Genomic DNA, 230,686 nt, shown 5'->3' with positions numbered 1-230,686 from the left:
GGCGATGCGGCAGGAAGGAGACCTCGACTCGAAGCCGGTGCGGGTGGCATTGCCGGCCACCGGGCCGGTCGAGCTGGTCATCGGCGCGAAGTAGTCGTCGCCCCGTCTCTCGTAGAAGCGGCGGAAGCCGCGAACTCTTGACTCCCCTGTGAAGGCAGGGCGAGGGACAAAAGCTCGCGGCTTCCGCCGCTCCTACCAGACCGCGGGCATCCGGAATCACCGCCCCGGTAAACTTGTCCGCATGACCGAGTTCATCCCTCCCGGCACGCGCTGGATCGACCTGCCCTCCCCGTTCCCGATGAAACGCGGCGGCGCGCTGCACGGCGCCCGCATCGCCTGCGAAACCTGGGGCACGCGCAACGCGGCCGGCGACAACACCATCCTGATCCTCACCGGCCTGTCGCCCGATGCCCACGCCGCCGCCAATGAAGCCAACCCGGCCCCGGGCTGGTGGGAGGCGATGGTCGGCCCGGGCAAGCCGATCGACACGAACCGCTGGCACGTGGTCTGTTTCAACGCGCTGGGCAGCTGCAAGGGCTCCACCGGGCCTGCGTCGACCAACCCCGCCACCGGCGAACCCTACCGGCTGGCTTTCCCCGAGCTGTCGATCGAGGACGGCGCCGACGCGGCGTACGCCGTGGTCCGCGCGCTGGGCATCGAGCGCCTGGCCTGCCTGATCGGCAATTCGATGGGCGGCATGAACGCGCTGGCCTTCCTCACCCGCCATCCCGGCATCGCGCGCAGCCACATCAACATTTCCGGCGCCGCGCGCGCGCTGCCGTTCTCGATCGCGATCCGCTCGCTGCAGCGCGAGGCGATCCGCCTCGACCCGCAGTGGAACGAAGGCGACTACGACGACGACCACTACCCCGAAAGCGGCATGCGCATGGCGCGCAAGCTGGGCGTGATCACCTACCGCTCGGCGCTGGAATGGGACGGCCGCTTCGGCCGCGTGCGGCTGGACTCGGACCGCCGCGACGACGAAGACCCGTTCGGGCTGGAGTTCGAGGTCGAGAGCTACCTCGAAGCCCACGCGCGCCGCTTCGTGCGCAACTTCGACCCCAACTGCTACCTGTACCTGAGCCGCTCGATGGACTGGTACGACATCGGCGAGTCCTGTGGCGGCACCACCGACCAGGGCCTGGCGCGGATCCGGGTGGAGAGGGCGCTGGCGATCGGCGTGCACACCGACATCCTGTTCCCGCTGCAGCAGCAGCAGCAGATCGCCGACGGCCTGCGGGCGGGCGGCGCCGAGGCGCACTTCCTGCCGCTGGAGTCGCCGCAGGGCCACGACGCGTTCCTGGTCGATTTCGACCGCTTCGGCCCCGCCGTCGCCGATTTCCTGGCGTAGAGCCTGCCCCGGACTTGATCCGGGGTCGGGGCTACGCCCCGACGGCTCTTGATCGTCCCGACACTCTTGATCGCCCGGGCGTCGGGGGCGTAGCCCCGACCTACGGCTTGCGGCGGGTCAAGACCCGCCCTACGGCGGTCGCGCTAGAATGGGCGGATGAACTCCTCCGTTCCGCCTGCCATGGACTTCCCCGGCCGCGACAAACTGGTCGCCGCCGTCGACGCGGCCGTGGCGCACGGCGACGAGCACGCCATCACTGCCGCCCTGCGCAACAGCATGTGCGCGATGATCCGCGGCGGCGACGTGCAGCTGCCCGACGAGGTCTTCGAGCCCCTCGACGACCACTACGCGCGGCGCGAGCTGTATCGCAGCCCCGAGCACGGCTACAGCGTGGTGGCGATGACCTGGGCGCCCGGACAGGGCACGCCGATCCACGACCACTGCGGCCTGTGGTGCGTGGAGGGCGTGTGGGACGGCGAGCTTGAAATCACCCAGTACGAGATGCTCGAACGCGACGGCGAGCGTTTCCGCTTCCGCGCCGCCGGCGGCATGCACGCCGGCCCCGGCAGCGCCGGCAGCCTGATCCCGCCGCACGAATACCACACCATCACCAACGCCAGCGGCGACAAGATCGCGATCTCGCTGCACATCTACAAGGCACCGATGGATACCTGCTCGAAGTTCCAGCCACAGTCGGGCGAATGGTTCCTGCGCACCGACAGCGCGCTGCGCACGGACAACGCCGCCACCTGATCCCGCCTCGCCCTCGCACCCGATCCGCCGGGTACGGATCCACGTCCGCGACGGCCGCAATCGTTCCAAGCAGCAAACGCACGGCCCACCATGCCCAAGTCCATTGCGCCACCCACGCCCAAGCGGGCGCAGGCCCCGTTCCGGCCACGCCCGGACGTGGAGCTTTGCAAGCGCGGTGAACTGCGCACCGAGCGCTTCCTCGACGCCGCCATGGACGCCTTCATCGAGAAGGGCTACCGCCGCGCCTCGCTCAGCGACATCGTCAAGCAGGCCGGCGGCTCGATGTCCACGCTCTATCGCGCGTTCGGCGACAAGGAAGGCCTGGCCCACGCGATCATCGAACGCCACATGGCCACCGTGACCGCGCGCCTGCAGGATCTCAGCCTGTCGGGCCTGCCACCCGAATCGGCGCTGGCCCAGGTCGGCGAAAGCATCCTCGACGCGAGCATCAGCCGCGAATCGCTGCTCGTGCACCGCATCGTGATCGGCGAAGGCCGGGACTTCCCCGAACTGCGCGACTGGTTCTTCGCCCACGCGGTGATGCCGGCGCAGGCGATCCTGACCGAATACCTCGAAGGCGAGATCGCCGCCGGCCGGCTCGCACTGCGCGCACCGGCAACCGCCTCGAGCCAGTTCTTCATGATGATCTTCGGCGAGTTGATGATCCGGGTGGCCAGCGGCAACCTCACCCGCCCGGATCCGGACGTCGCCCGCGAGGAAGCGCGCGCGGCCGCCGACCTGTTCCTGCACGGCGCCCTGCCCCGCTGAATGTTGCGATGCGGCAACACCGTCGGGCCCATCCGGGCTTGACGGCGGCTGCGTGAACCCGCACTGTTTGCGTAACGAGGATTACGCCCTGCGGCACGCCAGCAGTCCGGCCAGCCAGGCGCACGGGGAAGGGAACGATGCGGATCTTCATTGCAGTCGGACTCGTGACGGTCGGCATTTTCGCGGCCGCGGGATCGCTGGCGCCCATCGCCGCGCAGGAAGGCACCACCGCCGCCAATCCCTACCACCTCCCGCCCACGCATTTCGGCAGCGAAAACCCGCAGGCCGTGCATGCCTTCGACGTCGCCCCCGGCTTCGCCGACGCGCCCGTGGCGGACAACCCGCAGGCCCCCGACGCCACGCCCGTCGGACAACAGGTCTGCACCGCCTGCCACAGCAGGGAAAGCCAGGTCTTCGCCCACACCACGCACGCGCTGGGGATGCAGGTCGCGTTCACCGCCAACCCCGACGCCGCCACCTGCGAGGCCTGCCACGGGCCGGGCTCGGCGCATGCGCAAAACCCGCTCCAGGCCGGCGCGATCATCGCCTTCACCCACGACGGCGGCACCCCGATCAAGACCCAGACCGAGAGCTGCATGGGCTGCCATGACGGTGGTCCGCGCGACCACTGGCTCGGCTCGATCCACCAGCGCAACCAGCTCTCGTGCAGCGACTGCCACAACCCGATGGCGCAGTTCTCCGTCGAGGGGCTGCAGGCCAAGCAGTCGATCAACGAAACCTGCGCGACCTGCCACAAGGACATTCGCCAGCAATTCAACCGCCGCTCGCACATGCCGCTGCCCGAAGGCCAGATGGCCTGCGTCGACTGCCACAACCCGCACGGGACGATCAACGTGTCGCTGCTCAAGACCGACACGGTCAACGAGACCTGCTACCAGTGCCACGCCGAGAAGCGCGGGCCGTTCCTGTTCGAACACGCGCCGGTGCGCGAGAACTGCCTCAACTGCCACACCCCGCACGGCTCCAACCAGCACGCGCTGCTGGTCGCGCCGGTGCCGATGCTGTGTCAGCAGTGCCACTCGCACACCCGCCACCCGAACGACATGTTCAACGAGCAGATGCTCGGCAACGCCATGGCGCCCGACGAGCGCCTGATGGGGCGCGGCTGCCTGACCTGCCACTCGCAGATCCACGGTTCCAACAACCCGGCCGGGCCGAGGTTCCACAAATAGGGAGGCACGGCGATGCGCAAGCACACTCGCAAGACCGTCCTGCAGCTTTCGCTGCTGTCCCCGGCGCTGCTGCTGGCACCCCTCGCACTGGCGCAGGACTCGGGCCTGGGCACCGACCTGCACTTCGGCAACGCGCTCGACCCCAGCGGCGGCACCGCGCTGCTCGGCTGCGATCCCGACGGCGCTACCTGGCTCACCGCGCAGCGCAAGCGCACGCCGACCGGCTTCCTCTACCCCTGCCCGCCCGCGTGGCCGGAATTCAGCGGCGACGGCGCCTGGCGCCACCGCGGCTCGGTGACCCTCGGTTACATCGGCGTGTGGGGCGACGAGAACAACATGGACTGGCGCCGCTTCTCCAACTGGGACGACGGCGCCTACGTCGGCGCCGACCTGCGCTTCGAGAAGGCCGTCGATGGCAGCTACTTCGACCTGCGCGCCAGCCACATCGCCGACGACAGCCAGTACGTGCGCGCGGTGTTCGGCCGCGCCGGCAAGTACCGGGTGCAGGTCTTCGCGCGCAGCCAGCCCAACATCACCAGCGGCAACGCGCGTTCGATCTGGGACGGCGTCGGCAGCAACCACCTCACCCTGAAGGACGGCCTGGTCCCGGCCGGCAGTACGTCGGCGCAGGTTGCGGCTGTTTCCGCCGCGCAGCCCGAAAGGCTGCTGACCGTAGTGCGCGAGAAGCAGGGCGTCGGCATCAACTACATGGTCAACCGGCGCTGGACCGCCTACGCCAACGCCAGCCACGAAACGCGCGAGGGTGCGCGCCCGTTCGGCGGGCCGTTCTTCTTCAACTATCCCTTCGCCAACAACGGCGGCATCTACGAGATCCCGCGCCCGATCGACGACAGCACGGTCAACTTCAACGGCGGCGTGCGCTTTTCCGGCAACGCCTGGCGGATGGATTTCAGCTATTCCGGATCGTTCTTCCGCCACGCCAACCGCAGCTTCGACTACGAAGTGCCGTTCGGCCTGTCGCCGGTTGTTCCCGGCCTGGTGTCGCCGCCGCTCACCAGCGGCCAGTTCTCCTATGAACCGGAAAACGACTACCACCACCTGCGCGCGAGCTTCAGCCGCAAGATCGCGTGGAACGGCAACTTCTCGCTGACCGCCACCGGCGGGCGCATGAGCCAGGACGACTACATCGTCGCGCCGATGACCTGCCAGGGGCAGTTCGGCATTCCCTTCATCCCCGGCGCCCTCTACGACTGCGCCAACTGGAACACCACCGACGCGCTGTCGCGCAAGCGCTCGGACCTGGGCATCGACACCCAGATGGTCGACGCGCGCGTGGTGCTGCAGCCCACCGACGCCGTCACCTGGCGCGCCAACGCCAAGTACCAGCGCGAGGACTACGACGGCACCTACTGGATGTACAACCCGCTGACCGGGCAATGGGGCTACCCGGCCGAAAACGGCTCGCAGGGCAGTGTCGTTCCCGGCGAGTCCGGCATCTGGGACCCGATCCTCAGCCCCGGCGCGCCAACCCGCATCCGCAACCTGCCGCTGGACCGCGAGCTGCACCAGTTCTCCGCCGGCGCCGACTGGCGCCTGGACGACAAGAACACGCTGGGAGCGACCTATACCTTCGAGCGCACCGAGCGCACCCATCGCGAGGTCGCCACCACCACGGACAATTCGATCAAGCTCAACTGGTACAGCCGCACGCTCGACTGGCTGACCTTCCGCGCCAACTACACCTGGCTGCGCCGCACCGGCAGCGAGTACGACTACGACCCGTACGAGTTCACCTTCTCCAGCTCGCTGCCCGGTTACACCGGCGGCGATGTGGCGCACACGGTTTCCGCGCTGCGCAAGTACGACGTCGGCAGCCGGACGCAGAACAAGATCGACCTGATGGCGACCTTCACCCTGCCGCACGAGATGACCCTCTACGCCTCGGTGCGCGGCGATTGGAACGACTACGACGCCACCCTCGGCCGCCGCGCCTACGACACCCTCGGCGGCAGCCTGCAGTGGGAATGGCAGCCGACGCCGGCCACCGTCGCCAGCGCCTGGTACGGCTACGACCGCTCCGACCTGGACATCGCCAACGTCAACGACCTGGCGCTGGACGCGGACCCGACGCTGGGTGGCCCCACCTATCCCGAAGCCAATCGCTGGTGGATCGACGACCGCCAGCGCAACCACTATGCCGGCGCCAACCTGACCCAGCGCCTGGGCCGGGTCACGCTCGACGCGGCGTTGGACTGGACGTATTCGCGCGGCACCACCGGCTACCGCTACAACTCGCCCGGTGCGCTCACCCTGCCAACGCTTGACCCGCTGCTGACCGGGTCGTTCCAGCCGATGATCTACCGCACCACCGCGCTGACCGTGGGCCTGACGATCCCGCTGCACCAGCGCGTGAGCCTGCGCCTGTTCGACCGCTACCAGCGCGGCACGCTGTTCGACTGGCACTACCTGGGCTTCGAAGATGGCCAGGTCTACGACCACCGGGTCTACACCGACGGCGGGCCGGAGGACTACAGCGTCAACATGGTGGGCGCACTGCTGGAGGTGCAGCTATGAAGCGCACGATCCGCCTGCTCGCAATCGTCGCCGCCTGCACGGTCAGCGCGCTCGCGCAATCGCAGGACGCGCCGCCCGAAGAGGCCGTCGCCGCCGACGCGCAGCCGGTCGAACAACCCACCCCGCGCTACGTCGACCTGCGCCGCATGCGACCGCTCACCGGCAACGTTGCCGCCGGCGAGGCCAAGTCCGAACTGTGCGCCGCGTGCCACGGCCCGCAGGGGATTTCCATCGCCCCCACCTTCCCCAACATCGGCGGCCAGCGCATGGATTTCATGTACTGGCAGCTGGTGGAGTTCAAGCGCAACCCGGATTCGCCCATGTCGCCGCTGGTGGCCGACCTCACCGACCAGGACATGCTCGACCTGTCGGCCTACTACGCCAGCCTCACGCCACCGCCCGCCGACCCCGCCGCCGAACCCGAGCCGGTGGACGCCACGCTGGCCCGGCTCGGGGAGCAGCTGTACCTGACAGGCGATCCCGCCAAGGGAATCCCGCCCTGCCAGGGCTGCCACGGCGTCGATGCCAACGGCCACCCCGACGCCCTGCGCACCGACCGCGACGGGCACACGCCGTACGCATCGTATCCCGCGCTGCGCGGCCAGCAGGCGATCTACCTGCAGACCAAGCTGGCCGAATACCGCGACGGCAGGATGGACGATTCGACCACCGACTTCGTGATGACCGGCATCGGCGAGCGCCTGGACGACGACAGCATCCAGGCGCTGTCCGCCTGGCTGTCGTCGCTGCCGCCTGGGCAGTAGCAAAGCCCGAAAGGCTGTAACGGCTCGAGAAGTACCGATCGTCATTCCCGCTTTTGCGGGGATGACGGCGGGCTGCGGGGAACGATACCCATGGCCCGCTTCACGCATCGATCCCTCAAGCACCCCCAGGGCCACGATGTGACTTGCGGCACCATGCGCAGCCACCCCGCATTGCTAACCTCGCCGCTCCCCCGACTACGAGCGCGCGCCATGCTCACCGACCTCACCCTCGCCTCCCTCCATCACCTGCTGGTCTTCGGCCTGGTCTCGATGCTCGTCGCCCAGTCCGTGCTGCTGCGCGGCCGCATGGACGGCTCCGTGCTGGCGAAGCTCGGCGGCATCGACCGCGGCTATGGCATCACCGCGCTGTTGCTGCTGGTGGTCGGGTTCCTGCGCGTGTTCCACGGCGTCATGGGCGAGGACTTCTACCTGCACAATCCGTGGTTCCACGCCAAGATCGGCGTCTTCGTGCTGGTCGGCCTGATCTCGATCTGGCCGACCGTGCGCTTCCTGCGCTGGCGCAAGGCGCTGAAGGCCGATCCCGCCTTCCTGCCTGCCCCGGCCGAGGTCGGCAACCTGCGGCGCATCGTCCGGTTCGAGCTGGCGCTGGTCGGCGTGATCTTCGTCCTCGCCGCCGCCATGGCCCGCTACGGCGGATTCTGAGCCCGGCCCATCCGCTATAATCCGCGCCCGCGCCGAAGTGGCGGAATCGGTAGACGCAGCGGACTCAAAATCCGCCGCCCTTAAAAGCGTGTGGGTTCGAGTCCCACCTTCGGCACCAAGCGAAAGGCCACGCCCGCAGGCGTGGCCTTTTCATTGTCGCCTCAGCCGAACTGCACCTCGGTCATGCTCGTGGTGTCATCCACGAACACCGCCAGCGCACTCGGGATCCCGGTGAACTGGAAGATCTTGTAGGCCTTCATCTCGCCGATCGCGATGGCGCCCTGCCGGGTCCGGAACCTTTCGACCTGCTGGCCGCCATCGACAAGCACCCAACCGCTACGATCGGGGATGACACTGAGCACATGGCGTTCCATTTCGCACTCCGCGTGCGGAAGAGAGTGCCCCGGCCCGGCTGCACGACTTGCTCAAGGTCGCACCCAATATCCGTTGCTGAGCGGCATCCAGTGCCGTTGCATGGGCGGGCTGCCGGGGCAGGACCAGCATCCCCGGACCCGCTGGCCGATACAGTCGGGGAACCACCCGTTGTGGGGTAGGAAAAATCCTACAAGTCCCTACCGCACTTCCTGGATATCCACCACGCGCCCGTCCCGGATCTCGAAGTTCACCTGCTTGTTGTCGAGGTAGTACTCCCAACGCTCCCCCACCGCGGCGCCGCGGCGATTTTCGAGTTGCACGATCCGGTCCGGCTGGCGGCCGGCCTTGCGGACAACGGTGCCGGGACTGTCGCCGGTGGTCACCACGGAATCGCCGAAACGGAACGAGAAATCGGCCATCGCCGGCATCATGGCCAGGGCAAGCAGGCAGGCAATCAGCAGTCGCATGTCGTTCTCCTCATCGGACCCGGCCAACGGGCCCTTGCGCTTGATGGAAAGCCGCAGGGGCGCAGGAGGTTGACAGCCTCGGCCGCGCGCCGTGAAGGCACGCAGCCATCGTTCATGTGCCACGTCTCGAATTCCGCGACTGCCCTCAACCCCCGAGCCTGTCCAGCACCGCCACCAGTTCCGGCGCCAGCGGCGCGGTAAGCACGTACGGGACGCGTCCGTCGTCGAGCGCGAACTCCATCGACGCCGCGTGCAGGAACAGGCGCTTGAGCCCGACCTGTTCGCGCAGGCGCCGGTTGACCTCCGGATCGCCGTATTTGTCGTCACCCGCGACCGGATGGCCGATGTGCTGCGCATGCACGCGGATCTGGTGCGTGCGGCCGGTCTCGATGCGCACCTCGCAGTACGAATGCCCGCCGCGCCGCTCCAGCGCGCGGATATGGCTCAGCGACGGCTTGCCGCCATCGTTGACCTGCACGTGGCGCTCGCCGCCCTGCCGCAGGCCGACGTGCAGCGGCGCGTCGACGCTCATCACACCATCGGGCATGCGCCCGGCCAGCAGCGCGAGGTAGCGCTTGCGCAGGCCCGCGCCGTCCTCGCGCATCAGCGCCTGCAGCTGGGTCAGCGCCGAGCGCTTCTTCGCCACCACCATCAGCCCCGAGGTGTCGCGGTCCAGCCGGTGGACCAGCTCCAGCGACTGGTTCGGGCGCAGCGCGCGCAGGGTCTCGATCACGCCGAAGCTGATTCCGCTGCCACCATGGCTGGCAACCCCGGACGGCTTGCTGATCGCCAGCAGCCGCGCGTCCTCGAACACGATGCTCGATTCCATCGCCTCGAGCAGCCCGCGGGCCGGCGCGCCTTTGTCGCCCGGCTCGATGAGACGCACCGGCGGGATGCGAACCTCGTCGCCGCCCTCGAGCCGGGTATCGGCCTTCGCCCGGCCCCCGTTCACGCGCACCTGGCCGCTGCGCACGATCTTGTAGACCAGCGATTTGGGCGCGCCCTTGAGCTGGCCCAGCAGGAAGTTGTCCAGGCGCTGGCCGGCGCGGTCGTCGGGCACCCGCACCATGCGTACGCCGCCGCCCGCGGCCGGTTTCGGCGCGCCGGGCGTCGCCGGGGAGTCTGAATGGGCCATGGGCTCTCTTGGTCTGCTACACTCGCGACGCGAGGTAAGGTTCTGATTTCGCGGGGAGTTGCCGCCCGATGCCCTGGCATCGGGCAGACGGCAAACCGGGCCGAAAGCCCACCTTCCTGCGGATAGGTCCGCGCGACAGCACTGCCCCCCGGGGGCATTGATGTTACCAGCGACGGCCCATTGGCTCCGCTCCCCGCCCGGCTTGTCAGAGGCCGGTAGCTGAACATGTCCCGCGCGACGCCGAAGCCCTGCCCTGGCAGGCCGACGCGGCCGCCGGCCCCGCAACACATTCGAGAAGCGCTCCCGCGGTCCGCCGTGGTGTCGTAGCGCTGGAAAACCAGGCTGGTGGCTGCGCTTGCGCGGCCCCGGCACGAAGTCTCCAGGCGAAACGCCCCGGCGTTCCGCGTGCCTGCCCATGACCGGGCGAGCGCGCAAGGAACGAACATGAAACGCATGTTGATCAACGCGACGCAGGCAGAAGAACTGCGCGTGGCCATCGTCGACGGACAGACGCTCTACGACATCGATATCGAGCAGCCGTCGAAGGAACAGAAGAAGTCCAACATCTACAAGGGCCGCATCACCCGGCTCGAACCCTCGCTTGAAGCCGCCTTCATCGAGTACGGCGCAGACCGCCACGGCTTCCTGCCGCTGAAGGAAATCTCCCGCGACTATTTCCAGTCCGGCGTGGACCACAACAAGGCCACGATCAAGGAACTCCTGCGCGAAGGCCAGGAAGTGGTGGTCCAGGTCGACAAGGACGAGCGCGGCAACAAGGGCGCCGCCCTGACCACGTTCATCTCGCTGGCCGGCCGCTACATGGTGCTGATGCCCAACTCGCCCACCGCCGGCGGCGTCTCGCGCCGGATCGAGGGCGACGACCGTGCCGAGCTGAAGAAGGCGATGGACGCGCTCGACATCCCCGATGACATGGGCGTGATCATCCGCACCGCCGGCGTCGGCCGCGATGCCGAAGAACTGCAGTGGGACCTGGACTACCTGCTGAGCGTGTGGCGGGCGATCGCCGATGCCGCGCTGAAGAAGCCGGCGTGTTTCCTGATCTACCAGGAGTCGCGCCTGATCATCCGCGCCCTGCGCGACTACATGCGCGCCGACATCGGCGAGATCCTGGTCGACACGCCGGAGATGTACGCCGAGGCGAAGGAGTTCGTCGAGCAGGTGATGCCGCACAACCTGCGCAAGCTCAAGCACTACACCGACGACACCCCGCTGTTCAACCGCTTCCAGATCGAGTCGCAGATCGAGAGCGCCTACGAGCGCACCGTGCGCCTGCCGTCGGGCGGCGCGCTGGTGATCGACCAGACCGAGGCGCTGACCGCGATCGACGTCAACTCCGCGCGCGCCACCAAGGGCGGCGACATCGAGGAGACCGCGTTCAACACCAACCTGGAGGCGGCCGAGGAAGTCGCCCGCCAGATGCGCATCCGCGACCTGGGTGGCCTGGTGGTGATCGACTTCATCGACATGTCGAGCAACAAGCACCAGCGCGAGGTCGAGAACCGCCTGCAAAGCGCGCTCAGGTTCGACCGCGCCCGCGTGCAGCTGGGCCGCATCTCGCGCTTCGGCCTGCTGGAGCTCTCGCGCCAGCGCCTGCGCGCCAGCCTGGGCGAGTCCAGCCAGATCGTCTGCCCGCGCTGCGAAGGCCACGGCCGCATGCGCAGCGTCGAATCGCTGTCGCTGTCGATCGTCCGCGTCGCCGAAGAGCACGCGATGAAGGAGAACACCGGCCAGGTGCTGGTGCAGGCCCCGGTCGACATCGCCAACTACCTGCTCAACGAGAAGCGCAGCGCGCTGCGCGAGATCGAGCAGCGCCATGACGCCCCGATCGTGATCGTGGCCGACGAGCAGCTGCACACCCCGCACTACGAAGTCACGCGCCTGCGCGAGAACGAACTTGGCGAGGAGTCGAGCAAGCCCAGCTACCGCCGCGGCTCGCCGCGCAAGGTGGCGACCATCGCCCTGACCAAGGCCAACCTCAACGTCCCGCCGCCCGCCGCGGTGACCAACGTGCAGCCCGCGCAACCGGCGCCGATGCGCGAGCGCCCCGCGCCTGCGCCCGAACAGCCCGCTCCGCAGCGCGCACCGGCGCCGGTTTCGACCAGCACCGGCGGCCTCGTCGGCTGGCTCAAGCGCCTGCTCGGAAACACCGAAGCGCCCGCACGCGCAGCGCCCGCCGAACGCGAACGCCCGCAGGGCGACCGCGGCAACCGCAGCTCGCGCAGCAACGGCCGCAGCGATCGCAGCGATCGCGGCGGCGAACGCAGCGGCCAGCGCCGCGGCGGCAAGGGCCAGGGCGGCCGCACGCGCCGCGACGAATCGCGCAGCGACGGCCAGCGCCAGGCGCAGCCGGGTGCGGGCAAGCAGCAGCCCGCCCAGGGCAAGCAGGCTTCGACCCGCCAGAAGCAGCCCCGGCAGCAGGCGGCCAAGGCCAAGGCCGAAACCGAAGAGCTGCGCAACGAGACCGTGCAGGACACCGCGGCGGTGGAGAAGAGCACGAAGCAGCAGCCCGCAGCCGCGCCAGCCGAGCCGACGCCGGCCGTTGCAACCGCAGCAGCAGCTGCCACCACGGCCGTAGCCGAAGCGGCAACCTCGGACACACCGCAGCATGATGCCGCGGCACAGTCCAACGCCAAGGCCACGGCCAAGCCGGAGTCCAGTGACGCCAGCACGGAAGACGGCGCAGCCGGTACCGGCCGTCGCCGTCGCGGGCGCCGCGGTGGTCGCCGCCGTCGTCGCGGCAACGCCGATGGCGCAGCCGAAACGCCGGCCGACGCCGACCAGATCGCCGCCGACCAGGACGCGAAGGCCGCCGACCGTTCGCAGCCGGAGTTCGACTTCGACGACGACGAGACGCCGAAGGCACCCACCAGGCCTTCCGCGCCGGAAGCGGCCGCAGCTGCAACCGCTGCCGTCGCCTTGCAATCGACGACCGCGACGGACACCGCGCAAACGCCGGAGCCCGCCGCCGACAAGCCGGAAGCCGAAAAGGCGCCCGAGACACCGCAGCCGGAAGCCATCGCCGCGGCTCCGTCGGCGACGCTGCCAGCCCGGCCGGAACCGGCCGCAACGCAGCCGGAGCCCACGCCGCAGATCCTGCACGGCAACGCCGACCTGGCCGAACCGGAACCGACGCCGCCAGCGCCGGAACAGCCCATGGCCGCCGAACGCCAGCCCGAACTGGAAACCCCGGCCGCAGCGGCCGCCACGGCCACCGTGGAAACGGCAGTCGCACCAGCACCGGAAGTGATCCAGGAAACCCCGGCCGCCACGACCACGCCGATCGCCGAAATCCCCACCCCGGCACCGGCTCCTGCATCGACCTCGGCTCCTGCCGAAGCCGAAACCCGCCTGCCCGGCCTGTTCGACCAGAGCCCTCAGCCCGAACCGGCCCAGCCCGCCGACGCTGCGGCGACCGCCGTCGCCAGGCAGAGCGAGGAAGCCGAACAAGACCCGGCCAACGAAGACCCCAAGGACAAGGCCGCCTCGCACGGCGCCTGACGAACAAACCACCGGGACGGAACCCGTCCCGGTGGCACCGTCCAGACACAGCAGCGGCCTGGCATCCCGAAAGGATCGCCAGGCCGCGTTCGTTCTGCACGCGGGTCGGGCTACACCCCCTTCGCGCGCTCGCCTTGGCCCCTCCCTCTGCGGAGGCAGGGGGAGGGAGTTTTCACCCCGCCCGCCCCGGATCCACAAGCCCATACTGCTGCGCCAACCGCGCCAGCGACATTCCGTCGTCAATCCCCAGTTTCTGGAACAGTCGCGACTTGTGCGTATTCACCGTCTTCGCACTCAAGCTCAGGCGCCTGGCCACATCCTCCTGCCGCAGCCCCTGCAGCAGCAGCATCGCCACCTCCAGTTCGCGCCGCGTCAGACCGTCGAAGGGCGTACTGCCCCCGCCCAGGTTCGACAGCGCGATGTTCTGGGCCACGGTGCTGGCCAGGTAACGCTTGCCGCGCGCGGCCTCGCGCACCGCGTCCACCAGTTCGGCCGGGTTCCCGCCCTTGCCGACATAGGCCGACGCCCCGGCGGCAAGCACGCGTTTCGGAATCGGCCCGTCCTCGAGCACCGACACGATCACCACGTGCGCCCCGTACTCCCCTTTCATGATCCGCTCGGTCACCTCCAGCCCGCTGATGCCCGGCAGGTGCATGTCGCACACCACCACGTCCGGCTTCAGCTCGCGGATTTGCGGAAGCGCCTGCTCCCCCGACTCGGCTTCACCAATGATGTCGATGTCGACCTCACCGGACAGGATCATCCGGATGCCCGTGCGCACCAGCGCGTGATCGTCGACAAGAAATGTCCGTATCGTCATGGTCTCTCCTTTCCGCCCCCCGGCGGATCCGATCCAGACTAAGCGCCGCCCGCGGCCCGGACAAGCGCGCATGTCCGCGAACTCGCGTAGGAAATCCCCGACCCGCGCCCCGGGACGCCCAAAGCGCGATCACGATCACACGAGCGCTCGCAGGCACGGTACCGGCGGCGGCATCTACGGTTCCTGCACGGGTCGCTGACCCGGCCGCTACCGCGACGGCGCCGGCTTGAGATCGTCAGCACTCACATACGCAAACGCAAGCCGTGATGCGAAGCGGGAAGACCTGTCACCGCATGATCTTTTCCAGCGCTTTCCCCTTCGCGAGTTCGTCGATCAGCTTGTCCATGTACCGCGCCTTCCGGACAAGAGGGTCCTCGATTTCTTCCACGCGCACGCCACAAACCACGCCCTTGATCAGCGAGCTGTTTGGATGGATCCCCGGAGCCTCGGCGAAGAATGTCTGGAAGTCGCTTTCCTTCTTTATCTGCTGCTGCAGCCCTGCCTTGCTATAGCCCGTCAGCCAGCAGATGACTTGATCGACTTCTTCCCTGGTTCGGTTCTTGCGCTCCGCCTTCTCGACATACAGCGGATACACCTTCGAGAACTTGATCGTGGGAATGCGGTAGTCGTTCTTCATCAATCCTCCTATGGGCCCGGGCACGCAGGATGGGCAGGCATTCAATCGAGGAATGTCCAGGTATCTGCGCCGTCGAAGCGCCTGACGGCCACCGACTCCAGGAGCTCTGGCTCGAAGTTGCGCAGGTTCACTCCCTGCCGGGCACCGGGCCCGGGTTCCAGTGGCTCCCAGTGGGTCACGATGCCGCACGTCTTGCAGCGCACGTTCCTCAGCGTCCGGTCACCCCAGACGTAGTCTTCCGTGTTCTCGGGATGACCTTGGACAGACACTGTCCCGAACTCGTAGTAGGCCCAGATGCCTCCCGAGCGACGGCACAACGAGCAATTGCAACTCGTGGCCTTGTCCGGCGCAACCGGGAGCGTGAGGCGGACTGCCCCGCAATGGCAGGAACCGTGGAGCGATGGTGCTGGCTGTTCGTGGTTCATGGCTCGTAGCCCCAGGTTGTTGCGCCGTCCAACGCCTGAATCGAGCCGACCCGCGAAGCGGGCCCAGCTTGAATGAATTGTCAGCCCTCACCCATTGGCGGGAACTCTTGGTGACGCGGCAACTCGTCAGCGAACTCCACCCAAGCGAGATGTCTGGCGTGCCAGTAGTGAAGCTCCGGCTCGATTGAATCAGGCTGATCAAGGCTGCCAATGGTGATGTCAATGAGGCCTGGAATGTACTCGGCGGTGAAACATATCTGAGTGCCACAGGTGCCACAGAACCCGCGCTCGGCTCCTTGCGATGAAGCGAAATTCCTGGGACGGGATCTGGTGAACGTCACCCGCGAGTCCTCAAACATCGCCCACGCCACGACAGGGGCTGCGTTGGCGCGCCTGCACATTGAACAATGGCAGATTGCCGCCATGATCGGTTCGCCTTTGGCCTGATACCGAACGGCCCCGCACTGGCAACCACCGTTGAAAATCTTGTCCGGCATGCTGGAAAACTCCCAAGAGGGCTGACACCCATTCGCCCGGGGCGGGCCACCGCGCGAGTATGTTCCCCGCGCGTGTGGCGCTCAACCGGGAGGCATGGCGTTGAAGCGGAGTGCCGCGACGCAGCACGTCCGGGCCACGCCATAACACCTCCGTCGCCCAGGCCCAGCCGCCAACCGGCCGCACCGGGCGCTGCGCCGGCTGCCGCAGCCGGGCGCCTGACGCGCGATGCCGAGGTCGATCCGGTACGTGCTCCCGTTATGCTTGACGCCCGGCTTCCAGCATTGGGGGATGCATGAAGCACTGGCGGGTGATCCTGGTCGGCGCTGCCGTGTTGGTGATGGCGTGGGTAACGATCTCAACGCTACCGCTGCACGGCGCATGGCAGGCGCAACTGCATCACGGCGACAGCGCAACGCCGTTCGCCTTCCGAGTCACCTCTTCGCGCGGCGGAATAGACGGCTGGCTGGAAGGCGCCGGTGGTTCACGCGTGCTGGAAGAGTTCGACGCCGAGCGTAACCGGCTGCGCTTCGACCTGCCGCTCAACGGCCACCGTTACCGGCTCGACGGTCGAACGCGCGACGGACACATCGAAGGAACCTGGCGCGACGAAACCGGCGCCACCGGCACGTGGCAGGCCGATGAGGTACGGCGACCCTGATCCAGGAGCCCAGGCCCGCGATCTGGCAGAACCGGCAGATCGTGCCGCCCGGCCTCGGGCTCGCCGCCGCGGAGGCCGACCTGATGACGACGCTTGACCAGTTGCGGCCGATCCCGAACTGCCTGCGCCGGCTGACCGCGCGGGACGGGGCGCCGCGGGCCTCGCGATGAAGCGCCATGGATGCCGGCCCCTGCCCTGCGGGATCCGCGGGGAGTGTCGGGACAGGAAGCGGCAGCGATGGGGTTCGGAGAGGCATCGATGCGGCTTGGAGGGGCATCGGTGCGGCTTCGAGCGTCACGGGAGAGGGTCGGAGCCTCATCGGCGCCCCATTTTGGTGCGTCGATGGGGTGGTGAGGGGCTGCGATGGGGTCTGGAGCTTCAACGATGGCGAAAAAAGCGGCACGCGTGGAGGGTGAAGTGGCGGTGTTGAGACTTTGAGGGGCGGCGATGACGGAAAAAGCGGCGACGTTGCGGGTTTGAGGGAGGCGGGTGGAGGTTTGGGCGTGTCAGAGGAAAGCCGTCGGGGGCGCAACCACGACCTGCGCTCCTAAGGGAGTCACGCCTCGGCTTGGCGGCTGGCTTGTGCCATTGGTCATGGGTCGGCGGAATGGTGGGCCGTGTAGGCTTGGGGGTTCCATTCGACGAGGTATTTCACCGATGAAGCATCCCCTCGCCGCTGCGCTGGCCGTTGCCATGGCCATTGCCGCGCCCGCATACGCCCAGGACGCCGCCATGCCCGACAAGGCCGCCACCGCTTCCGCCGCCGATCCGTTTGCCGCCGACAGTCCGCTGCCGCTGCACTACCCGCAGTTCGACAAGATCAGCGACAGCGACTTCGCGCCCGCGTTCGACCGCGGCATGGCCGAGCACCTGGCCGAGGTGAAGGCGATCGCCGAAAACCCGGAGGCGCCGACGTTCGAGAACACCATCATCGCGCTGGAGAAATCCGGCCGCGTGCTCGACCGCGCCACCTCGGTGTTCTTCAACCTGGTCGGCACCGACACAAACGACGCGCGCGAGAAGCTGCGCGCCGACTATGCGCCGAAGTTTTCTGCGCACCGCGACGCGATCGGCCTGAACGCCGACCTGTTCGCGCGCATCAAGACGCTGTACGACCAGCGCGATTCGCTGGGCCTGGATGCGCAGGGCGAGCGGCTGGTCGAGCGCTACTACACCGACTTCGTCCGCGGCGGCGCCAACCTGTCCGAAACAGACAAGGCGCACCTGAAGGACATCAACGGCCAGCTGGCCAGGCTGGGCACGCAGTTCAGCCAGAACGTGCTGGCCGAGGTCAACGATTCGGCAGTCGTCGTCGATGACAAGGCGCAGCTCGACGGGCTGACCGACGAGCAGATCGCCACCGCCGCCGACAAGGCCAAGGAGCGTGGGCTGGACGGCAAGTACGTCATCACCCTGCTCAACACCACCGGCCAGCCGCCGCTGTCGCAGCTGACCAACCGCGCCCTGCGTGAGCGCATCCACAAGGCGTCGGTGAACCGCAACAGCCGCGGCAACAAGTTCGACAACACCGCGATCGTCTCGCAGGTGCTCAAGCTGCGCGCCGAGAAGGCGAAGATGCTCGGCTTCGACACCTACGCCGCCTACGTGCTCGACGACGAGACGGCGAAGACGCCGCAGGCCGTCAACGACATGCTCGGCAAGCTGGCACCGGCCGCGGTGGCCAACGCGAAGAAGGAAGCGGCCGACCTGCAGGCGATGATCGACCAGGAGCAAGCCGCCAGGGGCGAGCCGACGTTCAAGCTCGAGCCGTGGGACTGGGCGTTCTACACCGAGAAGGTGCGGCAGGCGAAGTACGACTTCGACGAGTCGCAGCTCAAGCCCTACTTCGAGATGAAGAACGTGCTGGAGAACGGCGTGTTCTACGCCGCCAACCAGCTGTACGGGATCAGCTTCAAGGAGCGCACGGACCTGCCGAAGTACCACCCGGACACGTTCACCTACGACGTGTTCGACAAGGACGGTTCGCAGCTGGCGATCTTCATCTTCGACCCGTACGCGCGCGCGTCCAAGCGCGGCGGCGCGTGGATGAACAGCTACGTGAGCCAGTCGGACCTGATGGACACGCAGCCGGTGATCGCCAACCACCTCAACATCCCCAAGCCGTCCGACGGCAAGCCGACGCTGCTGACCTGGGACGAGGTGACCACGGCATTCCACGAGTTCGGCCATGCGCTGCACGGCATGTTCTCGAACGTGAAGTATCCGTACTTCAGCGGCACGAGCGTGCCGCGTGACTTCGTGGAGTTCCCGTCGCAGGTCAACGAGATGTGGGCCGACTGGCCGAGCGTGCTGGCCAACTACGCCAAGCACTACCAGACCGGCGAACCGATGCCTCAGGCGCTGCTGGACAAGGTTCTGGCGAGCCAGAAGTTCAACCAGGGCTTCGCCACCACCGAATACCTGGGCGCGGCGATGCTGGACCAGAGTTACCACCAGCTGCCGGCGGCGCAGATCCCGGATGCCGGCTCGATCATGGCGTTCGAGGCCAAGGCGCTGGCGAAGGATGGCATCGCCTACGCGCCGGTGCCGCCGCGGTACCGCACGCCCTATTTCAGCCACATCATGGGCGGATACGCGGCGGGCTACTACGCGTACATCTGGTCGGAGGTGCTGGACGCGAACACGGTGCAGTGGATCGAGGCCAACGGCGGCCTGAAGCGCGAGAACGGCGACCGCTTCCGCGACACGCTGCTGTCGCGCGGCGGCAGCAAGGATGCCTCGCAGCTGTTCGTGGACTTCACGGGGCACGAGCCGGACATCCAGCCGCTGCTGGTCAAGCGCGGCCTGGCCGAGGCGCCGGAAGACGGCGCGCCGCCGGTGGAAGCGCCGGATGATGGTGGCGCCGACGACTGAGGATCGGCGTCAGTGCAGTAACGGACCGCCCGGCCATGCCGGGCGGTTTTTTTCTTCACCCATCTGAAGGGGCGCGCGACCGAGCGGCCGCTCATGCGGGCTCCGGTGGGTCGCCGTGTCCTGTCGGCCGGGAGCCGCTTTCCCCTCGGCAGGACATCCCTGTCCTGACGAGGGCGCGCGCCATCCATGGCGCGCTTGTCGCGGCCCCCGGCCGCCAGGACACGGCTCACCTTGACGTGACCTTCGTCGCTTCGGTTGAAGCCGCGTAGGTCGGGGCTACGTCCCCGACGGCTTTTCGTACCGGCGGATCGTTTTGGATCGGCGGCGGGTACGGGCCGAAGGTCAAGAGCCGTCGAGGGCGTAGGCCCGACCTACGAGCTGCAGGAGAGGGTTGAGCTGCCGGGGTGGTTGCGGGCCCAGTCGGGGCGCTTTAGGGCGAAGGCTTCGCGGCCGGGCTGGTCGTCATAGGGGTGGCGCATGACTTCGAGCAGGTCGGCCACGCCTGTGGCGTCGCCCTGTTCGGCGCGGTCGATGGCCTGCTGGGCGAGGTAGTTGCGCAGCACGTAGCGCGGGTTGGCGGCGTGCATGCGGACGCGGCGGGCTTCCGGGGTAAGCGGGTCATCGCGCAGTCGCTCGGCGTAGCGCGCAAGCCATGCGGTGAGTGCGGCCTCGTATTCCTGGCGTTTGGCCGGGTCGTAAAACGCGTCAGCCAGGGGCGCCAGCGTTGGCGCCCGCGCATCCACGTCGGCCAGGGCGCGGAACCACAGCGTCATGTCGATCTCCGCCGCGTGCATCAGCCCATGCAGGTCGCCGATCAGCTCGACATCCCCGTCGCGGCACTCGGCCAGCCCCAGCTTGCGCGCGGTGGTGTCGCGTTCGCGGCGCTCGTAGGCGGCGGCGTAATGGTCGAGGCCGTCCTGCAGCGGCTGCACGTCGCCGAACAGCGGAGACAGCGCCTGCGCCAGCCGCCCCAGGTTCCAGTGCGCGACCTTCGGCTGCCAGCCGAAGCGGTAGCGGCGGCCGTGGGCGTCGGTGGTGTTGGGCGTCCAGTCGGGGTCGTAGTCGTCGACCCAGCCATAGGGACCGTAGTCGATGGTCAGGCCGAGGATCGACATGTTGTCGGTGTTGAGCACGCCGTGGACGAAGCCCACGCGCATCCAGTCGGCGACCGTCGCGGCGGTCCGCTCACACATCTGCGTGAACCAGTCGGCGAACAGGGGTTCGGTGAACGCCCCTGCCCTGCGCAGCGCGTCGAGCCCGGTGCCGGCGGGTTCCGGCAGCAGCTCCGGGAAGTCGCGCCAGATGCAGAACTCCACCAGCCGCCGCAGCAGATCCACTTCGCCGCGCGAGGCCGGCAACTCGAAGCTGCCGAAGCGCAGGAACGACGGCGCGACCCGGCACACGATCGCGCCCGGTTCGGCGCGTGGGTGGCCGTCGTAGAACATGTCGCGCACGACCTCGTCGCCCGTCGCCACCAGCGACAGCGCGCGCGTGGTCGGCACGCCGAGGTGGTGCATGGCCTCGCTGCACAGGAACTCGCGGATCGACGAGCGCAGCACGGCGCGGCCGTCGGCGTGGCGGGAGTACGGGGTCGGGCCGGCGCCCTTGAGCTGCAGTTCGTGGCGGCTGCCGTCGGCCGCGATGGCCTCGCCCAGGCTGATCGCGCGGCCGTCGCCGAGCTGGCCGGCCCAGTGGCCGAACTGGTGGCCGCCGTAGTTGGCCGCGAACGGCGCCATCCCCGGCATCAGGGCATTGCCGGCAAAGACGGCGGCGAACTCGGGCGAGGCCACGGTTTGCGCGTCGAAGCCGAGTTGCCCGGCGACTTCTTCCGAATGCGCCAGCAGGCGTGGCGCGGCGACGGGCCCGGGGTCCACCCGCGACCACAGGGCGCCGTGGACCTGGCGAATGCCCGGACCGGTGTCGGGGTCGCCGGGGAGTTCGCGCAGGAAGGCGTTGTCGAAGTGCAGCGCTGGCAAGGGCATGGCGCCAGCTTATTCGGTCACGTGCCCTTGTCCGGTTAAACTGCACACTCGCGCCGTGCCCGCCGGCACCGTCGACCGCGAACGCCCTGCGTCCTCCTTCGACCGCATCCCGCTCCTGCCCTGCCCCGGGGCCGGCCCGCTGGCGCGCCTTCCGCTTCCCGAAATACCCGAGACTCCCATGACCAGCGCCGACACCACGCCCGCACCGGGCCCGAAATTCACCGACCTGGGCCTGCCCGACTCGCTGCTGCAGGCGCTGGCGGCGGTAGGCTACGAGTCGCCTTCGCCGATCCAGGCCGCGACCATCCCGCCGCTGCTGGCCGGGCGCGACGTGCTCGGCCAGGCGCAGACGGGTACCGGCAAGACCGCGGCCTTCGCGCTGCCGATCCTGGCGCACGTCGATCCACAGCCGGGCAAGCCGCAGGCGCTGGTGCTGGCGCCGACCCGCGAACTGGCGATCCAGGTGGCCGAGGCCTTCCAGAAGTACGCGGTGCAGATGCCGGGGTTCTCGGTGCTGCCGATCTACGGCGGCCAGGGCTACGGCCCGCAGTTGCACGCGCTGCGCCGCGGCGTGCATGTCGTCGTCGGAACGCCGGGCCGGGTGATCGACCACCTCGCGCGCGGTTCGCTCGACCTGTCCGAGCTGCGATGCCTGGTGCTGGACGAGGCGGACGAGATGCTGCGCATGGGCTTCATCGACGACGTCGAAACGGTGCTGAAGAAGACACCCGAGACACGCCAGGTGGCGCTGTTCTCGGCGACGATGCCGGCGCAGATCAAGCGCATCGCCCAGACCTACCTGAATGATCCGGTGGAGATCGCGATCAAGTCGGCGACCTCCACCGCGCGCAACATCCGCCAGCGCTACTGGATGGTCAGCGGGGTCAACAAGCTCGACGCGCTGACCCGCATCCTGGAGGCCGAACCCTTCGACGCGATGATCGTGTTCGCGCGCACCAAGCTGGGCACCGAGGAGCTTGCGGAGAAGCTGGCTGCGCGCGGGCTGTCGGCGGCGGCGATCAACGGCGACGTCGAACAGAAGATGCGCGAGCGCACCATCCAGCGGCTCAAGGACGGGCAGCTCGACATCCTGGTGGCCACCGACGTCGCCGCGCGCGGGCTGGACGTGGACCGCGTCAGCCACGTGCTGAACTACGACATCCCCTACGACACCGAGAGCTACGTCCACCGCATCGGCCGCACCGGCCGCGCCGGACGCGCCGGCGAGGCGATCCTGTTCGTCGCCCCGCGCGAGCGCGGCATGCTGCGCGCGATCGAGCGTGCTACGAGGCAGCCGATCGAGGCGATGGCGCTGCCGACCGTGGAGGCAGTGAACGAGCAGCGGGTGGCGAAGTTCCTCGACCGCATCGGCGCGGCGCTGGAGAGCAGCGAACTGTCGGTGTTCCGCGAGCTGGTCGAGCGCTACGAGCGCGAGCACAACGTGCCGATGGAGGAGATCGCCGCGGCGCTGGCGCAGTTGGTGCAGGGCAAGACGCCGCTGCTGCTGAAGGCGCCGCCGGAGCGGCCGCGGTGGGAGGGGCCGGGGCAGCGGGAGCGTGACTCCGCCGGGCATCCTCGCCATCGCAAGGATGACGCCTCAACACATCGTCATTCCCGCGAAAGCGGGGACCCGGCGACTTTCACGCAGCCGGACCGGAAGCCACTGGGTTCCCGCTTTCGCGGGAATGACGAGCGAGGACGGAAGCATGAACGGGCCGATGCCCACCGGACGGAACAGCGCCCGGAGCAACGCCCGCACGAACCCGGCACGTCCCGCGCGCCCGCGAACGCCGCCGAAGCGATGTTCTTCGACGACGACGCCCCGCCCGCACGCCACGAGCGCGCGCCGCATCCGCCGCGCGGCGGCGACGAGTTCCCGATGGAGACCTTCCGCATCGAAGTCGGCCACGTGCACGGCGTGCAGCCGGGCAACATCGTCGGCGCGATCGCCAACGAGGCGGACCTGGAGAGCCGCTACATCGGCCGCATCGATATCCGCGACGATTACAGCCTGGTCGACCTGCCCGAGGGCATGCCGCGCGAATTGCTCGAACACCTCAAGCGCGTGTACGTCTCCGGCCAGTCGTTGAAGATGCGCCGCGCCGACGCGGCCGACACCGGCGCCCCGCCACCGCGCGGCAAGCGCCCGTTCGCGGGCAAGCCGCGTGCCAAACCGCAGGCGGCGCGGAGGCCGGGACCGAAGCGTCCGCCGCGTTGAGCCAGAAGCCGTCGGGGGCGTAGCCCTCGCTACGCTTGAAGTTGAGCAAGCCATCGGGGGTGTAGCCAACGCGCTTGAGCCCTCCCCTTCAAGGGGGTGAGGGCGGTCCGTTTGCGCGGCACTGCCGCGCGGACCGCACGAACGCCCGGCGCGCTGCGCCGGGCCGGACGGGTTGGGTGGGGATGGGTTTCCCCACGGTCGCGGCGAAGATCCAGGGCCGTCGGGGGCGTAGCCCCGACCTTGCGGCCCGATCGGAGTGCGTCTCGTAGGCCGGGGCTACGCCCCCGACGCTCCGCGCAACGCAACCACGCGATCCAGCAACGCCACCCAGAACGCCTCCGGCAGCTCCGCGCGGATCGGCACGCTGTAATGGCGGTCGGTCGCGAAGGCCTGGCACTTCACCGCGTCCTTCTCGGTCATCAGCACCGGCAGGTCGCTGCCGAACCGCAGGTCCTCGGCGACGTAGCGGTGGTGGTCGGCGAAGGCGTGCGGCACCACCGCAATGCCGTGGCCGCGCAGCGTGTCGAAGAATCTCTCCGGATCACCTATCCCGGCGACCGCGTGCACGCGCTTGCCGGCAAGTGCCGACAGCGGCACCGGGCGCCCGCCCACGAGCGGCAGCGCGTGGTCGGCGACCAGCCGCATCGGCCATTCGCCGAAGCCGGCTTCCGCCGTGCCACTGCCGACGTTGAGCACCCGGAAATCGACATTCTCCCCGCGCTCGACCGGTTCGCGCAGCGGCCCGGCCGGCAGCAGCTGGCCGTTGCCGTAGCGACGGCGCCCGTCGATGACTTCGATCTCGACGTCGCGCCGCAGGCGGTAGTGCTGCAGGCCGTCGTCGCAGACGACGATGTCGCAGCCCGCCTCGACCAGCGCGCGCGCGGCAGCGGCGCGGTTGGCGTCGGCGCGCACCTTGGCGCCGGTGCGGTAGGCGATCAGGACGGGCTCGTCGCCGCCTAGCGCAGGGTCGGTGTCGGCCTCGACCCAGCGCGGCTTGCCGGCGTCGTCGCGGCCGTAGCCGCGGGTGGCCACGCCGGGGGTGAAGCCGGCCGCGCGCAGGCGTTCGACCAGCACGATCGCCAGCGGCGTCTTGCCGCTGCCGCCGGCGATCAGGTTGCCGACGACGATCACCGGCCGGTCGATGCGCACGCGCCGCAGCAGGTGCAGGCCGAACAGCCGCATCCGCAGCGCGATCGCGCCGCCGTAGACCTTCGACAGCAGCCGCGCGTGCCAGGGAACCGGGCCTTCGAACCAGTGCCGCGGGGCCTGCGTGCGCCTGCTCATGCGTCGGCGGGCTCCCGGAACTGCATCTTGTGCAGGTGCGCGTACAGCCCGCCGCGTGCGAGCAGTTCGGCGTGGGTGCCCTGCTCCACCAGCCGGCCCTGGTCGAGCACCAGCACCTGGTCGGCATGCTCGATGGTGGACAGCCGGTGCGCGATCACGAGCGTGGTGCGGTCGGGCATCAGCTTGTCGAGCGCGTCCTGCACCAGGCGTTCGGACTCGGTGTCGAGCGCGGCGGTGGCCTCGTCGAGGATCAGGATCGGCGCGTCCTTGAGCATCGCCCGTGCAATCGCCACGCGCTGGCGCTGGCCGCCGGACAGCTTGCCGCCGTTGGCGCCGACCTCGCTCTGCAGGCCTTCGGGCAGGCGTTCGACGAACTCCATCGCGTTGGCGCCGCGCACCGCGCGCTCCAGCGTCGCGGGATCGGCGCCGGCCATTTCGCCGTACGCCACGTTATCGGCGACGCTGCCGTCGAACAGCATCACCTGCTGCCCGACCAGCGCGATCTGGCGGCGCAGGTCCGCCAGGCGGTAGTCGCGCAGCGGCTGGCCGTCGAGCAGGATCTGGCCGGACTCGACCTCGTAGAAACGCGGGATCAGCTTGACCAGCGTCGACTTGCCGCTGCCCGAGCGCCCGACGATGGCGGTGACCGTGCCCGGGCGCGCGTCGAAGCTGATGTCGTGGAGCGCGGGCTCCGGCTGCCCGGCGTAGCGCGCGGTCACGCTGCGGAACTCGACCAGCCCCTTCGCCCGTTGCAGCGGCAGCGTGCCGGTGTCGACCTCGTCCGGCGCGTCGAGCACGCCGAACAGGCGCTCGGCCGAGGCCACGCCCCGCTGCAGCATGTTCTGCACGTTGGTCAGCTGCTTGAGCGACGGGATGATCGCCATCATCGCCAGCATCAATGCGACGAAGCCGCCGGCGCTCAGGCGCCCGGCCATCGCCTCGCGCCCGGCCACGAACAGCAGCAGCGCCAGCCCGATCGATCCCATCAGCTGCACCATCGCGGACGAAATGCTGCGCGTGGACTCGACCTTCAGCGACAGCTTCATGTGCCGGTCGGCGAGCGCGGAATAACGGTCGAACTCCACCTCGCGCGCGCCGTAGACCTTCACTTCCTGGTGGTTGCTCAGCGACTGGTCGGCCGACTGCATCAGGTCCGCCGAGCTTTCCTGGATGCGGTGGCTCACGCGCCGGTAGCGCTTGCCGACCTTGTCCATCACCCAGGCCAGCGGCGGCGCCAGCACCAGTACCGCCAGCGTCACCTGCCAGCTGGTCCAGAGCATCACCACGAGCGCGGCGATGATCTGGAACGACTGCTGCAGCATCACCTTGGCCGCGTCGATGGTCGCCTGCGCGACCTGGTCGCTGTCCGAGCCCAGCCGCACCAGCATCGAAGGCACCGGCTCGGTGTCGAAGCGCAGGCCAGGCAGGCACAGGTACTTGCCCAGCACCTTCACCCGCATGTCGCGGGCGATGCCGCGGCCGGCACGCGCCATGTTGTAGTCGGTGAGGTAACCGGCGATGCCGCGCAGCAGGAACAGGCCGACGATCGCCAGCGGCAGCCACGCGCTGTTCGCCTCGTCCTTGACCACGAAGGTCTCGTTGACCACCGGCTCCATCAGCTTGGTGAACGCGCCGCCGGCCGCGGCCTCGATCACCATGCCCACCAGCGCCAGCAGCAGCAGGCCGCGGTACTTCTTCGCGAATGCGGTCAGGCGCCGGTAGATCGGCCACGCCGCGGCCGGTTTTGCGCGGCTCATCCGCCCGGCTCCGCCGCCGCGGGCGCCTGTTCGGGCGCCGTGGCGTTGGCGATGCGGCGGAAGCCGAGCTGGCCCAGCGCGTCGTAGGCGGTGATCACCGCCTGCCAGGGCGTGCGCGCGTCGGCGCGGATCAGCACCGTGCGTTCGCGGTCGTCGCCGGCGACTTCCACGATCGTCTGCTTGAGCGACTCGACGTCGGTACGCAACGCCTCGCGGTCATCGACGAAGTAGCGGCCCTCGGCGTTGATCAGCAGGCTCAGCTGCTTGGTCTTGGCGTCGCTGCGCTCGCCGCTGGCGCTCGGCAGTTCGATCTTGAGCACCGAGCGCGCGTCGAACGTGGTGGTGATCACGAAGAAGATGATCAGGCACAGGATCACGTCGATCATCGGGACCAGGTTGATCTCCGGGCTGTCCTCGGCGCGGCGGTCGCGGATGCGCATGCGCGGGTCAGTCCTTCACCGCTGCGGTGGCGCGGCGGCTGCGCGGGTCGATGGCGTCGAGCAACTGCACGGCCTCGTGCTCCATGTCGACCAGGTAGCTGTCGATGCGGGTGCGGAAATGGCGGTGGAACATCAGCGCCGGCACCGCGACGATCATGCCGGTGGCGGTGCACACCAACGCCTTGCCGATGCCGCCGGCCAGTTCGTTCACGTCGCCCACGCCGTAGTCCATGATCCCGAGGAACATCTGGATCATGCCCACCACGGTGCCGAACAGGCCCAGCAGCGGGCCGGCTGCGGCGATCGTGCCCAGCGCGCTGAGGTAGCGCTCCATGCGGAAGGCCTGGTGGCGGCCGACGTCCTCGACGCGCTCGCGGATTTCCTCGCGCGGGCGGTTGCGCACGTCCAGCGCGGCGGCCAGCAGCGCGCCCAGCGGCGAGTTGCCGCGCAGCGAGTCGATGTGCGCCGGGTCCATGTTGCCGCGCGCGGCCCAGGCGCGGACTTCGCCGCCCAGGCCAGGTGGCAGCACCGCCTTGCGCCGCAGCGCCCAGAAGCGCTCGACGATGATCGCCAGCGCGACCGCAGACAACAGCAGCAGCGGAATCATCGGCCAGCCGCCCGCTTTCACCAGTTCCAGCACGCTCAGTCCCCCGGCCGATGGCCGCTTCAATCCGGTCGACAGGATACAAGGGCCGCCTGCCCCGTGCCCTCGCAGGCCTGCTTCCGCTGTCGCTGGACCGCGTCCCAGGCCCGTGGATGCGACTGCCGTCGCGATTGAACCGTGACGCCACTGGCCTCCAGGCGCACGCGCAGCGCACCACCATCCGGGGTGCCGTGGACCCGTGCGCCGGCCTCTTGCCAGCGCACCACGACCTCCGGCTTCGGGTGGCCGAAGCGGTTGCCGTACCCCGCCGAGACCAGCGCGTGCCGCGCCCCGGTGGCGGCGACGAAGTCCGGGTCGGAGGACTCGCTGCTGCCGTGATGGGCGACCAGGACCACGTCGGCGCGCAGCGCGGCGGCGTCGCGGCGCAGCAGGTCGCGCTCGACCACCTGGCCGATGTCGCCGGTCAGCAGCGCCGCGCCGTGGGTGGTCTCGATGCGCAGCACGCAGCTCGATTCGTTGTCCAGGTAAGGGAAGTACTCGGGCGGATGCAGGAAGCGGAAATCGACGCCGTCCCACTGCCAATGCACCCCGGCAAGGCAGGTGCGCGTGCCGGCGATGCCGACGCCGTCGGGCGCGAACGCGACCGGCATCGGGAAGGCGCGCCGCACCGCGGGGAATCCCCCTGCGTGGTCGTTGTCGCCATGGCTGACGACCGCCGCGTCCAGCCGCCGCACGCCCAGCGCACGCAGCGAAGGCACGCCGACGCGCTCGCCGGCGTCGAAGCCGTCCGGCTGCGCCGGCCCCATGTCGTACAGCAGGCTGTGGCGGGCGGTGCGCACCAGCACCGACAGGCCCTGGCCGACGTCAAGCACCACCAGTTCCGCCTCGCCCTGCCCCGGCAGCCCGCGCGCCGGCCACAGCAGCGGCAGCCACAGCAGCAGCGCCAGCGCCTTGCCCGGCACGCCGCGCGGCAGCAGGCACCAGAACGCGCCCAGCAGCGCCAGCGGCAGTGCGAACCAGCGCGCCTCGGGCAGCCACCAGAGCGCGAAGCGGCTGCCGGCCAGCCACTGCATCGCCGGCCACGACAGGTCGAAGCACCACCCCGCCGCGCGCCACGCCCATTCGCCGGCACCAGCGTGCAGCGCCTCGAGCGCGGTCCCCAGCACCGACAGCGGCACCACCACCAGGCTCCACCACGGGATCGCGACCAGGTTGGCCAGCGGCCCCGCCAGCGACGCCTGCCCGAACAGCACCACCGTCAGCGGCAGCAGGCCCAGCGTGGCCACGCCCTGCGCCGACAGAAAGTCGCCGACGATGCGCTTGCCCGCGTCCGGCAGGCACCACGCCAGCCAGGCAACACCGGCGAAGCTGAGCCAGAAGCCGGCGGTGAGTGCTGCCAGCGGGTCGAACAGCAGCATTGCCGTCGCCGCCATCGCCAGCGCGTCGCCCACCCGCACCGTCCGCCGCAGCGCACGCGCCGCCACCACCATCGCGATCATCAGCACGGTGCGCACCGTCGGCAGCGCGAAGCCTGCGACGGCCGCGTAGCCGGCGGCGCCCGCCAGCGCCGCGAGCGCGGCGGCCTGCGGGCGCGGAAGCCGCCGCGCCAGCGCCGGGAACAGCCGCCACAGCGCCGCCCCGAGCAACGCGAACAGGGCAGCGACCATGCCGACGTGGAAGCCGGAGATCGCGATCAGGTGGGTCAGGCCGGTGGCGCGCAGGGTTTCCCAGTCGAGATCTTCAAGTGCCCGCGTGTCGCCCAGCGCCAGCGCCTGCACGTAGCGCGAAGAGGACGACGGAACCGCCGCTGCGATGCGCGCGGACATCCTCCCGCGCCAGGCGTCGACACCTCCGGCGCCGGACAGCTGCCGCGCCGACTCCGGGTTCCGCACGTAGCCGGTCGCCGCCACGCGCCGGGCCAGCGCGGTCTTCTCGCTGTCGAACACGCCCGGGTTGCGCAGTCCGCGCGGCGCGCGCAGGCGCAGTTCGAAGCGCCAGCGGCTGCCGGCGCGCAGCTCGAAACGCCGCGAAGGCTCGACTGCCTTGTACGGGTCGTACCAGGACAGCTGCAGCAGGCGCCCGCGCAGCGCTTCGGGCACGGCGGCATCGTCGTCGACACGCAGCCGGAAGCGCGTGCGCCGCGCCTCGTCGGCCGGCAGGTCGACCACGCGGCCGGTGACGACAAAGTCCTGTCGCTCCAGTTCCAGCGGCAGCTGCTGCGACAGCGCATGCGCGACGTGCAGGCCGCACAGGCCGAAGCCGAGCAAACTCGCGCCGGCGATCCGTTTCCAGTCCCTGCGCGTCCACAGCCACGCGCCCAGCGCCAGCAGCGCGGCGAACAGCGGCCACGGCGGCAGCGCCGGCAGGCACAGGCAGGCGGTGATTCCCAGCAACAGCGCCACCGCGGTGGCGATTCCGAATGGCGGCGTCCTTGCCGTCGTGTCCATGGTGTCTCCTTACACCTGTTGGTTACCCAGCTCCCTGAGTTTCCCTTCGTGCAGTTCCAGCACCCGGTCGAGCCGGCGCGCCAGTCCGCGGTCGTGCGTCACCAGCACCAGGCTGGTGCGGTGGGCGCGGTTGAGTTCGAGCATCAGGTCGAACACGGTCGCCGCGGTCCTGTCGTCCAGGTTGCCGGTGGGCTCGTCGCCGAGCACGCAGCCGGGCCGGTTGACCAGCGCGCGCGCCACGGCGGCGCGCTGGCGTTCGCCGCCGGACAGTTCGCCCGGCTTGTGTTCCAGGCGATGGCCGAGGCCGACCGATTCGAGCAGCGCGCGCGCGGTCTTGTCCGCATCGTTCACGGGCACGCCACCCAGCATCACCGGCAACATCACGTTCTCCAGCGCGGTGAATTCGGGCAGCAGGTGGTGGAACTGGTAGACGAAGCCCAGCGCGCGGTTGCGCAGGCGGCCGCGCTCGGCGTCCGACAGTGCGCTCATCTGCTGTCCGGCCACGAACACTTCGCCCGCCGTCGGCGTATCGAGCCCGCCGAGCAAGTGCAGCAGCGTGCTCTTGCCGGCACCGGACGCGCCGACGATCGCAACCGTCTCGCCCGCGTGCACCGCCAGGTCCAGCCCGTCGAACACCGGCGTGCGCAGCGACCCCTCGGCATAGGTCTTCGCCAAGCCCTCCGCCCGGATCACCTCGCCGTCGTGCATGTGCCGTTGCTGTTGCACTTGCCCTTCCGAATCCCGACCCCCGATTCCCGAATCCCGGCTACTCATAGCGCAACGCCTCCGCCGGCGCCGTGCGCGCCGCGCGCCAGGCCGGATACAGCGTGGCCAGGAACGCCATCACCAGCGCGACGATCGCGATGACGGTGATGTCGCCGGGGTTGAGCTGCGTCGGCAGGCCGGTGATGTAGTACACGTCCTCGGGCATCAGCTGCACGCCGAGCACGCGCTCGATCGCGCGCAGGATGTGCTCGAGGTTGAGCGTGAGCACGATGCCGCCGATCACGCCCGAAACCGTGCCGATCAGGCCGATCAGCGAACCCTGCACCATGAATACATGCATCACCCCGCGCGGGGTGAGCCCGAGCGTGCGCAGGATCGCGATGTCGGCCTGTTTGTCGGTCACCAGCATCACCTGCGAGGACACCAGGTTGAACGCGCCCATGGCGATGATCAGCGACAGCAGGATCGCCATCATCGTCTTCTCCAGCTTCAGCGCGCGGAACATGTTGGCATTGTCGCGGGTCCAGTCGCTGACCAGGTACGGGCCCTTGAGGCGCAGCGCCAGGTCGCGGGCGACGTTCCAGGCCTGGTCCATGTCGTGCATGCGCAGGCGCACGCCGGTGACGCCGTCGCCCATGCGCATCAGCCGCTGCACGTCGTGGATGTTCACCACCGCCAGGCCCTTGTCGTACTCCTGGTAGCCGGCCTCGAAGATGCCGCTGACGGTAAACCGCTTCATCTGCTTGACCGCACCCATCGGCGTGGCGCGCACGTCGGTCAGCACCAGCACCTTGTCGCCGACCCCGGCGCCGATCCACATCGAAAGCTCGCGCCCGAGCACGATGTTGAAGCTGCCGGGAGTGAGGTCGTCCAGGCTGCCCTCGACCATCTTTTCGCCCAGCACCGACACCTTGCCCTCCTCGGCCGGGTCGACGCCGCGGATCAGCGCGCCCTCCTTGCGCGTGCCCGACAGCAGCGCCTGGGTTTCGATGTAGGGCGCGGCGCCGGCCACGCGCGGATCGGCGCGGGCCTCGCTGATGGCGACCTGCCAGTTCTCCATCGCCTCGCCGCTGGCGGTGACGGTGGCGTGCGCGGCCATCTGCAGCATGCGGTCGCGGATCTCGCGCTGGAAGCCGCTCATCACCGCCAGCGTGGTGATCAGCGCGGCCACGCCGATGGCGATGCCCAGGATCGAGGCCAGCGAGATGAAGGAGATGAAGCCGTTGCGGCGCTTGGCGCGCAGGTAGCGCAGGCCGATGGCGACGGGGATGGGTTTGAACATGTGCGGTCGTCGACGAAGCAGGCGCTATGGTGCCACCGAAGACGCCCGCCGCGCAGGTGCGGGCGCCGGCGCGGCCAGCCGCAGTTCACGGCGGCGCGCTGCGGGCAGCGTGTCGGGGAAGAAAACATGCCGATGGCAATGGCCATCGCCGTCTCGCCACTGGACGAAGGCGATCGGGCCGCGCCAGCGCACCGACAGGCCATCGACCGCCCTGCCATCGATGCTTGCGCGGCCATCCGCGCCGGGGATCACCAGTTCGCCGCGCACCGCCCGGGCCTCGCGCCAGGCCAGCCAAGCGCCGTGCGCCATCGCCGCGAGCGCGAGGGGCCACGCCACGGGGCGCGGCATTTCCGACGCCAGTACGGCAAGGGCCGCGGCAACTGCGAGCAACGAAAGTGCGGCGACCAGCAGTGGCGACGTGCGTCGTTCGAGCCGGCAGCCGGACGCGTCAAGCGGCGGGCGGCAGGGCGCGGATGCGCTGGACGAGCGCGTCGAGTGCGGCATCGGGAGCGTTCTCATGGCCAAGGAACCAGCGCCAGAGCCTATCGTCTTCGCAGTCCAGCAGCTGTAGGAAAACCCCGCGCTGCGCTTCGGAAGACGCCGCCCATTGCTGGTCGAGCCAGCGATTGAGCAACTGGTCGAGCTCGCGCATGCCGCGCCGGGACCGCCAGCGCAGGCGCCGCAGCTCGATCTCGTCGGCGGGCGACAGGCCGCTCATCGCAGGAACAGCAGCCAGGCCAGCCACGCCCACAGCAACCATAGCACCACGCCCCCGGCGAAGTAGACCTGGAAGCGGTGCATGACCTTGTTGTAGCTGCACTGGATCGCGCTGTGGGCCACGCGCAGCAGCACGAACAGCCATGCCAGCACCAGGGTCGTGGTGGTGACCAGGCCGGACACCGCGGCCACGGCCAGGGCCAGGTAGAACAGCACCGGCAGCTCGAACAGGTTGCGGAAGTTGTCGGCCGCGCGGCTGTCGGTGAGCTTCGCCGCGGACTGCGCGGAGGTGGCGACGGCCTGCGGATGGATGCGCTCGCGCTTCATCTGCGCGATGCGCATGGTGTACATGCGGACCCAGACGACGATGGTCAGGGCGACCATCGCGAAGGCGGGGAGGAAGATGGCGCGGGGCATGGGAAGTTTCCTTCAGCTGGTAGCCTGGGCTTTAAGCCCCACTCCCTTCGGGAGAGGGGTTGGGGTGAGGGTACGGCGAAGCCGCAATGGCTCAGACCACCGTCTTTTCGCCATACCCTCATCCGGCCCTTCGGGCCACCTTCTCCCGGAGGGAGAAGGAAAATGCCTTGCTGCCGATCCTACTGCTGCCGCGCCAGCATCAGCTGCTTGATCTCGCCGATCGCCTTGGCCGGGTTCAGGCCCTTCGGGCAGGTCCGCGTGCAGTTCATGATCGTGTGGCAGCGGTAGAGCTTGAACGGATCCTCAAGGTCGTCCAGGCGCGCGCCGGTGTCCTCGTCGCGGCTGTCGATGATCCAGCGGTAGGCCTGCAGCAGGATCGCCGGGCCCAGGTAGCGGTCGCCGTTCCACCAGTAGCTCGGGCACGCGGTGCTGCAGCAGGCGCACAGGATGCATTCGTAGAGGCCGTCGAGCTTGGCGCGGTCTTCCTTCGACTGCAGCCGCTCGCGGTCGGGCGGCGGCGAACTCTGGGTGCGGATCCAGGGCTGGATCGAGGCGTACTGGGCGTAGAAGTGGGTCAGGTCCGGGACCAGGTCCTTGACCACTTCCATGTGCGGCAGCGGGTAGATCGGCACTTCGCCCTTGCCGCTGGCGCAGTCGTCGATCGCCCGGGTGCAGGCCAGCGTGTTGGTGCCGTCGATGTTCATCGCGCACGAGCCGCAGATGCCCTCGCGGCAGGAGCGGCGGAAGGTCAGCGTCGGGTCGATCTCGTTCTTGATCTTGATCAGCGCGTCCAGGACCATCGGGCCGCACTTGTCGAGATCGACCTCGTAGGTGTCGGTGCGCGGGTTCTCGTTGTCGTCCGGGCTCCAGCGATAGACCTTGAACTCGCGCACGCGGGTCGCGCCGGCCGGCGCGGCAAAGCGCTTGCCCTTGTGGATCTTCGAGTTCCTGGGGAGGGTGAATTCGGCCATTGCTGTCTCGTTACTGGACCATGGTGGGTATTCCGGCTCGTTCCGACGCCGTTTGCCTGCAGAAATAGTGACGGACGATGACGATCAGGAATACCGGGAACGGCATCGCCGCGCTGAGCACTGAACCGATCGCGCGCGTCCAGGGCGCCTCGTTCGCGAGGACCACCCAGGCACGCCAACCAAAAAGCAGCAGCGTTGCGATCAGTAGCAGGTACGCCAAGTCATCACCCCTCAGTAAACACGCTTCATCGGCGGCACCACCTCGACCTCGTCGTCGAGGGTGTACATGTGCACCGGGCGGTAGTCGATGCGGGTTTCGCCTTCGTCGCCGACCCAGCACAGCGAGTGCTTCTGCCACTGCGCGTCGTCGCGCTCGGGGAAGTCCTCGCGCGCGTGCGCGCCGCGCGATTCCTGGCGATTCTCGGCGGCGACGATGGTGGCCAGCGCCTGGCCGAGCAGGTTCTGCAGCTCGAAGGTCTCGACCAGGTCCGAGTTCCAGACCAGCGAGCGGTCGCTGACCTTGACGTCGTCGAACGAGGCGCGGATCTCGCGGATCTTCTCGACGCCCTCGGCCAGGGTCTCGCCGGTGCGGAACACCGCGGCGTCAGCCTGCATCGTGCGCTGCATGCGGTCGCGGATCACTGCGGTCGGAGTGCCGCCATTGGCGTTGCGCAGCTTGTCGAGGTTGGCCAGCGAACGGTCGCAGGCATCCTTGGCCAGCTGCTTGTGCGGGGCATCGCGCTTGATCGTCTCGCCGCAGCGGTTGGCCACCGCGCGGCCGAACACCACCAGGTCGAGCAGCGAGTTCGAACCCAGGCGGTTGGCGCCGTGCACCGACACGCAGGCGGCTTCGCCGATGGCGTAAAGGCCGGGGACCACGTGGTCGGGGTTGCCGTCCTTCAGCTGCACCACTTCGCCGTGGTAGTTGGTCGGGATGCCGCCCATGTTGTAGTGCACGGTCGGGATCACCGGGATCGGCTGCTTCTCCACGTCCACGCCCGCGAAGATGCGCGCGCTTTCCGCGATGCCCGGCAACTTTTCGTGGATGTCGGCCGGGTTGAGGTGGGTGAGATCGAGGTGGATGTGGTCCTTGTGCTCGCCGACGCCGCGACCCTCGCGGATTTCCAGCGTCATCGCGCGGCTGACCACGTCGCGCGAGGCCAGGTCCTTGGCGTTGGGCGCGTAGCGCTCCATGAAGCGCTCGCCGCTGCTGTTGCGCAGGATGCCGCCTTCGCCGCGCACGCCCTCGGTGATCAGGCAGCCGGCGCCGTAGATGCCGGTGGGATGGAACTGCACGAACTCCATGTCCTGCAGGCCGAGCCCGGCGCGCAGCGCCATGCCGCCGCCGTCGCCGGTGCAGGTGTGGGCGGAGGTCGCGGAGAAGTACGCGCGGCCGTAACCGCCGGTGGCCAGCACCGTGCCGTGGCCGCGGAACAGGTGCAGAGTGCCCTCGCTCATGTCCAGCGCCAGCACGCCGCGGCAGGCGCCGTCCTCGTCCATGATCAGGTCGAGCGCGAAGTACTCGATGAAGAATTCGGCGTGGTGTGCCAGCGACTGCTGGTACAGCGTGTGCAGGATCGCGTGCCCGGTGCGGTCGGCCGCGGCGCAGGTGCGCTGCGCGGTGCCCTTGCCGTATTCGGTGGTCATGCCGCCGAACGGGCGCTGGTAGATCTTGCCTTCCTCGGTGCGCGAGAACGGCACGCCCTGGTGCTCGAGCTCGATGATCGCCGGGATCGCCTCGCGGCACATGTATTCGATCGCGTCCTGGTCGCCCAGCCAGTCCGAACCTTTGATGGTGTCGTAGTAGTGGTAGCGCCAGTCGTCCGGACCCATGTTGCCCAGCGCGGCCGAGATGCCGCCCTGCGCTGCAACAGTGTGCGAGCGGGTCGGGAACACCTTGGTGATGCAGGCCGTGCGCAGCCCCTTCTGGGCCAGCCCGAAGGTGGCGCGCAGGCCGGCGCCGCCGGCGCCGACGACGATCATGTCGTACTTGTGTTCGGTGATCTTGTAGGCGTTGGTCATCGAGGATCTCGTGTTGCGTGCTGCGATCGGGTCGTGCGGAAACCGCTTCCTTGCGGAACCAGGCGACTCGTTACAGCAGAGCGATCTTGGCGATCGAATACAGGGAAGCCAGCGCACCGAAGGCGCACGCGAACGTCACCGCCAGCTGCAGCGTGATTTCGAGCGCGCGCGTGTGCACGTAGTCCTCGATCACCACCTGCATGCCCAGCTTGGCGTGCCAGAACAACGCCAGCACGAAGGCCGCCAGCAGGATCGCGTTGAGTGGCGTCGACAGCACCGAATGCACGGTGGCCAGGTCCGCGCCGATGAACGACACCAGCGTGCCCACCAGCCACGGCACCAGCAGCGCCAGCACGATGGCGGTGACGCGCTGCCACCAGAAGTGCGCGGTACCGGACTTGGCCGAACCCAGGCCGCGGGCGCGGCCGATCGGCGTGCGGTAGTCGGGCTTCACCGAGCCTGCCGGGGTCTGCGAATCGCTCATGCGCCACCCCGCAGTGCGAAGAACCAGATCAATGCGGTCAGTACCACCGTCAGGCCGGCGACCGCGTAGCCGGAGCGGTAGACCTCGGGAAGCTCGAAGCCCCAGCCGATGTCCCAGAGCATGTGGCGGATGCCGTTGAGCAGGTGGTAGACCAGCGACAGCGAGAAGCCGAACAGCGCGATCTTGCCGAACGGCGAAGCCAGGCAGGCCGCGGCGGTGGCATAGACGTCGCCGCCGGCGGCCGCTGCGAGCAGCCACCACGCCAGCGCGAACGCGCCGACGAACAGGATGATGCCGGTGGTCCGGTGCAGGATCGACATCGTCATCGTGATCTGCCACCGGTAGACCTGCAGGTGCGGTGACAGGGGACGTTCGCGATTGGCCATCGTGCCTCGTTCTCTCGCTGGGCGGCCTGGGCCGCGTGGCTGACGCCCCGCCATCGGCGTTCGACGTCACCCGGGGCCGGGCACGCGAACACGTCGTGGCGAAAGCCCCGGGTCTTGCCACGCTTGACCCGGGTTACGAATGCAGGGCCTCAGAAATCGATGCAGCGTCCGTTTTTCTCCCAGTCACCGTAGCGCGTCGGATCGGGGCCTTCGCGGCCGCCGATTTCCGGGGCGGGTGTCGCTTCCGGGACAGACTGTTCGATCTGCTCGGGAGCGGGTGTCTGGGTCGTTTCGCCTATCATTTCGGGGTCTCGCAACCGGGCCAGTCTAGTTCCCGGCCCACATTTGGACAAGTTTGCCGGACAAGTCCGCCGTACCGGCCCACGCCCTGGAAACGCCCATGTTCGCCCTGCCCGACCACCACCTCGTCACCCTGCGCGGCCGCGACGCGGCGGCGTTCGCGCAGGCGCAGTTCATGAGCGACGTGGCCGCGCTCGCCGACGGCGACTGGCAGTGGAGCGGCTGGCTGATGCCCAAGGGGCGCGTGATCGCGCTGTTCGCGCTGCTCAGGGTCGATGCCGAAACCATCGCACTGGTGCTGCACGATGCGGACCCCGCGCAGTTCGTCGCGCAGCTGCAGCGGTTCGTGTTCCGCAGCAAGGTGGCGATCGAAACCGGCGCGCTGGAGGTGGGCGGCGCGTTCGAGGCGCACCTGGCAGCCAGCGGCTCGCGCGCGGCGATGGCGACCGACGGCTTCGCGTTCGACTTCGGCGGCGACGGCGGCGCACGCACGCTGTGGGCTGGGCCGGTGCTGGAAGCCGTCGAGGACGGCGAGGCGCGCGCGCGCTGGGCGGCGTTCGACCTCACGCACGGCCTGCCGCGGCTCGACGAGTCGCAGATCGAGAAATGGACGCCGCAGCAACTCTCGCTCGACCGCCTGCGGGCCTACAGCGTCAAGAAGGGCTGCTACCCGGGCCAGGAGATCGTCGCGCGCACGCATTTCCTCGGCCAGGCCAAGCGCGGGCTGGTGCTGTTCGAATGCGACGCGCCGCTCGAGGCGGGGCAGCAGGTCATGGACGGGGATCGGGCGCTCGGGACGATCGCGAGCGCGGTCACGTCGAGCGGGCAGCACTCGGCACTCGCGGTGTTGCCGCTGGATGCGAGCACGGCCGCGGCGGCGGTCGATGGCCACCCGCTGCGCCCCCTGCCCCTGCGCGACGGCCTCGCCCGCTGACGGCCCATGGGCGCGCGCCCGGTCGCCATCGTCGCATTCCCTCCACACGGTGTTGCTACGCTCGGCGCCGGAACGTCCCTGGCCCACCGCCGAACGACGGCGGCCACAGGCGACCGACCGCATCCAACGGGGAGAGGGAATCGCCATGAACGCAATGAAGCTCGCAGTGCCGGCGCTGCTGGCCACGGCCACGCTGCTGACCGCCTGCCAGACGCCGGCGCCGGCACCGGAACCCGCGCCGCCACCGCCGGTGGTCCAGAACCAGAAACTGTCCACCGACGGCCTGTTCGCCTTCGGCAAGTCCGAGATCGCCGCTGACGGCGTCGAGGGCCGCACCCAGCTCGACGCATTCGCCGCCGACCTGCTGGCCGGCCCGCCCTTCGAGATCGTCCACGTGATCGGCCACAGCGACCGGATCGGCAGCGCCGACGCCAACGTCGCACTGTCGACCCGTCGCGCGAACAGCGTGCGCGACTACCTGGTGGAAAAGGGCGTGCCCGCGGACAGGATCACCGCGGTCGGACGCGGCAGCGTCGAGCCCGTGGTCGAATGCGAGGACCAGGACCGCGACGCGCTGATCGCCTGCCTGGCGCCGAACCGGCGCGTGGAGATCCGGGTCGTGCCAGCCGGCGGGTAGTTCCTCACACCGCACCCGCTGTTGTAGGAGCGGCGGGAGCCGCGAGCTTCCGGTTCATCGGCACGTGAACGGAAAGCTCGCGGCTTCCGCCGCTCCTGCAGGGGCGTGGATCGCTTGCGGCGGCCAATTGCCGCCGCGTTGCGCTAATCTGGCGCCCGCCATGGGCAAGACGGAACACCAGCACGAACACCTGCCCGGCGCGGCCGAAAAACACGTCCTGCGCCGCCGCCACGGCCGAGCCACCGAGGCCCGCGACATGGTGGCCGCCGAGGTCCCGGTCGCCTTCGCATGCAACGGCGAGCCGTTCGCGGTGATGATGGCCACGCCCGACGACCTGGAGGACTTCGCGCTGGGCTTCGCGCTGGCCGAGGGCATCGTCGCGAGCGCGGACGAAGTCGTGATCGAATCGATCGAAACCTCACTGGAAGGCGTCGCAATCGCCCTGGCCACCCCGCCGGAACGCGCCGCCGTGCTCGACGCGCGCCGCCGCAGCCTCGAGGGGCGCAGTGGCTGCGGCATCTGCGGCATGGCGCAGGTCGAAGCGGTACTGCGCCCGCCGCCGCCGGTAGCCACGGGAACCACCGTCACCACCGATGCGCTCGACCGCGCCCTGCGCGAACTGCAGGACCGGCAGCCGCTCAACGCGCTGACCGGCGCCACCCACGCCGCCGGCTGGGCCGATTCTGACGGCCGCATCACCCTGGTGCGCGAAGACGTCGGCCGCCACAACGCGCTCGACAAGCTGGTCGGGGCGATGCTGCGCGCCGGCGTCGATCCGCAGGCAGGGTTCGCGGTGGTCACCAGCCGCGCCAGCTACGAGATGGTGATGAAGGCCGCGCAGGCGGGGATCACCGTGCTGGTGGCGATTTCCGCGCCGACCGCACTGGCGATCGCGCTGGCCGAGTCCTCCACGCTGACCCTGGTCGGCTTCGCGCGCGAATACGGGCACGTGGTGTACACGCATCCCGGGCGGCTGCGCGACAGGGCGCCGGGAGTCGCCGCATGAGCAAGAAGAGCATCCGCCGCTACGACCGCCCCGCAGGCGGCTGGGACGCGCTGCGCAACGTCGCCAAGCACCTGCTCGAGCAGGACGTGCCGGTGCACGGCGCGAAGACGCTGCTGTCAGCCAACCAGCCCGACGGCTTCGACTGCCCGGGCTGCGCCTGGCCCGACCGCGACCACACGTCCACCTTCGAGTTCTGCGAGAACGGCGCCAAGGCCGTCGCAGCCGAAGCGACGAAGCACCGCGCCACGCCGGGGCTGTTCGCGAAGTACTCCGTCGCCGAGCTCGCGCGCTACAGCGACCACTGGCTCGAAGACCAGGGCCGACTCACCCATCCGATGCGTTACGACGCCGCCAGCGACCATTACCTGCCAGTGTCGTGGGACGAGGCTTTCGCGCTGGTCGCTTCGCACCTCAATGCGCTGCCCTCGCCAGACGAGGCGATCTTCTACACCTCCGGGCGCACCAGCAACGAGGCCGCGTTCCTGTACCAGCTGTTCGTGCGCGAGTTCGGCACCAACAACTTCCCCGACTGCTCGAACATGTGCCACGAACCGTCCGGCACGGGGATGACGCCGCAGATCGGCGTCGGCAAGGGGACGGTGTCTCTGCACGACTTCGAGCTGGCCGACGCGATCTTCATCTTCGGCCAGAACCCGGGCACCAACCATCCGCGCATGCTCGGCGAACTGCGCCGGGCGTCGAAGCGCGGCGCGGCGATCGTGTCGTTCAACCCGCTGCGCGAACGCGGGCTGGAGCGCTTCGCCGATCCGCAGGACAAGCTGGAGATGCTCAGTGGCGGATCGACCCGGATCTCGTCGGACTATTTCCAGCTGCGCATCGGCGGCGACCTCGCCGCGGTCAAGGGCATCATCAAGCACGTGCTGGAAGCCGACGAACAGGCGCGTCGCGACGGCGGCGCGCGCGTGGTCGACGTCGACTTCATCACCCGCCACACCACCGGCTTCGCTGCGTTCGCGGCCGATGTGGCGGACGAGGCCTGGGGAACGATCGAGGCCGAATCAGGGCTGTCGCAGGAACAACTCCGGCGCGCAGGCGACATCTACCTGTCCGCCGGCAGCGTGATCTGCTGCTGGGGCATGGGCATCACCCAGCACAAGCATTCGGTCGCCACGATCCAGATGCTGGTCAACCTGCTTCTGCTGCGCGGCAACCTCGGCCGGCCGGGCGCCGGCGCCTGCCCCGTGCGCGGCCACAGCAACGTCCAGGGCGACCGCACGATGGGCATCTACGAACGGCCCGCGCCGGCACTCCTCGACCGACTGGAGCAGGTGTTCGGCTTCGAGCCGCCGCGCGAACATGGCTTCGACACCGTCGGCGCGATCGAGGCCATGCTCGACGGGCGCGGCAAGGTGTTCTTCGCCATGGGCGGCAACTTCGCCACCGCCACGCCCGACACCGAGGCCACGCACCGCGCGCTGCGCAACTGCGACCTGACCGTGCACGTGGCCACCAAGCTCAACCGCAGCCACCTGGTACACGGACGGCAGGCGCTGATCCTGCCGTGCCTGGGGCGCACCGAAATCGACGTGCAGGAAACCGGGCCGCAGGCGGTGACCGTCGAGGATTCGATGAGCATGGTGCACCTGTCGGCCGGCATCAACGCACCGGCATCGACCGACCTGCTGTCGGAGCCGGCGATCGTCGCGCGCCTGGCGCAGGCCACGCTCGGCGCGCGCAGCAAGGTGCCGTGGCAGTGGCTGGTCGCCGACTACGACCGCATCCGCGACCGCATCGCCGATGTGTTCGACGACTTCCACGACTTCAACGCGCGCGTGCGCGTGCCCGGCGGCTTCCGCCTGACCAACACTGCCGGCGAACGGCGCTGGAACACCGCCAGCGGCCGCGCCGCCTTCATCACCCATGCCGTCCCGACCGACCTGCCCGTGCACCGCGCCCGCGCGTCCCGCGGGCAACCCGTGTTCACGCTGACCACCGTGCGCTCGCACGACCAGTACAACACCACGATCTACGGCCTGGACGACCGTTACCGCGGCGTGTTTGGCGAGCGCCGCGTGCTGTTCGCCAACGCCGACGACATCGCCGCGCTCGGTTTGCAGGCAGGCGACCGGGTCGACCTGGAAAGCCTGTGCGACGACGGCGTGCAGCGCCGGGCACGAGGCTTCCTGCTGGTCGAATACGACATCCCGCGCGGCTGCCTGGCCGCCTACTATCCGGAGACCAACGCGCTGGTGCCGCTGTCGAGCTTCGCCGACCAGGCGCGCACGCCGACGTCGAAGTCGATTCCGGTAGTGGTGTCGGCGCACGATCCCGCCGCTGCGAAGCCCGGCGAGGCGCCGCGTGACATCACCATTGCCGTCCACGACTGAACGCCTGCTCGCAGAGCTCGCGCGTGAGCCGGACGGCATCTCCCTGCCCCGCCTGTGCAAGCGCCTGGGCGTGCGCATGAGCGTGCTGATGCGCGAACTGGCCTGGCTGGGCGGGGAATCCATTGGCGGCCGGCCGGGACCCGGACTGGTGCGCGTGGAGCGGCACGGGGATCGCGACGTCGCGATGTTGGTCGCGCGCGACCAGCGTTGACGTACGCATCGTTGTCTTTTGTGGGAGCGGCTTCAGCCGCGAGCTTTTGGCGACGTGGCCGAGGGCAGGAGCAAATCCCCCATACCCCCTTTACAAAGGGGGCAAGAGCGGGAAGCTTTTCCCGAATCCCGAATCCCGAATCCCGAATCCCGAATCCCGAGCCCCGGTCCCGGCCCTCGAAAAGCTCGCGGCTGAAGCCGCCCCCACAAGCTGCTCCCACGACACAGGTGTCGTTCGGCAATCGTGCTCAGGCGGCGTGCTTGCGCACCCAGGCCACGTACCGGTCGACGAACCCCTGCAGGAACTTGCGCGTGTCGTCGTTGCCGACGTTGCCATCGTCGTCGAGCAGCCCGTCCTTCATCTGCATGAAGACTTCCGGCTGCCCCAGCGTGGGCATGTCCAGGTAGGCCAGCGTGTTGCGCAGGTGCTGCTGCGCCAGCGCGGTGCCGATGGCGCCAATCGAGATGCCGAGCACGCCGGCCGGTTTGCCGGCGAACGAGTTGGTGCCCCACGGACGCGAGCCGATGTCGATCGCGTTCTTCAGCACGCCGGGGATAGCACGGTTGTATTCGGGCGTGACGAACAGCACGGCGTCGGCCGATTCGACGTCCTGCTTCAGCCGCTTCGCTTCGGCGGGGTAGTCCTCGTCGAAATCCTGGTTGTACAGCGGCAGGTCGTCGATGCGCACGTGGCTGAACTCGAAGTCGTCGGGCGCGAGCTTCTCGACCGCCTTCGCCAGTTTGCGGTTGAACGAGTCCTTGCGCAGGCTGCCGACGAATACCGCGATCTTGGTTGTGGCCATGGGGGAATGCTCCTTCCGGGAAGTCGAAGCCCCAGACTATCCGCGCGGGCCCGTCAGCTGTGCGTCAAGGGCGGAAGGAACCGTTCCGCCCATGACGCCGCGCCTCAGTCGAGGGTGCCGGCGGCCGCGACGATGTCGTCTTCCGACGGGATCACCAGGAACGCCGCGCCCGCCAGCGGCGTGAACGTGTCCGCGCCGACCACGCGCCGGAACGGCCGCGCGCCGTAGCCGCCCTCCACCACCGCGGTGATGATGCCCTCGCCCACGCCGGCGCTGCGCCGGCCCTCGTCGACGATCAGGATGCGCTTGGCACTCGCCGCCTGCTCGCGGATGAAGGCGTCATTGAGCGGCACTAGCCAGCGCAGGTCGACCACGCGCACCTTCCAGCCGTGCTTTGTTTCGATCTGCCGCGCGGCGCGCAGGCTCATCGGCACGCCGTTGCCGAAGGTGAAGATGACCAGGTCGTCGTTGCCTTCGCCGTAGACGCGCCCTTCGCCCAGCGGCATGGCCTCGCCCGGCGCCGGGTACTCGGTCAGCCAGCCGCCGTCGCCCGGCTCGTACAGGTCCTTGGCCATGTACAGCGCGATCGGTTCGAGCAAGGCGCACACGCGCCCGTCCACCTTCGCAAGTGCCGCCAGGGTGCGCAGCATCGTCGCGGCATCGTCGCCGCGCGACGGGCAGCCGACCACCAGGCCCGGAATGTCGCGCAGCGCGGTAATCGAGTTGTCGTTGTGGAAATGCCCGCCGAAGCCGCGCTGGTAGCCCAGCGAGGCGATCCGCACCACCATCGGGTTGCGGTACTGGTTGTTGCTGAAGAACTGCAGGCTGGCCGCCTCGCCGCGGATCTGGTCGGCGGCGTTGTGCAGGTAGGCCAGGTACTGGATTTCCGGCAGCGGCAGCATGCCCATGTTGGCGTAGCCCTGCGCGAGGCCGAGGATCACGGTCTCGTCGAGCAGGGTGTTGAACACGCGGCGCGGGCCGAAGGTCTTCTGCAGCCCCTTGGTGACCGTGTACACGCCGCCCTTCTGCGCCACGTCCTCGCCGAACAGCAGCGTCTCGGGATACTTGGCGAACAGGTCGTGCAGCGCGTTGTTGATCTGGATCGCCAGGTGTCGCGGCGCCTGCGTTTCGGGCAGCTTGTCCTTGCCGCCGAAGACTTCCTCGCGGCGCTGGCCGTAGTCGGCACGCGCAGCTTCCTTCGCCACCGCGTCGGGGGTGTACGGCGCCAGCGGCGCCATCACCTCCTCCAGCGAGGACAGACGCGGACGGCGGTCGGCTTCCTCGGCGGCGGCGAAACACTTCTTCCGCGTGTCTTCGTACAGCGCCAGGATTTCGTCCTTCGACATCAGCCCGGATTCCAGCGCGATCGCGGCCGAGCGCAGCAGCGGGTCGGTCGCTTCCACCGCGCACAGTTCCTCGATGCTGCGCCACTCGATCTCGAAGTCGGTGCCGGCGTGGCCCATGATCCGGGTCGTGCGCAGGTGCAGGAAGGTCGGGCGGCGGGTGCGGCGGCAGTGCTCGACCGCCTGCTGCACGTCGCCGTAGCCGTTGGCCAGGTCGAGGCCGTCGGCAGAGAAGTAGTCGAGGTCGGGCCGGTCGCGGAAGTTGCGCGCCACCCAGCCATCGGGCGTCTTGACCGAGATGCCGATGCCGTTGTCCTCGCACACGAACAGCACCGGCGCCGGCAGCCGCTGGTAGGCGGTCCAGGCCGCGGCGTTGAACGCGGTCTGCGCGGTGGCGTGGTTGCTGGACGCATCTCCGAACGAACAGATCGCAATGCTGTCGTCGGGGATCGGCAACGCATGGCCGATGCGCTTGCCCTGCTCGATCGCCACCGCCGTGCCGAACGCCTTGGGCAGGTGGGAAGCGATCGTCGAGGTCTGCGGCAGCACCCACAGCGGCTTGCTGCCCCACACCTTGTGGCGCCCGCCCGACGCCGGGTCTTCCTTCGACGCCGCGAACGACAGCGCCGAATCCATCACCGGGTCCATGCCCGGCAGCTTGCGGAAGCGCTCGGCCATGAAGCCACCGGAGCGGTAGTGCAGGAATGCCGGATCGGTGTGGCGCGTGGCGCGCGCCACCATCGCGTTGCCCTCGTGGCCGCTGGAGCCGATCGTGTAGAAGACCTTGTTCTGCACCCGCAGCACCCGCGCCATCAGGTCGAGGTGGCGGCTGATCAGCTGCGATTCGAACAGCTCGCGGAAGCCGCGCGCGTCGAGCGCGCTGCCATCGAGGATGGACTCATCCGCGGCCGGCTTCGCATCGGCATGGCCGCCCCATTCGCGCACGAACTCGCTGAAGTTGACGTCGCAGATCTCGGCGCGGTTGAGGCCGCGCATGCGGGCGGGGATCGGTTGTGCGGTCACGATGGTTTCCGTTGGCGGGCCTACGCGCCCGATGGTTGTTCCCTGGCGATTCCGGATCGTCCGGGCGTCGGGGGCGTAGCCCCGACCTACGCATTCGCGCTTCGCGCACACCACTGTTCGCGGGTCTGGCCCCAGATGTCGACGGCCGTATCCTCGAACGGCGACGGCAGCCTGCCGCTGCGCAACTTGCGAGAACCCAGCCGCTGCGCCACCCGCTGCGATGCCTCGTTGCCCGGATCGATGCAGTGGATGATGTCGTCCCAGCCGAGATGCTCGAAGGCCCAGTCGACGGCGGCGATGCCCGCTTCCGTCGCGTAGCCCTTGCCCCAGGCGCGCGGATGGAACGAATAGCCGATCTCGTTGCCCGGCCAGCCTTCCGGCTTCCACGGCCCGATCTGGCCCACCCATTGCCCGCTTTTCTCGACCACGCCGAACATCCCGAAACCCTGCACCAGCCACGCCCCGGGCTGCCACAGGAACCGACGCCAGGCCTCGGCGCGGGTGACATGGCCGCCGATGAAGCGGGTGGCCTCGGCGTCGGCCTGGAGTTCGGCGAAGCCGTCGAAATCCTCGATGCGCGGTGGACGCAGCAGGAGGCGATCGGTTTCGATGCGGATGTCGGTGGGGTTCAAGTCGGTTCCCGATTCACCAGGGTCGTTATCTGCCCTGCAGGAGCGCTCTCGGCTCAGAACGCGTTGATGCCGGTCAGCTCGCGCCCCACCACCAGCTGGTGCACGGTCTCGGTGCCCTCGTAGGTGATCACCGATTCCAGGTTCAGGGCATGGCGGATCGGGCAGTGCTCCGTGGTGATGCCGGCACCGCCGAGCAGGTCGCGCGCCTCGCGGGCGATGTCGATTGCCATGCGGCAGTTGTTCCACTTGGCCAGGCTGACCTGGGTGGGCTTCATGGTGCCGGCGTCCTTCAGGCGGCCGAGCTGCAGCGACAGCAGCTGCGCGGCGGTGATGCGGCGCGCCCAGTCGGCCATTTTCAGCTGCGCGCTCTGGGTCGCGGCCACCGGGCGGTCGAACAGGATGCGTTCCTTCGAATAGTTCAAGGCCTCGTCCAGGCAGGCGATGGCCGCGCCGATCGGCCCCCAGGTGATGCCGTAGCGGGCCTGGGTCAGGCAGCCCAGCGGGCCCTTCAGGCCCTTCACGTTGGGCAGGCGATTGGACTCGGGCACGCGCACGTTGTCGAAGAACAGTGCGGAGGTCACCGACGCGCGCAGGCTCATCTTGTGCTTGACCTCCTGCGCGCTGAAGCCGGCGAAGTCCTTCTCGACGACGAAGCCCTGGATGCCGTCGTCGGTCTGCGCCCAGACGATGGCAATGTCAGCCAGGTTGCCGTTGGTGATCCACATCTTGCCGCCGTTGATCACCCAGTCGCCGCCGTCCTTCTTCGCGTTGGTCTTCATGTTGGCCGGGTCGGAGCCGCCGTGCGGCTCGGTCAGGCCGAAGCAGCCGATGACCTTGCCGGCGGCCATGTCGGGCAGCCAGCGCTTTTTCTGTTCCTCGGTGCCGTAGGCGAAGATCGGGTACATGCACAGCGAGGACTGCACGGACGCGAAGCTGCGCAGGCCGCTGTCGCCGCGCTCGAGCTCCTGGCAGATCAGGCCGTAGCTCACGCCGTTGAGGCCGGCGCCGCCGTACTCCTCCGGCAGCGTGGCGCCGAGCAGGCCGAGGCCGGCGATCTCGGGGATCAGCTCCTTCGGGAAGCGCCCCTGGTCGAAGCAGTCGCCGATGATCGGCAGCACACGCTCGTCGGTGAACCGGGCCACGGTGTCCTGGACGGCGCGCTCCTCTTCGCTGAGCAGGGAGCGGACGTCGTACAGGTCGTAGGGGTGCAGGGCCATGGCGGGTTCTTCGGTTCCGTAAAAGCGGCCATTTTAGCCCTTGTCAGGGCGGGATGACCCGCACCGGCAACCACGCGACGAAAAAGGGGCCGGATTGCTCCGGCCCCTCTTGCTTTCCCTGCTGGCGCTTTGCTCAGCCGCGGTCGGCGGCGCCAGCGGCGGCGGTCTGCGTCACCACCTGGCCGTCGATCACCGGCAGGCGGTCGCCGGGCTTCTGGTCCATGCGGATGGTCTGCTCCGTGCCCTCGTAGCGGTAGGTCACGTCGTAGCCCACGGTCTTGTCCTGCGTGCCGAGCGAGATGCGGCTGCCGGGCTTGCTGCCCATGCGCATCGTGTCGGTGCTGCCGTCCGGATTGCGATAGGTCACGTCGTAGCCGACCACGTGGCTGGACTCGGACGTGTCAGTGACGGTGTGGCACTGGCGCTCGGTGCGGTTCACCACCCGGCCGCCAACGTGCCTGCGGTCGACGCGGTTGCCGATGAAGCCGCCGGCCACGGCGCCGGCAGCAGTCGCGGCCTTCTTGCCGTTGCCGCCGCCGACCTGGTTGCCGAGCAGGCCGCCGATGACCGCGCCGGCCACCGTGCCGCCGACGTTGCCGTCGCGCTCGGGCAGGCGTTCCTGCACCACGACGTCGTTGCAGACCTCGCGCGGAGTCGAGCTGGTCGAGGTCTCGCGCACCGGGTCGGTGCCGATGACGGTGGCGTAGAGCTTCTCGGTCTCGGTGATCGGCTCCACGGCCACCACGTTGGCGTAGGCCACGCGGCCACTGTCGGGGATGCTGTTGTCGAGCAGGGCCGCGTCGTCCTGGACCAGGCCCTGGTCGTCAAGGCCGGCGGGCGCGGTGGCATCAGCGGTGTCCGGGCCACGGGCCTGCTGGAACGCAGCGACGGAGACGCCGCCCACCAGCAGCGCGGCAATGGCAATGGCGATGGTGTTCTTGTTCATGAGCCTCTCCTGATGGCGGATATGCCGCTCTTGTGTGCCCGACAATTCCAGCATCCTCTACCTGAATGGAGCTTCCCCGCCGCGGCTCGAAACTGACGCCACGATGAATCCACGCCGTGCATCCGCCCGGTGGTAGCGTTGTGCGCCCCCACTGTCGTCCTTCCAGCCAAACGGGAATCGATCATGCCCAATCCCCTGCTCGCCCCCCTGATGCGCTGGTTCGGCCGGCTGAGCTATCCCAAGCTGTTCCTGCTGACCGCGGCGCTGTTCATAGGCGATGTCCTCGTGCCGGACGTGATTCCCTTTGTCGACGAGCTGCTGCTCGGCCTCGGCACGCTCCTGCTGGCCAACTGGAAGCGGGTGCGGCCAGGGCGCGGCGGAACCATCGAGGGCGAGTCCGGCCGCCGGGACTGACGCCATGCTGGTCGACAGCCATTGCCACCTCGATGCAGGCGAGTTCGACCGCGATCGCGACCAGGTGGTCGCCCGGGCCCGGGCCGCGGGAGTCGTCCGCCAGGTCGTGCCCGCGATCCATGCCGCGGGCTGGCCGAAGCTGCGCGGGATCTGCGCCGGCACCGACGGGCTGTTCCCCGCCTACGGCCTGCATCCGATGTTCCTCACCGAGCATCGTCCGGAACACCTCGCGCAGCTGCGCGACTGGATCGAGCGCGAGCGCCCCATCGCCGTTGGCGAATGCGGGCTCGATTATTTCGTCGAAGGCCTGGACCACGATGCGCAGCAACGCTATTTCGAGGGCCAGCTGGCCTTGGCGCGCGAGCATGACCTCCCGGTGATCGTGCACGCGCGACGCGCTGTCGACGCGGTGATCGCGTCGATCCGCCGCGTCGGCAAGCTGCGCGGCGTGGTGCACAGCTGGTCGGGCAGCCGGCAGCAGGCCGAACAGCTCTGGGAGCTGGGCTTTCTGCTCGGCATCGGCGGGCCGGTCACCTACCAGCGCGCCAATCGCTTGCGCAAGCTGGTCGCCGACATGCCGATCGAACATCTGCTGCTGGAAACGGACGCGCCCGACCAGCCGGACAGTGCGATCCAGGGGCAGCGCAACGAGCCTGCGCGGCTGCGGGCTGTGTGCGAAACGGTTGCGGAACTGCGCGGGATATCGCCGGAAGAAGTCGCCAGGGCCACGACCGGAAATGCGGAGCGCCTGTTCGGCTTCCCGCCCGACCTTCCGTCGGAGGCACCGCCCCGCCCCGGTGATGCGCCGTAGGTCGGGGTTACATCCCCGACACAACGAATCCGAAAAGCCGTCGGGGACGTAACCCCGACCTACGGCGTCGCAGGCGTTGCCTGCGCGGCGGCGGGCTTCCGCCGCAGCAGCAATTCAATCACCTTGCCCGCGGCGGCGAACGCAAACGCCCCGGTGATGTGCGTCGCCGCGCCCAGTCCCGCGCCGCAGTCGAGTTTGAGCGCGGCGTCGGCGCCCAGCTGGGGACGGGTGCCGCAGACGCTGCCGTCGGCTTGCGGATAGCGCACGTTCTCCAGCGAGTACACAGCCGGCACGCTGAAGTAGCGCTTCGGCCCAGTGGGAAACCGGAACTCGGTGCGCAGCTTGCGGCGGATCAGCGCCAGCATCGCGTCGTGCTCGGTCTTCGACAGGTCGCGCACGCGCACCAGGGTCGGGTCGATGCGGCCGCCGGCCGAACCGACGGTCACGATCGGCTGCTTGCGGCGCCGGCACCAGGCGATCATCTCGACCTTGGCGCGAAAGCTGTCGCAGGCGTCGAGCACCACGTCGAAGCCGTCGCCCAGCAGCGACTCCATGTTCGAAGGCGTCAGGAAACTGGCCACGGCGCGCACGTCGGCCTGCGGATTGATCGCGCGGCAGCGCTCGGCCATCGCGTCGGCCTTGCCGCGGCCGTACTGGCCTTCGAGTGCGGGCAGCTGGCGGTTGGTGTTCGACACGCACAGGTCGTCGGCGTCGACCAGCGTGAGCGCGCCCACGCCGCTGCGCGCCAGTGCCTCGACCGCCCACGAACCGACGCCGCCCAGGCCGATGACGGCCGCGTGCGACGCGGCCAGCCTTTCGAGCGCGCCGCGGCCATAAAGCCGGTCGATGCCGGAGAAACGTTCCTGCCAGGATGCATCCATCCGGCCAGTTTACCGGCGCCGGCCGCATGCTATCGTCGCCGAAGCCAAACAGGAGCCAGCCATGTCGACCACGCCCGAAGCCAGCCCCGCCAAGCCGGCCAAGCCTTCCGCCGCCAGCCGCTACCTGTTCGTGTTCCTCATCGGCCTGGTGATCGGCGCCGTTGCAGTGGTGATGATCCTGCGCACGGTGGAAGCGGGGAAAACCTGGCAGGACCGCTACCCGATCGCGGCGATGGACCTGTTCCAGGCGCACATGGCAAGGCTCAAGGCCAGCACCGAGGCCAACCGCTGCAGCGCCACCGACACCCTGCCGCACCTGCAGGCACTGCGCACGATCTCGAACGACCTGGAACCCGCGTTCGGCGACCTCGGCGAGGACACGCGGTTCACCAAGCACGCGAGCGACCTGCGCGCCGTGCTCGACTCGACGTTGTCTGCGCCGCCGCTCAACTGCGCCGGCGTCGGCGCCGCAATGGGGAAGATCGGCGAGGCCTGCAAGGCCTGCCATCAGGATTTCCGCAGCTGAAGCAGAGACCCGGCCGGGCCGCGTCGCCGTGGCGGAAATGAACCCGCACTGACAACCACCACGCCACCTGTCCGGATCGCCGCCCGATTGACCATCGGTTCACGGCGCAACGCCTAATGTCCTGCCGAGGAGCCACCGGCTCCGTCCCGACACGACAGGAGATCGGCATGAACATTCGACTGCTTGGCGCCACCACGCTCGCCGCAGCCCTCGCGACCGCAGGCTGTGCCACCTCGCCCGGCTACGGCGGCGGCTACAGCAGCGCGCCGTCCTATGGCAGCAGCGTCTGCACCGACTGCGGCACGGTCACGCGCATCGAGGCCGTCGCCCGCGGCCAGAACGTCCCCAACGCGACCGGCGCGGTCCTGGGCGGCATCGTCGGCGCGGTGGCCGGCCACGAGATTTCCGACAAGACCGGCGGCAGCAAGGGCAACCAGAACATCGCCGCCGCGGCCGGCGCGGTCGGCGGCGCGATCGCGGGCAACGCGATCCAGAACCGCGTCCAGGAAGGCACCACCTACCGCATCACCGTGCGCATGGAGGACGGCAACCTGCGCACCGTGCAGCAGACGGACCTGGCCGGCATCCGCGAGGGCTCCTACGTGCGGATCAACGGCGGACGCGCGGCGCTGCGCTGAACCGGCGACATTGCCGCACCTGAAAAAAAGGCCCGCCATCCGGCGGGCCTTTCCTTTTCCGAGAATGGCTTTTCGGTCGGCTAGAGCGGCTGCACCGCATCGGCCTGCAGGCCCTTCTGCCCCTGCACGACGGTGAAGCTGACCTTCTGTCCTTCCTGCAGGCTCTTGAAGCCCTGGGTCTGGATCGCGCGGAAATGGACGAAGACATCCTCGCCATTCTCGCGGCTGATGAATCCGAAGCCCTTGGCATCGTTGAACCACTTCACGGTTCCGGTTTCACGCTCTGACATCTGCATCGCTCCCTGTAACGGTTTGTTCTGGACGTCTTGACGGCAGCTGGTCGCAAGGAGGAAACGGGGAGCAGACGGTGTCGCAGATCGGCGGCGGAACAACGGGCAGTGCAGCACGGATCGGGCACATCCAGGCCACGATTCACGGTGACCTTGACAAACACAGCGCCTGCAAACTACCCCGGCATTTGTGAAAATGCAATCGCGCGCGCGAGGCACCCTCGGCGCGGCAACAACGCATCCTCCGGCCCGTACCCAGCAAAGGAAATCCGATGGACCTGCATGCCCTGTGGTACGTACTCGCCGCACTGATGGTGGTCGTCGGCCTTGCCGGCATCATCCTGCCCGCCCTGCCCGGCCTGCCGATGGTGTTCTTCGGCATGTTGCTGGCGGCCTGGGCCGACGGCTTCGAACGCGTGGAATGGTGGTGGCTGCTGGTGCTGGGCCTGCTGACCGCGCTGTCGATGGTGATCGATTTCTGGGCCACCGCCGCCGGGGCGAAACGGGTGGGTGCAAGCCGCAAGGCCGTGGTCGGCGCGGTGGTCGGCACCCTGGTCGGGCTGTTCTTCGGCCCGGTCGGCCTGTTCGCCGGCCCCTTCGTCGGTGCGCTGCTCGGCGAGCTGTGGCACGGGCGCAGCATCCGCGCCGCCGACGTCGGCCAGGCGACGAAGGTCGGTTTCGGCACCTGGATGGGGATCGTGTTCGGCATCGTGCTCAAGCTCGGCCTGGCGTGCACGATGTTCGTGCTGTTCGCGTGGGCGTGGTACGCATGAGCCACTGCGTGTTCCGCGGGGGGTTCACGCGATCCAGCAGACATCGCCGGATACACTGCCACGCTCGACGTTGCATGCGCCCGCCACCCGGCCACCCCACCCGTCCGTGACCCGATGACCATGACGCGCCCGAAGCTGCCGATCGTCCTCCTTGCCTGCCTGGCACTGGCCGCGCCCTTCGTCGTGCAGGCGCAATCCGCGGCCGTCGAGGCGCCGCAGGACGCGGAACGGCCGAACGACACCACCGCCGGCCGGCAACTGCAGGCGAAGCTGGGCTCGAACGACGCGCTGCAGGACGTCACCGCCAACATCGACGACGGCGTCGCGGAACTCGACGGCACGGTGCTGGCGCAGGCGCAGAAGGACCGCGCCGGCGAACTGGCCACCGAAACCCCGGGCGTATCGACCGTGGTCAACAAGGTCGAGATCGACAACAGCCTGGGTGCGCACCTGCGCACCACCTACCACGAGGTCACCGAGCGCCTGGTCGCGATGCTCGGCCGCGCGCCGCTGCTGCTGGTCGCGCTGCTGGTCGTGCTGCTTGCATCGTGGCTGGGCAAGGCGCTCTCGCTCAACCTGCGCCTGCTGCGGCTGCGCACCGACAATCCCTACATGGACGGCCTGCTCCGGCGCTCGATACGGATCATCGTGACCCTGGTCGGCGTGCTGCTGGCACTCAGGCTGCTCGACCTGTCGACCATGGCCAAGGCGGTGCTGGGCTCGGCGGGCGTGGTCGGCTTGGCGCTGGGCTTCGCGTTCAAGGACATCGCCGAGAACTACATCGCCGGCGTGCTGCTCAGTTTGCGCAAGCCGTTCTCGCCCGGCGACCACCTGCGCATCGATGACCACGAAGGCAAGGTGGTCGCACTGACCTCGCGCGCGACCATCCTGATGACGCTCGACGGCAACCAGCTGCAGCTGCCCAACGCACTGGTGTTCAAGTCGGTGCTGCTGAACTACACGCAGAACCCGAAGCGGCGCTTCGACTTCAAGGCCAGCATCGACGCGGCGCACTCGATCCGCCAGGCGCAGACACTGGCGCTGGAGGCGTACTCCGGCATCGACGGCGTACTGGACGACCCGGCACCGTCGTGGAACCTGGTCGAGAACGCACCCAGCGGCATCGAATTGCAGTTCTTCGGCTGGGTCGACCAGCGCAGCACCGACCTGGGCAAGGTGCGTGGCGAGGCGATCCGGCTGGTAAAGGCGGCCTTCGCGCACGCCGGCATCCAGCCGCCGCGCACCGTGTACCACGTCGTGACTTCGCGCGAACCGGGGGCGTCGGGCCCGCCCGCCACACCGGTGGAACCCGTGCACGGCGCGAACGTGGACACATCAGTCAACCGCGACATCGACGACCAGCTTGCCGAGGCCCAGCGCGCGGGCGCTGCCGCGGCAGGCAACATGCTCGAACACGACAAGGACTCGCCATGATGCCCGTACAACAGACGACCGCCCTGTTCCTGCTCGGGCTCGCCGGGGCCGGGGCGCCGGCGTTCGCGCAGTCGGGAACCGCAACCGCTCCGGCGGAGGCCAGCATCGATGCATGCGCGCTGGTGGAAGTCGACGTCGACCGCCTGGCCTGCTACGACCGCGTCGCCGGGCGCCGCGCGCGCGACCCGTCACGGGCCGATGCCGCCGCCGCCCTCGCGCGCCAGAACCGCGAGGCGGCGAGCGAAGCAGAAGCGGCCGCCGCAACGGGCGCCGAACGCGCACGCACCGCCGCCAACGACCTGTTCGCGTCCGAACCCGACGATGCCATCGCCAACGCCGGCAAGGGCTCGCTGCTCGACAGCCGCTGGGAGCTGGCGAAGGACTCCAAGCTCGGCACCTTCAACTTCCGCGCCTACAAGCCGGTCTACCTGCTGCCGGCGTTCTGGAGCAGCGACCAGAACGAGACGCCGCACTCGCCCAACCCGCGCAACACCGTGACCGAGCCGATGGACCTGGACGCGGTCGAGGCCAAGTTCCAGATCAGCTTCAAGACCAAGGCCTGGGAGAACCTGTTCGGCGACAACGGCGACATCTGGATGGGCTATACCCAGAGCTCGCGCTGGCAGGTCTACAACGGCGAGGCTTCGCGTCCGTTCCGCGAGACCAACTACGAGCCGGAGATCCTGCTCGTCTTCCGCAACAATTACAGCATCGGCGGCTGGAAGGGCCGGATGGCGGCGGTCGGCATCAACCACCAGTCCAACGGCCGCGCCGACCCGCTGTCGCGCAGCTGGAACCGGGTGATGTTCAACGTCGGCCTGGACCGCGAGAACTGGGCGGTGATGTTCCGCCCATGGATCCGGATCTCCGACGGCAACGACGACGACAACCCGGACATCGACGACTACATGGGCCGCGGCGACGTGACCATCGTGCACACCATCGGCGGACACGAACTGTCGATGATGCTGCGGCATTCGCTGCGCGGCGGCGACCGCTCGCACGGCGCGGTGGGTTTCGACTGGGGCTTCCCGATCCATAATTCGCTGCGCGGGCACGTGCAGGTGTTCGACGGGTACGGGGAGAGCCTGATCGATTACAACCACCGGTCGACGTATGTCGGGCTGGGGATTTCGTTGCTCGAGTGGTTCTAGGGGGCCGGGAGCTGGGGGCTGGGGGCTGCAGCGTGCCGCTCTTTGGCTGTCATCCCGAACGCAGCGAGGGATCTGGATCAGGGCGACTCCGAGATCCCTCGCTGCGCTCGGGATGACAAGAGAAGATAGCGCGCGGCCAACCACCAGCCGCGGTCGATTGCAAAAGCTCGCGGCTGCCGCCGCTCCTGCAAAGGCAAACTGTCAGCCAAGGCCGACGATCAGCCCTCGACGACCACCGGGATCCTGCCGATCCGCGACTGCCACTCGCGCGGGCCGGTCTTGTGCACCGACTCGCCGGTCGAGTCCACCGCCACGGTCACCGGCATGTCCTGCACGGTGAACTCGTAGATCGCCTCCATGCCAAGGTCCTCGAACGCGACCACGCGCGCGGCCTTGATCGCCTTCGATACCAGGTACGCGGCGCCGCCCACTGCCATCAGGTACACCGACTTGTGCTTGCGGATCGCGTCGATCGCCGCATCGCCGCGCTCGGCCTTGCCGACCATGCCCAACAGGCCGGTTTGTGACAGCACCTGCTCGGTGAACTTGTCCATGCGCGTGGCCGTGGTCGGGCCGGCCGGGCCGACGGCCTCGTCGCGCACCGGGTCGACCGGACCGACGTAGTAGATGAAGCGGCCGTTGAAGTCGACCGGCAGCGGCTCGCCCTTGTTCAACATGTCGACCATGCGCTTGTGCGCGGCGTCGCGGCCGGTAAGCAGCTTGCCGTTGAGCAGCAGCGTCTCGCCGGGCTTGAAGCTGGCGACTTCCTCGCGGGTGATGGCGTCGAGGTCGACCCGGCGCGCGTTGGCCGGGTTGTAGGTCAGCTTCGGCCAGTCTTCCAGCGACGGCGGGTCGAGCATTACCGGGCCGCTGCCGTCGAGCGTGAAGTGCGCGTGGCGGGTGGCGGCGCAGTTGGGGATCATCGCCACCGGCAGGTTGGCCGCGTGCGTCGGGTAATCCCTGATCTTGATGTCGAGCACGGTGGTCAGCCCGCCCAGGCCCTGCGCGCCGATGCCCAGCGCGTTGACCTTGTCGAACAGTTCGATGCGCATTTCCTCCAGCCGGTTCGACGGCCCGCGCGCCTTGAGGTCGACGATGTCGATCGGCTCCATCAGCGACTCCTTGGCCAGCAGCATCGCCTTTTCCGCGGTGCCGCCGATGCCGATGCCGAGCATGCCCGGCGGGCACCAGCCGGCGCCCATGGTCGGCACCGTCTTGAGCACCCAGTCGACGATGGAGTCGGACGGATTGAGCATCGCGAACTTGCTCTTCGCCTCCGAGCCGCCGCCCTTGGCCGCGACGATCACGTCCACCGTATTGCCGGGCACCACCTTGACGTTCACCACGCCCGGCGTGTTGTCGCCGGTGTTCTTCCTGCGCCCGGCCGGGTCGGCCAGCACGCTGGCGCGCAACTTGTTGTCCGGGTGCCGGTAGGCGCGGCGGATGCCTTCGTTGGCCATGTCCTCGACGCCCATCGTGGCGTCATCCCAGCGCACGTCCATGCCGATCTGCAGGAACACGGTGACGATGCCGGTGTCCTGGCAGATCGGCCGGTGGCCCTCGGCGCACATGCGCGAGTTGATCAGGATCTGCGCGATCGCGTCCTTCGCAGCCGGGCTTTCCTCGCGCTCGTAGGCGGCAGACAGGTTCCGGATGTAGTCCACCGGGTGGTAGTAGCTGATGTACTGCAGGGCGTCCGCGACGCTCTGGATGAGGTCTTCCTGCTTGATGGAAACCGGGCGGCTGGAGGTCACTGCGGGGCTCGCGGAGGCTGGCGGAAACAGCCGCCGATTTTAGCCCACCGCCCGCTCGCGGGCTCCAATCAGCGCTATCCGGTCAGCGCTGCCTGGAAACGGCGTTCCGCGGCTGCCCGCGTGGAACGCTGCCTTCCGCCGCCCTTTCGTCGGGCCCCACACCGGCCCGCGTCGCGACCGGCAACGCCGGCTGCGACGCGGCCGCCGGTCCGGAACGAGGCGGCAGCAGCGGTTGCGCGCCGTTGGCGGGCAGCGCGCGGATCGCGTCCGGATTGAGCAGCGCCACCGCGTCGCGGCAGTCGAGGAAGGGATAAACCCGACCGGATGCGGGATCGTCGATGCGGGTGGTCGAAAGCGCCATCGCGTCCATGCGCTGGGCCACGGTCGCCACCGGCGCGGCCTGCGACAGCGCGACCGCGCAGGCGGCGACCATCGGCGCGGCCTGCGAGGTACCTCCGTAGACCGAGGTACCGCCGGTGTAGCCGGTGGACGTGACGAACGCACCGGCCGCGAACAGGTCGGTCGTGGGGCTGCGGTTGGAGAAACAGGTCGGTTTGCGCGCCGCGGTAGTCGCCTCGCTGCAGCCCAGGAAGTCGTCCACCGTGCCGATGTCCGAATCCCAGGTCGCCGCCACCGACAGTGCGTTGCGGACGCATGCGGGTGCCTGGATCTGCTGCACGTTGCCCTGGTTGCCGGTCGACACCGTGACCACCGCGCCGTTGGCCACCAGCGCGTCGACGGCCGTGGCCAGCGCCTGCGTCCACGCGGTGCTCGCGTCGCAGTGGCCAGGGAAAGTGTCATCGCTGCCGAGGCTGAGGTTCACCGCCGCCACGTCGGGATGATGGGTCGCGACCCAGTCCATCGCCGCAACCACGTCCGAGGCGCAGCAGTAACGGCCAGCCGCGCTGATCACCTTCACGGCCACCAGCTGCGCATCCGGCACCGCGCCGCGCGGGGCGACGCCTCCTTCGCCGACGATGATCCCGGCCACGTTGCTGCCATGGCCATGGTCGTCGACTGCGGCGCCCGGGCCGGCCTGTGTCGCGGTCATGTTCGGGCAGCAGCCACCGCTGCCGCTCGTGGGGCTGCAAAAACAGGCCTCGTCGACGAGGCGCCCGACCAGGTCCGCATGGTCGATGTCCACGCCGCTGTCGATCACCGCCACCTTGCGGCCCTTGCCGCCCAGGCCAAGCGCATCCAGCCCGGCGACCCGGTTGACCCGGCTGGCTTCGTCCGGCGCGACCGCCGCGCCTGCCGAGCCGCCGGCGTCGATGTCCACCGCCACCACCTCCGGATGCCGCTCCAGCGCCTCCAGTGCACGTGCATCCACCTCCAGCGCCAGCGCCGGCACCAGCGCGAAGCGGCGCTTCAATGCATGGCTTCCCGGCGGAAGGCTATCGAGTACCGAATCGGCGACAGCCTCGACCTGTGCCATGCGCAGCGCCTTGATCGGCGACAGCCCGGCCCGGGAGAACGCGTTCCGTGGCCGCAGCGCCACCATCACGCGTGCGTGCCCCGTGTCGGCGACGGCAGCGCGCGCCTGCGCCGATACGGCGGGAGCCTGCGCCAGGACGGGCGCCGAAGCCAAGGCCATCCAGACGGCGGCCATCGCCAGCATGATCGTTCCCTTCATCCTGAGACCCCCTGTGATCCGTGCCGAACGCTAGCACATGCGGCGCAGGGCGGATCACCGCCCGTCCCTTAAACCCCTGCCCGCCGCGACGCATCCCAAGGACTATGCTGACCACCATCGTGACCGCACTGATGCCCGCCTCCGCACCGGCCGTGGATGACGACCACGCCCTGGTGCACGCCTGCCTCGGCGGTGACACCACCGCGTTCGAGGCCCTGTACCGCCGCCACGTCGGCCGCGTGCACGGGGTCATCTCGCGCCTGCTCGGCCGCCGCGGCCAGCACGCCGACGATCTGACCCAGGACGCCTTCGTGCGTGCCTGGCAGGCGCTGGCCTCGTATCGCTTCGAAAGCGCGTTCGGCACCTGGCTGTACCGACTGGCGGCCAATACCGCGCTGATGGAGATGCGCCGGCATCGTGCGGCGCCTGCGATGGATGACGACGAGGAACACTTCGAGCGCATGGGCCATCCGGACTCGGCCGGGCATACCACCGCCCTGGGCATGGACCTCGAACGCGCCGTCGCCACGCTGCCGCCGCGCGCCCGCGCGGTACTGGTGCTGTACGACGTGGAAGGCTGGACCCATGAAGAGATCGCCGCCGGGCTCGACATGGCCGTCGGCACTTCGAAGGCACAGTTGCACCGCGCCCGCGGCCTGCTGCGGACGCGACTGGGAGAACAGGCATGAACATCGACCACGACCACGACGCCCCCCTTCCCGACGACCTGCGCCGCTCGCTGCAGGCCCTGCGCCGCGACGCCGCGCCGGCAAGCGACCTGTGGCCGGGCATCCGCGCACGCATCGAAGAAAATGCGCAGCCCGCACCGCCACCGGCAGCCGCGACACCGCTGCCGGCGCATGCCCGCGGCGGCTGGAGCCGCCGCACGCGCCGCCTGGCAGGCCTGGCGACCGCCGCATCGCTGGCCGCCGCACTGGCCATCGCCTGGACCGTGGCCCCGCCGTCGGCGCCGCAGCCCTCGCAGGGGGTCGCCGCCAGCGTGATCCTGCAGGAAGCCGCGCACATGACCGACGAGTACCGCACCGCCTGGAGCGCTTTCGACGCGCGCCGCCCGGCCGACGTCGACGCCAGCGCGCTGCACGAGATCGACCGCGGCGCCGCGGCCGTCCGCGCCGCGCTGCACCAGGATCCCGACGCACGCTATCTGTTCAACCGCCTGCAAAGCCTCTATGCCCAGCGACTGGATCTGTCGCGGCGCCTGTCCACGACCACCATCTCTACCTGAACGGAGCTATCGCCATGTCTTTCCGCCTCCTCCTGCCGCTGCTGCTGGCGGCCCTGCCCGCTGCGGCGCTGGCCTCCACGCCGATCAACGAAACCCGCCCGCTCGACGCCGACGGCAAGGTCGAGATCTCCAACCTCAAGGGCAGCATCCAGGTGCGCGTCTGGGACAAACCCGAAGTGCATGTCGGCGGCAGCCTCGGACGCGGCGTCGAGACCTTCGAACTCCGCGGCGACCGCAATGAGCTCGAGATCATCGTCCGCTACCCACGCACCAGCAACGACAACAGCGAGCCGACCAACCTGGTGATCGACGTACCGACGCTCGCCAGCCTCGACATCGACGGCGTCGCCGTGGAGATCAGCGTGATCGGCACCGCTGGCCGCAGCCTTGAGATCGACAGCGTCAGCGGCGACATCACCGTCGCCGGCGCGCCTGGCAAGGCCGACATCGAAAGCGTCAGCGGCGACCTGGAGCTGACCCTGAACTCCGCCGACGTCGAAGCGCAGTCCGTCAGCGGCAGCGTCAACCTGCGCGGCCGCCTGGACGGCCGGGTCGAGGTCGAAACCGTGTCCGGCAACATCACCGTCGACAGCCGCGGCGAGCGCGTGCGCCAGCTCTCCAGCACCACGGTTTCCGGCAACGCGACCCTGCAGGCCGGGCTCGCCGACGGCGGCAGCATCGGGGCCGAGTCGGTCAGCGGCAACATCAAGGTCGTCGCCCCGAAATCGCTGTCGGCGACGGTGCATGCCGAAAGCTTCAGCGGCCACCTGCGCGCACCGGGCGTGGAGATCGACAAGCCGCGGTTCGGCCCCGGGTCGAGTTTCGAGCACCGCTACGGCAGCGGCAGCGGCGAGATCAACATGGAGACTTTCTCCGGCTCGGCGGAACTGCTGCTGCGGTAAGGGCCGCCTGCGCGGTTCCATCAAGGCTTCCACGCCCGCCACCAGGCGGGCGTGGCATTCTGGGGCCCGCACCACACACGGACACACCGGATGTCGTCACCGCCCTGGCTTGGCCGCAGGCACGAAGCCCCGGTCCTGAACATGCGCGAGCGCTTCGCCGCACTGCGCAACCTGCCGCCGTTCCTGCGCGACATCTGGCGGACCAGCCCGTCGCTCGCCCTGTCCAGCCTCGTGCTGCGGCTGGCGCGCGCGCTGCTGCCGATCGCCACCCTGTACGTGGGCAAGCTGATCGTCGACGAGGTGGTGCGCCTGGTCGGGCTGGGCGCCGGCACGCTGGATTTCGCCGCCATGTGGAACGCCGGCTCGCTCGACCACCTGCTGGCGCTGCTGGCGGCGGAGTTCGCGCTGGCGGTGGCCTCGGACGTCCTCGGCCGCATCGTCGGCCTGGTCGATTCGCTGCTCTCGGAGCTGTATTCCAACGCCACCAGCGTGCGCCTGATGGAGCACGCGGCGACGCTGGACCTGGAGGATTTCGAGGACGCCGAGCTGCAGGACAAGCTCGACCGCGCCCGTCGCCAGGTCTCCGGGCGCAGCTCGCTGATGTCGCAGTTGCTCGGGCAGGCGCAGGACATCGTCACCATCATCAGCTTCGCCGTCGGCCTGCTGGTCTACGCACCGTGGCTGATCGCGCTGCTGCTGGTCGCGCTGGTGCCGGCGTTCGTGGGCGAGATGCACTTCAATGCCCGCAGCTACGCGGTCAACTACCGCGCCACGCCGGAGCGACGGGAACTCGACTACGTGCGCCAGACCGGCGCCAGCGCCGCATCGGCCAAGGAGATCAAGAGCTTCGGCCTCAACGGCTTCCTGGTCGAGCGCTACCGCACGCTGGCCTGGTCGATCTACCTGGCCAACCGGCGCATCGCGCTGGGGCGCGCGGGCTGGGGCGGGCTGTTCACCACCATCGGCACGCTGGGCTACTACGCCGCCTATGCCTACATCGCCTGGCGCACGGTGCACGGCGAATTCAGCATCGGCGACCTGACCTTCCTTTCGGCCTCGTTCCGCCGCCTGCGCAACCTGCTCGAAGGGCTGCTGACGAGCTTCTCCACCGTCGCCGGCCAGGCGCTGTACCTGGACGACCTGTTCTCGTTCTTCGACATCAAGCCGGAGATCCTTTCGCCGTCGAACCCGCGCCCGTTCCCGTACCCGATCCGCGAAGGCTTCGTGTTCGAAGGCGTCGGCTTCCGCTACCCAGGCGCCGAGCGCTGGGCGGTGCGCAACCTCGACTTCACCCTGCACGCCGGCGAAGTCCTGGCGCTGGTCGGCGAGAACGGCGCCGGCAAGACGACGCTGGTCAAGCTGCTCTCGCGCCTGTACGACCCGGACGAAGGCCGCATCCTGCTCGACGGCCACCCGCTGGCCGAGTACGACCTGGACGAGCTGCGCGCCAACACCGGCGTGATCTTCCAGGACTTCGTGCGCTACTTCATGAGCGCCTCGGACAACATCGCGGTGGGTCGCATCGAAGCCCGCGAAGACCACGCGCGCATTGCCGACTCCGCGCGCCGCGCGATGGCCGACGAAGTCATCGAGCGCCTGCCCGCCGGCTACGACCAGATGCTCGGCAAGCTGTTCAAGGAAGGCGTGGACCTGTCCGGCGGCGAATGGCAGAAGATCGCCATCGCCCGCGCCTACATGCGCGACGCGCAGCTGCTGATCCTCGACGAACCCACTGCCGCGCTCGACGCGCGCAGCGAGTTCGAGGTGTTCCAGCGCTTCAAGGAACTGTCCGAAGGCAAGTCCGCCGTGTTGATCTCGCATCGCTTCTCCAGCGTGCGCATGGCCGACCGCATCCTGGTGCTCGACCAGGGCACGATCGAGGCCAGCGGCACCCACGAGGAGCTGATGGCGCAGGGTGGCCGCTACGCGGAGCTGTTCGAGCTGCAGGCGGCGGGCTATCGCTGAACTGGAAAGCCCGTGAAATCGTGGGAGCGGCTCCAGCCGCGAGCTTTTCGGCAACCAACCAATGAGCAATCAGGCCAATCGCTACCTTGCGAAAGACTCGCGGCCTCCGTCGCTCGTACAGCCTCGCAGGCGATCAGCGCATGTCGGCCTGTCCGAACAACACCCCCTGCCCCGCATCCGGCGCCGGGTACTGCAGCACGTCGCCCACCATCCGTGCGTCCGCGTTCAACTCGTGCACCACGGATTTCCCCGGCGCCATCAGGTGGCAGACCTGCCAGCCGCGGGCGGTGAAGTCGTCGGCGATCAGGCGCCTGTGGCAGCGCCACCAGACCGCTTCGGCGCACATCACCGCCACGCGCCGTTCGCCGGCCATGCGCATCAGCCGTCCGCGCGCCAGCACGAATTCCGGTTCGGCCATGTAGTCCGCGTAGCCGCGGAACGCGGCGACCCGCCATGCGCCGTTGGGCGAATCCGGCTGCGGCTTGCGCCGGCCGCCGAACTCCGGCATCGGCACGTACTCGATACCTGCCTCGGCGAGTGCCGGCGCCATCACCAGCGGCGAGAACTGGGGGTTGCGCCGCGAGCCTGCGAAGCGGCGTACGTCCGCCAGCACTTCGATGCCGGTTTCGCCGAGCATGCCGGCGAACACCTCCCATTCGCGCGTGGAGTGTCCGATGGTCCAGAGAGTGCCGGCGGAACATGTCATTGCTGCATCTTGCGGCAATCACCGTGCAGGCAGCGTCCCGCAGGCCGGGGCTACGCTCCCGACAGCTCTTGATTGATTCCGGCATCCTCTTGACCACCGCGTCGGGGGCGTAGCCCCGACCTACGGCAGCGCGTACGCGATCACGTAATCGCCTCCGGGCGTCTCCATGAAGTGGTGGCCACCGGCCATGATGACCAGGTACTCGCGCCCGCCGGCCTCGTAGACCATCGGGTTGGCCTGCCCGCCCGCCGGAAGCACGTCCTGCCAGACGGTCTCACCGGTGTCGATGTCGATGGCGCGGATCAGGTTGTCGGTGGCGGCAGCGATGAAGACCAGCCCACCGGCCGTCACCACCGAGCCGCCGTTGTTGGGCGTACCGATCTCGATCGGCAAGTGCGAGGGAATCCCGAACGGCCCGTTCGCGCGCGCGCTGCCGAACGGCCTGTCCCACAGCATGCGGCCGGTCGCCAGCTCGATCGCGCGGATGCCGCCGTACGGCGGCTGCTTGCACAGCAGCCCGGTCGGCATGCGCCAGCCCGCGTTGACGTTGATGGCATAGGGCGTGCCCATCTGCGGGTCGCCGGCGCCCTCGGCCCCACCCTGGTCGCCGCGCACCTCGTCGCGTGGCGCCCAGCCCAGCTCGTCGGCCTTCTCGCGGGGCACGAGGATGTTGTAGTTGGGCATGTCGTTGTAGTTGGCGATGATGATGCCGCGATTCGGATCCACCGCGATCCCGCCCCAGTCCGAACCGCCGTTGTAGCCGGGGTACTGGATCGAATGCCGGTCCGCCGTCGGCGGCGTATAGAAACCTTCGTAGCTCGCCTTGCGGAACTGGATGCGGCAGGCCATCTGGTCGATCGGCGAGATGCCCCACATGTCGCGCTCCGTCAGGTCGTCCTTGCGCCGCAGCGTGTGGTACAGCGAGTGCGGCTGCGTCGGCGAGCGACGCTCCGGTTCCACGCCCCCCTGTGGCGCCGGCCGCTCCTCGACGCCGGTGAGCGGCTCGCCGGTGCGGCGGTCGAGCACGTACAGGTCGCCCTGCTTGCTCGGCAGGACCAGCGCCGGCACGGTGCGGCCGTCGACGGGGAAGTCCACCAGCGTCGCGGTCGAGCCCAGGTCGTAGTCCCACACATCCTTGTGCACGGTCTGGAAGTGCCAGGCCGGCTTGCCGGTGGTGACGTCGATCGCCACCAGCGACGTCGCGAACTCGTCCTCCATCGGACGCCGCAGCCCGCTCCAGTAGTCGGCCGAAGAGTTGCCCATCGGCAGGTAGACCAGGCCGAGTTCCTCGTCGCCAGAAGCCGTCGTCCACATGTTGGGCGTGCCGCGGGTGTAGGTCTCGCCCGCCGGCGGCAGGCCGCTGCGGTCGGGGCGCATCATGTCCCAGGCCCAGCGCAGCTCGCCGGTGACCGCATCGAAGCCCTGGATCACCCCCGAGGGCGCCCAGCGGCGCTGCCCGTCGAGCACCTGGTGGCCGGTCACCACCACGCCGCGCACGATCGTGGGCGCCGAAGTGATCGAAACCATCCCGGGGGACGTCTCGCCCATGCCGACGGTGATGTCGACCTGGCCGTTGTCGCCGAAGTCGGCGCAGGGTTTGCCCGTACGCGCGTCCACCGCCACCAGCCGTGCATCGAGCGTGCCCTCGATGATCCGCGTTGCGCACGGCGCGTTGTCCGCGAGCGGCGCAAAGGTCGCCGCAGCCGGATCTCCGCCCGGGTCTCCAGCATCGCCGGTCGTGTCCATGCTCGCTACGTCGATGGCGCTGCCGTCGTTGCCGCCCTCGGCAGCGTCGGTATCGGCCGGCGCCGCAGCCATATCGCCGGGCGCTGCGGAACGCTCCGGGATCGCCATCGGCGCCGCCGCGATGCGCGCGTCGTAATAGCTCACGCCGCGGCAGGCGGCGGTATAGGGAATCGCTTCATCCGGCACCTTGGGGTCGAAACGCCAGCGCTGCTCGCCGGTGACCGCATCCAGCGCGATCAGAATGTTGCGCGCCGAGCACAGGTACAGCGTGTCGCCGATCTTCAGCGGCGTGGTTTCCGCGCCCCAGCGCCGCTCCGGCAGGTCGCCAGTGCGGTAGGTCCAGGCGCGTTCGAGCCCGTCGACGTTGTCGCGATTGATTGCCGTGAGCGGCGAGTAGCGCTGCGCGGCGTTGCCACGTCCGTACGCGGGCCAGTCGGTGGCAGCCGGCGCGTCAGCCGGCTGCGCCGGCGTGGCCATCGCTGGCGACACCACGGACGGCACGTCGCGCGCCTCCGCCGCACCGCGATCCGCCTGCACCACGCCATGCGGGACGAATGCCAGCGCGAACGCCCCCACGAACAGCACCACCATCAACGCCGCCAGTCCGCGCGCCAGTCCGCGTGAGCGCCAGCCCGCCAGCCGGGGCGCCAGCAGCGCCACGAAGAATGCCAACACCACGACCAGGCCCAGGCGCGGGATCCAGCGCCAGTACGAGAGCCCCGATTCCCAGATCGTCCACGCCAGCGTGCCCACGAACACCGCCGCGAACCACCATGCCCCCGACGCGCGCCCACGCATCAGCTGTACCCCGGACACGACCAGGCCGATACCGGCCAGCACGTAGTACCAGCTGCCGCCAAGGCTGGCCAGATAGGCGCCGCCCACCGCCAGCACCAGGCCGACCAGTGTGATGACCAGCCCGAGCACCAGGAGCGGCCAGTCGCGCCCGTGTCGATGGTTGTCGCTGTGGATGCTGGACATGGCTCCCCTCCGGCGTTGCGGTGACGGGCCGGATGCTACGCCGCGCGCCGGCGGAAGCGTGGACGTGGCCTTCACGGTGTTGCTCGCGCGTCGTGGGTCCGGGGGGAAGAGCTCTCGGCTGAAGCCGCTCCCACGAGGTCACGGGATGGCCTCAGTCGAAAGCTTTCGCCACTCGCAGGCCAATCACCCAGCCGCGCCCGGGCGCGGGTTCGTAGTAACGGCCGTTGCCGTCGTTGACCCGGACGGATCCGACGTACTCCCGGTCGAACAGGTTGGCGAGCCGCGCGTACCCGCGCCACTGCAGCCCGAAGGCCTCGAAGCGGCGCTCGGCGGCCAGGTCGAAGACTGCGTAACCCGAAGCGCTTTCGTCGGTACCGTCATCCACGTACACGCGGTCGACCAGGCGCCCGTCGAGGATGATGTCGGTGTCCGCGTCCACGCCCCAGCGCAATTCGGCCCAGGCCGCGTGACGCGACAGGCCCGGGATTCGATGCCCGTCCTCGATCAGCAGGTCCCCGCCGCCGCAGGGCGCCTGCGCGCAGACGACAAAGTCGCTGGCATAGCGCGCATCCAGGAACGTATAGGCCGCCGCGTAGTGCCAGCGCGGCGAGATCGCGCCCGAGATCGAGAATTCCGCACCGCGCCGGCGCGTCGTGCCCGCATTGTCGTACACGCTGCGCCCGCCCTCGTTGGCCACCACTACCACCTCGTCGCGCGTGCGGCTGTCGAACAGCGCCGCCGAGTACGCCAGCATCGCGGTGCGTGCGCGCACGCCGATTTCCATGTTGCGGCTGCGCGCCGCGCCCAGGTCGTTGAGGCCACCGGCGCCGTCGGGGCGATAGGCCAGTTCGGAGAACGTGGGCGTCTCGAAGCCGCCGCCGGCGTTGGCATAGACGCTCACCTGCGGCGTGGCGCGGAACAGCACGCCGGCCACCGGCGAACTGCGCGAATACCGCAGGCGGCCGCTGTCGTCGGGATTGTCGGCGGTGACGTACCTGTCTTCCGAAGTGAAACGCACCTCGCTGTGGCGCACGCCGAGATTTATGCGCCAGCGATCGGCCGGCTGCCAGTCCGCCTGCACGTAGGCATCGCGCGCGCTGACGCGGTTGTCCTCATCCCGGCGTAGCGCACCGTACACGCCGAGCCGTTCGCCGATGAAGTTCTCGTAGCCGCGGCGACGCTCGTCGGACACGCCGTATTCCACGCCCGCCACCAGGGAGAACGGGCGACCACCCAGCTGCGTCGTCCAGCGCCAGCGCAGGTCGGCGCCGCCGTACTCGCGGTCCAGGTCGATCGCGCCGCCGCCCTGGCGGGGATCGGCCTGGACGAACACGGGGATCGACAGCATCTGCGTGGTCTCGCGCGTCCCGCCGTAGGCCACCAGCTCAAGCGCGTGGTGCGCGGACAGTGGGTGCTCCAGGCACACGCCGGCCTGGTCCTGGTGCACCGTCTTGCGGGTGTCGAAGTTCAGCGCGCCGGCGCTGGCCGCGCGCCGGTCGACGCGCAGCTCCGCCGCGGTCAGTCCCTGCGGGTCGTCGGCGCGCAGGTCGTGCGCGTTGAGCAGCACGCTGTAGCGGCCGCCGTCGCCGAACCCGCCCTTGAGCACCGCCTGCCCGGTGACCTGCCGCGATGCGCTGTGGTCGCGGAAACCATCCTCGTCCACGCGCACTCCGTCGACCAGCGCTCCACCGTCACCGCTGGCCCAGGGCGCGTGCCAGGACAGAGCTGCACGCCGAAGCCCGTCGCTGCCGGCGTCCACCCCCGCCGACAGCTGCGGATGCGGCGGCGGATCCGCGCTGAATACCGAAATCACCCCGCCCGACGAGTTGCCGTACAGCGCCGAAAACGGCCCGCGCAGGACCTCCACACGTCCGGCCGATTCGAGCATGAAGTGCGACACCTGGCCCTGGCCGTCGGGCATGGTCGCCGGGATGCCGTCGCTGTACAGGCGCACGCCGCGGATGCCGAAGCTCGAGCGCGCGCCGAAGCCGCGAATGGAGACCTGCAGGCCCTGCGCCTGGTTCTGGCGGTCTCGCGCAAACACGCCCGGCACGCGCTGCAGCGATTCGGACAGGCTCAGTTGCGGCCGTGCACGACGCAGCTCCTCCGTGCTTACCACGTCCACCGCTGCCGGCACCAGCAGCGCATCGTCTGCCTGCCGGGTGGCGGTGACGACCACGCGGTCGAGTTCGGTTGCCGGTGCGGACGCTGGGGTGCCCGCTGGCGTGTCCACATCCGGATCGACGGGATCGGCTGCCATCGCGGCGCCGCCGATCGATGCCAAACCAAGGCCGATCCATACCGGCCAGCGGCGCGGACCGGATGCGTACCGGATGCTCATGCGGACCCCATCGAATGCATGGCGGCAGTATGGCCGAGTGCCATGCGCCTTACGCGAAAGCATCCGGCCGGGAACGGGCGCGCCCTTCGATGCGCGGCGTCACGCGCCGTTGTATTCCACTTCGCCGTAAAGATCGTGCTCGTCGCTGCCCATGATGCGCACGTCGACGAATTCGCCCGGCCGCAGGCCGGCATCGCGGCCGTCCTGGACCTGCACCAGGCCATCGATTTCCGGCGCGTCGGCCATCGAGCGTGCGATCGCCAGTTCACCGTCGATCGCGTCGACGATGCAGCGCTGCACGCTGCCGACCTTGGCCTCCAGCTTCGCCGTGGAGATTTCCGCCTGGCGCTCCATGAAGCGCGCCAGGCGTTCCTGCTTCACGTCCTCGTCGACCGGATCGGGCAGGTCGTTGGCCTTCGCGCCTTCGACTGGCGAGTAGGCGAATGCACCAACGCGGTCGAGCTGGGCTTCGTCGAGGAAATCCAGCAGCTCCTCGAACTCTGCGTCGGTTTCGCCGGGGAAGCCGACAATGAAGGTGGAGCGGATGGTGATGTCCGGGCAGGTCGCGCGCCAGCGCTGGATGCGTTCGAGCGTCTTGTCCACTGCGCCGGGTCGCTTCATCAGCTTCAGCACGCGCGGGCTGGCGTGCTGGAACGGGATGTCGAGGTACGGCAGCAGCGCCGGTACGCCCTCGGCGTTGCGCCGTGCCATCAGCGGGATGATGTCGTCGACGTGCGGGTACGGATACACGTAATGCAGGCGCGTCCACACGCCGAGCTCGGACAGGCCTTCGCACAGCGCCTTCATCCGGGTCTGGTAGGCCTTGCCGCGCCACTCGCGCTCGGCGTAGCGCAGGTCGACGCCGTAGGCCGAAGTGTCCTGCGAGATCACCAGCAGTTCGCGCACGCCGCCGCGCACCAGGCGCTCGGCTTCGCGCAGCACGTCATCGACCGGGCGCGAGGCCAGGTCGCCGCGCATCGACGGGATGATGCAGAAGCTGCAGCGGTGGTTGCAGCCTTCGGAGATCTTCAGGTAGGCGTAGTGGTGCGGCGTGAGCTTGACGCCGATATCGTCCTCGGCCGCGCGGCGCGGAACGAGGTCGATGAACGGGTCGTGCTTCGGCGGCAACGCGGTATGCACCGCGCCCATCACGCTAGCGTAGTCCTGTGGGCCGCTGATCGACAGCACGCCGGGGTGGGCTTCGCGGATGACCTCCTCGCGCTTGCCCAGGCAGCCGGTGACGATGACCTTGCCGTTCTCGGCCATCGCCTCGCCGATCGCGTCCAGCGATTCGGCCACCGCCGAGTCGATGAAGCCGCAGGTGTTGACCACCACCACGTCGGCATCATCGTAGGTCTGGACGATGTCGTAGCCCTCGACCCTGAGCTGGGTGAGGATGCGTTCGGAGTCGACCAGGGCCTTGGGGCAGCCGAGGCTGACGAAGCCGACGCGTGGATTGCTGGCGGGGGATGCGGGCGTGGACATGCGGTGCTGCGGGGCGTGAAGGCCGGCGATTATAGCGGTGGGGCTAGAATCGCTCCCGGAGTGGGTGGTTTCGCGCTGCAATGGCCCGGCGGTGCGGTGCGGTGCGGTGCGCTGCGGTGCGCTGCGCTGAACCTGAATCATCGGCACACGTGCCCTGAACACGCACATCCTGAAGCGGAGCCCGTCATGAAACGCAAGCAAGCCGGCCACGATCGCTACGAACTGCACCCGCAGCTGGCAGCCGACACCCACCCGGTCGCGTCGTTCGCGCTCAGCGACCTGCGGCTGATGGACGACAGCAACTACCCGTGGCTGGTCCTGGTGCCGCGCATGGCCGGCGCAAGCGAACTGGTCGACCTCGACCCGATGCAGCGCCGCGAGCTCGGCGACGAGATCGACCAGGCCTCGCGCCTGCTGCGCGACGCATTCGTGCCGTTCAAGCTCAACGTCGCCGCGCTCGGCAACCTGGTGCCCCAGCTGCACGTGCACGTGATCGCGCGCTTCGAAAGCGACCCCGCCTGGCCGGCGCCGGTCTGGGGGCGGGTCGCCGCGCGTCCGTACTCGCCCGAGGCGCTGGTCGAGCGCGTCAACACGCTCAACGAGTTCCTGCGCGCGTGAAGATTAACCACTTCGTGAAATGGCGCGCCAATCCGCAGGATGGGTAGAACGCAGCGACTTTCAACAGCGAAGCTGGTCAACCCATCATCCCGCGGACCAGGACTCCGCCGCGCGGAGAGCGATGGGTTTCGCCTTCGGCCCTACCCATCCTACGTGCTGGAACCGCTCCTACACGAGACGGCGGGACACGGTGGCAGGCATGAAAAAAAGCCCCGGGCGCGAACCCCGGGGCTTTCCTCATTCAACCGTCGCAGGTCAGTCCGCGTGCACGACCTTGGTGCCGGCAATCAGATCATGGCCGCAGCGGCGATCGCTGCGGAAGATCAGCAGAACCTCGACGACCTGGATCAGTGCGCCGATGAACGGGATGACCCCGACTGCCTGGACGGGCAGGTAGCGCATCCCGAGCAGGCGGCCCAGCGGCGGCTTGCCACCGTCCAGGTCGACGATCTTGATCTTGAGCAGCTTCTTGCCCCAGGTCTGGCCGCTCGCATTAAGCGGGAAACCCTGCACGATGGCGAACACCACGAAGCCGATTACCGCCCACATCAGCGTGGTACCGAAAGGCAACTGCCCGCCGGCCTGACCTGCTTCCATAGCCGCCTGCCAATAGCCGCCCATGTACGTGATCGGCCCAAGGACCACCAGCAGGATAATGGCGTCAATGATCGCCGCCCCAAGGCGCGCACCGCGCCCGGCGAGTTCGTCGCCCGAAGAAAACTCGGCGACCGCCGCATCCGGCCCGCGGTAAGGATTCTGCTCGTCCATCCGTATATCCCCTCTGCGTGATTGAAGTTCAAAGCCTTGTTCAGGTACGCGGCAGCGTCACCCCCGTCTGTCCCTGGTACTTGCCGCCGCGGTCCTTGTAGGAAGTTTCGCACACCTCGTCGGACTGGAAGAACAGCATCTGCGCCACGCCTTCGCCGGCGTAGATCTTGGCCGGCAGCGGCGTGGTGTTGCTGAACTCCAGGGTCACGTGGCCCTCCCATTCGGGCTCAAGCGGGGTCACGTTGACGATGATCCCGCAGCGGGCGTAGGTGCTCTTGCCCAGGCACACCACCAGCACGTCGCGCGGGATGCGGAAGAACTCGACCGTGCGCGCCAGCGCGAAGGAGTTCGGCGGGATGATGCACACGTCCGATTCCATGTCGACGAAGCTGCCCGGGTCGAAGGCCTTGGGATCGACGATCGTGGAGTTGATGTTGGTGAAGATCTTGAACTCGCGCGAGCAGCGCACGTCGTAACCGTAGCTGGAGGTGCCGTAGCTGACGATGCGGTGGCCGTCGGCGGCGTGCTTGACCTGGCCAGGCTCGAACGGCTCGATCATGCCGTGTTGTTCAGCCATGCGGCGGATCCAGCGGTCGCTCTTGATGCTCATGTGGGGTTTCCCGGGAGGGCCAACGAAAGCGGGGCATTGTAGGGCCACCGCCGTAGGTCGGGGCTACGCCCCCGACGGAATTTCAGGCCTCGAACCACTACGCCAGCCACTCGTGGCCCGGTGCACATGCGGAAAGCGCGTCGGGGGCGTAGCCCCGACCCCGGATCAAGTCCGGGGCAGGCTCTACAGCAACGATGCGGAAATCGGCGCGGCCGCGCGCGGACGCTTGTCCAGTTCGGCCACGATGTTGCGCGCCAGCTGCCGATAGGCCTCGGCCGCGGTCGAGTCGGGTGCGGCCGCGACGATCGGCGTACCGGCGTCGCCCTGCTCGCGGATCGCGATCTCCAGCGGCAGCGAGCCCAGCAGCGGCACGCCGTAGGTCGCCGCCATCCGCTCGCCCCCGCCCTGGCCGAAGATGTGCTCGGCATGGCCGCAGTTCGTGCACACGTGCACAGCCATGTTCTCGACCAGGCCCAGCACCGGCACCTGCACCTTCTCGAACATCTTCAGCGCCTTCTTCGCGTCCAGCGTGGCCACGTCCTGCGGCGTGGTCACCACCACCGCGCCGGCCACCGGGATCTTCTGCGCCAGGGTCAGCTGAATGTCGCCGGTGCCCGGCGGCAGGTCGATGACCAGGTAATCGAGCACTTCCTCGCCGCCCCAGCGGGTCTCGCCCAGCAACTGGGTCAGCGCCGAGGTCGCCATCGGCCCACGCCAGATCATCGGCGTGTCCTGCTCGACCAGCAGCCCGATCGACATCGCCTCGATGCCGTGCGCCCGCATCGGCTCGATCGACTTGCCGTCCGGGCTGTCCGGCCGCCCGGACAGCCCGAGCATCGTCGGGATGCTCGGCCCGTACACATCGGCATCGAGCACACCGACCCGCGCGCCTTCCGCGGCCAGGGCAAGGGCCAGGTTGACCGCCGTCGTCGACTTGCCGACGCCCCCTTTGCCCGAGCCGATGGCGATGATGTTGCGCACCCGCGGCAGCGGGCTGAGATTGGGTTGCACGGCGTGGGCGGGGATGCGCGGCATTGCGGATGTCCTTGGAGTTCGGAGTGGCCCGGAAAACCCGGTAAATTCTGAAGGTTGCGAGCACGTGGCAATCACGTTAATTGCATGTTAAGGTCGCGTGGTGGGGAAGGAATATCAGTGTAATTTCAACGTAACACCTTGAAACCATTGGGGGAATCATGAGAGCACGTCCATCCGGCATCAAGCCGAACCGTCTCAGCATCGCATTGTTTGCCGTACTGGCCCTGCCCGTGGCCGGCACGGCGTTCGCGCAGGACGCGGCCGACCAGCAGGAAGAGGAGCAAGCCGCCGCGGCACCAGCCCAGGCAAGCGAGGACACCACCGAACTGGATCGCGTCACGGTCACCGGTTCGCGCATCAAGCGCGCCGAGATCGAAGGCCCGGCGCCGGTGACCATCATTACAGCCGACGACCTCGAACAGCAGGGCTTCAGCACCGTCTACGACGCGCTGAACACCCTCACGCAGTTCACCGGCTCGGTCCAGAACGAACTCACGCAGAACGGCTTCACCCCCAACGCCAGCTTCCTCAACCTGCGCGGCCTGGGTCCCGGCTACCAGCTGGTCCTGATCAACGGTCGCCGCGTTGCGGATTATCCGCTGCCATACAACAGCCAGTCCAACGCGGTGAACCTCAACGCGATCCCGGCTGCGGCCATCGAGCGGATCGAGATCCTGTCCGGCGGCGCTTCGGCGATCTACGGCTCCGACGCCGTCGCCGGCGTGGTCAACATCATCATGAAGTCGAACTACGAGGGCGACATGGTCACCCTGCGTGGCGGCACCACCACCCGCGGGGGCGGCGATACCGGGCGCGCGCAGTGGATCGGCGGCAAGGCCGGCAGCAACTGGAGCCTGACCTACGCCTTCGAGTACCTCGAGCGCGAAGCGATCTTCGCGTCGCAGCGCGACTTCATGGACTCCTACCGCGACGACCCTTCCGTGGATCCGTCGGATGCGACGGCGGTGGGCGGCGTCCAGATGCGTGATTCTTTCACTGGCGCGTACATCTGGCCGGGCGGGATCGATGAAGTCTGCGGACGCTTCTCCGAGTTCGAGACGTTCGCTTTCAACAGCGCCACCCCGAACCGTTGCTATTACTACGGCTACCCGGCCACCCAGGCCATCCGCAACGCCGACGACAACCTGTCCGCCTACCTGTACGGCACGTTCGACTTCACCGATACGCTGCAGGGCTTCGCGCAGCTCAGCATGACCGATGCCGATGCAACACTGTCCTCGTCCACGCAGTTCTGGCAGAGCGGTCACGTGTACGTGCCCGAGCTGGGAACCATCGTCAACACCCAGCGCATCTTCACCCCCGATGAAGTGGGCGGAAAGGGCGCGCAATCGTCCAAGTACAGCGAACGGGCGATCGACGTGGCGGCAGGCCTGCGCGGAACGATGTTCAGCGACCGCTTCGACTGGGACGCCACGATCTCCCATGGTCGTTACGAGCTCGACGTCAAGCGCCCGCGCTTCCTGGCGAACAAGGTCAGCGACTATTTCCTCGGCCCGCAGCTGGGCCTGGATCCGATCCTGGGCGCCTACCCTGTCCACAATTTCGACCTCGACCACTTCTTCAACCCGATTGATGCGGAAACGTTCAGCTCGCTCAACACGATGGTGAAGACGGAAGCCGAGTCGAAGGTGACGCAAGCTTCGTTCGTCCTGAGCGGCGACCTGTTCGAACTGCCCGCCGGCCCGCTGGGCATGGCAGCCGTGATCGAAGCCGCGTCCCAGGACTACGAGCTGATCTCCGATCCCCGCATCCGGCCCGACTACGCGGGCGACGAGCCGATCTACAACCTGACCGGCACCGGCGGTGGCGGCGAGCGTGATCGTTACGCCGTCGGCCTGGAGCTCAGCGTTCCGATCTTCGACAGCCTCAAGGCCAGCCTGGCCGGACGCTACGACAAGTACGACGACGTCACCAACGTGGATGGCGCATCCACCTGGATGGCCGGCCTCGAATGGCGGCCGTTCGACAGCCTGCTGTTCCGCGGCAGCCACTCCACCAGCTTCCGCGCACCGGACATGCACTACGTGTTCGCCGAGGAGTCCGGTTTCTTCACGACCGTACTCGACGAATATCGCTGCCGCCGCGACGGCCTCGACCCGACGGCCTCGCCGACCGATCCGAACAACTGCCGTGACAACGAGTACCAATACTCGGTGTTCGGCCTGCGTTCGGGCAGCACGGAACTCGAGGAAGAGAAGGGCAAGTCGACCACCGTCGGCTTCGTCTGGGACGTGATCGACAACATGTCCGTCAGCGTGGACTGGTACCAGATCGAACTCGAAGGCGGTGTCAGCGACATCAACACCGGCTACCTGCTGCGCAACGAAGCCGACTGCCGCCTCGGGCAGACCCGCGACGGGAGCCCGGTCGACATCAACACGGCTGGTTGCCAGTACTTCCTCAGCCTGGTCGAGCGTACCGGCATCGACCAGGTCAACGACGACGAGATCGACCAGTTCCGCTCCGTCCCGTTCAACCAGGCGAAGGTCGAGACCTCCGGCGTCGATGCAACCTGGAAGTACCGGTTCGACACCGATCGCCTGGGCCGCTTCGACCTGGATCTCGGCTGGACGCACGTGCTGAAGATGGAGGAGCAGGACTTCCCCGGCAGCCCGGTCGTCAACACCCGCGACCACCTGCAGTACTTCAACTTCCGCAGCCGCGTGAACTGGACCGCCACCTGGATGAAGGACGACTGGCGCGCTTCGATCTACGGCTACCGCTGGGGCTCGCTGCCGAACTGGGAAGAGACCGGACGCATCGCTCCATACATCATCTGGAACGCCAACGTCCAGAAGAAGATCACGGACAACGCCACGCTCGGCCTGTTCGTGAACAACGTCCTCGACAAGCTGCATCCGGAGGACGACTCGTTCAACTCGTACCCGTTCTTCTGGCGTGCATACAGCCCGATCGGGCGCGAGGTGTTCGTCCAGTTCTCCTACCAGTTCAACTGATCTACCGGTTCCGGACCACGGACCTCGAGCCCGGCGCAAGCCGGGCTCGATTTTTTCCGGGACTGGAAGGTTTGCGGGCAGTCCGGCGTCACCGCGACCGGCTCGTTCGCGTCGCCCCGGGATTGGATAAACTTGGCCTGCTCATTACGATTCTTGCGCCACGGCGCTGGGGAGAAGAACGCAATGCCGAAACTCCGTAACCTGGTTCTCGCGGGGGGGCTCGTCCTCGCCTGCCCTGCACTGTCCGAACCCTTGCCACCGATCGAGGACTTCGTCCGCCACGCGACCTACAGCGGGACCAGCATCTCGCCCACGGGCGAGTACCTCGCCATCACGGTTGACCGCGGCGACCAGGACGTGTTGACCGTCCTGCGTACCAGTGACCTGAAGATCCTCAAGATCAACCAGTTGCCGGACAAGAAGAGCGTCGGCAGCTTCTACTGGGTCAGCCCGGAACGCCTGATGTTCAACGCGGTGAAGAAGATGGGCGGGTACGCCGCCCCCTTCCAGACCGGCGAGTGGTTCGCGGTCAACGCCGACGGCAGCCAGCCGCGGCCGCTGATCTTCTACGGGACCCGCGACGTCACCCAGCGCGGCAAGACGGTCGGCTCGGAGCGCTTCACGCTGCTCGACACGCTGAAGGACGACGAACGCAACGTCATCATGCAGGCCCGTTCACCACGCTCATCCGAAGGTGCAGGCACCGAAGTCGTGCGCATGGACACCGTATCGGGGCGTCGCGTCTCGCTCGGCCGCGCGCCGAAGGAAAACTGCAGTATTGCGCTGAGCCAGGCCAAGGAACCGCAGTTCGCGGTTTGCTCGTCCAGCCGCGACGAGCAGGGCGAGTACGACGAACGCACCGAGCTGTACCGCATGCAGGACGGCAAATGGGTGCTGGTCAATGCATCCAAGTCCGACGGCAAGCACCTGTGGATCGAGCGCGTCAGCACCAACGGCACCGTGTACGCGACCCAGAGCGACGAAACCAGCCCGGGCGCCATCGGCACGCTGGACACCACCACCGGCCAGTTCCACAGCCTCTTCCAGGACCCCGTCGCCGAGGTCGCGAACACGATCTGGTCGAGCGACGAAAGCACCCTGATCGGGGTGGTGACCGCCGCCGGCGCCCCGAAGGTCACGCTGGTCGACGAAACGCACCCCGATGCGCAGCTGTATGCATCGTTGGCCGCATCCTTCCCCGGCCAGATGGTCGACTTCGCCAGCCATACCGACGACGGGAAACTCATCGTCGTCTCGGTCTACAGCGACACCAACCCCGGCGAGCTGTACCTGTACGACCGCGATACGGGCAAGGCACGTTTCCTGATGCAGGGGCGGAAGTGGTTGGACAAGGGTGCCATGGCATCCACGAAACCCTTCACCTTCACTGCCCGCGACGGCAAGCGCATCCATGCCTACCTCACCATCCCGCACGGTTCGGATGGCCGCAACCTGCCGCTGATCGTCAACCCGCACGGCGGCCCCATCGGTCCGCGCGACGGCTGGGGATTCAACAGCGAAGCGCAGCTGCTCGCCAGCCGCGGCTACCTCGTGCTCAAGGTGAACTACCGCGGCTCCGGCGGCTACGGCAAGGCCTTCAGTGATGCCGGCCACCAGCAATGGGCCGAAGGCATCCAGAACGACATCATCGACGCCACCAAATGGACGATCGACCAAGGCTACGCGGACAAGGAGCGCATCTGCATCTACGGCGGCAGCTTCGGCGGCTACTCGGCGCTGATGGCACCGATCCGGGCGCCGGGCCTGTTCAAATGCGCGTTCGGTTACGTCGGGGTCTACGACATCGAGATGATGTTCGAGCTCGGCGACATCCCGCAGTCGGAATCCGGACGCCGCTTCCTGCGCCGGACGCATGGCACGTCCAAGGCCAAGTGGACCGAGTCTTCGCCCGCACGGCGCGCGGATGAAGTCGACATTCCCGTTTACCTGGCGGCGGGCGCCCGCGACGAACGTGCGCCGCCGGAGCAGACCGAGCTGATGAACAAGGCCCTGGTCGAAGCCGGCAACCCGCCGGAGGGCATGATCATCCAGTCCGGCGAGATGCACGGGTTCTACGACGAGAAGAACAGCCTGAACCTGTATACGAAGATGCTGGCGTTCTTCAATCGCCACATCGGCGGCAAGGTGGACGTCGGAGCGCCGGAAAACGCGGACTGACCTCCAGGCGACGGGGAGCCGGATTACCGGCCCCCTGTTGTGCCGAAAACTGAACATCCTTGGGCGCCGGCTTCTCCATACGCCGGCGGATTGCGTTATAACGCATCCACGCCCGCACACAAGCGTGGCAACCAAATCACATCACGCCCCCTGGAGGGACCATGCGCGCACTTCGATCCGCCCTGCTCCTGCTTGCACTGCTGCCGCTGGTCGCCGTCGCCCAGCAATCCCCCACCGGCCGCTGGAAGACCATCGACGACGAAACCGGCAAGGTGAAGTCGATCGTGGAAATCACCCAGGCTGCCGATGGCACGCTGCAGGGCAAGGTCGTCGAGATCCTGCAGTCCGACCGCGGCCCCAACCCGACCTGCGACAAGTGCAAGGGCGCCAACAAGGACAAGCCGGTGAAGGGCATGACCATCCTCTGGGGCCTGGAGCCCGACGGCGACGAGTGGAGCGGCGGCACCGTGCTCGATCCGGCCAAGGGCAAGACCTACAAGTCGAAGGTCGAACTGCTTGAGGGCGGCCAGAAACTCGGCATGTCCGGCTGCATCGCCTTCATCTGCCGGCAGCAGGTGTGGGTGCGCGAATAGCGCCGATCACCTTGCCGATGCACCTGCGCGCCCCGGCCTTGGCCGGGGCGTTCGTTCTTGTGGGGGCCGCAGTGGCGGGCGCGCACCCCATGCGATAATCGTCGACCGCCCACAGCCACGATCGCCATGCCCCGCAACGCCCTGGTCACCAATGCCCTGCCCTACGCCAACGGCCCGCTGCACCTGGGCCACCTGGTGGGCTACATCCAGGCCGACATCTGGGTACGCGCGCGGCGGATGGCAGGCGGAACCGTGCATTACGTCTGCGCCGACGACACCCACGGCACGCCGATCATGCTGGCCGCGGAGAAGGCCGGCACCACGCCGGAACAGTTCATCGCCGCCATCCAGGCCGGGCACGAGCGCGACTTCGCCGCGTTCGGCGTTGCGTTCGACCACTACGACTCCACCCACTCGGCCGGCAACCGCGCGCTGACCGAGGCGATCTACGGCAAGCTCGACAACAACGGCCACATCGCGCGGCGCTCGGTCGCGCAGCTCTACGACCCGGTGCGCGGGATGTTCCTGCCGGACCGCTACGTCAAGGGCACCTGCCCCAACTGCGGCACGCCGGACCAGTACGGCGACAACTGCGAGCACTGCGGCGCGACGTACTCGCCGACCGAGCTCAAGTCGCCCTACTCGGTCGTCAGCGGCGCGACGCCGGAGCTGCGCGAGTCCGAGCACTTCTTCTTCGAGGTCGGCCAGTTCGAGGGCTTCCTGCGCGAATGGCTTGCCGGCGACGTGGCGGTGCCAGGGGTCAAGGCCAAGCTGCAGGAGTGGCTGGACGGCGAAGGCGGCCTGCGCGCCTGGGACATCTCGCGCGACGCGCCGTACTTCGGCTTCGAGATCCCCGGGCACCCCGGCAAGTTCCTGTACGTCTGGCTGGACGCGCCGATCGGCTACCTGAGCAGTTTCCAGGCGCTGTGCGCGCGCAACGGCGCCGATTTCTTCGAGTACATGGCGCCCGGCAGCGAGGCCGAGCTGCACCACTTCATCGGCAAGGACATCGTCAACTTCCACGGCCTGTTCTGGCCTGCGGTGCTGCACGGCGCGGGCATGCGCGCGCCCACGCGGCTGCACGTCAACGGCTACCTGACGGTGGACGGGGCCAAAATGTCGAAGTCCCGCGGCACCTTCGTGATGGCGCGCACCTACCTGGACAGCGGCCTGCCGGCCGAGGCGCTGCGCTACTACTTCGCGGCCAAGTCCTCGGGCGGCGTGGACGACCTCGACCTGAACCTGACGGACTTCGTCGCGCGGGTGAACTCGGACGTGGTCGGCAAGTTCGTCAACCTCGCCAGCCGCTGCGCCGGCTTCATCAGCAAGCGCTTCGACGGCCGCCTGGCCGCGGCGCTGCCGGAGCCGGAGACGTACGCGCGCTTCGTCGAAGCACTCGGCCCGATCCGCGACGCCTACGAGCGCAACGAGCCGGCCACCGTGCTGCGCCTGGCGATGACGCTGGCCGATGAGGCCAACCGCTACATCGACGAGCGCAAGCCGTGGGTGCTGGCCAAGCAGGAAGGCGCCGACGCGCAGCTGCAAGCGGTGTGCACGCAGGGACTGAACCTGTTCCGCGTGCTGGCCATGGCGCTGGCGCCGGTGCTGCCTGCAATGACGCGCGATATCGAACAGTTCCTCGACGCGCCGCTGGCAACCTGGAGCGACGTCGACGCGCCGCTGCTCGACCACGCCATCCGTGCGTACACCCCATTGTTTACCCGCATCGACCCGAAGCAGGTTGCCGCCATGACCGACGCCAGCAAGGAAGACCTGAAGCCCGCCGCGAAACCAGAAGTTCCGGCAGGAGCGGCGGGAGCCGCGACCCGGGCCGTTGCGGGGACACCGGTCGCGGCTTCCGCCGCTCCTACAAAGGAAGAGCCAGGCGCGGACGCCGCCATCGTGTCCATCGATGACTTCGCCAAGCTCGACCTGCGCGTCGGCAAGGTCGTGGCCTGCGAAGTCGTCGAAGGCTCCGACAAGCTGCTGCGCTTCGAACTCGATGCCGGCGAACTGGGCAAGCGACAGATCTTCTCCGGCATTCGCGCCAGCTACGGCGAGCCGGAGGCGCTGGTGGGGCGCAGCGTGGTGTTCATCGCCAACCTCGCGCCGCGCAAGATGCGCTTCGGCCTGAGCGAGGGCATGATCCTTTCGGCCGGCTTCGACGCCGGCCAGCTCGCCCTGCTGGCCGCCGACGAAGGCGCCGAACCCGGCATGCCGGTGCGATAACGCGTAGGGCGGGTCTTGACCCGCCGCTTCCAGGGCCCCGGCCAGCACCGCAGGGCGGGACCTTGACCCGCCATCCGACCGCGACGATCTTGGCAGGCAAGGGGCGGATCTCGACCCGCCATCTCGCGGCAGCCGCATTTGGCGAACACCGAAAAGCAGCGGGTCGAGACCCGCCCTACGTTGCCTCGCAGACGCGCACCTGACCTTGTATGTCCGCCAATCCGACCCGAAACCTCGTCGAACGCCTCGACCGCCTGCTGCCCCAGACCCAGTGCGGCCAGTGCGGTTACGACGGATGCAGGCCGTATGCCGAAGCGATGGCGGCGGGAGACGCGGATATCGACCGTTGCCCGCCCGGCGGCGACGCCGGTGCGCGGGCGCTGGCGCGACTGCTCGACGTTGCGCCGAAGCCCTACGACCGCGGTCGCGGCGTGCGCAAGCCGCCGCTGGTCGCGCTGGTCGTGGAAGCCGATTGCATCGGCTGCACCAAGTGCATCCAGGCCTGTCCCGTCGACGCGATCATCGGTGCCTCGAAGCTGATGCACGTGGTGGCCGAACCCCTGTGCACCGGCTGCGAGCTGTGCGTGCCGGCATGTCCGGTCGACTGCATCGTGATGGTCGACGCCGCATCTCGACCCTGATCGTCGTTACCGGTATCGGCGGCCGGCTAACGGCCTTCCTGCACTGCGCCTGCAGGCACTGGCGGAACGCACCCGCTGCAGACCCGCTCCACCGCATGGCCCTTCGCACGCAGCTTCTCCACCACGCCGTCGTCGCCGAGCAGGTGCAGCGCGCCGACGACCACCAGGGTGTCGTCGGTGCCGGGCTCGGCCAGCATCTGCTCGATCTTCGGCACCCAGGCATCATTGCGCTCGACGTTGATGTGCCGGTACAGCTTCGGATAGCGGTCGCGCATGTCCGCGCCCATCTCGTCCCAGATCGCATCGGCATCGCCCGCGCGCCAATACGCATGCAGCGTCGGCAGGTCGTCGCTGGTTGACTGCGTCAGCGCCTCGTCGATGAACTGCAACTGTTCTTCCCGATCCATGCCGTCGAGGAACGCGATCTGCTGCGCGGCGGTCTCGAATCCGCCGGTGCGCTTGCCGGCAATGCCCGCGGCGTCGATGAAATGCTGGTCGAGGCCGAGCTTCGGGTCCAGGCCCTGCTTGGCCATCTCGGTCATGCTGATCATCAGGCCCACGAACCACGGTTCGAACATCTGCATCCTCTCGGGCGTCATCCCGGAGGCCTGGAGGGCGGCGGAATTGGCGGACTGCCAGTCCCGCAGGCGCGCGGCGGTGTCGGGTGGCAGTTCGCTGTCGAGTCCGGTGCCGTCGGTGCGCACCGCGGCCTGCATCATCTGCACGGGAAGCTGCGGCGAGTTCATTTCCTCCGGCGGCATCTCGAACACCACCGCCTCGGCATCGGCAAACGCGCCGTTGACGTCGCTCGACAGCGGATAGTCGTCGGGCTTGAGCAGGTGGAAGGAGCCCAGCAGGTAGACCGTGTTGTCGGCGTCGGACACCTGCCACAGCAGCGGCAGCGGTGGATCCTTCGGCGGCACGAACACCACCTCCGGTGTCGTGGCCGTGGGCGGCGGTGCGCCGGCCTGCGGCTGCTGCGCGTAGGCAAGGCCGGAGACGACGACCAGGGCGACAGCAAGCCACGGCCTGCGGGACATCGGCTTTGGCGACTGCATGCGGAACTCCTTTCGTTCGGTGGAGCGGATCAATGCAGGGATCCGGCGTACTTCTTTTCACCGGCGGCAATCGCCAGGTCCAGACGGTTGTCCGGCGGAGGCAGCGGGCAGGTGGCGAACGAGGTGAACGCGCACGGCGGGTTGTAGGCCTGGTTGAAATCGACCACGACATTGCCGTCGGCATCAGGCGCGTCGGTGTACAGGAAGCGGCCGGCACCGTAGCTGCCGTGGCCGTTGGTGCGATCGGCGAACACCAGGAACAGTCGCCCGTCGCCCTCATCCAGCGCGTCGATGCGCCAGGTCTTGCCGTCACGCTCGAACTCGACCGCACCCGGGCTGGGCTCATCGTTGATGGAACCGATGATGTCGGCCACCGGGATGGTCTTGCCGGGCGGGTTGGGCACGAACTTGCCGTGGATCTTCCACGACGGATCGGCCGGCCAGTAGTCCAGGCCCGCGAACTGCGTGCGCGTTTGCGCATCGGCGTGCTTGACCCGCAGCGCGCGGCGGCCGTCGCGCACGATCACCGTGACCAGGCCCTTGCCTTCGTCGAAACCGAGCACGCTTGGGGTTTCCGACGTGTCGTCGTGCAGCTCCACGCGTCCGGTGACCGGCTCGCCGTCGAGCGTCAGTTCGACGCCTTTTTCGGGCGTGAGGAACAGGCGCTCGCCCTCCTGCTGCAGCATGCCCAGCTTCGCCGGCCCCATGGCCAGGCGGATGCCGTTGGTCGCGCCGCTGCCGATGAAGTGCGCCTTGAGCTCGATCCAGTGCAGGCCGATCAGGCTGGTCCAGCCATCGGGCTTGCGCAGGCTTTCGTCGCGGCGCGCGCGCCAGGCGTCTTCTTCGGCAATGAAACTCGGGTCGGGTGTCATCATCTCGTCTCCGGCCGGCGGCTGCGGCGAACCGCTGCAGCCGGCAAAGGTCAGCACGCAGCCGGCAAGCGCCAGCCCCAGGGTGAATTGCTTGCGCATCGTCAGCGTCCTCGCAGGAACCAGCGGTCGATCTCCGGCAGGCTGAAGCGCGCCCAGGTCGGGCGGCCATGGTTGCACTGGCCCGAGCGCTCGGTGGCTTCCATCTCGCGCAGCAGCGCGTTCATCTCGGGGATCGTCAGTCGGCGGTTGGCGCGGATGGCGCCGTGGCAGGCCATGGTCGACAGCAGCTCGTCGCGCGCGGCGCGGATGCGCAGGCTTTCGCCATGTTCGCGCAGGTCGGCGAGCACGTCGCGCAGCAGGGCTTCGGTGTCGCCGTGGGCGAGCAGCGCGGGAACGCTGCGCAGCAGCAACGACTGCGGACCGGTGCGCGACACCTCGAACCCCAGGTCGGCGAGCGTGGCGGCCTCGCGCTCGGCGACATCGGCCTCGCGCTCGCTGACCGCGACGGTCTGCGGCACCAGCAGCGGCTGCGTGCGCAGGCCTTCGCCGTCGTGCGCGGTCTTGAGCTTCTCGTAGCCGATGCGCTCGTGCGCGGCGTGCATGTCGACCACGATCAGGCCGTCGCCGGTCTCGGCCAGCACGTAGATGCCGTGCAGTTGGGCGACGGCGTAGCCCAGCGGCGGGATGCGTTCGTCCTGCGACTCGGGCAACGCCGGCAAGGGTGCGGCCGCACCGCCCTGCCCGTCCACGTTCGCAGTCGGCGTCGCATACAGCTGCGCATAGGTCGAACGGGCATCGTCGATGCGCAGCGACAGGTCCGACTGCGACCTTTGCATGGCCCAGGCCGGCAGCCGGTCGGTCGACTGCGGCAGCGCACTGGAATCGCCGGAAACATGCGTGGAAACCGCGACGCCGATGCCGGCGCGGGTTTCCGCCAGCGCATCGTGCAAGGTGCGATAGACGAAGTCGTGCACCAGCCGCGCGTCGCGGAAGCGCACTTCGTGCTTGGCCGGATGCACGTTGACGTCGACCCGCGTCGGGTCGAGCTCGAGGAACAGCACGTACGCCGGCTGGCGGCCGTGGAACAGCACGTCGGCATAGGCCTGCTTCACCGCGTGCGCGACGGAGCGGTCGCGGATGCTGCGGCCGTTGACGTACAGGTACTGCTGGTCCGCGCTTGCACGGGAATACACCGGCTGCGCGATCCAGCCGTGCAGGCGCAGGCCGGCGGCCTCGTGCTCGATGCGCAGCGCGTGCTTCGCGAACTCCTCGCCCAGCGTCTCGCCCAGGCGCTCGCCCGAGAACAACTGCCCGTCGCCCTTGTAGCGGCGCGAAGGCTTGCCGTTGTGCGAGACGCGCAGCTCGACGTCCGGGCGCGCCAGCGCCAGCGAGCGCAGCCATTCCTCGATGTGGCCCAGTTCGGTGCGTTCGGCGCGCAGGAACTTGCGCCGCGCCGGCACGTTGTAGAACAGGTCGCGCACCTCGACCGTGGTGCCGCGCGGGTGCGGCTTCGGGGCCACTTCGCCAAGGTTGCCGCCGTCGACCTGCAGGCTGGCGCCGTGGGCATCGTCGTCGCGGCGCGAGGACATCGTGAAGCGGCTGACGGACGCGATCGAAGGCAGCGCCTCGCCGCGGAAACCGAGCGTTGCCACGGCTTCCAGGTCGTCGAGCGATGCGATCTTGCTGGTCGCGTGGCGGGACACCGCCAGCGGCAGTTCGCCGGCCGCGATGCCGCCGCCGTCGTCGCGGATGCGGATCAGGCGGACGCCGCCTTCTTCCAGGTCGATGTCGACCCGGTGCGCACCGGCGTCGAGCGCGTTCTCGACCAGTTCCTTGACCACCGAAGCCGGTCGTTCGACGACTTCGCCGGCGGCGATCTGGTTGATGAGGGTGTCGGGAAGCTGCTGGATGCTCACCGGGGCAATGATACCGGCCCGCCGGTGCGCGGCGTCAGGGGCTGCCGCCAGCCCCGGAATCGGCCTGCTCCGCGGACGCACGCGCGGCGTACATCGTGCCCGGCGGCGGCTGGCGCAGGAAATAGGTATCGACGCCGCGCAGGATCGCGCCCGCCAGCTTGCGCTGGTAGGCCGGGTCGCCGAGCAGGCGCTCTTCGGTCGGGTTGGAGATGAAGGCGGTCTCGACCAGCATGGCCGGCATGTCCGAGGTGCGCAGAACGGCGAAGTTGGCGTGCTCCACGCGGCGGGTGTTGCCGACGTCGCCGAGGCTGCCGAGCACGTGGCGCGCCGCATCCTCGGAGGCCTTCATGTGCCCGCTCTGGGTGAGGTCGAGCAGCACCGAAGCCAGCGTATTGCCGGCCTGCGGCATGCGTCCGCCGATCAGGTCGGCGGCGTTTTCCTTGTCGGCCAGCCAGCGCGCGCGCTGCGAGGAGGCGCCCTTGAGCGACAGCACGTACACCGACGCGCCCGAGGCGCTGCGGTTCTCGGCCGCATCGGCGTGGATTGAAACGAAGATGTCGGCCTTGGCCGCACGCGCCAGCTGCGCGCGTCGGTTGAGCGGAATGAACACGTCCTTGTCGCGCGTCAGGTAGGCCTTCAGGCCGGGCGTGGCGTTGACCTGCCTGGCCAGTTCGCGGCTGACTGCGAGGGTGACGTCCTTCTCGCGGCGACCACTCTTGCCGATCGCGCCCGGATCCTGGCCACCGTGGCCCGCATCGATGGCCACGATCAGCGGGCGCATGCCGGCGCGGCGGGCCAGCGGCGGCGGCGTGACGGCGGGCGCGGCGACCGGCGCAGGCTTCGGGTCGACGACGGGAGTCGGCACACCGGTGGCGATGCGGGTCGGGACGCCCGTCGCGATGGTGCCGGACGCCTGCGGAACCGGTGCCGGCAAAGGCGCCGGGGTGGGCTGCGTGGATGACCTGGCGGCGGCGGTCGTGGCTGCCACCAGCCGCGAGGTGGCCGCGGCCGATGCGATCGCCGGGTCGGGCGGCGGCGGCGTCGTGGACGCGCTGCCTGCCTGCGGATCCGCCGGCGCCACCGGCCGGTTCGCGCTCGCGGCGGCGATGCGCGCAATCGGGTCACCAATGGCGTCGCCCGGCCATTCCACGACCAGCCGCGTACCGTTGGCGCCGGACTCGAAGCGCGGCTTCAGCGCGACCACGGGGGCCAGCAGGTCGAACACGACGCGGGTGGTGCCGGGAACTGGATGCCCGGTGCGCACGTCCTTCACCAGGCCGGCCGCTGCGGGCAGCTTGAGGCCTCGCACCGGATCGACGCCCGGCAGGTCCACGACCAGGCGCTCGGGATTGGACAGGGTCAGGATCCTGTATTCGACCTGAGTGTCCAAGCCGATCTCCGCGCGGGTGCCGGTAGCACCTGCGGAAACGCGCAAGTCATTGATTTCAGAGGCATGCGCGAGATTCCAGCACAGCCCGGCGAGCAGCGCCAGGCCGAGAATGATTTGCTGGACGGGGATCCCCTTGGCTCGCATGCGTCGTAGTCAAGCACCAAGCCCCGATTTTTGCAACCACTTTTCCCTTATGAATCCGTGGCCTGCCGACCTTTGCTACGGGTTCGATTCAGGAAACGGCCGCAAGTCGCCCCTAATTTCCATCCGCTTAACCCATTCGTCTCCTGTGACGCCCCTGGCCCGTATCCGCACGGCCCTGCCGGCGCCCTCGACCGACAGGTCTACCTGCAGATCGGCCATCGGCAGGCTGCCGGCACCACGCTCGGGCCATTCGACCAGCCACAGGGCCGCGTCCGCGTCGTCCAGGCCGAGGAATTCCAGCTCGCCAGCGCCGCCGATCCGGTACAGGTCCAGGTGCAGGGCCTCGCCGCCCGGGACCGGGTAACGCTCGACCAGGGTGTAGGTGGGGCTGCGGATCGGCCCCTCGACGCCGAGCGCACGCAGCCAGGCACGCGCCAGCGTCGACTTGCCGGCGCCAAGGTCGCCGTGCAGGTACACGACCGCCCGCGCCGGCTGCGTGGCGGCCAGCGCGCGCCCGAGGATGTCGGTGGCTTCGACGTCGGGCAGGAAGCTTTCGATCATTGTCTCGCTCATGGATTGGCCAGCCGCTGCAGCGGCGTGAACAGGTCCGAGGGCAGCAGGCCGCGCTCGCCGCCTGCGCGCGCGGCGACGTCGCCGGCGGCTCCGTGCAGCAGCGCGCCGCAACGGGCCGCGTCGAATGCGTCCAGCCCCTGCGCACGCAGCGCCGCGATGATGCCGGTCAGCACGTCACCCATTCCGCCAACGGCCATGCCCGGGTTGCCTGCGTCGATGATGCCGGGCAAGCATCCCGGCGCCGTGACCACGGTGCCCGCGCCCTTGAGCACGACCACGCAGCCAAAGCGCTCGCACAGCGCCAGCGCGGCGGCGCGGCGATCGGCCTGCACTTCGCGCGTCGCGATGGACAGCAGCCGCGCCGCTTCGCCCGGGTGTGGCGTGAGCACCGTATCGGCTTGCAGTTTCCGCGGATTGGCGGCGAGCAGGTTCAGCGCGTCGGCGTCGATGACCAGGGGTTTTCCGCTGTCGATCATTGCGGAAAACAGCTCGTTTCCCCATGCGTCCTGGCCCAGCCCGGGGCCGATCGCGATGACGTTGGCTGCCTCGGCCAGCTTGTCCAGGTCCGCTGCCGCATCGATGGCATGCGCCATGGCCTCGGGTCGCCGCGACAGCAGCGCCGCCACGTGCATGGCGCGCGTGGCGACGTCGACCAGCCCCGCGCCACTGCGCAGCGCGGCTTCGGCGCACAACAGCACCGCCCCACCCTTGCCGTGGTCGCCGCCGACGCACAGCACGCGCCCGGATTCGCCCTTGTGCGAGTTGCGGCTGCGCGGCTGCAGGAAGCGTCCGAGGTCCCTGGCGTCGAACATTTCAGCAACGGCTGCATCCGCCGGCAGGACGTCGTCGCCCACGTCCAGCGCTGCGAGTTCGCGCGCACCGACATGTTCGAGCGCGGCACCCGTCGCCAGGCCCGCGTGCGCGCCGAGGAACTGCAGCGTGCGCGTCGCATGCACGGCCGTGCCCGGCGCGTTGCCCGTATCGGCATCGACGCCGCTGGGGACATCGAGTGCGAGCACCGGCGCGGCGGCATTGTTGATCGCGGCCACCAGCGTCGCGGCTTCGGCATCCGGCGCGCGCGTCAGCCCGATGCCGAACAATGCGTCGACGACCAGGTCGGCATCACCGATCGAGCCGCCAAACTCCTCCACGCGTCCGCCCGCGTCGCGATACGCGCGCTCGGCGCGGATGGCGATTTCGCCACGCGGCGCGTGTCCGGGCAGGCGCAGCACGCGCACCTGGCGACCGGCCTCGCACGCATGCCGTGCCAGCACGTAGCCGTCGCCACCGTTGTTGCCGGGCCCGCAGGCGACCGCGATCCGCTGTGCTTGCGGCCAGTGCGCCAGCGCGCAGTGCCAGGCGGCCAGGCCGGCGCGCTGCATCAGGACGAAGTCGTCCCCCAGCCGCGACGCGGCCCGCGCTTCGGCCTGCCGCAGCGCCGCGTTGTCGTAAAGGGGAAAAGGGCCGCTCATCGCTGCGATTCTAGAGCGTGTCCTGTGCTTTAGGAGTGCCTCTCCGCGCGCGCGGGCCGCTGCGAGGCAAGGCGCGGGCCGCAGGCAAGGCCGGTCGCCTTGGCAAGGCCCGCAACGCTGCATCGCAGCGGCCCGTCCGCGCGGAGAGTTGCTGCGAGGTGCAGGACACGCTCTAGACTTGTGCTGCCGTGCCCCAGCCCACCGCCAGTTCCCTCGCACCCGACTACTCCGCGCTCGCGCGGCGGATCCGTTCGCTTGCGCGTGAGGCGGGTTTCCAGCGCTGCGGCATCGCCGGCATCGAGCTGGGCGAGGACGAGCAGCACCTGCGCGACTGGCTCGCCAACGGCCTGTATGGCTCGATGGAATGGATGGCCCGGCACGGCGACAAGCGCTCGCGACCGGCGGAGCTGATCCCCGGCACGCTGCGGGTGATCTCGGTGGGACTGGATTACGGCCGCAACGACGACGACAGCGCCTGGGACACGATCGCCGACGGCGAGCGCGCCTACGTCGCGCGCTACGCGCTGGGCCGCGATTACCACAAGCTGATGCGCAACCGTCTGCAGAAGCTGGCCGAGCGGGTCGCGGAAGAAGTCGGGCCGTTCGGCCACCGCGTGTTCGTCGACTCCGCGCCGGTGCTCGAACGCGCACTGGCACGCAACGCAGGCCTGGGCTGGATCGGCAAGCACACCTGCCTGATCGACAGGGACGGCGGCTCATGGTTCTTCCTCGGCGAGATCTATGTCGACCTGCCGCTGCCGGTCGATCCGCCTGCGACCGCACACTGCGGCACCTGCGCGCGCTGCATCGACGTGTGCCCGACCGGCGCGATCACCGCACCGCACCGGCTCGATGCGCGACGCTGCATTTCCTACCTCACGATCGAGCACGAAGGCAGCATCGACGAAGATCTGCGCCCGCTGATCGGCAACCGCATCTTCGGCTGCGACGACTGCCAGCTGGTCTGCCCGTGGAACAAGTTCGCGAAGACCACGGACGAACCCGACTTCCGCGCGCGCAACAACCTGGACAAGGCCACGCTGGCGGAACTGTTCGCCTGGACCGAAGACGAATTCCTGCAGCGCACCGAAGGCTCGGCGATCCGCCGCAGCGGCCACGCGCGCTGGCTGCGCAACATCGCCGTCGCCCTGGGCAACGCGCCGACGACGCCGGAGGTGCTGGCCGCCCTGCGTTCGCGCCGCGACGAGCCGGATCCGGTGGTGCGCGAACACGTGCGGTGGGCGCTGGCGCGGCACGGCACGTCGTAGTCTTCCGACGCGGCTCGCGGCGTGCCCGGACGCGGCAGCCACCTCCCGTTCACGTGCCATGCCCAACCCTGCAACATCACGCATCCCAACAAGGAGTCGATGCCGATGACCACCCCTGACTGCATCCGCCGCAGCATCCTTGCAAGCACTGTCGCCCTCGCCATCGCCGCCTGCTCGCCGGCGACAGAGTCCGCCGCAACGCCCGCCGGCACGCAGCCCGCGGACGCCGGTGACCCCACCGCCACGTCCACGCAGCCCGCCACGACCGCCACGACCGCCACGACCGCCACCGTCGACGACGCGGCAGTTTCCGCCTTCCTGGCATCGGTCTACGGCCCGTCCGCCAGCCTGTCGGGCGAGTGGAACAACGTTCCGGCCGACGCCTCGTTCAGCGTCGAGGGCGAAAGCGACGGGCAGGTCACGCGCAGCGTCTGCGAGCAGGAGGAGGCCACCATTTCCGGGCAGCCCGCGGTAATGCTGGCCGTGTGCGGGACAGTCCAGGGCGCGGGCCATCCCGCCGCCGGCACCAACGACTTCTTCCTGTTGCAGCCAGGCGATGGTGCGCTCGCCGCGACCGCCAGCGCGCACATGGACGAGTTCGGCAGCCGCGGCGAACCGGGCGACGTGGACAGCAAGCGCTTCGGCGCGGACCTGTACGGCTTCGTGGTCGAGTCCGGCTTCTACAACATGGGCCAGGGCGTGCAGACCGCCCACCTGGTGCTGCCGAAGGGCGACGGTTTCGTCGACGCCGGCTGGTTCCGCGAAGGCCTGGACAACGAAGACTGGATGAAGGGCTGCCTCGAACGCGGCGAATGCAGCGCGGACGAGGCCTACGACATCGACTTCGAACTCGACATCGACGACAGCGACCCGGGCGCCGCCGCCTACCCACTGCGCGTCACCGAAAGCGGCACCGCCTGCGGGAAGCCCGCCGACGCCACGCACGACCTGGCGCTGGATGTGGCGACGATGACCTATGCCGTGCCCGCGGCGCTGCAGCGCGACGGCTGTGCGGACGTCGCCGCCGAGTGACTCCCTGCCTGCCGGCGCGCGCACGGCGCGCCGGTCCCGGCTCAGGCTGCCTGGGCGGGGATCGAGTCGTTGGTGTGGGTCAGCACGTTCTGGCGGTCGACATAGACCAGGGTCGGCTTGAACTTTTCCGCCTCGGCCTCGTCGCAGGCGCCATAGGCGCAGATGATCACCAGGTCGCCCGGCTGCGCGCGGTGCGCGGCGGCGCCGTTCACCGAGATGATGCCGCTGCCTTCCTCGGCGCGGATCGCGTAGGTCGCGAAGCGCTCGCCGTTGTTGATGTTGTAGATCTCGATGCGCTCGTACTCGCGGATGCCGGAGATGTCGAGCAGCCGGCCGTCGATCGCGCAGGAGCCTTCGTAATGCAGCTCGGCGTGGGTGATCGTGGCGCGGTGGATCTTGGCTTTGAGCAGGGTCAGTTGCATCTCGGGCTCCGCTGCGGGCGCGGACAGGCATGGTCAGGAGCGCAGTCTAGCAGTCGATGGCGCACCGCAACAAAACGGCGGCGCAATGCCCGCACGTGGCCGCAACCGCCCCGGGGAGCCCCCGACCGGCCACGCGGCGAGGGCCGGCGGGCGAGACCCGCCCTACCGGGTGAATTCGAGGTTGTCGATCAGTCGCGTGCTGCCCAGCCGCGCGGCGACCAGGGCCACGCGTTCGCCGGGACCGTCTTCGGGCTCGTCCAGGTGGCGATCACGCACGACCGCATAGTCGACCACGAAGCCCGCCGCCTCCAGCGCCTCGCGCGCCTGCGCTTCGACGGCCGCACGCATACCCCCGGCTTGCGTGGCGTTGCGCATCGCCAGCAGCGTGCGGTGGATCATCGGCGCGACCGCGCGCTGTTCGACGGACAGATACTGGTTGCGTGAACTCAGCGCCAGGCCATCGGGCTCGCGCACGATCGGCGCCGGCAGCAGCTCGACCGGGAACGCCAGGTCGCGCACCAGGTAGCGGATCACCGCCAGCTGCTGGTAGTCCTTGAGGCCGAAGGCGGCCACGTCCGGCTGCACCTGGTTGAACAGCCGCGACACCACGGTGACGACGCCGTCGAAATGCCCGGGGCGATGCGCGCCGTCGAGCACGTCGGTGATGCCGGGTACGCGCATGCGCACGGCGTTGTCGGCGCCGAAGGGATACATCTGTTCTACCGGCGGCAGCCACACCAGGTCGCAACCGGCGGCCTCGAGCCCCGTGGCATCGGCCTCCGGCGTGCGCGGGTAGCGGGCGAAGTCTTCGTTCGGCCCGAACTGGGTGGGATTGACGAACACGCTGGCGACGACCTTGTCGGCATGTTCACGCGCGAGCTCCACCAGCGAGAAATGGCCGGCGTGCAGGTTGCCCATGGTGGGCACGAGGCCAACGCGCAGGCCGTCCTGTTTCCAAGCGGCGATGCGCGCACGCAAGGCAGGAAGTTCAGTCACGGTTTCGATCATGGCTTCATGCCTTGTCTTGCAGGAGCGCACTGGGCGCAGCCGGGTTTTCGCAGGTAGGGCATCGCGCCCAGTGCGCTCCTACTGATAGGAATGCGCTTCGTCGGGGAAACTGCCATCGCGCACCGCGGCGACATAGGCCTGCACTGCCCCGGCCACCGAACCGCCTTCGGCAAGGAAATCCTTGACGAATTTCGGCCGTCGGTGGCCACTGTGCAGGCCAAGCACATCATGCAGCACCAGCACCTGTCCGTCGCAGTGCGGGCCGGCGCCGATGCCGATGGTGGGGATCGCGCTTTCGGCGGTGATCACCTGCGCCAGCGACGATGGCACGCATTCAAGCACCAGCAGCGCCGCACCCGCGTCGGCGACCGCCTTCGCATCAGCGCGCAGCTTTTCGGCGGCCTCGTCCTGGCGCCCCTGCACCTTGTAGCCGCCCAGGCGCAGCACCGACTGCGGGGTCAGGCCGAGGTGCGCGCAGACCGGGATCTCGCGCTCGACCAGGAAGCGGATGACGTCCAGCTTGTGGCCCGCGCCTTCGAGCTTGACCATGCGCGCGCCGGCCTGCAGCAGGCGCGTGGCCGCGTCGAGCGCGCGTTCGGGCGTCGCGTCGGCCTGGAACGGCATGTCCGCGACCAGCAGTGCCCGCGACACGCCGCGCGCGACGCAGGCGGTGTGGTAGGCGATGTCGTCGACGGTTACCGGCAGGGTCGAGTCGTGGCCCTGCACCACCATGCCCAGCGAGTCGCCGACCAGCAGCAGGTCGACGCCGTTGTCGTCGAACACGCGCGCGAAGCCGGCGTCGTACGCGGTCAGCATCGCCAGCCTGTGGCCGCTGCGCCTGGCCTCGGCCAGCGCCGGGACGGTCAGGGGCTTGCGGTCGTCGGGGGTGTACATGACGGGGTTCCCGGAGCGTGGTGGCAGGCCCTCAGGGTAGCGCTTCGATCCCGTCGGCGACCACGGCCGCGAGCGCTGAACGCACCGTTCCATGGCCGGGAATCGTCGCCCCGGGCGCGATCGCGGCCAGCGGCACCAGTGCGAACGCGCGTTCGTGCAGGTGCGGGTGCGGCACGCGCAGGCCCGGCTCGTCGATGACCGCTTCGCCGAACAGCAGCAGGTCGAGGTCGAGGGTGCGCGGACCCCAGCGCGCATCGTCTTCCTGGCGGTCACGCCCGAACTGGCGCTCGACGTCGAGCAGCGCATCAAGCAGCGCGCGCGGATCGAGGCCGGTTTCGAGCTTCGCGACCGCGTTGATGAAGTCGGGCTGGTCCACATGCCCCCAGGCCGGCGTGCGATACAGCGGCGAGGCGCGCAGCACGCGGGTTTCCGGCAGCCCATCGAGCGCCGCCAGCGCTTCGCGCAGGGTCGCGGCGGCATCCCCGACGTTGCCGCCGAGCCCCACGAACGCAATCGTGGCCGGGTTCATTGCGTGGACGCGGCAGGCCTGCGGCGACGCCGGCGCCGGCGCGGTGCGGCGTGCTCTTCACCGCCCTCGCCCTCCACCTCGGGATGCACGGCGATCGCGTTGTCCGGGTCGCTCTGCGCATCGCGCCAGAACGCGATGTCCTCGGCATGCTCGTCCGACGCCACTTGGCGCAAGGCGAGGAAATCGAACGCTGCACGGAAGCGCGGGTGGGCCAGCGTGCGCATCACCCGCTTGCGCGGGCGCGGCCCGGACTGCGCGGACGACAACCGCGACTGCAGCAGCCAGATCTCCTGCATCGGCAGCGAGAAACGGCGCGGCAGTGCGATCGTGGACAGCTGGTGCACGGTGACGCGGTCGGCGGCGCGGCGCTGCGCTTCCACCGCGTGCACGCCCTGCGCCTGCAGCGCGATCAGCGCGCGGCAATACGCGGGCCACAGCAGCAGCGCGAACAGGAACGCTGGCGAAACCGGCTCGTCCGCGCGCACCCGCGCATCGGTGCCACGCAGGCCCTCGATGACCACGCGCCGCAGTGCGCCGCTGCGATTGGATTTCAGCGCCGACGCCGACTCCGGGAACAGCACCGCCAGCAGGCCGAACCGCTCCAGCCCGAGGAAGCTTTCCTCCGCGTAGCCGGACAGGAACAGCTTCAGGCACTCCTCGAACAGCCGTGCCGGCGCCGCGTCGGCCAGCAGCGGCGCCAGTGCCGGCACCGGCGCCGCGGTGGCCTCGTCGATGCTGAAGCCGAGCTTGGCCGCGAAACGCACCACGCGCAGCATGCGTACCGGGTCCTCGTGGTAGCGGGTTTCCGGGTCGCCGATCAGCCTGAGCACCTTGTTCTGCACGTCCTCGAAGCCGCCGACGTAGTCGTGCACCGAAAAGTCGTCGATCGTGTAGTACAGCGCGTTGGCGGTGAAGTCGCGCCGCACCGCGTCGTCCTCGATCGTGCCGTAGACGTTGTCGCGCAGCAGGCGGCCGTCGTCGTGGACCTGGCGGTCGCCGCTGCCGTCGTCGCTGTTGGCGCGGAAGGTGGCGACCTCGATGATCTCGCGGCCGAACACCACGTGCGCCAGGCGGAAGCGGCGCCCGATCAGGCGGCAGTTGCGGAACAGGTGCTTGACCTCCTCCGGCGTGGCGCTGGTGGCGACGTCGAAGTCCTTGGGATGGCCGCCGACCATCAGGTCGCGCACCGCGCCGCCGACCAGGAACGCCTGGTGGCCACCCTCGCGCAGGCGGTAGAGCACGCGCAGCGCGTTGGGACTGATGTCCTTGCGCGAGATCGGATGCTGGTCGCGCGGGACGACCCGCAGGGTCACGGGGGCGGAACGGGGGGATTCGGTGTGGGTCTGGGTCGGCATCGGCAGCCAATGGATGTGTGGGGCTGCCGCTTTGCGGCATCCGTATCGCTGCTATACTAGCAAGCCGCGCGGCCCCGACTGGTGCCGAGCGGGCCGGTCGTCCAGCCGGCGTCGCCCAGGCGACACCCCGCTCCCTTCGTCTAGAGGCCCAGGACGTGGCCCTCTCAAGGCTAAAACACGGGTTCGAATCCCGTAGGGAGCGCCATACAACCGTCGGTTCCGAAGCCGGTCCGCGTGACACCGCGGCAGTGTGACCGGAAGCGACTCCCGCCGACACGATCGCCCTTCCCCCGCTCGCGGGGGAAGGGAACGGGATGGGGGAAGCCCGCGCATCGCTGCGCGGGCTTCTTTTTTTGCCGGGCCGTGCCGCGCGCCAACAAAGCCCCCGTAGGAGCGGCGGAGGCCACGAGCTCTTCGGGGGTTCAACCTGCCACAGGCAAAAAGCTCATGGCTTCCGCCGCTCCTGCAAGAGCATTCGGCCTCGCCGCTCGCGCGCAAACCGTTAAAATGGCCGCGCCCATCGAACCAGAGTTCCCTCCATGCCCTTCGTCGTCACCGAGAACTGCATCAAGTGCAAGTACACCGACTGCGTCGAGGTGTGCCCGGTCGACTGCTTCCACGAGGGGCCGAACTTCCTGGTGATCGACCCGGACGAATGCATCGACTGCACGCTGTGCGAGCCGGAGTGTCCGATCAACGCGATCTACCCCGAGGACGACGTGCCGGCCGGGCAGGAGCCGTTCGTGGCGCTGAACGCGGAGCTTTCGAAGGACTGGCCGGTGATCACCGCGCGCAAGGACGCCCCGCCCGATGCGAAAGAGTGGGAAGGCAAGCCGGACAAGCTGCCGTTGCTGGAGCGCTGAGCACGACTCGGACGCGGGTCGCCCGGCAATCACAAACACCAGGTACTTTGTGGGAGCGGCTTCAGCCGCGAGCTTCTGCCTTGGCCCCTCCCCTGCGGCTGCAGGGGAGAGGGGGTGCCCACGGTTCGAACTGATCCGAAAGACACCCCTCCCCAACCCTCCCCTGCCTTCGCAGGGGGAGGGAGCTAAAGCTCGCGGCTGAAACCGCTCCTGCCAAGAGGCTGTCCAGAGATCAGTTGCCCGGCAACTCCACCGGCTGCCGATACAGTTCAACCTCCACGGGCACCCGCCGCGCCAGCACCTGCAGCAGCGCCGCGGCCGCCGGGCTGGCGGTCGCCTGGCCCTCCGGCCCCAGCGCGTCGACGCGGGTGCGCAGACCCTGCCCCGGCGCCTCGATCACAAGCGCACGGGTACGGATGAGGAAACGCTCGCCGCGGTAGCCCACCGCGTACAGGCCGAGCATCTGCGCCCGGCCCTCATAGCGGACGCCGTCCATGGAAACCAGGACCTTGCCGATCGTGTTCCAGGTGTCGAGCATGCTTTCCGAAACCGTGAACGCGCCGCCGTCGGCGGGCATCGGCATCGGGGTTTCCGTATCGCGCGTGCCGCCGCCGTGGCAGGCAGCCAACATCAACGCCGCGAGGCAGGCACCATGGCCAAGCGCCGCGAACCTGGGCCCGCGGCTGCGCCGACGGCAGCCCGTCACGACTGGCGCAGGCTCAGCCGGCGCCCAGCGCCGCCTTCAGCGTGGCAATCAGCTTGGCGGGCGCTTCGCCGGACGCGGGCAGGCCGCGCGGGTCGACCGCCGAGACGTAGGCGCCAGCCTGGACCTTGGTCACCCGCAGCAGGAACTTGCTGCCTTCGTAATCCACGTCGTAGGTGCCCAGGATCTGCGCCTTGCTGGCGATGGCAACGCCGTCGGTGGCTGCCAGCACCTCGCCGATCCGGTCGAACACGGCATCGCGCTCGCCGGCCACCGTGAAGCCGGTGTTATTGGGTGCAGACGCGGCGGGGGCGCCCACCGAGGAACGGCTGACCGACTGCGTCGCGTCGCCGGCGGGCAGCTTCATCGCACCGGAGGTGTCGGGCAGGTTCAGGTCCGGCGGCACTTCCAGCGGGCGGTTCTCGGGGCTCTGCGCATACAGTTCGTCGCCCTTGCGGAACCAGCTGCAGCCGGAGGCGCCAAGAACGGCCACGGCCAGCGCGGCGGCGGCGAGGAAGCGGATCGGGTGGACGGAAGGACGCATCTGGATCTCCTGCAGGTCAGGCCGGGAGTGTATCGCGGCCGGCACGGGCTGTTGATGTAAACGGACCCGGGAACAGCCGGCCCGCGCCACTGCGTCAGCTGGCGTTGTCGGCGGGGGCGAATTCGCTTTCGATCGCGGCGACCTCTTCGGCCATGCGCTCGGCCAGCCCGGCGTGCGCCGCGGACAGTTCGGTCAGCGGCAGCCGCAGGCCGCGGCCGACGCCGCGGCGGGCCAGCAGCGCCTTGACCGGGATCGGATTCGGTTCGATGCCCAGGAAGTCGTAGAGGGCGTGCAGGCGCGCGTCCAGCGCCTGCGCGTCGGCTTCGTTGCCGGCGCGGGCCAGGTCGGCGAGCCTGCGGAACGCGGCCGGCACCACGTTCGAGGCCACCGAGACGATGCCATCGGCGCCGGCGAGCATGGCGCGCACCGCGGTCGGGTCGTCGCCGCTGAGCACGGCGAAACCATCCCCGCGCAGCGGCAGCAACGCCTGCATGCGCTCGGGTTCGCTGCGCGCCTCCTTGATGCCGACGATGCGCTCGTGCGCGGCGAGCTCGGCCGTGGTCTCCGGCAGCATGTCGCAGCCGGTGCGTCCCGGCACGTTGTAGAGCACCACCGGCAGTTCGCCGTCATCGGCCACGGCGCGGAAATGAGCGACCAGCCCCGCCTGGGTCGGGCGTACGTACGGCGGCGTCACCACCAGCGCCGCGTCGGCGCCGAGCGCGGCGGCGCGGCGGGTCTGTTCGATGGTCATGGTGGTGTTCGACAGCCCGGTCCCGGCGACCACGGGCAGGTGCCCGCCCAGTTCCTCCACCGCCGCGCGCAGCAGCGCGTCGTATTCGGTGTTGAACAGGGCCGCGGCCTCGCCGGTGGAGCCGGCGACGACGACGGCCTGGGTGCCGGCCTGGCGCTGCGCCTGCAGCAGGCCGCGCCATGCGTCGAAATCGAGTTCGCCGGTGGCCGTGAACGGCGTCGCCAGCGCGGTGATGCTTCCTGAAAGTCGCAAACTGGGGTCCGCCGGGCCTGAATTCTGGGGCCGCACTCGTCGGCGCGGGCGCTGGGCCGGCTGTCGAACGCCGGTGATCCTGCGCCGATCTTACTTGCGGCCTGAAAGCGCGGGCAAGTATGCTGGCGCCAGCATCCCGGCTCCGCCGGGCCGCCGTTGACGACCTTCTCGCCCCGGACGCCGCCTTGACCGATCCAGATCCCGCTGCACGACCCGCGCCGAACGAGAACCACCTGCTGATCAACGCCTACACGACGCATCCGCAGTCGCCGCTGCTCCCGGTCACGCGGCGGATCTCCGACAGCGGCTGCAACCTGGTCGACACGCGCCTGTCCACGGTCGGCCGCGACGTTTCGGTCACCGCGCTGGCCACCGGTTCGTGGGATTCGGTCGCCAAGCTCGAAGCGATGCTCACGCGCCTGGAACGCGAGGAAGGCCTGAAGCTGATCTGGTACCGCACCGGGCCCAAGCCGGTGCAGTCGAACCTGCTGCCGTACATCGTCGAGGTGGTGGCGTCGGACAAGCCGGGCATCCTGTTCCAGCTGGCCGACTTCTTCGACCGCCAGGGCATCACCATCGAGAGCCTGCACTGCTCGCGCTACCGCGCCATGCAGACCGGCGCGGACATGTTCTCCGCGCAGGTCACCATCGGCGTACCGGCCGACATGCACATCGCCGCGCTGCGCGACGATTTCCTCGAGTTCTGCGACCACCTGAACCTCGACGCGATCATGGACCCGATGAAGTTCTGATGCCCGACACCTACGCGATCAACCCCGGCGACAAGGTCCCGGCAAAACTTCCACTGGCGCTGTCCAGCGGCGAAACCGCGAAACTCGGCGACTACAAAGGCCAGTGGCTGGTGCTGTACTTCTACCCGAAGGACTCCACCCCCGGCTGCACCACCGAGGGCATCGACTTCAACGCGCTGCTGCCCAAGTTCCGCAAGCTCGACGCGACCGTGCTTGGCGTGTCGCGCGACTCGATCAAGTCGCACCAGAACTTCTGCGCCAAGCAGGGCTTCCGCTTCGACCTGGCCAGCGACGCCGACGAGACGCTGTGCCGCGCCTTCGACGTGATCCACGAGAAGAACATGTACGGGCGCAAGGTCATGGGCATCGAGCGCAGCACGTTCCTCATCGACCCGAAGGGCCGGATCGCGCAGGCCTGGCGCAAGGTCAGAGTGCCCGGCCACGCACAGGCCGTGCTTGACGCATTGAAGGCGGCGCAGCCGTAGGTCGGGGCTACGCCCCCGACGCACACCGGACCCACGCCGTCGGGGGCGTAGCCCCGACCTACGACGAGATCCCTCGATGACCAAAGGCAAGCGCATCCACGTGCTCGACACCAACGTGCTGATGCACGATCCGACGGCGCTGTTCAAGTTCGAAGAACACGACGTGTTCCTGCCGATGCAGGTCATCGAGGAGCTCGACAACGGCAAGAAGGGCAACTCGGAAGCCAGCCGCAACGCACGCCAGGTCAGCCGTTTCATCAACGAACTGATCGAGGCCCAGGGCACCGACAAGATCGCTTCGGGGCTGGTGCTCGAGCGCCCGAACGGGCTGCAGCTGCGCGGGGCGCAGAGCATCGGCCGGCTGCGTTTCCAGCTCGGCGCGCTGGAAACGCGCAAGCGCGGCGGCGACAAGGCCGACAACGACATCATCGACTCGATCCTCGCGCTGCAGAAGGCCGAGCCGGGCGCGCCGGTGGTGTTCGTGTCCAAGGACATCAATCTGCGGATCAAGGCCGCGATCGCCGGCATCGCCAGCGAGGACTACGAGAACGACCGCGCGCTGGACGATTTCAGCCTGCTCTACACCGGCGCCAACCCGCTGCCCGAGGACTTCTGGCAGCGCCACGGCAAGGACCTCAAGTCCTGGACCGACAAGGGCCGCACGTACTACGAGATGACCGTGGCGGAGGACGAGGACTGGTATCCGAACCAGTTCCTGTACCTGCCCGGCGACGAGCAGACCGAGCTGCGCGTGACCAAGGTCGACGACGAGCGCGCAACGCTGCAGGTGGTGGACGACTACCGCAACAGTTCGCACTCGGTCTGGGGCATCAACGCGCGCAACCGCGAGCAGAACTTCGCGCTCAACGCGCTGATGGATCCGGAGATCGACTTCGTCACCCTGCTCGGCACCGCCGGCACCGGCAAGACCCTGCTGGCGCTGGCCGCGGGCCTGGCGCAGACGATGGACCAGCAGCGGTACCGGGAAATCATCATGACCCGCGCCACGGTCAGCGTCGGCGAGGACATCGGTTTCCTGCCAGGCACGGAAGAGGAAAAAATGACGCCGTGGATGGGCGCGCTGACCGACAACCTCGAAGTGCTCACCCACAACCAGGAAGGCGGCAGCTGGGGACGGGCGGCGACCAACGACCTGCTCGCCTCGCGGATCAAGATCCGCTCGCTCAACTTCATGCGCGGGCGCACGTTCCTGAGCCGCTGGCTGATCCTCGACGAGGCGCAGAACCTGACGCCCAAGCAGATGAAGACGCTGATCACCCGCGCCGGCCCGGGCACCAAGATCGTGTGCCTGGGCAACGTCGAGCAGATCGACACGCCCTACCTCACCGAGACCACGTCCGGCCTGACGTACGCCGTGGACCGCTTCAAGAACTGGGCCCACAGCGCGCACATCACGCTGCGCCGCGGCGAGCGTTCGCGGCTGGCGGACTACGCCTCCGAGGTGTTGTAGCGCCGTGGCCGAGCGGCTCGCCGCCTGGGTGTGGGTCGGCGGCGCGGCGCTGGCATGCGTGGCCGGCATCGTCAACGTGGTCGGGTTCCTCGGCTACCAGCACCAGGCCATCACGCACCTGACCGGCAACACTTCGCTGCTGGGGGCGGCTCTGGTCGTCGGCGACCGGCAGGCCACGCTGCACCTGGCGGTGATGCTGGGAGCATTCGTCGCGGGCGCCGCGCTGGGCGGGCTCATCGTGCAGGACAGCACCCTGCGCCTGGGGCGGCGCTACGGCGTGGCGCTGTCGCTGGAATCGCTGATGCTGCTCGCGGCGATCCCGCTGTTCCGGCAGCAGCACCTGGCCGGCCCGCTGCTCGCGGCCATGGCCTGCGGCCTGCAGAACGCGATGGCGACGACGTACAGCGGCGCCATCGTGCGCACCACGCACCTGAGTGGCATGTTCACCGACCTGGGCATCATGCTCGGGCACGCACTGCGCGGCATGCCGGTGGCACGGCGGCGGCTGGCGCTGTGCACCCTGATCATCGGTTTCTTCTTCGCCGGCGGCCTGCTCGGCGCGTGGCTGTTCGCGCGCGTGGGCTACCAGGCGCTGTACGTCCCGGCGGTGCTGACCGGCGCCACGGGGCTGGCGTACTTCCTGTACCGGCAGCTCCGGGGCACCACGACTTAGCGCGGGTCGCCCCGCGATCGTTTGGGCGACAATGCCCGCCATGGACCACGCCAACACTCCGCCCTGCGCCCTGACCATCGCCGGCTCCGACTCCGGCGGCGGCGCCGGCATCCAGGCCGACCTCAAGACTTTCGCCGCGCACGGCGTACACGGGTTGAGCGCGATCGCGGCGCTGACCGCGCAGCACACGCGCGGCGTCACCGCGGTACACGTGCCGCCGGTGGCGTTCCTGCGCGCGCAGATCGACGCGTGTTTCGAGGACTTCGACATCGGCGCGGTAAAGCTGGGAATGCTGGCGTCGGCAGAGGTGATCCATTCGGTGGCCGATGCGCTGGAGGCGCACCGGCCACCGCACGTGGTGGTCGACCCGGTGATGGTGGCGACCTCCGGCGCGCGGCTGCTCGAAGCCGATGCGCTCGACGCCCTGCGCACACGCCTGCTGCCGTTGGCAACCGTGCTCACGCCCAACACGCCCGAGGCCGAGCTGCTGCTCGGACACGCGATCGCCGACGGCGCGGCTGCCGACGAAGCCATTCTCGCGCTGCGCGCGCTGGGCGCCGGCGCGGTGCTGCTCAAGGGCGGCCACCTGCACGAAGGCGACACGGTCACCGACCGCTACGCCGACGACGCCACCACAACGCGCTGGCGGCAGCCGCGGATGGACGTGGACGGCCACGGCACCGGCTGCACGCTGGCGTCGGCGATCGCGGCGAGCCTCTGCCTCGGCCGCACGCCCGTGGACGCCTGCGCGGCGGCCATCGGCTACGTGCACGACGCACTTGCGCGCGGCTACGCACCCGGACGCGGGGACGTGCTGGTCCTCGATCATTTCGGTGCACGACGCCCGTGATGGATACGACGGAGACGGGTGGAGTCCGGGCACACGAACTCCCGCTCGCCGCGACCGACGGGCATCGCTACACCCTGCTCGCCCGCACCCCGGAGAGCGCCGACCGCAGCCTGCTCTGGCTGCCCGCGCTGGGCGTTGCGGCCAGGCACTACCTGCCCTTCGCCCATGCGCTTGCCGCGCGGGGCGTGGCGGTCTTCGTGCATGAGTGGCGCGGCAGCGGGTCCAGTTCGCTGCGCGCCGACCGGCGGCACGACTGGGGATATCGGGAACTGCTCACCACCGACCTGCCTGCGAGCGACCAGGCGATCAACGACCTGTTGCCCGGCCTGCCGCGCGTCATCGGCGGCCACAGCCTCGGCGGGCAACTGGCCTGCTGCCGCCTCGCCCTCGATCAGGATGCGGCAAGCTCGCTGTGGCTGGTCGCCAGCGGTGCGCCGTACTGGCGCGCGTTCCCGCCGCGCACGCGCTGGTGGCTGCCGCTGGCCTATCGCTTCCTGCCGTGGCTGGCCGACGCCTGCGGCGCCCTGCCCGGCCGTCGCATCGGCTTCGGCGGCAACGAGGCGCGCGGGTTGATCCGCGACTGGTCGCGCACAGCACTGAGCGGACGCTATGCCGCCGCCGGCATGGAAGCCAGCCTGGACAAGGACATGGCCGCGGTCGAAGTCCCGGTCCGCGCGGCGGTCATGGCTGACGACTGGTTGGCACCGGAATCCTCGCTGCGTTTCCTGCTGTCGAAGCTGCCGCACTCGCCGGTGCACGCGAAGACATTCGATCGGCAGGCGCTGGGAGCGAAGGCTGACCACTTCGCCTGGATGCGTGAACCCGGCGTGGCAGTACGTTTCCTCGCATCCTGACCGTATGGAGCGGCTGGTTGAACCTGCTTCGTAAAGGACTGGAAGCGAGAGCCGGCAGCGGATTAAAAAACGAAACTGGCCGCAGTGTTTCCCGTCAAAACTTGTACGGTGGAAACTCTTCGATCAGCGGTCGGAGGCAGGACCGGAGACCGCCGCGTGCTTCGCCGATCGCAGCCCGCAGGGGGTGGCCTGGACTCGAGGATTGCCACTCGATGTCATTGCCATCTCCGTCGGACGCCTGGAGAACAACCCTCCCCACGTCATAGGCATAGTTTTGCCTTGGCGAGTCATAGTTGTATCCAACGGGAATGGAAAGGGCCTTCAACGCCTTCATGACACCTTCCAGCTGGGGGCACGCCTGCACCGTGAGCTCGATCGAGCACACCTTCTCAAAATCGCCCGCAACGATAGTGAAGTTCGGCGCTTTCGCAACCGGCTTGGGCAATCCGGGTGCAGGAAGCCTGGCTCCCGACTCCATCGTCATCACGAAACTGTGCGGCCCCGGCGGCATCATTGCCGAAACAAATGCGGCCCTGATGCTTGCCGCCGGGAGAGGCTCGCCCAGGAGCTGACTCGCGACATCACTCATTGATGCCGCTCTGCACGCGGGTTTCGGCAGATCCGACCCAACCGCAACAGCTCCGCCCAACAGCATTGCCATGCCAAGCACGTTCGTGACTCCCAAGTCGCTCCGGACCCGGCCATTGTGCCGCATGAACTACACGCGCCTCGTCCCGCCGATGTCCTGGACCGCCCCTAACCCGCAACCGCCAGACTCGGATCCACTGATATTCCCGCCTGCTCGATACCGACCCGACCGTAGCCGTCGGGATTCATCGACTGCCAGCGCCAGGCGTCGCGGCACATCGCGTCTACGCCCAGCTCCGCACGCCAGCCCAGGAGCTCATGCGCGAGCGAAGGATCGGCGTAAACCTCGGCGACGTCGCCGGCGCGCCGGGCCACGACCTCGTACGGGATCTCGCGCCCGGAGGCCTTGGCGAACGCGCGCACCAGCTCCAGCACGCTGACCCCGCGGCCTGTGCCCAGGTTCACCGTCAGGCCGCGGCCCTCGCGTACCAGGTAATCGATCGCGTCGGCATGCGCCCGCGCCAGGTCCATGACGTGGATGTAGTCGCGCACGCCGGTACCGTCGACGGTCGGCCAGTCGCCGCCGAAGATCCGCAGCCGCTCGCGCCGCCCCACCGCCACCTGGCTGACGTAGGGCATCAGGTTGTTCGGTTCCCCACCCGGGTCTTCGCCGATCAGGCCGGATGGATGCGCACCGACGGGATTGAAGTAGCGCAGGTTGGCCGCGTGGAACGAGGGGTCGGACGCGCACAGGTCGCCGATCAGCTGCTCCATCACCAGCTTGGTGCGGCCGTAGGGGTTGGTGATGCGCAGGGCGGCGTCTTCGCGCACCGGCACGCTGTCCGGATCGCCGTAGACCGTCGCAGACGAACTGAACACCAGCCGTTCCACCCCGGCCGCCTGCATCGCCTGCAGCAGGTGGATGGTGCCGGAGATGTTGTTGTCGAAGTAGTCCAGTGGGCGTTCGCACGACTCGCCCACGGCCTTGAGCGCGGCGAAATGCACGACCGCGTCGAAGCGCTGCCCCTCGAACAACGCATCAACCTCGGCCCGCACGCGCAGGTCGGTCAGCTGGAAGCATATCGGGGCACCGGTGAGCCGGCGCAGTCGCTCCAGCGCACGCGGCGAACTGTTGACGAAGTTGTCGGCGACCAGCAGGTCATGGCCGCGCGCAGCCAACACCGCGCAGGTGTGGCTTCCGATGTAACCGGCGCCGCCGCACACCAGGATCCGCATCTTTCGTCGCCCCAGCCGTGATCTCCAACTCCCGACAACGCGATAAGCGCGCGGATCCGGCAAGCCGGTGCGAAAACGTCGACGGCATGGCCTCTTGCGACTGCCGGCTGCGTTTGTCCAGCCGTCCACCTCCCCGCAATCGCGCGGGCGGCCGGTCCGATAGACTATCCAACCTCGCCCCCAGGGCCTTGCACATGACTCAATCGACATGACCGCGGAGCTCCCCGCACAAGACGACATCCGCATCGCCGTGATCGGGCTGGGCTACGTGGGGCTGCCGCTGGCGGCCGCCTTCGGACGCCGCTACCGCACGGTCGGTTTCGACATCGACGCGCAGCGCATCGCCCAATTGCGCGAGCACGATGACCGCACGCTGGAACTGTCCGCCGATGAACTGAAGGCCGCCGACAAGCTCGAGTTCGGGAGCGACCCGCAGGTGCTGGCCGGCTGCAACGTGTTCATCGTCACCGTGCCCACGCCGATCGACGACTACAAGCGCCCGGACCTGCGCCCGCTCGAATCGGCCAGCCGCACCGTCGGCCGCGCGATCGGCCGCGGCGGCGTGGCGATCTATGAATCGACCGTCTATCCCGGGGCCACCGAGGAAGTCTGCGTGCCGATCATCGAGGCCGAATCGGGCCTGGCGTTCAACGAGGACTTCTTCGCCGGCTACAGCCCCGAGCGGATCAACCCCGGCGACCGCGAGCACCGTCTGGAAACCATCCTCAAGGTCACGTCCGGGTCGACGCCGGAGGTAGCCGACTTCATCGACGCGCTGTACGCCAGCATCATCACCGCCGGCACCCACAAGGCCTCCAGCATCCGCGTGGCCGAAGCGGCCAAGGTCATCGAGAACACCCAGCGCGACCTCAACATCGCCCTGATCAACGAACTGTCGCTAATCTTCCACCGCCTCGGCATCGACACCCACGAAGTGCTGGAAGCGGCCGGAACCAAGTGGAACTTCCTGCCGTTCCGGCCCGGCCTGGTCGGTGGCCACTGCATCGGCGTGGACCCGTACTACCTGACCCACAAGGCGCAGCAGATCGGCTACCACCCGGACGTGATCCTGGCCGGGCGCCGGATCAACGACTCCATGGGCGGCCACGTCGCCGAGCGCGTGGTCAAGCTGATGCAGCAGCGCGGGTTCCAGACGGCTGGCGCCAAGGTGCTGGTGCTGGGGCTGGCGTTCAAGGAGAACTGCCCGGACCTGCGCAACACCCGCGTGGTGGACATCATCCGAGAGCTGAAAAGCTACAACACCGACATCGACGTGCACGACCCCTGGGTGGCGCCCGCGCACGCGCAGGCCGAATACGGGCTGGCGCTGGTCGACAAACCCGAGCCGGGCCGCTACGACGCGGTGGTGTTGGCGGTGGCGCACGATCGCTTCGTCGAACTCGGCGCCGACGGCGTGCGCGCGCTCGCCAAGCCCGGTGCGGTGCTGTTCGACGTCAAGCGTGCGCTGCCGCGGGCGAGCGTCGACGGCTGTTTGTGATGCGAATGCCGGGACCGCCGGCCGGGATTGAAAGCGCCCCCGCATCCATGTGGGAGCGGCTTCAGCCGAGAGCTTTCCAAGGCTGGAACGGGCCCGACGACAGCCTCGATTTGCATGACCCGCACATAGTTCCAGAAGTTCGTGGCTGAAGCCGCTCCCACAAGGCAACGACGGTGCCGGTGCCGGCGACCCGTTACCATCCAACCCTCGCTCGACGACCAAGACTCCCACCATGCGCATCCTCGTCACCGGCGCCGCCGGCTTCATCGGTTCGAAACTCAGCGAGCGCCTCCTGGCGCGCGGCGACGAGGTCCTGGGCTACGACAACGTCAACGACTACTACGACCCGCGGCTGAAGGAGGCCCGGCTGGCGCGCCTGGCGCCACTGCAGGGCTTCTCCTTCCGGCGCGAATCGCTGGAGGACCGAACGGCACTTGATGCCGCCTTCGCCGACTTCAAGCCGCAGCGCGTGGTCAACCTCGCCGCCCAGGCCGGCGTGCGCTACTCGCTGGAGAACCCGCACGCCTACATCGACGCCAACATCGTCGGCTTCATGAACATCCTCGAAGCCTGCCGCCACACCGGCGTCGAGCACCTGGTCTACGCCTCGTCGAGCTCGGTCTACGGCAACAACCGCAAGCTGCCGTTCGCGGTCGAGGACAGCGTCGACCACCCGGTGAGCATGTACGCCGCCACCAAGAAGGCCAACGAACTGATGGCGCACACCTACAGCCACCTGTTCGACCTGCCGACCACCGGCCTGCGCTTCTTCACCGTCTACGGGCCCTGGGGCCGGCCGGACATGGCCCTGTTCCTGTTCACGCGCAAGATCCTGGCCGGCGAACCGATCGACGTGTTCAACCACGGCCGCCACACCCGCGACTTCACCTACGTCGACGACATCGTCGAGGGCGTGATCCGCACCCTCGACCGCGTGCCCGGCCCGGATCCGGACTACGACCCGCTGGCGCCGTCCCCTGCAACATCAAGCGCGCCATACCGCGTCTACAACATCGGCAACAACCGCCCGGTGGAACTGCTGCGTTACATCGAGGTGCTCGAGGACTGCCTGGGGCGCAAGGCCGAGAGGAACCTGCTGCCGCTGCAGCCCGGCGATGTGCCGGACACCTACGCCGACGTGGAGGCGCTGCAGCGCGACACCGGCTATTCGCCGTCGACGCCGATCGAGACGGGGGTGGCGCGGTTCGTGGAGTGGTACCGGGGCTTCTACCAGAGCTGAATGCTTTGGCACGTCCGCGCGCCTGCCTTGGAGCCCCTCCCCGACGAAGGGGACGTCCTGACCGTGCGCGACGGCCCATCCCGTTGTGGCGGGTGACTGCAGGGGATCCCGGCGCACGACCATGAGCCGATGACGGGAGCAATCCTGGTCATGATTCGCGCCGAGCGATCCGGTGGTGGCCATCTCTGCTCACGCGTGCCCGGCATCTCGCGAGCCGTATTTTCCCGGCCGCGGCCAGGAGTCGCACATGGCCGGGTTTCGCTGGATCGAACGTTATCCCATGGCAGACACGAGGGAAAACGCACATGCGAATCCACCACATCCTGCTGACCACGATCCTTTCGCTCTTTCTCGCCAGCTGCGCGAGTACCGGCACGCCAACCGCGCCCCCGGCGGACGCGGCAACCACGATCGACAGCTACCAGATCGGCGTCGACGACATCGTGCAGGTGTCGGTGTGGCGCAATCCCGAACTGGGCATCACCGTGCCGGTGCGCCCGGACGGCAAGATCACCGTTCCCCTGGTCGGTGACGTCGATGCCGGCGGGCGCGCCCCGGCCGAAGTAGCCGCGGACATCCAGGCCCGGCTGGCCGCCTACGTGCGCGATCCGCAGGTCGCGGTGATCCTCACCGACCTGCGCAGCCACGAGTACCTGTCGCGGATCCGCGTCACCGGCGCGGTGAAGCAGCCGGTCTCGATTCCCTACCGCCAAGGCATGACCGTACTCGACGCCGTCCTGGCGGCTGGAGGCGTCACCGAGTTCGCGGCGGCGGACCGCACCGACCTGTACCGCCGCAACGACAACGGCACCACGCAGCAATACCCGGTGCGCCTGGACCGCATCCTTGGCAACGGCGACTTGACGACCAACTTCCCCGTGGCCCCCGGTGACGTGATCACCGTGCCGGAACGAATCCTGTGACATTCAACGCCCTTGAGCCGACGACGCCCGACGCGTCGCCGCTGACAACCCAGCTTCCCCTGCTGCGCGAGGAACTGAGGCGCCGGCCGGTGATGCTTGCCGCGATCTTCGCCGGCATCGCGCTGCTCACGCTGGCAATCGGCGTCCTGCTGCCTCGCAAGTACACCTCGTCGACCACCATCCTGGTGCAGGAAAGCAACATCATCGCGCCGCTCATGGAGGGTCGGGCGGTGCCGACCGGCGTCAGCGATCGCGCGGGCATCACCCGCGAAGTCGCCTTCAGCAAGAAAGTGATGGGGGAAATCCTCAAGATCGGGGGCTGGATGGAAGACAAACCCACTCCGGTCGAGCAGGACAAGCTGATCGAGAAAATCGTGGCGAACACCGAGATCACGAATCCGCGCCCCAACCTGATCCAGATCGATTACACGGACCCCTCGCCGGAGCGTGCATTCGAGGTCACCCGCGGCTTCGCGGACCTGGTGATCGAGGAAAGCCTCGCGACGAAGGAGCGCGAGAGCCGGCAGGCCTACGAGTTCATCGACCAGCAGGTCCGCCAGTACCACAGCAAGCTCACCGATGCGGAGGCCAGGCTGGAGCAGTACCGCAGCGCCAATCCCGACGCCCGCGTCGGCGTCGAAGCCGATGTCAATGCGCGGATCGGCGAACTGCGTCGGCAGATCGAGACGGCCAAGCTGGAACTGATCGACCAGCGCTCCGAAGAAGGCGCCCTGCAGTCGCAGCTGTCCGGCGAGTCCGAGATCAGCGCCGTCAAGACCCGCGCCAGCGAGTTCCGTGCGCGCCTGATGGAACTGCAAGCCGAACGCGACCGCCTGCTTCTCTCGTTCACCGAGCAGCACCCGGATGTCGTGCGCGTGCAGCACCAGATCCGCGACCTAGAAGAAGAACTGAAGCAGGAGACGCAACGCCAGCTCACGCGTACCGCCGGCCAGGACGGCTCGATCAACTCGGCCAGCGAGTTCAATCCGCTGTACATGGAGCTGCGCAGCAAGCTGGCAACGTCACAGCGCCGCACCGCGGCGACCGCCTCGCGCATCAGCATGGCCCAGGACATGCTCTCCGACGAGCTCGCGCGCAGCGTGCGGATCGCCTCGTCGGAAAGCGCACTGGCCGAACTGACCCGCGACTACGAGGTCAACCGCGACCTTTATCAGGACCTGCTCAAGCGCCGCGAGAACGCGCGCGTATCGATGAACCTCGACGCCGAGCGCCGCGGCCTGAGCTTCCGCATCCAGGAGCCCGCGGCACTGCCACTGCGTCCTGCCGGCCTGCGCCTGATGTACGTGGCTATCGCCGGCCTGATGCTGGCGCTGGCAGTGCCGGTGCTGCTGCTGGTGGGCATGATCAAGCTGGATCCGCGGGTACGTGCGCCGCGTCAGGTCGAAGCGCTTGCCGGCCTGCCCGTGCTGGGCGTGATCCCGCGGTTCCCGACGCGCACCTCGCGTGTGCGCAACCTGCGCAGGCTGAGCATGGCCGCCACGTTGTTCCTCAGCGTTCCGATCGCGTACGGCGCCGTCTGGGCCCTCAAATGGCTGCATCTCCAATGACCGATTCGACCGCTCACATCCAGCTCCATGACGAACTCGGCGAGCGTCGCCGCGCTGCCGGTCGCTCGATCGCGCCGGTCACCGAAGCCGCAACGCTGACCGGCCTCCAGTTGCAGGATCGCGCGACGATCTACCGGACCGACCGCATGCGGCCGGAAGTCGATGCCTTCCGCGAATTGCGGACCCAGCTGCTGGCCGTGGCCAGCGGCAACTTCGTCACCCTCGTGGCATCGGTCAGCGCCGGCAGCGGCGGAAGCTTCGTGGCCCGCAACCTGGCCGCGGCATTCGCTTTCGACGCGAGCAAGAGCGCGTTGCTGGTCGACTGCGACCTGCGCCATCCCTCCCAGCACAGGACGATGCGCATCGATCCGGTCAACGGCGGCCTGATCGATTACCTGGACGACGAAGAAACCGATGTTTCCGAGGTGATCTATCCGACCGGCGTGGCCGGCCTGTCGCTGCTGCCCACTGGCGCCTCGCGCGAAACCGGTGCGGAGTACTTTTCGTCGCTGCGCATGCGCCTGCTCCTGGACTCGCTGCGCGGCCACCACCCCGCCCGCTACATGGTGCTGGATGCGCCGCCCGTCCGCGGCACGCCCGACGCCCGCATCCTGGCCGACCTTGCAGACGTGGTGGTGCTGGTCGCCGGCTATGCATGCGACACGCCTGCGGCGATCGCCCAGGCGGCATCGAATTTCGATCCCGCGAAGTTCGCCGGGGTGGTCTTCAACGAAGGCGTGTGAGGTCATCGCGTGAGCAGACAACCCCGTCGTTATCCCCGGCTGCGCGAGTTCGGCGTTGCCGCCTTGCCACTCGCGCTGGTTGCCGCCCTGCCATGCAGCGCCCAGTCGCTGCGGGTCGACTACGTGCTCGGGGCCTCGGTCCTGCACAGCGACAACGTCAATCTCAGCGACGCGACGCCGCAGAGCGAGACCGTGGTCTCGCCCGAGGTCAACTTCGAGGCCAGCCAATCCAGTTCGTCCACCAGCTTTCGCGCGCGCGGACGCATCCAGTACCTGAGCTATGTCGAGGACACTTTCGACGACGAGGCGCGCGGCGAGTTCGCCGGGCAGTTCACCTGGATGCTGCTACCGCAGCGGCTGAGCCTGGTGGTCGAGGACTACCTTGGCCAGCAGCCGGTCGATTTCACTTCCGGCTACAGTCCGAGCAACCAGCAGCAGATCAACGTCTTCACCGCCGGGCCGAGCCTGTTCATGCGATTCGGCGATGCCATGCGCGGCCAGGTCGACCTCCGCTACAGCGACACGTATGCCGAGGAAACGCGCGACTTCAACGGCAATCGCTATCTTGCCGCGGGACGCCTGTTCCGCGACCTCGGCACGGACCAGTGGGTATCGATGAACGTCGAGGCCAGCCAGGTGCGCTTCGACCTCGACGCCGCCAATACCGATTACGACCGCTACGACGCCTTCATCCGCTATCGCAGGGAATCCACGCGCCTCAACTTCGATGCCTCCCTGGGCTACACGCGCCTGGACCAGAACAGTGCGGCCGGCGAGGAATCATCGCCGCTCGCACGCCTGCAACTGGACTGGCAGGCCAGCCCGCGCAGCGTGATCAGCGCAACGGCCGCCTACCAGTTCGCCGACACGGCCTCGGACCTCATCTCGGACAGCAACCGGCTCGATGACCTGGTCATTGACGACATCACCACGCCCACCGGCCTGGTCGGGCCGGCCGTCTATCGGCAACGCCGGTACGAGCTCGGCTACCGGTTCACCGAGGATCTCTGGAACTTCCAGGTGCGCCCGTACACCGAGCGGGTCGACTACAACGACCCGTTGCTGTCCGGCTGGACGACCCGGGGCGCGTACCTGGACCTCCAGTACGAACTGCGACCGCGATTGAACCTGGGCATGTCGGTGGTGCGCGAGGACCGTGACTACCTGGATATCGCCCGCGAGGATCGCGATACGCTCGCAAGCATCGAGCTGAGCTACGAGTTCAGCAGCCACCTCAGCGGCTCGCTCGGCTGGCAGCGCCGCGACCGCGAAAGCAACATCCCCGGCCAGGATTACCGCGAGAACGTGGCGACCATCAGCGTCGCCTACCGCCGGTAGGGGTGGCGCATGCGAGCGGACACCCCACCCCTGCGAAAGCCGCGACGCACCGTCGCGCTCATGTACCACGCGCTCTCACGCGGCCACGCGCCGCCGGGGCAGGATCCGCACTACACCCTCGACGAAGCCGTATTCCGCGGGCAGCTGCAGCAGATCCAGCGGGCCGGTGGCGCATGTTCCGTGCGTGACTGGCTGCGCGACGACGAACGACGCCCGGTGCTGCTCACCTTCGACGACGGCCATGCCAGCAACTACGAGGTCGCATTCCCCGCGCTCGCCGAGTACGGGATGCGTGCCGACTTCTTCGTCAACCCGGCGAACGTGGGCACACCCGGCTTCGCGACCTGGGCGCAGCTGCGCGAGATGAGCGATGCCGGCATGTCGATCCAGTCGCACGGCTACGACCACAGCTACTTCACGGACCTGGCCGCGCCCGTGCTGCGCGAACGGCTGCACGCCGCGCACGTACGCATCGAGGACGGCGTCGGCGCCGCGGCCACCCTGCTGGCACCGCCCGGTGGGCGCATGCCGGTCGGACTGGTCGGAATCGCGCGCCAATGCGGATATCTCCATGTCGTCTCATCCCGACCCGGCCGCATGGCCGCGTCGCGCCGTACCGCGATCCTGCCCCGGCTGGCGGTCACCGCCCCGCTCGACCCGCGACGATTCAACGCGTGGGTCGATGGTGGCGCCACCTCGATCCTGCGCGAACAGCTGCGCTATGGCTCCCTGTCCCTGGCCAAGCAACTCCTCGGGGACTCCCGCTACGAGCGCGCCCGGATGCTCGCCCTCGCCGGACGAAGAGGCTGAGATGGCGATCGTGTTCTGGCTTGCGGCCCTGGCGGTCGCGTTCACGTACGCCGGCTATCCACTGCTGATGGCACTGCTGGCGCGCTTGGGTGCGCGCCCGGTCCGGCTTGCTCCCTGCACGCCGACGATCGACGTGCTGCTGGTCGTGCACGACGGCGCCGAACTGGTCGGCGCCAAGCTCGGCAACCTGCTCGCGCTCGATTATCCCGCCGACAGGCTGCGCGTGAACCTCGTGTGCGATGGCTGCAACGACGACACCGAGGCGGCGGCGCGAGCGGTTGGGGGTCCACGGCTGCGCGTGTTCGCGCATGAGTCCAGGCGCGGCAAGTCCGCATGCATCGCCGACGTACTGCCGCACCTCGACTCCGAGCTGGTCCTGTTCACCGATGTCCGCCAGCGCATCGACACCGGCGCGGCGCGCGCACTCGCTGCCGTCTTCGCCGACGCCCGAATCGGCGCGGCCAGCGGCGAGCTGGTTCTGGAAGCCGACACCGGCTACGGCCGCGGCATCGACGCCTACTGGCGGTACGAGAAGTTGCTGCGGCGCCTGGAGAGCGCGAGCGGTTCGATCATCGGAGCCACCGGGGCGCTCTACGCGGCACGCAGGGCGCTGCTCACCCCTCCGCCGCCGGGCATCATCCTCGACGACATGTGGATCCCGCTGGCGATCGCGGCCGGCGGGTACCGGATCGTGTTCGTACCCGATGCACTGGCCCACGACCGCGGCGCCAGCGACAGCGCGTCGGAGGAAACCCGCAAGCGCCGGACACTGGCCGGCAACTATCAGCTGCTGCACCGCTGGCCGCGGCTCGCGCTGCCCGGCGCCCACCCACTGGCGCTGCGGCTGTGGGGCCACAAATGGCTGCGACTGGCCGCGCCGTGGTGCCTGCTCGTGCTGCTGGCCAGCAACGCGTGGCTGGCGCGCGGCGGCGACGTGCTCTACCTGGCGACCCTGGGCCTGCAGGCCGCGGCCTACCTGCTCGCGTTGGGCGCCCGCGCACGCCCGGCGCTGGCCGGCGCGTGGCTGCCGGCCCGGTTGTGCGGCGCCTTCCTGAGCCTGAACCTCAGCGCCGGGCTGGCGCTGCTCGACTACCTGCGCAATCCGAATGCGCACTTGTGGCGGACGACGCGCCTGGAGGCGACCGGACGATGAAGGGCCCTGCTCCCCTGCAGCGCGTGGTGTACGTGGTGTCGCTGTTTCCGTGCTGGTCGGAAACCTTCATCGTGCGCGAGATCGCCGCACTGATCGAATCGGGTGTCGACGTGCGCGTCTTGTCGCTGAAGCCGGCATCCGAGAGCCTGGTGCACGACGACGCGGCCGTACTGCTTGACCGGGCGAGGCATCCACGGTCGCTGTTCGCTGCCGGAGCGGCGCTGCTGCGTACCACGGCGACCAGGCCCTGGGTACTGGCCGGGATCCTCGCGCGCATCGTCGCGGACAGCTGGCGCAGCCCGCGCGTCCTGGGCAAGTCGCTGGCGGCTTTGCTGCGCGGACTCGAACACGCCGCCTGGCTGCGCACGTTCGACCCGAACCTCATCCACGCGCACTGGGCTACCTACCCGTCCACCGTCGCCTGGGCGCTGGGCCGGCTGCTGGACAAGCCATTCGGTTTTACCTGCCACGCCCACGACATCTTCACCGAGCGCCAACTGCTGGCGCGCAAGATCGACGAGGCCGCGCTGGCAGTGACCATCTCGCAGTACAACGTCGACTGGCTGCGCCAACATGTCGCCGGCGACGGTGCGCAGCAACTAAAGGTGGTGCACTGCGGCGTCGACATGGCGCACGCGCCGTGGCGGCCGGATGGGCGCGAAGGCAACCGGATCCTCGCCGTCGGGCGCCTGGACCCGATCAAGGGTTTCGACACGCTGGTGGCTGCCCTGGCGCTACTGCGCGAACGCGGCGTGGACGTATATTGCCGGCTGGTCGGTTCCGGCCCGCTCGAGTCTGCGCTGCGCGAACAGGCCCGCAGGCAGGGCGTGGCGGAGCGGATCGAGTTCGCCGGCGCGCAGCCGCAGGACGTGGTACGCAGGTGGATGCGCGAGGCGACGCTGTTCGCACTGCCGTCGCAGGTCGCCGAAGACGGCAACCGCGACGGCATCCCGGTCGCCCTGATGGAGGCGATGGCCAGTGGCTGCACTCCCGTCAGCACCCGCGTGTCGGGGATCCCGGAGCTGATCGAGGATGGCGTCGGCGGCGTGCTGGTCGACCCCGGCAACGTCGATGCACTGGCCGATGCACTGCAGCGCCTGCTCGGCGACGCTGCGCTGCGCCGGCACCTGGCCGTCGGCGCGCGCGAGCGCGTGGAGCACGAGTTCGACGCACGCGTCGAGGCTGCGCGACTGCGCGGCCACATGCAGGAGGTGCTGCATGTCGCCTAGGCGCCTGCTGGTGGTCACCGACGAAATGGAGGTCGGCGGCAGCCAGCGCCAGATCAGCTACCTGCTCGGCGGGCTCGACCGCACGCGGTGGCAGCCGGAACTGGTGTTCTTCCGCAACCCGTCATTCCTGGTTGACGAGCTGCGCGCACAAGGGATCATCGTGCACCACGTCCCCAAACGCCGCCGCGTGGACCTCCGGTTCGTACTGGCCTATGCATCGCTGCTGCGGCGCAACGGCTATGACCTGGTGCACGCGTTCTCGCTCACCGCGGAACTGTGGACCCTGATGGCTGCCCTGCTGGCGCGCCGGCGCCTGCCACTGGTGGCTTCGGTCCGCGGCCTGTACCTGGACCAGCCGGCACCGTTCTGGAGGCTCAAGCGCTACGTGCTCTCACGCAGCACCGCAGTGATCGCGAACGCACGAGCGGGGGCGGCGGCCGCCGCACAACGCTCGGGCACCGCACCGGAACGCTTCAGCGTGGTTCCCAACGGCATGCTTCCCATCGAACGGCAGCCGCCCGATCGGTCCGCCAGGCTGCGGCAGGCGATCGGCGCGCCGCCCGACCGTCCCTTCTGCCTGTTCGTCGGCCGCCTGGTCACGCAGAAAAACATTCCCTGCCTGATAAAAGGGCTTGCGGGACTGCCGCCCGCTTCGCGGCCGTGGGTCGCACTCGCCGGCAACGGTCCGATGCGCGCGGAGATCGAGGCGATGCGGGAGGCGGCCGGGCTTGGCGGCGATATACGTTTACTAGGCGAACGCGAAGATACCGCGGCGCTCATGCAAGCCGCGGACTTCCTCGTCCTCCCCTCGTCGTTCGAAGGTATGTCCAACGTGTTGATGGAAGCAATGTCGGTAGGATGCCCGGTGATCGCCTCCGCCGTGGGCGGCAACCCGGAACTGGTGGAGGATGGCGAAACCGGCCTGCTGTTCCCGGACGACGACGCGCATGCGCTGGCCGCGCAGCTGCAACGCATGTCGTCCGAACCCGCGCTGCGCGCACGACTGGCGGAAAAGGCGGCGCAGATGGTTCACGAACGCTACTCGATCGACAATCTCGTAACCTCGACCAGTGCGATCTACGAACGCTGCCTGGCGCCATGCCGGCCAAGCGCCCTGCCCTCGACGTCGACCCTCGATGCTGGCAGGACAGGTGGGAACAGATGAGCCTCGCAGCTTCGATCCGCGGTGATTTCGTCCTCGCCGGAGGGCCGGGTGCGGCCGACTGGGCGAGCCGGTTGCCGGGATTCGAGTGCGGCAGCGGCGCGGACGATGCCATCGTGCTCGCCACGCGCGGCAGCGTGCACCTGGGCGGGGACGCAACGGGCAAGCGCTGGCTCGCACTCGCCGACCTGGTCGAAAGCGTGCCCGATGACGCGGCCGGCGACGACCCCGGCGCCATGCGCGACTGGCGCGGCCGCTTCACCCACGTGGCCTGGCATCCTGCAGGCGGAACGGTGCTGGCAACCACGGACCACTTCGGTTCGCTGCCGTTGTACTGGTACCGGCGCAACGAAAACTTCGCGATTTCCACCGATCTGCGCCTGCTGCTCGACGCGCCGGCGGTGCGCCGCGAGGTGGACCTGACCGCGGTCTACCACTACCTCAACTTCGCCTTCATCCCGGCACCGTCCACCATCTGCCGTGACATCCACCGCATCGAACCGGGCACACGGCTGGCGCTGGACGCGGCCACCGAGTCGACCACCCGCTACTACATGCCGGCGTATCCCGCCGACCTGGAAGGCAGCGACGACCAGCTTGCCGGCGACCTGCGCGAACGCATCATCGGCACCGTGCGCGACTTTCGCCCGGCAGCGGACGACGGCTGGGGCTGCTTCCTCAGCGGTGGCACCGACAGCAGCAGCATCGTCACCATCCTCGCCAGGCAGCCAGGCGCGCAGGTCCAGACCTGCTCGATCGGATTCCACGAGGCCGGCTACGACGAACTCGATTTCGCACGCAAGGCCGGCGAGGCGTGCGGCGCCAAGCCGCACCTGGACCACGTCGACCGGACCCGTGCGCTTGCCCTGCTGGATGCGGTGATCGACGCCTACGACCAGCCGTTCGGCAACACCTCGGCGATCCCGACCCTGGCCTGTGCCGAACTCGGGCAGTCCGAGGGCTTCTCGCTCATGCTCGGCGGCGACGGCGGCGACGAGATCTTCGGCGGCAACCAGCGCTACGCCAAGGACAAGGTGCTGGAGGCCTTCTATCGCCTGCCCGCGCCACTGAAGGCCGGTGCGCGCATGGCCGGAAAGCTCGTTGGCAAGACGAACAACCACCTGCTCAACCGGGTCGGGAATTTCACCCAGCGCGGCTCGCAGCCCAACCCCGACCGCTTCTACACCGACGATTCTTTCGCTTCCGACTACTACCTGCGGTTGCTGACGCCGGAGTTCCGCAGCCACGTCAACCGCGATGCGTCGCTCGAGTTCATGCGCAGCGTGTACGACGCGGGCGACGGCGGCGAGCCCCTGCATCGCATCATGCGGCTGGACCTGATGATGGCGATCGCACAGAACGACCTGGTCAAGGTACACGGCGCCTGCAAGCATCATGGGGTATCGGCGCGCTTCCCCTACCTCGACCCCGATCTCGTCGAGTATTGCGGGCGCCTGCCGGCCCGGTACAAGGTCCGCGGGCTGAACAAGCGCTACCTGTTCAAGAAGGCGATGCAGGGCATTCTGCCCGAGGAAATCCTGCGCAAGCGCAAGCAGGGTTTCGGGCTACCTACCGCGATATGGCTGAAGAACGACCGGGCGACGCAGGAGCTCATGCGCGAAATCCTGCTCGACGACCGGACGCGCCAGCGCGGCTGGGTCGAGCCCACGTTCGTGAACAAGCTGGTCGAACTGCACATGGCCGGCGCCTGGGACTACTCCGGTGCCATCTGGCAACTGCTGGTGCTGGAACTGTGGATGCGGAAGTACATGGATGGCCACTGAGCGCCGCCTGCGGATACTGATGGTGCTGGAAGCCGCCTATCCCGCCCTGCGCGGCGGCGGCGCCGAGGCGCAGGTACGCACGCTCGCGCGCGGCCTGCGCGCTCGCGGCCACAGCGTGACCATCCTGGTGCCGCGCCTGCCGTGGGTGCCGACGCAGAAGATTTCACGCTTCGACGGCGCCGCCGTATGCAGGTTGTGGTTCCCGCGCCTGCCGCTGCTGGGCGGGCCGTGGCTCTGGCTGCGCATGGCGATGCTCCTGCACGCACGACGCGAACGCTACGACGCCTGGCATGTGCACATCGCCCACCGCATGGGCGCGGTCTGCGCGCTCATGGGGCAATGGCTGGACAAGCGCGTGCTGACCAAGGTGTCCGGGTGGTGGGAGCTGGAAAAGGGCACGCTGGCGCCGCGCGCAGGGCTGGTCGACCGGCTCGCCTGCCGCGCATTGCGCAGCGCCGGGACCTGGCAGGCGATCAGCCGCCGCATCGCGAAAACCCTGGAATCGCGGGGGATTCCCGCCGACCGCATCGTGCTGCTGCCCAACGCGGTCGACGTCGCACGCTTCGCGCACATCACGCGCGATGCAGCTGCGCCGACCCCTGCGCGCTTCGTGTTCATCGGCCGCCTTGAGGCGGAAAAAGGCCTGGCCACGCTGGTCGCCGCGTTCGCCATGATCGCATCGTCGCATCCGGATGCCAGCCTGCTGTTGGTCGGCAGCGGCCAGCTCGAGCACTCGTTGAAGGACGAGGTGCAGCGGCTCGGCATCTCGGGGCGCGTCGAGTTCGCCGGCCACCGCGACGACATCGAGACGATGCTGGCCGACGGTAACGTCGGCGTGCTCGGTTCACGCATCGAAGGGCTGTCGAACACGCTGCTCGAATCGATGGCATCCGGGTTGCCAATGATCGCCAGCCGCATCAGCGGTAACGAGGACTTCGTGCGCGACGGCCAGAATGGCTGGCTGTTCGAGCCGGGCGACCGCGCCGGCCTGGCACGCTGCCTGTCCGAGGCCGCGTCACTGGATCCCGCCACGCGCACCGCCATGGGCGAGGCCGCACGCGCCACCGTGCGCGCGAGCGCCGGGCTCGACCAGGTGCTCAACCGCCTGCAGCAGCTGTACGTCGGCGAGCCGCGGCCGCCGCACTGCGCCGTCGTCGGCCGGCACCGGAGCGCCTGACCATGTGCGGCATCGCCGGCCTCGTGGTCGCCCCCGGGCAACCGGCCCCGGACCCGGCATTGGGCCACCGCATGAATGCGGTGATCCACCACCGCGGCCCCGACGAAGGCGGCCTGCACCACGACGACCGGGCGCTGCTCGGCATGCGCCGCCTTTCGATCATCGACGTCGACGGCGGCCACCAGCCGATGCATGCCGCCGACGGCCAGGTATGCATCGTCTTCAACGGCGAGATCTACAACTACCGCGAGCTGCGCGCCGGCCTCGAGCACGACGGGCACTCGTTCGAAAGCCAAAGCGACACCGAGGTGATCGTGCAGGGCTACCTGCGCGACGGCGTGGCGATCTTCGACCGGCTCGACGGCATGTTCGCGGTGGCGATCTGGGACCGCCGCACGCAGGAGCTGGTGCTGGCGCGCGACCGCTTCGGCGAAAAGCCGCTGTACTACACCCACGACGAGCGGCGGCTGCTGTTCGGTTCCGAACTCAAGACGCTGCTGCAGTCGCCCGACTGCCCGCGCGATCTCGACGACGACGCGCTGCGTGCCTATCTCGCCTACGGCTACGTACCCTGCCCGCACAGCGTGTTCGCCGGCGTACGCAAGCTGCCGCCCGCGCACTACCTGCGCTACCGCGACGGCCGCGCCAGCCTGCACTGCTACTGGCGCCCGTCGCTGGGACCGAAAACCACGCTGGGCGAGGACGAGGCCGCGGAGCAACTCGAGGAGTTGCTTGATCGCGCGGTCGCCAGCCGGCTGGTGTCTGACGTCCCGTTCGGCGCATTCCTCAGCGGCGGCCTGGATTCGAGCACCGTGGTCGCACTGATGGCGCGGCACATGGACCGGCCGGTCAAGACCTTCACCATCGGCTTCAAGGAAGAAGCCTACAGCGAGCTGGACGACGCCCGCCAGGTCGCACGGCACCTGGGCACCGACCACCACGAACTGGTGGTGGAGCCCGACGCGGTGGACCTGTTGCACAAACTGGTGTGGCACTTCGACGAACCATTCGCGGACTCGTCGGCGGTGCCCACCTTCCTCGTGTCCGAACTCGCGCGCCAGCACGTGAAGATGGTGCTGACCGGCGACGGCGGCGACGAGATGTTCGGCGGCTACGACCGTTACCTCCGACTGCTCAAGCTGGAGCGCCTGGGCGGCCTGCGCGCACCCGGCGCTGCGCTGCTGAAGTTCGCCGGCGGCATCGCGCCCAATCCGCACGGCGAGCGCCTGTCGCGCGTCGGCGAGCGCCTGCGGCTGCCGTTCGACGAACGCTACCTGAGCGGCGTGGCGGTGATGCGCGCCGACACCGCGCATGAATTGCGCCCGCAGGCCGGCGGCGCGCGCCATTTCCACCTGCCGGCGCTGGACCAGCCGGACAGCCACCTGGGCGCCGGCAACGAGCCGCTGGACCGCGCGGTGGCGATCGACCTGCAAAGCTACCTGCCCGACGACATCCTGGTGAAGCTCGACCGCATGGCGATGGCCGCCTCGCTGGAGGGGCGCTCGCCGTTCCTGCAGCCCGATCTTGCGCAGTTCGCGCTCAGCCTGCCGACCCACTATCGCGTGCGCGGCGGCCGCGGCAAGCACCTGCTGCGCGCCGTCGCCGAAAAATGGCTGCCGCCGCGCGCCATCCGCAAGCCCAAGCAGGGTTTCGCGATTCCACTTGCGGACTGGTTCCGCGGCCCGCTGCGCACCCTGGCCGCCGATACCTTCGCCAGCCAGGCCTTCCGCGAACGCGGGCTGATGCGCCCACAGGCTGCGCAATCACTCCTGCACGACCATCTCGAGCGCAACATCGACCGCGGCGAGGCGCTGTGGCAGTCGCTGTGCCTGGAACTGTGGGCGCGGCGCTTCCTCGACGACCCGGCGACCGCCGTGGATGGGGGTGCCGCATGTTCATGAGGCTGCTGCTGGCGATGCCGCTGCTGTTCATGCCCAACATGCTCCACCTGTCGCCGGAGACCGGTATTCCCGGCCTCAACCTCGCGAACATCATCTTCATCGTCGTGGCGATGGCGGTGCTCATGGGCGGTCAACGCTACCGCCCGCTGCAGCCTGTCGGGCGGATCACCGTTCCGCTGATGTTGCTGTTCGCGGTGCTGGTCCTGGGCTTCGCGATCGCGCAGGCGACGATGCCGCGCGACACCGTGGAGGACCTGACTTACCTGAAGAACATGCTCTTCTTCCCGCTGATGTACTTCGTGTACCGGCGCTGCGGGCAGGACACCAAGGGCACGCGCCAGCTGATCATCTTCCTGATGATCGTGGCGGCGGTCGCCGGCATCGAGGCGATCAAGGAAGGCCTGGACTACGGCTTCGGCAACTACAATGAATCGCGGCGCGCGTCGGGACCATTCGGCGAGGACTACACCACGGCCAACCGCGCCGGCGTGTTCTACGCGATGTTCCTGCCGATGTTCATCGCCATGGCGCTGTTCTTCCGCAAGCAGAAGTTCTGGCGGCTGGCTGCAATCGGTGGCTGCCTGATCATGGCGGTGGCGATCATGGCCACCTACTCGCGCCAGTCCTACCTGATCGCGCTGGTCGGCCTGGCCCTGCTGCTGGTGCGCCGCAACGTGGTCCTGGCGGTGGTAATCGCAGTGCTGATGGTGCCGGCGATCGGCATGCTGCCCGAAGGCGTCACCGAGCGGGTGGCCGAGACCGAACAGCAGGACCGGGTCGGTGAGCAGCACCTGGATACGAGCACGGCCAGCCGCTTCGAGATCTGGGACGGCGCGATACGGATGTGGGGCGACCACCCCGTTGGTGTTGGCGTCAACCGCTTCAAGCAGTACATCGGCAACTACGTGCCACGCTACGCCGGCTACGACGCGCACAGCATCTATTTCCTGATGCTTGCCGAGTGCGGGCCGCTGGGGCTACTGGCACTGCTCTACCTGTTCTGGCGCCTGCTGCGGATGGGCATGGAGTTCACGCGCTCGGTGCCCGGCAGCGACGCCGAAGCCAAGGCGTTGTCGCTGGGCTTCATCCTGGTCGTCATCTCCGTGGGCATGGGCAACGTCTACGGCAGCCCGTTCTTCGAGGGCTCGGTGATGGCCAACTTCTGGGCGCTATGCGGGCTGATGGAGCATTACTTCGGGCTCAAGCGCAAGGCAGCGATGCCCGGCGCGGCAGCTGCGACACATGCGCAGCCGATGGCGGCTCGGATCGGATCGCGCTTCCCGCTGGCCGCGCGCATCGCACCGGGCCGCTACGGCAGCCGCGACCAGGGCCACGGAACCTGAGGGGCGCCGTGGCGCATCGCCCTCAGCGACCGTGGCGCAGGCGGTAGACCGCCAGCCCCACGAGTTCGTGCAGGGCGGCTTCCGACTTGTCCAGGCCGCCGCTGTCAGGCACCAGGTAACCCATGCGCCGGAACGGCACGTAGCGCCAGTCCGCGCCCAGGGCGCAGACGGTGAACCCGGCCTGTTCCATCGAGTACTTGGCGCGGCGCATGTGCATGGCCGAGGTCACCAGCACCACCTCTCGCGGCAGCGCCGGACGCAACGCCGCCACATTGCGCGCGTTCTCCCAGGTATCGAGCGAGCGGGTCTCCGTGCGGATCGCTTCGGCGGGCACACCCAGCTGCTGCAGGTAGCCGGCGACGAGCACCGCCTCGGCAACGCTGCGGCGGCCGCGGCTCCCGCCAGCCACGACCAGCCGCCGGCCTGGTTCCTGGCGCCACCAGCCCAGCGCCTTCTCCGCGCGGCGACGGCTGTCGATGCTGAGCACGGAGACGTCTTCCTCCGAGCGCGCGAATCGATCGACGCCCCCCGCCAGCAGGACGGCGACATCCGGCGGGCGCGTCTCGCACGCCTGCGGCTGTTCGGGCATCGCCTCCAGCCATCCGACCAGCCGGTTCGCGAAGACGGGCGTCATCGCCAGCACCGACCCGGCGATGCCGGCGCCGCCAATCCACAACAACCACTTCCGTCGCCTCGGCAGAAGAGCGCCGAGGGCGAATACGGGGACGGCCAGCAGCAGCCAGGACAGCGGCGAGAGGATCCACATCAGGCCACGCTTCTCCTGCACGATACGCAGCTGATAGGCCTGGTGGCGGGATCGAGACCCGGAGTCATGCCTGCTTCCACGTTTTCCACGACCCGGCAAGATGCCGCAATCGTCCGTCGAGCGCCATCACCGGCGCGACGTACAGCAGCAGCCAGAACCCACCCGCCACGAACAGGCGTGCCCACGGCGAGGCCAGCCCGAACAGGTCGCTGCCTTCGACAGTGGCCGCGAATGCCGTCGCCGCGCCCAGCGCCACCGCCAGCGCGCGTGCATCCGGACGATGCCGCAACTCACGTGGGCAGAAGAGATAAAGCCCCACCCCCAACGCCGCGAAACCACCCACCGCTGCCCAGGTCGCGCCCATGTAGCCATGCGCCGGGATCAGCCACAGGTTGAGCAGCACGCTGAGGGCGGTAGCTCCCAGCGTCAGCCACAGCACGATCGCCGAGCGCTTGTGGAGCAGCAGTCCGTATCCGCCGATCTCGAGCAGCGGATACAGCGCGTACAGTGCGCCGATCCACGCGAACACCGGGCCGGACCCGGCCTTGTCGGCACCGCTGATCGCAAGCACCGCTTCGCTGCCCACGCAGGCGATGGCCACGGCGATGCCGATCGACGCGTACGTCATCGGGAACAACACCTTCGACTTCAACGCCCGCACCGCCGCGGCACCGCCGGTCTCCCAGCTGCGATTGGCCACGGGGATGAACGACTCCGACAACGCGGCGCTCATCAGCATGCTCACCTGCAGCGCCAGCGAGTAGCCGATGGTGAAGATGCCGACGGCAGCGAATTCGCCGGTCATGCCCTTCAACATCAACCGGCCGATGGAGATCAACAACACGGTCGCGATCTCGTTGGCCACCAAGGGCATGCCGTAGCGCAGCGTCGTGCGCATCTGCGACCAGTCCAGCTGGCGCGAGAACACCATGTTGCGCCGTACCCAGTACACGTAGAACACGACGACCACGGCCGCGGCCAGCATCTTGCCGCCATAGGCCGCCACCGCGGTGCGCTCCAGCGCGTACACCGCACCGACCATCAGCACCAGCTCCATCCAGCGCCACGAGACCCGGGTGACCGTCAGCAGGCCTGAATGCTCGCCGGCACGCAGCACCATCTGCACCAGGCTGACGAACACCTGCAGCGGCACCATCAGCACCGCCATCCACAGCACCGGCGAGAACGACGCACCGCCGAACCAGTCCAGGCAAGCGAAGATGGTGATGCCGACCGCCCAGATACCGCACGAGACCAGCAGCGGCAGCAGGAACATGTTGGTGGCGAAGCCGGGCAGCCCGTTCGCCTCGTCGTGGTACGGATAGAAGCGCAGGATCGCGTGCTGTGCGCCCAGCTTGGCCACCGCCACGCCGATCATCAACCAGGTTTCGTAGTAGCCGAGGATGCCGTACTGGGTGTTGTCCAGCAGCCTCGTCAACAGCGGGAACGAGATCAGGCCCGCGACCATGACCAGCACGCTGGCGCCCGAATAGCGCAGGTAATGCAGGCCCACGCCGGCCTTCCGCGGCGTCGGGGGGGCGGTGGCCGCCACGGGCCCGTCGACTGGCTGGTTCATCGCGTCTTGGATGCTTCGAGCGGGAATCGCAAGCGGTTGCCTTCATCCGGCGATGGGGGAGCCGCCGTCCTTCGAATAGAACGCAAAACGACCGCCGATCCAGTCATCGCGTCGTGCCGCGCGCTGCAGCGATGCCCTCCCGCAGCCGCCGGCCAAGTTCGGGCCTGGCGATGAAGTCGTGGTGGCTTCCCGGCAGCTCGTGCACGCGGATGTCGCCGTCGATCCAGGTCTTCCAGCCCAGCGTCCCGTCGCCGCCCCGAACCAGCGGTGCGCGGAAGAGCTCGACATCCCCGTCGTAGCGCTGCTGCACGTGGTGGCTCAGCGCCTGGTGATTGGCCGATTCGATGCGGCGCAGGCGGATTGCGAGCGGCTCGGGCAGCGACGGATCACGCAGGTGTTGCACGCGTGCCCACGGGGCGTCGACGAACCGCAACCGCAAGCGGCGCAGCAGATCGGCCCACTGAGCCGCATCCATGCGCGACAACGCACGCCAGGCCGCCCATGGGGACCGCCACCAGCCTGCGCCTTCGTCGGCGCCCGGTGCGTGGGTATCGAACATGGCCAGCATGGCGATCGTGCGATCGCTCGTCCTGAGACGGCGCGCGACTTCGAGGGCAATGATGCCCCCCATCGAGCCACCTGCGAGAAGCAGCGGCCCACTCGGATGCAGGCGCTCGATCTGTTCGGCGTAGGCGTCGGCCATCACGCCGATGCCCTCGTGTGGTACAGCCGTACCATCCAGGCCGATCGACTGCAGCCCGTAGACCGGCTGGTCCACGCCGAGCGCGTCGAGCAGCGGATGGTAGTTGAGGACGTTGCCACCAACCGCGTGGAACAGGAACAGCGGAAGCCGTGAAGCGTCGCCCGGCTGCATGCACAACAGCGGATGCCAGCGGTCGTCGCCGGCTCCATCCGCGGAGCCAGACGCGGCACTGTTCGTGATCTCCGCTGACAGGGCTTCGGCCAACGCGGCGACGGTAGGCCGTTCGAGCAGCGTGGCCAGCGGCAGGTCCACGCCGTGCCGCCGATGCAACTCCGCGAACATGCGTACCGCCAGCAGCGACGAGCCGCCCAGGGCGAAGAAGTCGTCGTCCACGCTGACCGGCCTACATCGCAGCAAGCGCTGCCACAGTGCACACAGCTCGCTCTCCAGTGCATTGCGCGGGGCCCTGCCCGGCGTCGACGCCGGCACGGGGTCCATTGACGGCGATGGCAACGCACGTCGGTCGATCTTGCCATTGGGCGTCCTGGGCAGCCGCTCCAGCACTTCCACGAACTGTGGCCGCATGTATGCCGGCAACGCCTGCGAAAGCTTCGCGCGCAGCGTCGGCACCAGGTCGATCTCCGGCAGTTCAGTGGCGACGTAGAGCACAAGCGCATCGTCCCCGTCACGCAGGCGGCGCACGGCGACTGCGCACTCGGTGATCCCCACTTCGCCGGCAACGGCGGCCTCGATGTCGCCCGGCTCGATGCGGTAACCGCGCAGCTTGATCTGGTCGTCGACCCGGCCGTGGAAGTACAGCCGGCCGTCATGCAGGCGACCGAGATCACCGGTGCGATACATGCGACTGCCGTCCGCCACGAATGGATCGGGCACGAAACGCTCGGCGGTGAGATCGGACCGGTGCAGATAGCCGTCGGCCACGCCGGCGCCACCGATCCAGATCTCGCCGACCGCATGCGGCAGCGCCGGTCGCCGCCGCGCATCAAGCACGTACAGGCGCGTGCGCGCGATGGGCTGGCCCAGCGAGACGGCGGTCGTCCCGGCCTCGATGCGTTCGACGCTGGACCACACCGTGGTTTCCGTGGGTCCATACATGTTCCACAGGCCGCGGCATTGGCCGGCGAGCGTGCGCGCCAGCGGCAGCGGCAGCGGCTCGCCGCCCACCAGCAAGCGCAGCGGCGCCAGCATGTCCGCGCGCCCGACTTCCTGCACCAGCGCCATCATCGACGGCGTGGTCTGGAACACCGTGCAGCGGCGACGCTCGATCAGCCGGCACAGCGCTTCCGGGTCACGATGCTCGTCCTCGGTCGCGATCACGACGCGTCCGCCGCACAGCAATGGCAGGTACAGCTCGAGCGCGGCGATATCGAACGACAGCGTGGTCGCCGCGCAGATCGCGTCGTCGCGCGAGAACCCGGGCGAGCCGCGCATCGCGCAGAGGAAATTCACCAGGTTGCGGTGCAGGATGCGCACTCCCTTGGGCTCGCCGGTCGAGCCCGACGTGTAGAGGACGTACGCCAGGTCATCCGGATCCACGTCCGGAAGGGGCGCGTTGTCGTCCCCGGATGCCTCGAGCGCGCCGAGCGACAGGCAGGTGCGGCCATCGAGAAGTGCAGCAGGCAACGCCGCCGCGTCCGCGGCGATGATCCTGGCCAGCCCCGAATGCTCGACCATGCGACGCAAGCGTTGCACGGGGAACGCTGGATCGAGCGGCACGTACGCCGCGCCGGCGCGCAGCACCGCAAGAACCGCCACCAGCATGTCCAGCGAACGTGGCACCGCGACCCCGACCAGCTCTCCGCGCGCCACGCCCTGCGCCACCAACGCGGCCGCCAGTCGCCGGCTGCGGCGGTCGAGCGCGGCGTAGTCAATCGTCGCTTCGCCGCATTCCGCGGCGCAGCGATCGGCATGCTCGCCGAACGCGGGTTGCAGCAGCGCCGGCAGGGATGGTGCATTGCCCATGGCGGGGATGGCCTCGTCGGCCAGCACGTACGCCGCGCGCGACGAAGGCCCCGCGAGATCGAGGTCCGCCACCGGGGTGGCCGCTTCCGCGGCGATCGCTTCCAACACGGCCAGGTATGCCTGCGTCCAGGCGTGGATCGTGGTTGGGTCGTAGATCTCACGCTGGTACTGCACTTCGAGTACGAGCGCACCGGGCAGTTGCCGCCAGTAGTAGCCCAGTTCCCATGCGGCCGCCTTGCGCGGCATCACTTCGAGCCTGCAGTCCACGCCATCGAAGGCGAGGCGATCCATCGACGGCACCAGCGTCACGATGGATTCCACCAGCAGCATCCTGCCGGCATCGCGCTGCAGCGGCAGGGCATCGACGATGCGTCCCAGCGACACGTCCTGGTGCGCGGCGGCCTCCTTCAGCTTCTGCTGCACTTGGCCAACCAGTGCCTGCAGCGGCTGCGACGGGTCGACCCGCACCCGAAGCGGAAGCGTGTTGTCGGTATCGCCGACCAGGCGCGCACCACCCCCTTGTGCCGCGCCGGCGAAGGGAACTCCGCAGACCAGGTCGGTTTGCCCGGAGAGGCGGTGCATGAGCGCGAAGTACGCAGCCAGCAACAGCGCAAAGCGCGTGGCCGATTGCCCCCGGGCCGCTCGGCGCAATCCCTGCCAGAGTTCCGGATCCACGTCGATGTTGAAACTGGCGGCGGAAAAATCGATCCGGCCGGTGCGAGGTCGATCCGTCGGCAGACGCAGCGATTCAGGCAGGTCACGGAACTGCCCCAGCCAGTAGTCCAGGCAGCGCCGGCCCTCGGGACCATCGCGGCGCGCGCGCTCGGCGCGCGCGAAACCTGCCCACGAGTCGGCCGGCGGGATACGCGCCAGCTGCTCCGGCGTCGTGGCGTTGTAATGAGCCGCGAGATCCTTCAGGACGATGCGCAATGACCAGCCATCGAACACCAGGTGGTGCGCGGCCATGAACATCCGGTACTGCCCGGGCGCGAGCCGGTACAGGCACGCCCGCACGAGCGGGGCGACGGCCGGATCGAACGGCGTCGCCCGCTCGCGCTCACAACGTGCCGAGTACTCGGCCAGCGGATCAGCGCTGTCGGACAGGTCGACCATGCCCACGCGCATGCGCTGCGCGGGCTCGTATACCTGTGCCTGGCCGTCCCGCTCGAAGCGCACCGCGAACGCCTGGTGCCTGGCCACGACGGCGTCCAGGGCCACCTGCAGCCGCGGCACGTCGAGCGCACCCTCGAAAACAAGCTCGACGGCCTCGACGAAGGCCAGCGACGCTTGGGCGCTGTACCGACTCCCCAGCCACTTCTCCGCCTGCGCGTCGGTCAGCGGAAAGCGAATGCCCACTCCGGCACCGTCGTGCGTCGCTACCTTCAAAACGGCCCCCCGTTCCCCGTACGTCCAGCAACTTCCCACCCGCCCCCAAGCGGGTTCGCTTCACGCACCGGTCACGCCCCCCCCCCCAAAAAGGCTGCCGAGTCCGGCGCCCCCGCCTGTCCCGGCGGCGGGTCCGGCAGCCCTTCGGCCCCTTTCCCGCTCTTTCCTTGGCCGTCCCATATTTGGGGCGCGGCCCCACTATACGGACCCTGGAAGTGTGAATTCGATCTAAATCCAAGCCTCGGAGTAAGAAAAATTCGCGACCGACTGCTCAAACGGTACAAAAACGTGGACTAAACTCCCAACCGGACAGCAGGGGGCTCTGTCACTTCTTATCCAAACCTGATTTGCGGCCAACAGGAGCCGTTCTCGATGAACCGATTACGATTACCCATTGCCGGCAGTTTCGTCGCGCTCGGACTTTCCGCGCTGATCCTCGCCGTCGCCCCCACTGTCGCCAGCGCCCAGTCGCTTGGCAAATGCAACTCCTTCTATCCAAGTGGCTACACCCTGACCGAGGGCAAGGTCAACCCTCCCCTGGTCAACATGTCCAAGCCCGCCAAGGGCACCGTGTTCGAGGAACCGAACTTCGGGACCTGCGAGGTACGGGCCACTTCACACGCCACCGAGCCGCCGAGTGCGTTCGCACGCAACGACTATTCGCGCAGGCAGGCGTTCAACGCCAACAATACCTACTTCATCGTTTACTCGAACGATGGCTGGTGGCACCTGTACGACGCGAACACGCTGCAACACCTGCGCAAGCTGTCGCCGCGCGTGGCGAATCCGTCGACGCCGGCGCAGTACCACCTGGCCGGCGATGCCGAGCCGCAGTGGCATCCGACCGATCCCAACATCCTTTACTACCTGCCGACCAACGGCGGCACCAAGCTGCTGAAGCTTGACGTGCGCAACAATTCGTACGCGGTGGCCGCGGACTTCGCCGACAAGCTGCCTGCGTGGGCCTCGGGTGCCCGACACATCTGGACCAAATCCGAAGGCTCGCCCTCGGCGGACGGCCGGTACTGGGGTTTCCAGGTTGAAGACGGCGACTTCCGCCTGCTCGGCTACATGGTCTGGGACCTGCAGCAGAACAGGCTCGCCGGCAGCATGCAGAGCAGCAGCCGCCCCGACCACTCCAGCATGTCGGCCGCGGGTCGCTGGTACGTGACCTCGTCCGACTCGACCGGCACCTGGGCCTGGTCACGCGACTTCAAGACCAAGAAGAAGCTGCTCCACAAGAGCGAGCATTCCGATCTCGCGCTCGGCCCGAACGGCGAGGACTATTTCGTCTCGATCGATTACCAGAGCGACAAGGGCGATGTCTTCTTCGTCGACATCGACGCCTGCCCCGGCGTCCCGGCCTCCGCGTCGGATGCGCCGTCGTGCCCAAGGACGACGCTGTTCCCGACCTACTCGAACGGATCGGCCACCGCGCTGCACGTGTCCGGCAAGGGCATGAAGAAGCCGGGCTGGGCGGTGATCAGCACCTACGGCACGTCCGCATCCAGGGACGGCAGCTGGCCCTGGTACACCAACAAGATCTTCGCCGTCGAGCTGAAGGCCAATCCGCGGATCTACCCGCTGGCCTATACCCGCAACGGTGGCGGCAGCTACTGGGCCGAGCCGCACGCGTCGGTCAGCCGCGATTTCACGCGCATCATCTTCAACACCAACTGGGGTGTGCGCGGCGACGACATCGATGCCTACATCATCCATATCCCCGCCACGGCCCTGCCCGGCGGTACCAGCAGGCCACCGCCGACATCAGGACCCATGACCGGCGGCACGCTGCCGCCGCTGGAAGTCCAGGGCAACAACGTCGGAGCGAGCGGACAAGCGGTCGCGTCGAAGCCGGCCACCGGCCCGGTCAACGATGGCGATGCCGCGCCTGCCTCCACCGGCGGCAAGCTGTCCGCCGGCAATCGCGGGCGGGTCGCGATCACCCCGCCGGCCATGCTGTTCTTCCGGCGCTCGCTGTCGTTCCTGCGCACCGTGCAGGCGCACAGGCTCACCGAGGACAGCGCAACCTATCTGGCGCCGCTGGCGATGCCGGGCATCGGCTGGTCCGTGCACCTCAACCGACTCGGCCTGTCCGCCCTGCGCTCCTGGTCCGACTCCGGGCGCCCGGCGAAGTAACCCGCGCAGTCATGGAGCGCCGTCGCGGCGCCGCTGAATGAAGTTGCCCGGTAATGCATCGACACCGGGCAGCAGGCAGCAAGATCGATTCCCGCCCTTCCCTCCCCCGCATGCGCGGAGGGAAGGTGCGGGCGTTGTTGATGTCGCCCGCGACCACTTGAAGGCATCAAACCCTGTCGGGTTCGACCACCCGCATTCGCGCCCCCGCCGCAGGCGGGCGGCCATGCGCATCCAGCGCCTCGAAGCCGTACCATGAGTTGTAGGTATGGCAGCCGTCCAGGTCGGGCATTGCATCGAGCTTCAGCGTTGCCATCGGACGCTCGCGATAGCTCTCGGGCGTCAGCTCCAACACCTCGTTGAAGACCACCGCCGTGCCATAGATCGGCACGCAGCACTGCGACGGGCGCACCAGCCGGCCCTCGTGCCGGAACAGCCGGCCGGCCGGCCGCGACATGCGTGCGTCGGACAGGATCGGATTGGCCGGGTGCGGGCGATAGGGACCCGCCAGGGTATCGGAGGTGAACAGGAACAGTTCGTCGGACAACCCCCCGCCACTTTCGGAGATGTTCGCGAACAGGTACCACCTCCCTTCGTGGTGGTGCAGCGTGGGATCGACGCACTCGTGGCCTTCGACCAGGTCCGCGATGCGGCGCCAGCGCAGCGGGAACTCATCGGCGGCATAAAGGCTGACCCGATTCGCCTCGCACGACTCCACCGTCATGTACCACGCGCCGTCCCATTGGAATACCTGCGGATAGGACAGATGCGCGTCCTCATCCAGCACCACGCCGCGGCGTACCACGACATCGTCGTCCAGCAATTCCAGGCAGATGATGATGCCCTTGCTGCGAGCATGGACAAGTTCCTCGACGAACAGGAGGCGCCGGCCAGCGTCCATTACCGGATAGGGATCGGCCCAATAGTCCTGGCCCGGTGCCACGAGGACGGCGTGCCTGCCGATCGCGGGGTCGGTCGGGTCGAGCGGCGAAGCACCGGTAGGCACCAGCAGGAACCATGGATGGCGCGCACGGATCCTTCGTCCCCGCCAACGCAGGAACTGCCTGACGGCCACGAAGAAGGATTTCAGCCCCAGTCCGCCATGCAGCGTGAACGACGGCGGCGACACGCGCAGCGAACGAATCGCCGCGGGCTCCCCCGCTCTCCGCGATGCTGCGAATCCACGCAGCACCCGCAGCAGCATCGCGGGCAGCTTGGCGAAGGCGAGGTCGCGCTGCTGGCTGAAGGACATGGGACTGGTGGCGCCATGGGAAGTGGCCAGCGCGTCGGCGGTCTCGGTGCCGACGGCCCCCGACACCAGGTACAGGTTGAGTTCGGTGGCGCTGTCGCCCCGCAGGATCGGCGCCAGGAGTGCCAACCCCGCGCAATCAGGTTCGGTGATGTCCGGGTCCAGCATCCAGCATCCATGCCGTGCCAGTGGCGCCAGCATCGGCGCCAGCTCGGGCGCGCCGTGGAGCAGGACGAGGTCGGCCCGCGACTCGCGGACGCCGGCCAGAAGGGATTCGGTGTCCGCGTGCGCGACGCGCCCGCTGGCGTGGCGCGTCATATCCAGCGAAACCGGTGACAGGGGCCCGGTCGGCCTGCGCCCGGTGATGCGCCCCAGCAACCGGAACAGCACCCGCTCCAGTCCCAGGAACAACCGCACATCGAACGGCATCGCGCGGACACGGCGCGGAGGAGCATGCGACATCAGCGCCACGTCGAGTTCGACGGACCTGCTTGCAAGCGACTCCGACACGAACACGGACAGCCATTGGGGCACACGAACGGGCGTTACGAGCACGACCCGCAAGGGAACTGAAGATTCGGATGTACTTGCATACAGCGGGGTTCGGTGCTCCACGCCCCGACCGCCATCATGCTGTCCCATCATGCATCCCCATCCGCCAGCCCCCAGCGCGCCTGTCGCCTCTCCCCCGCCATGCTCCTGGGGTCCACGGCGATGGTGAGCCCAGCCGGATTGCAGGCCATCCGGGCGACTTCCGCAGTGTACAGGCGCTCGAATTCCAGACAAACGCGCGCTCGCCAATGCATCCCTGCCACCATCGGGCCCGGCCTGCCATGGCGGCAATCTCGGCTGGTAGGATGTTCGCGTCGCCACGGCCCTGGTCGCGGCGCCCACGGCGATGGCAGAGTCGGATCATGGGGCTGGACTTCTCGCAACTGTATTCGCTGCTCGGCCTCGAGCCCGGTTGCTCACTCGAGGAACTGAAGCATGCCTATCGGAAACGTGTCGCGGAACTGCATCCGGACAGGCATTCGCCCAAGTCCCGGGACGACAAGCAAAGCATTCAGCTCGCCAGACTGATCCCGCTGTACAAGGATGCGATCCATTTCCACGAACAGCATGGCCGCCTGCCAGGCAGCGTGGTTGTTGAAACCCCCACTGTCCCGGCTTCGCGGGGGATGGCGTCGTCGCGCGCGTTTCCGCGCAAGCGTGGCACGGCTCCTGAAACATCTCCGATCCCCGCCAGTCACTGGTGGCTGCTGCTTGGGCTCGCCTGCCTGATCGGTTATCTGGTGCTCTCGGCCTTTCCCGGAAAGGAGTCGACGCCAGGTTCATCGGCGGCCAGCGGCACGCGTCCATCGGCCGCGCACGCCGACACGGCAAACCACGGCGGCCACGCCTATGTCCTGGCCGGCATGGATGCCGATACGGTCCTGTCGATCCAGGGCCCTCCGTCGCGCGTCAGTGGCGATGTCTGGGAGTACGGCCCATCGTGGCTGCGGTTCGAGGATGGCCGCCTCGTCGAATGGCACAGCTCACCGTTGTACAGGTTGCGGACGCGCACGCCGCACAGCCCTGCCGGGCAATGAACGCCCGCGCGGGCACTCATCGGGCCCCGCGCCGGAACAGCACTACCTCGACGGTCTGCAGCAGGATCATGAAGTCGAAGATCAGGCCGTGGTTCTTGACGTAGAACAGGTCGAACTTCAGCTTCTCCCGCGCATCCTGCACCGAGGCCCCGTACGGATAGCGCAGCTGCGCCCAGCCGGTCAGCCCGGGCTTCACGGAATGGCGCACGCTGTAGTAGCGGATCTCCTGGTTGAGCTGGTCCACGAACTGCGGCCGCTCCGGCCTCGGGCCGACGAAGCTCATGTCGCCGGCAAGGACGTTGAACAGCTGCGGCAGCTCGTCCAGCCGTGTCGCGCGGATGAAGCGCCCGACGCGTGTCGTGCGGTCGTCGTTGGTGCTGGCCCAGACCGCGACGCCGTTCTTTTCTGCGTCGGTCCGCATGCTGCGGAACTTCGCCAGGCTGAAGGTGCGCCCGTCCTCGCCCACGCGCACCTGCCGATAGAGGATCGGCGCACCCGACTCCAGCCACACGCAGGCCGCGACCACCAGCATCACCGGCCACGCCAGCAGCAGCAAGACCAGAGCGGCTGCGATGTCGAAGGCACGCTTGCTCAAGCGCCGCGGGAAAGAGTGGTCGAATCCGCCGGAGAACACCAGCGACGAAGGATCGGCGACCTCGAGCTTGATCAGCCCCGCCTCCCGCTCGAAGAACATGGTCAGGTCGACCACCGAGATGCCGTGCTGCGCGCAGCGCAGGATCTGCTCCATCGGCAGGCCGCCACGACGCTCGTCGGGCGCCACCACGATCTCGTCGGCATTGAGGCGCTGCGCGATCTCGTGCAGGGGATCGGTTGACCGCACCAGCAGATCTTCGGCGACCACTTCCTCTTGGCCCGGAATGGGCAGGAAGCCGATGATGGCAAACGCCTTGCGGTCGCTGCGCCGGCGCAGGCGGCTGTTGATCAGGTCCGCGGCCTTGCCGGCGCCGAGGATGAGGATTCGGCGCTTGAAAGCCTCTACGCCGAACAGCCCGTAGACGACCAATCGCAGCGTGCAGATGGCGATGAAGCCAATCGCCAGCGCGATCACCAGCACGCCCCGGCCGATGTAGGTCTGCGGCACGGCGTAGTACAGCACCAGCAGCGCGACGCCGCCGAACGCAAATGCCAGTGCGATGCGCAGCACCAGGTCGACGCGATTGTGGCGGACGTGTGGCTGGTACAGACCGAAGGCGGCCATCGCGCCGGTGACGAAGGCCGCCACCAACAGCGTACGCACCGGCGCGCTTTCCACGAACATGCCGCGACTCACGGGATCGTCCATGAACCGCAACCAGACTGCAGCCGTGACCGCCAGCAGCATCGCCAGGAGTTCGAGGAACCAGAGCAGGCGAACCGTGCGGTCGGCCCGGCCGGAGAATGCCGAAATCATGTCCATCGCTCCAGACGACATGAATCCGGGAAGTGTTCCTGCCCCGCCCCCTGTCGCCATCTGTAGATCGGTCACGCATCCTGCGTGGGATTGTCCGCCGGCAACTACGCGCCGGCCTGGTAATGGATACGCGGCGAGCGGGCGGCAGCGGCCACGGCGGCATGCATTCCCGATCCGATCCGTCCTCCGGGTGGAAGGCCCGGCCTCGTCTCAGCCCCTGCTGCCGGAACTGCTCCGTCTGCCCAGCCCGCGATCGCCTCGACCACCCGGCAACGATCCCGCGCCGCGAACAGGATGTGGTCCAGTTCGGGATGGAACTCCAGGCGCAGCCCCGCGTGCACCCGCAGCGCGCCGAAGGTGGCATCGATCTGCCGCGGGTGCAGCAGGTAGTCGGACACCCCACCGGTGTAAAGCCCGAGCACGCGCACGCCGCGGCCCAGCGCTTCCGCCAGCCGCGCGCGGAATTCGGCTGGCGACGGCCACTCCCGGTAGTCCTCGACCGAAGGCACATGCTCCGCACCGGGCGCCATGCGGCGCAGCCGCCGGCCCAGCTTCCCGAGCAGCTCGCGCAGCGGCGTACCCAGGAACATCTTCAGCCGACCGAAGCGGTACCACCCACCCCTGACCGCCATCGGGTCGACCAGGACCAGGCCGCGGACCCGTTCGTCCAGCGTCGCCATGCGCCAGGCCAGGTCGGCCGCACTGCAGATCCCACCGACCAGGAATGCCCTGGCACCGGTCCGCACCGCCAGCGCGTCGAGCGCCTGCACCGCCCTTGCCTGGGCCGCGCCCTTCATCCCGGCGTCACCGATGCCGGGCAGGTCGAAGCGGAACACGTCGAAGCCCGATGCCGCCAGCCGGCGCGCGAGGTCCACATGCAGGCGCAGCGGCCCCGGCCGGTGGATCAGGCCGGCGTTGAACAGCACCACGACCGCACCGCGCGCAGGCGACCGCGCCGGGGTCAGGATGCCGAAGCCGCCTTCGCCGAACGTGAGTACTTCTTCCATCTCAGCCCCACCTCCGTGATTCGGCCACGAGTGCCTCGATCGCGCCGGCCGCCGAGCGCAGCGGGATCAGTCCGTCGAGCTCCAACTGGCCGGTCCAGGCGGCAAGCGCATCGGGCAGATCGATCCGGCGGACGTCGCCCGCGATGTTGTCGGTGGCCGCCCCCATCACCAGGACCGGCGTTTCCGGGACGGGCGCATGCATGTCCAGGGCAAGCAACTCCTCGCGGAACGTCGATGCCAACTTGAATCCCATCAGCTCGCCAGGATCAGCGGACGGGCCCTTGCGCGCGAACGGATAGCGCGTGGAAGACCGACGTTCGACGGCATCGAATGCGTCCAGCTCGCGCAGGTACGCGGCGGCATCGAGTACCGGCTGCCACAGCCACAGCGCCGAGGCACCCAGCCTTTCCGCTTCTGCGCGGGCAAGCATCGCCGACGCGCGGATGCCCATCAGCACCAGCGGCACGTCGCCGGCGCGCTCGCGCAGGGCCGCGGCCGCGAGCGCCATGTCGGACCTGGCCTGCGCCGGATGGAAATCCTCGCTGGCTCCGCCGGAATCCCAGGTGCCGAAGTAATCGAAGCGCAGGCAAGCCAGTCCCGACGCAGCCAGCTGGTCGGCGATGCCGGCGAAGAACCGGTAGCTGCGCATCTGTTCGTGCAGCAGCGGCGGGCACATCAGCACGCATGCGCGCACCTGGCCGCGGGGAGCGTGGTACAGCCCGAACAGCCGCCGGTCCGGCGGGCCGAAGTGGAACGGTTCGAGTACCGGAGCGCCTGCTTCGGAGGTCCCTCCCGTCGGCACCGCACCTTCACCCTGTTTCGGCACGCCGTCCATGCGTAATGGCGCATTGCCCTCCGTCACCGGAGCCGCCCCCACGTCCTGCGGCAGCGCTTCGGCGATCTGCGCCAGCGTCGACGAAGCCAGCATCAGCAGGTTCAACCGCACTCCCGTTTCGCGCTGCACCCGGTTGGCCATCTTCACCGCGAGCATGGAATGCCCGCCGATGTCGAAGAAGTTGTCGCCGGGCGCGGCATCGACGCCCAGCGCAGCCGACCAGACGTCGGCCAGGTAGCGGACCGCAGCGGATTGCCCCTCGAGCACGGACGCCTCCTGCCTGCGCACCATCGGTGCGGGCAGGCGCTTGCGGTCGACCTTGCCGTTGGGCAGCAGCGGGAACGCGTCGAGCACGACCAGGTGCTGCGGCACCATGTAAGGCGGCAGCGCCGAGCGCAGCGCCTCGAACAGCACCTTCTCGTCGACGGCCATGCCGGGCGCGGCGACGACGTAGCCGACCAGCCGCACGTCGCCCGGATGGTCCTCGCGCGTAGTCGCCACCGCACGCGCCACTGACCCGTCGGCCTCGAGTCGGGATTCGATCTCGCCCAGCTCGATGCGGTGGCCGCGTACCTTGACCTGGAAGTCGATGCGTCCCTGGTGCTCGATGACGCCGTCGCGCCGCCAGCGCCCGCGGTCGCCGGTCCGATACAGGCGCGGCGGCAGGCCGGTTCCGTAATCGCACGGCGAGATGCGGTCGGGGAAGAACTTCTCGGCGGTCAGCTCCGGCCGCCCCAGGTAGCCCAGGGCCACGCCCGCGCCGCCGATGCAGATCTCCCCGGGAACGCCGGGCGGGCAGGGTTGTCCGCGCTCGTCCAGCACCCAGACCGTGGTGTTCGCGATCGGGCGGCCGACGTGGATGTCCGGCACGGCGCCCGGCGCGGACCGCTCGACCCGGGCGCAGGTCGACCAGACGGTGGTTTCCGTCGGGCCGTACATGTTCCACAGCTCCACTCCGCGGTCGAGCAGCCGCGTGGCCAGCTCCGGCGACAGCGCCTCGCCGCCGCACAGCGCCTTGAAGGGATGACGCGGCCGCCAACCGGCGTCCAGCAGCATGTGCCAGGTGGACGGGGTCGCCTGCATCACGTCGACCCGGTCGCGTTCGATCACCGCCGCGATCGCTTCGCCATCCATTGCCGTTTCGCGGCTGGCGAGGACGACCTGCGCGCCGATGGCCAGCGGCAGGAACAGTTCCAGCACCGAAATGTCGAACGACGTGGTGGTCACCGCCAGCAGCTTGTCTTCCGACCCCAATCCCGGCGCATGGCGCATGCTTTCCAGGAAGTTGACCGCCGCGCCGTGCGGCACCTGTACGCCCTTGGGCTTGCCGGTCGAGCCGGACGTGTAGATGACGTAGGCGACTGACGATTCGATGACCGCCGCCTCGGAGGCATCCAGTGCGATCGCCTCCGCGCGCTCGATCTCGTCCGCATCGGCATCCAGCAGCAGCTGCCGTTCGCGTGGCCATTCCAGCGGCTGCGCCAGGTCGCCTTCGGACAGCACCAGCGCCAGGCCCGCGTCGTCGGCCATGAAGCGCAGGCGCTCGCCCGGGTACGCGGGGTCCAGCGGTACGTAACCCGCCCCGGCCTTGAGCACGGCCAGCAGGCCGGCCACCATGTCCAGGTGCCGGTCCAGGCAGACGCCGACGAGGTCGCCGGCACGCACGCCGCGCGCGCGCAGTGCATTGGCGATGCTGTCTGCACGCGCATGCAGCCGCGCGTAGGTGAGGATGCTGTTCTCGAACCGGAGCGCCACCCTGTCCGGCGAGGCGGTCGCCTGCGCCTGCAGCAACGACGTCAGCGTGCGTTGCGGCGGCCATGCGGCATCGGTGGAGTTCCATTCCGCAAGCAACGCACGGTCCTCGCCGCCAAGCAGGTTGGCATCGCCGATCGCGATCGAAGGCTCCCTGCGCAGCGCTTCGAGGAGCGCAAGGAAGCAGTTCCGCATCTGCGCGCCGGATTCGGCGGACATGATGTCCGCGCTGTAGTTGAGGTCGGCCTCCAGCCCATCGTGGTCCTCGAAACACCACAGCGCGATGTCCTGGTTGGCGGTGTGGTGCGGCAGCATCACGTGTTCGTAGCGCAGGTCGCCCCACTGGCCGCGGCGCTCGCGGATGTCCTGGTAGGAGAACATCGCCTGGTAGACCGGTGAGCGGCTCGCGTCGCGCGGCAGCCCGAGCTCGCGCACCAGCCGGTCCAGTGGCACGTCCGGGTGCGAGAAGCAGTCCAGCACCGCCGCGCGTACCTGAGACACCAGCGTCGAGAACGGCACGGACGGATCGAGCTGCATGCGCAGCGGCAGGACGTTGACGAAGTAGCCCATCACCCCGTCCAGGCCCTCGGGCACGTTGCGCACCGGCAGGCCGACCACTAGGTCGCGTTGGCCGGTGACCCGGTGCAGCAGCACGTACCAGGCCGCCAGCAGGGTCATGAACAGCGTGGCGTCGGCGTCCACGCCGAGTGCTCGCAGCGCCGATGTCGACGCCGCATCCACGCGCAGCAGCTGTGCGCCACCGCGACCGGTCGCCTGCGCGGGGCGCGGGAAATCCTCCGGCAGCTGCAGCGGCTCTGCGTGGCCGTCCAGGTGCGCCTTCCAGTGTGCGACCTGCGCGTCCAGTGCCGCTTCCCCTGCCTGCCGGACGTTCCAATCGGCGAACTCGACATAGCTGCGCTCCGGCTCCGGCAACGAAGCCTGCCTCCCGGAGCAACGGGCGTCGTACAGCGTCGCCATCTCGCTGCAGAACAGGTCGATCGACATTCCGTCCCAGGCCACGTGGTGCACCATGAGGAAGAGCACATGCTCCTCCGCGGACAGCCGGAACAGGCGAACGCGGTACAGCGGTGCCTGGTCGAGCGGAATGGGTTCCGCGGTGAGCTCATCCATGCGCCGCATCGCGACAGCTTCGCGCTCATCCGCGGGCAGGCCCGACAGGTCCTCGACCGGGAGCGCTGGTGCCACGTCGTCCAGCACCCGCTGCACCGCCCCGTCGCCTTCCGCATCAATGAACATGCGCAGCATCGGCTGGCGGCGCACGACTTCGGCGAACGCGGCTTCCAGCGTCGGCGGGTCCAGCGTGCCACGCAGGCGGTGCGCCGACTGGATGTTGTAGCCGGTGTACCCGGGATGCATGTGGTCCAGCATCCAGAGCCGCTGCTGCATCGTCGACAGCTGGCCAGTCCGCGGATCCGGCAGCGCCGGCACCGCCACGGCAGGCGCGGGCGTTGCGACTTTCGAACCGTCGAGCCGGCGTGCCAGTGACGCCACCGTTGGCTCTTCGAACAGCACCCGCAGCGGTACCGCGGTGGCGAATGTCGCCGACAGCCGCGACACCAGCCGCGCCGCAAGCAGCGAGTGTCCGCCGTTCGCGAAGAAGTCATCCTCGGCACTGACCTCCTGTACGCCCAGCACCTCGGCCATCAGCGCGGCGATGCGCTGTTCGGTCTCGCCGCGGGGTGCGCGGCGCCCCTGCACGGCCGGGGCGGCGGACTGCGGCGCCGGCAATGCCTTGCGGTCGACCTTGCCGTTGGGCAGCAGCGGGATCGCCGGCAACGGCACCAGGTGCTGCGGCACCATGTAGTCGGGCAACCGGTCGCGCAGATGCACGGACATCGCGGCTTCGTCCAGCGCGTGGCCGGGATTCAGCACGACGTAGGCCACCAGGCGCACGTCGCCGGGGCGATCCTCGCGCGCCATCGCCACCACGCGCGCGACCGCCGGATGCGCGGCGAGGTTGGCTTCGATCTCGCCCAGTTCGATGCGATGGCCGCGCACCTTGACCTGGAAGTCCAGGCGACCGTGGTGCTCGAGCTGGCCATCCGCACGCCAGCGGCCACGGTCGCCGGTGCGGTACACGCGCGCGCCCTGGCGCGCGGCCGGGTCGTAGCGGTCAGCGATGAAGCGCTCGGCGGTGAGTTCCGGGCGGTCGAGGTAACCGAGGGTGACGCCCTCTCCACCGATGCAGATCTCGCCGGGAACGCCGCGCGGACAAAGTTCGCCGCGCTCGTCGAGGATCCAGACCTGGGTATTCGCGATCGGGCGGCCGATGTGGATGTCCGGTGCGCCATCGCGCCCGGGCAGGATGCGCGTGCAGGTGGACCAGACCGTCGTTTCGGTGGGACCGTAGAGGTTCCACAGCGCGCCGCAGCGCGCCAGCAGCTGTTGCGCCAGGTCCGGCGCCATCGGTTCGCCGCCGCACAGCGCGGAGAAGCCCGCCCCGCCCTGCCAGCCCGCCTCGAGCAGCAGGTGCCAGGTCGCCGGCGTAGCCTGCATCATCGTGGCGCCGGTTTCGCGCAGGCACGCGGACAGCGCGTCCGCGTCGCTGGCGGTGTCGCGGTCGGCAACCACGACCTGGGCCCCTACGCTCAGCGGCAGCAACAGCTCCAGCACGGCAATGTCGAACGAGAGCGTGGTCACCGCCAGCAGGCGATCGGCGGCCGTGATGCCCGGTTCGGCCTGCATGCCGACGAGGAAGTTCGACACCGCGCCATGCGGCACCTGCACGCCCTTGGGCCGGCCGGTGGAGCCGGAGGTGTAGATGACGTAGGCGACCGATTCAGGCAGCGCGCCGTCCACGTCGCGGCCGATGCGCATGGCCGGCTGCGCGGCCAGTGCCTGCTCCAGTTCGTCGAGTACCAACACCGGCCGCCCGGCGAGGTCGACCCGGCCGCGGTGGCGACGCTGCGTCACCAGTGCGGCAAGCCCTGCGTCGTCGGCCATGTAAGCCAGCCGTTCGGCCGGAAAGCCAGGGTCCAGCGGCACGTAGCCGGCGCCGGTCTTGAGGATGCCCAGCAGCGCCGCCAGCATGTCCGCGTCGCGGTCGACGGCCAGCCCGACCAGCGTGCCGCGACGCGCACCGCCGGCACGCAGCAGCCGCGCGATGCGGTTGGCGCGCGCTTCGAGCTGCGCGTAGGTGAGCACGACGCCACCGGCGCGCACGGCGACCGATTCCGGCGTCAGGTCGCACTGCCGCTCGAAGTACTCGTGCATCCGGCAGTCGCGATCGAACGGCACCGGCGCCGGCTGCAGCGCAAGCAGCTCGGAGAACGCTTCATCGCGCACCAGAGGCAGTTTCGCCACCAGTTGCTCCACGTCCTCGACGGCCGCGCGCAACAGGCTCTGATAGGCCGCCAGCCACCGCCGCACCGTGGCCTCGTCGAACAGCTCGCGGTTGTACTGGCATTCCAGCCGCAGCGCGCCTTGCACCTGGGCTGCGTTGATGAACAGTTCGAAGGTGTCGTGGCTGCGCGGGTTGTCGAAGAATTCCAGCTCCAGCCCTGGGAAGGCCTGCGCCTCGTTCTCCAGCGCCTGGTCGATGTTGAACATCACGCTGACCAGCGGCATGCGGCCGGGGTCGCGGGTGATCGGCAGCTTCTTCAGCAGCGTGCCGAAGGTGTAGCGCTGGTGTTCGAGCGCGTCCAGCAGGACATCCTGCGCGGCATCGATCGACGCGCCGAAGCCGGACTCCGGATCCAGGTGGAAGCGCAACGGCAATGTGTTGACGCAGTGGCCGACCAGCGTGGCGTGGCCGCCGGCCGCCTGGCCCGCCGCCGGGATGCCGACCACCACGCTGTCCTGCCCCGCGAGCCTGCCCAGCAGGGTCGAGAAACCGGCGAGCAGGGTCGCAAACAGGCTCGCCCCGCGCCGCGCGCCCAGCCGCCGCAGCGAGGCGGTGAGGTCGGCGTCCAGCACGTGGTCCACGCGCGCCGAGGCGAAGCTGCGCCGGGTCGGCCGCGGACGGTCGGTGGGCAGGTCCAGCACCGGGACTTCGTCGGCAAAGCGCGCCAGCCAGAACGCCTCGTCCTCCTGCTGGCGTCGGGGATCGGCCTGCGCCTCGGCCATCGCATACGCGCTGTAGGCGTCGGCAGGCGGCAGCGGCTGCGCAGGCGACCCCGCGTGTTGCGCGTAGAGCGCGCCCAACTCGCGCACGACCACCCACCACGACCAGCCGTCGCAGGCAGCGTGGTGCGCGCTGAGCACGAGCTGGTGTTCGACCGGCGACAGCCGCAGCAGTTCGGCACGGAACAACAGGTCGCTGGTCACGTCGAACGGCGTATCGACCGAATGGCGCACGCGCGCATCGATCGCCTCGCGCTGCGTGTCGCCTTCCAGCGTGGACAGATCGGCGACGACGAGGGCGAACGGAAGCGGCTTGCGGATGCACAGCCGCTCCCCCTGCGGATCGAACGATGCGCGCAGCGATTCGTGCCGGTCCACCAGCGACTGCAGCGCGCGCGCCAGCGCATCACGGTCCAGGCTGCCGTTCAGGCGCAGCGAAACCGAAAGATTGAACGACAGCGACGCATCGCTTCCGAGCTGGTCGGCGAGCCAGATCTCCCGCTGCGGCTCGGTGCTGGCGACGACGCGCGCCAGTTCGCCGCCGGCGAAGGGATCGTAGTCCACCAGTTCCATCGGAACTTCCGACTCCAGCACAGCGCGCGTCATCCCGCCACCTTCATGTAGCCCCCCGGGCGCTGCGGGTCGGACAGGTACCAGGCCGGCTCGCCTTCCGGCGTGCGTCCGAGGCGGGCGCCCGGAACGACCGGCTGGTCCGCGTCCATCAGTGCGACGGCGATGCCTTCACCGGAATCGCCGGAATCGCCGGGAGTGTCGGCTGCCAGCGCGGCGGGCGGCAGCGCGGCAATTTCGGGCAGAGCGTTCGGGTCGCCTCCAGAAGCCAGAGCCAGCTGCCGGGACATCAGTTCGTGCTGCCTGCGGACCACCTCGCGCAGCGTTTCCGCATCGACCGCATCGGTCTTGGCAAGCAGCGCCAGCTGCTGCGACATGACCTGCAACTGCTGGTCGACCAGCGTGCGCATTCCAGCACTGTCGCTGCCGACCGCGGAGGGCACCGCACTCGACCGCGCCGTTGCCGCGGGTTCCGGCTGCGGCGGTACGGAAGCCGCCTTCGCCGCGGCAACCTCGACCACCGGCTCGTCCGGCAGCTGCGGCGCCAGCATCGCGGCCAGCGCTCCCAGCGACGAGCACTCGCCCATCAGCTGGCGGAACGTCACCTTGACGCCGAAGGCCTTCTGCAGCTGCAGCGCGATCTGGGTCAGCATCAGGCTGTCGAGACCGGCCTCGATGAAGTTCAGGTCCGGGTCCGGCACTTCCAGCCCGGCGGCATCCTCGAAGAGGGCGCGCAGGCGCGCGACCAGGCGCTCCCCGCTACTCTGGCCGGCGGCGTGCGTCGCGGCGGACGACAGGTTCTCGACCAGGTGCAGCCCGCCCCGCTCCACGGCATCGGCATTGCTGGCCGGGTGCGGCAGCACGGTGGCCGACGGCGCCGGCGAGGCTTCGATCCAGTAGCGCTGGCGCTCGAAAGCGTAGGTCGGCAGGCACACCCTGCGGCGGCGCTGGCGACGATCCAGGCTCGGCAGGTCGATCGCCACGCCGTGCATCCACAGTTGCCCTGCGGCGCGGCGGAACTCGATCAGCTCGCCTTCGGCGTCGGCCGCGAGCGACGACACCGCCGCCTTCCCGGCCTTCGCCAGCTGCGGATGCTGGCGCGACAGGGCGGCCAGCGTGGTGCGGCTGCCGACTTCGAGCAGCACGCGCGCGGGCAGGTCCAGCGCCTGCAGCAAGGCGGCCGAGAAGCGCACGGGCTGGCGCAGGTGCCGCGCCCAGTAATCCGGGGATGTCGCGGTTTCGGCGTCGAGCCACTGCGCGGTGGCGGTGGACAGCACCGGCAGCTGCGGCGCATGGCGCTCGACCGCGGCGACTTCGGCGCGGAACTGCTCAACCACCGGGTCCATCATCGCCGAGTGGAACGCGTGCGAAGTGTGCAACGCGCGGCAGGCGATGTCCTCGCCTTCGAGCACCGACTGGAACGCCGATACCGCTGCCGCCGGCCCGGACACCACGCACGCACCGGGCGCGTTCTCCGCTGCCAGCGACAGTTCCGCAGGCAACCGCGCCAGCAGCGCGTCGGCGGGCAGGCGCACCGAGAGCATGCTGCCGGCCGGCCGGGCCTGCATCAGGCGGCCGCGGCGCGCCACCAACTTCAGCGCATCCTCCAGCGAGAACACGCCGGCCAGCGTCGCGGCGGGGAACTCGCCGATGCTATGGCCGAGCATCGCCACCGGCGTGACACCCAGGCTCATCCACAGGCGCGCCAACGAGTACTCGATGGAGAAGATCGCCGGCTGCATCACCGATGTCGGCAGCAGCGCGTCGGCATCGTCGCCGAACACCACGTCGCGCAGGTCGAACCCCAGTTCCCCGCGCAGGCCTTCGACGCAGGCGTCGAATGCTTCGCGGAAGCGCGGCTCGGCCGCGTGCAGCGCACGCCCCATCCCGGCGTACTGCGAGCCCTGTCCCGGGAACAGGAACACCGCGTCGCCGGCATGCGCCGGGCGCCCGCGTGCGATCGCGGCGGCCGTTTCCGCGCTGCGAAGCTGTTCGGCGGCATGGCCGGCATCACGCGCGGCCACCGCGATGCGGTGCGGGAACGCCTTGCGCCCGATCGCCAGCGTCCACGCCACGTCGGCGAGGTTCGCATCGGCATGCGTGTCGAGGTGGTCGGCCATGCGCTGCGCCATGTGGCCCAGCGCGACCGGCGTGCGCGCGGACAGCACCAGCACCTGCGGGCCCTCGCCGGTTTCCGGCTCGTCCGCGGGCGGCGCTTCCTGCATCACCACGTGCGCGTTCGTGCCTCCCACGCCAAACGAGCTGACGCCAGCCAGCCGTGTGGCATCGGGCAAGCGCTTCCAATCGCTGGCTTCGCCGTTGACGACGAACGGCGTGGCGCCGAAATCGATCGCCGGATTGGGCACCGTGAAATGCACCGTGCCCGGGATGCGCTCCTCGCGCAGCGCGCAGGCGGTCTTGATGACGCCGGCAGCCCCGGCGGCGATGACAAGATGGCCGACGTTGCTCTTGACCGAGCCCACGCGGCAGAAGCCGTTGTCGTCGGTGCCCTGACGGAACGCCTTGGTGAGGCCCTCGATCTCGATCGGGTCGCCCAGCGGCGTGGCCGTGCCGTGTGCCTCGACGTAGCCGATCTCGCGCGGCGACACGCCGGCGTCGGCGTGCGCCATCGTGATCACCGCGGCCTGCCCGTCGCTGCTCGGCGCGGTGAAGCTGGCCTTCAAGCCGCCGTCGTTGTTGATCGCCGCGCCACGGATGAGCGCGTGGATCGTGTCGCCATCGGCCAGCGCATCGGACAGGCGCTTGAGCAGCACCACCGCCGCTCCGTCCCCGAACACCGTGCCCTGCGCATCCTTGTCGAACGCGCGGGTGTGGCCGTCGGGCGACAACATCGCCCCCTCGATGTAGCGGTAGCCGCTGTTCGGCGGACAGGTGGCCGATGCCGCGCCCGCCAGTGCCATGTCACACTGCCCGGCACGCAGGCTGTCCACCGCCTGGCAGATCGCGACCAGCGAAGTCGAGCATGCCGTGTGCGTGCTGATCGCCGGGCCGGTGAGGTTGAGCTTGTGCGCCACGCGCGTGGCGATGAAGTCCTTCTCGTTGTTGACCATCACCTGGAACGCGCCGAGCTTTTCGATCAGGTCGGGGCGATGCGCGATGTGGTGCTGGAAATAGGTGGCGTTGTTCATGCCGGCGAACACGCCCACCGGCCCGGGCGTGGCGTCGGGCACGTAACCGCCGCGCTCCAGGCACTCCCAGCACAGTTCCAGGAAGATGCGCTGCTGCGGATCCATCAGCTCGGCTTCGCGTGGGCTGATGCCGAAGAACGCCGCGTCGAACTGGTCCAGCCCGTCGATGACGCCACGCGCGGCGACGTAGTCCGGGTCGTCGCGCTCGCTGGCGGGAATCGCGGGATCGAGCTGCTCCGGCGAGAACCGGGTGACGGTGTCGCGGCCGTCCAGCAGGTTCTGCCAGAACGCCTCGACGTCGTTCGCGCCCGGGAAGCGCCCGGCCATGGCGACGATCGCGACCGGCTCGCGCACGCCTTCGGCGCTGCGGCCGCGGCCGATCCGCAGCCGGTCCAGAGCGCCGCCACCCTGGCCTTGCAGCGCCGACGCCAGCCCTGCCGGAGTGGGATGCCCGAAGAACACCGTGGCCGGCACGGCGATCGTTTCCCCGCCGTCGCCGCCGACCGCGACGTGCCGCCGCACGTGCTCGAGCAGGCGCATGGCCAGCAGCGAGTTGCCGCCCAGGTCGAAGAAGTTGTCGTTGCGGCCGACGCCATCCACGCCGAGGATCGCGGTGAATGCCGCCGACACCTGGCGCTCGACCTCGTTGGCTGGCGGCTCGTAGTGCGTGGCCAGCTCCGGCCGCGCGTTGCCGGGTTCGGGCAGGGCGCGCCGGTCCAGCTTGCCGTTTGGCGTGACCGGCAACGCATCCAGTCGCATGAACCACGCGGGGATCATGTGTTCCGGCAAGCGGCTACCCAAGTGTGCGCGGAACGCCTCCACGCTCACCGCGCCGTGGCCGGCGGCTGGCACATAGTAGGCGCCGATCTGCAGGTCACCGGTGCGGTCCGGGCGCGCCAGCACCACCGCCGCGCCGACGCCTTCGTGTTCGAGCAGGCGCGCCTCGATCTCGCCCAGCTCGATACGGAAGCCGCGGATCTTGACCTGGAAGTCGTTGCGGCCGAGATACTCGATGCTGCCGTCCGACCGCCAGCGGCCGAGGTCGCCGGTGCGGTACATGCGCGCGCCGGCCTCATCGGAGAACGGGTCTGGAAGGAACCGTTCGGCAGTGAGTTCGTCGCGATTGAGGTATCCGCGGCCAACCTGGACGCCGCCGATGTAAAGCTCGCCGGTGACGCCGCGGGGCACGGGTTCGCGATGTGCGTCGAGCACGTACATGCGCGTGTTGGCGACCGGCCGGCCGATCGGGACACTGATCCTGTCCGCACCAGGTTCACAGCGCCACGCAGTAACGTCGACCGCGGCTTCAGTCGGGCCATAAAGGTTGTGCAGCTCGACGCCGGGCAGCAGCTCATGGAAGCGCGCGACCGCCGATGCAGGCAGCGCCTCGCCGCTGCACATCACGCGCCGCAGGATGGACGCGCATCCCACCGCGCTGCGCTCCTCCAGGAAGGCATGCAGCATCGACGGCACGAAATGCATCGTCGTGATCCGCTGCTCGCGCACCAGCGCGGCGAGGTAGGCTGGATCCTTGTGGCCCTCCGGCCTGGCCATCACCAGCCTGGCGCCGGTGAGCAGTGGCCAGAAGAATTCCCACACCGAAACGTCGAAGCTGAAGGGCGTTTTCTGCAACACCGCGTCGCCGGCGTCGATCCGGTACTCGTCCTGCATCCACAGCAGCCGGTTGACGATGCCGCGATGCTCGTTCATCGCGCCCTTCGGCAGGCCGGTCGAGCCGGAGGTGTAGATCATGTAGGCGAGGTGGCTCGCAGTGAGGCCGACCTCGTCCGGATCGGGATTCGAATCGGGCCGCGCCTCCCATGCGGGCGCCGGATCGTCCAGGTCCAGCAGCGCGCACGTGGCCTGCAGTTCCCCGAGCAGGGGCCGCAGCTTGCGTTCGGTCAGCAACACCTTCGGCGCGCTGTCGTCGAGCATGTGTGCCAGGCGGTCGGGCGGATACGACGGATCCATCGGCACGTAGGCGCCGCCGGATTTTAGGATGGCGAGCAGGCCCACCACCATCCGCCAGCCGCGCTCGATGCAGATGCCGACCCGGTCGTCCGGACGCACTCCCAGGCTACGCAGGTGGTGCGCAAGCCGGTTGGCCGCGGCGTTGAGTTCGGCGAAGGTGAGGCTGCGGTCTTCGGCGGCAACCGCGATCGCATCGGGCGTGCGCGCGACCTGCGCCTCGATCAGCGCGTGCAGGCAGGCATCTCGCGGATACGCCACGGTTGTGTCATTGAATTCCTCCAACACCTGCCTGCGCTCGTCTGCGTCGAGCATCGGCATGCGCAGGATGTCCGCGCCGTCGTCGGCGAGCATCGACTGCAGCAGGGCGCACCAGCAATCGAGGTAGCGATGCGCGGTATCAGGCTGGAACAGAGCGCGATCGTAGGCCAGCCGCACGTCGTGGCCATTGCCGGCCTCCACGACCTGCATCGCCAGCTCGCTGCCCTGCGCCGTCGTATCCGCCGGTTCTCGATCGGCGAATGAAACCTGCCAGCGACGATCGGCTGCCGCGGCGGATTCACTGGCGTTCGCGCGGGCTACCTGCACTGCGATTGCAGCCAGGCGCACGCAACCGGCGGCGTCGAGTTCGTCTGGCAGCTCGAAGCGCAACGGCAGCGCAGGCCCCGCACTGCCTGCGTGCAACATCGTCAGCTCCGACTGCCCGGACAGGCGCCGCACGAGCACCAGCCACGTGGCCAGCAGGACCGTGGACGCGTCCACATCGTGCATCGACGCCAGCGCACGCACCTTGCCTGCGGTGTGCGCATCGAGGATGGCATCGACGTACGCGTATTCCGTAGCCAGCCCCGTCCGCATCGCGTCCACGGGGATCTCGATCGACTCCGGCGCATCCGCCAGCACGGATTCCCGATAAGTCCCGCCTGCCGTCATTGCCTGGACCGCTCCCCAGTCGTGTTGACCTACTTCTGGATTACGGATTCCACAGGGTTTGCAGGCCAGTCAGGACGCCGCGCGAGGCTCCTTGGCGAGCACGCGAACGATCGGCGTGCCGGGAGGACAGGCAGCCGCGCAGGCCCAGTCCGGGCCTGCATCGACCATGTGCAGCGACGCTTCGCGCCCGGCAAAACGTTCGCCCGGCAACGGCAAGGGCACGCCCATGGGCGCGGTGAACATCTCCATCTCGCATTCGAGCCCGATGCCGGCCGCCTTCAGCAACGCTTCCTTGCGCACCCAAAGGTCCAGCAGCGCATGGCCCCGCGCATTGGCGGGAAGGCCGTCCAGCGCACCGCGTTCATCGCGATGGACGACGCGTTCGAGGATCGAATCCATGTCCTGCGCGCGGTCGACAGGCTCAAGGTCGATTCCCACCGGTCCCGCGGCAGAGACCGCGAACACCGCACGGCCGGCTGCGTGGCTCAGGCTGGTATGCCAGGCATCGTCCGGCAATCGCGGGCATCCCTTTTCGTCGCGCGTGATGTCTACCTCCGCCGGGGCCTGCTTGAGCACCCGCGACAGCAGCAGCCTGTGCAGCGCGTAGGTCGACACCAATGCGTCGCGATTGCGCGGATCGCGCTGCCTTTGCGCGCGCGCGGCTTCGGTCGCGTCGAGCAGTGCCAGCGCCCCGCTCCCGAAACGGCGCCAGCCATCGAGGTCGAAGACCACGACAAGCACTCCCCGCGTGGCCAGGTCGGCCAGGTCGGAAGCATCGATGGCGACCGCTTCGGCGAATGCGTCGCGCATGCCTTGCCAGGGAGGAGCGGACGCGTGGAACCGATGCGAGAGGTCTGACATGGCCCGATGGTGGCGTTGCCTGGAACCACAGGCAAGCCCGCACACAAAAAAGCCGGCGAATCGCTTCGCCGGCTTTCGTGTCGTCACTGGCGCGCCCGGAGAGATTCGAACTCCCGACCCCCAAGTTCGTAGCCTGGTGCTCTATCCAGCTGAGCTACGGGCGCGCATGAAACAGAAGCGGAATTTTGCCGGAGTACCGGCGGTTCCGTCAATCTCGACAATCTCCGCCGGCCGTTGCCTTGCCCATGCCCCGCGGTTCAGGCAGGGACTGGAGAAAGGTTCCGCGGGTGTTGTCTGGAACTGGCGGAGAGTGAGGGATTCGAACCCTCGATAGAGCTATAAACCCTATACTCCCTTAGCAGGGGAGCCCCTTCAGCCACTCGGGCAACTCTCCGGACCTGCCGGTCCGGCGATCACCGGGCCGGAACAGGACGCGAAGAATACCGGGTCATTCGGGGTCCGGCAAATCTTCCTTCGAAGCGGGGGGCTTCGCACCGGACTCTGCATCATCGCCGCGCTGGATGCGCTCGTAGATTTCCTCTCGATGAACGGCCACGTCCTTCGGCGCCGTGATACCGATGCGCACCTGATTGCCCTTGACGCCGAGCACGGTCACGGTCACCGAGTCTCCGATCATCAAGGTTTCGCCGACGCGGCGGGTGAGGATCAACATTTATCCGTCTCCATGAACCCGGGCCGCGCGTGCGGGCCGGTACGTCCTTCGGCCCGATTGCCGAAAAAACGTTTACAGTTTTGCGAAACGAACGATGTTAAGGGCTGCGAACGGCCAGCGGCAAGCTCCGGAAGTCACGGCTTGTGGCGTCATTCATGCAGCCGCGAGACGACCCAGGCGGCCACGCCGCCAAGCGCCGTCCCGAGGGCAGGTCCGTCCTCGCCGCCGCCCTGGGCAAGGTCCGGGCGTCCACCGCCCTTGCCGCCGATCTGGCCGGCGATATGGGCCAGCAGATCGCCCGCCTTGACCCGCTTCAACGCGGTGCCGCCGACGCCGGCCACCAGCGCGGCCTTGCCGCCGCTGGCGCCGGCCAGCACCACCACGGTATCGCCGAGCTGCTGCTTGAGGCGGTCGACGGCCTCGCGCAGCGCCTTGGCGTCGAAGCCCTCCAGCCGCGCGGCAAGGACCTTGATGCCGTCGACCTCGACCGCGCCCGAGGCGAGATCGGCGGTCGCACCGCTGGCGGCCTTGGCCTTCAACGACTCCAGCTCGCGCTCAAGTTTTTTCTGCCTGTCCAGCAGCGTGCGCAGCTTGTCGGCCGTTTCCGCCGTGGTGCCGCCCAGCAGCTGCGCGGCCTCGCCCAGCCACCGTTCTTCGGCGGCGACATGGTCGAGTGCGCCCTGCCCCGTCACCGCCTCGATCCGGCGCACGCCGGCCGAGACGCCGCCCTCGGACACGATCTTGAACAGGCCGATGTCGCCAGTGCGCGAGACGTGGGTGCCGCCGCACAGCTCGGTGGACGTGTCGCCCATGCGCAGCACGCGCACGCGCTCGCCGTACTTCTCGCCGAACAGGGCCATCGCGCCGAAGTCCAGCGCCTCCTGCATGCCCATGTGCCGTACCTCGGCGCCGTGGTTGGCGCGGATCTCGGCGTTGACGCGGCGCTCGACCTCGGCCAGTTCCGCGGCCGTCATCGGCTGGAAGTGCGAGAAGTCGAAGCGCAGGCGGTCGGGGGCGACCAGTGAGCCTTTCTGGGTAACGTGCGTGCCCAGCACGGCGCGCAGCGCGGCGTGCAGCAGGTGGGTGGCGCTGTGGTTGAGGATGGTCGCGCCACGGCGCGCATCGTCGACCGAGGCGACGACGTGGTCGCCGAGCTTCAGCGTGCCAGCCGCGAGCTTGCCGACGTGGCCGTGGAACTGGCCGGCGTACTTGTGCGTGTCGGACACGGTGAAGCGCACGCCCTGCCCGTCCAGCTCGCCCGTGTCTCCGACCTGCCCGCCGGACTCGGCGTAGAACGGGGTGCGGTCGAGGAACACCACGACCTCGTCACCGACCTCGATCGAATCGACCGGGCGCCCGTCGCGCAGCAGCGCGACCACTTCCAGGCCGCCCGCGGTGAGCGCGTCGTAACCCAAAAATTCCGTCGGTTGCAGCTTCGCGACCAGGTCGGCCGGCAGGCCCGCGCTGGAAGAGAACTTGCCCGCCGCGCGCGCGGTCTCGCGCTGGTGCTCCATCGCCGCGTCGAAGCCGGGCATGTCGACCGACAGGCCGCGCTCGCGGGCGATGTCGGCGGTCAGGTCGACCGGGAAACCATAGGTGTCGTAGAGGCGGAATGCGTCGGCGCCGGGGATCGTCCCGCCGCTGCGCGCGGCAACTTCGTCGAAGATGCGCATGCCCGAATCCAGGGTTTCGGCGAAACGCCCCTCCTCGGCCTTGAGCGCGCGCTCGACCAGTTCACGGTCGCGTCGCAACTCCGGGTACGCCTCGCCCATCAGCTCGTCGACGGTGGCGACCAGCTTGTGGAAAAACGGTTCGCGCACGCCCAGCATCCAGCCGTGGCGCAGCGCGCGGCGGATGATCCGGCGCAGCACGTAGCCGCGACCTTCGTTGGACGGCAGCACGCCGTCGACGATGAGGAAGCTGCAGGCGCGGATGTGGTCGGCGATCACGCGCAGCGACTTGTTCTCCAGGTCCGCGGTGCCGGTCAGCTCGGCGGCCCTGCGGATCAACGTCTGGAACAGATCGATCTCGTAGTTGCCGTGCACGTGCTGCAGGATCGCGGCCAGGCGCTCCAGGCCCATGCCGGTGTCCACGCACGGCGCCGGCAGCGGCTGCAGGCTGCCATCCGGCTGGCGATCGAACTGCATGAACACCAGGTTCCAGATCTCGATGAAGCGATCGCCATCCTCGTCGGGCGAACCTGGCGGGCCGCCGGCGATGTGCGCGCCGTGGTCGTAGAAGATTTCGGTGCACGGGCCGCAGGGGCCGGTGTCGGCCATTTGCCAGAAGTTGTCCGAGGCGTACGGCGCGCCCTTGTTGTCGCCGATGCGGATGATGCGTTCGGGCGGCAGGCCGATGTCGCGATGCCAGATGTCGAAGGCTTCGTCGTCGGTCTGGTAGATGGTCACCAGCAGGCGTTCGGTGGGCAGCTTCCAGACCTGCGTCAGCAGTTCCCAGGCCCAGGCGATGGCGTCCTTCTTGAAGTAGTCGCCGAACGACCAGTTGCCGAGCATCTCGAAGAAGGTGTGGTGGCGCGCGGTGTAGCCGACCTGGTCGAGGTCGTTGTGCTTGCCGCCCGCGCGCAGGCAGCGCTGCACGTCGGCCGCGCGCACGTAGCTGCGCTTTTCGGCGCCGAGGAACACGTCCTTGAACTGGACCATGCCCGAGTTGGTGAACAGCAGGGTCGGGTCGTTGCCGGGCACCAGCGGTGCGGACGGCACGATGGTGTGGCCCCGTGCGGAGAAGAACTCGAGGAAGTCTCGGCGGATGTCGGAAGTGGTCGGGATGCTTGGCGTGGGCATGCTGGCTGGGGTCTGGAGGCTGGCGGGTACGGCGAGGCACCACGGTGTCCACCGGAGATGTGGACGTGGCGCCGGGCGGACAACCCAATCCGCCTAGGTTAACAGCCCGCACGCCCCTGCCAGGCCCATCCGGGCCGCCGGTTCCGGCCGCTCAGTCGAAGTCCGCGTCGTCCCGGCTTGCGCTGCGGATCGTGTCGCCGTCGAAGCCGCGGCGCAGGAGGAAGTCCGCCGCCTTGCGCCGGCGGGCAAGGTCGCCGGCGAAGTCCTCGCCGAAGCGCCGGCGAACGAGGCCCCGGGCCTGTCGTCGCCAGTCGTCCTCGCCGGCTTCGGCAAGTGCGGCGAAGGCCTGCGCGATCACGGCCTCGTCGAGGCCATGGGTGCCCAGTTCGGCGCGGATCCGGATCGGCCCGTAGCCGCCCCCCGCCCGCATGCGCGCCAGGCTCGTGGCGAAGCGGGCGTCATCCTGCCAGCCCTCGGTCGCCATGCGTTCGACGGCAGCTTCTGCATCTTCCCGCGCGACGCCACGCGCGGCCAGCTTGTTCGCCAGTTCCTTGCGCGAATGCTCACGCCGGACCAGCAGGCCCAGCGCACGCTGGGCTGGCGTGGGCTCCGGCCGGCGACGCCTGCGCCGGCCTTCGTCCGCCGGCGCGTCCGGCGCCGGCACGTCGTGGCGATCGCCCGGGGACACGTGCCGGCTCAGGCCTTGGCGTCTTCTTCTTCCTCGGCCTTCTCCACCACCGCGGGCGCGAGCTGCTCGCGCAGCGCGGCCTCGATCTTGGCCGCGACCGCCGGGTTGTCCTTGAGGTACTGGCGGGCGTTCTCCTTGCCCTGGCCGATGCGCTCGCCGTCGCAGCTGTACCAGGCACCTGACTTCTCGACCAGCCCGGCGTCCACGCCCATGTCGATCAGCTCGCCCTCGCGGCTGATGCCCTGGCCGTAGAGGATTTCGGTGATGACCTGCTTGAACGGAGGCGCCATCTTGTTCTTGACCACCTTGATCTTGGTCTGGTTGCCGATGATCTCGTCGCCCTTCTTGACCGAGCCGATCCGGCGGATGTCCAGGCGCACCGATGCATAGAACTTCAGCGCATTGCCGCCGCTGGTGGTCTCCGGGCTCTGGCCCGGCATCATGACGCCGATCTTCATGCGCAGCTGGTTGATGAAGAACACCATGCAGTTGCTGCGCTTGATGTTGCCGGTCAACTTGCGCAGCGCCTGGCTCATCAAGCGTGCCTGCAAGCCCGGGAGCTGGTCGCCCATCTCGCCCTCGATCTCGGCACGCGGGGTGAGCGCGGCGACCGAGTCGATGACCACCATGTCCACCGCGTTGGAGCGCACCAGCATGTCGGCGATCTCCAGCGCCTGCTCGCCGGTGTCGGGCTGTGAGACGAGCAGGTCCTCGACGTTGACGCCCAGCTTGGCCGCATAACCCGGGTCGAGCGCGTGCTCGGCGTCGATGAAGGCGCACACGCCGCCGAGCTTCTGGCATTCGGCGATGGTCTGCAGGGTCAGCGTGGTCTTGCCCGACGATTCCGGGCCATAGATCTCGATCACGCGGCCGCGCGGCAGGCCGCCGATGCCCAGCGCGGTGTCGAGCAACAGCGAACCGGTCGGGATCACCGGTACCACTTCGGCGACGCGGTCGCCCATGCGCATGACCGAGCCCTTGCCGTACTGCTTCTCGATCTGGGTCAGGGCGGCGGACAGCGCGCGCTTCTTGTTCTCGTCCATCGTGGTGGTCCTCGTCATTGTTTGTATGGGGCGTTGGAAAGAGTCTGGCCGGACCGGGTCGCACGGATTGCGACCTCGGCGCCGGAAAACAGGATGGATCGCCTGCCGGCCCGGTGGAATCGGCACGCACCCCGCCCGCGCGTCGGGAAAAGCCCCGGATACCGGGCAGGAAAACCCCGATTCACCGGTTCGGCCTCACCAGGCCGCAGTACAGGCCCTCGATGGCGAAGTCCTGGCCGGGCAGCACGTCGATCGGCGCGTAGTCCGGGTTGCGCGGCAGCAGGCGGATTCGGTCCTTGCCGAGCTTCAGCAGCTTGACGGTGATCTCCTCGTCGATGCGCGCGATGACGATCTGCCCCGAGCGCGCGTCGGCGGTGCGGTGCACGCCGATCAGGTCGCCATCGAAGATGCCCTCGTCGCGCATCGAGTCGCCCTTGACCTTGAGCAGGTAGTCCGGTGCCGGCGAGAAGAAGGCGCGGTCCATCAACACCACCTGATCGGAACCGATGTCGGCGCCGATCGGCAGGCCGGCGGCAACCTGGCCCAGCACCGGCAGTTCCAGCACGTCCTCGTTCGCCGATGCCGGCAGCGCCAGTTCGCGCTGGGCCGCCTCGGGCGCGTGCAGCAGGCGGATGCCGCGCGCGCGGCCGGGCACACGCTCGATGGCGCCGGCCGCTTCAAGCGCATCAAGGTGGTACTGCGCCGCGCGCACCCCGCTGAATCCGAAGGCGCGGGCGATCTCCGCCTGCGACGGCGGCATGCCCTCGGCCTCGATGCGCTCGGCAATCAGGGAGAGGATGGCTTGCTGGGTGTCGGACAGGTCCATGGTTAGTAGTAATACTACTAACGACTCAGGGCCGCAAGCCCTCCGGCTGACCAATCAGCGCTACACCTCCTCCAACCCCCGCAGCGCCGCCGCCACGGTCTGGCGGCGCACGTCGTCGCGGTCGCCGTCGAAATGGAAGACTTCGGCGCGGGCGTAACCGCCGCGGCGTTTCCAGCCGATCCAGACCGTACCCACGGGCTTGTCGTCGCTGCCGCCGCCGGGGCCTGCGATGCCGGTCACCGCCACCGCGACGGTGGCGCCGGAGTTGACCAGGGCGCCGGACACCATTTCCACCACTGTCTCGCGGCTGACCGCGCCGTGGAGTTCCAGTGTCTCGGGGCGCACGCCCAGCAGCGCCTGCTTGGCCTCGTAGCTGTAGGCGACCATGCCGCAGTCGAACCAGTCCGACGAGCCGGCGATGTCGGTGGCGGTCTTGGCGATCCAGCCGCCGGTGCAGCTCTCGGCAGTGACCAGCAGGTCGCGCGATTCGCGCAGCCGCATGCCGACGGCGTCGACGGTGCCGCGCAGTTCGGCATCGGTCGGGATGGTGTGGGACATGCGCGCGCTCCGGCGGAAACGCACGTTGTACCCCATCCGGCCGCCCTGCGGGCGTGACCGCGGCCCGCAATGCGGGCCGCGGGGACTACGCGGCTCAGTACCGCACGCGCAGCGTGACGCCGTACATCCTCGGCGCGCCCGGGAACGCGTTGAAGGTGTTGAACGGATTGCCCGGCAGTGGCGAGACGTTCTGCAGCGGCCCGTCGAAGCCCACCTGCACGTAGTCGGTGTCGGTGATGTTGGTGCCCCACAGTTCAAGCGACCAGCGGTTGTCGCTCGCGCCGATGCCGATGCGTGCGTTGACCACGGTGTAGGCGTCCTGGTGCTTCTCCACGTCGAGGTCGGAGCCGGTGTTGTAGTCGGACATGTACTTGGCGCCGATGTTGAAGCGCCCCTGCAGGCTGTTCGACAGGTCCCACTCGTACGTCACCGAGGCCGATCCGGACCAGTCCGGCGCGAACGGCATCGTCGCACCGGGCAGCTTGTACAGCGCACCGGTGGGCTCGACGAAGTCCCCGCCCGGGATGCTGTCGCCGAAGGTGGTGTCGGCGTACATCAGCCCGCCCTGCAGCATCAGCCCCTGCACCGCGCGCGGCTGCCACAGGATTTCCGCGTCCAGGCCCTGCGAGACGACCTCGGGGATGGAGCGCACCACGAAGCTGGTGCCGAGGAAGCTGTTGAGCTGGAAGTCCTCGTACTTCTGGTGGAACAGCGTCGCGTTGAGCAGCAGCGAACCGTCGGCCCAGGTGGTCTTGGCGCCCAGCTCGTAGCTGTCGACGAACTCGCCCGGGAACGAAGTGTCGTTGACCGGCAGGATGCCGGTGCCGCCGCTGGTCAGCCCGGTGCTGGACTGCACGCGGTCGAGGTTGAAGCCGCCACCCTTGTAGCCGCGCGCGGCCGACAGGTAGGTCATGACGCTGTCATTCCAGCGATACGCGGCCTTCAGCGTGCCCGACCACTCCTTCTCTTCGCGCGACTGGTGGGTTTCACCGCCGATGAAGTTGCCGGCTGCATCGCGGCGCATCACGTGCATCGGGTTGGCCCAAGGCAGGCAGCCATAGCCGATGACCTGCGGGATGACCTGCGGCAGCGCCGCCGCCGGCACGCCGCGCGCCATCAGCGCCGCGGCGATGCGCGCCTGGCCGTTGACCGGGTCGAGCATGGCCGCGCAGCCGGGGCTGCCGTTGGGGTTGCTGTAGTGGGCGTCGAGTTCCTTCTTGTCGCGGGTGTAGCGCAGGCCCAGGGTGAGGTCGAGCGCATCGGTCGCGTGCCAGGTGTTGTTGGTGAACAGCGCGGTGCTCTTGGCGTTCTGCTCGTAGCGGTCGAGCGCGCCCAGCCCGGCGAACACCGTGCCCGGCGTGCGCCCAGTGGCGTCGGCCAGGAAGGTCGGCGCATTGGGCAGCTGGCCCAGCGCCGGGTTGACCAGCGACAGCAGCGCGATCGACAGGTACGGCTCGTAGTGCGGGCCGATGCGGTAGGTCTCGGTGCGGTCCAGGTCCTCGTCGGAGTAGAAGAACCCGACCATCCAGTCGATCCGGTCCGTCGAACCGGTGAGCCGGAACTCCTGGCTCAGCGTCTTGAACCCGGTGAACGACTCGTCCTCGTCCCCGTTGCGGTACAGGATGTCCGCGGTGGAGAAGTCGTAGTCCAGGCCATTGATCGCCTGCCAGTCGCGCGATGCGGTGATCGAGGTCAGCGTGGCGCCACCCATCCACGGCGATTCCCAGTTGATCTCGGCCGAGACGCCCTTGTCCTTGATGTCCTGGATGGTCGGACGGTTGCTGTACGCGACGCGGTCGAACGGATCGTCGCCGGGCGCAGCGACCGCCTTGCCGCCCACCAGCGCGTTGAGGATGCCCGCAGTCGCGCCGACCGTGGTCTGGACCGCGGTGCAGCAGTTCTCCTCGCGGCTGGTGAAGTCGCCCGACAGCAGGATGTCGAGCGAATCGACGGGCTCGAGCAGCAGCTTGCCGCGGAAGGTGTGGTAGTTCTGGTCGTAATCCTCGTCGTTGGTGCGCGGGCCGCTGCCGGTCACCACGTCCATCCAGCCGTCGCGCTTGCGCTTGGCGGCGTAGACACTGAACGCAGCCGCGTCGCCGAGCGCGTCGTTGTAGCTGCCCGACACGCCGAACGCACCGTAGTTGCCGACCGTGAACTCACCCTCCGCGCTCTGCGTGTAGCTGGGGCGCCGGGTGACGACGTTGATGACGCCGGCGGAGGTGTTCTTGCCGAACACGGTGCCTTGCGGCCCCTTGAGCACCTCGATGCGCTCGATCTGGCCGAGGTCGCCGAAACCGACACTGTTGCGCGGCCGGTAGACGCCGTCGATCACGATGCCGACCGAGGACTCCAGGCCGACGTTGTCGCCGACGGTGCCAATGCCGCGGATGCGGGCGGTGGTGATCGCCTCGCTCTGGGTGCTGGTCACGGTGAGGCCGGGCACCAGGATCTGCATGTCCTTGATGTCGTACACGCCGGTGTCCTGGATCAGCTGCTGGTCCAGCACCGTCACCGAGATCGGGACGTCCTGCAGCGCTTCCTCGCGCTTCTGCGCGGTGACGGTCATGGTGGCGAGCGTGGTCGGCTGGTCTTCGTCGGCGGCCGGCGGCGCGGCTGTTTCGGCTGTCGCGGCTTCCTGCGCCTGTGCGGCGATGGACATGGTCAAGCAGGCCGCGAACACCGCGGCGGCTAGCGTCTGGCGTTGCGGTTGGCGGTTGGCCATTTTGTTTTCCCCGTCTGGATTGGATGAGCGTGCCCTGTCCCGCGCGATGCGGTCACTCACTTCCGGTACGGCACGGCGACGGGATTCGACGCAATGCACGTACCGGATTCGTCCGCGACCTTCGTGGGGGAAAGGCCGCGTACGCCCGCGGCGGATGCCGCGGAAATCTGCATACGGCAACGTATAGCACAGGAACGCGCCGCGTTGGCAAGTTGCGTGGATGGCGTACCGACGGCCCGCCGGCTTCGGGTCGGGGGATGGCTTCGGGCACACTAGCGGACCCGTCGTCGCCCCTGCCCCGAACTCGATGTCCCACGAACAGCACACCCCCCTGATGCGCCAGTTTTTCGCAGCCAAGGCCGACCATCCGGACGTGCTGCTGTTCTTCCGCATGGGCGATTTCTACGAGCTGTTCTACGACGACGCGCGCAAGGCGGCGAAGCTGCTGGACATCACCCTGACCCAGCGCGGCGCGTCGGCCGGCAAGCCGATCCCGATGGCGGGCGTGCCCTACCACGCGGCCGAGGGTTACCTCGCACGTCTGGTTGCGCTGGGCGAGTCGGTGGCGATCTGCGAACAGATCGGCGACCCGGCCGCGAGCAAGGGGCTGGTGGAACGCAAGGTGGTGCGCATCGTCACCCCCGGCACGGTCACCGACGAGGCGCTGCTGAGCGAGCGCCGCGACACGCTGCTGCTGGCCCTGTCGCGTGGCAAGACCGGCTACGGCCTGGCCTGGGCGGACCTGGCCGGCGGCCGTTTCCTGGTCAACGAGGTGGTCGGCGACGACGCGCTGGAAGCCGAACTCGCGCGCCTGGACCCGGCCGAGCTGCTGCTGCCCGACGAGGACGGCTGGCCGGCCTTCGCCAGCACCCGCGGCGGCCTGCGCCGGCGCGCGCCGTGGCTGTTCGACGCCGACAGCGGGCGCCGGCAGCTGCTGCAATTCTTCAACCTGCACGACCTGTCCGCATTCGGCATCGACGACCGGCCACTGGCCATCGCCGCCGCCGGCGCCCTGCTCGGCTACGTCGAGGAAACCCAGAAGCAGCGCCTGCCGCACCTGACCTCGATCGCGGTGGAAGCCAGCGACGGCGCGATCGCGATGAACGCCGCCACCCGCCGCCACCTGGAACTCGACACCCGCATCGACGGCGAGCAGAAGCACACCCTGCTCGGCGTGCTCGACAGCACGGTCACGCCGATGGGCGGGCGCCTGCTGCGGCGCTGGCTGCACCGGCCACTGCGCGACCGCGACGTGGTCGGCCAGCGCCACCACGCGGTCGCGTCGCTGATCGACAGCGGCCGCGACGCGGACCTGCGCGAAACCTTCCGCGCGCTCGGCGACGTCGAACGCATCCTCTCGCGCGTGGCCCTTCGTTCGGCGCGGCCGCGCGACCTGGGCACGCTGCGCGACGCGCTGGGCATGCTGCCGCAGCTGCGCGAGCTGCTGGCGCCGCTGGATTCGCCGCGCCTGCAGGACCTGGTGGCCGGCATGGGCGAACACGACGCGCAGGCATCGCTGCTGGCCGAGGCGCTGGTCGAACAGCCGCCGGTGCTGGCGCGCGACGGCGGCGTGTTCGCCGACGGCTACGACGCGGAGCTGGCCGAGCTGCGGCGGCTGTCGACGAATGCCGACCAGTTCCTCGTCGACCTGGAACAGCGCGAGCGCGAGGCCAGCGGCATCCCGACGCTGAAGGTCGGCTACAACCGCGTCCACGGCTACTACCTTGAAATCGGCAAGGCGCACGCAGCGAAGGCGCCGACCCACTACACCCGCCGGCAGACGCTGGCCAACGCCGAGCGCTACATCACCGAGGAACTCAAGGCCTTCGAAGACAAGGTGCTGTCGGCGCGCGAACGCTCGCTGGCGCGCGAGCGGCTGCTGTACGAGCAGCTGCTCGACGCCCTCAACAAGCACCTCGAATCGCTGAAACGCTGCGGCGCGGCGCTGAGCGAACTCGACGTGCTGGCCTGCCTGGCCGAACGTGCGCAGGCGCTGGACTGGGCGCGCCCGCTGCTGGTCGACGACGCCTGCCTGCGCATCGAACGCGGCCGCCACCCGGTGGTGGAAGCGGTGCGCGACGAACCCTTCGAACCCAACGACCTGGACCTGCACGACGCGCGCCGGATGCTGGTCATCACCGGCCCCAACATGGGCGGCAAGAGCACGTACATGCGCCAGAACGCGCTGATCGTGCTGCTCGCGCACATCGGCAGCTTCGTGCCGGCGGCAAGCGCGCGGATCGGGCCGGTCGACCGCATCCTCACCCGCATCGGCGCCGGCGACGACCTCGCGCGCGGGCAATCGACGTTCATGGTCGAGATGAGCGAGACCAGCTACATCCTGCACCACGCGACCGAACGTTCGCTGGTGCTGATGGACGAGATCGGCCGCGGCACGTCGACCTACGACGGCCTGGCGCTGGCCGATTCCTGCGCGCGCCACCTCGCCGCGATCAACCGCAGCTACACGCTGTTCGCCACGCACTACTTCGAACTCACCGCGCTCGCCGAACCGGGCAGCGGCATCGCCAACGTGCACCTGGACGCGGTCGAGCATCGCGCGCAGGACGGCAGCGAGTCGCTGGTGTTCATGCACGCGGTCAAGGACGGCCCGGCCGACCGCAGCTTCGGCCTGCAGGTCGCGGCGCTGGCGGGATTGCCGAAGGCGGTGATCGCGCAGGCGCGCAGCCGGCTCGCCGAACTCGAACGACACATGCGCGACGGCGCGCCGCCGCTGTCGGCCGATGCGCTGGACGCGCCGCAGCAGATCGGACTGTTCGCGCCCTCGTCGGCGGCGATGGACGCGCTGGCCGGCATCGATCCCGACGACCTCACGCCGAAGCAGGCGCTCGAAGCGCTGTACCGGCTCAAGTCGCTGGCATGACCATGTCGCCCGCCGTGCGCGTCGACGCGCTGCTGGCGGGCGCCGCGAAACCGTACACGCGCCCGGGCAGCCGCAGCGCGATCGACAAGCGTCCGCTCGCCGGCGTGGTTGCGATCGGCGCGCTGGGCTTCGACGGCGACGAACAGGGCGACCCGCGCGTCCACGGCGGGCCGGACAAGGCGGTCCACCACTACGCGTTCGACCACTACCCGGCCTGGCGCGCGGACATCGGCGATTCGCCGCTGCTGCGCGCGCCGGGCGCGTTCGGCGAGAACATCAGCACCCGCGGCCTGGACGAAGGCAACGTCTGCCTCGGCGACCGCTTCGCGCTGGGCAGCGCGCTGCTGGAAGTCAGCCAGGGCCGGCAGCCGTGCTGGAAGCTCAACGACCGCTTCGGCGTGCCCGACATGGCGCGCCGCGTGCAGGCGAGCGGCCGCACCGGCTGGTACTACCGCGTGCTGCAACCGGGTAACGCACAGGCCGGGGACGAACTGCGGCTGGACGCGCGCCCGCACCCGGAATGGACGTTGCAGCGGCTCAATGCACTGCTGTTCGACCGCGTGCTGTCGCGCGAGGCGCTGGAACCGGTGCTGCAGCTGCCGCTGGTGCCGTCGTGGCGCAGGCTGGTCGAGCGCCGCCTGCAGCAGGGCGACGTGGAGGAGTGGACACGGCGCATCGACGGGCCCGACCGGGATTGACGCCCGCGCAACATCGTCGTCGTAGGATGGCCGTCCCGCACCTCCAAGGACACGTCCGATGGCCACCCTCACCGACGACCTCGCCTCGCAGCTCCAGGGCGCACCGGTCCAGCAAGTCGCGCAACAGCTGGGCATCGATTCCTCGCAGGCGTCGTCGGCCATCGGCGCCGCGCTGCCACTGCTGATGGGCGCGCTGGGCCGCAACGCCAGCCAGCCCCAAGGCGCCCAGGCGCTGTTCGGCGCGCTGCAGAACGACCACGCCGGCGGCGACCTCGGCAGCGTGCTCGGCTCGGTGCTTGGCGGCGCGCAAAGCCGCCAGACCGACGGCGCCGGCATCCTCGGCCATATCTTCGGCGGCCAGCAGGAACGCGCGCAGGCCGGCGTCGCCCAGGCCACCGGCCTGCAGGGCGGCCAGGCAAGCCAGCTGCTGAAGATCCTCGCGCCGATCGTGATGGCCTACCTGGCCAAGCGCATGTTCCAGGGCGGCGGCGCGCAGGCCGGCGCGAGCCCCGACGCCCTCAGCGGCATCCTCGGCCAGGAACAGCAGGACATCCGCCAGCAGGGCGGACTCGGCGGCGGCCTGCTCGGCGCCGTGCTCGACCAGGACGGCGACGGCCAGACGGGCATCGGCGACCTGCTCAAGATCGGCGGCGGCCTGCTCGGCGGGCGCCGCTGATCCCACGATCCAGGGCCCGTGGAATCCTGACGCGCAGGTCGGGGCTACGCCCCCGACGGCTCTGCTCCGGATCTCCGGGCGGCGTGGATGGGGCGTGGATGGTTCGCGGGGTGTCGGGGGCGTAGCCCCGACCTGCGGCAGATGAATGATTGGCGATAGTCAAGAGCTATCGCGTTGTTCGTTTCGTTCGATTTCCCCTTTTCGTGCAACCGGGCTAGTTTGACGGTTCGCCATCACCTGCTGGAGCCAGCGCCATGAGCAAGCCCTCCGACAAGCCCAAGCCCACCCATCTCACCACCCAGTTTGGCGCCCCGGTGCCCAACAACCAGGACAGCCTGACCGCCGGGCCGCGCGGTCCGCTGCTGTCGCAGGACGTGTGGCTCAACGAGAAGCTCGCCAACTTCGTGCGCGAGGTGATCCCGGAGCGGCGCATGCACGCCAAGGGCTCCGGCGCCTTCGGCACCTTCACCGTCACCCACGACATCACCAAGTACACCCGCGCCGCGATCTTCTCCAAGGTCGGCAAGAAGACCGAGATGTTCGCCCGCTTCACCACCGTGGCCGGCGAGCGCGGCGCGGCCGATGCCGAGCGCGACATCCGCGGCTTCGCGCTGAAGTTCTATACCGAGGAAGGCAACTGGGACATGGTGGGCAACAACACCCCCGTGTTCTTCATCCGCGATCCGCGCAAGTTCCCTGACCTCAACAAGGCGGTCAAGCGCGACCCGCGCACCAACATGCGCTCGGCCACCAACAACTGGGACTGGTGGACGCTGCTGCCCGAGGCGCTGCACCAGGTCACCATCGTGATGAGCGACCGCGGCATCCCGGCCAGCTATCGCCACATGCACGGCTTCGGCTCGCACACCTACAGCTTCTGGAACGAGAAGGGCGAGCGTTTCTGGGTGAAGTTCCACTTCCGCACCCAGCAGGGCATCAAGAACCTCACCGACGCCGAGGCCACCGAGATCATCGGCAACGACCGCGAGAGCCACCAGCGCGACCTGTTCGACGCCATCGAACGCGGCGATTTCCCCAAGTGGAAGCTGTACATCCAGGTCATGCCCGAGACCGATGCCGAGAAGGTCCCCTACCACCCGTTCGACCTGACCAAGGTGTGGCCGAAGGGCGACTACCCGCTGATCGAGGTCGGCGAGTTCGAGCTCAACCGCAACCCGGAGAACTTCTTCGCCGACGTCGAGCAGGCCGCGTTCGCGCCGAGCAACCTGGTGCCGGGCATCGGGCCTTCGCCGGACAAGATGCTGCAGTCGCGCCTGTTCAACTACGCCGACGCGCAGCGCTACCGGCTGGGCGTGAACTACCACCAGATCCCGGTCAATGCCGCGCGCTGCCCGGTGCACAGCAACCACCGCGACGGCCAGGGCCGCGCCGACGGCAACTACGGCGGCCTGCCGCACTACGAGCCCAACAGCTTCAACCAGTGGCAGGAGCAACCGCAGTTCCGCGAGCCGCCGTTGAAGATCAGCGGCGACGCGGACTGGTGGAACTACCGCGACAACGACGACAACTACTTCAAGCAACCCGGCGACCTGTTCCGCCTGATGAAGCCGGAGCAGCAGCAGGTGCTGTTCGACAACACCGCCCGCGCGATGGGCGACGCACCGGACTTCATCAAGCAGCGCCACGTCGACAACTGCACCAAGGCCGACCCTGCCTACGGCGCGGGCGTGGAGGCGGCGCTGCGCAAGCTCGGCGCGTTTGCCGGCGCGGCATCGCCCAACAGCCTGGAATAGCCGCCAGACAGGGCTCGACGACGCCTCCCCCGCGTTGGCCGGACGCCGGCAGGTTCGCCTGCCGGCGTTTTCCGTGGCGCGCGAGGCCTGAGTGTGTTGGGAGCGGCTTCAGCCGCGAGCCCTTGCTTGTGCAAGCGTGGTGACGGCATGCCGTTGCCGGGAAGTCGCAACCGGGTTCGCGGGGAAAGCCTTCGCGGCTCCCGCCGCTCCTGCAAGGGCGGCGCCGCGGCGGTCAGGACGCGTCGATGTCGCCCAGCGCACGGATCAGCCGCCGCGCGCGCTTGTCCGGCTTGCCCTGCGGCGGCTGGTAGCCGGCGCGCGCGGCGCGCAGTTCGGCGAGCCGGTTCTCGCGCGCGAGGCGCGAGGCCTCCGACTCGACGTACAGGGTGCGCGCGACGGCCGCGGGCCCGCGCTGTTCGCTGAGCGCGGCGACTTCGACCTCGAAGACTTCCTCTCCGCGCCCGACGCGCAGCGTGCTGCCCACCTGCACGCCGCGCGAGGCCTTCGCGCGCTGGCCGTCCACTTCCACCTTGCCGTTTTCGATCGCCTGCCTGGCCAGGCTGCGGGTGCGGAAGAAGCGCGCCGCCCAGAGCCAGATGTCGAGCCTGACCGAAGCCACCGTCACCGGCCGTACCGCCATGCGCGAAGGTGCGCCGCGCCATGCGTGGAACACCTGGACAGGCATTGCCCCTCGCCGGGTCGGGTCGGCATGTTCACGTCGGCGGTACCGGGTCCGGGGCCCTGTCCGGCAACAGCGGCACGGACCTGGCTTCCGTGCACTCGGGCGGCAGGCGCACGCCATGGGCAGGCCCCTTGCGCGGCTGCGGCATGTCCCGCTGCTGGCGCGCGATGTCCGCGCACCACGACGGGAACGGCGATCCCGCGTCGACCGCCGGTTCGTAGGTACTCGCGCAGCCGGCCAGCAGCGCCAGGGCAAGCAGTGCGGTTGCAGTCCGCATCGCGCGTCTCCTCCATCTCCGGTCCGTGCAAGTGTGCCCCATGCCGATCGCCGGCTCGCGTGACGAAAGTGCCGGTCCGGCGTCACGCGGCGTCTGGCAAGATGCCCCGATGCCGAAGACCGGGACTCGCGACCTCACCCAGGGGCCGATCGGCCGCACGCTGTTCGTGTTCGCGCTGCCGATCATGGCCGGCAACGTGCTGCAGTCGCTCAACGGCTCGGTCAACGCGATCTGGGTCGGGCGCTTCCTCGGCGAGGAAGCGCTCACCGCGACTGCGAACGCCAACAACATCATGTTCTTCCTGATCGGCGCGGTGTTCGGCGTCGGCATGGCCGCGACCATCCTGGTCGGCCAGGCGATGGGGGCGAAGGACACCGCGCTGGCCAAGCGCGTGATCGGCACCAGCGCCACGTTCTTCTTCTGCGTATCGCTGGCGATCGCGTTCGCCGGCATGCCGCTGTCGCGCCACATCCTGGTGTGGATGAGCACGCCCGCCGAATCGCTGGCGCTGGCCGAGGCCTACCTGCGCATCATCTTCATGGCGGTGCCGTTCCTGTACATGTTCGCGTTCCTGTCGGCGATCCTGCGCGGCGCCGGCGACACCCGCACGCCGTTCGTGTTCCTAATGCTGGCGGTGGTGCTGGACATCGTGTTCAACCCGCTGCTGATCTTCGGCATCGGGCCGTTCCCGGAGATGGGCATCGCCGGTTCGGCCACCTCCACCCTGGTCGCCAACGTGGTGAGCCTTGCGGCGATGCTGCTGTGGCTGCGCCATCGCCGCCATCCGCTGTGGATCAGTCGCCACGAGAATTCGGTCTACAAGCCGGACCTGGCGATCCTGCGCGCGCTGGTGGTCAAGGGCGTGCCGATGGGCCTGCAGATGATCGTGATCTCGCTGGCGATGATCATGATGATCAGCATGGTCAACGCCTACGGCGTCGACTACGCCTCGGCCTACGGCGCCGCACTGCAGCTGTGGACCTACATCCAGATGCCGGCGATGGCGATCGGCGCGGCGTGTTCGTCGATGGCGGCGCAGAACGTGGGCGCCGGGCGCTGGGACCGCGTGAATGCGACCGCGCGCACCGGCACGCTGTTCAACTTCCTCATGACCGGCGCGTTGATCGCGCCGGTGATCCTGTTCGACCAGACCACGCTGTCGCTGTTCCTGCCCGAGGGCAGCGCCGCAATCGAGCACGGCCGCCACCTCAACCACATCGCGGTGTGGTCGTTCCTGTTCTTCGGCGTGAGCTTCGTGGTGTCCGGCGTGGTGCGCGCCACCGGCGCGGTGATCCCGCCGCTGGTGATCCTGGGCATCGCGATGTGGGGCATCCGCATCCCCTTCGCCGACCTGCTGCAGCCGGCGCTGGGCATCGATGCGATCTGGTGGAGCTTCCCGGTCAGCGCGCTGTGTTCGATGCTGATGTCGCTGGCGTACTACCGCTGGGGCAACTGGCGCAAGGCGAGGATGCTGGAGCCGGATCCGGAGGCGGTCGCGGTGCCCTCGGAGGTGCCGGCGCAGGCTCCGTCGCCGGTGGCGGACCAGGGGACGCGGGCCTGATCGCGGCGATGGGGTGTTGCCGCAGGAGCGGCTGAAGCCGCGATGCCTTGCGGGAAAGGCATCGCGGCTTCAGCCGCTGCAACCACCATTCCTGCCGGCACAAACGAAAACGGCCACCCGGAGGTGGCCGTTCGTGCACTGGCTGCGGCGAGGATTACTCGGCAGCGGCTTCGGCGGCGGCCTTCGCGGCGGCGCGCGCCTTGGCGTTGCCGGCGAGGTCTTCCTTGATGCGCGCCTTCTTGCCCTCCAGGCCGCGCAGGTAGTACAGCTTGCCGGCGCGGACGGCGCCGCGGCGCTTGACCTCGACCGAGTCGATGGCGGCGCTGTGCGCCTGGAACACGCGCTCGACGCCGTAGCCGTGCGAGATCTTGCGCACGGTGAACGCGGAGTTGAGGCCGGCGTTCTTCTTGCCGATGACCACGCCCTCGTAGGCCTGGACGCGCTCGCGGTTGCCTTCCTTGACCTTGACGTTGACGACGACGGTGTCGCCCGGGCCGAATTCCGGCAGCTTGCGCTGCGCCTGTTCGGTTTCGAAATCCTGCAGCAGCGTGTTGAGCGAGGGCTTGTTCATGACGGTGGTGCCTTTGGTTGGATGCCTGTTGGAGTGCCCTTGTGGGCGTTGTTGTTGCGCGAGTGCACGTGGACCCGCGTCATGGCATGGGTGGAGCGAAGCGGGCAATTATAGCGGCCTTTTTCCCTTGTGCGCTAGGGGGTTACATGCTGTCGGCGAGGGTGCGGATGACGCCAGCAGCGACTTCTCCTGGCAGGCGGCGGGTCGAGACCCGCCCTACGGGTCGGTTTCCACCGGCGCCGTGCCGCCATCCCCGGCCAGGAACTCCTCGAGCAGCGCCCGGTCCGCGACGGACAGGTGCTCCCGGTCGAGCAGGTCCGGGCGGCGCAGCCAGGTGCGGCCGAGCGCCTGTTTGCGGCGCCAGCGGGCGATTTCGGCATGGTTGCCGGACAGCAGGACCGTCGGCACGTCGCCCAGCGGGTGCTCCAGCGGGCGGGTGTAGTGCGGGCAATCGAGCAGCCCGTCGCCTTCGAAACTGTCCTGGACGGCGGATTCGGCGTCGTTCAGCGCGCCCTCCTGGAGCCGGGCGACGGCATCGACCACCACCGCCGCGGCCAGTTCGCCGCCGGACAGGACGTAGTCGCCAATGGAGATTTCCTCGTCGACCTCCGCCGCCAGCAGGCGCTCGTCGACACCCTCGTAGCGGCCGCACAGCAGGACCAGCCGCGACTCCCCAGCCAGTTCGCGGGCCTTGGCCTGGGTGAAGGGCCTGCCCTGCGGACTGAGGTAGATGACGCGGGCCGGCGCCGGTTCGGCCGCACGCGCCGCGGCGATGCAGGCGCGCAGCGGGTCGATCATCATCACCATGCCGGGGCCGCCGCCGAAGGGGCGGTCGTCGACGCGACGGTAGTTGCCTTCGGCGTGGTCGCGCGGGTTCCAGCCGTGCAGCGACAGCAGCCCGCGCTCCCGTGCGCGCCCGACCACGCCATGCCCGGCGACCTGGGCGACGAATTCGGGGAACAGGCTGATGATGTCGATGCGCATTGGTTGGGGGCTGGGGGCTGGGGGCTGGGGGAAGCGTAGCGCGCGGGACTGGCCGAGCAATCGTTGGCCCTCTCCGCTTGCAAGAGGGGGTGTGTGAGCCCCGCTTTTCACCGGCAACGCCAACAGCCGAACCCTCACCCGGCGCGCTGCGCGCGCCTCTCTCTCCCGCAGGCGGGAGAGAGGCTGACCGACTTCTCGCTAGAACTCCGGGTCCCAGTCGACGGTGACCACGCCGTTGTCGAAATCGATCGATACGACGTAATCCGGCTGCAGGAACGGGATCATCCGCTCGCGCTCGCCTTCGGCGACCAGCACGTCGTTGGCGCCGGTGGAGAACAGGTACGAGACGCGGCCGAAATCGACGCCTTCGCGGTTGACCACGCGCAGGCCTTCCAGGTCGACCCAGTAGTACTCGCCGGGCTTCGGCGGCGGCAGCGCCGAGCGCGGCGCCCAGACTTCAGTGCCGCGCAGCGCGTCGGCGGCGTCGCGGTCGGCGACGTCGGGGAAGGTGGCGACGATGCCCTTGGCGGTCAGTCGGCCGCGCGCGCCCGACAGCTCGCGTTCGCGGCCCTGCGCGTCGCGCAGGATCCATGGCTGGTAGCGGAAGATCGCATTGGGCGGGTCGGTGAACGACTCGAGCTTGAGTTCACCGCGCACGCCGAACGCGCCGTGGACCCTGCCCAGCAGGATGCGGCGCGTCGAAGGTTCCATCAGGCGATGGCCGCGCCGAAGCGCGGCCCGGGCGTCAGGCGGCCGTTTCGGCCGGGGCTGCGGCGGCGGTCTTTGCCGCTTCCTTGTACAGGTTGCGCACCTTGTCGGTCAGCTGCGCGCCCTGCCCGACCCAGTGGTCGACGCGGGCGATGTCCAGCTCGATGCGCTTCTCGGCGCCCGAGGCGACCGGGTTGTAGAAACCCACGCGCTCGATGTTGCGGCCGTCGCGTGCGCTGCGCTGGTCGGTGACGATGATGTGGTAGAAGGGGCGCTTCTTGGCGCCACCGCGGGTAAGGCGGATCTTGACCATGGTGCTCTCGTGTTGCCCAGTCGCCAGGATGGCGAGGTAAGCCGGCGATTTTAGCCCAATTCGGGCGGTCGATGTAACCCCGTTCCCATCGTCCCCTGCCCGGCCGGGATCGGCTGCCAGGGCTGCGCCGCCAGCGCCCGCCCGAGCAGGTCCGCCAGCTCCGGATCGGGGGCGAAGGCCACCTCGTCCACCGCCCCGATCGCCCGCACGCCGCGCGAATTGCAGGCGAAGGCGGCCCGGAACCCCGGCAGTTCGCCCAGCGACACGCGGCGCCGCGATTGCGGGCCCCCCAGCGATTCCAGCCCGGCCTGCAGCAAGCTTTCGCAGGTGCCGCGCAGCGCCGGCGCCTCCGGCCAGGTCACGCCCAGCCCGTCCCAGAAACCCACGTTCCAGACGGAGCCCTCGCTGATGCGGCCATGCGCATCGACGAACAGCACGTCGTCGAAGCCCCTGCCCCGCGCCTGGCGGGCGAGGTGGAACTGGGCGAACGTACCGACGTGCTTGATGTGCGGCAGCGCACGCTCGTGCACGAAGCTGGCCGCGCGCATCGGTTCCAGCGCCGGCGCCGTCGCGGGCGTCAGCGCCACGATCACGTCCAGGTCTTCGGCCGCCAGCGGCTGCGAAGCCAGCGCGGCGCGCTCGAACTCCCTCGCGCAGACGGTCACCCGCGCCGTGCAATCGCCGCTGCCGGCGATGTCCAGCGCCTGCCGCAAGCCGCCGGTCGCGCGGGCATCGTCGAGAGCGACATCGAACAGTTCGGCCGTGGCCTCGCGCAACCGTGCCAGGTGCAGGTCCAGCCCGCGCACCGCACCGTCGCGCACCTGCATGGTGGTGAAGTGGCCGTGGTTGCGCATCGCCAACGCCACCAGGTCGGCGGCCTCGGCGCGACGGCCGTTGCACAGGACGACGTTCACGCGGCTGTCCACGGTGGCCGCCGGGATCCGCTCGCGATCAGCGGAACGGCATCCCGCCGCCGCCCATGCCGCCCATCATTCCCTTCATGCCGCGCATCATGCCCTTCATGCCGCCGCGGCCGAGCTTGCCCATCATCTTTTCCATCTGCTGATACTGCTTCATCAGCTTGTTGACGTCGGCCGGCGTCATGCCGGAGCCGGTAGCGATGCGCTTGCGGCGCGAGCCGTTGAGCAGGGCCGGGTTGCGGCGCTCCTTCTTCGTCATCGAATTGATGATCGCCACCATGCGCGGCACTTCCTTGCCGGTCACCTGGGCCTTGACGTTGTCGGGGATCTTGCCCACGCCCGGCAGCTTGTCCATCAACCCGGACAGGCCGCCCATGTTCTGCATCTGCTCGAGCTGGTCCTTCATGTCGTCGAGGTCGAACTTGCGGCCCTTGGCGACCTTCTCGGCCAGCTTCTTCGCCTTGTCCTGGTCGACCTGCTGCTCGACCTGCTCGACCAGCGACAGCACGTCGCCCATGTCGAGGATGCGGCTGGCGACGCGATCGGGGTGGAACACGTCCAGCCCGTCGACCTTCTCGCCGGTGCCGATGAACTTGATCGGCTTGCCGGTGATGTAGCGCACGCTCAGCGCCGCGCCGCCGCGGGCGTCGCCGTCGGTCTTGGTCAGCACCACGCCGGTCAGCGGCAGCGCCTCGCCGAAGGCCTTGGCGGTGTTGGCCGCATCCTGGCCGGTCATCGAGTCGACCACGAACAGCGTCTCGACCGGCTTGACCGCGGCGTGCAGCGCCTTGATCTCGGCCATCATCGCCTCGTCGACGGCCAGGCGGCCGGCGGTGTCGACGATCAGCACGTCGGCGAAGGACTTGCGCGCGTCGTCGATCGCCGCGCGAACGATGGCTTCGGGCTTCTGCTCGGCCGTGGACGGGAAGAACAGCACGTCGACCTGCTGCGCCAGCGTCTTCAACTGCTCGATCGCGGCCGGGCGGTAGACGTCGGCGCTGACCACCATCACCTTCTTCTTGCGCTTGTCCTTCAGGTGCCTGGCGAGCTTGGCCACGGTGGTGGTCTTGCCCGCGCCCTGCAGGCCGGCCATCAGGATCACGGCCGGCGCCGGCACGTTGAGGTCGAGGTCGCTGGCGGCCGCGCCCATCACCAGGGTCAGCTCGTCGCGCACGATCTTGATCAGGGCCTGCCCCGGGGTCAGCGACTTGAGCACTTCCTGGCCCACCGCGCGCACCTTGATGCGCTGGATCACCGCCTGCACCACGGGCAGCGCGACGTCGGCCTCGAGCAGCGCGATCCGCACCTCGCGCAGGGCTTCGCTGATGTTGGATTCGCTCAGGCGGCCACGGCCGCGCAGGCGCTCGATGGTGCCGGACAGGCGCTGGGTCAGGGATTCGAACATGGATGCAGGATCGTTCGGGAAATCGGCCGGCGATTATAGCTTGGCGGTCGCGGCCACCCCTTGGCGACGCGTGCGCGCGCGCCGATCCGCGCGGCCATGTGCGACACTTCCGCGATGACAATCGTTCTCATCGCCATCGCCCTCTACCTGCTGGCCGCGATCGCGCTGGTGGCCGGGGCGATGCGCGGGCAACATCCGCCCGGCCACGGTTGGCTGCTGCCGGCGCTGCCCGCCGTGGCCCTGCACATCGGCTACCACGTGATGGCCTGGCGAACCGCCGGCGGAGCCGACCTGCATTTCTTCGCGGCGCTGTCGCTGGTCGGCCTCGGCATGGCCCTGCTGGCGCTGCTGGTCGGCGCGCGCGGGCGGATGGCGACGCTGGGCGTGGTGGTGTACCCGATTGCCGCCGCCACGCTCGCCGGCTACGCCGGCTACGGCCACCACCTGGTGGACGAGATGGACATGGGCGTCCAGCTGCACGCCTGGTGCGCCCTGCTCGCCTACGCAACGCTGGCGGTGGCCGCGTTGCTGGCGATCATGCTGTGGCTGCAGGAACGTGCGTTGCGCCGCCGCGACTTCCACGCCTGGCTGCGCGTACTGCCACCGCTGACCGAACTCGAAACCCTGCTGTTCCGCACCATCGCCGCGGGCTTCGTGCTGTTGACCGCGACCCTGCTGACCGGGGTGCTGTTCGTGGACGACCTGTTCGCCCAGCACCTGGTGCACAAGACCGTGCTCAGCGTGCTGTCGTGGCTGGTGTTCGGCGCACTGCTGCTCGGACGCTGGCGCCGCGGCTGGCGCGGAGCGGTTGCGGTGCGCTGGACGCTGGTGGCGATGGCCCTGCTGGTGCTGGCCTTCTTCGGTAGCAAGGCCGTGCTGGAGCTGGTGCTGCAGCGCGTGGGCTGACAGCGAACCTGAACAGGCACTCAGCGGGATAGTCAAATCCATTGCAGGGACAATAGTTGCATTGACAACTATTGCGCGGGCGAGCAAAATGCCGCCCCTCATGAATGCCCCCGCCTTCCCCAACAGCGGCGCCAGCCTCGGCCTGCTCTTCCGGCAACTCCGCGACGCCATGTGGGCGCGGATGAAGCTGGAACTGGCCAAGGCGGGCCATGACCTGACCTTCAGCCAGTACGTCACGCTGAAGAAGCTGGCCATCGGGTCGACCGGCGTCACCGACCTGGCTCGCGCCGCCGAGCTCAACCCGGGCGCGATGACGCGCCTGCTCGACCGCCTCGAAGCCAAGGGGCTGGTGGCGCGCACCGCGGACCCGACCGACCGCCGCGCACTCAACATTGACCTCACCGATGCCGGCCTGGCCATCTGGCAGGACATCAACAAGTGCGGCGAGCGGGTGCGCGAGCTCGCGATGGCGGGCATGAGCGACGAAGAGCGCGGCGTGCTCACCGGGCTGCTCGAGCGCGCACGCGACAACCTCACCTCGACGGAACCCTGACCCATGGCGATACCAAGCCCCAGCCCGCGACGCGGGCTGATTTTCGTGTTCCCCGCGTTCGCCGCCGCGCTGCTCCTGGCCGGCTGCGCGAGCACCGGTGGACTGGCGCCGCAGGAACACCCGATCGAAGCCGATTCGCTTGCCAGCAGCCGCAGCCTGGATGGTCCGACGCTCAGCGACGCCGCATTCCCGGCCCGCGACTGGTGGACCACGCTCGGCGACCCGCAGCTCGACGCCTTGGTCCGCGAAGCCCTGCGCGACAGCCCCTCGCTGGCCGCCGCCGACGCGCGCCTGCGCCAAGCGCAGGCGCAGGCCGGCCTGGCCGACGCGGCGCGCAAGCCGACGCTCGGCGCAAGCGCGCAGGAAACCGCCGTGCAGCTGCCCGAAACGCTGGCGCCGGAGCCGCTGGGCGGCGACCTGCAGGCGAGCACGGTGCTGATGCTGAACTTCAAATGGTCGCCCGACCTGTGGGGCGGCAAGCGCGCGAAGTACGAGGCCGCCGTCGGCCAGGCGCGGGCGGCGCAGGTCGACGCGCAGGCCGCGCGGCTGACGCTGTCGTCCAGCGTCGCGCGCAGCTACGTTGCGCTCGCGCAGGCATACGAAATGCTCGACGTCGCGCAGCGCGAACAGGCGCGCGCCTCGCGCCTGCACGACCTGAGCCGCCAGCGTGTCGACGCCGGCATCGACAACCAGCTGCAGTTGCGCCAGTCGGAAAGCACCATCGCCGCGGCGGAGCAGCAGGCGCAGGCGGCGCAGCAGCAGATCGACGCGCTGCGCAACGCGCTGGCCGCGCTGCTGGGCAAGGGGCCGGACCGCGGTCTCGACATCACCCGCCCGCGCCTGCTCGACGCGCCCTCGCCCGCCGTGCCGGCGGTACTGCCCAGCGAACTGCTCGGCCATCGCGCCGACGTCGTCGCCGCACGCTGGCGCGTGGAAGCAGCCAGCCGCGGCATCGACGCGAGCAAGGCCGCGTTCAAGCCCAGCATCAACCTCAACGCGCTGGTTGGCCTCGCCTCCGCCGGCCTGTCCGAGCTGTTCAGTGGCGACGCGCTGCTCGGCTTCGGCGGCCCGGCGATCAGCCTGCCGATCTTCGACGGCGGTGGCTTGCGCAGCCAGCTGGCGAAGTCCGACGCCGACTACGACCTCGCCGTCGCCGGCTACAACCAGACGCTGGTCGGCGCGCTGCACGAAGTCACCGACGCGGTGCAGGCGGCGCGCTCGCTCGATGCACAGATCGCGTCGGCGACGCAGGCGCGCGACGCCGCGCAGTCGGCACTGGACATCGCGACCGCGCGCTACGACGCGGGGCTGGGCACCCAACTCGACGTGCTCGCCGCGCAGCGCCCGCTGCTGCAACTCGAACAACAGCTCGCCGGGCTCGATGCGCAGCGCTACGCGGCGACGATCGACCTCGACAGCGCGCTGGGCGGCGGCCTCGTGCCCGTCGGCCCGGATGCCGCGCCCCACCCCGACACCCGTCCAGACCTTGCCAGGGCCCCCACGCCATGACGACCGAAATCAATCCGCAAGCCGCCACCACGCCCGCCGCCGCGACGCCCGCGCCGAAGAACGGCAAGCGCCGCCGCGCGCTGCTGGTCGTCGCCGCCGTGGTGGTGCTGGCCGGCCTCGCCTGGCTTGCCTACTACCTGCTGGTCGCGCGCTGGCACCAGGACACCGACGACGCCTACGTGCAGGGCAACGTGGTCAGCATCGTGCCGCAGACGGTGGGCACGGTGGTCGCCATCGACGCCGACGACGGCATGCGCGTCGAAGCCGGCCAGCCGCTGGTGGAACTCGACCGCAACGACGCCCAGGTCGCCTACGACCAGGCCGTAGCCAACCTCGCCGGCACCGTACGCCAGGTGCGCGGCCTGTACAGCAGCGTCGACGCCGGCCAGGCCGACATCAGGGCACGCCAGGTCGCGGTGTCGCAGGCGCGCGCCGACGTGAAGCGCCGCGAAGGACTGGTCGCCAGCGGTGCGGTCTCGCGCGAGGAACTCGCCCACGCACGCGACATGCTCGCCGCCGCCGAAGCCGCACTGTCGGCCTCGCACGGCCAGCTTGCGCGCAGCACCGCGCTGGTCGACGCCACTACGCTGCAGAAGCAGCCGCAGGTGCAGGCCGCGGCGTCGCAGCTGCGCCAGGCCTGGCTCAACCTGCAGCGGACCTCGATCGTCGCGCCGGTGTCGGGCTACGTCGCCCAGCGCCACGTGCAGCTGGGCCAGCGCGTGCAGCCGGGCGCCACGCTGATGACGATCGTGCCGATCGAGCAGATGTGGGTCGAAGCCAACTTCAAGGAAACCCAGCTGACGAAGATGCGCATCGGCCAGCCGGTCGAGGTGCAAGCCGACCTGTACGGCGGCGGCGTCACCTACGAAGGCAAGGTCGCCAGCCTCGGCATGGGCACGGGCAGCGCGTTCTCGCTGCTGCCGGCGCAGAACGCCAGCGGCAACTGGATCAAGATCGTGCAACGCGTGCCGGTGCGGATCGAACTGGATCCGAAGCAGCTCGCCGAACACCCGCTGCGCATCGGCCTGAGCATGGCCGTGGATGTCTCGATCCGCGACCAGGACGGCCGGATGCTCGCCGGCAGCGCGCCGAAGGACGGCAAGCCGCTGTTCTCGACCGGCGCCTACGCGAAGCAGCTCGCCGACGCGGACGCGCTGATCACCAGGATCATCGAGCAGAACCTGCCTGACAGCGCGCACGGCTGAGCGGACACGCCCCCATGTCCAGCATCGTCGAACAGGAAGAGCGGTTCGGGCTTCCGGCAACGCCGGAGCCGGCACGCGCCTTTGCGCCGCCCAATCTCGCGCTGGCCACCATCGGGCTGGCGCTGGCGTCGTTCATGCAGGTGCTCGACACCACGATCGCCAACGTCTCGCTGCCCACCATCGCCGGCAACCTCGGCGCCAGCGCCAACCAGGCGACGTGGGTGATCACCTCGTTCGCGGTGAGCAACGCGATCGCGCTGCCGCTGACCGGCTTCCTCACCCGCCGCTTCGGCGAGCGCAAGCTGTTCATGTGGGCGACGCTGGCGTTCGTGATCGCCTCGTTCCTGTGCGGCCTGGCCAACAGCATGGGCCTGCTGGTGGTGGCGCGCGCGCTGCAGGGCTTCGTCGCCGGGCCGATGTACCCGGTGACGCAGGCGTTGCTGATCTCGATCTATCCGCCGCAAAAACGCGGCCAGGCGATCGCGCTGCTGGCGATGGTCACGGTGGTCGCGCCGATCGCGGGCCCCATCCTCGGCGGCTGGATCACCGACAACTACAGCTGGGAATGGATCTTCTTCATCAACATTCCCATCGGCATCTTCTGCAGCGTGGTGGTCGGGCGGCAGCTCAAGGGCCGGCCGGAACAGCTGGAGAAGCCGAAGATGGACTACGTCGGCCTGGCCACGCTGATCCTGGGCGTGGGCGCGCTGCAGATCATGCTCGACCTGGGCAACGACGAGGACTGGTTCAACTCGACCAAGATCATCGCGCTGGCGATCATGGCCGTGGTCGGCCTCACCGTGTTCGTGATCTGGGAGCTCACCGACAAGGACCCGATCGTCAACCTCAAGCTGTTCCGCCACCGCAACTTCGCCAGCGGCACCATCGCGCTGGTCATGGCGTACTCGGCGTTCTTCAGCGTCGGCCTGCTGGTGCCGCTGTGGCTGCAGCGCAACCTGGGCTACACCGCGATCTGGGCCGGCTTCGCCACCGCGCCGATCGGCATCCTGCCGATCCTGCTCACGCCCATCGTGGGCAAGTACGCCACCCGCATGGACCTGCGCTGGCTGGCGACCTTCGCCTTCATCGTGATGGCGTTCACCAGCTTCTTCCGCGCCGGCTTCAACCTCGACGTCGACTTCCACCGCGTGGCCGAGGTGCAGCTGTGGCAGGGCCTGGGCGTGGCGCTGTTCTTCATGCCAGTGCTGACGATCCTGCTGTCGGACCTGGAGCCGCACGAAATCGCCGCGGGCTCGGGGCTTGCGACCTTCGTGCGCACGCTGGGCGGCAGCTTCGCCGCATCGCTGACCACCTGGGGCTGGAACCAGCGCAGCACCATCCACCACGCCCAGCTGACCGAGCACATCGGCGCCCACGACCCGGGCATGCTGCAGACCGTGACCCAGCTGGGACAGGGCGACGTGCAGCGCGGCGCGATGCTGCTCAACCAGATGATCTCGCAGCAGGCGGTGCAGATCGGGTTCAACGAGATCTTCCACCTGCTTGGCATCCTGTTCCTGGTGGTGATCGTGTTCGTCTGGTTCGCCAAGCCGCCGTTCGCGGCGAAGATCGGCGGCGCCGCCGGCGGCGGGCACTGAGCCGCGCGGGCGCGTGGCAACCTGCTGGTGCGGGAGCGGCTTCAGCCGCGATCTTTGAGCCGCGTTTGCGGGAGCGGCAACGGCATGCCGTTACGGGGAAGTCACGACCGGATTCGTGGGGAAGGCCTTCGCGACTTCCGTCGCTCCTACGAGGCCGGGAGTTGCGAGCCGGAAATCGGAAATCGCTTCTCGCTCTTGCCCCCTTTGAAAAAGGGGGTATGGGGGATTTGCTCTTGATCTGACCCTCAAAAGCTCGCGGCTGAAGCCGCGCTTCAGGCCGCGTCCAACGCGTCCACCAGCCGCTCCACCGCAATCACTTCCATGCCCTTGTAGCTGCCGCCCTTCGGCGCGTTCGCCTTGGGCACGATCGCTCGCTTGAAACCGTGGGTGGCGGCTTCCTTCAACCGCTCCTCGCCGTTGGGGATAGGGCGGATCTCGCCGCTCAGGCCGACTTCGCCGAAGGCCACGGTCTTGTCGGCCAGCGGTTGGTCGCGCAGCGAGGACAGCACCGCCAGCAGCACCGGCAAATCGGCCGCGGTTTCCTGCACGCGGATGCCGCCGACCACGTTGACGAACACGTCCTGGTCGCCGACCGCGACGCCGCCATGGCGGTGCAGCACGGCCAGCAGCATCGCCAGGCGGTTGCCTTCCAGCCCCACGGCGACGCGGCGCGGATTGGACAGCGGCGAAGAGTCCACCAGCGCCTGCACCTCCACCAGCAGCGGCCGCGTGCCTTCGCGGGTGACCATCACGCAACTGCCGGGTTGCCGGGCGCTGCCACCGGAGAGGAAGATCGCCGACGGGTTCGGCACTTCCTTCAGCCCCTTCTCGCCCATCGCGAACACGCCCAGCTCGTTGACCGCACCGAAGCGGTTCTTGAACGCGCGCAGCACGCGGAAGCGGCTGCCGCTGTCGCCCTCGAAATACAGCACAGCGTCGACCATGTGCTCGAGCACGCGCGGGCCAGCGATGCCGCCTTCCTTGGTCACGTGGCCGACCAGGAACACGGCCGCGCCGGTTTCCTTGGCGTAGCGCACCAGCCGCGCGGCCGACTCGCGCACCTGGCTGACCGAGCCGGGCGCGGCGGTCAGCGATTCGGTCCACAGGGTCTGGATCGAGTCGGCGATGATCAGTTTCGGCTGCAGCGCGGCGGCGTGTTCGAGGATGCGTTCGACGCCGGTTTCGGCCAGTGCATTGACGCCGTCGACCGGCAGGCCGAGCCGCGCGGCGCGCCCGGCGACCTGCGCCAGCGACTCCTCGCCGGTGACGTACAGCCCCGGTAGCGTAGCCGCCATCTGCGCGACTGCCTGCAGCAGCAGCGTCGACTTGCCGATGCCGGGGTCGCCGCCGACCAGCACCACCGCGCCCTCGACCAGGCCGCCGCCCAGCACGCGGTCGAACTCGCCAATGCCGGTCGTCACGCGCGCGTCCTCATGGTGGCGCACGTCCTTGAGCGCGGTCACCTTCGGCGCGTCGACCTTGCCGGCCCAGCCGCTGCGGCGCGACGCCGGCGACTTCGCCGCCGCCGCGGATTCGAGCACGATCTCCGACAACGTATCCCAGGCGCCACAGGCACCGCACTGTCCTTGCCACTTGTTGAAGTCCGCGCCGCACTCGCTGCAGACGTAGGCGGTCCTGGCCTTGGCCATGCGTGGATTCCGGATCCGGGGAGCGGACAGGATAGCCGGCGGCGGTCGCGCTGGACGAGACGCCACGCGTGCCGGACTCACCGGACGACGACGAGCACGAACGAAGTCGTCCGGATTTCCCTAGCGGGCGTGGCCGTCTGCGCCGTTGAGCGAAGCGCCGTCGGCGCCGCTGACGTTGCCTTCCGCGGGCACTTCATCCGCCTCGCGCCGCTCGATGATCTTCGTCGCCTGCGCATCGGCGGCAACGCGATGCTGCAGCGACTTGCACAGCTCGATCCCGGCCGAGGTCAGCTGCAGGGGATCGGTGTCGATGGTGACCAGCCCGCTGTCGATCAGGCGCTGGTGGATCTTCGTGTCGCCCGATTCCAGCGGCAGGCACTGGTCGATCCGCTGCAGCACCTCGAGCAGGGCAAGGTCTTCGAGGGGAATCGGATCCATGGGCCGTGCTCGGGTACTGCGGAAGGTGGTGCCGGAAATAGGAATCGAACCTACGACCTACGCATTACGAATGCGCCGCTCTACCAACTGAGCTATTCCGGCGATGTTGCAAGCTGCGGCAAAGGCCGGAGCGGGCCGTGGATTCTAGGTTTCACGGCCGCCCCGGTCAATCGACCAGCTGGACGCGCAGCTCCTTGGGCAGCGCGAAGACCATGCTTTCCGGCTCTCCCGACAGTTCCCGCAGGCCGGCGGCGGCGCCCAGCGCCTGCAGGCGGTCGATCACGCCGCGCACCAGCACGTCGGGGGCCGAGGCGCCGGCGGTGACGCCGATGTGGCGGCGGCCTTCGAGCCACTGCGGGTCGATCTCGTCGGCGCCGTCGATCAGGTAGGCCTCGACGCCCTCGCGCTCGGCCAGCTCGCGCAGGCGATTGGAGTTGGAGCTGTTGGGCGAGCCGACCACGAGGACCAGGTCGCACTGGGCGGCGAGTTCGCGCACCGCGTCCTGACGGTTCTGGGTGGCGTAGCAGATGTCGTCGTTCTTCGGGCCCTGGATCGCGGGGAAGCGGTCGCGCAGCGCCTCGATCACGCCGCGCGTGTCGTCGACCGACAGCGTGGTCTGGGTGGTGTAGGCGAGGTTGCCGGGCTGGTCGACTTCGAGCGCGGCCACGTCCTCGACGTCCTCGACCAGGTAGATGCGGCCGGCACCGCATTCGCGATCCCACTGCCCCATCGTGCCTTCCACCTCGGGATGTCCGGCGTGCCCGATCAGCACCACGTCGCGGCCGGCGCGGCAGTGGCGCGCGACCTCGAAATGCACCTTGGTGACCAGCGGGCAGGTCGCGTCGAATACCTTCAGCCCGCGCCTTTCGGCCTCGCTGCGTACTGCCTGCGAGACGCCATGGGCGCTGAAGATCACGGTGGCGCCGTCGGGCACTTCGTGCAGTTCCTCGACGAAGATCGCGCCGCGCTGCTTGAGGTCGTCGACCACGTATCTGTTGTGCACGACCTCGTGGCGCACGTAGATCGGCGCGCCGAGCGTCTCGATCGCACGCTTGACGATCTCGATCGCGCGGTCGACGCCGGCACAGAAACCGCGGGGGTTGGCGAGGACGATGTCCATGGCGCCCGATTTTACCGGAGACCGGCCGCGGAAACCCCTGTTTTCCTGCAACGGAGCCGTCCGGCGCCGGACGCGCACCGTTTCGCGGGTGGGATGCCCGGCAGGGGCAGGCCTAACCGGGGAAGGGCCGGCTCAGCCCTTGCCGGCGTCCGCCTTCTTCTGGAACAGCCCGAACAGCGCAATCCCCACCGCCCCGGCCACGATCGCCGAATCGGCGATGTTGAACGCCGGCCAGTAGTGGTCGCGCCAGTACCACTGGACGAAGTCGATCACGTGGCCGTGGATCACGCGGTCGATGACGTTGCCCAGCGCGCCGCCCACCACCAGCGCGAACGGCAGCGCCGTGCGCCAGTCGCTGCGCGGGGTACGCGACAGCCAGAACGCCAACAGGCCACTGATGCCCACCGCCAGCGCCGAGAACAGCCAGGTCTGCCAGCCACCCGCATCGGACAGGAAGCTGAACGCCGCGCCGGTGTTGTAGGTGCGGTACCAGTTCCAGAAGCCGTCGATCACCGGCACCGGCGTGTACTCGGGCAGGCTCGACAGCACCCAGGCCTTGGTCCACTGGTCGAGGGCGATGACGATGGCCGAAAGGGCCAGCCAGATCAGCGCGTTGGGTTTGACCTTCGTCATCATCAGAACCATTTCCGGTCTTCGCCCGGCCCCTCGATGTTGGACACGCAGCGCCCGCACAGCTGCGGATGCGCGGCATGGCTCCCGACGTCGGCGCGGTGGTGCCAGCAGCGCACGCACTTGGGCTTGCGCGTCGGCGTCGCGATCACGGTGATCTCGTGCGCGTCGTCGTCGGCCTCCAGCGACACGTCGCCGCTGATCAGCAGGAAGCGCAGCTCGTCGACCAGCGGCGCCAGCCAGTTCTGGTCGGAAACGCCACACTTCAGCGCGATCTCCGCCTCAAGCGCGGCGCCGATCTCGCCGCCGGCGCGCATCGGTTCGAGCACCTTGGCGACCTGCTCGCGCAGCGCCAGCAGCGCATCGAATTCCTTGGCCGAAGGCGTCGCGTCCCCGTCCATCGGTGCGAGTCCGTCGTACCAGGTCGCGAACAGCACGTTGTCCCTGCGCGCGCCGTCGACCGGCGCGGGCAGGTAGCCCCACATTTCGTCAGCGGTGAAGCTGAGCACCGGCGCGATCCAGCGCACGAAGGCCTCGGCGATGCGGTACATCGCGCTCTGCGCGCTGCGGCGGCCGTGCGAGTCTTCCGGCATGGTGTACAGCCGGTCCTTGGTGACGTCGAGGTACAGCGAGCCCAGGTCGACGCTGCAGAAGTTGAGCAGCGCCTGCACGATCTCGGCGAAGGCGTAGCGCGCATAGGCATCGACGATCTTCTGCTGCACCTCGAACGCGCGGTGCACGATCCAGCGGTCCAGCGCGACCATGTCGTCGAGCGGGCGCAGGTGCGCAGCCGGGTCGAAACCGTGCAGGTTGCCGAGCAGGAAGCGCGCGGTATTGCGGATGCGGCGGTAGGCGTCGGCATTGCGCTTGAGGATCTCCTGTGACAGCGACATCTCGTTGCTGTAGTCGGCCGAGGCGATCCACAGGCGCAGGATGTCGGCGCCCAGCGTCTTCATGATGTCCTGCGGCTCGATGCCGTTGCCCAGCGACTTGGACATCTTGCGGCCGTGCTCGTCGACGGTGAACCCGTGCGTGAGGCACTGCCGGTACGGCGCGGCCCTGTCGATCGCGACACCGGTGAGCAGCGACGACTGGAACCAGCCGCGGTGCTGGTCCGAGCCTTCCAGGTACAGGTCGGCCGGCTTGCCGAGCCCGCGTTCGAGCAGGACCGTCTCGTGGGTGACGCCCGAGTCGAACCAGACGTCGAGGATGTCGGTGATGCGGTCGTAGTCCTTCGCCTCGTCGCCGAGCAGTTCGGCCGGATCGAGCGAATACCACACGTCCACCCCGCCCTGCTCCACGCGGTCGGCGACGGCACGCATGATTTCGCTGCTGCGCGGATGCGGCTCGCCGCTCTCGCGATGCACGAACAGCGCGATCGGCACGCCCCAAGTGCGCTGGCGCGAGATCGTCCAGTCCGGACGCCCCTCCACCATGCCGGCGATGCGCGCCTCGCCCCAGCCCGGATACCACTTGACGCCCTTGATCGCTTCCAGCGCATCGCGACGCAGGTTGGCCTGCTCCATCGAGATGAACCACTGCGGCGTGGCGCGGAACGCCACCGGCGTCTTGTGCCGCCAGCAGTGCGGGTAGCTGTGCTCGAACTTCGCGAACGCCAGCAGCGCGCCGTTGCCGCGCAGCACGTCGACGATGGCGTCGTTGGCCTTCCAGATGTGCGTGCCGGCCAGTTCGACGTCACCTGCCGGCGGCGTCGACGGCAGGTACACGCCGCGGCCGTCGACCGGATTGAGCTGCGCCGCCGAATACTTCTCGACCAGCCCGTACTTCTGCCCGGCGACGAAGTCCTCCTGGCCGTGGCCAGGCGCGGTGTGCACGGCGCCGGTGCCGTCCTCCGCGGAAACGTGGTCGGCGAGGACCAGCGGGATGTCGCGGTCGGCATAGAACGGGTGCGCGAGCAGTTGGCCTTCGAGCACGGCGCCGGTCGCGCGACCGTGCACGACGGCCTCTTCCACGCCGTAGCGCTGCAGCGCCTTGCCGACCAGCGGCTCGGCCACCACCAGCCAGCGCGGCTTGCCGTCGTACACGGGGCCTTCGACAAGCGCGTATTCCAGGTCCGCGCCAAGCGACACCGCCAGCGAGGCCGGCAGCGTCCACGGCGTGGTGGTCCAGATCGGCACCGCGACTTCGGCGCCTTCGGGAAGATCGGTGCCGAACAGCCGTGCCAGCACCTTCGCATCGCGCGCGGCGTAGGCCACGTCGACTGCGGGCGACACCTTGTCCTGGTACTCGATCTCCGCTTCGGCCAGCGCCGAGCCGCAGTCGAAGCACCAGTACACCGGCTTGACGCCGCGCACGAGGTGGCCGTTGTCGATCACCTTGGCCAGCGCGCGCATCTCGTCGGCCTCGAAGCGGAAATCGAGGCTGCGGTAAGGATGCTCCCAGTCGCCGATCACGCCCAGGCGCTTGAAGTCCTTGCGCTGCACGTCGATCTGCGCGTTGGCGTACTCGCGGCACTTCTGCCGGAACTCGACCGCGTCGAGCTTCACCCCGACCTTGCCGTACTTCTTCTCGATCGCGATCTCGATCGGCAGGCCGTGGCAGTCCCAGCCCGGGATGTAGGGTGCGTCGAAGCCGGCCAGGTACTTCGACTTGACGATGATGTCCTTGAGGATCTTGTTGACCGCGTGGCCGAGGTGGATCGCGCCGTTCGCGTACGGCGGCCCGTCGTGCAGCACGAACAGGTCGCGGCCCTTCGCGTTCTCGCGCAGGCGTGCGTACAGGCCTTCGGATTCCCAGCGCTCCAGCGTCACGGGCTCGCGCTTGGGCAGGTCGCCGCGCATCGGGAAGTCCGTGGCCGGCAGGTGCAGCGTGGCCTTGTACGGGTTGTCTGGCTTTGTGGTCTTGTCTGCGCTCACGCTCGTCGCCGCAATGGGTTGTTCATGGAAGGCCCGCGCTTCGACGCGCGGGCGCCTGCTCCGGGGCGGAGAGCATATCGCGCGCCTGCCGGGCGTCGCGGTCCATCTGCTCGACCAGGGCTGGCAGATCGGGGAATTTCTCTTCGTCGCGCAGTTTGGCGACGAATTCGACCTCGATGCGACGACCGTACAGGTCGCCGTCGAAATCGAACAGGTGCGCCTCCAGCAGCGGCTCGACGCCGCCCACCGTGGGCCGGGTGCCGAAGCTCGACACCGACGGCCACGGACGGTCGCCGACGCCGTGCACCCACGTCGCGTAGATGCCCGACAGCGCCGGCCGCTTGTCGTCGAAGCGCAGGTTGGCGGTGGGATAGCCCAGCGTGCGCCCGAGCTGGCGCCCGCGCACCACGCGCCCGCCAATCGAGTACGGCGCGCCCAGCAGGCGCGTCGCGGCGTCGAAGTCGCCAGCCTGCAGCGCGGCGCGGATGCGGGTGCTGGACACGCGTTCGCCGTCGAGCATCACCGGCGCGATGGCTTCGGCGGTGAAGCCGTGTTCGGCGCCCTCGCGCTGCAGCGTGCCCAGGTCGCCCGCGCGGCGATGGCCGAAGCGGAACTCCGGCCCGACGTGCACCTCGCGCGCCGCCAACCGACCGACCAGCACGGTGCGCACGAAGGCTTCCGCGCTCATCGCCACCATGCGGGCGTCGAAGCGCAGCAGGCCGACCAGGTCGGCATCGAGTTCGCACAATCCCTCGAACTTCGCCCGCGGCAGCTGCAGCCGCGGCGGCAGCTCGCCCCTGGCGAAGAACTCGCGCGGCAGCGGCTCGAAGCTCAGCGCCACCATCGGCACGCCAAGCGCACGCGCACGGCCAGCCGCGTGGCGCACCAGCGCGCGATGGCCCAGGTGCAGGCCGTCGAAGGCGCCGATGCAGACCACACTGCCGTGGGGGCACAGGGGCCCGCCTTCGACGTCGCGGAACAGCTTGCTCATCGGTTCTCTGTGATTTGGATTCCGGGCCGCCCGCGTTGCCTGCTGTTTGTGGGAGCGGCTTCAGCCGCGAGCTCTTCCGGATGGTCGGGCGCGTGTTGGAAAGCTCGCGGCTGAAGCCGCTCCCACAACAGCGAAAGGCCCGCCGGCCAGACCCGATCGGACAGTATAGCTGCGGCGCAGCAAAAACCCGCCGTCAGTGCCGCAGGTGGCGCGGCCGGATGCCCTGCAGCCACAGCGCCGCGACGTAGGCGACGGCGCCCGCACCGACCACCACCGCCAGCCGCCAGACCCGCTCCCACCACGGCCAGGTCGTCCAGTCCTGCCACTGCCACAGCACGGCCACCACCACCACCACCAGCGCGATCGCCGCCAGCGCCAGCTGGCGCAGGAATCGCCGCCATCCCGGTTGCACCGTGTACACGGCGGCCCGCCGCAGGTACCACCACAGCTGGATCGCGTTGAGCCAGCCGGCCAGTGCGATCGCCAGCGCAAGGCAGGCGTGCGCGCCGGGGATCCGCCCCAGCGCCTCGAACGGCCGACCGCCCGAAGCTTCCATCGCCTCGCGACCGATCCCCGTCAGCATCAACAGCCCGGCCATCAGCAACACCGTGAACAGCGCGTTGCCGATCACGGACGCCACGGCCGCCTTCACCGGCGTCTTCGTGTCCTGGCGCGAATAGAACGCCGGCGCCAGCACCTTGACCAGCAGGAAGGCCGGCACCGCGGTGGCCTGCGCCACCAGGCTCAGCCGCGCCATCGCGGTGTCGCGGGCACCGAACTCGCCGTGCTGGAACAGGGTCGCGATCAGCGGCTCGGCGCACAGCATCAGCCCCAGGCACGCCGGCACGCCGATCAGCAGGCACAGGCGGAAGCCCCAGTCGAGCGCCTTCGAAAAGCCTTCCGGGTCGGTCGACGCGTGGCGACCCGACAGGTGCGGCAGGATCACCGTGCCGATCGCGACGCCGAACATGCCCAGCGGGAACTCCAGCAGCCGGTCGGTGTAGTACAGCCAGGTCACGCTGCCACCGATCAGGAACGAGGCCACGATGGTGTTCAGCAGCAGGTTGACCTGCGCCACCGAGGCGCCGAACAGGGTCGGCACCATCAGCTTCATGATCTTGCGCACGCCAGCATGCGCCACGCCCCAGCGCGGCCGCGGCAGCAGCCCGAGTTTCGCCAGCAACGGCAGCTGGAACGCCAACTGCAGGATGCCGGCGGCGAACACGCCCCAGGCCAGCGCCAGCACCGGGTCGTAGCCCCACGACTGCAGCAGCGGCGCCAGGCACAGCGCCGCGGCGATCATCGACAGGTTCATCAGCACCGGCGACAGCGCCGGCACCGCGAAGCGCCCGTAGCTGTTGAGGATGCCGCCTGCCATCGACGCCAGCGAGATGAACAGCGCGTACGGGAAGGTGATCCGCAACATCTCCGCGGCCAACCTGCCCTGCTCGGTCTCGGCGCCGAAACCCGGCGCGAACAGCGGCATGATCCACGGCGCCAGCAGCACCGCCGCGGCGGTCAGTACCAGCAGGAAGGCGGTCAGGGTGCCGGCGACGCTGTCGATCAGCTCCTTCACCGCTGCTTCGCCGTGAAGGCTCTTGTACTCGGCCAGCACGGGCACGAAGGCCATCGAGAACGAGCCCTCGGCCGACAGCCGGCGCATGAAGTTGGGGATCCGGAACGCCACCACGAAGGCGTCCATGGCCGGGCCGGCGCCGAAGACCGCCGCGTAGACCTGGTCACGGACCAGCCCGCTGATGCGCGACAGGAAGGTCATCGCGCTGAACACCGCCGTCGAGCGCAGCAGGCCCGTCCGTTTCGGCGCGGCCGCCGCCGGGTCCGGGGCGCTCACCAGCCCGCTCCGGGCCGTTCCGGACGGTTGACGCAAGCCGCTGAATTGCCCATAATTTCCCGTTCGTTTCCCCGCCCAACGCTCAAACCCGGCATGCCCGGGCCATCCAGGAATTCATTGTGGCCAACATCAAGTCCTCCAAGAAGCGCGCCAAGCAGGCCGTCGTGCGCAACCTGCGCAACAACAGCCAGCGTTCGATGCTGCGCACCGCCGTCAAGAAGGTGCTCAAGGCGCTCGAAGCCAACGACGCCGCCGGCGCCCAGGAAGCCTTCAACGTCGCGCAGCCGATCCTCGACCGCTTCAGCGCCCGCGGCCTGATCCACAAGAACAAGGCCGCCCGCCACAAGAGCCGCCTCACCGCGCGCATCAAGGCGCTCAAGGCAGCCTGACCCCGCATCGCCTGGCCCGTCCAGGCGGCGCGTCGCGAAAGACCCGGCCCGCGCCGGGTTTTTTGTTGCCCGGGATTCAGCCCACGGCATCCTGCGGGCAGTCACCGCACCGCGGGTTTCCACCGGCGCTGACACGCTCGTATTCCTGCGACTGCCCACGGCCGGGGAAAGGCGGGCTTCCCTCAGCCGCCCTGGGGAGTCAGGCCGCATCGGGGCCGGTCGGCTCGCCCGCGGCCGCCGCGTCGTCCAGCGCATCGGCGCGCAGGCGGTCGAAGAACGCCTGCACCTCCAGCATGATCGGCCAGGTGCCCTCGCGGCCGATCGCCGAGACCAGGAACCACGGCTGCTCCCAGCCGAGCCCGGCGACGATCTCCTCCGCCCTCGCCCGCGCCTCGTCCTCGAACATCAGGTCGGCCTTGTTGAGCACCAGCCAGCGCGGCTTCTCCAGCATCGCCGGATCGTACTTGCGCAGCTCGGCCTCGATCGCGCGGACCTGCTCGACCGGCTCGGCTTCCACGCCCGATTCCATCGGCGCGATGTCGACCAGGTGCAGCAGCAGCCGCGTGCGCTGCACGTGGCGAAGGAACAGGCTGCCCAGGCCGGCGCCGTCGGCGGCGCCCTCGATCAGGCCGGGGATGTCGGCGATCACGAAGCTGCGGCCCGGCTCGACGCTGACCACGCCCAGGTTCGGGTACAGCGTGGTGAACGGATAGTCGGCCACCTTCGGCGTGGCCGCGGACACGGCACGGATCAGGGTGCTCTTGCCGGCGTTGGGAAAGCCGAGCAGGCCGACGTCGGCCAGCAGCTTGAGTTCCAGCCGCAGCAGGCGCTCCTCGCCCTCCTCGCCGGGCGTGAACTGCCGCGGCGCGCGGTTGGTCGAGCTCTTGAAGTGCATGTTGCCCAGGCCGCCCTTGCCGCCCTTGGCCACCAGCATGCGGTCGCCGTGGCGGGTCATGTCACCGATGACCTCGTCGGTGGCCACGTTGATGACCTCGGTGCCCACCGGGACGATGATGGTGGTGTCCTCGCCGCCCTTGCCGTAGCGCTGCTGGCCCATGCCGTTCTCGCCACGCTGGGCGCGGAACCGCTTCTGGTGGCGGAAGTCGACCAGGGTGTTGAGGTTCTCCGACGCCTCCAGCCAAACGCTGCCGCCGTCACCGCCGTCGCCGCCGTCGGGCCCGCCAAGCGGGATGAACTTCTCGCGCCGGAAACCGACGCAGCCGTTGCCGCCGTTTCCGGCGGTGACTGTAATTTCGGCTTCGTCGACGAGTTTCATGGGGGCGGGATTCGGGATTCGGGATTCGGGATTCGGGATTCGGGAGAAGCTTAAGCCTTTGCCGTCATTCCCGCGAAAGCGGGAACCCAGTGTCTTGGCGATACCTGCACTCGCCACCGCATGACGGTTCAACGTGAAGTCGCTTGGTTCCCGCTTTCGCGGGACTGACGATGCAGGTGTGCCGACCTTGCATCAGCCGCCGACAGAAACAAAAGGCCCCGCCAAGGCGGGGCCCTTCATGCCTCGGACAGTCCGTCCTCAACCAGCGACGACGCTGACCGTGCGGCGCTTCTTCGGGCCCTTGGTCGCGAACTCGACCTTGCCGTCGACGAGCGCGAACAGGGTGTGGTCGCGGCCGAGGCCGACGCCTATGCCCGGGTGGAACTGGGTGCCGCGCTGGCGGACGATGATGTTGCCGGCTTCGATCGCCTGGCCACCATAGATCTTCACGCCGAGGTATTTCGGGTTGGAGTCGCGGCCGTTGCGCGAGGAACCTACGCCCTTTTTATGTGCCATGGCTGCTTCTCCTTACTTCTTGTCGCCACCGGCGATACCGGTGATCTCGATTTCGGTGTAGTGCTGCCGGTGGCCCATCTGCTTGCGATGGTGCTTGCGGCGGCGGAACTTGACGATGCGGACCTTGTCGGCGCGGCCGTGGCCGACGACCTTGGCGGTGACGGTGGCGCCCTTGAGCGCGTCGCCGACCTTGATGCCTTCGCCGTCGCCGAGCATGAGCACGTTGTCGAACGTGATCTCGTTGCCGGCCTCGTGCTCGCCGAGCAACTCGACGCGGAGCGTCTCGCCCTTCATCACGCGGTATTGCTTACCGCCGGTGACCAGAACTGCGTACATGATTGCGTTTCCTGATTTCGTGGATCTTCTAGTAGTTCTTCTTTGGCTGCCCGCCATCGAGGGCGAACAGAAGCGGAATTGTAGGGGTTTCAGCGGGTTAGGGTCAACTGGCCCCTACGGCTGCGCAGCCCTGCAGGAGCGGCCTCAGCCGCGAGCTTTCGTCTCGGCTCCTCCCCTGCGAAGGCAGGGGGACGCTGGGAGGGGGTGCCCACGGTTCGAGTTGACCCGGAAACACCCATTCCTGCCTTCGTCAGGAGACGTGGCAAGGGCTCGCGTTGAGCCATTCACGGGCTGCCCCGACCACGCGACGATGGGTTTCGCTGCGCTCTACCCATCCTACGGGCTCTTCTGGCGCCAGGAGCCGACGCGCTATCCGAGCGGTCGGGCGGGGCGGGCCTCGCGTCAAGCCGGCCATGGATGGCCGGCGCGCGACTCAGGGCAGGATGCCCTGACTGAGCGAAGAGCGAGGCCCGCCCCGTCCGGCCGCGGGCCGACGCTGCTTTCCGGCACGCCCTTCCCGTGATCCCCGAAGCTCGCGGCTGAAGCCGCTCCTGCGGATTGCAGGCGCCGGCCGCATGAACGCCCACGTCGCGGCGGCTGCGACACCGCCCAGGCAGGCTGGCAATTCCCACCATTTGCCCCCAAATCGGGGGCTCGTTACGCTCCCCTGTTCGGTCGCGATCCCGCCGCCGGCCGCCTCTCCCGCTTCCAAGGTCCCCACCCCCGATGGCGATGGACACCATCCGCATCCGCGGAGCCCGTACCCACAACCTCAAGAACATCGACCTCGACCTGCCGCGCGACCAGCTGATCGTGATCACCGGCCTGTCCGGCTCGGGCAAGTCGTCGCTGGCGTTCGACACGATCTATGCCGAGGGCCAGCGCCGCTACGTCGAGTCGCTGTCGGCCTACGCGCGGCAGTTCCTGAGCGTGATGGAGAAGCCCGACGTCGACCACATCGAAGGGCTGTCGCCGGCGATCTCGATCGAGCAGAAGTCGACCTCGCACAACCCGCGCTCGACCGTCGGCACCATCACCGAGATCTACGACTACCTGCGCCTGCTGTACGCACGCGTGGGCCTGCCGCGCTGCCCGGACCACGGCTACCCGCTGGAGGCGCAGACCGTCAGCCAGATGGTCGACCAGGTGCTGGCGCTGGACAACGATCCGAAGACCGCCGAACAGCGCTGGATCCTGCTGGCGCCGGTGATCCGCGAGCGCAAGGGCGAGCACGCGCAGGTGTTCGAACAGCTGCGCGCGCAGGGCTTCGTGCGCGTGCGCGTGGACGGCGTGCTGCACGAGATCGACGCGGTTCCGCCGCTGGCCCTGCGCCAGAAGCACACCATCGAAGCGGTGATCGACCGCTTCAAGGTCCGTGACGACATCAAGCAGCGCCTGGCCGAATCGTTCGAGACCGCGCTCAAGCTCGGCGACGGCATGGCGACAGTGCAGTCGATCGACGACGAAAGCGCAGTGCCGTTGCTGTTCTCTTCGAAATACAGCTGCCCGGTGTGCGACTACGCGCTGCCGGAGCTGGAACCGCGGCTGTTCTCGTTCAACTCGCCGGTCGGCGCCTGCCCGGGCTGCGACGGCCTGGGTGTGTCGCAATTCTTCGACCCCGCGCGCGTGGTGGTGCACCCCGAGCTGTCGCTCGCCGCCGGCGCGGTGCGCGGCTGGGACCGGCGCAACGCCTACTACTTCCAGCTGATCCAGTCGCTGGCCAAGCACTTCGGCTTCAGCGTCGACACGCCGTGGAATGAACTGGCCGAGGAGTCGCGCCAGGCAGTGCTGTTCGGCAGTGGCAAGGACGCGATCACCTTCAGCTACATCACCGACTCCGGTGGCCGCACCCAGCGCAAGCACAAGTTCGAAGGCATCTTGCCCAACCTTGAACGCCGCTACCGCGAGACCGAATCGGCGGCGGTGCGCGAGGAACTGTCGAAGTACATCAGCGAGCGCCCCTGCCCCGACTGCGGCGGCGCGCGCCTGAATGCCGCCGCCCGCAACGTCTTCGTCGCCGACCGGCCGCTGCCGGACCTGGTGGTGCTGCCGATCGACGAGGCACTGGCCTTCTTCGGCCAGATGCAGCTGCCCGGCTGGCGCGGCGAGATCGCGACCAAGATCGTCAAGGAGATCCGCGAGCGGCTGACCTTCCTCGTCGACGTGGGCCTCGACTACCTGACGCTGGAACGCAAGGCCGACACCCTGTCCGGCGGCGAAGCGCAGCGCATCCGCCTGGCCTCGCAGATCGGCGCGGGCCTGGTGGGCGTGATGTACGTGCTCGACGAACCGTCGATCGGCCTGCACCAGCGCGACAACGAGCGCCTGCTCGGCACCCTCACCCGCCTGCGTGACCTGGGCAACACGGTGATCGTGGTCGAGCATGACGAGGACGCGATCCGTCTGGCCGACCACATCGTCGACATCGGCCCCGGTGCCGGCGTGCACGGCGGCGAGGTGGTCGCCGAGGGCAGCTACGCCGACGTGCTCGAAGCGCCGCGCTCGCTGACCGGGCAATACCTCAGCGGCAAGCGCCGGATCGAAGTACCCGGGCATCGCCACAAACCCAACCCGAAGATGCAGCTCAAGCTCTTGGGCGCGTCCGGCAACAACCTCAAGGACGTCGACCTGACGATCTCCTCAGGACTGTTCACCGCGATCACCGGCGTGTCCGGTTCCGGCAAGTCGACGCTGGTCAACGACACCCTGTACGCGCTGGCCGCCAACGAGATCAACGGCGCCTCGCACAAGCCTGCCCCGTACCGCGCGGTCACGGGGCTGGATCTGTTCGACAAGGTCGTGGACATCAACCAGTCGCCGATCGGCCGTACCCCGCGCTCCAACCCGGCGACCTACACCGGCCTGTTCACGCCGCTGCGCGAGCTGTTCGCCCAGGTGCCCGAGGCGCGTGCTCGCGGGTACGCCGCCGGCCGCTTCAGCTTCAACGTGCGCGGCGGCCGCTGCGAGGCCTGCCAGGGCGATGGCCTGATCAAGGTGGAGATGCACTTCCTGCCCGACGTGTACGTGCCCTGCGACGTGTGCGGCGGCAAGCGCTACAACCGCGAGACGCTGGAGATCCTCTACAAGGGCCACAGCATCCACGACGTGCTGGAGATGACGGTCGAGGACGCGCTGAAGCTGTTCGAGCCGGTGCCGTCGATCGCGCGCAAGCTCGAAACCCTGCTCGACGTGGGCCTGAGCTACATCAAGCTCGGCCAGCCTGCGACGACGCTGTCCGGCGGCGAGGCCCAGCGCGTGAAGCTGTCGAAGGAACTCTCGCGCCGCGACACCGGCCGCACGCTGTACATCCTCGACGAACCCACCACCGGCCTGCACTTCCACGACATCGAACACCTGCTCGCCGTGCTGCACAAGTTGCGCGACGACGGCAACACGATCGTGGTGATCGAGCACAACCTGGACGTGATCAAGACCGCGGACCGCGTCGTCGACCTCGGCCCCGAGGGCGGCCACCGCGGCGGCATGATCATCGCCGAAGGCACGCCGGAGGAACTGGCGACGATGCCGCAGTCCTACACCGGCCAGTTCCTCGCCAAGTCGCTGGGCATGGACAAGCCGGCGACCGCCGGCAAGGCCAGGAAGGCCGCCAAGGCAACGAAGAAAAAGGCAACCGCCCGCAGGAAATCCGCAGCATGAGCCTGGACAACCGCACCGCCCTGTTCCGCATGCCGATCGCGCTGCGCTGGCGCGACCTGGACGCGTTCAACCACGTCAACAACTCGAACTTCATGACCTACCTCGAGGAGGCGCGGATCCGCTGGTTCGAGTCGCTGGACGAGGAGTGGGTCACCGAGGAGACGGCCCCGCTGCTGGCGGCGGTGCAGATGAACTACCGGGTGCCGATCCCGTACCCGGCCGAAGTCATCGTCGAGCTGTTCGCCGATCGCGTCGGCAATACGAGCGTGACCGTCGGACACACCATCGCCAGCGCCGACGGCGCCACGCTGTATGCCGACGGACACGTGGTGATGGTGTGGATCGACCGTGCCAGCGGACGCCCGACGCCGCTGCCGGACAGCGTGCGCCGCGCGGCGTCCCGTTGAGGCATTCGGCGCCCGGTCGCGCGCCTACAGCGCGTCCGGCCTGCGTACCTCGAACTCGCCGAGCAGCTCGCCACCGCCGGACACTTCGAACACCACCACGACCTTGCTGCCCGCCTTCAGCGGCGCGTGCGGCCGCATCAGCATCAGGTGCATGCCGCCGGGCTTGAGCACGGCCGCGTCGCCGGGGGCGATGCGCAGCTCCGGCAGGTGGCGCATGCGGTTGACGCCGTCGACGATGCGCGTTTCGTGCAGTTCGGCGCTGTCGAACGCGGGGCTGCTCGCGCCGGTGATCGTGACCGGACTCGCACAGTCGTTCTGGATGCGGCCGAAGCCGGCCATCATCGGCATGCCCGCCGGGCCCAGCCGCACCCAGCCGTCGCGCACCTGCGGCTGGCAGTCGCGCGCGGACGCCGGCGACGGAATGAAGGCCAGCGCGCAGGCGGATGCGAGCGCGAGCGCGGCGAGGATTCGATGCATGCTCATGCGCCTATGATAGCCGTTCCCATCGCCCGGCCCGAAGCGGCCACGCACGGACAAGGATCAGCATGACCACTTTGATCAAGCGCATCGACCACGGCGACGTCCGCGAACTCCGGCTGGACCGCGCGCCGGTCAACGCGCTCAACCCCATGGTCTGCGCGCAGCTGGTCGAGGCGCTGCGCGGCGCCGTGGCCGACGGCGTCGGCGGCATCGTGCTGTCGGGCGGGCCGAAGGTGTTCTCGGCCGGGCTCGACGTGCCCTTCCTGCTCGCCCTGCCCGACCGCGACGCGCTGAAGGCGGCGTGGGAGCAGTTCTTCCTCGCCGCGCGCGAACTGGCCGCGTGCCCGGTCGCCGTGGCCGCGGCGATCAACGGCCACGCGCCGGCCGGTGGCTGCGTACTGGCGCTGTGCTGCGACTACCGGGTGATGGCCAGCGGCCCGTACCGCATCGGCCTCAACGAAACCCGGGTGGGCCTGGCCGCGCCGGACGGCATCCAGCGCCTGATGCGCCGCGTGGTCGGCGCGCACCGCGCCGAACGCCTGCTGGTGTCCGGCGAGATGGTCGAATCCGAACAGGCGCTTGCGATGGGGCTCGTGGACGAACTCACCGACATCGACGGCGTGCCCGCGCGCGCGCTCGCGTGGCTGCAGGCGCTGCTGCAGCTGCCGCGCAAACCGGTCCTGGCCACGCGCGCGATCGCCCGCGCCGACGTGGTCGAAGCGCTGCGGCCGGAGCACATCGGCCTCGACCATTTCGTCGACGGCTGGAACGATCCGGATACGCAGGCCGGGCTGCGGGCATTGGTCGCCAAGCTGGGCAAGTAGGTCGGGGTTACGCTCCCGACGGCTTTTGACCCGCCGCGGGATATCCGATGCCAACGGTTCCGTTCGCAAAAAGCCGTCGGGGGCGTAACCCCGACCTACGACCCGGCTGCCACCGGCCGCGCCGGATCCTCGATCCAGCCGCTCCACGAGCCGGTGAACAGCTTCGCGCCGGGCAGGCCGGCGTGTTCCATCGCCAGCAGGTGGTGGCAGGCGGTGACGCCGGAGCCGCACATCGCCACCACGTCGCCGGGCGCATGTGCGGCGAGCAGTTCGCGGAATTCCCGCGCCAGCTGTTCGCGCGGCTTGAAGCGGCCATCGACGAGGTTGTCGGCATAAGGACGGTTCACCGCGCCCGGCACGTGCCCGGCGACGCGGTCGATCGGTTCGGCTTCGCCGCGGAAGCGTTCGCGGCCGCGCGCGTCGACCAGCATGCCGCCACGCGCCAGGTGCGCCTGCACCTGCGGCGCGTCGAGCAGGCGGCTTTCGTCGAAGCGTTCCGTGCGTGCGACGCGTGTGACCTCGCGCACGCCGGTCTGCGTGGGCAAGCCCAGGTCGGTCCAGTGTTTCCAACCGCCATCGAGCACCGCGGCGCGTTCGTGGCCCAGCGCGCGCAGCAGGAACCACAGTCGCGCGGCAAAGGCGCCGTCGCCGTCGTCGTAGGCGACCACCTGGTGCGAGGCGGTGATGCCCCAGTCGCCCAGGCGCGCGTCGAAATCGGTGGCGTCCGGCCACGGGTGGCGGCCGCCGCTCTGCTTGCGATGGTCGGACAGGTCGCGGTCCAGGTGCGCGTACAGCGCGCCCGGCAGGTGGGACGCGGCATAGGCCGCCGGGCCGGCCTCGGGCGCGGCGAGCGAGAACCTGCAGTCAAGGATGGCCAGGTCGTCTCGCTTCAACGCGGCGGCGAGCGTGCGGGCATCGACAAGCGTGGTCCAGGACGCGGTCATGGCAATCGCTCCAGTCGTTGGCGCAGGTTGAACAGGATCGACGCGGTCGCGCCCCAGATGCGCTGCGCGGGCGCGGCCGGCGGGCGCAGGAATTCGAGCACCTCGCGCCGCTTGCCACGATAGTCCATGGCGACGTGCTGCAGGTTGTCCGGCGACATCAGCCAGTCGAGCGGCACCTCGAACACGTCCGACACTTCCGACGGATCGGGCACGGGGACGAAGGCCGGGTCGATCCGCGCCACCACCGGCAGCACGCGGAAACCGGTAACCGTGGCCAGAGGGTCGAGGTAGCCCAGCGGCTGCGCCTGCGAGCGGTCGAGACCAACCTCCTCCTGCGCCTCACGCAAGGCCGCGGCAACCACGTCGGCATCGTCTTCCTCGATCCGTCCGCCCGGGAAGCTCACCTGCCCCGGGTGATGGCGCAGAACGTCGGTGCGACGGGTCAACAACACCCCGAGGCTCGATCCATGCGGCACCAGCGGCACCAGCACCGCCGCCTCGGCCACGCTGGAATCCGGGACCAGGAGATCGGAAAGCTCATCGAGGTTCCAGCCCTCGCCGCCCGGCAGCGCCTCCAGCGGATGCAGCGCCCCGCGCAGGCGCGGCAGGGTGATGGGGCTGGCGGAACCCTTCGGCATCAGGCGCGCCGCGCCTCGCGCTCCGGGAGCACGTCCTCCATCAGCCGCAGGCGCGCGTCGTCGTCCATGTGGATCCAGGTCGCGATCTCGGTCGATGTCCGGTGGCAGCCGTCGCAGTAACCATCTTCGGCCATGGTGCACACGCCGATGCAGGGACTGAGCACGGCGCGGAACGGGGAATCCATTGTTTTCTGTACTCGGTGCGCCCTGGGTGGCGCAAGAAAAAGGCCGCGTCGACGCGGGTCGACGCAGCCTGGGTGGATCCGATGGGCCGGGTGATTCCGGTTGCAGCGCGCTGCTGGCGCTTCGTCGCTGGGCCGGAACCGCTGGAGCCCCGCCTGCGCGGGGTTGGCGCATCGGCATCGGCGCGCTGAAACGCGCGCCGATACGTCACTTCACGCTGACGAGCTGTACGTCGAAGACGACGGCCTGGTTCGGGCCGATCGGCGACTGCGGGGTGTTGCCGTAGGCCTTCTCGGGCGGCAGCACCACTTCCCAGCGCGAGCCGGACGGCATCTGCGCCAGCGCTTCGCGCAGGCCCACCAGCGGGATCTGGCTGAGCTTCATGCTCACCGGGCCGGGCTTCTGGCCTTCGGGCGGGCTGAAGGTGTCGACGAACGTCTGGCCTCCGGACGCCAGCGTGCCCTTGTAGTTGATCGACACTTCGCTGGCCTGGGTGGGCTTGGCACCGTTGCCGGTGGCAACCACGCGGTACTGCACGCCGCCGGGCAGCGTCTTCACGCCGGCCTTGGCCTTGTTCTGGGCGAGGAAGGCGTCGCTCTTGGCCTTGTTGGCCGCCGCAGCCTTGTCGAACTCCGCCTTGGCCTTGGCCATCTGGCGCTGCTGCATGTTCTGTACCGCGCTGCGCAGCTGGTCGACGGGAACCGCCGGCTCCTTCTTCGCATAGCCGTCCTGCACGGCCTTGATGACGGTGTTGACGTCGATCGATTCACCGCTTTCGACCAGGTTGCGGCCGAGGTCGTAACCGAGCGCATAGCTCAACTTGCCTTTCTCGGACGAGGTGTCCTGGGCCGAGGCAGTGCCGGCGACCAGGGTCAGGGCCGCGAGGGTGGCGGCGAGCAAACGCAACTTCATTCGGTGGATCTCCAGTGATTGGTCCGAAGTATGGGGTCCATCATGCAAGCGGGGCGGTCGAACCGCCCCATTTGGACGGGGTAGGATAACGGCCGCAGGGCTTAACCGCTACTGACGACCGCTTTCCGACCCGTACCGGCCCGGCAAGTTCCGCGCGCCGGCGCCCGCCTGCCCCGACGACTGCCCACGAGAGTGTCCCGATGCCCGACTCCCCGCTGCTGACCACCGACCATGACGCGATCCGCGTGATCACCGTCAACCGCCCGGACAAGCTGAATGCGCTCAATGCCGCTACCCTGGACGCGCTGCATGCTGCCTTCGACGCCGCGGCCGGCGACGATGCCATCCGCGTGGTAGTGCTGACCGGCGCCGGCCCGAAGGCGTTCGTCGCCGGCGCCGACATCGCCGAGATGTCGGGACTGACGCCGGTCCAGGGGCGCGATTTCTCGCAGCGCGGCCAGCGCATGATGCGGCGGGTGGAAAAGATGCCCAAGCCGGTGATCGCGATGGTCAACGGCTTCGCCCTGGGCGGCGGCCTGGAGCTGGCGATGTGCTGCCACCTGCGCATCGCCGCCGACACGGCCAAGGTCGGCCAGCCCGAGATCAACCTGGGCCTGGTCCCCGGCTTCGGCGGCACCCAGCGCCTGCTGCGGCTGGCCGGGCGCGCGGCGGTGCTGGAACTGTGCCTGACCGGCGCACCGATCGACGCGGCCCGCGCGCAGCAGCTGGGCATCGTCAACCGCGTGGTGCCGGCGGCCGAGCTCGAAGCCGAAACCATGAAGCTGGCCGCGCAGCTCGCCGCCGCGGCGCCGCTGGCGCTGCGCGGCATCCTCGACTGCGTCAACGTCGGCGCCGACTGCGCGCTGGAGGAGGCGATGGAGTACGAAGCCGCGCAGTTCGGCCTGGTGTTCTCCACCGGCGACATGCGCGAAGGCACGCGCGCCTTCCTCGAACGCCGCAAGCCGGAATTCAGCGGCCGCTGAGCCGCTCCGGCGCACCACCGGACCATGCTCCCGATCCGACGCCCCGTTGTTCAAGGACGCCCCGCTGCCAAGGCATGTCATCCCGAACGCAGTGAGGGATCTTCATGCTGCCGCGGCCAGGGCCTGTCGCAGCTCGTCCGCCACGCGTGGCACGAGGCATCGAGCACGCGATGACTCTCGTTGAAAGCCCTCCACTGGCCACCTGCCCGGCCTGCGGCTGCACCGATGCGGCGGGCGCGCAGGCGCACGCGATCGCAGCGGCACTGGCCGACGACGACCTGGACCGGGCGATGACGCTCGGCCTGCTCGAACCGGTCGCGTGCGGCATCTGCACGGGCGACTGCAGCGAGCGACTGCAGGAAGCACGCGAAGCGCGCCTGCGCGCACTGGCCGCACGCGAACGCTATCGCGCCCGCCAGGCGCGCCTCGAACGTCGCGCCGCCGAACGCGCCGCACGCCGCGCGCCTCCGCCGGCAACAGGCACAAGCGCCCCGTCCCTTCCCCCGGCAGCGGCGGCAGCGCTCGCCCGCGCCAAGGCCCGCGCGGCGGGCAAGTCGTGAGCACTGCACCGCGGGCCCCTCGCCGCAGCCGGAACCTGACGGCCGCGGAGATCCAGGAACTATTCGCGCGCCTGAAGGAACTCGACCCGAAGCCGACCACCGAACTGGTCTATTCGACGCCGTTCGAACTGCTCGTCGCGGTGATCCTCTCCGCGCAAGCCACCGACGTGGGCGTCAACAAGGCGACGCGGCGGCTGTTCCCGGTGGCGAACACGCCGGCGCAGCTGGCCAAACTCGGCGTGGAAGGCCTGAAGCCCCACATCTCCACCATCGGCCTGTACAACGCCAAGGCCGCGAACGTGGTGGCGATGTCACGGCAACTGCTCGACCTGCACGACGGCCAGGTGCCGCGCACGCGCGAAGCACTCGAAGCCCTGCCCGGCGTCGGCCGCAAGACCGCCAACGTGGTGCTCAACACCGCGTTCGGCGAACCGACCATTGCCGTGGACACGCACATCTTCCGCGTGTCCAACCGCACCGGGCTGGCGCGCGGCAAGGACGTGCGCGCGGTGGAGACACGGCTACTGAGGGTGGTTCCGGATGAGTACCGCCTCGACGCGCACCACTGGCTGATCCTGCACGGCCGCTACACCTGCAAGGCGCGCAAGCCGGACTGCCCCCACTGCGTGATCCGCGACCTGTGCCGTTTCCCGGACAAGACGCCCGGGTGAACCCCCGCCTGCCGCATCGCGGCGGGCGGGGCAAACGTCAACGCTGGGAAACCAGCGTCGCCGCGGAGTCGAGCGGCAGCACGGTCTTGCTCGAGAACCGCTGCATGTCCGGGCCGTCCCAGCTGCACTCGGACAGGCTCGTCTCCCTGCCCACGTAGCAGACAGGCCACAGCATCGTCGACGGCACGGCCTGGCCGGCGACAAGCTCCGGCGCGAATCGCCACTGCTGTGCGGCCGCGACCGCGGCGCCGGCCATCGGCCGGGAAATCCCGCTGGTGGTCGCCTGCACCACCGCGGCGTCAACCACCCCGTCGGCACCGACTTCGAGTTTCAGCACCACCATGCCCTCGCGCCCGGCGAGCTGGTCGCGCACCGGATAGTCGGGCTCCGTCAACGCCACCGGGGCCGGCCCGGTCGTTGCAGAGACGACTTCGAACCCCTCATCCGCAGTGGCTTCGGGCTGCACCACCACGCGCAGGTAGGTCAGCGTGGGAACGCCCTCGCCGGCATTGCTTCCGGAATGGAACAGCCAGCCCCGGATGTCGTGTTCGAGCGTCGCGCTGGTCGCGTCGGGCGTGAAGCCATATGGCGACAGGCTGGAAATCATGCCGTTGCCATCGAGCTCGAGCTCGTAGGTGTACACACTTTGCGGCACTTCCCCGGCTCCATCGCCCGGGGCCGCGAATGCAGTCCCCGACAGCACCAGTGCAATGGAAAGAAACATTGCGGTTTTCATCGCCCACTCCCCGCGCGCCTAGCGCAACTTGATGACGTGGCGATGACACCCTTTTTCGAATCGCCGTGGGTTACACCCTTATGACACGTTCGGTATTGATGGATGAACGGTCGAAATCAGGCGACGAACGGAAAACAATCTGCGGTTTCGCGCTGGAGGCGATCGCCGGAGGCGGTTGGGAAGTCCGTGTGATTCCCGCTTTCCGCGGGACTGACGAGCGAAAAGCTGTTTTTGTCACGATCTCAACGGTTCGCGTTCCCGTGAGTCTCAATCATCCAGGTCTGAGTTTCATAAGCACTCTCACGTAAAGTGCCAAGTCCACTCACCAAACTCTCTTCGCCATGCTGCAACCAGTCCAGTAGACCCAACATTTGCCCGTATCGCTATTGCCACATCCTTGAGTTCCCGCCTGCACAGCTTCCTCTACAGTGGGGCCATTTGCGGACTCCGCCCATTGGGTACTCACTACAACAGCAGCGCATTGATTCAAGAACTCAAGTCGCACGACACACATACCTCCCCCACGCTTCCGACATTCAGCAATAGCGGCATTCTTCGCCTTCCGCTTACTGGAGAAGTCCGTGACGATTCCAAAATTGCCAGCGCCATCCGAAGCAATAGCACCCCAGCTATCTTCCCATCGAACTTCCGGAATAGGTCGCACGTGAGAACGATGATCCTCAACGCTAGGATTGACCATCGATGAAGGGCCGCACTGTGCGCTGCCTGCGGCAACGCCTTGTGGGCAAGCCGTCTGCGCCACAGCGGCACTGCCTGTCATCAGCAACACCGCTGCGAGTAGAACCGCCTTCTTCACCTCATACCTCCGGTGATTTGAACCGCCCAACTCGCTCTGTAACCCGGGGAAAACCTCACTGACTTCCTCATGGCCCACTCTTCTCAAGTGAAGGCGCCTCCAGAAGGCTCGGGCGGCCCGCCCTCACCACACTCGCTTGGCCATGCTGCAACCGGCATAGAACACCCGACACTCCCCTTCGCCATTTGCTGTTCTGCAGCGCTGCATTGCTCTAGCAGTCGCTTCTTCTATCGTAGGTGCGCCAGATGCAAATGCATTCTCATCACTAGCCCCTACAGCTGCGCACTGATTCTTGAACACCAGGTTCACTGAACAGCCATCGCCCCCACGCCTGCGACACTCTTCGACCGCCGCTTTCTTTGCCGATCGCCTGCTAGGCAGGTCAGTAAGAATGCCGAATATGCCCTTGTTATCACTCGCTATCGCACCCCAACTGCTCTCCCATTTGATCTTTGGTACAGGCTGCACATAGTCAGCGGCGCTACCAGGATTGACCAAAGATGAGGGACCGCATTGGGCGCTGCCTGCCGCCACACCCTGGGGACATGCCGTTTGAGCGGACGCGAAGCCTGTCGCCAGAAAGAGCATCGTTGCAACCAAAAATCGAAGCCACATCTCAAGCCTCCGATGACTTGAAGTCCTTCCTGGGTAGAGTTTGCTGAGATACTGTTGAATCACCCGTACCACTAGCTAGGCGCACCAGAAGCATAGGAATCGAATCGCGGAGCGCCATCAGGACGCATTGACGAGGCCAGTGGCACTCCACCCGGACTCCCTCCATGCCCCGGCGGGTAGCTGTTGCCTCCACCCCATCGGCCGTTGCGGGAGGCCGAGGCGCCGCCGTCACTGCTGAAGGCCGTGTATGGCGTGAATGCACCCAGCATGCCCTGGAAGAAGGCGGTGGCCATGGGTGGGGCGGTCACGATCAGAGCGGTCAGGATCAGCCCCAGCCCTCCCTGCTGCAGCGCCATGCTGTTGATGCCCTCGGTGCTTGCGCCCGTATATCTGCCTACCCAGAAGGCAGTTGCGACCGCCAGCACCATCTTCAGCGCGATGGCCACCATCACGCTCATGCGCGCCAGCCGCTGGTCAGCTCGAAGTTCTCCTGCTTGATGTCCAGCACGACGACCGACTCGCGGTAATCAAGCAGGTTGGGAATGACCACGCCCACGCCCTTGCCCGAACGGGTCGGTGCGGCGAGGATCACGAACTGCTGCCCACCCAAGCGGACCAGGTTGCCGTTGAGCTTGCCGACGATCAGGCCGGTATCCGATTCCTTGAACATGCCGTGCCTGGCCAGGTCGCCGGCATTGGCGAAGCGCGCGTTCCCATGCAGGGACTTCTTCGACGGCTTGAGGATCAGGACCAGCAGCAGGACGCCGGCAAGCAGCGGCAAGCCGAACCCGAGATAGCCGGCCAGCCTGATCCGGCCGGCGTAGGGCGCGACCTGGGGCAGGTCGATCGCCCTGACGTAGCTGTAGTACGTCCCGAGTCCGGCCGCGTTGGTGTTGAGATCAAGGAACAGAAGCGCCAGGAATCCCGACAGATAGGCGCCTGCCGCCAGTGCAAGCGCGGCCACAAGCAGGGCGAAGCCGAGTTTCTTCTTTTCAAATTTCACGCAGATTCATCCCCGTCATTCGGGCGGTAACGGCGACGCCTAACGCCTAACGCGTAAGGCGCGTCCGGCGCCGCCGGGCTTTCAGTGGCGAGACGGATTCCCCGCCTTCGACCTGTTTTTCCATCCACGATCTCGCATCCTCCAACGTCCGCTCGTGGTGCAGGCGCGCGCCGGACATCGTCATGACTACGTAGGCGATGATCCGTTCGGGGTCGTACGTGTGGCCGTGCGTCAGCGCGACGAGCTGGTATCCGCCCTTGGTGAGGATGGGGTGCGCATGCTCGGTCATCGCGAAGCTCCATGTGCGTTGTTGCCATTGCGCGGCCCCCTGATTCCATCAGACATCAGCGACCACCGACGCGGTCCTGCGCGCTGTTGAATGCCACGCGGGCGATGCGGGTGCGGCGGATCCGGGTTCGTCCACTGGCACAGGCTCGTTTCCATTGACTTCTTCATCACCGGCGGCGGATACGCCTGGCGCGCCATGATCCCCTGCGCGCGGCAGGCCAGGCCCTCTGCCACGCCGCCCCAGCCACCATGCGATCGGCATCAGCATCGCGAATGCGGTAGCCAGCCATGGCCATGCACCGGCGCGGCTTGCCGGCCGCGCGGCGAGTTCCTTGTTTTTCAGCGCGAGCAATGCCTGTTGCTGCTGCTGCAGTTGGTCCAGTTCCGAAACGCGGGCCCGCAGTTCCATGATTTCCGCGTCCCGCGCGGTTTGCGGCTCGCCGGGTCCCGCAATGAACGCCTGCGGCTCGTCGAAACCTGCACCTGCACCGGCCGCGGCCGCTGGCTTTGGAAACAGCGCATCGTCCGGCCCCGGCGAGATTTCCAGGCGCGGCGCCGCGACGCGCGGTGCTTTCGTGGCAGGCGCCGTATCCGCGCCGTACGTTGTCGCCGGCGGCAGCGCCGCGGGCTGTGGAGGAACGGGCCTGCCTTCGCGCCAGCTGCGTATCTGCTCGCGCACCATCGCCGTTGCTTCGGCGGCGGAGTACCGGGACAACTCCTCCGGCTGCGGTGCGCGCAGGATCGCGCCGCGCCGGAGCAGGTTGATGTTGCCGGCGATGAACGCATCGGGATTGACGCGAAGCAGGGCCAGCATGGCCTGGTTCAAGGTATGCCGGTCATCGGCGAAAGTGCCGGCGATCGCCGACAGCGTGTCTCCTGCCCGGATCGGACCGTAGTCGCCGGACTCCGGCTTTCGTCCCTGCCCTGCCTCGTGCCGACTGGGTGGCGCAGGCTGTGCCGCGGGCGCAACCGGCTTCGCGGCGGCCGGCACCGGCGCCACGGCCGGCGCGGCCAGCGGGATCGGTGCCGCCGCTGCGCCAACAGCGCTTGGCGCGGTCACGTCGGCTGCCTGCACATCGGTTGCCAGCGGGATCGCCGACGAAATCGCCGTCGGCCCCGGCGCGCGCATGATCGTGTTCGGCATTGCCATCCGAGGCGCTTCGATACGCGGCGGCATCGGCGAGGCCAGCGTGTCCGGGGCGGAAAGCGACAGGGAGTACTCGCGCACCATCCGCCCTTCGCCCCAATCGACCTGGACGAGGAACGTCAGGAAGTCGCGCTCGACGGGCACCGTGCTTGTCACCCGGATAACGGGCTTGCCGCGCGCGTCGCGCGCCAGCCGGAACTGCAGGCTGGCCACCACGCCGCGCGGTCGTTCCAGGCCGATGCGCGCGAACGTCGCCGGCGATGCCAGCCGCGCCTGCAACTTCTGCAGTTCGGACGAGTCCGCGGATACGACCGGAATCTCGGCCAGCAGCGGCTGCCCGATCCCGGATTTGACTTCGATGCGGTCAAGTTCCAGCGCGGATACCGGCAACGACACGGCCAGCGCGGCAAACGCGAACAACGACATTCTTCGCAGCATCCTGGCCACGTCCCCGATTCGTCCTTGCCTGCACTGTAAGCGGCAGCAAGCGAGGGTTTCAAGCCGGAGGCGGCGCGCAGCGTGACCGTGCGCACATTCGCGCAACCAGTGCTGCGGCTATTCCCTGCCCCTTGCCGCACTACGCCACGGTCGTCCATCCCATCGAAACACCAGCAAGTACACCCCCACCGTCCACACCAGTGCGGCCGCCCACCCGGCGAGGATGTCGGACGGGTAATGCACGCCCAGGTACACGCGCGACAGGCCGACCATCGGCACGAACACCGCCATCGCCGCGACCACCGGCCAGCGCCAGCGGGTGGGCCAGGCCAGCAGGATGAGCATGGCGGCCAGCGTCATCGAGCCCATCGCGTGGCCGCTGGGGAAGCTGAAGTTGTGCTCTGGCGCAATCGACTCCCACAGACTGGGCCGCTCGCGTGCGAAGGCCTGCTTGGCGACGATGTTGAGCAGGCCGGAGCCGCCGGTGGCGGCCGCGACGAACACGCTTTCGCGGTAGCGGCGGCGCAGGGCCAGGCCCAGCACCAGGATGATGTCGGCCGGCACCACGCCGTACTGGTAGCCGATCGCGGAGAAGAACAGGAACAGCTGGTCGAACCCGGAATTCGCCATCTGGCTGGCGGCAAGCAGGATGGGCTGGTCGAACGGGAAGCCCTCGCCCTCGCGCACTTCGTCGGCCAACTCGGCGAATCCCCAAAGCGGCAGCAGCAGCCCGGCGAACAGCAGCGCCAGCGACCAGCCGTGGCGGCGCAGGAAGGAGGCACCGACGCGGGCGTCTTCGCGCAGCGCCTTCGAAGGGCGTTCGACGGGTGATTCAGGCCGGCTCGGCGGCATGACCGTAGCGCCGCTCGACGTAGTCGTCGACCAGCGCGACGAACTCATGCGCGATGTTCTCGCCACGCAGGGTCACGGACTTCTGGCCGTCGATGAACACCGGCGCGGCCGGCGCCTCGCCGGTGCCGGGAAGCGAGATGCCGATGTCGGCGTGCCGCGATTCGCCGGGGCCGTTGACCACGCAACCCATCACCGCCAGCGTCAGGTGCTCGGCGCCGGGGTGGGTGACCTTCCACTCGGGCATCTTCGCGCGCACGTGTTCCTGCACGACCTTGGCCAGCTCCTGGAAGAACTCGCTGGTGGTGCGGCCGCAGCCCGGGCACGCGGTGACCATCGGCGTGAACGCACGCAGGCCCATCGTCTGCAGCAGCTCCTGCGCGACGACGACTTCCTGCGTGCGCGGCGCGCCGGGTTCGGGCGTGAGCGAGATGCGGATGGTGTCGCCGATGCCTTCCTGCATCAGCACGGCGAGCGCAGCACTTGAGGCCACGATGCCCTTGCTGCCGATGCCGGCTTCGGTGAGGCCCAGGTGCAGGGCAAAGTCGGAGCGTTGGGCGAGGTCGCGGTACACGGCGATCAGCTCCTGCACGCCGCTGACCTTGCAGCTGAGGATGATGCGCTCGGCGGGCAGGCCGAGGTCGACGGCGCGCGCCGCCGAGTCCAGCGCCGAGCGGATCAGCGCCTCGCGCAGCACGCGGCCGGCGTCCCAGGGTTCGGGGCGGCTTGCGTTCTCGTCCATCAGCTGCGCGGCGAGCGACTGGTCGAGCGAGCCCCAGTTGGCGCCGATGCGCACCGGCTTGCCGTACTGCAGCGCGAACTCGATCAGCTGCGCGAACTGGGTGTCGCGCTTCTTGCCGAAACCGACGTTGCCCGGGTTGATGCGGTACTTGGCCAGCGCCCGCGCACAGGCCGGCTCGTTGGCGAGCAGCTGGTGGCCGTTGTAGTGGAAGTCGCCGATCACCGGCACCTCGATGCCCATCATCGCCAGCTTCTCGACGATGCGCGGCACGGCGGCGGCGGACTCGGGGTTGTTGACGGTGATGCGGACCAGCTCCGAGCCGGCGCGCCACAGGTCGGCGACCTGCTTCACGGTCGAGGCGACATCGGCGGTGTCGGTGTTGGTCATCGACTGCACCACCACCGGCGCGTCGCCGCCGACGGCCACGCCGCCTATCCTCACCTGGCGCGTGGGCCGGCGTGGCGCGGGGCCGAAGGCCCAGTCGGACAGCGGCTGGACGACGGCGTGGCGGGCGGCAGGATCTGCGTTCATGCGGGCCATTTTAGTCGGTCTGGATGCCTGCGGCGGCACGGTTCGCCGTTCCGCGACCGCGTTGTCCGCCCCACCCCCGACGCGGGCGCAACGCTGCATACCGGCCGTGGCGGCGTATCGGCGCTTCCCGAAGGGCGATCCGCCCCCATGTTCTTCTTCCACCAGCGCGAGGAACCGCCATGCCGCAGGCCATCTCCACCATCCCCACCCGCGACGGCAGCCGCCTGATCAAGCGCCTGTGCACGCACTGGGCGCACAAGCTCGAGGTCAGCTTCGACGAGACGACGGCGCGGGTCGTCTTCGATGCCGACACCATCACCCACCTCAACGCCCGCCCCGACGCCCTCGAGGCCCGCATCGACGCACTCGACGACGCCAGGCTGGCGCAGATCCAGGACGTCGTGGCCTCGCACCTGCTGCGCATGGCGCGCGGTGAGACGCTGGAGATCACCTGGGACGCCGCGGCCTGAGACCCGTCACGGGTATCCTGCGCGCATGCCCGCGCCAGCTTCCGACAACGTCCTCAGCCCCAGCCAGCTCAACGCGCTGGCGCGCAGCCTGCTGGAGGACGCCTTCCCGCTGGTGCTGGTCGAGGGCGAGATCGGCAACCTGGCGCGGCCGGCATCCGGGCACATCTACCTCACCCTCAAGGACGCGCGCGCGCAGGTGCGCTGCGCGCTGTTCAAGCCCAAGAGCCAATGGCTGCGGTTCCAGCCGCGCGACGGCATGCGGGTGCTGGTACGCGGGCGGCTGACGCTGTACGAGGCGCGCGGCGACTACCAGCTGATCCTCGACTCCCTGGAAGAAGCCGGGGAAGGCGCGCTGCGGCGGGCGTTCGAGGAACTGAAGGCGAAGCTGCAGGCCGAGGGCCTGTTCGACGCGGGACGCAAGCGTCCCCTGCCCGCCTGGGTCCGCCGGCTCGGCGTATTGACCTCGCCCTCGGGCGCCGCGGTGCGCGACGTGCTCAGCGTGCTGGCGCGGCGCTTCCCGCTGCTGGACGTGGAAGTGCTGCCCGTTCCCGTTCAGGGCGATGCGGCTGCGGCGCAGATCACGGCGATGCTGCGGCGCGCCGGCGCCAGCGACCGTTACGACGCGCTGCTGCTGGCGCGCGGAGGCGGTTCGCTGGAAGACCTCTGGGCGTTCAACGATGAAGCGCTGGCGCGGGCGATTGCCGCCTCGCCGGTGCCGGTGGTGTCGGCGGTCGGGCACGAGACCGACTTCACCCTCGCCGACTTCGCCGCCGACCTGCGCGCGCCGACGCCCTCGGTGGCCGCCGAACTGCTGGTGCCCGAACGCGGCGACCTGCGCACGCGCCTGCGCGACCAGCACCGGCGCCTGCAGGCGCAGCACTTACGCCGGCTGCGCGACGCCATGCAGCGCACCGACCGCGCCGCGCTGCGGCTCAACGCGCTGCGGCCGCAGGCCCGGCTGCAGCAGCTGCGCACGCGCCAGCTGGCGGCGATGCAGCGGCTGGAACACGCCCTGCGCGCGCGCCGCGACGCCCGCATCGCCCGCCTGCGCCATGCCGAGGCCGTCCTGCGTGCGATGCAGCCGGGCCGTCGCCTGGCCGCGCTGCGCGACCGCCTGGCCACGCTGCAGCCCCGGCCGCAGGCCGCCGTCGTCCGCCAGCTGCAGCGCAACGCACTGCGCCTGCGCGGGCTGGCGCGATCGCTGGAAGCGGTGAACCCGCTGGCCACGGTGGCGCGCGGCTACGCCATCGTGCAGCACGATGATGGGCGCGTGGTGCGCAGCGTCGGCGACGCGAAGGTGGGCGACCACCTTGAAGCGCGGCTGGCCGACGGCGCGCTGCAGGTGCGCGTCGAGAACAGCGACGCCTCCTGACGTTCCCGCATTCGCAGGCGCGGCGGCTTTTGCCCCTCCCCCTGCGAAGGCAGGGGGAGGCTGGGAGGGGGTGTCCACGGTTCGCTGCAATGTCAAAGGCACCCCTCCCCAGCCTTCGCATGGGAGGGAGCCAGGCAATGCGCGGTTTCCGCCGCTCCCACGAGAGCATCACAGGTTGTTGCCACGGGGCGTTAACGCCGCGCGCGGGATGCTGGAGGCAAAGGAGATCGTGATGCTCGACAAGTCCTACCCCTATTACATCGCCGGCAAGGCGATCGCGGCCAACACCGATCTGGATGTGCTGGACAAGTATTCCGGCAAGCGCGCCACACGGGTGGCGTTTGCGAACACGGCCGCGGTGCGCAAGGCCATCGCCGCCGCCACGAAGGCGGCGCCGGCGATGGCGGCGTTCCCGCACGACGCACGCCGCGACGTGCTCGAACACTGCGTCGCCCGCTTCACCGAGCGCCATGAGGAACTGGCGCTTGCCCTGTGCATCGAAGCCGGCAAGCCGATCCGCGACGCGCGCGGCGAGGTCACGCGCCTGGTCGACACCTTCCGCATCGCCGCGGGCGAAGCCACGCGCCTGGGCGGCGAAGTGATCGACATGGAAATCTCCAGGCGCACGCGCGGCTATCGCGGCATGGCCAAGCGCGTCCCGATCGGGCCATGCGCGTTCATCACGCCGTTCAACTTCCCGCTCAACCTGGTCGCGCACAAGGTGGCACCTGCGATCGCCGCCGGCTGCCCGTTCGTGCTCAAGCCCGCGGCGAAGACTCCGGTCGGGGCGCTGATCATCGGCGCGGTGCTCGCCGAAACCGACCTGCCGAAGGGCGCGTTCTCGATCCTGCCCTGCAGCAATGACGACGCCAGCCTGCTGGTCGAGGACGATCGCATCCGCCTGCTCAGCTTCACCGGCGGCCTGGTCGGCTGGGACCTGAAGGCCCGCGCCGGCAAGAAGAAGGTGGTGCTGGAACTGGGCGGCAATGCGGCGTGCATCGTCGACGACGACCCGGGGCTCGACCTCGACGCGGTGGTCGAACGCATCGTCTTCGGCGCCTATTACCAGTCCGGGCAGAGCTGCATCGGCGTGCAGCGCATCTTCGCCCACGCCGATGTCTACGCGCAGCTGCGGCGCAAGCTCAAAGTCGCGGTGGCGAAGCTGGTGATGGGCGATCCGCGCAAGGAGAAGACCTTCGTCGGGCCGATGATCGACGAGGACGCGGCCATCCGCGTGGAGTCGTGGATCAATGTGGCGCGCAAGGGCGGCGCGAAGTTGCTCGCCGGCGGTGCGCGCGAGGGCAACATGTTGCCGGCAACCCTGCTGGAGAACGTGCCGCACGATGCGGACCTGTACCGCAAGGAGGCCTTCGGGCCGGTTGCCGGCATGGAATCATTCGACGACTTCGACGATGCGCTGGCGCGCGTCAACGACAGCGACTTCGGCCTGCAGGCCGGCGTGTTCACCGGTCGGCTGGCGCACGCGATGCGGGCCTGGGACCGGCTCGAGGTCGGCGGCGTGGTCATCGGCGACGTGCCCAGCTTCCGCGTCGACAACATGCCCTACGGCGGCATCAAGGACTCGGGACTCGGCCGCGAGGGCGTGCGCTACGCGATCGAGGACATGACCGAGCAGCGGCTGCTGGTCATCCGCGATCCCTGACCGCCCCGCGCCTGCTCAGCGCAGCCACAGCGACAGCCCGTAGAACCCCAGCGAGACCACGACGTAGGCGGCCTCGACAAGGCGCCTGCGCGCGGGGTTGTAGCGCGAGCGCGTGACGTCCAGCAGCAACTGCCTGAGCAGGAACGTGTACAGCACGTAGTAAAGCACCGGGACGACGTGCACGTAGGCCGGGTAGTCGTCGACGTTGCGGCCGAACAGGCCGAGGATCCAGCCGATCTGGCTGTAGATGCCCAGGATGCCGAGCGCGGCGTTGATGAACATCCACGTGACCTGCTCGCGGCCGAAGATCGCGAAGTAGAAGACCAGGTAGACGACGATCGCGATCCCGCCGTGCATGTACAGGAACACCGGGTCGCCCACGGCGTACGCGAGCACGAAGCCGGCGATGCCGAACATCAGCATGTGGATGAGGAAGAACGGATAGACGAAGAGCTTCGGCAGGCCCGCCGCCGGTCGGCCCCGCCGCTGTGCCACCGCTGCCGCATCACCCGCCCGCTTTCCCATCTGCCGCCCCCGGATTCCGTCGCGCCGCATCGTACGCGACACGTCCGGCCCGGGCGACCGGTCTCCAGCCCTGGCAGGAACCACGGGCGGGATGCGCACTCGCGATAACCCCATTGCCGCGGCCGGGCCGTTTTCCCACCCGACCACCACGGGAGACACCCATGCAACGCCATGCACTCGCCAGCGCCCTGCCCTGCATCCTCGCCCTGTCCGCCTGCAGCACCGTCGGCGACGAACAGGCGTCGTCTCAGCCAGCGACCGCCGCCCCGCCGCCGCCTGTCGCGGCCGAAATCACGGCGGGCGCCACGCTGGACGCGATCTCGGTGACCGGTTCCCGCCAGAAGGCCGTGGCGTTCGCGCCGCCCGCGGCCATGCGCGCCATGGCGCTGCCGCCGGGCCACTGGCAGCCGGCCAACAGGGAAAACTACGCCGCACACGAGGACAACCCAGTGCATCGCACCAGCGAGCAGCCGGTGTCCACCTTCTCCATCGACGTCGACACCGGCAGCTACGCCAACGTGCGCCGGATGCTGCACGACGGCGCGCGACCGCCCGCCGACTCGGTGCGCGCGGAGGAGATGATCAACTATTTCCGCTACGGCCACCCCGCGCCCGCCTCACTGGACGTGCCCTTCCGCGTGACCACCGAGCTGGCACCGGCGCCGTGGAACGGCAAGCGCCAGCTGCTGATGATCGGCATCAAGGGCTACGAGGTGCCGAATGCGACGCTGCCGCCGGCCAACCTCGTGCTGCTGCTCGACACCTCCGGCTCGATGAACAGCCCGGACAAGCTGCCGCTGCTCAGGCAGTCGATGAAGCAGCTGGTCAACCAGCTGCGGCCACAGGACCACGTATCGATCGTGGTCTATGCCGGCTCGGCCGGGCTGGTGCTGCCGCCGACGCCCGGCGACCGTGGCGGCGAGATCCTGGCGGCGCTCGACCGTCTCCACGCCGGCGGCAGCACCAACGGCGGCGACGGCATCCGGCTGGCCTACGCGATGGCGAAGCAGGGCTACGTCGAGGGCGGCGTCAACCGCGTGATCCTGGCCACCGACGGCGACTTCAACGTCGGCACCGTCGACCAGGGCGCGCTGGAAACACTGGTCGCCGACCAGCGCAAGGCCGGCATCGCCCTGACCACGCTCGGCTTCGGCCGCGGCAACTACAACGACGCGCTGGCCGAGCAGCTGGCCGACATCGGCGACGGCAACCACGCCTACATCGACAGCCTCGCCGAGGCGCGCAAGGTGCTGGTGCAGCAGATGGGCTCGACGCTGCTGACGATCGCCCGCGACGTGAAGATCCAGGTCGAGTTCAATCCCGCGGTGGTCTCCGAGTACCGCCTGATCGGCTACGAGAACCGCGTGCTGCGCAACGAGGACTTCGCCAACGACAAGGTCGACGCGGGCGACATCGGCGCCGGGCATGAGGTCACCGCGCTGTACGAGATCACGCCGGTCGGTTCGGGCGCCGAACAGCTGCCGGCGCTGCGGTACGGCGCCGCGTCGCCGCCGCCGGATGCACGCGCCGGGGAAGTCGCGCACCTGCGCCTGCGCTACAAGCGCCCGGGCGAGGAAGACAGCCGCCTGATCACCACCCCGATCGCACGCGCTTCGCTGCGCGCCGCACCCAGCGACACCCTGCGCTTCGCCGCCACGGTCGCCGCCTACGCCGACGCCCTGCGCGGCGGCAGCCGCATCGGCGACTGGAGCTGGGACGACATCGCGCGCAGCGCAAAAATGTCGAACGCGGGCGATCCGCAGCGGGCGGAGTTCATCGGCCTGGTCGAGACGGCGCGGGTGCTGGTCGAGAGCGACCGGCGCGAAGCGGCAGTGGCGGATTAGGCTCGAAAAGCATGTCGGGGGCGTAGCCCCGACCTACGATGCGGTTCAAGTTGAAGTTGATCTTGGTCTTGATCCTGATTTCGACCTTGATCTTGACCTTGATCTCCGGGGCCCCTCCGGAGCGGCGGAGCCGGCGGACAAGACCCGAAGGGCGCCGCACAGGGATGTGCGGCGTTTTTCGCAGGGGCAGGATGCCCCTTCGAAAAATCCCGCCGGCTTCGCGAACCCGATGCATAGCATCGGGCGCGAAGGCGGGGTGTGCTTTCTTTGCGCCAGGTTTCTTTGCACAAGCAAAGAAAGGTGGCTCGCGCCGTCACGGCGCGAAAGCTCTTGATCTTGATTCCGGCGAAACCGGAACAGCTGGCGGGTCAAGACCCGCCCTACGATGGCGCCGCGGCGGTAACGCGAAAAAGCACGTCGGGGGCGTAGCCCCGACCTACGGCGCAGTCCGACCAGCGGAGGGGCTGTTCTATGCGTCGCCGACAGGCCGCTCCGGCGTCGGCCGTCCGTACAGGTATCCCTGCCCGAACTCGCAGCCAAGCTGGCGCAGGATGTCGCGCTGCTCCCGGGTTTCGACGCCTTCGCCGATGGCATCGATGCCCAGGGTGCCGGCCAGCGCAAGGATCGCGCGCACCAGCGCCAGGCTCTCGGCGTGCATCTCGCCGCCGAGTCCGGCGACGAAGCTCTGGTCGATCTTCAATGCCTGGATCGGGAACCGGTGCAGGTACGACAACGCCGAGAACCCGGTGCCGAAGTCGTCCAGCAGCGCCAGTACGCCGCGGTTGCGCAGCACGTTGAGCATGCGCAGGATGCGCGGCGCGTCTTCGAGCAGCGCAACTTCGGTGATCTCGATCCGCAGCCGGCGCGGGTCGGCGCCCGCATCGTCGAGCATCCGCAGCAGCCGTTCGGCGAAGGTCTCGGCATGGAAGTGCCGCGGCGAGACGTTGATCGAAACGTAGCCGTCGCCGTGCCGGCTCATCCAGTCGAACACGCGCCGGTACATCAGCCAGTCGACCTGTTCGATCAGCCCGCTGTCCTCGCCCACGCCGATGAACTCGCCCGGCGGCAACGGCCCGTGCAGCTCGTGGTTCCAGCGCAGCAGGGCCTCGTGGCCGACGACGGCGCCGTCGGCCAGCCGCACGATCGGCTGGAAGTGCGGTTCGAACGCGTCGTTGAGGATCGCACGGCGCAGGTCCGCCTCCAGGTCGAGCAGGCGCGTGGCCTCGGCGCGCATTTCCTCGTCGAACATCACGCTGCGGTCGCGGCCGTGCGCCTTGGCCCGGTACATCGCCGCATCCGCGTCGCGCAGCATGTCCTCGCCCTGGCGATAGCGCGGCTCCCACAGCGCGATGCCGATGCTGGCCGAAGGAAACAGCTCGCGCCCGGCGACCCACAGCGGCTTGCCGAGTTCGGCAAGCAGCGTGGCGGCCAGCGCTTCGGCGACGATGTTGTCGCCGACGCCTTCGACCAGCACCGCGAACTCGTCGCCGCCCAGGCGTGCGACCAGGGTCTGTTCACCGAGTGCTGCGGTGATGCGGCGGCCAGCCTCGACCAGCATCTCGTCGCCGGCGGCGTGGCCGGCGCTGTCGTTGACCAGCTTGAAACGGTCGAGGTCGAGGAACAGCACCGCGAAACCGGTGCGCTGCGAATCGCCCATCCGCGCGATCGTCGCGTCCAGGCGCTCGAGCATGACGACCCGGTTGGGCAGGCCGGTCAGGCTGTCGTGGCGGGCCTGGTGGGTGAGCTTCTGCTCCGCGCGCACGCGCTCGCCGATCTGCGCGCGCAGCTCGCGGTTGGCGCTTTCCAGTTCGCGCGTGCGCGCCTCGACGCGGAATTCGAGTTCGGTGTGCGCGGCCTTGAGGTGCTCCTGCGCGCGCTTGCGCGCCAGTGCGCCGTCGATGTGGTGGGCGACGAAGGTAAGCAACTCCTGGTCACGCGCCCCGAAGCTGACCTCCGGCGTGTAGCTCTGCACCACGATCCCGCCGATCACCGTGTCGTCGCGCTTGAGGGGTACGCCCAGCCAGCAGTGCGCCAGCGGCCCGAAACTGCGTACCGTGCCGGCGGCCTCGAGGTCGGCAATGGTGGCGCGATCGGCCAGCAGCGGCGCGCCGGTGGACAGCACGTACTCGGTCAGGCCGGTGGCCAGCGGGCGCGACTCGCGGCTCAGGTCGCGCTCGTCGACCGAGTACGGGAACTCGATGTGCTCGCCGTCGGGCGACAGCAGGGCAATGTAGAAATTGCGCGCGTACAGCAGCTCGCCGACGATCGAATGCACGTCGGCATAGAACCGCTCCAGGCTGCCGGCGGTGACCGACATCTCGGTGATCCGGTACAGCGCGCGCTGCAGTTTCTCCGCGCGCTGGCGTTCGATGATCTCCGCCTGCAGCACCATGTTCGCCTGCTGCAGCTCGCGGGTGCGCTCGTCGACGCGGCGCTCGAGCTGCTCGCGCGCCTGGCGGCGGTCGAGCGCGGTCAGGATGTGCTGGGCGACGTATTCCAGCAGCGTGCGGTCTTCGTGCGTGTAACGCGCGGCCTGCAGGTAGCTCTGGACCACGATCGCGCCGCTCACGCGCCCGTCGCGCCGCATCGGCACGCCCAGCCAGTCGGCGCTGTCCGGCCCATGGCTGGGATCACGCGGCACGTTGAGCTTGCGGAGGATTTCCTCGGACGGCCCGAACAGCGGCTGGCCATGCTGCAGCAACGCCACGGTCAGGCTGGTGCCCATCTCGTCGACATCGAGTTCCACGTCCGGATCGGCGACGTAGGGGTCGCGCTGGTCGGCGAAGTACAGGAACCGCAGCGTCTGGCGGATGTCGTCGTACAGCACGATGTAGAAGTTCTCGGCAGGCATCAGCCCGCCGACGACCTGGTGGATCCGGCCGAGCATGTCCTGCATCTCCAGCCCGGAGCCGGCCAGGTCGGCGATCTCGTACAGCGCCTGCTGCAGGCGCTCGGACTTCTGCAGCGACTCGATGCGCGCCTGGGCCTGGGCGGCGGCGAGCGTGGCGCCGATGGTGCGGCGCGCGAGCTCCAGCCAGGCCACGCGCGAACCCGGCGCCAGCGGCTGGGTCAGGCGCGCGGCCAGGGCGATGTGGGTGCCGGTGTCGTGCCAGGCATCGACGATCTCGGCATCGGCCGTATCCGGCACGAAATGCTCCAGGCATCCACGGGCACGGGCAATCAACGCACGCGGCGCGTTGCCGGTGTGGGAGAGCCCGCCGTCGATGCGCACGTCGCTCCAGGCCACGACGAGCCTGGATTCGGTGGGCAGCGTGGCTGCCAGCAGGTCGGCAAGCCCGGAGGCGCCGCCATCAGGCGCCGCGATAGTCGTTGTCTGCGCCAATGTCATGCGAGCCACTGTTCCCCTCCCGCCATCATTGAGCATAACGGCCGTTTTTTCCATCATCGGCAACCCCGGCAGCCCACTCCGGCCGTTTGCCCGGGGCATGAAGGGTGGCCAGACATGAACGCGGTGGCAATCCGCCCCGCCCACGCGGCGCGGCGGCGTCCGGCGGCGGGCTTTTCCTGCGCCGCGGCAGCGCTTAACCTGCCGTCGATGAACGATGTCGCCACCCCGGGCGTCGATGCCAGCGACGACGTCAGCGACGAAACGCTGATGCTGGCGTACGCGGCCGGGCGCACGGGGGCGTTCGAACAGCTCTACGCGCGCCACCGCGTGCGCCTGTATCGCTACCTGCTGCGCCAGCTGCGCGACGGCGCGCTGGCCGACGACCTGTTCCAGGACATCTGGCAGCGCGTGATCGCCGCGCGCGCCGGCTGGACGCTGGACGCCTCGTTCGCCAGCTGGCTGTACCGCATCGCCCACAACCGCATCGCCGACCACTGGCGGGCGCAGCAATACCGGCCGCCGGCGCCGGAGAACGCCGACGAGCGCACCGCGCGCATACCCGATCCCGACACGCCCGAGCGCACGCTGTCGGAGTTCGAACAGCGCCGCGGCATGCAGCTGGCGCTCGACGAACTGCCCGACGAGCAGCGCGAAGTGATCCTGCTGCGACTGGAACAGGAGTTGACGCTGGAAGAGATCGGCGAAATCACCGGCGTGGGCCGGGAAACGGTGAAGTCGCGCCTGCGCTACGCGATGGACAAGCTGCGCGCGCGGCTGGGAGACGCGGGATGAGCACCGGTTCCGGGCACCCCGACGACCGCGACGCGCTCACGCCCGAGGAGCGCGCGCTGGCCGACCGCCTCGCCCGCCTCGGCCCGCAGGGCGAGCCGTCGCCGGCGCTCGACGCGCGCGTCCTCGCCGCCGCGCGCGGCGCATCTCCTGCACCGGCCGGCAATGCGACGCACGCGACGCGGCGGCGCGCCCGCAGGCGCTGGCCGGTCGCCCTGGGCACGGCCGCGACCCTTGTCGTCGTCGGCGGGCTGGCCTGGCAGCTGCGCCCGGTCGACGATATGTACGTCGAGTACTCCGAGGCGCCACGCGCCGTGTCCGGGCCGTCGGCGGATGCAGCGCCCGTGCCGCGGGAAGCCCGACGCGCCCCCGCCGGGGCACCCGCCACGGCGAGCACGGAATCGTCGCCGCCGGAAGCCGAAAGCGCAGCAGCCGCCGCGGAACCTGCCGTTGCGCGCGCCGTGCAGCCGGCTCCGGCTCCGCCACCGCCCGCGCCAGTGGCAGACGAACAAGCAGCCGAAGAACAGCCTGCGCCGAAGGCGTTTCCGACGCCCGTCCCTGCGCCGGAGGAACCTCCCATCGTCTTCGACGAGCCTTCGCCGATGGACACGCCATCGCCACCCCCGCTGCGGCAGTTGGCACCCCCGCCCGCACCGCCGGCGCCGCCTGCACCCGCTGCACCGGCAGTTCCTTCGCCGATGGTCGCGACGCCGCAGGCGACCGAATCCGCCACGGCGCCCGCGGCGCGCCGGGCTGTTGAACCCGAACGCAAGGCGGCCGCCGCGCACGCCGGAGAAGCCGCGGCAACGCAGCGCGCGAAGGTCGCCACCGGTACGTCGGTGCAGCCCACGCGGCCGGCCAGCGCTGCGGCGGCGGCCGAGGCCAGCGCGCTCGACCGGGTCGAGGTCACCGGTTCGCGCATCAAAGCCGTCGATGTCGACGTCGAGGGCGCGCCCGCGCCAGCGGTCGACCAGCCCGTCGACGACCAGCCGCCGGCCTCGGCCGATTCGCCGCAGGTACGGCAGGCCTGGCTGCAGCGCGTGCGTCAACTGCTCGCCGAAGGCAAGCCCGACGCCGCGCGCGAAAGCCTGCGCGAATACCAGCGCCGCTATCCGCAGGCCGAGCTGCCCGAGGACCTGCGCGCGCTGCTGGCGCAGTGACCGGACGCCCGTGAGCCTGCACACGCTGGCGACGGCGGCCACGCACGCGGTCGAGGTCAAGCACAGCCGCTTCCTCGCCCACGCGGTCCCGGTCGAAAGCGCCGACGAGGCGCTGCAGGCGCTGGCCGATATCTCGGTGGCGGATGCCAGCCACAACTGCTGGGCCTGGCGCATCGGCGACGACTACCGTTCCAACGACGATGGCGAGCCTGCCGGTACCGCCGGCCGGCCCATCCTCGCGGCCATCGACGGCCAGGGCATGGACCGCGTCGTGGTCGTGGTCACGCGCTGGTTCGGCGGCGTCAAGCTCGGCGCGGGCGGGCTGGTCCGCGCCTACGGCGGCGCCGCGGCCGAATGCCTGCGCCGCGCCGAACGCGTGGCGCTGGTCGAGATGCACGAACTCGCGCTGCACGCTCCGTTCGATGACCTGGGCACCGTCCACGCCGCGCTGGCGGCGGCCGCGGCCGAGAAACTGTCGGAAACCTTCGACACCACCGGCGCCCGCCTGCTGCTGCGCCTGCCCGCCGACGGCGTCAACGCCTTGAAACTGCGCCTGCGCGACGCCACCCGTAACCGGGTGCGCTTCGACGACAATGGGTGATGGCTGACATTCCAGGACAGGACGCCGCGCCCGACCGCGCGCCGGAAACCGCGGCCGCGCCAGGCGCCGCCGACAAGCCCAGGCCGCGGCTCGGCAGCCTGCACGCGCTGTGGCCGTTCGTGCTGCGGCACAAGGGCCTGCTGGCGGCGTGGCTGGTGTCGCTGGCCGCTTCCAGCACCGCGACCCTGAGCCTGCCGCTGGTGGTGCGGCGGATGATCGACCACGGCTTCTCGGCCGACGGCAACATCAACGCCACCTTCGCGCTGGTGTTCGCGGTCGCGCTGGCACTGGCGCTGGCGACCGCGGCGCGCTTCTTCTTCGTTTCGCTGCTGGGCGAGCGCGTGGTCGCCGACCTGCGCGATCGCCTGTACTCGCACCTGGTCGGGCTCGACCAGGCGTTCTTCGAACGCAGCCGCAGCGGCGAACTGGTCTCGCGGCTGACCGCCGACACCGAACTGCTGCGCAGCGTGGTCGGCTCGACGATTTCCGTGGCGCTGCGCAGCGTGGTGATGGTGATCGGCAGCCTCGCGATGCTGGTGGCGACCAGCCCGCGGCTGGCGGCCTACACGCTGGTGGGCATCCCGCTGTGCGTGCTGCCGCTGGTCATCGGCGGGCGCAAGCTGGGCAGGATCTCTCGGCAGAGCCAGGACCGGGTTGCCGACGCCAACTCGCTGGCCGCGGAAACGCTCGGCGCCATTCCCACCGTGCAGGCGCACGCGCGCGAGCCGTACGAGCGCGGGCGCTTCTCGGCCGCGATCGATGCCTCTGTCGCCACCGCGCGCCGCCGCATCGGGGTGCAGGCGCTGGTCACCGCGATGGCGATCTCGCTGGTGTTCGGCGCGATCACCCTGGTGCTGTGGTCCGGCGCGCACGACGTCATCGACGGCCGCCTGACGGTCGGCACGCTGAGCCAGTTCGTGCTGTACGCGGTGCTCGGCGGAGGCTCGGTCGGCGCGCTGGCCGAGACCTGGAACGAACTGCAGAAAGCCGCCGGCGGCATGGGCCGGATCGGCGAGTTGCTCGATGAGCGTTCCGGCATCGTCGCGCCGGCGCAGCCACGTTCGCTGCCGACCCCCGTGCGCGGAGAACTGCGCTTCGAGGGTGTCACCTTCCACTACCCCTCGCGACCCGACGCGCCGGCGCTGGAAGGTTTCAGCCTGCGCGTGGCGCCCGGCGAAACCGTGGCGCTGGTCGGGCCGTCCGGCGCGGGCAAGAGCACCGTGTTCGCGATGCTGTTGCGCTTCCACGACCCGCAGCGCGGTCGCATCGACCTTGACGGCATCGACATCCGCACCCTGGATCCCGCCGAACTGCGCGGCACCGTGGCGCTGGTGCCGCAACAGCCGACCATCTTCGCCAGCAGCGCGCGCGAGAACATCCGTTACGGCAGGCTCGAAGCGAGCGACGCCGACATCGAAGCCGCGGCCCGCTCCGCCGAGGCGCATGAGTTCCTGTCGATGCTGCCCGCCGGCTACGACGAGCAACTCGGCGAACGCGGCGCGCGCCTGTCCGGCGGCCAGCAGCAGCGCATCGCCATCGCCCGCGCGCTGCTCAAGGACGCCCCGGTGCTGCTGCTCGACGAGGCAACCTCCGCGCTCGACGCGCAGAGCGAACGCGCCGTGCAGCAGGCACTGGAGCGGCTGATGGAAGGCCGCACCACGCTGGTGATCGCGCATCGCCTGGCCACCGTGCTCAAGGCCGACCGCATCGTGGTCATGGACCACGGCCGCATCGTCGCCCAGGGCACCCACGACGAACTGCTCGCGCAGGATGGCCTGTATGCGGAACTTGCCCGGCTGCAGTTCCTCGACTGACCCCCGCCCGGCAGCGGCGTTACCATGCAGGCCGCACGGCACACGCGGGGCTTCATCGATGACCGACCGCACCACCACGCGCGAAGGCGGCTGCACCTGCCGCGCCGTGCGCTACCGGCTCACCGACGTGCCGCTGTTCGTGCACTGCTGCCACTGCCGATGGTGCCAGCGCGAGAGCGGCAGCGCGTTCGCGCTCAACGCGATGATCGAGACCGACCGGGTCGAACTGCTGTGCGGCAACCCCGAGACCGTCGACACGCCCTCCAACAGCGGCAAGGGCCAGCAGGTCGTGCGCTGCCCGCACTGCCGGGTCGCGCTGTGGAGCCACTACTCCGGCGCCGGCACGGCGGTCGCATTCGTGCGCGTCGGCACGCTGGACGATCCGGACGCGTTCCCGCCGGACGTCCACATCTTCACTGCGTCGAAACAGCCATGGGTGGTGCTGCCCGAAGGCGAGCCGGCGGTGGCCGTGTACTACGACCGCAAGCAGCTGTGGCCGGAGTCGAGCCTGGCGCGCTACCGGGCGCTGCCCGGCCGCTGAACCTCCATTCGCCGACCCCACCACTCCTGCACGTCCATCGGTGCGGCAGGAGCCGCGGCTGGCGTCGGGACGCGATCGCGGCTTCCGCTGCTCCTACGCAAAACCTCCTGCAGGCACTCGCGCAGCCAGCCTACGGCCAGGCGCGCGCGAGGATTGCGCCGAAATCGATTCCCGCCGGGAGCGTCCCGAACGCCAGCCCGTGCCCGCCGGCGAGCCGGCTGCGGCAGAAGGCGCCGGCCAGCGGGCTGCCGGCGCGCAGCAGCACGCCGGCCTGCAACGCCAGCGCCAGGCGTTCGACCAGCGTGCGCGCGCCCACCTCGTCGGCGCCGTGCAGCGCTTCGCGCAGCGCCGGAAGCTGCGCGTCGTAGTCCCGGTCCGCGCCCGAGGCCGCCGCCAGTTCGCACAGCAGCGCCTCGACCGCCGCCGGCTCGCGCGCCAGCGCACGCAGCACGTCCAGGCACTGGATGTTGCCGCTGCCTTCCCAGATCGAATTCAGCGGTGCCTGCCGGTACAGGCGCGGCAGGATCGACTCCTCGATGTAGCCGGCGCCCCCAAGGCACTCCTGCGCCTCGTTGACGAAGGCCGGCGCGCGCTTGCAGATCCAGTACTTGCCGATGGCGGTCGCGATGCGCGCAAAGGCCGCCTCGCGCGCGTCGTTCGGCGAGGCGTCGACGGCACGCGCCACCCGCATCGACAGCGCCAGCGCGGCTTCTGACTCGATGGCGAGGTCCGCCAGCACGTTGCGCATCAGCGGCTGCTCGACCAGCCGCTTGCCGAACGCGCTGCGATGGCTGGCGTGGTGCATCGCCTGCGCCAGCGCCATGCGCATCTGCGCGGCCGAACCGAGCATGCAGTCCAGGCGCGTGAGCATCACCATCTGCAGGATCGTGGCGATGCCGCGCCCCTCTTCACCGACGCGCCAGGCCCGCGCTTCCATGAATTCCACTTCGCCCGAAGCGTTGCTCCAGTCGCCGAGCTTGTCCTTGAGCCGCATCAGCGCGAAGGCGTTCTTGCCGCCATCGGGCAATCGCCGTGGCAGCAGGAAGCAGGTCAGGCCACCCGGTGCCTGCGCCAGCACCAGGAAGCCGTCGGACATCGGCGCGGAGAAGAACCACTTGTGCCCGACCAGCGCGTACTCGTCGCCGTCGCCCAGCGACGTGGCGCGCGTGGCGTTGGCGCGCACGTCGCTGCCGCCCTGCTTTTCGGTCATGCCCATGCCCAGGGTCACGCCGGGCTTGCCGGAGATGGCGACGTCACGCGGGTCGTAGCGGCAGGCGGCCACCTTGTCGGCCCACGCGCGCAGCGCCGGTGCCTGCCGTAGCACCGGCACTGCCGCGTGGGTCATGGTCAGCGGACAGCTGGTGCCCGGCTCGGCCTGGTTGTGCAGGTAGCACAGCGCGGCGCGCGCGACGTGCGCGCCAGGCGCGGCATCCGCCCAGGACAGTCCGGCCACACCGTTTTCGATGGCCGTTTGCATGATGCGGTGGTAGTTGGGATGGAACTCGACCGTGTCGATCCGGTGTCCGAAGCGGTCGTGCGTGCGCAGCCGCGGGCGGTCGCGGTGGGCGTCGAACGACAGCGCGTACAGTTCACCACCCGCCAGCGCGCCGTAGCGCGCGACGCGTTCGCCATGCGCCTCGCCGCCCTCGCGCGCCAGCGCCTCGCGCAGCGCGACGTCGTCCGCCCACAGGTCGCACGGCGCGAACTCCGGCGGCTGGTTCTCGACCGTGTGGGTCTGGAAATCAGGCATGGCGGAGGCTCCGGATACGATGTCCTGATTCTGGCGCAATCCGCGCACATGCGCCGTTACGGCGTTCGACGTTTGATCACGACCGCGCGGCGAAAAGTGCGTCGGGGATGTAACCCCGGCCTACGGCCGATCGGGTTCGACCGGACCGGAACGATCCGCGGGTCGGATCTGTGTGCGCGGCCAAGAAAAAAGCCCCGCACCAGGCGGGGCTCAAGGAAATCGCGATGTGGGTAGCTCAGGCTTCGACCGGCTGCACGCCGGCGGCCTGCGCACCCTTCGGACCCTGGGTGACCTCGTAGCTGACGCGCTGGCCTTCCTGCAGGCTGCGGAAGCCCTTGGACTCGATTGCCGAGAAGTGCACGAAGACATCCGCGCTGCCGTCCTCGGGTGCGATGAAACCGAAGCCCTTGGCGTCGTTGAACCATTTCACTGTGCCGTATTGCATGTCTCTCCCTACCTCGTCTGGATGCGATGTGCGTGCGCTCCCCTGCGGTCCCCCGAGCGCACGGTCGCGAGTATGCAAAGCATGCCCGGCGGTTGCAATCACCCCGACAACATCTGCGTGACCAGTGCCGGCAGGCCGGACGATGCGGCTTCGACGTTTTCGAGCACGTCCTGGAGCGTGATCACCTCGTCGATTTGCGGCCCCGCGCCGGCCGCCCAGTTGGCGACGATGGCCAGGCAGGCGTAGTCCAGGCCGAGTTCGCGCGCCAGTCCGGCCTCGGGCATGCCGGTCATGCCGACCAGGTCGCAGCCGTCGCGGCGCATGCGCGCGATCTCGGCGCGCGTTTCCAGGCGCGGCCCCTGGGTGGCGCCATAGCAGCCGCCATCGACCAGCGCTACACCGGCGGTACGCGCCGCTTCGAGCACCCGCGCGCGAAGCGACAGCGTGTAGGGTTCGCCGAAATCGACGTGCAGCACTTCGGTGCCCTCTTCCTCGCACAGCGTCGAGATGCGACCCCAGGTGTAGTCGATCAGCTGGTCGGGACAGGCCAGCACGCGCGGCCCGAATGATTCGGTGATCCCGCCGACGGTGTTGAGCGCCAGCACGCAGGTCGCGCCAAGCGCCTGCAGCGCGGCCAGGTTGGCGCGGTAGTTGACCTTGTGCGGCGGCACCGAGTGGCCCTCCCCGTGCCGGGCGAGGAACGCAACGCGGCAGCCCGCCAGCGTCCCCACGCGCACCGGCCCGGACAGCGCGCCGTAGTGCGTGACCGGCTGGTGGGTTTCGATGTCCTGCAACCCGTCGAACTGGTACAGGCCGGTGCCGCCGATGATGGCGAGCGCGATGTCGGAGGTAGGCATGGCTGGCTGGGCTGGGACTGGCAGTTGGAAGTCCGATCATCCGGGTTGACGCGACTCGACGCAAAGACCCTGCTGCAGCGACGGTGCCTCAGCGCGGCGCGACGTATCCGCCCGGCACCCCGCGCGGCGACAGCACCAGCTGCCACAGCTGGATCCGGCGGGCGCGGAAGCTGGCCATCGACGCGGCCAGGTAGTAACGCCACATGCGCCGGAACCGCTCGTCATAGTGTTCGGGCAGCGTGTCCCAGGCAGCCTCGATGTTGGCGCGCCAGGCCTGCAGGGTAAGGTCGTAGTCGGTGCCGAAGTTGTGCCAGTCCTCGGTCACGAACAGGCCTTCGGTGGCGGTCGCGATCTGCGCGGCCGAGGGCAGCATCGAGTTGGGGAAAATGTACTTCGCGATCCAGGGATCGGTGTGCGTCACCGACTTGTTGCTGCCGATGCAATGCAGCAGGAACAGGCCGTCGTCATCGAGGCACTGTCGCGCGACCTCGAAGAAACGGCGGTAGTTGCGGAACCCGACATGCTCGAACATGCCCACCGACAGGATGCGGTCGAAGCGCTCGTCGAGCTCGCGGTAGTCCTGCACGCGGATCTCGACCGGCAGCCCCGCGCAAAGCTTGCGCGCGAACGCGGCCTGCTCCTGCGAGATGGTGACGCCCACGCCGCTGACGCCATAGCGCTCGGCTGCGAACTTCAGCGCCTCGCCCCAGCCGCAGCCGATGTCGAGCACCCGCATTCCCTCGCGCAGCCCGAGCTTGCGGCAGATCAGGTCGAGCTTGGCTTCCTGCGCGTCGTCCAGGTTGTCGGCCTGGCGCCAGTAACCGCAGCTGTAGACCAGCCGCTTGCCGAGCATGGCGTGGTAGAGGTCGTTGCCCAGGTCGTAGTGGCGCTTGCCGACCTCGTAGCTGCGGCGTCCAGCCTGCAGGTTGAACAGGCGCGCGCGCAGCGCGTCCTTGATGTCGGCGGGGCTGGGCGCACGTTGTTCGATGCGGGCATCGAGAAGGTGGAAGAGGAAGCCGTCGAGCGACCGCGCGTCCCACCAGCCGTCCATGTAGCTCTCGCCGAGCTTGAGCGAGCCGCCGGCCACCAGCCGCGCCGGCAGGTGCGGATCGTGGACCTGCATGTCCCAGTCGCGGTCGCCGTCGATGCGGACGTCGGCGTCGGCCAGCAGGGCCTGCAGTCGGTCGCGGAATGGATGCGTTGCGGTCATGCCTCTCGGTACGGAACCCGGAAAGCGCCTGCTCAGGTTACCAACGCCGCGGGCGCCGCGTCACCGCGGCAGGCGGAACGCAGCGTGGCGGCAACCCTGCGCGGGCACTATGCGCCGGGGACGGCGAACAGGTCGCGGTAGGGGCCGGCCACGTGCGGCAGCAGGACGCTGGCCGGCACTTCGGCAACCTGCACGCCGTCGGAGTACGGCCCGACCTGGTATGGCGGGAACACGAAACGCAGCGCCGTGATGCGGCCCGCGGCATCGAGCACCGGCTCGATCTGGCTGAAGTTGCCGGCATCCGGGCCGGAGCCTTCGTCGATCATCTTGAGTCCGGACTTGAGCATCTCCGCGCGCTGCGCCGGCTCGATCCCGTCTGCATCGATGCGCTGCGACAACGACGCGTGCAACTGCTCGCGGACGGCGTCGGAGATCGCGCGCCAGCCATCGGCGTCGACGATCAGGTGTTCGGCCTGCAGCAGTTCGTTGCGCTGCGGCAACCACACGAAGCGGGCGATCAGCGGGTTGCCGTGCGCGCCGCCGGTATAGCTGCTGCCGTTGGCTGCCACGGTGACCACCTGCGGGGTTTCGGCCAGCATGTTGAAGGCCAGCGACAGGTCGTAGGGCGCGGTCGGCTTCTCGCCGGCGAGGCCGTCGACGGCCTGCATCAGCTCCGCGCGCGCGGCATCGGCGTAGCGCCCGAGTTCGGCCGCCAGCCCCGGGTACTGGTTGATGTTCGGGGGGTAGCTGATGCCGATCACGTAGTTGGGATCGCGCTCGATCACGTCCTTGAGCTCGACCGGAGCCGCGGGCGCTGCCGGGGCCGGGACTGCCGCGGGCGCCGCCTGGCTCCCCGGCGCCTGCGCTTCCGGTGCGGGAGCCTCGCGTTGGCAGGCGGCGAGCGCGAGCAGCAGGCAGCAGGTCGACAGGCGCTTGATCATGGCAATCTCTTCCCCGTGTCATTCCGGACGGCGACAGTCTAGAAGCCCTCGCGTGATGCCCGGATTGACACGCTGCCCACGAAAAAGCCCCGGGCGTTTCCGCCCGGGGCTCTGGTGTTGCGACTGACTTGGTGCTGGCTTACTCGGCCTGCACTTCGTCGGCCTGCAGGCCCTTCTGGCCCTGCACGACCTTGAACGAGACCTTCTGGCCTTCCTGCAGCGACTTGAAGCCGCTGCCCTGGATCGAGCGGAAATGGACGAACAGGTCCTGGCCGCTTTCCGGGGTGATGAAGCCGAAGCCCTTGGCGTCGTTGAACCACTTGACGGTACCGGTCTGACGATCGGACATGATGTGTTACTCCTTGGAACAGTTTTTGAGGTTTACACGGTCCGTTTGGGCGGATCCGCGACTGTGTCAGCAAGGGGTAACGCGAAGCGATGGAGCGGATCGGCAGATCTACCGCATCGAAACCACGATGTACCGTGATCCCGGCTTTTGACAGTGCGCGAACCTTACCGCACTTTCAGCCGGAAGTGTGAATGGGGTTTACCCGAGGTTGCCGGAGATTCCGGAAGGCGGCAGGCGCAGGTTCGGCCGGCGGGTTCCTCCCCTCATCAGGGTGGCCGGTGCCGGACGTTTTGTTCGTAGTGCCGTTTCCTGCCTGCCGGCGACGGACGAGAACTCGCGACCAAGGCCGTTTCACGAAGACGGTGGCTGGAGCCGTTCACCAGGGACCTGCCGCCGGACCGCGCTACCAGTCCTCGTGCCGCGGCAGCAGGCCCCGCAGCTCGGCGTCGGTGAGGTTGCGCCACTGGCCGGCCTTCAGGCGTCCCAGCTTCACGTTGCCGATCCGCACCCGGACCAGCTGCTTGACCCGGTACTTGAAGAACGCCGCCATCAGCCGGATCTGCCGGTTCAGGCCCTGCACCAGCACCACCCGGAAGCCGAAGCGGCCGAGCTTCCCGGTCTTGCACGGCAGCGTGGTCTGGCCGTGGACCGGCACGCCGCGCGCCATGCCACGCAGGAACTCGTCGGTGACCGGGTGGTTCACCGCCACCAGGTATTCCTTCTCCAGCTTGTTCTCTGCCCGCAGGATGGCGTTGACGATGTCGCCGTTGCTGGTCAGCAGGATCAGGCCCTCGGAATCCTTGTCCAGGCGGCCGATCGGGAAGATCCGCCGCTCGTGGCCGACGAAGTCGACGATGTTGCCCTTCACCGCCGACTCGGTGGTGCAGGTGATGCCGACCGGCTTGTTCAACGCGATGTAGACGTGCCGGCGCCGGCCCTTGGCAGCGCTCCGCGCGCGCAGCGCCTGGCCGTCGACCTTGACCTCGTCGCCCTCGCCAACCTCGGCTCCGATCCGTGCGCGCTGCCCGTTGACGGTGACCCGGCCCTCCCCGACCAGCCGGTCGGCCTCGCGCCGCGAGCAGAAGCCGGTGTCGCTGATGTGCTTGTTGAGTCGCATCCGGATCGGGGCGTGGCTGGGGGCGCGCAGTCTGGCAGATCGGCCCCGGCGCGGCACGCGCCAACGCCTCCCCCTTCCCGTCGGCCACGAGGAGGCCTTGACATATTTGGTTTGTAGTGCAAACTTATTGGGGCTGACCTAGATAAGCCTCAGATGCCTACCCACGATCGCAGCGTAGCAAGCTGCTGACGCGG

194 protein-coding genes, 5 tRNA genes and 3 pseudogenes (1 of these 202 cut by a window edge) are annotated in these 230,686 nt (G+C 69.0%); 87 read left to right on the top strand and 115 right to left on the bottom strand.

Translation table 11 applies throughout. From position 1 onward, the window contains the following. The 9 genes from ACFONC_RS04400 to ACFONC_RS04360 all read left to right on the top strand — a co-directional run. Positions 1-94: the end of a tetratricopeptide repeat protein gene (locus ACFONC_RS04400; RefSeq protein WP_386742509.1), read on the top strand. Its footprint begins 920 nt before the window's first position; only the last 94 of its 1,014 coding nucleotides appear in the window; its start codon lies off the left edge, out of view; it ends in the stop codon at positions 92-94. A 147-nt stretch (positions 95-241) separates the two neighbouring features. Beyond that, a complete protein-coding gene (metX, locus tag ACFONC_RS04395; protein ID WP_386742508.1) occupies positions 242-1,351 on the top strand; it encodes a homoserine O-acetyltransferase MetX in 1,110 nt (369 codons plus the stop codon). 156 nt (positions 1,352-1,507) lie between these two features. Further along, the gene (locus ACFONC_RS04390; RefSeq protein ID WP_386742507.1) at positions 1,508-2,104 is read left to right on the top strand and encodes a cysteine dioxygenase family protein; all 597 of its coding nucleotides are present in this window, start codon (positions 1,508-1,510) and stop codon (positions 2,102-2,104) included. Between the two features lie 90 nt (positions 2,105-2,194). Beyond that, positions 2,195-2,872, top strand: coding sequence for a TetR/AcrR family transcriptional regulator (locus ACFONC_RS04385; protein WP_386742506.1), 678 nt, complete (start codon positions 2,195-2,197; stop codon positions 2,870-2,872). A 137-nt stretch (positions 2,873-3,009) separates the two neighbouring features. Then, positions 3,010-4,065 (top strand): DmsE family decaheme c-type cytochrome, encoded by a 1,056-nt coding sequence (locus tag ACFONC_RS04380; RefSeq protein ID WP_386742505.1) that lies wholly within the window; start codon positions 3,010-3,012, stop codon positions 4,063-4,065. A gap of 12 nt (positions 4,066-4,077) precedes the next feature. Continuing rightward, entirely contained in the window at positions 4,078-6,600 is a 2,523-nt protein-coding gene (locus ACFONC_RS04375) for an MtrB/PioB family outer membrane beta-barrel protein (protein ID WP_386742504.1), read from the top strand. Continuing rightward, positions 6,597-7,364: a c-type cytochrome gene (locus ACFONC_RS04370; RefSeq protein ID WP_386742503.1), complete on the top strand. Its 768-nt coding sequence runs from the start codon at positions 6,597-6,599 to the stop codon at positions 7,362-7,364. Before ACFONC_RS04375 ends, ACFONC_RS04370 begins: the two co-directional genes overlap by 4 nt. Before the next feature lie 210 nt (positions 7,365-7,574). Then, entirely contained in the window at positions 7,575-8,027 is a 453-nt protein-coding gene (locus ACFONC_RS04365) for a DUF2214 family protein (RefSeq protein WP_386742502.1), read from the top strand. 31 nt (positions 8,028-8,058) lie between these two features. Beyond that, positions 8,059-8,145 (top strand) — tRNA-Leu (locus ACFONC_RS04360). 43 nt (positions 8,146-8,188) lie between these two features. Here ACFONC_RS04360 and ACFONC_RS04355 read toward each other — a convergent pair. The 3 genes from ACFONC_RS04355 to ACFONC_RS04345 form a co-directional block, all read right to left on the bottom strand. Further along, a complete protein-coding gene (locus ACFONC_RS04355; RefSeq protein ID WP_386742501.1) occupies positions 8,189-8,401 on the bottom strand; it encodes a hypothetical protein in 213 nt (70 codons plus the stop codon). Positions 8,402-8,599: 198 nt separating this feature from the next. Further along, a complete protein-coding gene (locus tag ACFONC_RS04350) occupies positions 8,600-8,869 on the bottom strand; it encodes a DUF2845 domain-containing protein (protein WP_386742500.1) in 270 nt (89 codons plus the stop codon). A 145-nt stretch (positions 8,870-9,014) separates the two neighbouring features. Next, complete coding sequence (locus ACFONC_RS04345; RefSeq protein WP_386742499.1) at positions 9,015-10,004, bottom strand: RluA family pseudouridine synthase; 990 nt, start codon at positions 10,002-10,004, stop codon at positions 9,015-9,017. Positions 10,005-10,448: 444 nt separating this feature from the next. Between ACFONC_RS04345 and ACFONC_RS04340 the strand changes: the two genes are divergently transcribed. Continuing rightward, positions 10,449-13,523, top strand: a complete 3,075-nt coding sequence (locus ACFONC_RS04340; RefSeq protein ID WP_386742498.1) for an Rne/Rng family ribonuclease — start codon at positions 10,449-10,451, stop codon at positions 13,521-13,523. A 172-nt stretch (positions 13,524-13,695) separates the two neighbouring features. Here ACFONC_RS04340 and ACFONC_RS04335 read toward each other — a convergent pair whose 3' ends face one another. The 4 genes from ACFONC_RS04335 to ACFONC_RS04325 form a co-directional block, all read right to left on the bottom strand. Next, positions 13,696-14,343: a response regulator gene (locus ACFONC_RS04335; RefSeq protein ID WP_386742497.1), complete on the bottom strand. Its 648-nt coding sequence runs from the start codon at positions 14,341-14,343 to the stop codon at positions 13,696-13,698. Positions 14,344-14,629: 286 nt separating this feature from the next. Next, a complete protein-coding gene (locus ACFONC_RS04330) occupies positions 14,630-14,980 on the bottom strand; it encodes a DUF2200 domain-containing protein (RefSeq protein ID WP_386742496.1) in 351 nt (116 codons plus the stop codon). Positions 14,981-15,021: 41 nt separating this feature from the next. Then, a complete protein-coding gene (locus ACFONC_RS15420) occupies positions 15,022-15,405 on the bottom strand; it encodes a GFA family protein (RefSeq protein WP_449284276.1) in 384 nt (127 codons plus the stop codon). A gap of 80 nt (positions 15,406-15,485) precedes the next feature. Next, positions 15,486-15,902, bottom strand: a complete 417-nt coding sequence (locus ACFONC_RS04325) for a GFA family protein (RefSeq protein WP_386742495.1) — start codon at positions 15,900-15,902, stop codon at positions 15,486-15,488. Positions 15,903-16,195: 293 nt separating this feature from the next. Here ACFONC_RS04325 and ACFONC_RS04320 point away from each other — a divergent pair, with 293 nt between their 5' ends. Together ACFONC_RS04320 and ACFONC_RS04315 are read left to right on the top strand one after the other, a co-directional pair. Continuing rightward, the gene (locus tag ACFONC_RS04320; RefSeq protein WP_386742494.1) at positions 16,196-16,561 is read left to right on the top strand and encodes a hypothetical protein; all 366 of its coding nucleotides are present in this window, start codon (positions 16,196-16,198) and stop codon (positions 16,559-16,561) included. A gap of 657 nt (positions 16,562-17,218) precedes the next feature. Next, on the top strand, positions 17,219-19,435 hold the full coding sequence (locus ACFONC_RS04315; RefSeq protein WP_386742493.1) for a M3 family metallopeptidase: 2,217 nt from the start codon (positions 17,219-17,221) through the stop codon (positions 19,433-19,435). A gap of 371 nt (positions 19,436-19,806) precedes the next feature. On the opposite strand, the gene ACFONC_RS04310 is transcribed toward ACFONC_RS04315, so the two are convergent. Then, positions 19,807-21,411: a protein adenylyltransferase SelO gene (locus ACFONC_RS04310; protein ID WP_386743059.1), complete on the bottom strand. Its 1,605-nt coding sequence runs from the start codon at positions 21,409-21,411 to the stop codon at positions 19,807-19,809. A gap of 184 nt (positions 21,412-21,595) precedes the next feature. On the opposite strand from ACFONC_RS04310, the gene ACFONC_RS04305 reads away from it, so the two are divergent. Beyond that, positions 21,596-23,635: a DEAD/DEAH box helicase gene (locus tag ACFONC_RS04305; RefSeq protein ID WP_386742492.1), complete on the top strand. Its 2,040-nt coding sequence runs from the start codon at positions 21,596-21,598 to the stop codon at positions 23,633-23,635. Positions 23,636-23,911: 276 nt separating this feature from the next. On the opposite strand, the gene lpxK is transcribed toward ACFONC_RS04305, so the two are convergent. The 16 genes and pseudogenes from lpxK to ACFONC_RS04225 all read right to left on the bottom strand — a co-directional run bounded on the left by lpxK (position 23,912) and on the right by ACFONC_RS04225 (position 37,474). Further along, positions 23,912-24,919 (bottom strand): tetraacyldisaccharide 4'-kinase, encoded by a 1,008-nt coding sequence (gene lpxK, locus ACFONC_RS04300; protein ID WP_386742491.1) that lies wholly within the window; start codon positions 24,917-24,919, stop codon positions 23,912-23,914. Next, positions 24,916-26,676: a lipid A export permease/ATP-binding protein MsbA gene (gene msbA / locus ACFONC_RS04295; RefSeq protein WP_386742490.1), complete on the bottom strand. Its 1,761-nt coding sequence runs from the start codon at positions 26,674-26,676 to the stop codon at positions 24,916-24,918. Before msbA ends, lpxK begins: the two co-directional genes overlap by 4 nt. Next, on the bottom strand, positions 26,673-27,116 hold the full coding sequence (locus tag ACFONC_RS04290; RefSeq protein WP_386742489.1) for an ExbD/TolR family protein: 444 nt from the start codon (positions 27,114-27,116) through the stop codon (positions 26,673-26,675). The genes msbA and ACFONC_RS04290 overlap by 4 nt, the downstream gene beginning before the upstream one ends. Positions 27,117-27,123: 7 nt before the next feature. Further along, positions 27,124-27,756 (bottom strand): MotA/TolQ/ExbB proton channel family protein, encoded by a 633-nt coding sequence (locus ACFONC_RS04285; protein ID WP_386743058.1) that lies wholly within the window; start codon positions 27,754-27,756, stop codon positions 27,124-27,126. Beyond that, positions 27,650-30,167, bottom strand: a pseudogene (locus ACFONC_RS04280) (DNA internalization-related competence protein ComEC/Rec2); the annotation flags it as partial. The gene ACFONC_RS04285 and the pseudogene ACFONC_RS04280, both read right to left, overlap by 107 nt. Positions 30,168-30,176: 9 nt before the next feature. Continuing rightward, positions 30,177-30,875, bottom strand: coding sequence for a lipoprotein-releasing ABC transporter ATP-binding protein LolD (lolD, locus tag ACFONC_RS04275; protein ID WP_386743057.1), 699 nt, complete (start codon positions 30,873-30,875; stop codon positions 30,177-30,179). Between the two features lie 58 nt (positions 30,876-30,933). After that, the gene (locus ACFONC_RS04270) at positions 30,934-32,175 is read right to left on the bottom strand and encodes a lipoprotein-releasing ABC transporter permease subunit (RefSeq protein WP_386742488.1); all 1,242 of its coding nucleotides are present in this window, start codon (positions 32,173-32,175) and stop codon (positions 30,934-30,936) included. Positions 32,176-32,199: 24 nt separating this feature from the next. Then, on the bottom strand, positions 32,200-32,511 hold the full coding sequence (locus ACFONC_RS04265; RefSeq protein ID WP_386742487.1) for a hypothetical protein: 312 nt from the start codon (positions 32,509-32,511) through the stop codon (positions 32,200-32,202). Between the two features lie 112 nt (positions 32,512-32,623). After that, a complete protein-coding gene (locus ACFONC_RS04260; RefSeq protein WP_386742486.1) occupies positions 32,624-32,893 on the bottom strand; it encodes an FAD assembly factor SdhE in 270 nt (89 codons plus the stop codon). Further along, on the bottom strand, positions 32,890-33,309 hold the full coding sequence (locus ACFONC_RS04255) for an MAPEG family protein (RefSeq protein WP_386742485.1): 420 nt from the start codon (positions 33,307-33,309) through the stop codon (positions 32,890-32,892). The genes ACFONC_RS04260 and ACFONC_RS04255 overlap by 4 nt, the downstream gene beginning before the upstream one ends. A 179-nt stretch (positions 33,310-33,488) precedes the next feature. Continuing rightward, positions 33,489-34,280, bottom strand: coding sequence for a succinate dehydrogenase iron-sulfur subunit (locus ACFONC_RS04250; RefSeq protein ID WP_386742484.1), 792 nt, complete (start codon positions 34,278-34,280; stop codon positions 33,489-33,491). A gap of 10 nt (positions 34,281-34,290) precedes the next feature. Then, entirely contained in the window at positions 34,291-34,500 is a 210-nt protein-coding gene (locus ACFONC_RS04245) for a hypothetical protein (protein ID WP_386742483.1), read from the bottom strand. Between the two features lie 11 nt (positions 34,501-34,511). Further along, complete coding sequence (gene sdhA, locus ACFONC_RS04240) at positions 34,512-36,302, bottom strand: succinate dehydrogenase flavoprotein subunit (protein WP_386742482.1); 1,791 nt, start codon at positions 36,300-36,302, stop codon at positions 34,512-34,514. Between the two features lie 70 nt (positions 36,303-36,372). Beyond that, the gene (gene sdhD, locus ACFONC_RS04235) at positions 36,373-36,786 is read right to left on the bottom strand and encodes a succinate dehydrogenase, hydrophobic membrane anchor protein (RefSeq protein WP_386742481.1); all 414 of its coding nucleotides are present in this window, start codon (positions 36,784-36,786) and stop codon (positions 36,373-36,375) included. Then, positions 36,783-37,172, bottom strand: a complete 390-nt coding sequence (gene sdhC / locus ACFONC_RS04230; protein ID WP_386742480.1) for a succinate dehydrogenase, cytochrome b556 subunit — start codon at positions 37,170-37,172, stop codon at positions 36,783-36,785. Before sdhC ends, sdhD begins: the two co-directional genes overlap by 4 nt. 149 nt (positions 37,173-37,321) lie before the next feature. After that, a complete protein-coding gene (locus tag ACFONC_RS04225) occupies positions 37,322-37,474 on the bottom strand; it encodes a DUF1674 domain-containing protein (RefSeq protein ID WP_386742479.1) in 153 nt (50 codons plus the stop codon). Positions 37,475-37,572: 98 nt separating this feature from the next. Here ACFONC_RS04225 and ygfZ point away from each other — a divergent pair, with 98 nt between their 5' ends. From ygfZ to ACFONC_RS04200, 5 genes are all read left to right on the top strand, one after another. Then, on the top strand, positions 37,573-38,406 hold the full coding sequence (gene ygfZ, locus ACFONC_RS04220; RefSeq protein WP_386742478.1) for a CAF17-like 4Fe-4S cluster assembly/insertion protein YgfZ: 834 nt from the start codon (positions 37,573-37,575) through the stop codon (positions 38,404-38,406). 145 nt (positions 38,407-38,551) lie between these two features. Further along, on the top strand, positions 38,552-39,043 hold the full coding sequence (locus ACFONC_RS04215; RefSeq protein ID WP_386742477.1) for an OmpA family protein: 492 nt from the start codon (positions 38,552-38,554) through the stop codon (positions 39,041-39,043). Between the two features lie 160 nt (positions 39,044-39,203). Continuing rightward, positions 39,204-40,049: a formate dehydrogenase accessory sulfurtransferase FdhD gene (gene fdhD / locus ACFONC_RS04210; protein WP_386742476.1), complete on the top strand. Its 846-nt coding sequence runs from the start codon at positions 39,204-39,206 to the stop codon at positions 40,047-40,049. Continuing rightward, positions 40,046-42,397, top strand: a complete 2,352-nt coding sequence (locus ACFONC_RS04205) for an FdhF/YdeP family oxidoreductase (protein ID WP_386742475.1) — start codon at positions 40,046-40,048, stop codon at positions 42,395-42,397. The genes fdhD and ACFONC_RS04205 overlap by 4 nt, the downstream gene beginning before the upstream one ends. Then, positions 42,369-42,608 carry a hypothetical protein gene (locus tag ACFONC_RS04200; RefSeq protein WP_386742474.1) on the top strand — a complete coding sequence of 80 codons (240 nt, stop codon included), beginning with the start codon at positions 42,369-42,371 and terminating at the stop codon, positions 42,606-42,608. Before ACFONC_RS04205 ends, ACFONC_RS04200 begins: the two co-directional genes overlap by 29 nt. Before the next feature lie 247 nt (positions 42,609-42,855). Here the strand turns inward: ACFONC_RS04200 and ACFONC_RS04195 are convergent, their stop codons facing one another. The 5 genes from ACFONC_RS04195 to ACFONC_RS04175 all read right to left on the bottom strand — a co-directional run bounded on the left by ACFONC_RS04195 (position 42,856) and on the right by ACFONC_RS04175 (position 48,571). Next, positions 42,856-43,410 carry an NADPH-dependent FMN reductase gene (locus ACFONC_RS04195; protein ID WP_386742473.1) on the bottom strand — a complete coding sequence of 185 codons (555 nt, stop codon included), beginning with the start codon at positions 43,408-43,410 and terminating at the stop codon, positions 42,856-42,858. A gap of 104 nt (positions 43,411-43,514) precedes the next feature. Next, the gene (locus ACFONC_RS04190) at positions 43,515-45,749 is read right to left on the bottom strand and encodes a thiamine pyrophosphate-dependent enzyme (protein ID WP_386743056.1); all 2,235 of its coding nucleotides are present in this window, start codon (positions 45,747-45,749) and stop codon (positions 43,515-43,517) included. 113 nt (positions 45,750-45,862) lie between these two features. Further along, positions 45,863-46,408: a GNAT family N-acetyltransferase gene (locus ACFONC_RS04185; RefSeq protein ID WP_386742472.1), complete on the bottom strand. Its 546-nt coding sequence runs from the start codon at positions 46,406-46,408 to the stop codon at positions 45,863-45,865. 53 nt (positions 46,409-46,461) lie between these two features. Continuing rightward, positions 46,462-47,625: an acyl-CoA dehydrogenase family protein gene (locus ACFONC_RS04180; protein ID WP_386742471.1), complete on the bottom strand. Its 1,164-nt coding sequence runs from the start codon at positions 47,623-47,625 to the stop codon at positions 46,462-46,464. 133 nt (positions 47,626-47,758) lie between these two features. Then, complete coding sequence (locus tag ACFONC_RS04175; RefSeq protein ID WP_386742470.1) at positions 47,759-48,571, bottom strand: glycine zipper 2TM domain-containing protein; 813 nt, start codon at positions 48,569-48,571, stop codon at positions 47,759-47,761. 183 nt (positions 48,572-48,754) lie between these two features. On the opposite strand from ACFONC_RS04175, the gene ACFONC_RS04170 reads away from it, so the two are divergent. Further along, positions 48,755-48,985: a DUF6116 family protein gene (locus ACFONC_RS04170; protein ID WP_386742469.1), complete on the top strand. Its 231-nt coding sequence runs from the start codon at positions 48,755-48,757 to the stop codon at positions 48,983-48,985. Between the two features lie 4 nt (positions 48,986-48,989). Further along, the gene (locus ACFONC_RS04165; protein WP_386742468.1) at positions 48,990-49,796 is read left to right on the top strand and encodes a TatD family hydrolase; all 807 of its coding nucleotides are present in this window, start codon (positions 48,990-48,992) and stop codon (positions 49,794-49,796) included. Positions 49,797-49,855: 59 nt separating this feature from the next. Here ACFONC_RS04165 and ACFONC_RS04160 read toward each other — a convergent pair whose 3' ends face one another. After that, positions 49,856-50,677, bottom strand: coding sequence for a tRNA threonylcarbamoyladenosine dehydratase (locus tag ACFONC_RS04160; protein WP_386742467.1), 822 nt, complete (start codon positions 50,675-50,677; stop codon positions 49,856-49,858). Between the two features lie 61 nt (positions 50,678-50,738). On the opposite strand from ACFONC_RS04160, the gene ACFONC_RS04155 reads away from it, so the two are divergent. Together ACFONC_RS04155 and ACFONC_RS04150 are read left to right on the top strand one after the other, a co-directional pair. Continuing rightward, complete coding sequence (locus tag ACFONC_RS04155; RefSeq protein WP_386742466.1) at positions 50,739-51,203, top strand: hypothetical protein; 465 nt, start codon at positions 50,739-50,741, stop codon at positions 51,201-51,203. A 167-nt stretch (positions 51,204-51,370) separates the two neighbouring features. After that, positions 51,371-51,841 (top strand): glycine zipper 2TM domain-containing protein, encoded by a 471-nt coding sequence (locus tag ACFONC_RS04150; RefSeq protein ID WP_386742465.1) that lies wholly within the window; start codon positions 51,371-51,373, stop codon positions 51,839-51,841. 80 nt (positions 51,842-51,921) lie between these two features. On the opposite strand, the gene ACFONC_RS04145 is transcribed toward ACFONC_RS04150, so the two are convergent. After that, positions 51,922-52,131: a cold-shock protein gene (locus tag ACFONC_RS04145; protein ID WP_386742464.1), complete on the bottom strand. Its 210-nt coding sequence runs from the start codon at positions 52,129-52,131 to the stop codon at positions 51,922-51,924. 272 nt (positions 52,132-52,403) lie between these two features. Between ACFONC_RS04145 and ACFONC_RS04140 the strand changes: the two genes are divergently transcribed. From ACFONC_RS04140 to ACFONC_RS04130, 3 genes are all read left to right on the top strand, one after another. Further along, entirely contained in the window at positions 52,404-52,904 is a 501-nt protein-coding gene (locus tag ACFONC_RS04140) for a DUF456 domain-containing protein (protein WP_386742463.1), read from the top strand. A 114-nt stretch (positions 52,905-53,018) separates the two neighbouring features. Next, positions 53,019-54,338, top strand: a complete 1,320-nt coding sequence (locus tag ACFONC_RS04135) for a mechanosensitive ion channel domain-containing protein (protein WP_386742462.1) — start codon at positions 53,019-53,021, stop codon at positions 54,336-54,338. After that, complete coding sequence (locus ACFONC_RS04130; protein WP_386743055.1) at positions 54,338-55,492, top strand: phospholipase A; 1,155 nt, start codon at positions 54,338-54,340, stop codon at positions 55,490-55,492. The genes ACFONC_RS04135 and ACFONC_RS04130 overlap by 1 nt, the downstream gene beginning before the upstream one ends. A gap of 218 nt (positions 55,493-55,710) precedes the next feature. Here ACFONC_RS04130 and ACFONC_RS04125 read toward each other — a convergent pair whose 3' ends face one another. After that, on the bottom strand, positions 55,711-57,246 hold the full coding sequence (locus tag ACFONC_RS04125) for a fumarate hydratase (protein WP_386742461.1): 1,536 nt from the start codon (positions 57,244-57,246) through the stop codon (positions 55,711-55,713). An 82-nt stretch (positions 57,247-57,328) separates the two neighbouring features. Beyond that, positions 57,329-58,879, bottom strand: coding sequence for a S8 family peptidase (locus ACFONC_RS04120; RefSeq protein WP_386742460.1), 1,551 nt, complete (start codon positions 58,877-58,879; stop codon positions 57,329-57,331). Between the two features lie 104 nt (positions 58,880-58,983). Between ACFONC_RS04120 and ACFONC_RS04115 the strand changes: the two genes are divergently transcribed. The 4 genes from ACFONC_RS04115 (at position 58,984) to ACFONC_RS04100 (ending at position 62,992) form a co-directional block, all read left to right on the top strand. Continuing rightward, positions 58,984-59,568, top strand: a complete 585-nt coding sequence (locus ACFONC_RS04115) for an RNA polymerase sigma factor (protein WP_386742459.1) — start codon at positions 58,984-58,986, stop codon at positions 59,566-59,568. After that, a complete protein-coding gene (locus ACFONC_RS04110) occupies positions 59,565-60,125 on the top strand; it encodes a hypothetical protein (protein WP_386742458.1) in 561 nt (186 codons plus the stop codon). Before ACFONC_RS04115 ends, ACFONC_RS04110 begins: the two co-directional genes overlap by 4 nt. A 14-nt stretch (positions 60,126-60,139) precedes the next feature. Then, a complete protein-coding gene (locus ACFONC_RS04105) occupies positions 60,140-61,027 on the top strand; it encodes a DUF4097 family beta strand repeat-containing protein (RefSeq protein WP_386742457.1) in 888 nt (295 codons plus the stop codon). A gap of 90 nt (positions 61,028-61,117) precedes the next feature. Then, positions 61,118-62,992, top strand: coding sequence for an ABC transporter ATP-binding protein (locus tag ACFONC_RS04100; protein WP_386742456.1), 1,875 nt, complete (start codon positions 61,118-61,120; stop codon positions 62,990-62,992). A 133-nt stretch (positions 62,993-63,125) separates the two neighbouring features. On the opposite strand, the gene ACFONC_RS04095 is transcribed toward ACFONC_RS04100, so the two are convergent. From ACFONC_RS04095 to rimO, 4 genes are all read right to left on the bottom strand, one after another. Next, positions 63,126-63,698 (bottom strand): DUF488 domain-containing protein, encoded by a 573-nt coding sequence (locus tag ACFONC_RS04095; RefSeq protein ID WP_386742455.1) that lies wholly within the window; start codon positions 63,696-63,698, stop codon positions 63,126-63,128. Between the two features lie 120 nt (positions 63,699-63,818). Then, the gene (locus ACFONC_RS04090) at positions 63,819-66,425 is read right to left on the bottom strand and encodes a membrane-bound PQQ-dependent dehydrogenase, glucose/quinate/shikimate family (protein ID WP_386742454.1); all 2,607 of its coding nucleotides are present in this window, start codon (positions 66,423-66,425) and stop codon (positions 63,819-63,821) included. 151 nt (positions 66,426-66,576) lie between these two features. Continuing rightward, positions 66,577-68,766: a TonB-dependent receptor family protein gene (locus ACFONC_RS04085; protein WP_386742453.1), complete on the bottom strand. Its 2,190-nt coding sequence runs from the start codon at positions 68,764-68,766 to the stop codon at positions 66,577-66,579. 99 nt (positions 68,767-68,865) lie between these two features. Next, positions 68,866-70,251: a 30S ribosomal protein S12 methylthiotransferase RimO gene (gene rimO / locus ACFONC_RS04080; protein ID WP_386742452.1), complete on the bottom strand. Its 1,386-nt coding sequence runs from the start codon at positions 70,249-70,251 to the stop codon at positions 68,866-68,868. A 186-nt stretch (positions 70,252-70,437) separates the two neighbouring features. On the opposite strand from rimO, the gene ACFONC_RS04075 reads away from it, so the two are divergent. Next, positions 70,438-70,869, top strand: coding sequence for an HIT domain-containing protein (locus tag ACFONC_RS04075; RefSeq protein WP_386742451.1), 432 nt, complete (start codon positions 70,438-70,440; stop codon positions 70,867-70,869). Between the two features lie 255 nt (positions 70,870-71,124). Here ACFONC_RS04075 and ACFONC_RS04070 read toward each other — a convergent pair whose 3' ends face one another. The 3 genes from ACFONC_RS04070 to apbC form a co-directional block, all read right to left on the bottom strand. Further along, positions 71,125-71,637: an RDD family protein gene (locus tag ACFONC_RS04070; protein ID WP_386742450.1), complete on the bottom strand. Its 513-nt coding sequence runs from the start codon at positions 71,635-71,637 to the stop codon at positions 71,125-71,127. Between the two features lie 40 nt (positions 71,638-71,677). Continuing rightward, positions 71,678-72,247, bottom strand: coding sequence for a dCTP deaminase (dcd, locus tag ACFONC_RS04065; RefSeq protein ID WP_386742449.1), 570 nt, complete (start codon positions 72,245-72,247; stop codon positions 71,678-71,680). Positions 72,248-72,430: 183 nt separating this feature from the next. Continuing rightward, complete coding sequence (apbC, locus tag ACFONC_RS04060) at positions 72,431-73,282, bottom strand: iron-sulfur cluster carrier protein ApbC (protein ID WP_386742448.1); 852 nt, start codon at positions 73,280-73,282, stop codon at positions 72,431-72,433. A 158-nt stretch (positions 73,283-73,440) separates the two neighbouring features. Between apbC and ACFONC_RS04055 the strand changes: the two genes are divergently transcribed. The 5 genes from ACFONC_RS04055 to rnfB all read left to right on the top strand — a co-directional run bounded on the left by ACFONC_RS04055 (position 73,441) and on the right by rnfB (position 81,901). After that, on the top strand, positions 73,441-76,260 hold the full coding sequence (locus tag ACFONC_RS04055; RefSeq protein ID WP_386742447.1) for a TonB-dependent receptor plug domain-containing protein: 2,820 nt from the start codon (positions 73,441-73,443) through the stop codon (positions 76,258-76,260). A 183-nt stretch (positions 76,261-76,443) separates the two neighbouring features. Then, complete coding sequence (locus ACFONC_RS04050; protein WP_386742446.1) at positions 76,444-78,438, top strand: alpha/beta hydrolase family protein; 1,995 nt, start codon at positions 76,444-76,446, stop codon at positions 78,436-78,438. A gap of 161 nt (positions 78,439-78,599) precedes the next feature. After that, a complete protein-coding gene (locus ACFONC_RS04045; protein ID WP_386742445.1) occupies positions 78,600-79,031 on the top strand; it encodes a DUF2147 domain-containing protein in 432 nt (143 codons plus the stop codon). A gap of 126 nt (positions 79,032-79,157) precedes the next feature. Beyond that, positions 79,158-81,260, top strand: a complete 2,103-nt coding sequence (gene metG / locus ACFONC_RS04040; protein WP_386742444.1) for a methionine--tRNA ligase — start codon at positions 79,158-79,160, stop codon at positions 81,258-81,260. A 209-nt stretch (positions 81,261-81,469) separates the two neighbouring features. Beyond that, entirely contained in the window at positions 81,470-81,901 is a 432-nt protein-coding gene (gene rnfB, locus ACFONC_RS04035; RefSeq protein WP_386742443.1) for an Rnf electron transport complex subunit RnfB, read from the top strand. 26 nt (positions 81,902-81,927) lie between these two features. Here the strand turns inward: rnfB and ACFONC_RS04030 are convergent, their stop codons facing one another. From ACFONC_RS04030 to ACFONC_RS04005, 6 genes are all read right to left on the bottom strand, one after another. Then, the gene (locus ACFONC_RS04030; protein WP_386742442.1) at positions 81,928-82,959 is read right to left on the bottom strand and encodes a TraB/GumN family protein; all 1,032 of its coding nucleotides are present in this window, start codon (positions 82,957-82,959) and stop codon (positions 81,928-81,930) included. A 29-nt stretch (positions 82,960-82,988) separates the two neighbouring features. Then, positions 82,989-83,930 (bottom strand): DUF1684 domain-containing protein, encoded by a 942-nt coding sequence (locus ACFONC_RS04025; protein ID WP_386742441.1) that lies wholly within the window; start codon positions 83,928-83,930, stop codon positions 82,989-82,991. A 2-nt stretch (positions 83,931-83,932) separates the two neighbouring features. Further along, on the bottom strand, positions 83,933-85,747 hold the full coding sequence (gene mutL, locus ACFONC_RS04020; protein ID WP_386742440.1) for a DNA mismatch repair endonuclease MutL: 1,815 nt from the start codon (positions 85,745-85,747) through the stop codon (positions 83,933-83,935). Between the two features lie 34 nt (positions 85,748-85,781). Continuing rightward, positions 85,782-87,281 carry an N-acetylmuramoyl-L-alanine amidase gene (locus ACFONC_RS04015; protein WP_386742439.1) on the bottom strand — a complete coding sequence of 500 codons (1,500 nt, stop codon included), beginning with the start codon at positions 87,279-87,281 and terminating at the stop codon, positions 85,782-85,784. 75 nt (positions 87,282-87,356) lie between these two features. Next, positions 87,357-87,854, bottom strand: coding sequence for a tRNA (adenosine(37)-N6)-threonylcarbamoyltransferase complex ATPase subunit type 1 TsaE (gene tsaE / locus ACFONC_RS04010; protein ID WP_386742438.1), 498 nt, complete (start codon positions 87,852-87,854; stop codon positions 87,357-87,359). Then, complete coding sequence (locus ACFONC_RS04005) at positions 87,851-89,326, bottom strand: NAD(P)H-hydrate dehydratase (protein WP_386742437.1); 1,476 nt, start codon at positions 89,324-89,326, stop codon at positions 87,851-87,853. The genes tsaE and ACFONC_RS04005 overlap by 4 nt, the downstream gene beginning before the upstream one ends. 188 nt (positions 89,327-89,514) lie before the next feature. On the opposite strand from ACFONC_RS04005, the gene queG reads away from it, so the two are divergent. Together queG and ACFONC_RS03995 are read left to right on the top strand one after the other, a co-directional pair. Then, on the top strand, positions 89,515-90,594 hold the full coding sequence (queG, locus tag ACFONC_RS04000; RefSeq protein ID WP_386742436.1) for a tRNA epoxyqueuosine(34) reductase QueG: 1,080 nt from the start codon (positions 89,515-89,517) through the stop codon (positions 90,592-90,594). 105 nt (positions 90,595-90,699) lie between these two features. Continuing rightward, positions 90,700-91,626 carry a hypothetical protein gene (locus tag ACFONC_RS03995; RefSeq protein WP_386742435.1) on the top strand — a complete coding sequence of 309 codons (927 nt, stop codon included), beginning with the start codon at positions 90,700-90,702 and terminating at the stop codon, positions 91,624-91,626. 41 nt (positions 91,627-91,667) lie between these two features. On the opposite strand, the gene panD is transcribed toward ACFONC_RS03995, so the two are convergent. From panD to pcnB, 5 genes are all read right to left on the bottom strand, one after another. Further along, entirely contained in the window at positions 91,668-92,048 is a 381-nt protein-coding gene (panD, locus tag ACFONC_RS03990; RefSeq protein WP_386742434.1) for an aspartate 1-decarboxylase, read from the bottom strand. Between the two features lie 162 nt (positions 92,049-92,210). Then, positions 92,211-93,056: a pantoate--beta-alanine ligase gene (gene panC / locus ACFONC_RS03985; protein WP_386742433.1), complete on the bottom strand. Its 846-nt coding sequence runs from the start codon at positions 93,054-93,056 to the stop codon at positions 92,211-92,213. A gap of 78 nt (positions 93,057-93,134) precedes the next feature. Then, positions 93,135-93,950, bottom strand: coding sequence for a 3-methyl-2-oxobutanoate hydroxymethyltransferase (panB, locus tag ACFONC_RS03980; protein ID WP_386742432.1), 816 nt, complete (start codon positions 93,948-93,950; stop codon positions 93,135-93,137). 31 nt (positions 93,951-93,981) lie between these two features. Beyond that, entirely contained in the window at positions 93,982-94,479 is a 498-nt protein-coding gene (gene folK / locus ACFONC_RS03975; protein WP_386742431.1) for a 2-amino-4-hydroxy-6-hydroxymethyldihydropteridine diphosphokinase, read from the bottom strand. Beyond that, positions 94,476-95,834, bottom strand: a complete 1,359-nt coding sequence (gene pcnB, locus ACFONC_RS03970) for a polynucleotide adenylyltransferase PcnB (protein ID WP_386742430.1) — start codon at positions 95,832-95,834, stop codon at positions 94,476-94,478. Before pcnB ends, folK begins: the two co-directional genes overlap by 4 nt. Before the next feature lie 129 nt (positions 95,835-95,963). On the opposite strand from pcnB, the gene ACFONC_RS03965 reads away from it, so the two are divergent. Next, positions 95,964-96,039 (top strand) — tRNA-Glu (locus ACFONC_RS03965). A gap of 334 nt (positions 96,040-96,373) precedes the next feature. After that, positions 96,374-96,697 carry a ferredoxin FdxA gene (gene fdxA / locus ACFONC_RS03960; RefSeq protein ID WP_386742429.1) on the top strand — a complete coding sequence of 108 codons (324 nt, stop codon included), beginning with the start codon at positions 96,374-96,376 and terminating at the stop codon, positions 96,695-96,697. A 232-nt stretch (positions 96,698-96,929) separates the two neighbouring features. On the opposite strand, the gene ACFONC_RS03955 is transcribed toward fdxA, so the two are convergent. The 3 genes from ACFONC_RS03955 to dapA all read right to left on the bottom strand — a co-directional run bounded on the left by ACFONC_RS03955 (position 96,930) and on the right by dapA (position 98,947). After that, positions 96,930-97,280 carry a hypothetical protein gene (locus ACFONC_RS03955; RefSeq protein ID WP_386742428.1) on the bottom strand — a complete coding sequence of 117 codons (351 nt, stop codon included), beginning with the start codon at positions 97,278-97,280 and terminating at the stop codon, positions 96,930-96,932. A gap of 136 nt (positions 97,281-97,416) precedes the next feature. Continuing rightward, entirely contained in the window at positions 97,417-97,944 is a 528-nt protein-coding gene (locus ACFONC_RS03950) for a hypothetical protein (RefSeq protein WP_386742427.1), read from the bottom strand. A gap of 94 nt (positions 97,945-98,038) precedes the next feature. After that, on the bottom strand, positions 98,039-98,947 hold the full coding sequence (gene dapA / locus ACFONC_RS03945) for a 4-hydroxy-tetrahydrodipicolinate synthase (RefSeq protein WP_386742426.1): 909 nt from the start codon (positions 98,945-98,947) through the stop codon (positions 98,039-98,041). A gap of 119 nt (positions 98,948-99,066) precedes the next feature. On the opposite strand from dapA, the gene ACFONC_RS03940 reads away from it, so the two are divergent. From ACFONC_RS03940 to ACFONC_RS03915, 6 genes are all read left to right on the top strand, one after another. After that, positions 99,067-99,699: a glycine cleavage system protein R gene (locus ACFONC_RS03940; RefSeq protein WP_386742425.1), complete on the top strand. Its 633-nt coding sequence runs from the start codon at positions 99,067-99,069 to the stop codon at positions 99,697-99,699. After that, positions 99,699-100,184: a peroxiredoxin gene (locus tag ACFONC_RS03935; RefSeq protein WP_386742424.1), complete on the top strand. Its 486-nt coding sequence runs from the start codon at positions 99,699-99,701 to the stop codon at positions 100,182-100,184. The genes ACFONC_RS03940 and ACFONC_RS03935 overlap by 1 nt, the downstream gene beginning before the upstream one ends. Positions 100,185-100,260: 76 nt before the next feature. Continuing rightward, a complete protein-coding gene (locus ACFONC_RS03930; RefSeq protein ID WP_386742423.1) occupies positions 100,261-101,655 on the top strand; it encodes a PhoH family protein in 1,395 nt (464 codons plus the stop codon). A gap of 4 nt (positions 101,656-101,659) precedes the next feature. Further along, complete coding sequence (locus ACFONC_RS03925; RefSeq protein ID WP_386742422.1) at positions 101,660-102,328, top strand: YoaK family protein; 669 nt, start codon at positions 101,660-101,662, stop codon at positions 102,326-102,328. 40 nt (positions 102,329-102,368) lie between these two features. Next, positions 102,369-103,178, top strand: coding sequence for a bifunctional hydroxymethylpyrimidine kinase/phosphomethylpyrimidine kinase (thiD, locus tag ACFONC_RS03920; protein ID WP_386742421.1), 810 nt, complete (start codon positions 102,369-102,371; stop codon positions 103,176-103,178). Continuing rightward, positions 103,178-104,032, top strand: a complete 855-nt coding sequence (locus ACFONC_RS03915) for an alpha/beta hydrolase family protein (protein ID WP_386742420.1) — start codon at positions 103,178-103,180, stop codon at positions 104,030-104,032. Before thiD ends, ACFONC_RS03915 begins: the two co-directional genes overlap by 1 nt. A 94-nt stretch (positions 104,033-104,126) precedes the next feature. Here the strand turns inward: ACFONC_RS03915 and ACFONC_RS03910 are convergent, their stop codons facing one another. Both ACFONC_RS03910 and galE read right to left on the bottom strand, forming a co-directional pair. Then, on the bottom strand, positions 104,127-104,621 hold the full coding sequence (locus ACFONC_RS03910) for a hypothetical protein (protein WP_386742419.1): 495 nt from the start codon (positions 104,619-104,621) through the stop codon (positions 104,127-104,129). 167 nt (positions 104,622-104,788) lie between these two features. Further along, complete coding sequence (galE, locus tag ACFONC_RS03905) at positions 104,789-105,856, bottom strand: UDP-glucose 4-epimerase GalE (RefSeq protein ID WP_386742418.1); 1,068 nt, start codon at positions 105,854-105,856, stop codon at positions 104,789-104,791. Between the two features lie 208 nt (positions 105,857-106,064). Between galE and ACFONC_RS03900 the strand changes: the two genes are divergently transcribed. From ACFONC_RS03900 to ACFONC_RS03835, 14 genes are all read left to right on the top strand, one after another. After that, positions 106,065-107,354 carry a nucleotide sugar dehydrogenase gene (locus ACFONC_RS03900; protein ID WP_386742417.1) on the top strand — a complete coding sequence of 430 codons (1,290 nt, stop codon included), beginning with the start codon at positions 106,065-106,067 and terminating at the stop codon, positions 107,352-107,354. 232 nt (positions 107,355-107,586) lie between these two features. Further along, positions 107,587-108,594 carry an NAD-dependent epimerase gene (locus ACFONC_RS03895; protein WP_386742416.1) on the top strand — a complete coding sequence of 336 codons (1,008 nt, stop codon included), beginning with the start codon at positions 107,587-107,589 and terminating at the stop codon, positions 108,592-108,594. A gap of 305 nt (positions 108,595-108,899) precedes the next feature. Next, the gene (locus tag ACFONC_RS03890; protein WP_386742415.1) at positions 108,900-109,517 is read left to right on the top strand and encodes an XrtA/PEP-CTERM system exopolysaccharide export protein; all 618 of its coding nucleotides are present in this window, start codon (positions 108,900-108,902) and stop codon (positions 109,515-109,517) included. Continuing rightward, complete coding sequence (locus ACFONC_RS03885; protein WP_386742414.1) at positions 109,514-111,085, top strand: XrtA system polysaccharide chain length determinant; 1,572 nt, start codon at positions 109,514-109,516, stop codon at positions 111,083-111,085. Before ACFONC_RS03890 ends, ACFONC_RS03885 begins: the two co-directional genes overlap by 4 nt. Continuing rightward, positions 111,082-111,828: a polysaccharide biosynthesis protein gene (locus tag ACFONC_RS03880; protein ID WP_386742413.1), complete on the top strand. Its 747-nt coding sequence runs from the start codon at positions 111,082-111,084 to the stop codon at positions 111,826-111,828. Before ACFONC_RS03885 ends, ACFONC_RS03880 begins: the two co-directional genes overlap by 4 nt. Before the next feature lie 9 nt (positions 111,829-111,837). Beyond that, positions 111,838-113,166, top strand: a complete 1,329-nt coding sequence (locus ACFONC_RS03875; RefSeq protein ID WP_386742412.1) for an outer membrane beta-barrel protein — start codon at positions 111,838-111,840, stop codon at positions 113,164-113,166. Between the two features lie 9 nt (positions 113,167-113,175). Continuing rightward, positions 113,176-113,976, top strand: coding sequence for a polysaccharide deacetylase family protein (locus ACFONC_RS03870; protein WP_386742411.1), 801 nt, complete (start codon positions 113,176-113,178; stop codon positions 113,974-113,976). 1 nt (position 113,977) lies between these two features. Further along, the gene (locus ACFONC_RS03865) at positions 113,978-115,129 is read left to right on the top strand and encodes a glycosyltransferase (protein ID WP_386742410.1); all 1,152 of its coding nucleotides are present in this window, start codon (positions 113,978-113,980) and stop codon (positions 115,127-115,129) included. Further along, entirely contained in the window at positions 115,126-116,358 is a 1,233-nt protein-coding gene (locus ACFONC_RS03860; RefSeq protein ID WP_386742409.1) for a glycosyltransferase family 4 protein, read from the top strand. The genes ACFONC_RS03865 and ACFONC_RS03860 overlap by 4 nt, the downstream gene beginning before the upstream one ends. 10 nt (positions 116,359-116,368) lie before the next feature. Next, positions 116,369-117,523 (top strand): glycosyltransferase, encoded by a 1,155-nt coding sequence (locus ACFONC_RS03855; protein WP_386742408.1) that lies wholly within the window; start codon positions 116,369-116,371, stop codon positions 117,521-117,523. Then, positions 117,520-119,304, top strand: a complete 1,785-nt coding sequence (locus ACFONC_RS03850) for an asparagine synthetase B family protein (protein ID WP_386742407.1) — start codon at positions 117,520-117,522, stop codon at positions 119,302-119,304. The genes ACFONC_RS03855 and ACFONC_RS03850 overlap by 4 nt, the downstream gene beginning before the upstream one ends. Beyond that, on the top strand, positions 119,294-120,481 hold the full coding sequence (locus ACFONC_RS03845; protein ID WP_386742406.1) for a glycosyltransferase family 4 protein: 1,188 nt from the start codon (positions 119,294-119,296) through the stop codon (positions 120,479-120,481). The genes ACFONC_RS03850 and ACFONC_RS03845 overlap by 11 nt, the downstream gene beginning before the upstream one ends. A gap of 2 nt (positions 120,482-120,483) precedes the next feature. After that, positions 120,484-122,382: an asparagine synthase (glutamine-hydrolyzing) gene (asnB, locus tag ACFONC_RS03840; RefSeq protein ID WP_386742405.1), complete on the top strand. Its 1,899-nt coding sequence runs from the start codon at positions 120,484-120,486 to the stop codon at positions 122,380-122,382. Then, complete coding sequence (locus ACFONC_RS03835; RefSeq protein ID WP_386742404.1) at positions 122,373-123,725, top strand: O-antigen ligase family protein; 1,353 nt, start codon at positions 122,373-122,375, stop codon at positions 123,723-123,725. The genes asnB and ACFONC_RS03835 overlap by 10 nt, the downstream gene beginning before the upstream one ends. Positions 123,726-123,747: 22 nt before the next feature. Here the strand turns inward: ACFONC_RS03835 and ACFONC_RS03830 are convergent, their stop codons facing one another. The 3 genes from ACFONC_RS03830 to ACFONC_RS03820 all read right to left on the bottom strand — a co-directional run bounded on the left by ACFONC_RS03830 (position 123,748) and on the right by ACFONC_RS03820 (position 130,109). Then, positions 123,748-124,512 carry a YdcF family protein gene (locus ACFONC_RS03830; protein WP_386742402.1) on the bottom strand — a complete coding sequence of 255 codons (765 nt, stop codon included), beginning with the start codon at positions 124,510-124,512 and terminating at the stop codon, positions 123,748-123,750. A gap of 43 nt (positions 124,513-124,555) precedes the next feature. Then, positions 124,556-126,067, bottom strand: coding sequence for a lipopolysaccharide biosynthesis protein (locus tag ACFONC_RS03825; RefSeq protein WP_386742400.1), 1,512 nt, complete (start codon positions 126,065-126,067; stop codon positions 124,556-124,558). Positions 126,068-126,170: 103 nt separating this feature from the next. Beyond that, on the bottom strand, positions 126,171-130,109 hold the full coding sequence (locus tag ACFONC_RS03820; protein WP_386742399.1) for a non-ribosomal peptide synthetase: 3,939 nt from the start codon (positions 130,107-130,109) through the stop codon (positions 126,171-126,173). A 402-nt stretch (positions 130,110-130,511) separates the two neighbouring features. On the opposite strand from ACFONC_RS03820, the gene ACFONC_RS03815 reads away from it, so the two are divergent. Beyond that, positions 130,512-132,278 carry a hypothetical protein gene (locus ACFONC_RS03815; RefSeq protein ID WP_386742397.1) on the top strand — a complete coding sequence of 589 codons (1,767 nt, stop codon included), beginning with the start codon at positions 130,512-130,514 and terminating at the stop codon, positions 132,276-132,278. A gap of 166 nt (positions 132,279-132,444) precedes the next feature. On the opposite strand, the gene ACFONC_RS03810 is transcribed toward ACFONC_RS03815, so the two are convergent. Beyond that, on the bottom strand, positions 132,445-134,169 hold the full coding sequence (locus tag ACFONC_RS03810) for a glucosamine inositolphosphorylceramide transferase family protein (protein ID WP_386742395.1): 1,725 nt from the start codon (positions 134,167-134,169) through the stop codon (positions 132,445-132,447). A gap of 269 nt (positions 134,170-134,438) precedes the next feature. Here ACFONC_RS03810 and ACFONC_RS03805 point away from each other — a divergent pair, with 269 nt between their 5' ends. After that, entirely contained in the window at positions 134,439-135,113 is a 675-nt protein-coding gene (locus ACFONC_RS03805) for a J domain-containing protein (protein WP_386742394.1), read from the top strand. Positions 135,114-135,129: 16 nt separating this feature from the next. On the opposite strand, the gene ACFONC_RS03800 is transcribed toward ACFONC_RS03805, so the two are convergent. The 14 genes from ACFONC_RS03800 to ACFONC_RS03735 all read right to left on the bottom strand — a co-directional run bounded on the left by ACFONC_RS03800 (position 135,130) and on the right by ACFONC_RS03735 (position 160,993). Continuing rightward, a complete protein-coding gene (locus tag ACFONC_RS03800; protein WP_386742393.1) occupies positions 135,130-136,524 on the bottom strand; it encodes a TIGR03013 family XrtA/PEP-CTERM system glycosyltransferase in 1,395 nt (464 codons plus the stop codon). Positions 136,525-136,628: 104 nt separating this feature from the next. Then, entirely contained in the window at positions 136,629-137,531 is a 903-nt protein-coding gene (locus ACFONC_RS03795) for a hypothetical protein (protein WP_386742391.1), read from the bottom strand. Between the two features lies 1 nt (position 137,532). Further along, positions 137,533-144,807: an amino acid adenylation domain-containing protein gene (locus tag ACFONC_RS03790; protein ID WP_386742389.1), complete on the bottom strand. Its 7,275-nt coding sequence runs from the start codon at positions 144,805-144,807 to the stop codon at positions 137,533-137,535. After that, positions 144,804-150,821 carry a hybrid non-ribosomal peptide synthetase/type I polyketide synthase gene (locus ACFONC_RS03785; RefSeq protein WP_386742387.1) on the bottom strand — a complete coding sequence of 2,006 codons (6,018 nt, stop codon included), beginning with the start codon at positions 150,819-150,821 and terminating at the stop codon, positions 144,804-144,806. Before ACFONC_RS03785 ends, ACFONC_RS03790 begins: the two co-directional genes overlap by 4 nt. A 69-nt stretch (positions 150,822-150,890) precedes the next feature. Then, positions 150,891-151,769, bottom strand: coding sequence for a 4'-phosphopantetheinyl transferase family protein (locus tag ACFONC_RS03780; protein ID WP_386742385.1), 879 nt, complete (start codon positions 151,767-151,769; stop codon positions 150,891-150,893). Continuing rightward, a tRNA-Arg gene (locus tag ACFONC_RS03775) sits at positions 151,770-151,846 on the bottom strand. 137 nt (positions 151,847-151,983) lie between these two features. Beyond that, positions 151,984-152,076: transfer RNA gene (locus ACFONC_RS03770), tRNA-Ser, on the bottom strand. A 54-nt stretch (positions 152,077-152,130) separates the two neighbouring features. Continuing rightward, entirely contained in the window at positions 152,131-152,355 is a 225-nt protein-coding gene (gene csrA / locus ACFONC_RS03765; RefSeq protein ID WP_386742384.1) for a carbon storage regulator CsrA, read from the bottom strand. A gap of 149 nt (positions 152,356-152,504) precedes the next feature. Further along, on the bottom strand, positions 152,505-155,156 hold the full coding sequence (gene alaS, locus ACFONC_RS03760; protein WP_386742383.1) for an alanine--tRNA ligase: 2,652 nt from the start codon (positions 155,154-155,156) through the stop codon (positions 152,505-152,507). Between the two features lie 151 nt (positions 155,157-155,307). After that, positions 155,308-155,820, bottom strand: coding sequence for a regulatory protein RecX (locus ACFONC_RS03755; RefSeq protein WP_386743054.1), 513 nt, complete (start codon positions 155,818-155,820; stop codon positions 155,308-155,310). 32 nt (positions 155,821-155,852) lie between these two features. Next, complete coding sequence (gene recA, locus ACFONC_RS03750) at positions 155,853-156,887, bottom strand: recombinase RecA (RefSeq protein ID WP_386743053.1); 1,035 nt, start codon at positions 156,885-156,887, stop codon at positions 155,853-155,855. A 181-nt stretch (positions 156,888-157,068) separates the two neighbouring features. Continuing rightward, positions 157,069-157,713, bottom strand: coding sequence for a transcriptional repressor LexA (gene lexA / locus ACFONC_RS03745; RefSeq protein ID WP_386742381.1), 645 nt, complete (start codon positions 157,711-157,713; stop codon positions 157,069-157,071). Between the two features lie 60 nt (positions 157,714-157,773). Continuing rightward, entirely contained in the window at positions 157,774-158,214 is a 441-nt protein-coding gene (locus tag ACFONC_RS03740; RefSeq protein ID WP_386743052.1) for a CinA family protein, read from the bottom strand. A 151-nt stretch (positions 158,215-158,365) separates the two neighbouring features. Then, positions 158,366-160,993 carry a TonB-dependent receptor gene (locus ACFONC_RS03735; RefSeq protein WP_386742380.1) on the bottom strand — a complete coding sequence of 876 codons (2,628 nt, stop codon included), beginning with the start codon at positions 160,991-160,993 and terminating at the stop codon, positions 158,366-158,368. A 307-nt stretch (positions 160,994-161,300) separates the two neighbouring features. Here ACFONC_RS03735 and mutS point away from each other — a divergent pair, with 307 nt between their 5' ends. From mutS to ACFONC_RS03715, 4 genes are all read left to right on the top strand, one after another. Next, positions 161,301-163,877, top strand: coding sequence for a DNA mismatch repair protein MutS (gene mutS / locus ACFONC_RS03730; RefSeq protein WP_386742379.1), 2,577 nt, complete (start codon positions 161,301-161,303; stop codon positions 163,875-163,877). After that, positions 163,874-164,575 (top strand): MOSC domain-containing protein, encoded by a 702-nt coding sequence (locus ACFONC_RS03725; protein WP_386742377.1) that lies wholly within the window; start codon positions 163,874-163,876, stop codon positions 164,573-164,575. The genes mutS and ACFONC_RS03725 overlap by 4 nt, the downstream gene beginning before the upstream one ends. A 58-nt stretch (positions 164,576-164,633) precedes the next feature. Further along, positions 164,634-165,251 carry a DUF937 domain-containing protein gene (locus ACFONC_RS03720; RefSeq protein ID WP_386742376.1) on the top strand — a complete coding sequence of 206 codons (618 nt, stop codon included), beginning with the start codon at positions 164,634-164,636 and terminating at the stop codon, positions 165,249-165,251. Between the two features lie 254 nt (positions 165,252-165,505). Next, the gene (locus ACFONC_RS03715) at positions 165,506-167,005 is read left to right on the top strand and encodes a catalase (protein ID WP_386742374.1); all 1,500 of its coding nucleotides are present in this window, start codon (positions 165,506-165,508) and stop codon (positions 167,003-167,005) included. Positions 167,006-167,237: 232 nt separating this feature from the next. On the opposite strand, the gene ACFONC_RS03710 is transcribed toward ACFONC_RS03715, so the two are convergent. Beyond that, positions 167,238-167,645 (bottom strand): RNA-binding S4 domain-containing protein, encoded by a 408-nt coding sequence (locus tag ACFONC_RS03710; RefSeq protein WP_386743051.1) that lies wholly within the window; start codon positions 167,643-167,645, stop codon positions 167,238-167,240. 73 nt (positions 167,646-167,718) lie between these two features. Then, positions 167,719-167,964: a hypothetical protein gene (locus ACFONC_RS03705; RefSeq protein ID WP_386742372.1), complete on the bottom strand. Its 246-nt coding sequence runs from the start codon at positions 167,962-167,964 to the stop codon at positions 167,719-167,721. 109 nt (positions 167,965-168,073) lie between these two features. Here ACFONC_RS03705 and ACFONC_RS03700 point away from each other — a divergent pair, with 109 nt between their 5' ends. Further along, positions 168,074-169,525, top strand: coding sequence for an MATE family efflux transporter (locus ACFONC_RS03700; protein WP_386742370.1), 1,452 nt, complete (start codon positions 168,074-168,076; stop codon positions 169,523-169,525). 154 nt (positions 169,526-169,679) lie between these two features. On the opposite strand, the gene rplS is transcribed toward ACFONC_RS03700, so the two are convergent. The 6 genes from rplS to ffh all read right to left on the bottom strand — a co-directional run bounded on the left by rplS (position 169,680) and on the right by ffh (position 174,426). Continuing rightward, complete coding sequence (gene rplS, locus ACFONC_RS03695) at positions 169,680-170,096, bottom strand: 50S ribosomal protein L19 (RefSeq protein WP_386742368.1); 417 nt, start codon at positions 170,094-170,096, stop codon at positions 169,680-169,682. 216 nt (positions 170,097-170,312) lie between these two features. Beyond that, a complete protein-coding gene (gene trmD / locus ACFONC_RS03690; protein ID WP_386742367.1) occupies positions 170,313-171,080 on the bottom strand; it encodes a tRNA (guanosine(37)-N1)-methyltransferase TrmD in 768 nt (255 codons plus the stop codon). Between the two features lie 198 nt (positions 171,081-171,278). Beyond that, complete coding sequence (gene rimM, locus ACFONC_RS03685; RefSeq protein ID WP_386742366.1) at positions 171,279-171,791, bottom strand: ribosome maturation factor RimM; 513 nt, start codon at positions 171,789-171,791, stop codon at positions 171,279-171,281. 34 nt (positions 171,792-171,825) lie between these two features. Beyond that, positions 171,826-172,101 carry a 30S ribosomal protein S16 gene (rpsP, locus tag ACFONC_RS03680; protein WP_386742365.1) on the bottom strand — a complete coding sequence of 92 codons (276 nt, stop codon included), beginning with the start codon at positions 172,099-172,101 and terminating at the stop codon, positions 171,826-171,828. A gap of 50 nt (positions 172,102-172,151) precedes the next feature. Further along, positions 172,152-173,015: an aminotransferase class IV family protein gene (locus ACFONC_RS03675; RefSeq protein WP_386742363.1), complete on the bottom strand. Its 864-nt coding sequence runs from the start codon at positions 173,013-173,015 to the stop codon at positions 172,152-172,154. Positions 173,016-173,052: 37 nt separating this feature from the next. Further along, positions 173,053-174,426, bottom strand: coding sequence for a signal recognition particle protein (gene ffh, locus ACFONC_RS03670; RefSeq protein ID WP_386742362.1), 1,374 nt, complete (start codon positions 174,424-174,426; stop codon positions 173,053-173,055). A 114-nt stretch (positions 174,427-174,540) separates the two neighbouring features. Between ffh and ACFONC_RS03665 the strand changes: the two genes are divergently transcribed. The 5 genes from ACFONC_RS03665 to ACFONC_RS03645 all read left to right on the top strand — a co-directional run bounded on the left by ACFONC_RS03665 (position 174,541) and on the right by ACFONC_RS03645 (position 180,197). After that, the gene (locus tag ACFONC_RS03665) at positions 174,541-175,332 is read left to right on the top strand and encodes a cytochrome C assembly family protein (protein WP_386742361.1); all 792 of its coding nucleotides are present in this window, start codon (positions 174,541-174,543) and stop codon (positions 175,330-175,332) included. A gap of 100 nt (positions 175,333-175,432) precedes the next feature. After that, on the top strand, positions 175,433-175,885 hold the full coding sequence (locus ACFONC_RS03660) for a MarR family winged helix-turn-helix transcriptional regulator (RefSeq protein ID WP_386742360.1): 453 nt from the start codon (positions 175,433-175,435) through the stop codon (positions 175,883-175,885). Between the two features lie 3 nt (positions 175,886-175,888). Then, on the top strand, positions 175,889-177,394 hold the full coding sequence (locus ACFONC_RS03655) for an efflux transporter outer membrane subunit (protein WP_386742359.1): 1,506 nt from the start codon (positions 175,889-175,891) through the stop codon (positions 177,392-177,394). Next, positions 177,391-178,599, top strand: coding sequence for an HlyD family secretion protein (locus ACFONC_RS03650; RefSeq protein WP_386742358.1), 1,209 nt, complete (start codon positions 177,391-177,393; stop codon positions 178,597-178,599). The genes ACFONC_RS03655 and ACFONC_RS03650 overlap by 4 nt, the downstream gene beginning before the upstream one ends. Beyond that, positions 178,596-180,197: a DHA2 family efflux MFS transporter permease subunit gene (locus tag ACFONC_RS03645; RefSeq protein WP_386743050.1), complete on the top strand. Its 1,602-nt coding sequence runs from the start codon at positions 178,596-178,598 to the stop codon at positions 180,195-180,197. Before ACFONC_RS03650 ends, ACFONC_RS03645 begins: the two co-directional genes overlap by 4 nt. Positions 180,198-180,469: 272 nt before the next feature. On the opposite strand, the gene radA is transcribed toward ACFONC_RS03645, so the two are convergent. The 8 genes from radA to murJ all read right to left on the bottom strand — a co-directional run bounded on the left by radA (position 180,470) and on the right by murJ (position 189,753). After that, on the bottom strand, positions 180,470-181,846 hold the full coding sequence (gene radA, locus ACFONC_RS03640; protein WP_386742357.1) for a DNA repair protein RadA: 1,377 nt from the start codon (positions 181,844-181,846) through the stop codon (positions 180,470-180,472). A gap of 120 nt (positions 181,847-181,966) precedes the next feature. After that, a complete protein-coding gene (locus tag ACFONC_RS03635) occupies positions 181,967-182,284 on the bottom strand; it encodes a hypothetical protein (protein WP_386742356.1) in 318 nt (105 codons plus the stop codon). Between the two features lie 26 nt (positions 182,285-182,310). Further along, positions 182,311-182,386, bottom strand: a tRNA-Thr gene (locus ACFONC_RS03630). Between the two features lie 64 nt (positions 182,387-182,450). Next, positions 182,451-183,404 (bottom strand): 4-hydroxy-3-methylbut-2-enyl diphosphate reductase, encoded by a 954-nt coding sequence (gene ispH / locus ACFONC_RS03625; RefSeq protein WP_386742355.1) that lies wholly within the window; start codon positions 183,402-183,404, stop codon positions 182,451-182,453. Positions 183,405-183,536: 132 nt separating this feature from the next. Continuing rightward, on the bottom strand, positions 183,537-184,040 hold the full coding sequence (lspA, locus tag ACFONC_RS03620; protein ID WP_386742354.1) for a signal peptidase II: 504 nt from the start codon (positions 184,038-184,040) through the stop codon (positions 183,537-183,539). Then, positions 184,040-186,835: an isoleucine--tRNA ligase gene (gene ileS / locus ACFONC_RS03615; protein ID WP_386743049.1), complete on the bottom strand. Its 2,796-nt coding sequence runs from the start codon at positions 186,833-186,835 to the stop codon at positions 184,040-184,042. Before ileS ends, lspA begins: the two co-directional genes overlap by 1 nt. 97 nt (positions 186,836-186,932) lie before the next feature. Then, positions 186,933-187,901 carry a bifunctional riboflavin kinase/FAD synthetase gene (locus ACFONC_RS03610; protein WP_386742352.1) on the bottom strand — a complete coding sequence of 323 codons (969 nt, stop codon included), beginning with the start codon at positions 187,899-187,901 and terminating at the stop codon, positions 186,933-186,935. Positions 187,902-188,094: 193 nt separating this feature from the next. Then, positions 188,095-189,753 carry a murein biosynthesis integral membrane protein MurJ gene (murJ, locus tag ACFONC_RS03605; RefSeq protein ID WP_386742351.1) on the bottom strand — a complete coding sequence of 553 codons (1,659 nt, stop codon included), beginning with the start codon at positions 189,751-189,753 and terminating at the stop codon, positions 188,095-188,097. 119 nt (positions 189,754-189,872) lie between these two features. Between murJ and rpsT the strand changes: the two genes are divergently transcribed. Continuing rightward, positions 189,873-190,142 carry a 30S ribosomal protein S20 gene (rpsT, locus tag ACFONC_RS03600; RefSeq protein ID WP_386742349.1) on the top strand — a complete coding sequence of 90 codons (270 nt, stop codon included), beginning with the start codon at positions 189,873-189,875 and terminating at the stop codon, positions 190,140-190,142. Positions 190,143-190,341: 199 nt separating this feature from the next. Here rpsT and obgE read toward each other — a convergent pair whose 3' ends face one another. The 3 genes from obgE to rplU form a co-directional block, all read right to left on the bottom strand. Next, positions 190,342-191,418 carry a GTPase ObgE gene (gene obgE / locus ACFONC_RS03595; RefSeq protein ID WP_386742348.1) on the bottom strand — a complete coding sequence of 359 codons (1,077 nt, stop codon included), beginning with the start codon at positions 191,416-191,418 and terminating at the stop codon, positions 190,342-190,344. A gap of 258 nt (positions 191,419-191,676) precedes the next feature. Then, entirely contained in the window at positions 191,677-191,934 is a 258-nt protein-coding gene (gene rpmA / locus ACFONC_RS03590) for a 50S ribosomal protein L27 (protein ID WP_386742346.1), read from the bottom strand. A 12-nt stretch (positions 191,935-191,946) separates the two neighbouring features. Continuing rightward, positions 191,947-192,270 (bottom strand): 50S ribosomal protein L21, encoded by a 324-nt coding sequence (gene rplU, locus ACFONC_RS03585; protein WP_386742345.1) that lies wholly within the window; start codon positions 192,268-192,270, stop codon positions 191,947-191,949. 726 nt (positions 192,271-192,996) lie between these two features. Here rplU and uvrA point away from each other — a divergent pair. Beyond that, positions 192,997-195,927, top strand: a complete 2,931-nt coding sequence (gene uvrA, locus ACFONC_RS03580) for an excinuclease ABC subunit UvrA (protein ID WP_386742344.1) — start codon at positions 192,997-192,999, stop codon at positions 195,925-195,927. Continuing rightward, the gene (locus ACFONC_RS03575; RefSeq protein ID WP_386742342.1) at positions 195,924-196,334 is read left to right on the top strand and encodes an acyl-CoA thioesterase; all 411 of its coding nucleotides are present in this window, start codon (positions 195,924-195,926) and stop codon (positions 196,332-196,334) included. The genes uvrA and ACFONC_RS03575 overlap by 4 nt, the downstream gene beginning before the upstream one ends. Positions 196,335-196,358: 24 nt before the next feature. Here ACFONC_RS03575 and ACFONC_RS03570 read toward each other — a convergent pair whose 3' ends face one another. Further along, positions 196,359-196,817: a copper chaperone PCu(A)C gene (locus ACFONC_RS03570; protein ID WP_386742341.1), complete on the bottom strand. Its 459-nt coding sequence runs from the start codon at positions 196,815-196,817 to the stop codon at positions 196,359-196,361. Between the two features lie 62 nt (positions 196,818-196,879). Between ACFONC_RS03570 and ACFONC_RS03565 the strand changes: the two genes are divergently transcribed. Continuing rightward, the gene (locus tag ACFONC_RS03565; RefSeq protein WP_386742339.1) at positions 196,880-197,638 is read left to right on the top strand and encodes an enoyl-CoA hydratase/isomerase family protein; all 759 of its coding nucleotides are present in this window, start codon (positions 196,880-196,882) and stop codon (positions 197,636-197,638) included. 95 nt (positions 197,639-197,733) lie between these two features. Here the strand turns inward: ACFONC_RS03565 and ACFONC_RS03560 are convergent, their stop codons facing one another. From ACFONC_RS03560 to ACFONC_RS03550, 3 genes and pseudogenes are all read right to left on the bottom strand, one after another. Next, positions 197,734-198,582: a sulfurtransferase gene (locus tag ACFONC_RS03560; RefSeq protein WP_386742338.1), complete on the bottom strand. Its 849-nt coding sequence runs from the start codon at positions 198,580-198,582 to the stop codon at positions 197,734-197,736. Next, positions 198,579-199,405, bottom strand: a pseudogene (locus tag ACFONC_RS03555) (NUDIX hydrolase). Before ACFONC_RS03555 ends, ACFONC_RS03560 begins: the two are co-directional and overlap by 4 nt. 205 nt (positions 199,406-199,610) lie before the next feature. Continuing rightward, the gene (locus ACFONC_RS03550) at positions 199,611-200,315 is read right to left on the bottom strand and encodes an FKBP-type peptidyl-prolyl cis-trans isomerase N-terminal domain-containing protein (protein WP_386742337.1); all 705 of its coding nucleotides are present in this window, start codon (positions 200,313-200,315) and stop codon (positions 199,611-199,613) included. Between the two features lie 200 nt (positions 200,316-200,515). Between ACFONC_RS03550 and ACFONC_RS03545 the strand changes: the two genes are divergently transcribed. The 3 genes from ACFONC_RS03545 (at position 200,516) to nth (ending at position 202,529) form a co-directional block, all read left to right on the top strand. Further along, positions 200,516-201,298, top strand: a complete 783-nt coding sequence (locus ACFONC_RS03545; RefSeq protein ID WP_386742336.1) for an enoyl-CoA hydratase/isomerase family protein — start codon at positions 200,516-200,518, stop codon at positions 201,296-201,298. Between the two features lie 170 nt (positions 201,299-201,468). Beyond that, positions 201,469-201,858, top strand: coding sequence for a hypothetical protein (locus tag ACFONC_RS03540; RefSeq protein WP_386742335.1), 390 nt, complete (start codon positions 201,469-201,471; stop codon positions 201,856-201,858). Continuing rightward, positions 201,855-202,529 (top strand): endonuclease III, encoded by a 675-nt coding sequence (nth, locus tag ACFONC_RS03535; protein WP_386742333.1) that lies wholly within the window; start codon positions 201,855-201,857, stop codon positions 202,527-202,529. Before ACFONC_RS03540 ends, nth begins: the two co-directional genes overlap by 4 nt. A gap of 37 nt (positions 202,530-202,566) precedes the next feature. Here nth and ACFONC_RS03530 read toward each other — a convergent pair whose 3' ends face one another. From ACFONC_RS03530 to ispG, 9 genes and pseudogenes are all read right to left on the bottom strand, one after another. Beyond that, complete coding sequence (locus ACFONC_RS03530; protein WP_386742332.1) at positions 202,567-203,265, bottom strand: TonB family protein; 699 nt, start codon at positions 203,263-203,265, stop codon at positions 202,567-202,569. Between the two features lie 322 nt (positions 203,266-203,587). Continuing rightward, on the bottom strand, positions 203,588-203,965 hold the full coding sequence (locus ACFONC_RS03525; protein ID WP_386743048.1) for a DUF4189 domain-containing protein: 378 nt from the start codon (positions 203,963-203,965) through the stop codon (positions 203,588-203,590). 240 nt (positions 203,966-204,205) lie between these two features. Beyond that, the gene (locus tag ACFONC_RS03520; protein WP_386743047.1) at positions 204,206-204,670 is read right to left on the bottom strand and encodes a DUF4189 domain-containing protein; all 465 of its coding nucleotides are present in this window, start codon (positions 204,668-204,670) and stop codon (positions 204,206-204,208) included. Positions 204,671-204,768: 98 nt separating this feature from the next. Further along, positions 204,769-205,155, bottom strand: a complete 387-nt coding sequence (locus tag ACFONC_RS03515; protein WP_386742330.1) for a hypothetical protein — start codon at positions 205,153-205,155, stop codon at positions 204,769-204,771. Further along, a pseudogene (locus ACFONC_RS03510) lies at positions 205,155-205,700 on the bottom strand (type IV secretory system conjugative DNA transfer family protein); the annotation flags it as partial. The pseudogene ACFONC_RS03510 and the gene ACFONC_RS03515, both read right to left, overlap by 1 nt. A gap of 46 nt (positions 205,701-205,746) precedes the next feature. After that, positions 205,747-205,989 carry a hypothetical protein gene (locus tag ACFONC_RS03505; protein ID WP_386742329.1) on the bottom strand — a complete coding sequence of 81 codons (243 nt, stop codon included), beginning with the start codon at positions 205,987-205,989 and terminating at the stop codon, positions 205,747-205,749. A 48-nt stretch (positions 205,990-206,037) separates the two neighbouring features. Beyond that, positions 206,038-207,561, bottom strand: a complete 1,524-nt coding sequence (locus ACFONC_RS03500; RefSeq protein WP_386742328.1) for a type IV pilus assembly protein FimV — start codon at positions 207,559-207,561, stop codon at positions 206,038-206,040. Positions 207,562-207,690: 129 nt separating this feature from the next. Then, the gene (locus ACFONC_RS03495; protein WP_386742327.1) at positions 207,691-208,425 is read right to left on the bottom strand and encodes a phosphatase PAP2 family protein; all 735 of its coding nucleotides are present in this window, start codon (positions 208,423-208,425) and stop codon (positions 207,691-207,693) included. Next, entirely contained in the window at positions 208,406-209,695 is a 1,290-nt protein-coding gene (ispG, locus tag ACFONC_RS03490; RefSeq protein WP_386742326.1) for a flavodoxin-dependent (E)-4-hydroxy-3-methylbut-2-enyl-diphosphate synthase, read from the bottom strand. Before ispG ends, ACFONC_RS03495 begins: the two co-directional genes overlap by 20 nt. Positions 209,696-209,874: 179 nt before the next feature. Here ispG and ACFONC_RS03485 point away from each other — a divergent pair, with 179 nt between their 5' ends. The 3 genes from ACFONC_RS03485 to ACFONC_RS03475 all read left to right on the top strand — a co-directional run bounded on the left by ACFONC_RS03485 (position 209,875) and on the right by ACFONC_RS03475 (position 213,200). After that, a complete protein-coding gene (locus ACFONC_RS03485) occupies positions 209,875-210,165 on the top strand; it encodes a DUF2218 domain-containing protein (RefSeq protein WP_386742325.1) in 291 nt (96 codons plus the stop codon). Positions 210,166-210,190: 25 nt separating this feature from the next. Continuing rightward, the gene (gene xseA, locus ACFONC_RS03480) at positions 210,191-211,537 is read left to right on the top strand and encodes an exodeoxyribonuclease VII large subunit (RefSeq protein ID WP_386742324.1); all 1,347 of its coding nucleotides are present in this window, start codon (positions 210,191-210,193) and stop codon (positions 211,535-211,537) included. A 232-nt stretch (positions 211,538-211,769) separates the two neighbouring features. After that, the gene (locus ACFONC_RS03475; RefSeq protein ID WP_386742323.1) at positions 211,770-213,200 is read left to right on the top strand and encodes an aldehyde dehydrogenase family protein; all 1,431 of its coding nucleotides are present in this window, start codon (positions 211,770-211,772) and stop codon (positions 213,198-213,200) included. 15 nt (positions 213,201-213,215) lie between these two features. On the opposite strand, the gene ACFONC_RS03470 is transcribed toward ACFONC_RS03475, so the two are convergent. After that, the gene (locus ACFONC_RS03470; protein ID WP_386742322.1) at positions 213,216-213,695 is read right to left on the bottom strand and encodes a hypothetical protein; all 480 of its coding nucleotides are present in this window, start codon (positions 213,693-213,695) and stop codon (positions 213,216-213,218) included. 191 nt (positions 213,696-213,886) lie between these two features. Between ACFONC_RS03470 and ACFONC_RS03465 the strand changes: the two genes are divergently transcribed. Continuing rightward, complete coding sequence (locus ACFONC_RS03465; protein WP_386742321.1) at positions 213,887-215,569, top strand: vWA domain-containing protein; 1,683 nt, start codon at positions 213,887-213,889, stop codon at positions 215,567-215,569. A gap of 469 nt (positions 215,570-216,038) precedes the next feature. On the opposite strand, the gene ACFONC_RS03460 is transcribed toward ACFONC_RS03465, so the two are convergent. Beyond that, on the bottom strand, positions 216,039-218,918 hold the full coding sequence (locus tag ACFONC_RS03460) for an EAL domain-containing protein (RefSeq protein WP_386742320.1): 2,880 nt from the start codon (positions 218,916-218,918) through the stop codon (positions 216,039-216,041). A gap of 207 nt (positions 218,919-219,125) precedes the next feature. Here ACFONC_RS03460 and ACFONC_RS03455 point away from each other — a divergent pair, with 207 nt between their 5' ends. Genes ACFONC_RS03455 through ACFONC_RS03435 form a run of 5 tightly spaced genes read left to right on the top strand, consistent with a single transcriptional unit; the run spans position 219,126 to position 223,823 of the window. Continuing rightward, the gene (locus ACFONC_RS03455; RefSeq protein ID WP_386742319.1) at positions 219,126-219,710 is read left to right on the top strand and encodes an RNA polymerase sigma factor; all 585 of its coding nucleotides are present in this window, start codon (positions 219,126-219,128) and stop codon (positions 219,708-219,710) included. Beyond that, complete coding sequence (locus tag ACFONC_RS03450) at positions 219,707-220,867, top strand: hypothetical protein (protein ID WP_386742317.1); 1,161 nt, start codon at positions 219,707-219,709, stop codon at positions 220,865-220,867. The genes ACFONC_RS03455 and ACFONC_RS03450 overlap by 4 nt, the downstream gene beginning before the upstream one ends. A 10-nt stretch (positions 220,868-220,877) precedes the next feature. Beyond that, positions 220,878-221,468 (top strand): IMPACT family protein, encoded by a 591-nt coding sequence (locus ACFONC_RS03445; protein WP_386742316.1) that lies wholly within the window; start codon positions 220,878-220,880, stop codon positions 221,466-221,468. Next, positions 221,468-223,282 carry an ABC transporter transmembrane domain-containing protein gene (locus ACFONC_RS03440; protein ID WP_386742315.1) on the top strand — a complete coding sequence of 605 codons (1,815 nt, stop codon included), beginning with the start codon at positions 221,468-221,470 and terminating at the stop codon, positions 223,280-223,282. Before ACFONC_RS03445 ends, ACFONC_RS03440 begins: the two co-directional genes overlap by 1 nt. A 58-nt stretch (positions 223,283-223,340) precedes the next feature. After that, entirely contained in the window at positions 223,341-223,823 is a 483-nt protein-coding gene (locus ACFONC_RS03435; RefSeq protein WP_386742313.1) for a GFA family protein, read from the top strand. Positions 223,824-223,953: 130 nt separating this feature from the next. Here ACFONC_RS03435 and ACFONC_RS03430 read toward each other — a convergent pair whose 3' ends face one another. The 7 genes from ACFONC_RS03430 to ACFONC_RS03400 all read right to left on the bottom strand — a co-directional run bounded on the left by ACFONC_RS03430 (position 223,954) and on the right by ACFONC_RS03400 (position 230,498). Beyond that, entirely contained in the window at positions 223,954-225,573 is a 1,620-nt protein-coding gene (locus tag ACFONC_RS03430; RefSeq protein ID WP_386742312.1) for an isovaleryl-CoA dehydrogenase, read from the bottom strand. Positions 225,574-225,808: 235 nt separating this feature from the next. Continuing rightward, positions 225,809-226,018, bottom strand: a complete 210-nt coding sequence (locus ACFONC_RS03425) for a cold-shock protein (protein WP_386706691.1) — start codon at positions 226,016-226,018, stop codon at positions 225,809-225,811. Positions 226,019-226,116: 98 nt separating this feature from the next. Next, positions 226,117-226,875: an S-methyl-5'-thioinosine phosphorylase gene (locus ACFONC_RS03420; RefSeq protein WP_386742311.1), complete on the bottom strand. Its 759-nt coding sequence runs from the start codon at positions 226,873-226,875 to the stop codon at positions 226,117-226,119. A gap of 88 nt (positions 226,876-226,963) precedes the next feature. After that, on the bottom strand, positions 226,964-228,085 hold the full coding sequence (gene cfa / locus ACFONC_RS03415) for a cyclopropane fatty acyl phospholipid synthase (RefSeq protein ID WP_386742309.1): 1,122 nt from the start codon (positions 228,083-228,085) through the stop codon (positions 226,964-226,966). Positions 228,086-228,192: 107 nt separating this feature from the next. After that, positions 228,193-229,026, bottom strand: a complete 834-nt coding sequence (locus ACFONC_RS03410; RefSeq protein WP_386742308.1) for a DUF3298 and DUF4163 domain-containing protein — start codon at positions 229,024-229,026, stop codon at positions 228,193-228,195. A gap of 139 nt (positions 229,027-229,165) precedes the next feature. Further along, positions 229,166-229,375 (bottom strand): cold-shock protein, encoded by a 210-nt coding sequence (locus ACFONC_RS03405; RefSeq protein ID WP_027080583.1) that lies wholly within the window; start codon positions 229,373-229,375, stop codon positions 229,166-229,168. Between the two features lie 403 nt (positions 229,376-229,778). Beyond that, a complete protein-coding gene (locus ACFONC_RS03400) occupies positions 229,779-230,498 on the bottom strand; it encodes a pseudouridine synthase (protein ID WP_386743046.1) in 720 nt (239 codons plus the stop codon). Positions 230,499-230,686: the final 188 nt, after the last annotated feature.

The sequence above is a fragment of the Luteimonas soli genome (assembly GCF_042648865.1).
Taxonomy (GTDB): Bacteria; Pseudomonadota; Gammaproteobacteria; order Xanthomonadales; family Xanthomonadaceae; genus Luteimonas; species Luteimonas soli.
This window is presented reverse-complemented; position numbering and strand designations above follow the sequence as displayed.

Coding starts and splice junctions, on each gene's coding strand:
- metX (WP_386742508.1), top strand. CDS start 242: ATGACCGAGTTCATCCCTCCCGGCACGCGCTGGATCGACCTGCCCTCC.
- ACFONC_RS04390 (WP_386742507.1), top strand. CDS start 1,508: ATGAACTCCTCCGTTCCGCCTGCCATGGACTTCCCCGGCCGCGACAAA.
- ACFONC_RS04385 (WP_386742506.1), top strand. CDS start 2,195: ATGCCCAAGTCCATTGCGCCACCCACGCCCAAGCGGGCGCAGGCCCCG.
- ACFONC_RS04380 (WP_386742505.1), top strand. CDS start 3,010: ATGCGGATCTTCATTGCAGTCGGACTCGTGACGGTCGGCATTTTCGCG.
- ACFONC_RS04375 (WP_386742504.1), top strand. CDS start 4,078: ATGCGCAAGCACACTCGCAAGACCGTCCTGCAGCTTTCGCTGCTGTCC.
- ACFONC_RS04370 (WP_386742503.1), top strand. CDS start 6,597: ATGAAGCGCACGATCCGCCTGCTCGCAATCGTCGCCGCCTGCACGGTC.
- ACFONC_RS04365 (WP_386742502.1), top strand. CDS start 7,575: ATGCTCACCGACCTCACCCTCGCCTCCCTCCATCACCTGCTGGTCTTC.
- ACFONC_RS04355 (WP_386742501.1), bottom strand. CDS start 8,401: ATGGAACGCCATGTGCTCAGTGTCATCCCCGATCGTAGCGGTTGGGTG.
- ACFONC_RS04350 (WP_386742500.1), bottom strand. CDS start 8,869: ATGCGACTGCTGATTGCCTGCCTGCTTGCCCTGGCCATGATGCCGGCG.
- ACFONC_RS04345 (WP_386742499.1), bottom strand. CDS start 10,004: ATGGCCCATTCAGACTCCCCGGCGACGCCCGGCGCGCCGAAACCGGCC.
- ACFONC_RS04340 (WP_386742498.1), top strand. CDS start 10,449: ATGAAACGCATGTTGATCAACGCGACGCAGGCAGAAGAACTGCGCGTG.
- ACFONC_RS04335 (WP_386742497.1), bottom strand. CDS start 14,343: ATGACGATACGGACATTTCTTGTCGACGATCACGCGCTGGTGCGCACG.
- ACFONC_RS04330 (WP_386742496.1), bottom strand. CDS start 14,980: ATGAAGAACGACTACCGCATTCCCACGATCAAGTTCTCGAAGGTGTAT.
- ACFONC_RS15420 (WP_449284276.1), bottom strand. CDS start 15,405: ATGAACCACGAACAGCCAGCACCATCGCTCCACGGTTCCTGCCATTGC.
- ACFONC_RS04325 (WP_386742495.1), bottom strand. CDS start 15,902: ATGCCGGACAAGATTTTCAACGGTGGTTGCCAGTGCGGGGCCGTTCGG.
- ACFONC_RS04320 (WP_386742494.1), top strand. CDS start 16,196: ATGAAGCACTGGCGGGTGATCCTGGTCGGCGCTGCCGTGTTGGTGATG.
- ACFONC_RS04315 (WP_386742493.1), top strand. CDS start 17,219: ATGAAGCATCCCCTCGCCGCTGCGCTGGCCGTTGCCATGGCCATTGCC.
- ACFONC_RS04305 (WP_386742492.1), top strand. CDS start 21,596: ATGACCAGCGCCGACACCACGCCCGCACCGGGCCCGAAATTCACCGAC.
- lpxK (WP_386742491.1), bottom strand. CDS start 24,919: ATGAGCAGGCGCACGCAGGCCCCGCGGCACTGGTTCGAAGGCCCGGTT.
- msbA (WP_386742490.1), bottom strand. CDS start 26,676: ATGAGCCGCGCAAAACCGGCCGCGGCGTGGCCGATCTACCGGCGCCTG.
- ACFONC_RS04290 (WP_386742489.1), bottom strand. CDS start 27,116: ATGCGCATCCGCGACCGCCGCGCCGAGGACAGCCCGGAGATCAACCTG.
- lolD (WP_386743057.1), bottom strand. CDS start 30,875: ATGCACGACGGCGAGGTGATCCGGGCGGAGGGCTTGGCGAAGACCTAT.
- ACFONC_RS04270 (WP_386742488.1), bottom strand. CDS start 32,175: ATGTTCAAACCCATCCCCGTCGCCATCGGCCTGCGCTACCTGCGCGCC.
- ACFONC_RS04260 (WP_386742486.1), bottom strand. CDS start 32,893: ATGAGCGGCCTGTCGCCCGCCGACGAGATCGAGCTGCGGCGCCTGCGC.
- ACFONC_RS04255 (WP_386742485.1), bottom strand. CDS start 33,309: ATGCCCCGCGCCATCTTCCTCCCCGCCTTCGCGATGGTCGCCCTGACC.
- ACFONC_RS04250 (WP_386742484.1), bottom strand. CDS start 34,280: ATGGCCGAATTCACCCTCCCCAGGAACTCGAAGATCCACAAGGGCAAG.
- sdhA (WP_386742482.1), bottom strand. CDS start 36,302: ATGACCAACGCCTACAAGATCACCGAACACAAGTACGACATGATCGTC.
- sdhD (WP_386742481.1), bottom strand. CDS start 36,786: ATGAGCGATTCGCAGACCCCGGCAGGCTCGGTGAAGCCCGACTACCGC.
- sdhC (WP_386742480.1), bottom strand. CDS start 37,172: ATGGCCAATCGCGAACGTCCCCTGTCACCGCACCTGCAGGTCTACCGG.
- ACFONC_RS04225 (WP_386742479.1), bottom strand. CDS start 37,474: ATGATAGGCGAAACGACCCAGACACCCGCTCCCGAGCAGATCGAACAG.
- ygfZ (WP_386742478.1), top strand. CDS start 37,573: ATGTTCGCCCTGCCCGACCACCACCTCGTCACCCTGCGCGGCCGCGAC.
- ACFONC_RS04215 (WP_386742477.1), top strand. CDS start 38,552: ATGAACGCAATGAAGCTCGCAGTGCCGGCGCTGCTGGCCACGGCCACG.
- fdhD (WP_386742476.1), top strand. CDS start 39,204: ATGGGCAAGACGGAACACCAGCACGAACACCTGCCCGGCGCGGCCGAA.
- ACFONC_RS04205 (WP_386742475.1), top strand. CDS start 40,046: ATGAGCAAGAAGAGCATCCGCCGCTACGACCGCCCCGCAGGCGGCTGG.
- ACFONC_RS04195 (WP_386742473.1), bottom strand. CDS start 43,410: ATGGCCACAACCAAGATCGCGGTATTCGTCGGCAGCCTGCGCAAGGAC.
- ACFONC_RS04190 (WP_386743056.1), bottom strand. CDS start 45,749: ATGCGCGGCCTCAACCGCGCCGAGATCTGCGACGTCAACTTCAGCGAG.
- ACFONC_RS04180 (WP_386742471.1), bottom strand. CDS start 47,625: ATGGCCCTGCACCCCTACGACCTGTACGACGTCCGCTCCCTGCTCAGC.
- ACFONC_RS04175 (WP_386742470.1), bottom strand. CDS start 48,571: ATGAACAAGAACACCATCGCCATTGCCATTGCCGCGCTGCTGGTGGGC.
- ACFONC_RS04170 (WP_386742469.1), top strand. CDS start 48,755: ATGCCCAATCCCCTGCTCGCCCCCCTGATGCGCTGGTTCGGCCGGCTG.
- ACFONC_RS04165 (WP_386742468.1), top strand. CDS start 48,990: ATGCTGGTCGACAGCCATTGCCACCTCGATGCAGGCGAGTTCGACCGC.
- ACFONC_RS04160 (WP_386742467.1), bottom strand. CDS start 50,677: ATGGATGCATCCTGGCAGGAACGTTTCTCCGGCATCGACCGGCTTTAT.
- ACFONC_RS04155 (WP_386742466.1), top strand. CDS start 50,739: ATGTCGACCACGCCCGAAGCCAGCCCCGCCAAGCCGGCCAAGCCTTCC.
- ACFONC_RS04150 (WP_386742465.1), top strand. CDS start 51,371: ATGAACATTCGACTGCTTGGCGCCACCACGCTCGCCGCAGCCCTCGCG.
- ACFONC_RS04145 (WP_386742464.1), bottom strand. CDS start 52,131: ATGTCAGAGCGTGAAACCGGAACCGTGAAGTGGTTCAACGATGCCAAG.
- ACFONC_RS04140 (WP_386742463.1), top strand. CDS start 52,404: ATGGACCTGCATGCCCTGTGGTACGTACTCGCCGCACTGATGGTGGTC.
- ACFONC_RS04135 (WP_386742462.1), top strand. CDS start 53,019: ATGACCATGACGCGCCCGAAGCTGCCGATCGTCCTCCTTGCCTGCCTG.
- ACFONC_RS04130 (WP_386743055.1), top strand. CDS start 54,338: ATGCCCGTACAACAGACGACCGCCCTGTTCCTGCTCGGGCTCGCCGGG.
- ACFONC_RS04120 (WP_386742460.1), bottom strand. CDS start 58,879: ATGAAGGGAACGATCATGCTGGCGATGGCCGCCGTCTGGATGGCCTTG.
- ACFONC_RS04115 (WP_386742459.1), top strand. CDS start 58,984: ATGCTGACCACCATCGTGACCGCACTGATGCCCGCCTCCGCACCGGCC.
- ACFONC_RS04110 (WP_386742458.1), top strand. CDS start 59,565: ATGAACATCGACCACGACCACGACGCCCCCCTTCCCGACGACCTGCGC.
- ACFONC_RS04105 (WP_386742457.1), top strand. CDS start 60,140: ATGTCTTTCCGCCTCCTCCTGCCGCTGCTGCTGGCGGCCCTGCCCGCT.
- ACFONC_RS04100 (WP_386742456.1), top strand. CDS start 61,118: ATGTCGTCACCGCCCTGGCTTGGCCGCAGGCACGAAGCCCCGGTCCTG.
- ACFONC_RS04095 (WP_386742455.1), bottom strand. CDS start 63,698: ATGACATGTTCCGCCGGCACTCTCTGGACCATCGGACACTCCACGCGC.
- ACFONC_RS04090 (WP_386742454.1), bottom strand. CDS start 66,425: ATGTCCAGCATCCACAGCGACAACCATCGACACGGGCGCGACTGGCCG.
- ACFONC_RS04085 (WP_386742453.1), bottom strand. CDS start 68,766: ATGAGCATCCGGTACGCATCCGGTCCGCGCCGCTGGCCGGTATGGATC.
- rimO (WP_386742452.1), bottom strand. CDS start 70,251: ATGTCCACGCCCGCATCCCCCGCCAGCAATCCACGCGTCGGCTTCGTC.
- ACFONC_RS04075 (WP_386742451.1), top strand. CDS start 70,438: ATGAAACGCAAGCAAGCCGGCCACGATCGCTACGAACTGCACCCGCAG.
- ACFONC_RS04070 (WP_386742450.1), bottom strand. CDS start 71,637: ATGGACGAGCAGAATCCTTACCGCGGGCCGGATGCGGCGGTCGCCGAG.
- dcd (WP_386742449.1), bottom strand. CDS start 72,247: ATGAGCATCAAGAGCGACCGCTGGATCCGCCGCATGGCTGAACAACAC.
- apbC (WP_386742448.1), bottom strand. CDS start 73,282: ATGCCGCGCATCCCCGCCCACGCCGTGCAACCCAATCTCAGCCCGCTG.
- ACFONC_RS04055 (WP_386742447.1), top strand. CDS start 73,441: ATGAGAGCACGTCCATCCGGCATCAAGCCGAACCGTCTCAGCATCGCA.
- ACFONC_RS04050 (WP_386742446.1), top strand. CDS start 76,444: ATGCCGAAACTCCGTAACCTGGTTCTCGCGGGGGGGCTCGTCCTCGCC.
- ACFONC_RS04045 (WP_386742445.1), top strand. CDS start 78,600: ATGCGCGCACTTCGATCCGCCCTGCTCCTGCTTGCACTGCTGCCGCTG.
- metG (WP_386742444.1), top strand. CDS start 79,158: ATGCCCCGCAACGCCCTGGTCACCAATGCCCTGCCCTACGCCAACGGC.
- rnfB (WP_386742443.1), top strand. CDS start 81,470: ATGTCCGCCAATCCGACCCGAAACCTCGTCGAACGCCTCGACCGCCTG.
- ACFONC_RS04030 (WP_386742442.1), bottom strand. CDS start 82,959: ATGCAGTCGCCAAAGCCGATGTCCCGCAGGCCGTGGCTTGCTGTCGCC.
- ACFONC_RS04025 (WP_386742441.1), bottom strand. CDS start 83,930: ATGCGCAAGCAATTCACCCTGGGGCTGGCGCTTGCCGGCTGCGTGCTG.
- ACFONC_RS04015 (WP_386742439.1), bottom strand. CDS start 87,281: ATGCGAGCCAAGGGGATCCCCGTCCAGCAAATCATTCTCGGCCTGGCG.
- tsaE (WP_386742438.1), bottom strand. CDS start 87,854: ATGAGCGAGACAATGATCGAAAGCTTCCTGCCCGACGTCGAAGCCACC.
- ACFONC_RS04005 (WP_386742437.1), bottom strand. CDS start 89,326: ATGAGCGGCCCTTTTCCCCTTTACGACAACGCGGCGCTGCGGCAGGCC.
- ACFONC_RS03995 (WP_386742435.1), top strand. CDS start 90,700: ATGACCACCCCTGACTGCATCCGCCGCAGCATCCTTGCAAGCACTGTC.
- panD (WP_386742434.1), bottom strand. CDS start 92,048: ATGCAACTGACCCTGCTCAAAGCCAAGATCCACCGCGCCACGATCACC.
- panC (WP_386742433.1), bottom strand. CDS start 93,056: ATGATCGAAACCGTGACTGAACTTCCTGCCTTGCGTGCGCGCATCGCC.
- panB (WP_386742432.1), bottom strand. CDS start 93,950: ATGTACACCCCCGACGACCGCAAGCCCCTGACCGTCCCGGCGCTGGCC.
- folK (WP_386742431.1), bottom strand. CDS start 94,479: ATGAACCCGGCCACGATTGCGTTCGTGGGGCTCGGCGGCAACGTCGGG.
- pcnB (WP_386742430.1), bottom strand. CDS start 95,834: ATGCCGACCCAGACCCACACCGAATCCCCCCGTTCCGCCCCCGTGACC.
- fdxA (WP_386742429.1), top strand. CDS start 96,374: ATGCCCTTCGTCGTCACCGAGAACTGCATCAAGTGCAAGTACACCGAC.
- ACFONC_RS03955 (WP_386742428.1), bottom strand. CDS start 97,280: ATGCCGATGCCCGCCGACGGCGGCGCGTTCACGGTTTCGGAAAGCATG.
- ACFONC_RS03950 (WP_386742427.1), bottom strand. CDS start 97,944: ATGCGTCCTTCCGTCCACCCGATCCGCTTCCTCGCCGCCGCCGCGCTG.
- ACFONC_RS03940 (WP_386742425.1), top strand. CDS start 99,067: ATGCTGGCGCCAGCATCCCGGCTCCGCCGGGCCGCCGTTGACGACCTT.
- ACFONC_RS03935 (WP_386742424.1), top strand. CDS start 99,699: ATGCCCGACACCTACGCGATCAACCCCGGCGACAAGGTCCCGGCAAAA.
- ACFONC_RS03930 (WP_386742423.1), top strand. CDS start 100,261: ATGACCAAAGGCAAGCGCATCCACGTGCTCGACACCAACGTGCTGATG.
- thiD (WP_386742421.1), top strand. CDS start 102,369: ATGGACCACGCCAACACTCCGCCCTGCGCCCTGACCATCGCCGGCTCC.
- ACFONC_RS03915 (WP_386742420.1), top strand. CDS start 103,178: ATGGATACGACGGAGACGGGTGGAGTCCGGGCACACGAACTCCCGCTC.
- ACFONC_RS03910 (WP_386742419.1), bottom strand. CDS start 104,621: ATGAGTGATGTCGCGAGTCAGCTCCTGGGCGAGCCTCTCCCGGCGGCA.
- galE (WP_386742418.1), bottom strand. CDS start 105,856: ATGCGGATCCTGGTGTGCGGCGGCGCCGGTTACATCGGAAGCCACACC.
- ACFONC_RS03900 (WP_386742417.1), top strand. CDS start 106,065: ATGACCGCGGAGCTCCCCGCACAAGACGACATCCGCATCGCCGTGATC.
- ACFONC_RS03895 (WP_386742416.1), top strand. CDS start 107,587: ATGCGCATCCTCGTCACCGGCGCCGCCGGCTTCATCGGTTCGAAACTC.
- ACFONC_RS03890 (WP_386742415.1), top strand. CDS start 108,900: ATGCGAATCCACCACATCCTGCTGACCACGATCCTTTCGCTCTTTCTC.
- ACFONC_RS03880 (WP_386742413.1), top strand. CDS start 111,082: ATGACCGATTCGACCGCTCACATCCAGCTCCATGACGAACTCGGCGAG.
- ACFONC_RS03870 (WP_386742411.1), top strand. CDS start 113,176: ATGCGAGCGGACACCCCACCCCTGCGAAAGCCGCGACGCACCGTCGCG.
- ACFONC_RS03865 (WP_386742410.1), top strand. CDS start 113,978: ATGGCGATCGTGTTCTGGCTTGCGGCCCTGGCGGTCGCGTTCACGTAC.
- ACFONC_RS03860 (WP_386742409.1), top strand. CDS start 115,126: ATGAAGGGCCCTGCTCCCCTGCAGCGCGTGGTGTACGTGGTGTCGCTG.
- ACFONC_RS03850 (WP_386742407.1), top strand. CDS start 117,520: ATGAGCCTCGCAGCTTCGATCCGCGGTGATTTCGTCCTCGCCGGAGGG.
- ACFONC_RS03845 (WP_386742406.1), top strand. CDS start 119,294: ATGGCCACTGAGCGCCGCCTGCGGATACTGATGGTGCTGGAAGCCGCC.
- asnB (WP_386742405.1), top strand. CDS start 120,484: ATGTGCGGCATCGCCGGCCTCGTGGTCGCCCCCGGGCAACCGGCCCCG.
- ACFONC_RS03835 (WP_386742404.1), top strand. CDS start 122,373: ATGTTCATGAGGCTGCTGCTGGCGATGCCGCTGCTGTTCATGCCCAAC.
- ACFONC_RS03825 (WP_386742400.1), bottom strand. CDS start 126,067: ATGAACCAGCCAGTCGACGGGCCCGTGGCGGCCACCGCCCCCCCGACG.
- ACFONC_RS03815 (WP_386742397.1), top strand. CDS start 130,512: ATGAACCGATTACGATTACCCATTGCCGGCAGTTTCGTCGCGCTCGGA.
- ACFONC_RS03810 (WP_386742395.1), bottom strand. CDS start 134,169: ATGATGGGACAGCATGATGGCGGTCGGGGCGTGGAGCACCGAACCCCG.
- ACFONC_RS03805 (WP_386742394.1), top strand. CDS start 134,439: ATGGGGCTGGACTTCTCGCAACTGTATTCGCTGCTCGGCCTCGAGCCC.
- ACFONC_RS03800 (WP_386742393.1), bottom strand. CDS start 136,524: ATGATTTCGGCATTCTCCGGCCGGGCCGACCGCACGGTTCGCCTGCTC.
- ACFONC_RS03795 (WP_386742391.1), bottom strand. CDS start 137,531: ATGGAAGAAGTACTCACGTTCGGCGAAGGCGGCTTCGGCATCCTGACC.
- ACFONC_RS03790 (WP_386742389.1), bottom strand. CDS start 144,807: ATGACGCGCGCTGTGCTGGAGTCGGAAGTTCCGATGGAACTGGTGGAC.
- ACFONC_RS03785 (WP_386742387.1), bottom strand. CDS start 150,821: ATGACGGCAGGCGGGACTTATCGGGAATCCGTGCTGGCGGATGCGCCG.
- csrA (WP_386742384.1), bottom strand. CDS start 152,355: ATGTTGATCCTCACCCGCCGCGTCGGCGAAACCTTGATGATCGGAGAC.
- alaS (WP_386742383.1), bottom strand. CDS start 155,156: ATGCCCACGCCAAGCATCCCGACCACTTCCGACATCCGCCGAGACTTC.
- recA (WP_386743053.1), bottom strand. CDS start 156,887: ATGGACGAGAACAAGAAGCGCGCGCTGTCCGCCGCCCTGACCCAGATC.
- lexA (WP_386742381.1), bottom strand. CDS start 157,713: ATGGACCTGTCCGACACCCAGCAAGCCATCCTCTCCCTGATTGCCGAG.
- ACFONC_RS03740 (WP_386743052.1), bottom strand. CDS start 158,214: ATGCGGCTGCGCGAATCGCGCGACCTGCTGGTCACTGCCGAGAGCTGC.
- ACFONC_RS03735 (WP_386742380.1), bottom strand. CDS start 160,993: ATGGCCAACCGCCAACCGCAACGCCAGACGCTAGCCGCCGCGGTGTTC.
- mutS (WP_386742379.1), top strand. CDS start 161,301: ATGTCCCACGAACAGCACACCCCCCTGATGCGCCAGTTTTTCGCAGCC.
- ACFONC_RS03725 (WP_386742377.1), top strand. CDS start 163,874: ATGACCATGTCGCCCGCCGTGCGCGTCGACGCGCTGCTGGCGGGCGCC.
- ACFONC_RS03720 (WP_386742376.1), top strand. CDS start 164,634: ATGGCCACCCTCACCGACGACCTCGCCTCGCAGCTCCAGGGCGCACCG.
- ACFONC_RS03715 (WP_386742374.1), top strand. CDS start 165,506: ATGAGCAAGCCCTCCGACAAGCCCAAGCCCACCCATCTCACCACCCAG.
- ACFONC_RS03710 (WP_386743051.1), bottom strand. CDS start 167,645: ATGGCGGTACGGCCGGTGACGGTGGCTTCGGTCAGGCTCGACATCTGG.
- ACFONC_RS03705 (WP_386742372.1), bottom strand. CDS start 167,964: ATGCGGACTGCAACCGCACTGCTTGCCCTGGCGCTGCTGGCCGGCTGC.
- ACFONC_RS03700 (WP_386742370.1), top strand. CDS start 168,074: ATGCCGAAGACCGGGACTCGCGACCTCACCCAGGGGCCGATCGGCCGC.
- rplS (WP_386742368.1), bottom strand. CDS start 170,096: ATGAACAAGCCCTCGCTCAACACGCTGCTGCAGGATTTCGAAACCGAA.
- trmD (WP_386742367.1), bottom strand. CDS start 171,080: ATGCGCATCGACATCATCAGCCTGTTCCCCGAATTCGTCGCCCAGGTC.
- rimM (WP_386742366.1), bottom strand. CDS start 171,791: ATGGAACCTTCGACGCGCCGCATCCTGCTGGGCAGGGTCCACGGCGCG.
- rpsP (WP_386742365.1), bottom strand. CDS start 172,101: ATGGTCAAGATCCGCCTTACCCGCGGTGGCGCCAAGAAGCGCCCCTTC.
- ffh (WP_386742362.1), bottom strand. CDS start 174,426: ATGTTCGAATCCCTGACCCAGCGCCTGTCCGGCACCATCGAGCGCCTG.
- ACFONC_RS03665 (WP_386742361.1), top strand. CDS start 174,541: ATGACAATCGTTCTCATCGCCATCGCCCTCTACCTGCTGGCCGCGATC.
- ACFONC_RS03660 (WP_386742360.1), top strand. CDS start 175,433: ATGAATGCCCCCGCCTTCCCCAACAGCGGCGCCAGCCTCGGCCTGCTC.
- ACFONC_RS03655 (WP_386742359.1), top strand. CDS start 175,889: ATGGCGATACCAAGCCCCAGCCCGCGACGCGGGCTGATTTTCGTGTTC.
- ACFONC_RS03650 (WP_386742358.1), top strand. CDS start 177,391: ATGACGACCGAAATCAATCCGCAAGCCGCCACCACGCCCGCCGCCGCG.
- radA (WP_386742357.1), bottom strand. CDS start 181,846: ATGGCCAAGGCCAGGACCGCCTACGTCTGCAGCGAGTGCGGCGCGGAC.
- ACFONC_RS03635 (WP_386742356.1), bottom strand. CDS start 182,284: ATGGATCCGATTCCCCTCGAAGACCTTGCCCTGCTCGAGGTGCTGCAG.
- ispH (WP_386742355.1), bottom strand. CDS start 183,404: ATGGACATCGTCCTCGCCAACCCCCGCGGTTTCTGTGCCGGCGTCGAC.
- lspA (WP_386742354.1), bottom strand. CDS start 184,040: ATGATGACGAAGGTCAAACCCAACGCGCTGATCTGGCTGGCCCTTTCG.
- ileS (WP_386743049.1), bottom strand. CDS start 186,835: ATGCGCGGCGACCTGCCCAAGCGCGAGCCCGTGACGCTGGAGCGCTGG.
- ACFONC_RS03610 (WP_386742352.1), bottom strand. CDS start 187,901: ATGAGCAAGCTGTTCCGCGACGTCGAAGGCGGGCCCCTGTGCCCCCAC.
- obgE (WP_386742348.1), bottom strand. CDS start 191,418: ATGAAACTCGTCGACGAAGCCGAAATTACAGTCACCGCCGGAAACGGC.
- rpmA (WP_386742346.1), bottom strand. CDS start 191,934: ATGGCACATAAAAAGGGCGTAGGTTCCTCGCGCAACGGCCGCGACTCC.
- rplU (WP_386742345.1), bottom strand. CDS start 192,270: ATGTACGCAGTTCTGGTCACCGGCGGTAAGCAATACCGCGTGATGAAG.
- uvrA (WP_386742344.1), top strand. CDS start 192,997: ATGGCGATGGACACCATCCGCATCCGCGGAGCCCGTACCCACAACCTC.
- ACFONC_RS03575 (WP_386742342.1), top strand. CDS start 195,924: ATGAGCCTGGACAACCGCACCGCCCTGTTCCGCATGCCGATCGCGCTG.
- ACFONC_RS03570 (WP_386742341.1), bottom strand. CDS start 196,817: ATGAGCATGCATCGAATCCTCGCCGCGCTCGCGCTCGCATCCGCCTGC.
- ACFONC_RS03565 (WP_386742339.1), top strand. CDS start 196,880: ATGACCACTTTGATCAAGCGCATCGACCACGGCGACGTCCGCGAACTC.
- ACFONC_RS03560 (WP_386742338.1), bottom strand. CDS start 198,582: ATGACCGCGTCCTGGACCACGCTTGTCGATGCCCGCACGCTCGCCGCC.
- ACFONC_RS03550 (WP_386742337.1), bottom strand. CDS start 200,315: ATGAAGTTGCGTTTGCTCGCCGCCACCCTCGCGGCCCTGACCCTGGTC.
- ACFONC_RS03545 (WP_386742336.1), top strand. CDS start 200,516: ATGCCCGACTCCCCGCTGCTGACCACCGACCATGACGCGATCCGCGTG.
- ACFONC_RS03540 (WP_386742335.1), top strand. CDS start 201,469: ATGACTCTCGTTGAAAGCCCTCCACTGGCCACCTGCCCGGCCTGCGGC.
- ACFONC_RS03530 (WP_386742332.1), bottom strand. CDS start 203,265: ATGAAAACCGCAATGTTTCTTTCCATTGCACTGGTGCTGTCGGGGACT.
- ACFONC_RS03525 (WP_386743048.1), bottom strand. CDS start 203,965: ATGGTCAATCCTAGCGTTGAGGATCATCGTTCTCACGTGCGACCTATT.
- ACFONC_RS03520 (WP_386743047.1), bottom strand. CDS start 204,670: ATGCTCTTTCTGGCGACAGGCTTCGCGTCCGCTCAAACGGCATGTCCC.
- ACFONC_RS03515 (WP_386742330.1), bottom strand. CDS start 205,155: ATGAGCGTGATGGTGGCCATCGCGCTGAAGATGGTGCTGGCGGTCGCA.
- ACFONC_RS03505 (WP_386742329.1), bottom strand. CDS start 205,989: ATGACCGAGCATGCGCACCCCATCCTCACCAAGGGCGGATACCAGCTC.
- ACFONC_RS03500 (WP_386742328.1), bottom strand. CDS start 207,561: ATGTCGTTGTTCGCGTTTGCCGCGCTGGCCGTGTCGTTGCCGGTATCC.
- ACFONC_RS03495 (WP_386742327.1), bottom strand. CDS start 208,425: ATGCCGCCGAGCCGGCCTGAATCACCCGTCGAACGCCCTTCGAAGGCG.
- ispG (WP_386742326.1), bottom strand. CDS start 209,695: ATGAACGCAGATCCTGCCGCCCGCCACGCCGTCGTCCAGCCGCTGTCC.
- ACFONC_RS03485 (WP_386742325.1), top strand. CDS start 209,875: ATGCCGCAGGCCATCTCCACCATCCCCACCCGCGACGGCAGCCGCCTG.
- xseA (WP_386742324.1), top strand. CDS start 210,191: ATGCCCGCGCCAGCTTCCGACAACGTCCTCAGCCCCAGCCAGCTCAAC.
- ACFONC_RS03475 (WP_386742323.1), top strand. CDS start 211,770: ATGCTCGACAAGTCCTACCCCTATTACATCGCCGGCAAGGCGATCGCG.
- ACFONC_RS03465 (WP_386742321.1), top strand. CDS start 213,887: ATGCAACGCCATGCACTCGCCAGCGCCCTGCCCTGCATCCTCGCCCTG.
- ACFONC_RS03460 (WP_386742320.1), bottom strand. CDS start 218,918: ATGACATTGGCGCAGACAACGACTATCGCGGCGCCTGATGGCGGCGCC.
- ACFONC_RS03455 (WP_386742319.1), top strand. CDS start 219,126: ATGAACGATGTCGCCACCCCGGGCGTCGATGCCAGCGACGACGTCAGC.
- ACFONC_RS03450 (WP_386742317.1), top strand. CDS start 219,707: ATGAGCACCGGTTCCGGGCACCCCGACGACCGCGACGCGCTCACGCCC.
- ACFONC_RS03440 (WP_386742315.1), top strand. CDS start 221,468: ATGGCTGACATTCCAGGACAGGACGCCGCGCCCGACCGCGCGCCGGAA.
- ACFONC_RS03435 (WP_386742313.1), top strand. CDS start 223,341: ATGACCGACCGCACCACCACGCGCGAAGGCGGCTGCACCTGCCGCGCC.
- ACFONC_RS03430 (WP_386742312.1), bottom strand. CDS start 225,573: ATGCCTGATTTCCAGACCCACACGGTCGAGAACCAGCCGCCGGAGTTC.
- ACFONC_RS03425 (WP_386706691.1), bottom strand. CDS start 226,018: ATGCAATACGGCACAGTGAAATGGTTCAACGACGCCAAGGGCTTCGGT.
- ACFONC_RS03420 (WP_386742311.1), bottom strand. CDS start 226,875: ATGCCTACCTCCGACATCGCGCTCGCCATCATCGGCGGCACCGGCCTG.
- cfa (WP_386742309.1), bottom strand. CDS start 228,085: ATGACCGCAACGCATCCATTCCGCGACCGACTGCAGGCCCTGCTGGCC.
- ACFONC_RS03410 (WP_386742308.1), bottom strand. CDS start 229,026: ATGATCAAGCGCCTGTCGACCTGCTGCCTGCTGCTCGCGCTCGCCGCC.
- ACFONC_RS03405 (WP_027080583.1), bottom strand. CDS start 229,375: ATGTCCGATCGTCAGACCGGTACCGTCAAGTGGTTCAACGACGCCAAG.